Annotated in this window: 203 protein-coding genes and 2 pseudogenes (2 of these 205 cut by a window edge); 61 read left to right on the forward strand and 144 right to left on the reverse strand. The window is 66.7% G+C overall.

What is annotated here, in order from left to right; genetic code table 11:
• Positions 1-2,836, forward strand: the 3' portion of a protein-coding gene (locus KXV01_RS07225) for a VIT domain-containing protein (protein ID WP_263467638.1). It extends 77 nt beyond the left edge of the window; the window shows 2,836 of its 2,913 coding nt (coding positions 78-2,913); its start codon lies beyond the left edge, outside the window; its stop codon occupies positions 2,834-2,836.
• 102 nt (positions 2,837-2,938) lie between these two features.
• Here the strand turns inward: KXV01_RS07225 and KXV01_RS07230 are convergent, their stop codons facing one another.
• A complete protein-coding gene (locus KXV01_RS07230) occupies positions 2,939-4,138 on the reverse strand; it encodes an acyltransferase family protein (RefSeq protein WP_099487485.1) in 1,200 nt (399 codons plus the stop codon).
• A gap of 175 nt (positions 4,139-4,313) precedes the next feature.
• On the opposite strand from KXV01_RS07230, the gene KXV01_RS07235 reads away from it, so the two are divergent.
• The 8 genes from KXV01_RS07235 to KXV01_RS07270 all read left to right on the forward strand — a co-directional run bounded on the left by KXV01_RS07235 (position 4,314) and on the right by KXV01_RS07270 (position 16,207).
• Positions 4,314-5,174, forward strand: coding sequence for a LytTR family DNA-binding domain-containing protein (locus KXV01_RS07235; protein ID WP_049441139.1), 861 nt, complete (start codon positions 4,314-4,316; stop codon positions 5,172-5,174).
• 69 nt (positions 5,175-5,243) lie between these two features.
• Positions 5,244-6,369, forward strand: a protein-coding gene (gene prfB, locus KXV01_RS07240) for a peptide chain release factor 2 (RefSeq protein WP_099479803.1) whose coding sequence is annotated in 2 segments (ribosomal slippage) — positions 5,244-5,318 and positions 5,320-6,369 — 1,125 coding nt in all. Because the reading frame shifts where the segments join, the coding sequence is not laid out codon by codon here.
• A 152-nt stretch (positions 6,370-6,521) separates the two neighbouring features.
• Entirely contained in the window at positions 6,522-7,304 is a 783-nt protein-coding gene (locus KXV01_RS07245; RefSeq protein WP_008267447.1) for a helix-turn-helix transcriptional regulator, read from the forward strand.
• A gap of 621 nt (positions 7,305-7,925) precedes the next feature.
• On the forward strand, positions 7,926-9,311 hold the full coding sequence (locus tag KXV01_RS07250; RefSeq protein WP_049413959.1) for an NAD-dependent succinate-semialdehyde dehydrogenase: 1,386 nt from the start codon (positions 7,926-7,928) through the stop codon (positions 9,309-9,311).
• A gap of 62 nt (positions 9,312-9,373) precedes the next feature.
• The gene (locus KXV01_RS07255; RefSeq protein WP_263467639.1) at positions 9,374-11,014 is read left to right on the forward strand and encodes an acetolactate synthase large subunit; all 1,641 of its coding nucleotides are present in this window, start codon (positions 9,374-9,376) and stop codon (positions 11,012-11,014) included.
• 160 nt (positions 11,015-11,174) lie between these two features.
• Positions 11,175-12,686: a lysine--tRNA ligase gene (gene lysS, locus KXV01_RS07260; protein WP_263467640.1), complete on the forward strand. Its 1,512-nt coding sequence runs from the start codon at positions 11,175-11,177 to the stop codon at positions 12,684-12,686.
• Positions 12,687-12,890: 204 nt separating this feature from the next.
• The gene (locus KXV01_RS07265) at positions 12,891-14,036 is read left to right on the forward strand and encodes a two-component system response regulator (RefSeq protein ID WP_049435901.1); all 1,146 of its coding nucleotides are present in this window, start codon (positions 12,891-12,893) and stop codon (positions 14,034-14,036) included.
• Positions 14,033-16,207, forward strand: a complete 2,175-nt coding sequence (locus tag KXV01_RS07270) for a response regulator (RefSeq protein ID WP_049439292.1) — start codon at positions 14,033-14,035, stop codon at positions 16,205-16,207. The genes KXV01_RS07265 and KXV01_RS07270 overlap by 4 nt, the downstream gene beginning before the upstream one ends.
• 70 nt (positions 16,208-16,277) lie before the next feature.
• Here KXV01_RS07270 and KXV01_RS07275 read toward each other — a convergent pair whose 3' ends face one another.
• From KXV01_RS07275 to betI, 5 genes are all read right to left on the reverse strand, one after another.
• Complete coding sequence (locus KXV01_RS07275; RefSeq protein ID WP_263467641.1) at positions 16,278-17,150, reverse strand: crotonase/enoyl-CoA hydratase family protein; 873 nt, start codon at positions 17,148-17,150, stop codon at positions 16,278-16,280.
• Between the two features lie 161 nt (positions 17,151-17,311).
• The gene (locus tag KXV01_RS07280) at positions 17,312-18,988 is read right to left on the reverse strand and encodes a long-chain fatty acid--CoA ligase (protein ID WP_053499432.1); all 1,677 of its coding nucleotides are present in this window, start codon (positions 18,986-18,988) and stop codon (positions 17,312-17,314) included.
• Between the two features lie 222 nt (positions 18,989-19,210).
• Entirely contained in the window at positions 19,211-20,893 is a 1,683-nt protein-coding gene (gene betA / locus KXV01_RS07285) for a choline dehydrogenase (RefSeq protein WP_021202070.1), read from the reverse strand.
• Between the two features lie 101 nt (positions 20,894-20,994).
• A complete protein-coding gene (betB, locus tag KXV01_RS07290; RefSeq protein ID WP_099495847.1) occupies positions 20,995-22,467 on the reverse strand; it encodes a betaine-aldehyde dehydrogenase in 1,473 nt (490 codons plus the stop codon).
• Positions 22,468-22,505: 38 nt separating this feature from the next.
• Positions 22,506-23,096 (reverse strand): transcriptional regulator BetI, encoded by a 591-nt coding sequence (gene betI / locus KXV01_RS07295; protein WP_049413944.1) that lies wholly within the window; start codon positions 23,094-23,096, stop codon positions 22,506-22,508.
• Between the two features lie 170 nt (positions 23,097-23,266).
• On the opposite strand from betI, the gene KXV01_RS07300 reads away from it, so the two are divergent.
• On the forward strand, positions 23,267-24,817 hold the full coding sequence (locus KXV01_RS07300) for a BCCT family transporter (protein WP_099495846.1): 1,551 nt from the start codon (positions 23,267-23,269) through the stop codon (positions 24,815-24,817).
• A gap of 129 nt (positions 24,818-24,946) precedes the next feature.
• Here KXV01_RS07300 and acnA read toward each other — a convergent pair whose 3' ends face one another.
• Positions 24,947-27,700: an aconitate hydratase AcnA gene (acnA, locus tag KXV01_RS07305; RefSeq protein ID WP_099495845.1), complete on the reverse strand. Its 2,754-nt coding sequence runs from the start codon at positions 27,698-27,700 to the stop codon at positions 24,947-24,949.
• Between the two features lie 302 nt (positions 27,701-28,002).
• On the opposite strand from acnA, the gene KXV01_RS07310 reads away from it, so the two are divergent.
• From KXV01_RS07310 to KXV01_RS07325, 4 genes are all read left to right on the forward strand, one after another.
• Positions 28,003-28,227 (forward strand): AbrB/MazE/SpoVT family DNA-binding domain-containing protein, encoded by a 225-nt coding sequence (locus KXV01_RS07310; RefSeq protein WP_005409505.1) that lies wholly within the window; start codon positions 28,003-28,005, stop codon positions 28,225-28,227.
• A 6-nt stretch (positions 28,228-28,233) separates the two neighbouring features.
• On the forward strand, positions 28,234-28,632 hold the full coding sequence (locus KXV01_RS07315; protein ID WP_005416402.1) for a type II toxin-antitoxin system VapC family toxin: 399 nt from the start codon (positions 28,234-28,236) through the stop codon (positions 28,630-28,632).
• 44 nt (positions 28,633-28,676) lie between these two features.
• The gene (gene acnB, locus KXV01_RS07320) at positions 28,677-31,268 is read left to right on the forward strand and encodes a bifunctional aconitate hydratase 2/2-methylisocitrate dehydratase (protein ID WP_099495844.1); all 2,592 of its coding nucleotides are present in this window, start codon (positions 28,677-28,679) and stop codon (positions 31,266-31,268) included.
• Positions 31,269-31,400: 132 nt separating this feature from the next.
• On the forward strand, positions 31,401-33,179 hold the full coding sequence (locus KXV01_RS07325; RefSeq protein ID WP_111096381.1) for a WG repeat-containing protein: 1,779 nt from the start codon (positions 31,401-31,403) through the stop codon (positions 33,177-33,179).
• Positions 33,180-33,275: 96 nt separating this feature from the next.
• Here the strand turns inward: KXV01_RS07325 and KXV01_RS07330 are convergent, their stop codons facing one another.
• The 64 genes and pseudogenes from KXV01_RS07330 to KXV01_RS07645 form a co-directional block, all read right to left on the reverse strand.
• Positions 33,276-33,647: a hypothetical protein gene (locus tag KXV01_RS07330; protein ID WP_134731698.1), complete on the reverse strand. Its 372-nt coding sequence runs from the start codon at positions 33,645-33,647 to the stop codon at positions 33,276-33,278.
• Positions 33,648-33,918: 271 nt separating this feature from the next.
• Positions 33,919-34,992 (reverse strand): chemotaxis response regulator protein-glutamate methylesterase, encoded by a 1,074-nt coding sequence (locus tag KXV01_RS07335; protein ID WP_099495842.1) that lies wholly within the window; start codon positions 34,990-34,992, stop codon positions 33,919-33,921.
• Positions 34,989-35,585 carry a chemoreceptor glutamine deamidase CheD gene (cheD, locus tag KXV01_RS07340; RefSeq protein WP_014037083.1) on the reverse strand — a complete coding sequence of 199 codons (597 nt, stop codon included), beginning with the start codon at positions 35,583-35,585 and terminating at the stop codon, positions 34,989-34,991. Before cheD ends, KXV01_RS07335 begins: the two co-directional genes overlap by 4 nt.
• On the reverse strand, positions 35,582-36,451 hold the full coding sequence (locus KXV01_RS07345; RefSeq protein ID WP_049416359.1) for a CheR family methyltransferase: 870 nt from the start codon (positions 36,449-36,451) through the stop codon (positions 35,582-35,584). Before KXV01_RS07345 ends, cheD begins: the two co-directional genes overlap by 4 nt.
• Positions 36,452-36,488: 37 nt before the next feature.
• Positions 36,489-38,771, reverse strand: coding sequence for a methyl-accepting chemotaxis protein (locus KXV01_RS07350; RefSeq protein WP_111096380.1), 2,283 nt, complete (start codon positions 38,769-38,771; stop codon positions 36,489-36,491).
• Between the two features lie 525 nt (positions 38,772-39,296).
• Positions 39,297-41,672 carry a methyl-accepting chemotaxis protein gene (locus KXV01_RS07355; RefSeq protein ID WP_164283872.1) on the reverse strand — a complete coding sequence of 792 codons (2,376 nt, stop codon included), beginning with the start codon at positions 41,670-41,672 and terminating at the stop codon, positions 39,297-39,299.
• A 101-nt stretch (positions 41,673-41,773) separates the two neighbouring features.
• The gene (locus KXV01_RS07360) at positions 41,774-42,079 is read right to left on the reverse strand and encodes a hypothetical protein (protein WP_223224824.1); all 306 of its coding nucleotides are present in this window, start codon (positions 42,077-42,079) and stop codon (positions 41,774-41,776) included.
• A 213-nt stretch (positions 42,080-42,292) separates the two neighbouring features.
• Entirely contained in the window at positions 42,293-42,784 is a 492-nt protein-coding gene (locus KXV01_RS07365; RefSeq protein WP_014647021.1) for a chemotaxis protein CheW, read from the reverse strand.
• Positions 42,785-42,967: 183 nt separating this feature from the next.
• Positions 42,968-43,741, reverse strand: coding sequence for a flagellar brake protein (locus KXV01_RS07370; RefSeq protein WP_049438540.1), 774 nt, complete (start codon positions 43,739-43,741; stop codon positions 42,968-42,970).
• A 160-nt stretch (positions 43,742-43,901) separates the two neighbouring features.
• Positions 43,902-46,151: a methyl-accepting chemotaxis protein gene (locus KXV01_RS07375; protein ID WP_164283870.1), complete on the reverse strand. Its 2,250-nt coding sequence runs from the start codon at positions 46,149-46,151 to the stop codon at positions 43,902-43,904.
• A 383-nt stretch (positions 46,152-46,534) separates the two neighbouring features.
• Complete coding sequence (locus KXV01_RS07380) at positions 46,535-48,514, reverse strand: chemotaxis protein CheA (RefSeq protein WP_111096377.1); 1,980 nt, start codon at positions 48,512-48,514, stop codon at positions 46,535-46,537.
• 45 nt (positions 48,515-48,559) lie between these two features.
• The gene (locus KXV01_RS07385; RefSeq protein WP_005409521.1) at positions 48,560-48,925 is read right to left on the reverse strand and encodes a response regulator; all 366 of its coding nucleotides are present in this window, start codon (positions 48,923-48,925) and stop codon (positions 48,560-48,562) included.
• Positions 48,922-49,230, reverse strand: coding sequence for an STAS domain-containing protein (locus tag KXV01_RS07390; RefSeq protein ID WP_061478730.1), 309 nt, complete (start codon positions 49,228-49,230; stop codon positions 48,922-48,924). The genes KXV01_RS07385 and KXV01_RS07390 overlap by 4 nt, the downstream gene beginning before the upstream one ends.
• 284 nt (positions 49,231-49,514) lie before the next feature.
• Complete coding sequence (locus tag KXV01_RS07395) at positions 49,515-50,780, reverse strand: chemotaxis protein CheW (protein ID WP_263467642.1); 1,266 nt, start codon at positions 50,778-50,780, stop codon at positions 49,515-49,517.
• Positions 50,777-51,559: a ParA family protein gene (locus KXV01_RS07400; RefSeq protein ID WP_263467643.1), complete on the reverse strand. Its 783-nt coding sequence runs from the start codon at positions 51,557-51,559 to the stop codon at positions 50,777-50,779. The genes KXV01_RS07395 and KXV01_RS07400 overlap by 4 nt, the downstream gene beginning before the upstream one ends.
• 175 nt (positions 51,560-51,734) lie before the next feature.
• Positions 51,735-52,580: pseudogene (gene motD, locus KXV01_RS07405) on the reverse strand (flagellar motor protein MotD); the annotation flags it as partial.
• Between the two features lies 1 nt (position 52,581).
• The gene (locus KXV01_RS07410; protein WP_005409527.1) at positions 52,582-53,322 is read right to left on the reverse strand and encodes a flagellar motor protein; all 741 of its coding nucleotides are present in this window, start codon (positions 53,320-53,322) and stop codon (positions 52,582-52,584) included.
• 90 nt (positions 53,323-53,412) lie between these two features.
• Positions 53,413-55,266, reverse strand: coding sequence for a chemotaxis protein CheA (locus KXV01_RS07415; RefSeq protein WP_263467644.1), 1,854 nt, complete (start codon positions 55,264-55,266; stop codon positions 53,413-53,415).
• Between the two features lie 2 nt (positions 55,267-55,268).
• Entirely contained in the window at positions 55,269-55,874 is a 606-nt protein-coding gene (locus tag KXV01_RS07420) for a protein phosphatase CheZ (protein WP_049413363.1), read from the reverse strand.
• Positions 55,874-56,266 carry a chemotaxis response regulator CheY gene (gene cheY / locus KXV01_RS07425; protein WP_005413247.1) on the reverse strand — a complete coding sequence of 131 codons (393 nt, stop codon included), beginning with the start codon at positions 56,264-56,266 and terminating at the stop codon, positions 55,874-55,876. Before cheY ends, KXV01_RS07420 begins: the two co-directional genes overlap by 1 nt.
• 57 nt (positions 56,267-56,323) lie before the next feature.
• Entirely contained in the window at positions 56,324-57,067 is a 744-nt protein-coding gene (locus tag KXV01_RS07430; RefSeq protein WP_049413365.1) for an RNA polymerase sigma factor FliA, read from the reverse strand.
• On the reverse strand, positions 57,064-57,951 hold the full coding sequence (locus KXV01_RS07435; protein WP_005416424.1) for a P-loop NTPase: 888 nt from the start codon (positions 57,949-57,951) through the stop codon (positions 57,064-57,066). The genes KXV01_RS07430 and KXV01_RS07435 overlap by 4 nt, the downstream gene beginning before the upstream one ends.
• A complete protein-coding gene (gene flhF, locus KXV01_RS07440) occupies positions 57,938-59,560 on the reverse strand; it encodes a flagellar biosynthesis protein FlhF (protein WP_263467645.1) in 1,623 nt (540 codons plus the stop codon). Before flhF ends, KXV01_RS07435 begins: the two co-directional genes overlap by 14 nt.
• Before the next feature lie 145 nt (positions 59,561-59,705).
• Entirely contained in the window at positions 59,706-61,766 is a 2,061-nt protein-coding gene (gene flhA, locus KXV01_RS07445; RefSeq protein ID WP_180878814.1) for a flagellar biosynthesis protein FlhA, read from the reverse strand.
• Positions 61,767-61,810: 44 nt separating this feature from the next.
• A complete protein-coding gene (flhB, locus tag KXV01_RS07450) occupies positions 61,811-62,941 on the reverse strand; it encodes a flagellar biosynthesis protein FlhB (RefSeq protein ID WP_100478052.1) in 1,131 nt (376 codons plus the stop codon).
• A 148-nt stretch (positions 62,942-63,089) separates the two neighbouring features.
• Positions 63,090-65,225, reverse strand: a complete 2,136-nt coding sequence (locus tag KXV01_RS07455; RefSeq protein ID WP_263467646.1) for a bifunctional diguanylate cyclase/phosphodiesterase — start codon at positions 65,223-65,225, stop codon at positions 63,090-63,092.
• A gap of 280 nt (positions 65,226-65,505) precedes the next feature.
• A complete protein-coding gene (gene fliR, locus KXV01_RS07460; RefSeq protein ID WP_049412889.1) occupies positions 65,506-66,297 on the reverse strand; it encodes a flagellar biosynthetic protein FliR in 792 nt (263 codons plus the stop codon).
• Positions 66,298-66,310: 13 nt separating this feature from the next.
• Positions 66,311-66,580 (reverse strand): flagellar biosynthetic protein FliQ, encoded by a 270-nt coding sequence (locus tag KXV01_RS07465; RefSeq protein ID WP_005413254.1) that lies wholly within the window; start codon positions 66,578-66,580, stop codon positions 66,311-66,313.
• 66 nt (positions 66,581-66,646) lie between these two features.
• Entirely contained in the window at positions 66,647-67,426 is a 780-nt protein-coding gene (gene fliP / locus KXV01_RS07470; protein ID WP_014647039.1) for a flagellar type III secretion system pore protein FliP, read from the reverse strand.
• Position 67,427: 1 nt separating this feature from the next.
• Entirely contained in the window at positions 67,428-67,847 is a 420-nt protein-coding gene (fliO, locus tag KXV01_RS07475; RefSeq protein WP_014037105.1) for a flagellar biosynthetic protein FliO, read from the reverse strand.
• The gene (gene fliN / locus KXV01_RS07480; protein ID WP_005409543.1) at positions 67,844-68,179 is read right to left on the reverse strand and encodes a flagellar motor switch protein FliN; all 336 of its coding nucleotides are present in this window, start codon (positions 68,177-68,179) and stop codon (positions 67,844-67,846) included. Before fliN ends, fliO begins: the two co-directional genes overlap by 4 nt.
• Positions 68,176-69,180, reverse strand: coding sequence for a flagellar motor switch protein FliM (fliM, locus tag KXV01_RS07485; protein WP_049412894.1), 1,005 nt, complete (start codon positions 69,178-69,180; stop codon positions 68,176-68,178). Before fliM ends, fliN begins: the two co-directional genes overlap by 4 nt.
• A gap of 10 nt (positions 69,181-69,190) precedes the next feature.
• Positions 69,191-69,706, reverse strand: coding sequence for a flagellar basal body-associated FliL family protein (locus KXV01_RS07490; protein ID WP_005416435.1), 516 nt, complete (start codon positions 69,704-69,706; stop codon positions 69,191-69,193).
• 128 nt (positions 69,707-69,834) lie between these two features.
• Positions 69,835-71,004 (reverse strand): flagellar hook-length control protein FliK, encoded by a 1,170-nt coding sequence (locus tag KXV01_RS07495; RefSeq protein WP_111096373.1) that lies wholly within the window; start codon positions 71,002-71,004, stop codon positions 69,835-69,837.
• On the reverse strand, positions 71,004-71,471 hold the full coding sequence (fliJ, locus tag KXV01_RS07500; protein ID WP_005416437.1) for a flagellar export protein FliJ: 468 nt from the start codon (positions 71,469-71,471) through the stop codon (positions 71,004-71,006). The genes KXV01_RS07495 and fliJ overlap by 1 nt, the downstream gene beginning before the upstream one ends.
• A 3-nt stretch (positions 71,472-71,474) precedes the next feature.
• Positions 71,475-72,860: a FliI/YscN family ATPase gene (locus tag KXV01_RS07505; RefSeq protein ID WP_049412897.1), complete on the reverse strand. Its 1,386-nt coding sequence runs from the start codon at positions 72,858-72,860 to the stop codon at positions 71,475-71,477.
• Positions 72,857-73,498, reverse strand: coding sequence for a FliH/SctL family protein (locus KXV01_RS07510; RefSeq protein WP_049438661.1), 642 nt, complete (start codon positions 73,496-73,498; stop codon positions 72,857-72,859). The genes KXV01_RS07505 and KXV01_RS07510 overlap by 4 nt, the downstream gene beginning before the upstream one ends.
• The gene (gene fliG / locus KXV01_RS07515) at positions 73,495-74,481 is read right to left on the reverse strand and encodes a flagellar motor switch protein FliG (RefSeq protein ID WP_024958226.1); all 987 of its coding nucleotides are present in this window, start codon (positions 74,479-74,481) and stop codon (positions 73,495-73,497) included. The genes KXV01_RS07510 and fliG overlap by 4 nt, the downstream gene beginning before the upstream one ends.
• Before the next feature lie 7 nt (positions 74,482-74,488).
• Positions 74,489-76,135, reverse strand: coding sequence for a flagellar basal-body MS-ring/collar protein FliF (fliF, locus tag KXV01_RS07520; protein ID WP_049412900.1), 1,647 nt, complete (start codon positions 76,133-76,135; stop codon positions 74,489-74,491).
• Positions 76,136-76,148: 13 nt separating this feature from the next.
• On the reverse strand, positions 76,149-76,514 hold the full coding sequence (gene fliE / locus KXV01_RS07525; protein WP_014037113.1) for a flagellar hook-basal body complex protein FliE: 366 nt from the start codon (positions 76,512-76,514) through the stop codon (positions 76,149-76,151).
• A 448-nt stretch (positions 76,515-76,962) separates the two neighbouring features.
• A complete protein-coding gene (locus KXV01_RS07530) occupies positions 76,963-77,409 on the reverse strand; it encodes a hypothetical protein (protein ID WP_111096971.1) in 447 nt (148 codons plus the stop codon).
• Positions 77,410-77,564: 155 nt separating this feature from the next.
• Positions 77,565-79,070, reverse strand: coding sequence for a sigma-54 dependent transcriptional regulator (locus KXV01_RS07535; protein WP_111096970.1), 1,506 nt, complete (start codon positions 79,068-79,070; stop codon positions 77,565-77,567).
• Positions 79,067-79,444 carry a response regulator transcription factor gene (locus tag KXV01_RS07540; RefSeq protein WP_005409556.1) on the reverse strand — a complete coding sequence of 126 codons (378 nt, stop codon included), beginning with the start codon at positions 79,442-79,444 and terminating at the stop codon, positions 79,067-79,069. Before KXV01_RS07540 ends, KXV01_RS07535 begins: the two co-directional genes overlap by 4 nt.
• Positions 79,445-79,458: 14 nt before the next feature.
• A complete protein-coding gene (gene rpoN, locus KXV01_RS07545; protein WP_263467647.1) occupies positions 79,459-80,868 on the reverse strand; it encodes an RNA polymerase factor sigma-54 in 1,410 nt (469 codons plus the stop codon).
• A 319-nt stretch (positions 80,869-81,187) separates the two neighbouring features.
• Positions 81,188-81,820, reverse strand: a complete 633-nt coding sequence (locus KXV01_RS07550) for a response regulator transcription factor (RefSeq protein WP_111096969.1) — start codon at positions 81,818-81,820, stop codon at positions 81,188-81,190.
• Between the two features lie 92 nt (positions 81,821-81,912).
• On the reverse strand, positions 81,913-82,491 hold the full coding sequence (locus KXV01_RS07555) for a PilZ domain-containing protein (RefSeq protein ID WP_049412084.1): 579 nt from the start codon (positions 82,489-82,491) through the stop codon (positions 81,913-81,915).
• Entirely contained in the window at positions 82,488-82,781 is a 294-nt protein-coding gene (locus KXV01_RS07560) for a hypothetical protein (protein WP_005416446.1), read from the reverse strand. Before KXV01_RS07560 ends, KXV01_RS07555 begins: the two co-directional genes overlap by 4 nt.
• Positions 82,778-83,194 (reverse strand): flagellar export chaperone FliS, encoded by a 417-nt coding sequence (gene fliS, locus KXV01_RS07565; protein WP_005416447.1) that lies wholly within the window; start codon positions 83,192-83,194, stop codon positions 82,778-82,780. The genes KXV01_RS07560 and fliS overlap by 4 nt, the downstream gene beginning before the upstream one ends.
• Positions 83,195-83,322: 128 nt before the next feature.
• A complete protein-coding gene (fliD, locus tag KXV01_RS07570) occupies positions 83,323-84,738 on the reverse strand; it encodes a flagellar filament capping protein FliD (RefSeq protein ID WP_049412079.1) in 1,416 nt (471 codons plus the stop codon).
• A 441-nt stretch (positions 84,739-85,179) separates the two neighbouring features.
• Complete coding sequence (locus KXV01_RS07575) at positions 85,180-86,358, reverse strand: flagellin (protein WP_049442739.1); 1,179 nt, start codon at positions 86,356-86,358, stop codon at positions 85,180-85,182.
• A gap of 86 nt (positions 86,359-86,444) precedes the next feature.
• Positions 86,445-87,635: a flagellin gene (locus KXV01_RS07580; protein ID WP_099485385.1), complete on the reverse strand. Its 1,191-nt coding sequence runs from the start codon at positions 87,633-87,635 to the stop codon at positions 86,445-86,447.
• A 72-nt stretch (positions 87,636-87,707) separates the two neighbouring features.
• A complete protein-coding gene (locus tag KXV01_RS07585; RefSeq protein WP_005416451.1) occupies positions 87,708-88,925 on the reverse strand; it encodes a flagellin in 1,218 nt (405 codons plus the stop codon).
• A gap of 419 nt (positions 88,926-89,344) precedes the next feature.
• On the reverse strand, positions 89,345-90,547 hold the full coding sequence (gene flgL / locus KXV01_RS07590) for a flagellar hook-associated protein FlgL (RefSeq protein WP_049412414.1): 1,203 nt from the start codon (positions 90,545-90,547) through the stop codon (positions 89,345-89,347).
• Positions 90,544-92,424: a flagellar hook-associated protein FlgK gene (gene flgK / locus KXV01_RS07595; RefSeq protein WP_111096968.1), complete on the reverse strand. Its 1,881-nt coding sequence runs from the start codon at positions 92,422-92,424 to the stop codon at positions 90,544-90,546. Before flgK ends, flgL begins: the two co-directional genes overlap by 4 nt.
• An 8-nt stretch (positions 92,425-92,432) precedes the next feature.
• Positions 92,433-93,632 carry a flagellar assembly peptidoglycan hydrolase FlgJ gene (gene flgJ, locus KXV01_RS07600; RefSeq protein ID WP_111096967.1) on the reverse strand — a complete coding sequence of 400 codons (1,200 nt, stop codon included), beginning with the start codon at positions 93,630-93,632 and terminating at the stop codon, positions 92,433-92,435.
• A gap of 1 nt (position 93,633) precedes the next feature.
• A complete protein-coding gene (locus KXV01_RS07605) occupies positions 93,634-94,764 on the reverse strand; it encodes a flagellar basal body P-ring protein FlgI (RefSeq protein ID WP_111096975.1) in 1,131 nt (376 codons plus the stop codon).
• An 8-nt stretch (positions 94,765-94,772) separates the two neighbouring features.
• On the reverse strand, positions 94,773-95,465 hold the full coding sequence (gene flgH, locus KXV01_RS07610; protein ID WP_005416456.1) for a flagellar basal body L-ring protein FlgH: 693 nt from the start codon (positions 95,463-95,465) through the stop codon (positions 94,773-94,775).
• Positions 95,466-95,487: 22 nt separating this feature from the next.
• Positions 95,488-96,273, reverse strand: coding sequence for a flagellar basal-body rod protein FlgG (gene flgG / locus KXV01_RS07615; RefSeq protein ID WP_005416457.1), 786 nt, complete (start codon positions 96,271-96,273; stop codon positions 95,488-95,490).
• Between the two features lie 103 nt (positions 96,274-96,376).
• Positions 96,377-97,126: a flagellar basal body rod protein FlgF gene (locus tag KXV01_RS07620; protein WP_049412405.1), complete on the reverse strand. Its 750-nt coding sequence runs from the start codon at positions 97,124-97,126 to the stop codon at positions 96,377-96,379.
• A 32-nt stretch (positions 97,127-97,158) separates the two neighbouring features.
• On the reverse strand, positions 97,159-98,382 hold the full coding sequence (gene flgE / locus KXV01_RS07625; RefSeq protein WP_005416459.1) for a flagellar hook protein FlgE: 1,224 nt from the start codon (positions 98,380-98,382) through the stop codon (positions 97,159-97,161).
• A gap of 32 nt (positions 98,383-98,414) precedes the next feature.
• On the reverse strand, positions 98,415-99,098 hold the full coding sequence (locus KXV01_RS07630; RefSeq protein ID WP_005416460.1) for a flagellar hook capping FlgD N-terminal domain-containing protein: 684 nt from the start codon (positions 99,096-99,098) through the stop codon (positions 98,415-98,417).
• A gap of 23 nt (positions 99,099-99,121) precedes the next feature.
• On the reverse strand, positions 99,122-99,529 hold the full coding sequence (gene flgC / locus KXV01_RS07635) for a flagellar basal body rod protein FlgC (protein WP_005416461.1): 408 nt from the start codon (positions 99,527-99,529) through the stop codon (positions 99,122-99,124).
• Positions 99,530-99,532: 3 nt separating this feature from the next.
• Positions 99,533-99,928 carry a flagellar basal body rod protein FlgB gene (gene flgB, locus KXV01_RS07640; RefSeq protein WP_111096966.1) on the reverse strand — a complete coding sequence of 132 codons (396 nt, stop codon included), beginning with the start codon at positions 99,926-99,928 and terminating at the stop codon, positions 99,533-99,535.
• 138 nt (positions 99,929-100,066) lie between these two features.
• Positions 100,067-101,011, reverse strand: coding sequence for a chemotaxis protein (locus tag KXV01_RS07645; protein WP_019659622.1), 945 nt, complete (start codon positions 101,009-101,011; stop codon positions 100,067-100,069).
• A 262-nt stretch (positions 101,012-101,273) separates the two neighbouring features.
• Between KXV01_RS07645 and flgA the strand changes: the two genes are divergently transcribed.
• The 4 genes from flgA to KXV01_RS07665 all read left to right on the forward strand — a co-directional run bounded on the left by flgA (position 101,274) and on the right by KXV01_RS07665 (position 103,958).
• Complete coding sequence (gene flgA / locus KXV01_RS07650) at positions 101,274-101,930, forward strand: flagellar basal body P-ring formation chaperone FlgA (protein WP_049439673.1); 657 nt, start codon at positions 101,274-101,276, stop codon at positions 101,928-101,930.
• 75 nt (positions 101,931-102,005) lie between these two features.
• Positions 102,006-102,311: a flagellar biosynthesis anti-sigma factor FlgM gene (gene flgM, locus KXV01_RS07655; RefSeq protein WP_005409579.1), complete on the forward strand. Its 306-nt coding sequence runs from the start codon at positions 102,006-102,008 to the stop codon at positions 102,309-102,311.
• A complete protein-coding gene (locus KXV01_RS07660) occupies positions 102,308-102,646 on the forward strand; it encodes a FlgN family protein (protein ID WP_014037132.1) in 339 nt (112 codons plus the stop codon). Before flgM ends, KXV01_RS07660 begins: the two co-directional genes overlap by 4 nt.
• A gap of 91 nt (positions 102,647-102,737) precedes the next feature.
• Complete coding sequence (locus tag KXV01_RS07665) at positions 102,738-103,958, forward strand: ATP-binding protein (RefSeq protein ID WP_049412396.1); 1,221 nt, start codon at positions 102,738-102,740, stop codon at positions 103,956-103,958.
• Between the two features lie 67 nt (positions 103,959-104,025).
• Here KXV01_RS07665 and KXV01_RS07670 read toward each other — a convergent pair whose 3' ends face one another.
• Both KXV01_RS07670 and KXV01_RS07675 read right to left on the reverse strand, forming a co-directional pair.
• Positions 104,026-105,798, reverse strand: coding sequence for an EAL domain-containing protein (locus KXV01_RS07670; protein ID WP_005416466.1), 1,773 nt, complete (start codon positions 105,796-105,798; stop codon positions 104,026-104,028).
• Between the two features lie 3 nt (positions 105,799-105,801).
• Entirely contained in the window at positions 105,802-107,904 is a 2,103-nt protein-coding gene (locus tag KXV01_RS07675; protein ID WP_180878822.1) for a PAS domain S-box protein, read from the reverse strand.
• 130 nt (positions 107,905-108,034) lie between these two features.
• Here KXV01_RS07675 and KXV01_RS07680 point away from each other — a divergent pair, with 130 nt between their 5' ends.
• Positions 108,035-110,794 carry an EAL domain-containing protein gene (locus KXV01_RS07680; protein ID WP_049412388.1) on the forward strand — a complete coding sequence of 920 codons (2,760 nt, stop codon included), beginning with the start codon at positions 108,035-108,037 and terminating at the stop codon, positions 110,792-110,794.
• A gap of 144 nt (positions 110,795-110,938) precedes the next feature.
• Here KXV01_RS07680 and KXV01_RS07685 read toward each other — a convergent pair whose 3' ends face one another.
• From KXV01_RS07685 to KXV01_RS07715, 7 genes are all read right to left on the reverse strand, one after another.
• On the reverse strand, positions 110,939-111,445 hold the full coding sequence (locus tag KXV01_RS07685; RefSeq protein ID WP_263467648.1) for a hypothetical protein: 507 nt from the start codon (positions 111,443-111,445) through the stop codon (positions 110,939-110,941).
• Positions 111,446-111,512: 67 nt separating this feature from the next.
• Positions 111,513-111,728, reverse strand: a complete 216-nt coding sequence (locus tag KXV01_RS07690) for a hypothetical protein (RefSeq protein WP_049412380.1) — start codon at positions 111,726-111,728, stop codon at positions 111,513-111,515.
• 98 nt (positions 111,729-111,826) lie between these two features.
• Positions 111,827-113,017, reverse strand: a complete 1,191-nt coding sequence (locus KXV01_RS07695; RefSeq protein WP_014647075.1) for a methyl-accepting chemotaxis protein — start codon at positions 113,015-113,017, stop codon at positions 111,827-111,829.
• 219 nt (positions 113,018-113,236) lie between these two features.
• Positions 113,237-113,851 carry a high frequency lysogenization protein HflD gene (gene hflD / locus KXV01_RS07700; RefSeq protein ID WP_099495663.1) on the reverse strand — a complete coding sequence of 205 codons (615 nt, stop codon included), beginning with the start codon at positions 113,849-113,851 and terminating at the stop codon, positions 113,237-113,239.
• On the reverse strand, positions 113,848-114,990 hold the full coding sequence (mnmA, locus tag KXV01_RS07705) for a tRNA 2-thiouridine(34) synthase MnmA (RefSeq protein ID WP_263467649.1): 1,143 nt from the start codon (positions 114,988-114,990) through the stop codon (positions 113,848-113,850). The genes hflD and mnmA overlap by 4 nt, the downstream gene beginning before the upstream one ends.
• On the reverse strand, positions 114,987-115,448 hold the full coding sequence (locus KXV01_RS07710) for an NUDIX hydrolase (protein WP_100478071.1): 462 nt from the start codon (positions 115,446-115,448) through the stop codon (positions 114,987-114,989). Before KXV01_RS07710 ends, mnmA begins: the two co-directional genes overlap by 4 nt.
• 1 nt (position 115,449) lies before the next feature.
• Entirely contained in the window at positions 115,450-115,923 is a 474-nt protein-coding gene (locus KXV01_RS07715; RefSeq protein WP_005416476.1) for a hypothetical protein, read from the reverse strand.
• 112 nt (positions 115,924-116,035) lie between these two features.
• Between KXV01_RS07715 and clpS the strand changes: the two genes are divergently transcribed.
• Positions 116,036-116,362 (forward strand): ATP-dependent Clp protease adapter ClpS, encoded by a 327-nt coding sequence (gene clpS / locus KXV01_RS07720; protein ID WP_005416477.1) that lies wholly within the window; start codon positions 116,036-116,038, stop codon positions 116,360-116,362.
• 100 nt (positions 116,363-116,462) lie between these two features.
• Here clpS and KXV01_RS07725 read toward each other — a convergent pair whose 3' ends face one another.
• On the reverse strand, positions 116,463-117,275 hold the full coding sequence (locus KXV01_RS07725) for an APH(6) family putative aminoglycoside O-phosphotransferase (RefSeq protein WP_111096959.1): 813 nt from the start codon (positions 117,273-117,275) through the stop codon (positions 116,463-116,465).
• Between the two features lie 138 nt (positions 117,276-117,413).
• Here KXV01_RS07725 and clpA point away from each other — a divergent pair, with 138 nt between their 5' ends.
• The 3 genes from clpA (at position 117,414) to KXV01_RS07740 (ending at position 120,450) form a co-directional block, all read left to right on the forward strand.
• A complete protein-coding gene (gene clpA, locus KXV01_RS07730; RefSeq protein WP_049439660.1) occupies positions 117,414-119,699 on the forward strand; it encodes an ATP-dependent Clp protease ATP-binding subunit ClpA in 2,286 nt (761 codons plus the stop codon).
• Between the two features lie 176 nt (positions 119,700-119,875).
• A complete protein-coding gene (locus tag KXV01_RS07735; RefSeq protein WP_164283663.1) occupies positions 119,876-120,154 on the forward strand; it encodes a type II toxin-antitoxin system RelE/ParE family toxin in 279 nt (92 codons plus the stop codon).
• An 8-nt stretch (positions 120,155-120,162) separates the two neighbouring features.
• Positions 120,163-120,450 (forward strand): HigA family addiction module antitoxin, encoded by a 288-nt coding sequence (locus KXV01_RS07740; protein ID WP_049412360.1) that lies wholly within the window; start codon positions 120,163-120,165, stop codon positions 120,448-120,450.
• A 48-nt stretch (positions 120,451-120,498) separates the two neighbouring features.
• Here KXV01_RS07740 and KXV01_RS07745 read toward each other — a convergent pair whose 3' ends face one another.
• The 4 genes from KXV01_RS07745 to KXV01_RS07760 form a co-directional block, all read right to left on the reverse strand.
• Positions 120,499-120,999, reverse strand: a complete 501-nt coding sequence (locus KXV01_RS07745) for a hypothetical protein (protein WP_263467650.1) — start codon at positions 120,997-120,999, stop codon at positions 120,499-120,501.
• An 89-nt stretch (positions 121,000-121,088) separates the two neighbouring features.
• Positions 121,089-121,307 (reverse strand): translation initiation factor IF-1, encoded by a 219-nt coding sequence (infA, locus tag KXV01_RS07750; RefSeq protein WP_005409596.1) that lies wholly within the window; start codon positions 121,305-121,307, stop codon positions 121,089-121,091.
• 86 nt (positions 121,308-121,393) lie between these two features.
• A complete protein-coding gene (gene aat, locus KXV01_RS07755; protein ID WP_049412355.1) occupies positions 121,394-122,134 on the reverse strand; it encodes a leucyl/phenylalanyl-tRNA--protein transferase in 741 nt (246 codons plus the stop codon).
• A 65-nt stretch (positions 122,135-122,199) separates the two neighbouring features.
• On the reverse strand, positions 122,200-123,324 hold the full coding sequence (locus tag KXV01_RS07760; protein WP_263467651.1) for a GNAT family N-acetyltransferase: 1,125 nt from the start codon (positions 123,322-123,324) through the stop codon (positions 122,200-122,202).
• A 193-nt stretch (positions 123,325-123,517) separates the two neighbouring features.
• Between KXV01_RS07760 and KXV01_RS07765 the strand changes: the two genes are divergently transcribed.
• A complete protein-coding gene (locus KXV01_RS07765) occupies positions 123,518-124,996 on the forward strand; it encodes an N-acetylmuramoyl-L-alanine amidase (RefSeq protein WP_263467652.1) in 1,479 nt (492 codons plus the stop codon).
• Positions 124,997-125,089: 93 nt separating this feature from the next.
• Here the strand turns inward: KXV01_RS07765 and trxB are convergent, their stop codons facing one another.
• Entirely contained in the window at positions 125,090-126,061 is a 972-nt protein-coding gene (gene trxB / locus KXV01_RS07770) for a thioredoxin-disulfide reductase (protein ID WP_005416486.1), read from the reverse strand.
• A 233-nt stretch (positions 126,062-126,294) separates the two neighbouring features.
• On the opposite strand from trxB, the gene KXV01_RS07775 reads away from it, so the two are divergent.
• From KXV01_RS07775 to KXV01_RS07795, 5 genes are all read left to right on the forward strand, one after another.
• The gene (locus KXV01_RS07775; RefSeq protein ID WP_049412804.1) at positions 126,295-128,655 is read left to right on the forward strand and encodes a DNA translocase FtsK; all 2,361 of its coding nucleotides are present in this window, start codon (positions 126,295-126,297) and stop codon (positions 128,653-128,655) included.
• 39 nt (positions 128,656-128,694) lie between these two features.
• Positions 128,695-130,638: a DUF3857 domain-containing protein gene (locus KXV01_RS07780; RefSeq protein WP_262223296.1), complete on the forward strand. Its 1,944-nt coding sequence runs from the start codon at positions 128,695-128,697 to the stop codon at positions 130,636-130,638.
• A 111-nt stretch (positions 130,639-130,749) separates the two neighbouring features.
• Positions 130,750-131,388 (forward strand): outer membrane lipoprotein chaperone LolA, encoded by a 639-nt coding sequence (gene lolA, locus KXV01_RS07785; protein ID WP_111096955.1) that lies wholly within the window; start codon positions 130,750-130,752, stop codon positions 131,386-131,388.
• A 239-nt stretch (positions 131,389-131,627) separates the two neighbouring features.
• Positions 131,628-132,905, forward strand: a complete 1,278-nt coding sequence (locus KXV01_RS07790) for a replication-associated recombination protein A (RefSeq protein WP_227852611.1) — start codon at positions 131,628-131,630, stop codon at positions 132,903-132,905.
• Positions 132,906-133,020: 115 nt separating this feature from the next.
• Complete coding sequence (locus KXV01_RS07795; RefSeq protein WP_049412813.1) at positions 133,021-133,392, forward strand: DUF805 domain-containing protein; 372 nt, start codon at positions 133,021-133,023, stop codon at positions 133,390-133,392.
• 73 nt (positions 133,393-133,465) lie between these two features.
• Here KXV01_RS07795 and KXV01_RS07800 read toward each other — a convergent pair whose 3' ends face one another.
• Entirely contained in the window at positions 133,466-133,840 is a 375-nt protein-coding gene (locus KXV01_RS07800; RefSeq protein WP_049412844.1) for a hypothetical protein, read from the reverse strand.
• 321 nt (positions 133,841-134,161) lie between these two features.
• Here KXV01_RS07800 and KXV01_RS07805 point away from each other — a divergent pair, with 321 nt between their 5' ends.
• The 9 genes from KXV01_RS07805 (at position 134,162) to KXV01_RS07845 (ending at position 144,195) form a co-directional block, all read left to right on the forward strand.
• The gene (locus KXV01_RS07805) at positions 134,162-135,190 is read left to right on the forward strand and encodes an alpha/beta hydrolase-fold protein (RefSeq protein WP_049412816.1); all 1,029 of its coding nucleotides are present in this window, start codon (positions 134,162-134,164) and stop codon (positions 135,188-135,190) included.
• Between the two features lie 122 nt (positions 135,191-135,312).
• The gene (locus KXV01_RS07810) at positions 135,313-136,689 is read left to right on the forward strand and encodes an ATP-binding protein (protein WP_099495651.1); all 1,377 of its coding nucleotides are present in this window, start codon (positions 135,313-135,315) and stop codon (positions 136,687-136,689) included.
• A gap of 51 nt (positions 136,690-136,740) precedes the next feature.
• The gene (locus tag KXV01_RS07815) at positions 136,741-137,787 is read left to right on the forward strand and encodes an ABC transporter substrate-binding protein (protein ID WP_263467653.1); all 1,047 of its coding nucleotides are present in this window, start codon (positions 136,741-136,743) and stop codon (positions 137,785-137,787) included.
• Positions 137,784-138,827: an iron ABC transporter permease gene (locus KXV01_RS07820; protein WP_049412822.1), complete on the forward strand. Its 1,044-nt coding sequence runs from the start codon at positions 137,784-137,786 to the stop codon at positions 138,825-138,827. The genes KXV01_RS07815 and KXV01_RS07820 overlap by 4 nt, the downstream gene beginning before the upstream one ends.
• A complete protein-coding gene (locus tag KXV01_RS07825; RefSeq protein WP_164283646.1) occupies positions 138,824-139,585 on the forward strand; it encodes a heme ABC transporter ATP-binding protein in 762 nt (253 codons plus the stop codon). Before KXV01_RS07820 ends, KXV01_RS07825 begins: the two co-directional genes overlap by 4 nt.
• A gap of 64 nt (positions 139,586-139,649) precedes the next feature.
• Positions 139,650-140,399 (forward strand): hypothetical protein, encoded by a 750-nt coding sequence (locus tag KXV01_RS07830; protein WP_049412825.1) that lies wholly within the window; start codon positions 139,650-139,652, stop codon positions 140,397-140,399.
• Positions 140,400-140,816: 417 nt separating this feature from the next.
• Positions 140,817-142,853, forward strand: a complete 2,037-nt coding sequence (gene fusA, locus KXV01_RS07835; RefSeq protein WP_099495648.1) for an elongation factor G — start codon at positions 140,817-140,819, stop codon at positions 142,851-142,853.
• Between the two features lie 203 nt (positions 142,854-143,056).
• Positions 143,057-143,329, forward strand: coding sequence for a hypothetical protein (locus tag KXV01_RS07840; RefSeq protein ID WP_005409616.1), 273 nt, complete (start codon positions 143,057-143,059; stop codon positions 143,327-143,329).
• 110 nt (positions 143,330-143,439) lie between these two features.
• The gene (locus tag KXV01_RS07845; RefSeq protein WP_099495647.1) at positions 143,440-144,195 is read left to right on the forward strand and encodes a SapC family protein; all 756 of its coding nucleotides are present in this window, start codon (positions 143,440-143,442) and stop codon (positions 144,193-144,195) included.
• Here KXV01_RS07845 and KXV01_RS07850 read toward each other — a convergent pair.
• From KXV01_RS07850 to KXV01_RS07900, 11 genes are all read right to left on the reverse strand, one after another.
• Positions 144,152-146,356: an ATP-binding protein gene (locus KXV01_RS07850; protein ID WP_240458983.1), complete on the reverse strand. Its 2,205-nt coding sequence runs from the start codon at positions 146,354-146,356 to the stop codon at positions 144,152-144,154. The two genes, KXV01_RS07845 and KXV01_RS07850, sit on opposite strands and share 44 nt — an antisense overlap.
• Before the next feature lie 161 nt (positions 146,357-146,517).
• Entirely contained in the window at positions 146,518-147,168 is a 651-nt protein-coding gene (locus KXV01_RS07855) for a response regulator transcription factor (protein ID WP_240458981.1), read from the reverse strand.
• Between the two features lie 289 nt (positions 147,169-147,457).
• A complete protein-coding gene (locus KXV01_RS07860) occupies positions 147,458-147,991 on the reverse strand; it encodes a lipocalin family protein (protein WP_049439632.1) in 534 nt (177 codons plus the stop codon).
• Positions 147,992-147,999: 8 nt separating this feature from the next.
• Positions 148,000-149,073: a class I SAM-dependent methyltransferase gene (locus KXV01_RS07865; protein ID WP_111096948.1), complete on the reverse strand. Its 1,074-nt coding sequence runs from the start codon at positions 149,071-149,073 to the stop codon at positions 148,000-148,002.
• A complete protein-coding gene (locus KXV01_RS07870) occupies positions 149,070-149,855 on the reverse strand; it encodes a DUF1295 domain-containing protein (RefSeq protein ID WP_049439628.1) in 786 nt (261 codons plus the stop codon). The genes KXV01_RS07865 and KXV01_RS07870 overlap by 4 nt, the downstream gene beginning before the upstream one ends.
• Entirely contained in the window at positions 149,852-150,397 is a 546-nt protein-coding gene (locus KXV01_RS07875; protein ID WP_049435456.1) for a DUF2878 domain-containing protein, read from the reverse strand. The genes KXV01_RS07870 and KXV01_RS07875 overlap by 4 nt, the downstream gene beginning before the upstream one ends.
• A gap of 1 nt (position 150,398) precedes the next feature.
• Positions 150,399-151,658, reverse strand: coding sequence for a cyclopropane-fatty-acyl-phospholipid synthase family protein (locus KXV01_RS07880; protein WP_049439626.1), 1,260 nt, complete (start codon positions 151,656-151,658; stop codon positions 150,399-150,401).
• Positions 151,655-152,422, reverse strand: coding sequence for a DUF1365 domain-containing protein (locus tag KXV01_RS07885; RefSeq protein WP_111096947.1), 768 nt, complete (start codon positions 152,420-152,422; stop codon positions 151,655-151,657). The genes KXV01_RS07880 and KXV01_RS07885 overlap by 4 nt, the downstream gene beginning before the upstream one ends.
• A complete protein-coding gene (locus tag KXV01_RS07890; RefSeq protein ID WP_111096946.1) occupies positions 152,419-153,696 on the reverse strand; it encodes an FAD-dependent oxidoreductase in 1,278 nt (425 codons plus the stop codon). Before KXV01_RS07890 ends, KXV01_RS07885 begins: the two co-directional genes overlap by 4 nt.
• 1 nt (position 153,697) lies before the next feature.
• The gene (locus KXV01_RS07895) at positions 153,698-154,648 is read right to left on the reverse strand and encodes an acyl-CoA desaturase (protein WP_049414754.1); all 951 of its coding nucleotides are present in this window, start codon (positions 154,646-154,648) and stop codon (positions 153,698-153,700) included.
• A gap of 81 nt (positions 154,649-154,729) precedes the next feature.
• Complete coding sequence (locus KXV01_RS07900; protein ID WP_049414803.1) at positions 154,730-155,497, reverse strand: hypothetical protein; 768 nt, start codon at positions 155,495-155,497, stop codon at positions 154,730-154,732.
• A gap of 131 nt (positions 155,498-155,628) precedes the next feature.
• Here KXV01_RS07900 and KXV01_RS07905 point away from each other — a divergent pair, with 131 nt between their 5' ends.
• The 3 genes from KXV01_RS07905 to KXV01_RS07915 are packed head-to-tail and all read left to right on the forward strand — an operon-like array spanning position 155,629 to position 157,629.
• Positions 155,629-156,252 carry a sigma-70 family RNA polymerase sigma factor gene (locus tag KXV01_RS07905; protein WP_111096945.1) on the forward strand — a complete coding sequence of 208 codons (624 nt, stop codon included), beginning with the start codon at positions 155,629-155,631 and terminating at the stop codon, positions 156,250-156,252.
• Entirely contained in the window at positions 156,249-156,923 is a 675-nt protein-coding gene (locus KXV01_RS07910; RefSeq protein WP_049414758.1) for a ChrR family anti-sigma-E factor, read from the forward strand. The genes KXV01_RS07905 and KXV01_RS07910 overlap by 4 nt, the downstream gene beginning before the upstream one ends.
• Before the next feature lie 13 nt (positions 156,924-156,936).
• Entirely contained in the window at positions 156,937-157,629 is a 693-nt protein-coding gene (locus tag KXV01_RS07915; protein ID WP_263467654.1) for an oxidoreductase, read from the forward strand.
• Positions 157,630-157,631: 2 nt separating this feature from the next.
• Here the strand turns inward: KXV01_RS07915 and KXV01_RS07920 are convergent, their stop codons facing one another.
• From KXV01_RS07920 to KXV01_RS07935, 4 genes are all read right to left on the reverse strand, one after another.
• On the reverse strand, positions 157,632-160,031 hold the full coding sequence (locus KXV01_RS07920) for a hybrid sensor histidine kinase/response regulator (protein ID WP_263467655.1): 2,400 nt from the start codon (positions 160,029-160,031) through the stop codon (positions 157,632-157,634).
• Complete coding sequence (locus tag KXV01_RS07925) at positions 160,024-160,494, reverse strand: response regulator (RefSeq protein ID WP_005409633.1); 471 nt, start codon at positions 160,492-160,494, stop codon at positions 160,024-160,026. Before KXV01_RS07925 ends, KXV01_RS07920 begins: the two co-directional genes overlap by 8 nt.
• A complete protein-coding gene (locus KXV01_RS07930; protein ID WP_049414763.1) occupies positions 160,491-162,728 on the reverse strand; it encodes an ATP-binding protein in 2,238 nt (745 codons plus the stop codon). Before KXV01_RS07930 ends, KXV01_RS07925 begins: the two co-directional genes overlap by 4 nt.
• A gap of 118 nt (positions 162,729-162,846) precedes the next feature.
• Complete coding sequence (locus KXV01_RS07935; RefSeq protein WP_263467656.1) at positions 162,847-163,434, reverse strand: biliverdin-producing heme oxygenase; 588 nt, start codon at positions 163,432-163,434, stop codon at positions 162,847-162,849.
• A gap of 127 nt (positions 163,435-163,561) precedes the next feature.
• On the opposite strand from KXV01_RS07935, the gene KXV01_RS07940 reads away from it, so the two are divergent.
• On the forward strand, positions 163,562-163,855 hold the full coding sequence (locus KXV01_RS07940) for a hypothetical protein (protein ID WP_049439610.1): 294 nt from the start codon (positions 163,562-163,564) through the stop codon (positions 163,853-163,855).
• A 16-nt stretch (positions 163,856-163,871) separates the two neighbouring features.
• Here the strand turns inward: KXV01_RS07940 and KXV01_RS07945 are convergent, their stop codons facing one another.
• Positions 163,872-164,357, reverse strand: a complete 486-nt coding sequence (locus tag KXV01_RS07945) for a TspO/MBR family protein (protein ID WP_049414768.1) — start codon at positions 164,355-164,357, stop codon at positions 163,872-163,874.
• 73 nt (positions 164,358-164,430) lie between these two features.
• A complete protein-coding gene (locus tag KXV01_RS07950) occupies positions 164,431-166,626 on the reverse strand; it encodes a hypothetical protein (protein WP_049439607.1) in 2,196 nt (731 codons plus the stop codon).
• Between the two features lie 181 nt (positions 166,627-166,807).
• Here KXV01_RS07950 and KXV01_RS07955 point away from each other — a divergent pair, with 181 nt between their 5' ends.
• A complete protein-coding gene (locus tag KXV01_RS07955) occupies positions 166,808-167,239 on the forward strand; it encodes a GNAT family N-acetyltransferase (protein ID WP_258390916.1) in 432 nt (143 codons plus the stop codon).
• Positions 167,240-167,500: 261 nt separating this feature from the next.
• Here KXV01_RS07955 and KXV01_RS07960 read toward each other — a convergent pair.
• The 6 genes and pseudogenes from KXV01_RS07960 to KXV01_RS07985 form a co-directional block, all read right to left on the reverse strand.
• Positions 167,501-168,379 (reverse strand): annotated as a pseudogene (locus KXV01_RS07960) (sensor histidine kinase); the annotation flags it as partial.
• 309 nt (positions 168,380-168,688) lie between these two features.
• Positions 168,689-169,297 (reverse strand): hypothetical protein, encoded by a 609-nt coding sequence (locus tag KXV01_RS07965; RefSeq protein ID WP_049439598.1) that lies wholly within the window; start codon positions 169,295-169,297, stop codon positions 168,689-168,691.
• Between the two features lie 160 nt (positions 169,298-169,457).
• Positions 169,458-170,021 carry a hypothetical protein gene (locus KXV01_RS07970; protein ID WP_049439596.1) on the reverse strand — a complete coding sequence of 188 codons (564 nt, stop codon included), beginning with the start codon at positions 170,019-170,021 and terminating at the stop codon, positions 169,458-169,460.
• A gap of 169 nt (positions 170,022-170,190) precedes the next feature.
• Positions 170,191-170,571 carry a hypothetical protein gene (locus KXV01_RS07975; RefSeq protein WP_049439594.1) on the reverse strand — a complete coding sequence of 127 codons (381 nt, stop codon included), beginning with the start codon at positions 170,569-170,571 and terminating at the stop codon, positions 170,191-170,193.
• 148 nt (positions 170,572-170,719) lie between these two features.
• Entirely contained in the window at positions 170,720-172,942 is a 2,223-nt protein-coding gene (locus KXV01_RS07980) for a S8 family peptidase (RefSeq protein WP_049439592.1), read from the reverse strand.
• Positions 172,939-174,099, reverse strand: a complete 1,161-nt coding sequence (locus KXV01_RS07985; RefSeq protein WP_049439590.1) for an AAA family ATPase — start codon at positions 174,097-174,099, stop codon at positions 172,939-172,941. The genes KXV01_RS07980 and KXV01_RS07985 overlap by 4 nt, the downstream gene beginning before the upstream one ends.
• 875 nt (positions 174,100-174,974) lie before the next feature.
• On the opposite strand from KXV01_RS07985, the gene KXV01_RS07990 reads away from it, so the two are divergent.
• Together KXV01_RS07990 and KXV01_RS07995 are read left to right on the forward strand one after the other, a co-directional pair.
• A complete protein-coding gene (locus KXV01_RS07990) occupies positions 174,975-175,331 on the forward strand; it encodes a hypothetical protein (protein ID WP_049439588.1) in 357 nt (118 codons plus the stop codon).
• Entirely contained in the window at positions 175,332-175,802 is a 471-nt protein-coding gene (locus tag KXV01_RS07995) for a hypothetical protein (RefSeq protein WP_263467657.1), read from the forward strand.
• Between the two features lie 105 nt (positions 175,803-175,907).
• On the opposite strand, the gene KXV01_RS08000 is transcribed toward KXV01_RS07995, so the two are convergent.
• From KXV01_RS08000 to KXV01_RS08035, 8 genes are all read right to left on the reverse strand, one after another.
• The gene (locus tag KXV01_RS08000; RefSeq protein ID WP_263467658.1) at positions 175,908-176,534 is read right to left on the reverse strand and encodes a nucleotidyltransferase family protein; all 627 of its coding nucleotides are present in this window, start codon (positions 176,532-176,534) and stop codon (positions 175,908-175,910) included.
• Entirely contained in the window at positions 176,510-177,571 is a 1,062-nt protein-coding gene (locus KXV01_RS08005; protein ID WP_263467659.1) for an XdhC/CoxI family protein, read from the reverse strand. The genes KXV01_RS08000 and KXV01_RS08005 overlap by 25 nt, the downstream gene beginning before the upstream one ends.
• Before the next feature lie 9 nt (positions 177,572-177,580).
• Positions 177,581-179,785, reverse strand: coding sequence for an aldehyde oxidoreductase molybdenum-binding subunit PaoC (paoC, locus tag KXV01_RS08010; protein WP_263467660.1), 2,205 nt, complete (start codon positions 179,783-179,785; stop codon positions 177,581-177,583).
• Positions 179,785-180,735, reverse strand: a complete 951-nt coding sequence (locus KXV01_RS08015) for a xanthine dehydrogenase family protein subunit M (protein WP_263467661.1) — start codon at positions 180,733-180,735, stop codon at positions 179,785-179,787. Before KXV01_RS08015 ends, paoC begins: the two co-directional genes overlap by 1 nt.
• Positions 180,732-181,379: an aldehyde dehydrogenase iron-sulfur subunit PaoA gene (gene paoA, locus KXV01_RS08020; protein ID WP_263467749.1), complete on the reverse strand. Its 648-nt coding sequence runs from the start codon at positions 181,377-181,379 to the stop codon at positions 180,732-180,734. The genes KXV01_RS08015 and paoA overlap by 4 nt, the downstream gene beginning before the upstream one ends.
• A 253-nt stretch (positions 181,380-181,632) precedes the next feature.
• The gene (locus KXV01_RS08025) at positions 181,633-182,217 is read right to left on the reverse strand and encodes a hypothetical protein (protein ID WP_263467662.1); all 585 of its coding nucleotides are present in this window, start codon (positions 182,215-182,217) and stop codon (positions 181,633-181,635) included.
• An 80-nt stretch (positions 182,218-182,297) separates the two neighbouring features.
• Positions 182,298-182,774: a nuclear transport factor 2 family protein gene (locus tag KXV01_RS08030; protein ID WP_263467663.1), complete on the reverse strand. Its 477-nt coding sequence runs from the start codon at positions 182,772-182,774 to the stop codon at positions 182,298-182,300.
• 62 nt (positions 182,775-182,836) lie between these two features.
• Entirely contained in the window at positions 182,837-183,406 is a 570-nt protein-coding gene (locus KXV01_RS08035) for a TetR family transcriptional regulator (RefSeq protein ID WP_111097097.1), read from the reverse strand.
• Positions 183,407-183,574: 168 nt separating this feature from the next.
• Here KXV01_RS08035 and KXV01_RS08040 point away from each other — a divergent pair, with 168 nt between their 5' ends.
• On the forward strand, positions 183,575-184,528 hold the full coding sequence (locus KXV01_RS08040) for an alpha/beta hydrolase (protein WP_099485454.1): 954 nt from the start codon (positions 183,575-183,577) through the stop codon (positions 184,526-184,528).
• A 107-nt stretch (positions 184,529-184,635) separates the two neighbouring features.
• Here KXV01_RS08040 and KXV01_RS08045 read toward each other — a convergent pair whose 3' ends face one another.
• Entirely contained in the window at positions 184,636-187,284 is a 2,649-nt protein-coding gene (locus KXV01_RS08045) for an excinuclease ABC subunit UvrA (protein WP_111097099.1), read from the reverse strand.
• 177 nt (positions 187,285-187,461) lie between these two features.
• Between KXV01_RS08045 and KXV01_RS08050 the strand changes: the two genes are divergently transcribed.
• The 3 genes from KXV01_RS08050 to KXV01_RS08060 all read left to right on the forward strand — a co-directional run bounded on the left by KXV01_RS08050 (position 187,462) and on the right by KXV01_RS08060 (position 188,537).
• Positions 187,462-187,740, forward strand: a complete 279-nt coding sequence (locus KXV01_RS08050; RefSeq protein ID WP_049416443.1) for a hypothetical protein — start codon at positions 187,462-187,464, stop codon at positions 187,738-187,740.
• 123 nt (positions 187,741-187,863) lie between these two features.
• Entirely contained in the window at positions 187,864-188,118 is a 255-nt protein-coding gene (locus KXV01_RS08055) for a hypothetical protein (RefSeq protein ID WP_049416445.1), read from the forward strand.
• Positions 188,115-188,537, forward strand: a complete 423-nt coding sequence (locus tag KXV01_RS08060) for a low affinity iron permease family protein (protein ID WP_019336571.1) — start codon at positions 188,115-188,117, stop codon at positions 188,535-188,537. Before KXV01_RS08055 ends, KXV01_RS08060 begins: the two co-directional genes overlap by 4 nt.
• A 27-nt stretch (positions 188,538-188,564) precedes the next feature.
• On the opposite strand, the gene KXV01_RS08065 is transcribed toward KXV01_RS08060, so the two are convergent.
• Complete coding sequence (locus KXV01_RS08065; RefSeq protein WP_111207502.1) at positions 188,565-190,058, reverse strand: FAD-dependent oxidoreductase; 1,494 nt, start codon at positions 190,056-190,058, stop codon at positions 188,565-188,567.
• Between the two features lie 222 nt (positions 190,059-190,280).
• Here KXV01_RS08065 and KXV01_RS08070 point away from each other — a divergent pair, with 222 nt between their 5' ends.
• Entirely contained in the window at positions 190,281-190,511 is a 231-nt protein-coding gene (locus KXV01_RS08070) for a hypothetical protein (protein ID WP_049441027.1), read from the forward strand.
• A gap of 9 nt (positions 190,512-190,520) precedes the next feature.
• Here the strand turns inward: KXV01_RS08070 and KXV01_RS08075 are convergent, their stop codons facing one another.
• The 3 genes from KXV01_RS08075 to KXV01_RS08085 form a co-directional block, all read right to left on the reverse strand.
• A complete protein-coding gene (locus tag KXV01_RS08075; protein ID WP_049416458.1) occupies positions 190,521-190,970 on the reverse strand; it encodes a BLUF domain-containing protein in 450 nt (149 codons plus the stop codon).
• 138 nt (positions 190,971-191,108) lie between these two features.
• Positions 191,109-193,658, reverse strand: coding sequence for a DNA ligase D (gene ligD / locus KXV01_RS08080; protein WP_263467664.1), 2,550 nt, complete (start codon positions 193,656-193,658; stop codon positions 191,109-191,111).
• 13 nt (positions 193,659-193,671) lie between these two features.
• Positions 193,672-193,848 carry a DUF3606 domain-containing protein gene (locus KXV01_RS08085; protein WP_065426543.1) on the reverse strand — a complete coding sequence of 59 codons (177 nt, stop codon included), beginning with the start codon at positions 193,846-193,848 and terminating at the stop codon, positions 193,672-193,674.
• 248 nt (positions 193,849-194,096) lie between these two features.
• Between KXV01_RS08085 and KXV01_RS08090 the strand changes: the two genes are divergently transcribed.
• Positions 194,097-194,594 carry a ferritin-like domain-containing protein gene (locus tag KXV01_RS08090; RefSeq protein WP_049441022.1) on the forward strand — a complete coding sequence of 166 codons (498 nt, stop codon included), beginning with the start codon at positions 194,097-194,099 and terminating at the stop codon, positions 194,592-194,594.
• Positions 194,595-194,633: 39 nt separating this feature from the next.
• Here the strand turns inward: KXV01_RS08090 and KXV01_RS08095 are convergent, their stop codons facing one another.
• The 3 genes from KXV01_RS08095 to KXV01_RS08105 are packed head-to-tail and all read right to left on the reverse strand — an operon-like array spanning position 194,634 to position 196,592.
• A complete protein-coding gene (locus KXV01_RS08095; protein WP_049441020.1) occupies positions 194,634-195,368 on the reverse strand; it encodes a DNA-formamidopyrimidine glycosylase family protein in 735 nt (244 codons plus the stop codon).
• Entirely contained in the window at positions 195,361-196,128 is a 768-nt protein-coding gene (locus KXV01_RS08100) for a DUF72 domain-containing protein (protein WP_263467665.1), read from the reverse strand. The genes KXV01_RS08095 and KXV01_RS08100 overlap by 8 nt, the downstream gene beginning before the upstream one ends.
• Positions 196,125-196,592: a BLUF domain-containing protein gene (locus KXV01_RS08105; RefSeq protein WP_049416469.1), complete on the reverse strand. Its 468-nt coding sequence runs from the start codon at positions 196,590-196,592 to the stop codon at positions 196,125-196,127. Before KXV01_RS08105 ends, KXV01_RS08100 begins: the two co-directional genes overlap by 4 nt.
• 303 nt (positions 196,593-196,895) lie before the next feature.
• Between KXV01_RS08105 and KXV01_RS08110 the strand changes: the two genes are divergently transcribed.
• Positions 196,896-197,216 carry a KGG domain-containing protein gene (locus KXV01_RS08110; protein ID WP_049416473.1) on the forward strand — a complete coding sequence of 107 codons (321 nt, stop codon included), beginning with the start codon at positions 196,896-196,898 and terminating at the stop codon, positions 197,214-197,216.
• A gap of 121 nt (positions 197,217-197,337) precedes the next feature.
• Here the strand turns inward: KXV01_RS08110 and KXV01_RS08115 are convergent, their stop codons facing one another.
• From KXV01_RS08115 to KXV01_RS08125, 3 genes are all read right to left on the reverse strand, one after another.
• Complete coding sequence (locus KXV01_RS08115) at positions 197,338-198,246, reverse strand: manganese catalase family protein (protein ID WP_263467666.1); 909 nt, start codon at positions 198,244-198,246, stop codon at positions 197,338-197,340.
• Between the two features lie 39 nt (positions 198,247-198,285).
• Entirely contained in the window at positions 198,286-198,807 is a 522-nt protein-coding gene (locus KXV01_RS08120; RefSeq protein WP_049416479.1) for a ferritin-like domain-containing protein, read from the reverse strand.
• Positions 198,808-198,965: 158 nt separating this feature from the next.
• Positions 198,966-199,205 carry a hypothetical protein gene (locus KXV01_RS08125; RefSeq protein ID WP_241898812.1) on the reverse strand — a complete coding sequence of 80 codons (240 nt, stop codon included), beginning with the start codon at positions 199,203-199,205 and terminating at the stop codon, positions 198,966-198,968.
• 307 nt (positions 199,206-199,512) lie between these two features.
• Here KXV01_RS08125 and KXV01_RS08130 point away from each other — a divergent pair, with 307 nt between their 5' ends.
• Positions 199,513-199,905, forward strand: coding sequence for a response regulator (locus KXV01_RS08130; protein WP_111097390.1), 393 nt, complete (start codon positions 199,513-199,515; stop codon positions 199,903-199,905).
• Positions 199,906-199,920: 15 nt separating this feature from the next.
• On the opposite strand, the gene KXV01_RS08135 is transcribed toward KXV01_RS08130, so the two are convergent.
• The 4 genes from KXV01_RS08135 to KXV01_RS08150 all read right to left on the reverse strand — a co-directional run bounded on the left by KXV01_RS08135 (position 199,921) and on the right by KXV01_RS08150 (position 202,834).
• Positions 199,921-200,319, reverse strand: coding sequence for a BLUF domain-containing protein (locus KXV01_RS08135; protein WP_164283890.1), 399 nt, complete (start codon positions 200,317-200,319; stop codon positions 199,921-199,923).
• Positions 200,320-200,457: 138 nt separating this feature from the next.
• Positions 200,458-200,886 carry a BLUF domain-containing protein gene (locus KXV01_RS08140; RefSeq protein WP_049441009.1) on the reverse strand — a complete coding sequence of 143 codons (429 nt, stop codon included), beginning with the start codon at positions 200,884-200,886 and terminating at the stop codon, positions 200,458-200,460.
• Positions 200,887-201,162: 276 nt separating this feature from the next.
• Complete coding sequence (locus KXV01_RS08145) at positions 201,163-201,660, reverse strand: hypothetical protein (protein WP_049441006.1); 498 nt, start codon at positions 201,658-201,660, stop codon at positions 201,163-201,165.
• A 10-nt stretch (positions 201,661-201,670) separates the two neighbouring features.
• A complete protein-coding gene (locus KXV01_RS08150; RefSeq protein ID WP_111207500.1) occupies positions 201,671-202,834 on the reverse strand; it encodes a zinc-dependent alcohol dehydrogenase in 1,164 nt (387 codons plus the stop codon).
• 148 nt (positions 202,835-202,982) lie between these two features.
• Here KXV01_RS08150 and KXV01_RS08155 point away from each other — a divergent pair, with 148 nt between their 5' ends.
• The 3 genes from KXV01_RS08155 (at position 202,983) to KXV01_RS08165 (ending at position 204,464) form a co-directional block, all read left to right on the forward strand.
• The gene (locus tag KXV01_RS08155; RefSeq protein ID WP_005409707.1) at positions 202,983-203,171 is read left to right on the forward strand and encodes a hypothetical protein; all 189 of its coding nucleotides are present in this window, start codon (positions 202,983-202,985) and stop codon (positions 203,169-203,171) included.
• A gap of 99 nt (positions 203,172-203,270) precedes the next feature.
• Positions 203,271-203,909 (forward strand): DUF6766 family protein, encoded by a 639-nt coding sequence (locus KXV01_RS08160; protein WP_049441003.1) that lies wholly within the window; start codon positions 203,271-203,273, stop codon positions 203,907-203,909.
• 3 nt (positions 203,910-203,912) lie between these two features.
• The gene (locus KXV01_RS08165; RefSeq protein WP_049441000.1) at positions 203,913-204,464 is read left to right on the forward strand and encodes an isochorismatase family cysteine hydrolase; all 552 of its coding nucleotides are present in this window, start codon (positions 203,913-203,915) and stop codon (positions 204,462-204,464) included.
• Between the two features lie 24 nt (positions 204,465-204,488).
• Here the strand turns inward: KXV01_RS08165 and KXV01_RS20010 are convergent, their stop codons facing one another.
• The 3 genes from KXV01_RS20010 to KXV01_RS08180 all read right to left on the reverse strand — a co-directional run bounded on the left by KXV01_RS20010 (position 204,489) and on the right by KXV01_RS08180 (position 207,083).
• Entirely contained in the window at positions 204,489-204,722 is a 234-nt protein-coding gene (locus KXV01_RS20010; RefSeq protein WP_080354781.1) for a hypothetical protein, read from the reverse strand.
• 630 nt (positions 204,723-205,352) lie between these two features.
• Positions 205,353-205,973 carry a hypothetical protein gene (locus KXV01_RS08175; RefSeq protein WP_263467667.1) on the reverse strand — a complete coding sequence of 207 codons (621 nt, stop codon included), beginning with the start codon at positions 205,971-205,973 and terminating at the stop codon, positions 205,353-205,355.
• A 126-nt stretch (positions 205,974-206,099) separates the two neighbouring features.
• On the reverse strand, positions 206,100-207,083 hold the full coding sequence (locus KXV01_RS08180; protein ID WP_049411211.1) for a LacI family DNA-binding transcriptional regulator: 984 nt from the start codon (positions 207,081-207,083) through the stop codon (positions 206,100-206,102).
• Between the two features lie 159 nt (positions 207,084-207,242).
• Between KXV01_RS08180 and ptsP the strand changes: the two genes are divergently transcribed.
• The 4 genes from ptsP to KXV01_RS08200 all read left to right on the forward strand — a co-directional run bounded on the left by ptsP (position 207,243) and on the right by KXV01_RS08200 (position 213,770).
• On the forward strand, positions 207,243-209,753 hold the full coding sequence (gene ptsP, locus KXV01_RS08185) for a phosphoenolpyruvate--protein phosphotransferase (protein ID WP_164284123.1): 2,511 nt from the start codon (positions 207,243-207,245) through the stop codon (positions 209,751-209,753).
• Positions 209,750-210,706 carry a 1-phosphofructokinase family hexose kinase gene (locus tag KXV01_RS08190; RefSeq protein WP_111096253.1) on the forward strand — a complete coding sequence of 319 codons (957 nt, stop codon included), beginning with the start codon at positions 209,750-209,752 and terminating at the stop codon, positions 210,704-210,706. The genes ptsP and KXV01_RS08190 overlap by 4 nt, the downstream gene beginning before the upstream one ends.
• Positions 210,707-210,794: 88 nt before the next feature.
• The gene (locus KXV01_RS08195; RefSeq protein WP_111096254.1) at positions 210,795-212,501 is read left to right on the forward strand and encodes a fructose-specific PTS transporter subunit EIIC; all 1,707 of its coding nucleotides are present in this window, start codon (positions 210,795-210,797) and stop codon (positions 212,499-212,501) included.
• 15 nt (positions 212,502-212,516) lie between these two features.
• Complete coding sequence (locus KXV01_RS08200) at positions 212,517-213,770, forward strand: carbohydrate porin (RefSeq protein ID WP_111096255.1); 1,254 nt, start codon at positions 212,517-212,519, stop codon at positions 213,768-213,770.
• A 127-nt stretch (positions 213,771-213,897) separates the two neighbouring features.
• On the opposite strand, the gene KXV01_RS08205 is transcribed toward KXV01_RS08200, so the two are convergent.
• Genes KXV01_RS08205 through KXV01_RS08235 form a run of 7 tightly spaced genes read right to left on the reverse strand, consistent with a single transcriptional unit; the run spans position 213,898 to position 225,928 of the window.
• A complete protein-coding gene (locus tag KXV01_RS08205) occupies positions 213,898-214,743 on the reverse strand; it encodes an aldose epimerase (RefSeq protein WP_111096256.1) in 846 nt (281 codons plus the stop codon).
• Positions 214,733-215,770, reverse strand: coding sequence for a glycoside hydrolase family 43 protein (locus tag KXV01_RS08210; protein ID WP_049411193.1), 1,038 nt, complete (start codon positions 215,768-215,770; stop codon positions 214,733-214,735). The genes KXV01_RS08205 and KXV01_RS08210 overlap by 11 nt, the downstream gene beginning before the upstream one ends.
• A 16-nt stretch (positions 215,771-215,786) precedes the next feature.
• On the reverse strand, positions 215,787-217,271 hold the full coding sequence (locus KXV01_RS08215; protein ID WP_111191321.1) for an MFS transporter: 1,485 nt from the start codon (positions 217,269-217,271) through the stop codon (positions 215,787-215,789).
• Between the two features lie 59 nt (positions 217,272-217,330).
• Positions 217,331-220,024 (reverse strand): glycoside hydrolase family 3 protein, encoded by a 2,694-nt coding sequence (locus tag KXV01_RS08220; RefSeq protein WP_263467668.1) that lies wholly within the window; start codon positions 220,022-220,024, stop codon positions 217,331-217,333.
• Positions 220,021-221,715 (reverse strand): glycoside hydrolase family 43 protein, encoded by a 1,695-nt coding sequence (locus KXV01_RS08225; RefSeq protein ID WP_111096259.1) that lies wholly within the window; start codon positions 221,713-221,715, stop codon positions 220,021-220,023. The genes KXV01_RS08220 and KXV01_RS08225 overlap by 4 nt, the downstream gene beginning before the upstream one ends.
• A 53-nt stretch (positions 221,716-221,768) precedes the next feature.
• Positions 221,769-223,721, reverse strand: a complete 1,953-nt coding sequence (locus tag KXV01_RS08230; RefSeq protein ID WP_111096313.1) for a sialate O-acetylesterase — start codon at positions 223,719-223,721, stop codon at positions 221,769-221,771.
• A gap of 32 nt (positions 223,722-223,753) precedes the next feature.
• Positions 223,754-225,928 carry an alpha-glucuronidase family glycosyl hydrolase gene (locus tag KXV01_RS08235; RefSeq protein WP_239666585.1) on the reverse strand — a complete coding sequence of 725 codons (2,175 nt, stop codon included), beginning with the start codon at positions 225,926-225,928 and terminating at the stop codon, positions 223,754-223,756.
• Between the two features lie 92 nt (positions 225,929-226,020).
• Between KXV01_RS08235 and KXV01_RS08240 the strand changes: the two genes are divergently transcribed.
• Entirely contained in the window at positions 226,021-227,079 is a 1,059-nt protein-coding gene (locus KXV01_RS08240; protein WP_049411181.1) for a LacI family DNA-binding transcriptional regulator, read from the forward strand.
• 8 nt (positions 227,080-227,087) lie between these two features.
• Here KXV01_RS08240 and KXV01_RS08245 read toward each other — a convergent pair whose 3' ends face one another.
• Positions 227,088-229,553: the 3' portion of an exo 1,3/1,4-beta-D-glucan glucohydrolase gene (locus KXV01_RS08245; protein ID WP_111096260.1), read on the reverse strand. 93 nt of this gene lie beyond the right edge of the window; the window shows 2,466 of its 2,559 coding nt (coding positions 94-2,559); the start codon falls outside the window, past its right edge; the stop codon is at positions 227,088-227,090.

Consider the following 229,553-nt stretch of genomic DNA (forward strand, 5'->3'; position numbering starts at 1 on the left):
CTCCCGGCCGCAGGCCGCCACGCCGCTGCTGATCGCGCCGGCGGCTGAGCAGCCGGTCCAATTACGACACGCCCGCATCGAAGGCGAGGTCCAGGCCGGCATCGCCCAGACCCGGATCACCCTGGAATTCCACAACCCGAACCGGCGCGTGCTGGAGGGTGAGCTGCAGTTCCCGCTGGCTGATGGCCAGCAGATCACCGGCTTCGCGCTGGATATCAACGGCGAGATGCGTGACGCGGTGCCTGTGCCCAAGGACCGCGGCCGCCAGGTGTTCGAGGAGATTGCCCGCCGTGGCGTTGATCCGGGCCTGCTGGAACAGACCGCCGGCAACCAGTTCCGTCTGCGCATCTATCCGCTGCCGGCCGGCGGCAGCCGCCGCGTGCAGCTGGTGATTCGCGAGCCGTTGGCCTTCGCCGGCCAAGGCTGGCAGTGGACGCTGCCGCTGCAGTTTGCCGCCGCTGCAGCCTCGGTTGAACTGAAACTGCAGGCCCCCGGCGCGACTACTGCAGGTGCGGCGCCGTTCCGCATCAGCGCGGGCCAGCTGCTGTGGCAGGGCAAGGGTGCGCAGTTGCCGAAGCAGCTGCAGTGGAGCCTGCCGGCAGCCCGCAAGGCGCAGGTGCAGGTGGCGCCCTGGCAGGACGGCCATTACCTGCTGGCGCAGCTGCCGGTGGCGGCCAGCAGCACGCCGCGCACGTTGCCCAGGGAGATCGGCCTGCTGTGGGACGGCTCCGGTTCGGCGGGCCAGCGCGATCGCACGCGCGAGTTCGCACTGCTGGACCGTTACTTCGCAGCGCTGGGTGACGGCACCGTGGCGTTGACCGTGCTGCGCGACCGCGCCGAGCCGGTACGCCGGTTCCGCATCCGCGCCGGCAACTGGAGTGAACTGCGCGCAGCCCTGCAGGCCGTGCGCCCGGACGGTGCCAGCGCGCTGGCACAGTGGCAGCCGCAGCCGGGCGTGAAGGAATACCTGCTGGTCAGCGATGGCCTGCTGACCTATGGGCCGGAACAGCTGCCGGCGATGGCGCCGGATCAGCGCCTGTTTGCGGTCAGCAGTGCCGGTGCGCGCACTGATGTCGTGCGGCTGCGTGGTTGGAGTGAGGCGCATGGCGGCCGCTTCGTTGCGCTGGGCAAGGATGTCGATTCGGCGGCGCGCGCGCTGCTGTCGTCGCCGCTGGATGTGCAGGTCGATGCGGGGCGCGGCGTGCAGGACGTGGTGATCGATCGTCGCAGTGAAGCCCAGGGCTGGCTGTGGCTGCATGCACGACTGGCGGCCGACGGTGTGCCGATGCGGGTGCGCGTGGGTGGCGGCGAATGGCAGGCGCTGCCCGCCACGCAGAAGAGCGACGACGGAGAGCTGCTGTCCGGCCTGTGGGCGCAGGCGCGCCTGCAGCAGCTGGCCGCCGACCGCCGTGGCAACCGCGAGGCGATGCAGCGCCTGTCCCAGCAGTTTGGCCTGGTGGGGCCGGATACCTCGCTGATCGTGCTGGAGACGCTGGAGGACTACCTGCGCTATGCGATCCGTCCGTCCGGCAGGCTGCGCGCCGAGTACGACGCCAGGTTTGCAGTGCAGGTAAGGGATCGCGCCGCTGCTGATCGCCAGCGCCTGGATGAAGTGGCCGCCCGCTGGAAGGAGCGCCAGCAGTGGTGGAGCCGTAGCTGGCCGAAGGATGCGCCGCCGCAGGCCAAGGAAATGGTGCTGGAGGTTGCATCCGCAGACTCTGCAGCCGAATCCGCCCCCGTGGCGATGCTGGCAGCCCCTGCGCCCGCGGCACCGCCCGCGCCTGCACCGATGGCCGCAGCGGCAGAACAGCGCATGCAGGCCAGCAGCGCACGCGCGCGTCGTCCGGCGCCCGCGTCGGAGAACGCACTGGATGCGATTGTGGTCACCGGCGGCACGGTCGATGCCGAGCTGGCCGCCAACGACGGCCAGCTCGGCATCCAGCTGGCGGCCTGGCAGCCGGACTCGGCCATCGCCCGGCGCCTGCGCCAGGGGCCGCCGTCGCAGCTCTATGGCCGCTATCTGGCCGAGCGCGATGCCCATGCCGACAGCAGCGCGTTCTTCCTCGATGTTGCCGACCTGCTGCTGGAGCAGGGCCAGCGCGAGCTGGCACTGCGCGTGTTGTCGAATCTGGCAGAGATGGATCTGGACAACCGCCACCTGCTGCGCGTGCTCGGTTACCGGCTGATGCAGGCCGACGCGCCCGCACTGGCGGTGCCGGTATTCGAGCAGGTGCTGGCGATGGGCCAGGAAGAACCGCAGAGCTTCCGCGACCTGGGCCTGGCGCTGGCAGCGGCAGGCAAGCCACAGCAGGCGCTGGCGCCGCTGTACCAGGTGGTGGTGCGGCCGTGGGACAGCCGCTTCGATGGCATCGCCCTGATTGCACTGGATGAGCTGACCAACCTGGTGGCCGGCAGCACGCCCCGGCTGGATACCACCGGCATCGACCCGCGCCTGCTGCAGCCGATGCCGCTGGACCTGCGCGTGGTGCTGTCGTGGGACGCCGACAACAGCGACATGGACCTGTGGGTGACCGACCCGAACGGCGAGCGCGCGTACTACGGCAACCGGCTGACCTACCAGGGCGGGCAAGTGTCGCAGGACTTCACCGGCGGCTACGGCCCCGAGCAGTTCTCGCTGCGCAATGCCAAGCCCGGCAAGTACAAGGTGGAGGCAAACTATTTCGGCAACCGCCAGCAGCTGGTGACCGGCGCTACGACCCTGATGCTGCGCCTGACCACCCATTGGGGCACGGCCAAGCAGAAGGACCAGATGGTGACGATGCGGCTGAAGGACCGCGCGGAAACCGTGCTTGTGGGCGAGTTCGAGGTGCGTTGATCGATCCCAGACGTATGTGGAGTCGGGCCTGCTCGACCGCTTTGGTATGGAGCCGAGCCCATGCTCGGCTCATGGCAGAGGCAGCCGAGCGCGGGCTCGGCTCTACAACCGAGCAGCGTGTGCAACCGGCGACGCTGGCGGATTCGCACGCAGGCCGAACAGCGGCCGCAGCCAGCGCACGCGGCGGATCAGCAGCTCATGGATCAGCAGGCAGCTGCCGACGGTGCCACCCAGCAGCAGCGCCGGTTCCAGCCATGGGCCCAACTGAAGTGGCTTGAGCCAGAACAGCAGGGCGATGATCAGGCTCTGGTGCAGCATGTACCACGGATAGATCGCCTCGGTGCAGTACGGCAGCCAGTGGAACGGGCGGTCGAGGAAGACTTTGCCCCAGCCGAGGATGCTCAGCAGCGCGGTCCAGACGTACAGCGACTGGCTGGCCCGGCCCTGCAGGTCCCAGAACGGTTCGGGCCATTGCCGCAGCGGGGAATCGGCGGGCAGCACCTGGCCGAGGATGCGCAACCCCAGATACCAGCCAACGGCAGCCAGTGCCAGCCATAGCGTGGTGCGGCGCAGGGCGACCACGCGCTCCCAGAACACCGGCTCACGACCCAGCAGGTAGCCCGCCAGGAATACCGTTGCGTACTTCGCGTGCTGGTACCAGTCGCTGAGCAGGGCGTTGGTGGACGGGTAGATCGGCTCCAGCCAGATCACCCAGGCCAGCAGCAGGGCGGACGGAAGGCCGATCAGCAGCACAGGCGATGCTGCGCAGAGCGCCATCGCGCGGCGAACCACCGCCGTTCCCAGCAATGGCATCAACAGGGCCAAGGCCAGCGTGTAGTTCCAAAGATAGGCCAAGTACCACAGATGGTTCCAGGTGATGCCGTACTGCCAGCCGGCGAAGCTGCCTTCCGGCCACGGCCGCACCTGCCAGTAGCGCAGCAGGAAGTGGCCGAAGCCGGGCGCCACGTGGCCGTTGGCCACGCCTTCGCAATAGGGCTGGATCGGCACGATCACGAACATGCCGAACAGCAGCGGCAGCAGCAGCCGCCAGGTGCGCAGGGCGGCGAAGCGCAGCAACCTGCCTTCCGGCCGCATCAGGGCGATGGCGATACCCGAGATCAGGAACAGCAGCGACATCCGCCAGCGGTTGACGAACAGCATCGGCCACTGCAGCCATTCGGCGGTATGCACGCTCTTGAGGTGAAAGCCCCAGTCGTCCACGTAGGCCATGGCGGTGTGGTAGAGGATCAGCAGGGCGAAGGCGAACACGCGCAGGGCGTCGATGTCGTGGCGTCGGGTCATGGAAGTGGTGTGCCGGAAGGTCGAGCCAAGGTGACGCCGCCCGGCCCGTGCAGCCACTGCCGAGGGGCCGCCGGAACCCGCGCAGTGACCAATGGCGGGGGTGGCGGGACCAATGGAGCCGCTACCCTTGGTCCCTTGAGGCAGGCTGGAGCACCGCAACGACATGGATGCAGCAATGACCCAGGGCCGACCACCGCGCTGGCGCACGTCAACCCGCCTGCTGGTCTGGGCGGCGGTCCTGTCGGCTTCAGCAGTGACCAATGCGCTGGTGGAAGTGATGGACGCCAGTCGCCGCGGCGCCGATCTCGGGCTGTGGGAGCCAATGGTCTGGGAGTTCAGCAGCCTCGGCCTGGTCCTGTTGACCCTGCCGCTGCTGTGGTGGGGCTGCGAGCGCTGGCCGCTGCACGCCGACACCTGGACGCGGCGGCTGCCGCTGTATCTGTTGGCCAGTGTCGGCTGGTCGTTGCTGCATGTGGCGGGGATGATCCTGCTGCGGCATGTGGCCTACGCGTCGCTGGGCTACCGCTACCAGGACGACGCCGGTTTGTTGGAGCGTTTTGCCTACGAGTATCTGAAGGATGTGCGCACGTTCGCGATGTTCGTGGCGCTTGAGCACTTTGCCAGCTGGTTCGGCAGGCGTAGGCAGGGCGAGGCGAGCCTGCTGGCCGAGCCCGACGTCGGGCCGCCGGTGGAGCCGGTCGAGCGCCCCCAGCACTTCCTGGTGCGCAAGCTGGGCAAGGAATTCCTGGTGGCCACCGCCGACGTGGAGTACGCCCAGGCGGCGGGGAATTACGTGAACCTGCGGGTGCGCGGCCACGATTATCCGCTGCGGATCACCATGGCGGCGCTGGAGCAGCGGCTGGACCCGGGCGAGTTCCTGCGCCCGCACCGCAGCTGGCTGATCCACCGCGGCCAGTTGCGCTCGATCGAGCCGCTGGACGGTGGCGAGGCCCTGCTGCACATGGCCGACGGGGCGAAAGTGCCCTGCAGCCGGCGCCAGTTGCCGCTGCTGCGGCAGGCGCTGGGGGCAGGGTGAGGCCTCATTCCGGGCATCCCCGGCCTGCGGTATCATTACCAGTCATCTTTTGAATGCATAACCGCCGACATGATCGAACTGAATCCTGTCCGCCAGCGCATCACCGATCTGACTGATCGCGTGCTGTCGCTTCGGGGGTATCTTTGACTACGACGCCAAGAAAGAGCGTCTTGAAGAAGTAACGCGGGAGCTGGAAAGCCCCGATGTCTGGAACAACGCCGAGTACGCCCAGAACCTGGGCCGCGAGCGTTCCAGCCTGGAAAAGACCGTGGGCGGCATCGCCTCGGTGCTCGATGGCCTGAACGACGCCACCGAACTGCTGGAGCTGGCCGAGTCCGAGCAGGACGAGGAGACCGCACTGGCCGTGGTTGCCGATCTGGACAAGCACCAGGCGCACGTGGAGAAGCTGGAGTTCCAGCGCATGTTCTCCGGCGAGATGGACAATGCGGCCGCGTTCGTCGACATCCAGGCCGGTGCCGGTGGCACCGAAGCCCAGGACTGGGCCGAGATCCTGCTGCGCATGTACCTGCGCTGGTGCGAGTCGCGCGGCTGGAAGACCGAGCTGATGGAAGTCTCCGGTGGCGACGTCGCCGGCATCAAGTCCGCCACGCTGCGCGTGGAAGGCGACTATGCCTACGGCTGGCTGAAGACCGAGACCGGCGTGCACCGCCTGGTCCGCAAGTCGCCGTTCGACTCGGACAACCGCCGCCATACCAGCTTCACCTCGGTGTTCGTGTCGCCGGAGATCGATGACAACATCGACATCACCATCAACCCGGCCGACCTGCGTACCGACGTGTACCGTTCGTCCGGTGCCGGTGGCCAGCACGTCAACAAGACCGAGTCGGCGGTGCGTATCACCCACATCCCGACCAACATCGTCGTGGCCTGCCAGACCGGCCGCAGCCAGCACCAGAACCGCGACAACGCGATGAAGATGCTGGCGGCCAAGCTGTACGAGCTGGAGATCCAGAAGCGCAACGCCGAGAAGGATGCGGTGGAAGCCACCAAGTCCGACATCGGTTGGGGCAGCCAGATCCGCAATTACGTGCTGGACCAGAGCCGTATCAAGGACCTGCGTACCGGCATCGAGCGTTCGGATACGCAGAAGGTGCTGGACGGCGACCTGGACGAGTTCGTCGAGGCCAGCCTGAAGGCCGGCCTGGCCGTGGGCTCCAAGCGCGTCGATGCCTGATCGACGCGCCTGCGTGGAGATCATCACCCTCGCGCGCAACGCCGAGGGTGGCTGAACTGGTTTTTTGTAGAGCCGAGCCACGCTCGGCTGCTTTTCGCGAGCTGGCGGACGCGTCGAGCATGGCTCGACGCTACAAAGGGTAGGACGGGCCGATGATGCGCAGCGAAAGTGAACGCAAGGAACTCGGCGGCTTCCTCAAGGCCTGCCGCGCCCGTGTCGACCCCGCCACGCTCGGCCTGCCGGCCGGGCGCCGGCGTACCCCGGGCCTGAAACGCGAGGAAGTCGCGCTGGCGATCGGGGTCAGCGTCAGCTGGTACACCTGGATCGAGCAGGGCCGTGAAGTGCGCGCCTCGCCCGAGGTGCTGGAGCGCCTGGCGCAGGTGCTGCGCATGAGCGACGACGAGCGCGCCTATGCGTTTGCGCTGTCCGGCTACGGCGTGCCGCTGGAGTCACCGGACGAGAGCGTGACCGATGGCCTGCGCCAGTTGGTGGAGGCGATGCAGCCGATCCCGGCCTACGTGCGCAACACCCGCTTTGACATCCTGGCCTGGAACCCGGCCATTGCCGAGCTGTTCGTGGACTACAGCCAACTGGCGCCGCATGAGCGCAACACGCTGCGGCTGATGTTCCTGTACCCGCCATACCGCACATTGATCCTCAACTGGGAAGAAATGACCCGCGGCCTGCTGGCCGGCTTCCGCGCGGCGATGGCGCAGGCGCCGGACAAGGCGCCGTTCCTGGCGCTGGTGGAGGACATCGCGGCGCACAGCGAGGAGTTCCGCCAGTGGTGGCCGGAGCACGATGTGCGCCGGTTCGATGAAGGGGCGAAGAAGCTGAACCACCCCACGCGCGGGTTGCTGGACCTGCAGTACGTGGCGCTGGTGCCGGAGAGCCGGCATGACCTGTCACTGGTGACCTACCTGCCGCGGAAGTAGGGGGTGTTCGGCAGGGCTGCGCCCTGCACCCGCAGAGGCCGAAGCAACGGCAACAGCAAAGGCGGGCATTCGGTGGGATGGCGGGGCGGTGTGGGTTGGCAGGACACGCCGTAAACCCGCCCATGGGGGCTCGATGGCGCCATCCATGGCGCCAACGGTCCTGCCAACCCACACCGCCCCGCCTCAGACAAATTTCGCGCGGCCGTTGGTAGGTGTCGACCTTGGTCGACACATCTGTCAGCTATCGAAAGAAATTCCGGGGTCAGATCCCAAGAGTATTCCCGACAGATCGCAGAACTCTGTCGAAGGCGGGGTGGGTCCGGTTGCGGGGGCGTGAGCCGCATGGATGCGGCGACCGAGCTTACATGGATGTACTTGCAGCGTCCCCCTCAACCGGACCCACCCCGCCAACCCACGGAATGCCAGCTTCTGCCGTTGCCGTTGCCTTGGCTTGGCTTGAAGCCTCTGCGGGTGCAGGGCGCAGCCCTGCCAAGAGCCCCATTCAGGCAGGTAAGTGCAAGTCACAGGATAAGCAGACGCCTTGTTGCCTCCGCCAATCGGGTCCACATTCCTGTGCAGAAGACGGGCCGCTGCCCGTTGCCGAGACAACAGGAGCCCTGCATGTCCGCTGCCCCCACCACCGCCATTTCCCGCGATCCGGCCACCGGCCAGCAGATCGCCAGCCATCCCTTCGCCACCGATGCCGAGCTGGAAACGATCCTCGACCGCGGCCAGGTCGGCTTTGCGGCCTGGAGCGTCAAGAGCCTCGAACAGCGCGCAGACGTACTGCGAGCGATGGCCGCCGTACTGCGGCGTGACCGCGAGAAGCTGGCCGCGCTGGCCACTGCCGAAATGGGCAAGGTCCAGGCTGAAGCGCTGGCCGAAATCGAGAAATGTGCCGTGCTGTGCGACTGGTACGCGGACCACGGCGCGCAGTTCCTGCGCGACGAACCGACCCAGGTGCCCGACGACAAGGCTTACGTGTCCTACCTGCCGCTGGGCGTGGTGCTGGGCATCATGCCGTGGAACTTCCCGTACTGGCAGGTGATGCGCGCGGCGGTGCCGATCCTGATGGGCGGCAACGGCTTCCTGTTGAAGCCGGCCGAGAACATCGTCGGTACCGCGCAGCTGCTCGACGCCGCCTGGCGCGATGCCGGGCTGCCGGAAGGCACCTTCATCGCCGCCAACATCAGCCGCGAGGGCACCAGCCGCGCGATCGCCGATGACCGCATCGCCGCAGTGACCCTGACCGGCAGCGTGGCCGCAGGCCGCAGCATCGCCGCCCAGGCCGGGCAGGCGCTGAAGAAGGTGGTGCTGGAGCTGGGTGGCTCGGATCCGTTCATCGTGCTGGCCGACGCCGATCTGGACGCCGCCGTTGATGCGGCGGTGGCCTCGCGCTTCCAGAACACCGGGCAGGTCTGCATCGCCGGAAAGCGCATCATCGTCGAAGACGCGGTCTACGATCGTTTCGTGGCGCAGTTCTGCCAGAAGGTGCAGGCACTGACCATCGGCGATGGCCGCGACCCGGCCAACCGCATCGGGCCGATGGCACGCCAGGACCTGCTGGAACAGTTGGACGCGCAGGTGCGCGCCTCGGTCGACGCAGGCGCGCAGCTGCTTGTCGGTGGCCATCAGCTCGATCGCCCGGGCGCGTTCTATGCGCCCACCGTGCTGGCGGACGTGGAGCCGGGCATGCAGGCCTTTGATACGGAAACGTTCGGGCCGGTGGCCTCGATCAGCCGCGCCCGCGATGCCGACCATGCGGTGGAACTGGCCAACCAGAGCGAATTCGGCCTCAGCGGCAACCTCTGGACCGGCGACCGCGCCCGAGCGATGCAGCTGGCACGCCGGCTGCAGACCGGCGGCGTGTTCGTCAACGGCTTCTCCGCTTCAGACCCGCGCGTGCCGATCGGCGGCGTGAAGAAGAGCGGCTTCGGCCGCGAGCTCTCGCACTTCGGCATCCGTGAATTCGTCAACGCGCAGACAGTGTGGTTCGACAAGCATTGACGCGCGGCTCTCATTCCTCCTGCAACGATCCACCATCAGTCCAGCACAAAGGACGGCATCCGATGTCCAAGGGTTCAGATCTGCTCGTCGCCGCACTTGAGAACGAAGGCGTAGAGCGCATTTTCGGTATTCCCGGCGAAGAAAACCTCGACGTGGTCGAGTCGCTCCGCCATTCCAGCATCGAGCTGGTCATCACCCGCCACGAACAGGCAGCGGTGTTCATGGCGGCCACCTATGGCCGCCTGACCGGCAAGGCGGGCGTGTGCCTGGCCACGCTCGGTCCGGGCGCGCTCAACTTCACCACCGGCGCCGCCTATGCGCTGCTCGGTGCGTGGCCGGTGATCATGATCACTGGCCAGAAGGGCATCGTCGCCAGCAAGCAGGCGCGCTTCCAGATCGTCGACATCGTCGGCACGATGAAGCCGCTGACCAAGCAGGCGCGGCAGATCGTCTCGGCACGCACCATCCCGACCATCGTCCGCGAGGCGTTCCGTGTCGCCCAGGAAGAGCGCCCGGGCCCAGTGCTGCTGGAACTTCCCGAAGACATCGCCGCCGATGAGGTCGAAGGCGTGGCGCTGGTTCCGCCGCACGCGGTGGATCGTCCCATCGCCAGCCCGGAAGCGCTGGATCGGGCGGCAGAGACCATCCGCAACGCCCGGCGTCCGCTGCTGATGATCGCTTCGGCGGCGTCGCGGCCGCAGTCCAGCGAGGCGCTGTCGGCGTTCGTGCTGCGCGCCGGCATTCCGTTCTTCACCACGCAGATGGGCAAGGGCGCGGTCGCCGGGGGCTCGGGCCTGTACATGGGTACCGCAGCGCTCACCGAGCGTGATTACGTGCACATGGCGATCGACCAGGCCGACGTGATCGTGACCATCGGCCACGAGGTCACCGAGAAGCCGCCGTTCGTGATGCGCCCGGGTGGGCCGACCGTGATCCATATCGGCTACTCGCAGGCGGCGGTGGAACAGGTGTACTTCCCGCAGGTCGAGGTGATCGGCGACATCGGCCGTTCGCTGACCCAACTGGCCGACCGCATCGAAGGCGCGGTGCCGAATGCCGCTGCGCTGCTGCCGCTGCGCGCGACCATCCTCGAGCACCTGGCCGACCGTGCCGAAGAGGCCCGGTTCACCCCGCAGCGGCTGGTGCACGACGTGCGCCAGGTGATGCCGCCGGACGGCATCGTGGCGCTGGACAACGGCATGTACAAGATCTGGTTTGCGCGCAACTACCGCACCCAGGTGGCCAACACGCTGTTGCTGGACAACGCGCTGGCGACCATGGGCGCGGGCCTGCCGTCGGCGATCATGGCCTCGATCCTGTACCCGCAACGACGAGTGCTGGCGGTGTGTGGCGACGGTGGATTCATGATGAACAGCCAGGAGCTGGAGACAGCGCGCCGGCTGGGCCTGAACCTGGTGGTGCTGATCCTCAACGACGGCGCCTACGGCATGATCCGCTGGAAGCAGGCGGTGGATGGCTTCACCGACTACGGCATGACCTTCAGCAACCCGGATTTCGTGAAGTACGCGGAGGCCTACGGCTGCAAGGGCCACGAGGTGACCGCCATCGAGCAGTTCATCCCGACCCTGCAGGCGGCCTTCAACGAGGGCGGGGTGCACCTGGCGTCGGTACCGGTCGATTACTCGGAGAACCAGCGGGTGCTGGTGGACGAGCTGCGGCAGGCGTTCCCCGGCAACGGGTAGACATCCAGAGTCCAGGTGAGGGCCCGGGCGGGGTCAGATCCCTTTGCGCAGCAGAGGGATCTGACCCCTCTCCCGGCTGGGGCTGGGCGGTTTTGGTATGCTGGGCAACCGGCTGTGCCGGGCGCTGCATCCCCCCTCACTACACGATTCCCGCAGATCCATGAGCGAAGCTACCGATACCCCCCCCGTCGACGAGAACAAGTTGATCGCCGAGCGCCGTGAGAAACTCAAAGCGCTGCGTGGGCAGGGCATCGCGTACCCGAACGATTTCCGTCGTGAGGACTTCGCCGGCCGCCTGCAGGAAGAATTCGCCGATGCCGAAACTTGGACCGCCGAGGCGCTGGAAGGCAACGGCCGCCAGGTGAAGATGGCCGGCCGCCTGATGGCCAAGCGCATCATGGGCAAGGCCAGCTTCGCGCAGATCCAGGACGAGTCCGGCCGCATCCAGCTGTTCCTGCAGGGCGCGGTGCTGGGCGATGCCTATACCGCCTTCAAGGGCTGGGACGTGGGCGACATCATTGCCGTCGAAGGCGGCCTGACCCGTACCAAGACCGGCGAGCTGTCGGTCAAGGCCGAATCGATCCGCCTGCTGACCAAGTCGCTGCGCCCGCTGCCGGACAAGTGGCATGGCCTGGCCGACGTCGAGCAGCGTTACCGCCAGCGTTACGTCGACCTGATCGTCACCCCGGAGTCGCGCGCGGTCTTCATCAAGCGCTCGAAGATCATCCGCGCCATGCGTGCGTGGCTGGACAACCGCGACTTCCTGGAAGTCGAGACGCCGATGATGCATTACATCCCCGGCGGCGCGGCGGCCAAGCCGTTCACCACCCACCACAACGCGCTGGACCTGGACCTGTACCTGCGCGTGGCGCCGGAGCTGTACCTCAAGCGACTGACCGTGGGCGGCCTGGAGCGCGTGTACGAGATCAACCGCAACTTCCGCAACGAAGGCGTCAGCACCCGCCACAATCCGGAATTCACCATGATGGAGCTGTACGAGGCCTATGCCACGTACAACGAGATCATGGACCTGACCGAAGGCGTGATCCGTGACGTGGCCAAGACGGTCAACGGCAGCACCGAGGTCGAGTGGGACGGTGCGAAGATCGACCTGGGCCCGGCGTTCCGCCGCTGGCGCATGGACGAAGCCGTGCGCCACCACAACCCGGAAATCTCGGTTGCCGACTGCACCGACCGTGACGCGCTGCTGCGCCATTGCGAGCGCTTGAACATCCGCGTCAAGCCGTCCTACGGCTGGGGCAAGCTGCTGCTTGAGATCTTCGAGGCCACCGTCGAGCACACCCTGATCCAGCCGACCTTCATCACCGACCATCCGGTGGAAGTCTCGCCGCTGGCCCGTGCCAACGACAATGATCCGGGCTACACCGACCGCTTCGAGCTGTTCGTCAACGGCAAGGAGCTGGCCAATGGCTTCTCCGAGTTGAACGACCCGGAAGACCAGGCCCAGCGCTTCCAGGCCCAGGTGGCCGCGAAGGAAGGTGGCGACGACGAGGCCATGCACTACGACGCCGACTACATCCGTGCGCTGGAGTACGGCATGGCCCCGACCGGCGGCCTGGGCATCGGCGTCGATCGTCTGGTGATGCTGCTGACCGGCAGCAGCTCGATCCGCGATGTGCTGCTGTTCCCGTACATGCGTCCGGAGCACTAAGTCACCTTTTTGACTCCCGATTGTGCGCGCCGTCCCGAAACGAGACGGCGCGATTGACGCGTCCCGCACTCGGCGTATCGTAATTGCACTACCTTGACGCCTGTTATGGCTTGATCGGCGTCAGGGGAAGGCACGGTGTGGGGAGTCCGCTTCACATTGTGATGACGATCATGAATCGGGATGCACGACACGGGAGTCAGGCCGATGCAGGGTGCGAGCGTTCGCAGCGGCAGAGTATCCTCGCCTGCTGATGATCCAGCGTGGTCGAAAAACCAGGCAGAGTACGCGTTGAATATCGTCATCGTTGATGACCAGACTTCCGCCCGGACGATGCTGCGTCACGTCATCGAAGACATCGCGCCGGAACTGAGCGTGTATGACTTCGGCGATCCGCTGACCGCATTGGCCTGGTGCGAAGCCCATCCGGTCGATCTGCTGCTGCTCGATTACCGCATGCCGGAGATGGACGGGCTGGAATTCGCTCGTCGTTTCCGTCGGCTGCCCAAGCACCGCGACATTCCGGTGATCCTGATCACCGTGGTCGGTGACGAGCCGATCCGGCAGGCGGCACTGGAAGCAGGGGTCATCGACTTCCTGGTCAAGCCGATCCGCCCGCGCGAACTGCGTGCGCGCTGCTACAACCTGCTGCAGCTGCGCCAGCAGACCGAGAACGTGAAGCAACGGGCGCTGTCGCTGGAGCAGCGCCTGCTGGCCAGCATGCATGAGGTCGAAGAGCGGGAGCGCGAAACGCTGTCGCGGCTGGCGCGCGCGATCGAGTTCCGTGATGCCGGCACCAGCGCCTACCTGGAGCGCATGGCACGTGTGGCCGGCCTGATTGCCGAACAGCTCGGGCTGCCCGAGGAGGAGGTGCGCCTGATCGAAATGGCTGCGCCGCTGCATGACATGGGCAAGATTGCCATTCCCGATGCGGTGCTGCTCAAGCAGGGCAAGCTCAACGAGGAGGAGCTGGCGATCATGCGCCGGCACCCGCGGATTGGCCATGAACTGCTGAGCGGCAGCCAGAATCGTTTCATCCAGGTTGGCGCGTTGATCGCACTGCGTCATCATGAGCGCTACGACGGCAGCGGCTATCCCGATGGGCTGGTCGGCGATGCGATTCCGCTGGAAGCGCGCATCGTGGCTGTCGCCGATGTCTTCGACGCCCTGATTTCGCCCCGTCCGTACAAGGAAGCATGGACCATGGAAGCCACCCTGGCTTATCTCTACGCCCAGCGTGGCCGGCTGTTCGATCCCCGATGCGTGGACGCGCTGCTGCGCGGCCGCGAACAGCTGGACCAGATCTGCGCCGAGCATTCGATGGCGTCCGCGCGCCCGGGGCTGGGCGCGTGAAACGGCTGTTGTCGCGGCTGCGGCTGCGCCTGTCCCAGCGCCAGGACAGCGAACACGGCCAGCAGATCGTCCGTATTGTCCTGATCAGCCTGATCCTGGCCTATGTGCTGTTGCCGGCGCCGCGCCACGACCTGCCGCACACGCAGTACGTGGGCGTGCTGGCGATCGTATTGACCGGCCTGAGCCTGTCGCTGCTGCTGTTCGGCTGGCTGCTGTGGCGGCCGGCGCGTTCCGATCCCCGCCGCGTGCTGGGCATGCTCGCCGACTATGGCCTGATCGCTGCCGGCATGGTGCAGATGGGCGAGCCCCTGGCCTGGGTCTACATCGTGGTGATGTGGGTGACGGTCGGCAACGGCATGCGCTTCGGCAACCACTACCTGTACGTGGCGGTGGCGATGGCGATGGTGAGCTTCGGTTGCACGGTGCTGCTGACGCCTTACTGGCAACAGAATTTCCGTCTGGCCATCGGCCTCTGGCTCGGCCTGGCGGCGGTGCCGCTGTACTTCTCGACACTGCTGCGGCAGCTGACCGAAGCGATGGCCGAGGCGCGCCGTGCCAGCGAGGCCAAGAGCCGTTTCCTGGCCAACATGAGCCACGAGTTCCGCACGCCGTTGAACGGCCTCAACGGCATGACCGAAGTGCTGGCGACCACGCGCCTGGACGATGAGCAGCGCGAGTGCCTCAACACCATCCAGGCGTCGTCGCGCAGCCTGCTGGCGCTGGTGGAGGAAGTGCTGGACATCTCGGCCATCGAGGCCGGCAAGCTGCGCGTGGTGGCCGAAGACTTCGCCGTGGCCGACGTGATCCAGGCGATCGGGCTGATCCTGTTGCCGCAGGCCAAGGCCAAGCGCCTGGATTACCGGGTGAAGGTCGCCGATGGCGTGCCGCCACGCGTGCGCGGAGACGTCGGGCACCTGCGGCAGATCCTGCTGAACCTGGCCGGCAACGCGGTCAAGTTCACCGATCACGGCCGGGTCGAAATCCGTGTCAGCGTGGTGCAGGCCGATACCAGTGGCGCGGTGCGGCTGCGCTTCGACATCCTCGACACCGGCATCGGCGTGGCCCCGGCCATGCGTGCGCGGCTGTTCGATGCCTTCGAGCAGGCTGACGTCAGCATGGCGCGTCGCCACGAGGGCACCGGGCTGGGCACAACCATCGCCAAGGGCCTGGTCGAAGCAATGGACGGCGATATCGGCTATCTGGAAAACCCGCCTCGCGGCAGCCACTTCTGGGTCGAGCTGCCGTTCGCGCCGCCGCAGCCGCAGGTGCCGGGTGCGGTGCCGAGCCTGACCGGCGACGACGACGTGGGGCCGGGCGGCAACGTGATCGCATTTGCCGACCCGTTCCTGCGCCATCGCGCCCGCGTGCGCAGCATGCAGATCCTGGTGGCCGACGACCACGAGGCCAACCGCATGGTCCTGCAGCGCCTGCTGCAGAAGGCCGGGCATCGCGTGCTGTGCGTGGATGGCGGTGAGGCGGTGCTGGATGCGCTGGCCGACAGTGAGTTCGACGCGGTCATTGTCGACCTGCACATGCCGGGCATGAGCGGGCTGGACATGCTGAAGGAGTTGCGGGTGATGCAGGCCGGCGGCGGACCGCGCACGCCGGTGCTGGTGCTCAGCGCCGATGTCACGCCCGAGGCGATCCAGCGCTGTACCCAGGCTGGGGCGCATGCGTTCCTGGCCAAGCCCGTGGTGGCGGTGCGCCTGCTCGACACGCTGGCCGAGATCGCCAGCAACGCCCAGCTGAAGACCATGGCCGCACCGGTGGTGCGACCGATGGCGCTGCAGGATGGGGTGCTCGACAGCAGCGTGCTGGACGAGCTGGCCTCGCTGGGCATGGGCGAGGGATTCGAACGTGAGTTCATCCGCCAATGCCTGGAGGACGTGGCGGGCTGCATGGGCAAGGCCGAGCAGGCCGGTGAGGCCACGCGGTGGGATGTGTTCCGCGAACAATCCCACGCGATCAAGGGCGTGGCCAGCAACCTCGGCCTGATGCGCGCGTCCAACCGTGCCGGCGAGCTGATGCGGATGGCCGACTGGCAGCTGAAGACCGAATGGCGCACGCGCCTGGGCATCCTGCAGGAGGCGATCAAGGAAGGCCGGCGTGCACTGGAGGCACGGGCCGAACGCCGGCTGCGCGGCGCTGCCGACGATGGCGAGGCGCGCTGAACCACGGCATGGTCCATAAAAAAAGCCCGGTGGCCAACCGGGCTTGAACCCATCCTGGGGGAGGGATGAATCAGGCTGCGTCGAGGCTGGCGCGACGGGTCTGGGCCTTGATCAGGCGATCCATGGTGCGCAGCGAGCGGTCGCCGAGTGCGAGGGCGGAATCGACCCATACCTTGGTGATCTCCAGCAGTTCGTCGTAGCTGACCGGCTGGGCGATGGCGCGTGCGGCGTTCATCGCCAGATAGGACTGCGGCGTGCGCTGCTGCTGGCGGATCAATTCTTCTACCGCCGCCCGGCCTTCGCCCTTCTTCACCAGTATGTCGACCACGCCCATCGCATGCATTTCCTCGGCGCTGTAGACCCGGCCGTCGAGGATGATCTTCTCGGCCAGATGCGGCGACACCCGGCGGCACAGGAAGGAATAGGCGCCCATGCCCGGGAACAGGCCGAACAGCACCTCCGGCAGGCCCAGTCCGCTGCCTTCCTCGGCGACGATGGTGTGGCAGGCCAGGGCCATTTCCAAGCCACCGCCGAGGGCGTCGCCCTGGATCAGCGCGATCGAACGGACATCACCGCCGAACCCGGTATGCAGGTGGTGCACGCCCTCCACGCAGCGCTGGGCGTAGTTCAGCAGGAGGTCGCGGTTGCCTTCGCGGATCAGGCGGGTGAACAGGTCCAGGTCGCCACCCAGGTTGTAGGCGACGGCATCGGAGGCGAGCACGAAATGCCGCAATGTTCCGTTGTGTCGTTCGGCAGGGCTGCGGGTGATGGCCGCCATGTAGCTCCACATTTCGTCGAGCATGTCCTTGCGGCAGCAGGGGCGGATCCCGGTGGTGGCATCGGCGTGCATGAACAGCCAGTGGGCAGCGCCGTCGGCGCTGTCTTCGGTACGGATGGTGGCGAACGGTGAGCCGCTTGAAGGCAGCTTTTCGATGGTACTCATGGAAGGGTCCTCGGCATGCGGCCCGCAGTGTCAGGTGGGTGGCCGGCGGGCCGAACGGTCCACACACGCGGCGATGCTACACCGCCCCAGGGGCGTCGCATGCGAAAGGGCCCGGGACGTTTCCGCCCCGGGCCCGGTGCCGTTCAAATTGCCGAAAACCCTTACTGGGCGGGCGTATCGCGGAGTTCGCGACGGAGGATCTTGCCGACATTGGTCTTCGGCAGCTCCTTTCGGAATTCAACGATTTTGGGATGCTTGTAGCCGGTCAGGTTGGCCCGGGCATGCTCCTTGACCATTTCGGCGGTCAGGTTCGGGTCCTTCTTCACGATGACCACCTTCACCACCTCGCCGGACTTGTCGTCCGGGACACCGACCGCGGCCACTTCCAGCACGCCCGGCATCATCGCGATCACGTCCTCGACTTCATTCGGGTACACGTTGAAGCCGGACACCAGGATCATGTCCTTCTTGCGGTCGACGATGTAGAAGAAGCCGTGTTCGTCCATCTTCGCCATGTCGCCGGTATGCAGCCAGCCGTCGGCATCGATCGCCTTGGCGGTTTCCTCCGGGCGCTGCCAGTAGCCCTTCATCACCTGCGGGCCCTTGATGCAGAGCTCGCCGACCTCGCCCAGCGGCAGGATGGCGCTGTTGTCGTCCTTGATGCAGGCATCGGTGGACGGGATCGGCAAGCCGATCGAGCCGTTGTATTCGGTCAGGGTGAGCGGGTTTATGCAGGCCGCCGGTGAGGTCTCGGTCAGGCCATAGGCCTCGACCAGGGTCACCCCGGTGACCTTCTTCCAGCGCTCGGCCACGGCACGCTGCACCGCCATGCCACCGCCCAGGGTGACCTTCAGCGAGGAAAAGTCGACCGTGTCGAAGCCGGGGGTGTTGAGCAGGCCATTGAACAGCGTGTTGACGCCGGTGATGGCGGTGAAACGCACCGACTTGAGCTCCTTGACGAAGCCCTTCATGTCCCGCGGGTTGGTGATCAGGTGGTTGCAGCCACCGAACTTCATGAAGACCAGCCCGTTCGCGGTCAGTGCGAAGATGTGGTACAGCGGCAGGGCGGTGATGATCCACTCCTTGCCCATCTCGATGCCCGACGCACTGATCCAGGCCGAGGCCTGCTGCATGTTGGCGATCAGGTTGCGGTTGGTCAGCATCGCGCCCTTGGCCACGCCGGTGGTGCCGCCGGTGTACTGCAGGAACGCAATGTCGTCGTGGTCGATCTCGACCTTGGGCAGGCTGTGGCGGCTGCCGATCTTGAGCGCCTGGCGGAAGCGCACCGCGCCCTTGAGATGGTAGTTGGGCACCATCTTCTTGATGTACTTCAGCACGAAGTTGACGATCACGCCCTTGGCGCCAAGCAGGTCGCCCAGGCCGGTGGTGACCACGTGCTTGACCGGCGTATCGGCGATGACCTGCTCGACGGTGTCACCGAAGTTGTCGACCACCACCAGCGCGGTCACGCCGGCATCGACCAGCTGGTGCTTGAGCTCGCGCGCGGTGTACAGCGGGTTGACGTTGACCACGGTCAGGCCGGCGCGCAGCACGCCGAAGGTGGCCACCGGGTACTGCAGGCAGTTGGGCATCATCAGGGCGACGCGGTCGCCCTTCTTGAGCTTGAGCTCTCCCAGCAGGTAGGCCGCGAACTGATTGACCAGCGCGTCGGTCTCGCCATAGGTGAGGACCTTGCCGAAGCTGGAGTAGGCAGGACGGTCGCGGAACTTCGCGACGGAAGCGTCGAAGACCGAAGCTACCGAATGGAACTCGTTGACGTCGATTTCGGCGGGAACGCCTTTCGGATAGCTCTGCAGCCAGGGACGATCCAGACTCATATTCCCCCTCCAGGAATCGTGATGTATTAGGTTCCGACCCTGAGCGTATCGACAACGGCCGGTCATTGCAGCATACCCCGCCGTAGGGAAAACGCGAAGAGGCCCCGAAGGGCCTCTTTGCTGGGTCGTGCCGGCCGCTGGCCGGCATCTGCGCTCGATAGGCGATCCGGCGGATGCCGGCCAGCGGCCGGCACTACCGTGGCCCCAAGCGGGCCGCCTGCGTCAACCCTGCTTTCGCACCGGTGCGCCGTTGGCCTTGTAGTACGGCGCGGTGCTGCGGGCCAGCGGGGTGCGGCCACGGATCACATCGGCAAGCTTCTCAGCCATCATGATGGTCGGCGCGTTGAGGTTGCCGGTCACCACCTGCGGCATGATCGAGGCATCGACGATGCGCAGGCCTTCCAGCCCGTGAACGCGACCCTGGCCATCGACCACCGCCATCGGGTCGTCGGCATGGCCCATCTTGTTCGAGCAGGACGGGTGGTAGGCGGTCTCGGCATGCTCGCGCACGAATGCATCGATCTGCGCGTCGGTCTGCAGTGCACTGCCCGGCGAGATCTCGCGGCCGCTGTACGGGGCCAGCGCCGGCTGCGCGAAGATTTCGCGGGTGATGCGGATCGCCGCGCGGAATTCGCGCCAGTCCTGCTCGTGCGACATGTAGTTGAACAGGATGCTCGGATGTTCGCGCGGATCCTTCGAGCGCACGTGGATGCGGCCACGGCTGGGCGAGCGCATCGAGCCGACGTGCATCTGGAAGCTGTGCGCCTTGATCGGGTTGGAGCCGTTGTAATTGATCGCCACCGGCAGGAAGTGGTACTGCAGGTTCGGCCAGTCGAATTCGGCGTCGCTGCGGATGAAGCCACCGGCCTCGAACTGGTTGCTGGCGCCGATGCCGGTGCCCAGGAACAGCCACTCGGCACCGATCGCCGGCTGGTTGTACAGCTTCAGCGCCGGAGCCAGCGAGACCGGCTTCTTGCACTCGTACTGCAGGTACATCTCAAGGTGGTCCTGCAGGTTGGCGCCGACGCCCGGCAGGTGGTGCACCAGGTCGATGTCCAGACTGCGCAGCAGGTCGGCCGGGCCGACGCCCGAGCGCTGCAGGATCTGCGGCGAGGCGATGGCGCCGCCGCACAGCAGCACCTCGCGGCGGGCGGTGGCACGCTGCGGCTGGTCGTTGTGCAGCCACTGCACGCCTACCGCACGCTTGCCCGAGAACAGGATGCGGTCGGTCAGCGCGTGGGTGACGATGGTCAGGTTCGGGCGCGGCTTGGCCAGGTCCAGGTAACCACGGGCGGTGCTGGAGCGACGGCCCTTCGGGGTCACCGTGCGGTCCATCGGGCCGAAGCCTTCCTGCTGGTAGCCGTTGAGATCGTCGGTGCGCGGGTAGCCGGCCTGCACGCCGGCCTCGACCATCGCAGCGAACAGTTCGTTGTTGCCGGCCTTGGGCGTGGTCACGCGCAGCGGGCCGTCACCGCCGTGGTAGTCGTTGGGGCCGATGTCGCGGGTTTCGGCCTTGCGGAAGTAGGGCAGGCAGTCGAGGTAGGTCCAGTCTTCCAGGCCGGGCATGCTGGCCCAGTTGTCGTAGTCCATCGCATTGCCACGGATGTAGCACATGCCGTTGATCAGCGACGAGCCACCCAGGCCCTTGCCGCGGCCGCAGTCCATGCGGCGGTTGTTCATGAAGGGCTCCGGATCGGTCTTGTACGCCCAGTTGTAGCGCTTGCCCTGCAGCGGGAAGGCCAGTGCGGCCGGCATCTGGGTACGGAAGTCGAACCGGTAGTCCGGGCCACCGGCTTCCAGCAGCAGCACGCTGACATCGGCATCTTCAGTGAGGCGGGTGGCCAGCACGTTGCCGGCCGAGCCTGCGCCGATGATGATGTAGTCGTACTCGTTATGGGTGCTCATGGGTGTCTCCTGCAGGCCGCGGCGCACTGCGGGCAGGCGTCGCGGCGGAATGTCGGATCGGCGCGGTGGCCGGACGAGGGTGCTGGCTGGCGGCGCGCCGGTCAGAACACGCTGGCGTAGTCGCCCAGCTCGACCTGCACCGACTTGATGCGGGTGTAGTGGCCGAGGGTGGAGATGCCGTTCTCACGGCCGACGCCGGATTCCTTGTAGCCACCGACCGGCATTTCGGCCGGCGATTCACCCCAGGTGTTGATCCAGCAGATGCCGGCTTCCAGGCGATGGATGATGCGGTGGGCGCGGCTGATGTCCTTGCTGACCACGCCGGCGGCGAGGCCGAAGGTGGTGTCGTTGGCACGACGCACCACTTCGTCTTCGTCGTCGTAGGCGAGGATGCTCATCACCGGCCCGAAGATCTCCTCCTTGACGATGGTCATGTCATCGCGGCAGTCGGAGAACACGGTCGGCAGCACGTAGGCACCGTTGGCCAGCGCGCCTTCGGTGGCACGGCCGCCGCCGGTCAGCAGGCGGGCGCCTTCGGCCTTGCCGCTCTCGATGTAGCGCAGCACGTTTTCCATGTGCGGGAAGCTGGTCAGCGGGCCGAAGTTGGTCTCGGCGGCCATCGGGTCGCCGATGCGGATGCGCTTGACGCGCTCGACCACGGCCGCCTCGAATGCGGCCAGCATGCTGCGCGGCACGAACACGCGGGTGCCGTTGGTGCAGACCTGGCCGGAGCTGAAGAAATTGGCCATCACCGCGATGTCGGCGGCGCGGTCCAGATCGGCGTCATCGCAGATCACCAGCGGCGACTTGCCGCCCAGTTCCATGGTCACTTCCTTCAGCGACGAGGACGCGGCGCTGGCCATGACCTTCTTGCCGGTGGCGACGCCGCCGGTGAAGGAGATCTTCTCGATCACCGGGTGCTCGGTCAGCCACTGGCCGATCTCGCGGCCCGGGCCCTGCACGACGTTGAACACGCCGGCCGGCACGCCGGCTTCGGTATAGATCTCGGCCAGCTTGATCGCGGTCAGCGGGGTGACTTCGGAGGGCTTGAACACCATCGCGTTGCCGGCGGCCAGGGCCGGGGCCGACTTCCACATGGCGATCTGGATCGGGTAGTTCCAGGCGCCGATGCCGGCCACCACGCCCAGCGGTTCGCGGCGGGTGTAGAAGAAGCTCGATTCGCGCAGCGGCAGCTGGATGCCTTCGATGGCGGTGGCCAGTCCCGCGTAGTACTCGACCACGTCGGCGCCGGTGACGATGTCCACGGTGGTGGTCTCGGCCAGTGCCTTGCCGGTGTCCAGGGTTTCCAGGTGGGCCAGTTCGTCGTTGCGCTCGCGCAGGATCTCGACGGCGCGGCGCAGGATGCGCGAGCGCTCCATCGCGGTCATCGCGGCCCAGACCTTCTGGCCCTCGGCCGCGCTCTGCACGGCGCGCTCGACGTCGGCCTGGCTGGCAACCTGCACTTCGGCAATCACCTCACCGGTGGCCGGGTTGACGGTCTTGAAGGTCTTGCCGCTGGTGGCATCGACGCGCTGGCCGTGGATGTAGAGCTGTTGGACGGGCAGGGTGGTCATGGGGCGTACTCCTTGGAAGGGGGCGGGTGCTGAAGCGCTTATAGCGCGGCAGCCTGCAACTGGAAGTCGATGTAGCCGTAAGCGATGCGCCGGGACTTCTCGGCGTTGAACTGGCCGCCGACCAGGCTGCCGCGCAGCCACAGGCCGTCGATCATCGCGGCCAGGCCACGGGCGGCCAGGCGGGCCTGCGGATGGGGCAGCAGGCGGTTGAACTGGTGGCACAGGTTGGAGAACAGGCGCTGGTCGTTGGCGCGCTGCAACCGGGCCAGTTCCGGCTGATGCATGCTGGCGGCCCAGAAGGTGAGCCAGACGCGCATCGCGGTACCGTTGATCTGGCTGTCGTCGAAGTTGCCATCGACGATGGCACGCAGCTGCTCGCGCGGGTCATCGCTGGCCTCGGCGCGGTAGCGGGCGACGGCGTCCTTCAGTTCGCGCAGGATCTGCCGCATTGCCGCATTGAGCAGGCCGTCCTTGTCGCCGAAGTAGTGGGCGACGATGCCGCTGGACAGCCCTGCCTTCTTCGCGATGGTGGCGACGGTCGCATCGGCCATGCCGATCTCGTCGATGGTCTGGAAAGTGGCCCGGATCAGCTGTTCGCGCCGTACCGGTTCCACGCCTTTCTTCGGCATTGTCTCTCCACGGTTTGCGACCCGAAGGATCGGGCTGCCCGCCATTATGCTTTTTATTGATTGAACGTTCAATCAATAAACCCTAGGATGCGCTCGCGCCCCACGCCATGGGCCCGGTTTACCGGTCCGGCCCCGCCCATGTGCTCCCTCGGACTTGATGAGACGACCCCATGTCTTCCCTGGCTCATCCCAAGCGTTCGCCCCTGCGCTTGAACCGTTTTGTCTTTCTCAGCTCCTCGGTGTCGATCGGCATCCTCGGGCTGCTCACCGTTCTCTATCCCGAAGCCAGCGAGCACTGGCTGCAATGGGCGCAGGCCGAGGTGTCGGCCGCGTTCGGCTGGTGGTACATGCTGCTGATCGTGCTGTGCCTGGGCTTCGTGCTGTGGCTGGCGTTCTCGCCGTATGGCCGCATCCGCCTGGGCCACAACGAGGAATCACCGGCCTTCGGCTACGTCGCCTGGGTCTCGATGCTGTTCTCGGCCGGCATCGGCATCGCGCTGCTGTACTACGGCGCCTACGAGCCGCTGGACCACTTCCTGCATCCGCCCGGGCAACCCGGCGGCACCGTGGCCGCCGGCCGCGAGGCGATGGTGCTGACCTTCCTGCACTGGGGCCTGCACGGCTGGGCGCTGTACGCGCTGGTCGGTGTGGCACTGGGCTACTTCGCCTACCGCCGGGACCTGCCGCTGGCGCTGCGCTCGGCGCTGTACCCGATCTTCGGTGAGCGCATCCATGGCCGCATCGGCGACATGGTCGATGGCTTCGGCATCCTGGCCACGCTGATCTCGATGGTGACCAACCTCGGCATCGGCGCGCTGGTGGTGCAGTCCGGCCTGGTCTACCTGTTCCACATCCCGGATACGCCGCAGGTGCTGGTGGCCATCGTGCTGGTGATGATGGTGGTGGCCACCGTCGGCGTGGTGGCCGGCGTGGAAAAGGGCATTGCCTGGCTGTCCAACCTCAACGTGCGCCTGCTGTGCGGCTTGCTGCTGTTCGTGCTGGTCACCGGCCCGACCCTGCACCTGTTCGACGGCCTGATCCAGAACACCGGCGACTATCTCGGCGCGTTCGTGCGCAAGAGCTTCGACATGTACCTCAACGATCCCAAGGGCCGTGAATGGATGGGGTCGTGGACGCTGTTCTACTGGGCGTGGTGGATCGCCTGGGCGCCGTTCGTCGGCCTTTTCGTGGCGCGCATCTCGCGCGGCCGCACCATCCGCGAAGTGATCATGGGCGTGCTGCTGATCCCGCTCGGCTTCACCCTGGCCTGGCTGTCGATCTTCGGCAACACCGCCATCGACCTGGTGCTCAACCATGGCCAGGCGATCCTGGGTGAGGTGGCCCAGCACGATGCAGCGATGACGCTGTTCAAGCTGCTGGAATACCTGCCCGGCGCGCCATACGTGGCCGGTGCCGCGGTGGTGATCGGCTTCGTGCTGTTCCTGACCCCGGTCGACTCGGGCACGCTGATGATCGCCAACCTGTGCACCCGTCGTGTTGACGATGGCGTCGAAGATGGCCATGACGCGCCGATCTGGCTGCGCGTGTTCTGGGCCGCCGGCATCACCGTGGCCAGCGTCGGCCTGCTGCTGGCCGGCAACTTCAGCGCGATGCAGACGGCGGTCGTGCTGTGCGGCCTGCCGTTCTCGTTCACCCTGGCGTTCTACATGTGGGGCCTGTTGAAGGCGCTGCGCACCGACCCGGATGCGCCACGCCGCTGAGTGCTTCTGTAGAGCCGAGCCCATGCTCGGCTGCTGTTGGCGCAGAAGCAGCCGAGCGCAGGCTCGGCTCTACAAGGGGGCATCGCAAACGCAAAGGGCCGGACCCGCAAGGATCCGGCCCTTTTTTCGTTACTTGCTGGCCAACTGGCGCAGCACGTACTGCAGCAGGCCGCCATGACGGAAGTACTCGACTTCCTTCGGGGTCAGCAGCATCACCGACACCTCGAAGGTCTTCCTGGTGCCGTCGGCCCTGGTAGCGGTGACCGTGGCGCGCTTGCTTGCACCGTCCTGCAGGCCGGTGACGTCGATCACTTCCGAGCCGTCCAGGCCCAGCGTCTGTGCGTTCTCGCCGTTGCGGAACTGCAGCGGCAGCACGCCCATGCCGACCAGGTTGGAGCGGTGGATGCGTTCGAAGCTTTCGGCGATGACCGCCTTCACCCCCAGCAGCAGGGTGCCCTTGGCCGCCCAGTCGCGCGACGAACCGGTGCCGTATTCCTTGCCGGCCAGCACCACCAGCGGCACCTTGTCGGCCTTGTACTTCATGGCCGCATCGTAGATCGCCAGCTTCTCCGGCTGGCCACCACCGGCGGGGTAGTACAGGGTGTTGCCGCCTTCCTCGCCACCGAACATCAGGTTCTTGATGCGGATGTTGGCGAAGGTGCCGCGGACCATGACGTCGTCGTTGCCGCGGCGGCTGCCGTAGCTGTTGAAGTCGGCCGGCTGCACGCCGCGTTCCTGCAGGAAGCGGCCCGCCGGCGAGTCCTTCTTGATGTTGCCGGCCGGGGAGATGTGGTCGGTGGTGATCGAGTCGCCGAACAGGCCCATCACGCGTGCGCCGTGCACGTCGTCGATGCTGCCGGTCTGCATGGTCATGCCATCGAAGTAGGGCGGGTTCTTGATGTAGGTGGAGGCGTCGCTCCACTCGTACAGGTTGCCGTCCGGCGAGGCGATGGTGTTCCAGCGGGTATCGCCCTTGAACACATCGGCGTAGTTCTGCTTGAACATCTCCGGGCCGATGGTGGCGGCGATGACATCGCCGATTTCCTTGTTGCTCGGCCAGATGTCACGCAGGAACACCGGCTGGCCGTCGCTGCCGGTGCCGAGCGGCTGGGTGGTCAGGTCGATGTCGGTGGTGCCGGCGATGGCGTAGGCCACCACCAGCGGCGGGCTGGCCAGGTAGTTCATCTTTACTTCGGGGTGCACGCGGCCCTCGAAGTTGCGGTTGCCCGACAGCACCGAGGTCACCACCAGGTCGCCGGTTGCGATGCCGGCGCTGACTTCGGTTGGCAGCGGGCCGGAGTTGCCGATGCAGGTGGTGCAGCCGTAGCCGACCACGTAGAAGCCGATCTTCTCCAGCTCCTTCAGCACGCCGGCCTTTTCAAGGTAGTCGGTGACCACGCGCGAGCCTGGGCCGAGCGAGGTCTTGACCCACGGCTGGCGGTTCAGGCCCTTGGCGGCCGCGTTGCGGGCCAGCAGGCCGGCACCGATCATCACCGCCGGGTTGGAGGTGTTGGTGCACGAGGTGATGGCGGCGATGACCACTGCGCCATCCTTCAGCCGCACCTTGCGGCCTTCGATCTCGATGTCGGCGAAGCCCTTGGCCAGCTGCTCGTTGCCGACTGCGGCGCCGCCGCCTTCGTTGACGAAGGTGGCAACGTCCTCGTTGCGCTTGTCACGGTTGGCGGTCATGCCGACCAGCGCTTCGCGGTAGTTCTTCTGCACGTCTTCCAGCAGCACGCGGTCCTGCGGACGCTTAGGGCCGGCCAGCGACGGCTTCACCGTGCCCATGTCCAGTTCCAGCGTGGTGCTGTACTGGGCGTGCGGGCTGCTCGGCTCGTGCCACAGGCCCTGCGCCTTGGCATAGGCCTCGACCAGATCGATCTGCTCTTCGCTGCGGCCCGACAGGCGCAGGTAGTTCAGCGATTCGGCGTCGATCGGGAAGATGCCGCAGGTGGCGCCGTATTCCGGGGCCATGTTGCCGATGGTGGCGCGGTCGGCCAGTGGCAGGTGCTGCAGGCCGTCACCGTAGAACTCGACGAACTTGCCCACCACGCCCAGCTTGCGCAGCATCTGGGTGACGGTCAGCACCAGGTCGGTGGCGGTGGCGCCCTCGGGCAGCTTGCCGGTCAGCTTGAAGCCGACCACCTGCGGGATCAGCATCGACGACGGCTGGCCGAGCATGGCGGCCTCCGCTTCGATGCCGCCCACGCCCCAGCCCAGCACGCCGATGCCATTGATCATGGTGGTGTGGCTGTCGGTACCAAACACCGTATCCGGATAGGCCACCGCCTTGCCGTCCTTGTCCGCGGTCATCACCACGCGGGCGAGGTTTTCCAGGTTCACCTGGTGGACGATGCCGGTGTTGGGCGGCACCACCTTGAAGTTGTCGAAGGCCTTCTGGCCCCAGCGCAGGAAGCCATAGCGCTCCTGGTTGCGCTGGAATTCGATCTTGCCGTTGAGGTCCAGCGCGTCGGGCTTGCCGAACACATCGACCTGCACCGAGTGGTCGATGACCAGTTCGGAGGGAATCTGCGGATTGATCTGCTCCGGCTTGCCGCCAAGCTTGACGACGGCGTCGCGCATCGCGGCCAGGTCGACCACGCAGGGCACGCCGGTGAAGTCCTGCAGCACCACGCGCGCGGGCATGAACGCGATTTCGGTGTCCGGCTCGGCCGCCGGGTTCCAGCGGGCCACGGCCTCGATGTGGTCCTTGCCGACGGTGATGCCGCCGTCCTCGTGCCGGAGCAGGTTCTCCAGCAGGATCTTCATCGAGTAGGGCAGGTGGGAGATATCGAAGCGCTGGCCCAGCGTGGGCAGGCTGAAGTAGTCGTAGGTCTTGCCGCCGACGTTCAGCTGGCTGCGGGTGGAGAACGAATCGCTCATGCGGGATGACTCCTTCTTGCGGATGGCTTGCAGTGGCCCGCGCATGGGCGGGCCTGCTTGCGGTCGCCGCGGGCCTGACGGCCCCGGTCGTCCCAGTATGAACTCCAGACTGAATGGATTCATCCGGGCCGGGCTCCGGCCTGCGGCATCGGTTCCAGACTACAGGGGAAGGTGTATGGCGTATGTCACGTTTGTGGCCGATCCTTTGCGAGGCAAGGGCTGGCGGGGCGCCGGTCCTGTTCAGGGTGGAAGTATGCCCGGGGAAGTATGTATAATTTGTGCATACTCTGGAGGGCCTACCGATGGAAGCCACTGTTGCAGAACGCGGACAGATCACCCTGCCCAAGGCGGTGCGTGATGCCCTCGGCCTGACCAAGGGCACGCTGCTGAAGGTCGAGCTGGACGGCAGCCGCATCATCCTGCGCAAGAGTGTTGACGATGCCATTTCGCGGGCGCGCGGCAAGTTCGCGCTGGACGGCTTCGAGTCATCCGACGCGGCGGTGCGCGCGGTGCGTGACGAGGAGTAAGCCGTGATGATCGCCGTCGATTCACCGGTGCTGGTCGAGCTGCTCAGCAATGGTCCGCAGGCCGATGCCGTGGAAGCCATCCTCCGGCAGAGCCTGGTCGGTGGCCGCGTGGTGGTCTGTGGCGCAACCCTCGCCGAAGTGTGCGCATCGCTGCGCGGCGGTGCCGAAGTGCTCGAAGCACTGGAAGAGATGGGCGTGCACTTCAACCCGATGGAGGCCAAGTCGGCGCTGCGCGCCGGCGAGATGCACCGTCGTCATCGCCAGCGTGGCGGCAGCCGCCGCAGCCTGGACGAATTCATGGTCGGCGCCCACGCACTGCTGCAGTGCGATGGCCTGATCACCTGGAACGATACGTTTTACCGCGACTACTTCAAGGGCCTGAAGCTGATCGTGCCGCACGCCTGAGCCCACTTTTGATTTTTCAACCTACGCATTACCCGGGAGTTGTCATGTTGGAAGCCTACCGCCACCACGTCGCCGAGCGCGCTGCGCTTGGCATCCCGCCGCTGCCGCTGAGCGCGCAGCAGACGGCCGATGTCATCGAACTGCTGAAGAACCCGCCGCAGGGCGAGGCCGAGTTCCTGCTCGACCTGCTGACCCACCGCGTGCCGGCCGGCGTCGATGACGCGGCCAAGGTCAAGGCGTCGTACCTGGCGGCGATCGCCCTGGGCAGCGAGCAGAACCCGCTGATCAGCCGCGAGCGCGGCACCGAACTGCTGGGCACCATGCTCGGCGGTTACAACGTTGCGCCGCTGGTGCAGCTGCTGGACGACGCCAGCGTCGGCACCATTGCCGCCAATGGCCTCAAGAAGACCCTGCTGGTGTTCGATGCGTTCCATGACGTGCAGGAAAAGGCCAAGGCCGGCAACGCCAACGCCCAGGCCGTGCTGCAGAGCTGGGCCGATGCCGAGTGGTTCACCAGCAACCCGGAAGTGCCGCAGAGCCTGACCGTCACCGTGTTCAAGGTGCCGGGCGAAACCAACACCGATGACCTGTCGCCGGCACCGGACGCGACCACCCGCCCGGACATTCCGATGCACGCTCTGGCGATGCTGAAGAACAAGCGCGACGATGCGCCGTTCACCCCGGAAGAAGACGGCAAGCGCGGCCCGATCCAGCAGATCCTGTCGCTGAAGGAAAAGGGTCACCTGGTGGCCTACGTCGGCGACGTGGTCGGCACCGGTTCCTCGCGCAAGTCGGCCACCAACAGCGTGCTGTGGTGGACCGGCGATGACATTCCGTACATCCCGAACAAGCGCGCCGGTGGCGTGTGCCTGGGCGGCAAGATCGCGCCGATCTTCTACAACACCATGGAAGATGCCGGTGCGCTGCCGATCGAGCTGGACGTGTCGAAGATGGAGCACGGCGACGTCATCGAGCTGCGCCCGTACGAAGGCAAGGCGCTGAAGAACGGCGAAGTGATCGCCGAGTTCCAGGTCAAGTCCGACGTGCTGTTCGATGAAGTGCGTGCCGGCGGCCGCATTCCGCTGATCATCGGCCGTGGCCTGACCGGCAAGGCGCGCGAAGCGCTGGGCCTGGCCCCGACCGACCTGTTCCGCCTGCCGGTGCAGCCGGCCGATACCGGCAAGGGCTTCTCGCTGGCGCAGAAGATGGTCGGCCGCGCCTGTGGCCTGCCGGAAGGCCAGGGCATGCGCCCGGGCACCTACTGCGAACCGAAGATGACCTCGGTCGGCTCGCAGGACACCACCGGCCCGATGACCCGCGACGAGCTGAAGGACCTGGCGTGCCTGGGCTTCTCGGCCGACCTGGTGATGCAGTCGTTCTGCCATACCGCCGCGTACCCGAAGCCGGTGGACGTGAAGACCCACCACACCCTGCCGGAGTTCATCTCCACCCGTGGCGGCGTTTCGCTGCGCCCGGGCGACGGCGTGATCCACAGCTGGCTCAACCGCATGCTGCTGCCGGACACCGTCGGCACCGGTGGTGACTCGCACACCCGTTTCCCGGTGGGTATTTCGTTCCCGGCCGGTTCGGGCCTGGTCGCCTTCGCTGCGGCCACCGGCGTGATGCCGCTGGACATGCCGGAGTCGGTGCTGGTGCGCTTCAAGGGCAAGATGCAGCCGGGCGTGACCCTGCGTGACCTGGTCAACGCGATCCCGCTGTACGCGATCAAGTCGGGCCTGCTGACCGTGGCCAAGGCGGGCAAGAAGAACATCTTCTCCGGCCGCATCCTGGAAATCGAAGGCCTGCCGGAGCTGAAGGTCGAACAGGCGTTCGAACTGTCCGACGCCTCGGCCGAGCGTTCGGCGGCCGGTTGCTCGGTGCGCCTGAACAAGGAACCGATCATCGAGTACCTGACCAGCAACATCACCCTGCTGAAGTGGATGATTGCCGAGGGTTACCAGGATCCGCGTTCGCTGCAGCGTCGCATCGAGAAGATGGAAGCGTGGCTGGCCAACCCGCAGCTGCTGGAGCCGGATGCGGACGCCGAGTACGCCGCCGTCATCGAGATCGACCTGGCCGACATCCACGAGCCGATCGTGGCCTGCCCGAACGACCCGGACGACGTGAAGACCCTGTCCGAAGTGGCCGGTGCCAAGATCGACGAAGTGTTCATCGGTTCGTGCATGACCAACATCGGTCACTTCCGCGCCGCTGCCAAGCTGCTGGAAGGCAAGCGTGACCTGCCGACCCGCCTGTGGGTGGCCCCGCCGACCAAGATGGACGCCTCGGAGCTGACCAAGGAAGGCGTGTACGGCACCTTCGGCGCTACCGGCGCGCGCATGGAAATGCCGGGCTGCTCGCTGTGCATGGGCAACCAGGCGCAGATCCGCGAGGGTTCCACCGCGATGTCGACCTCGACCCGCAACTTCCCGAACCGCCTGGGCCGCAACACCAACGTGTACCTGGGTTCGGCGGAACTGGCGGCGATCTGCTCGCGCCTGGGCCGCATCCCGACCAAGGAGGAGTACATGGCGGACATCGGCGTGATCAACGCCAATGGTGCGGAGATCTACCGCTACATGAACTTTGACCAGATCGAGGAATACCAGGACGTGGCCAGCACGGTCGCTGCCTGATGCGGTAGTGCCGGCCGCTGGCTGGCATCCCGTTGAAACGAAGAACCCCCGGTGAAAGCCGGGGGTTTTTTTGTGGACAGGGCACTTTCGGACAAATTGTATGTCTCTGGCGACGCATGGCGCCTACCGTGGATGCCCACCATTCGGGTCTTGCCTGAGATGCGCCATTCATTTCTGCTGACGACTCCCAGCCCTGCCCATCGCCGCAGCGTCATCACCCAGGCCTTCGGGACTCTGCTGGCCTCCGTACTTCTGACCATGGCGCCATCGGTCGGCGCAACGCCGGCGTCTGCGATGCCGCTGTCTATCAAGCCGCCGCCCCGTCTCGACAGGACTACACGCCACAGCCTCTGTCATGAGGGTCGCTGCGTGGTGCTGGATGGCACGGGCCGGCAACTGGTCGAGCATCGGGGAATGCAATACCTCCGCCCCTTCAAAAATGGGGTGGCGGTCTTCGAAAGGGGGGAGAACAGGGGCGTCATGAATTCAGAAGGGCGTATCGTCCTTGAAGCGCATTACGACTCGGTTGAGGTACATGGCAACGGGATGATCGAAGCCAAGGTATTGCTGCGGAGCCCGCCCAAGGCGTACACGCGAATCGACTTCTTCAATGCACGAGGCCGATTGGTGCGTCGGTTTGAGGAGAAAGGCGAGATCGATCTCCTGCGCTCGGCGTCCTGGGCAGGAAACCCGGCTGTAGAACTCTGCAACAGTGAAAAGCGGCGCTGCACGACCCACTTCCTTGACGCAAAGGGCAGGTCCGGTCCCGTTTTCAGTGTCTTTGGTAGCTTTGGTCCCGTGGGTCATGAGGGGGAAGTGGCCATCGCTTCGCGCGATGGTGTCCACTTTGGCCTGGTTGATCGATCACTGGCAGGCATAGGGCGCCAGGACTACGATCAGATGACCTTCAACAGTTCGGGTTTCGCGCTCGCCACCCAGGGCGGGAACGACACGGTGCTGGATCCCCACGGGGTGCAAGTGGCGCCCATGGGTCGATATCGGTTCAAGTTTGGTCGGGGTGGGTACCTGCTTTCTGCGGTAGCCGAAGACGGCCAGTGCCTGCATTTCACGCGCGCGGGTTTGATGTTTCCGACGCCTGCAGGCCACTGTATGAAGACAGATGAGTTCGCTGAACGAGTGGGGTATGTAATCTTCAGTTCGGAAGATGATGAATACGTTGTAGGCCTGGATGGGTCGCTGCGCTCCCTGCAACGCGCTGCAGGCCTGCATCCGTTGAACCGCAGGATCGTCGAGTATCAAAAGCCCGGCGAAGCGGGGGTGCGTTTCATGATGCTGGAAGATGGCAGCATCTCGTCTTCCCTGTACTACCGACTTGCGCCTTTTCAAACCGCGGAAGGACTGGATGACCAACTGCTGTTGGCCCAAGCCGATGGAGGATGGGGTGTAATAGATGCTACGGGTGCTTGGCTGATTCCTCCTCGCTACCGTCGAATAAGACCATTGGGTCCGAATCTGGTCGCGGCATTCGAACGGCCGGGATATGACCCCGGGTATCACATACTCGATCTGCGTGGCAATGCGGTGGCTGATTTCACGCTGCATGATCCCTTACCGGATTTTTTGGCGGATGGAACAAGAGTCTATGCGCTCTCACTACGTGGCCGTTGGGGTCTTCTGGATGAGTCGGGGCGGTGGAGGCTGGCGCCCCGCTACGGCTACGTGAATGTTTCGAAAGGCCTGGTTTCAGTGCGTGAGCGAAACAGTGCCGGTGATATTACGGTTAATTTTCTTGACCCGGACACAGAAACGACGCTGTTCGAACAGGGATTTCTATCGATTCATTCTCGACCGGATGGTCTGTTTGAGACGTTGAAGACAGATCAGACCTTGGAGCTGATCAAGCTCGACGGGACCGTTCTGGGGCGTCTGCATCCTCGTCCCAGCCAATAGTCGGACCATTGACTGCCTGGTATGGCTGGAGCCTGGTGCGATCCAAATGGAAAATCTGGGCGTGTTGGAAACAACGCAACGCTCAGGCTTCCGGCGCTACTGCACGGTCCAGTCTGCGCTGCCTTCCAGCCGACGGCCGCCGATCAGCACGTTGCCGCTCTTACCGGAGACATCCATCTCGAACCAAGGCAGTCCATCACGGTCAAGTGGACGCACGTAGGCCTGGCGCTTTGCACGGTTGAATTCGATGTAGTAGCGGCGATGCACGTTGGGGTACGGCGGGATAGACGGGCCTTTCCAGCTGACGCTTACCGCGCCGGGATCTTCGCGACCCACCAGCATCAGCATGAAGAACACATCACCCTGCTTGGCCTCGAAGTAGAACAGATCGCCACTGGCGCTGGCGGGTGCCAGTGGCAATGAAAGCAGTACGGCCGCCAGGGCGGCCTTCCATATGCCTTTGATCATGTGCAGCATTCCTTGTGCAATACCGCTATCAAAGCACACACGCGGGTAGCGCGTTGAAACGAAGAACCCCGATGAAAGCCGGCACCTTGAAACGAAGAACCCCGATGAAAGCCGGCACCTTTTCTTGTTGCCTGATGGCCTGTAGCGCCGAGTCCATGCTTGGCTGCTGTTCGTGCGATGCGCGATGAGTCGAGCGCGGCTCGACTCTACAAAGTCATCCACGCATGGCGTGGATCTACTGCCCGCGGAGTCCTTGAGCCGGGGCGCGCTATCAGCCGCGAGCGAGCGCCAGCAGCCGCTCGGCAATCCGTTCCAGTGGCACCTGTTCCTCAGCGGCGCCGAGTTTGAACGCTGCACCGGGCATGCCCCAGACCACGCTGGTGGCCTCGTCCTGCACCAGTGTCGGCGCGCCGGCCTGGCGCATTTCCAGCAGGCCGCGTGCGCCGTCGTCACCCATGCCGGTGAGGATGGCCCCGATGGCATTGCCACCCGCGCTCTGCGCGACCGAGCGGAACAGCACGTCCACCGCCGGCTTGTGCCGGTTCACCGCTGGGCCGTCGTCGACGCGGCAGCGCCAGCGTGCACCGTCACGGATGATGCGCAGGTGCTTGCCGCCGGGTGGCAGGTAGGCATGGCCGGGCAGCACCGCTTCGCCGTCGCTGGCCTCGCGCACAGCCATGGCCGAGTGGCGGTCCAGGCGTTCGGCGAAGGCGCTGCTGAAGCTGGCCGGCAGGTGCTGGGTCATCACCACGGCGGGCGCGTCGGCAGGCATGCCTTCCAGCACCACGCGCAGCGCTTCGGTGCCACCGGCTGACGAGCCGATCGCGATCAGGCGGTCGGTGGTACGGAACTGCGGCGAGGCAGCACGCGTTGCCGGCGCTGCGTCCAGCGTGAGCTTCGGGGCGGCCGCGCGCACCAGCGGTCGCACCCGCGAGCGCGCCGCCATCTTCACCTTGGCGATGATTTCGTCGGCGTAGCCCTGCAGGCCGCGTGCGACGTCCAGCTTGGGCTTGGAGACGAAGTCCACCGCGCCCAGTGCCAGCGCCTGCAGCGTGGTGTCGGCGCCGCGTTCGGTCAGCGAAGAAATCATCACCACCGGCAGCGGATGCAGGCGCATCAGGTTTTCCAGGAACGCCAGCCCGTCCATGCGCGGCATTTCCACGTCCAGGGTGATCACGTCCGGGAGTAGGCGCTTGATCTTCTCGCGCGCCAACAGCGGGTCAGCCGCGGTGCCGACCACGTCGATGGCCGGGTCGCTGGACAGGATTTCCGTGAGCATCTGCCGCACGACGGCAGAGTCGTCGACGATCAGGACCCGGCAGGGGGCGTTGCCGGTCAGGGTCATTCGAACAACTCCACGCCGCCGGTGACCGGGGCCTTGGACAGACGTGCACGCACCGCCGATTCGGTGGCAGCCACTTCGGCTTCGTGGGCATGCGGCAGGCGCTGCACCACCACGCGGCCGGTATCGGCGAAGAACCAGATCTTGCGCGGATGGATGCCGCACAGGTCCTCGGCAATGATCGGAATATGCTCGGCCTGCAGGTACTGGCGCACGAACTCGGCGTTGCGGGTACCGACCGGATTGCTGGTGAAGCCCTTGAGCACGTTGGCGCCGCCGAACACCTTGGCCTCGATGCGCTTGCGGTGTGCGCCGCGCTTGAGCATGTCGTTGATCAGCAGTTCCATCGCGTAGCTTCCGTAACGCGCAGGTGCGCCGTCGCCGGCGTTGCCTTCCGGCAGCAGGAAGTGGTTCATGCCGCCGATCTTCAGTACCGGGTCGCGCAGGCAGGCGGCCACGCACGAACCCAGGGTGGTGGTCAGCGCGGTGGTGTCATCGACCACCAGGTACTGGGTCGGCAGCAGCTTGGCGGCAATGGTCTGGAAGCGCGCATCCTGGTAGCGCATCACATCGTCGGTACGCAGCGAAGCATTCATGCGCCGGCCTTCGCCGCACGGCGGTAAAGGGTGCGGCCGCAGGGCTGGATCAGGTCGGCGGCGTGCAGGTAGTTCTCCGAGTGTCCGGTGTAAAGCAGGCCGTCATCGGCCAGGTGCTGTACCAGCCGGCCGAGGATCGCGCGCTGGGTTGGCTTGTCGAAGTAGATCATCACGTTGCGGCAGAACAACGCATCGAACGGGCCACCGACGTCGTAGCGCGGGGCGAGCAGGTTCAATGGGCGGAATTCGATCAGCTCGCGCAGCGCAGGCAGCACGCGGCACTGGCCCTCGTTGGGGCCGCTGCCACGCTGGAAGTAGCGGCGGCGCAGGTCCGGATCGAGGCTGGCGACGCGATCGATGTTGTAGACGCCGCGGCCGGCGGTGGCCAGCACCTGGGTATCGACGTCGGTGGCAATGATGCGCACCGGCGGCTTCAGGGTGCCAAAGGCCTCGCACGCGGTGATCGCCATCGAGTAGGGCTCTTCACCCGTGGACGCCGCGCACGACCACAGCAGCAACGGCGTGCGGCTGGAGCGCTGCTGCAGTTCTTCGCGCAGCTTGTCGAAGTGGTGCGGTTCGCGGAAGAACGAGGTCAGGTTGGTGGTCAGCGCGTTGGTGAACGCCTGCCACTCGTCACCATCTTCCTGTTCCAGATGGTCCAGATACTGCTGGAAGCTGCGCATGCCCAGCGTGCGCAGGCGGCGCGACAGGCGGCCATAGACCATGTCGCGCTTTGCCGGGGCGAGGGCGATGCCCACGCGCTGGTAGATCAGGTCGCAGACGCGGCGGAAATCGCGGTCGGCGAACTCGAATTCGCGCGGGCCGGTGACGATGGGGGTAGGACTTTGCACGGGGGACGTGTCCATCGGCGGGGGCGGCGGCCGAAGCCGCCGCGGGTGGGTCTCAGAATTCCTGCCAGTCGCTGTCGCTGGCGGCGAAGGTGCTGGCGTTGCTGCTGCGACGTGGCGGTATCGGTGCAGGTGCTGCCGCACGGCCTGGCTGCGGAGGTGCCACGGTGGTGACTCTCGCCGGCTCGACCCGCGCGGCAACGGCCTGCATCGCGGCCGAGACCTGGTTGTCGAGCCGGAAGATCGCCACGGCATCTGCAAGCTGTGCGGCCTGGTCTTCCATCGCACGTGCGGCGGCGGTGGCTTCCTCCACCAGTGCGGCGTTCTGCTGGGTGGTCTCGTCCATCTGCACCACGGTCTGGTTGACCTGCTCGATGCCCGCGCTCTGTTCCTGCGAAGCAGCGGAAATCTCGGCCATGATGTCGGTGACGCGCTGCACCGAGGCGACGATCTCGCCCATGGTGCTGCCGGCCTGGTGGACCAGGCTGGAGCCCTCGGCGACCTTGCCGACGGAGTCGTCGATCAGGCCCTTGATCTCCTTGGCGGCGGCGGCCGAGCGCTGGGCGAGGGTGCGCACTTCGCTGGCAACCACGGCGAAGCCGCGGCCCTGTTCACCGGCACGCGCGGCTTCCACGGCGGCATTCAGTGCCAGGATATTGGTCTGGAACGCGATGCCGTCGATGACGCTGATGATCTCGGCGATCTTCTTCGACGAGGCTTCGATGGCGGACATGGTGGTGACCACCTGGCCGACGACCTCGCCGCCCTGCGAGGCGACACCATGCGCGCCGATGGCGAGCTGGTTGGCCTGGCGGGCGTGTTCGGCGTTCTGGCGCACGGTGGAGGTCAGTTCCTCCATCGAGGCCGCGGTTTCTTCCAGGTTGGCGGCCTGCTGCTCGGTCCGGCGCGACAGGTCGCTGTTGCCCGAGGCGATCTCGCCGGCGGCCAGGGTAATGCTGGAAGCGCTGGCCTGGATCTGGCCGACGATCTGAGTCAGCTGCGCGACCGTGGCGTTGGCATCGTCGCGCATGCGGGCGAACACACCCTGATGGTCGCCGTGCATGCGCGCGGTCAGGTCGCCCTCGGCGATGGCCGACAGCAGCTGCGACAGCTTGCCGAGGTTGTCATCGCTGACCGCCATCATCGCGTTGAGGTTTTCCAGCATCAGGCGGAAATCGTGGTCGAAGCGCTGCGCATCGCCTCGGCGGCTGAAGTCGCCGGCAGCAGCGGCGCTGGCCAACTGCTTGATCTCGGCGTTGATGCGGCCGAGGTTGGCCTTGACGGTGTCGACGGTGGTGGTCATCGCCGCCTTCTCGCCCGGGTAGCGGGCGATGTCGCGGCTCAGGTCACCGACCGCGTACTGCTGCACCACGTCCAGCACATCGTGCAGGGTCTGCACGTGGCTACCAACCAGGGCGTTGGTTTCCTGCACCATCAGCCCGTATTCGCCCGGGAAGGCGCTGGCGTCGATGCGGTAGCTGAGTTCGCCACCGTCGTGGCGGCGGGCCATTTCGCGCTGGCCGGTGATGACCGCATGCAACTGCTGCTGCATGCCGGCCATGGCGTCCAGCAGGCGACCGGTTTCATCGTGCGGCTGCGGTCCGATGTGGCTGTCGAGCTTGCCGGCGGCGATGCCTTCGGCGACGGCCGTGGCCTGCTTCAGCGGTACCGCGATACGGTTGCCGATGACCCAGCTCAGGGCCAGCACGATCAGCACCAGCACGCCACCGGAGACGGTCATGATGGCAGTGAACACCAGCGCCTGCTTCTGCACGTCGTCCATGTAGACGCCACTGCTGACCACCCAGTTCCACGGCGCGAACAGGCCGGCGTACGCGACCTTCTCGACCTCGCCCTTGCTGCCCGGCTTGGCCCAGCGGTAGTTGACGAAGCCGCCGCCGGCGCGAGCCGCTTCGACCTGGTCGTAGTAGATCCGTACGCCGTCGTCGGTGTGGAAGTCCTTCATGTCCTTGCCGACCAGGTCCTTGCGGAACGGGTGCATCAGCAGGCGGTAGCCGGTGTCGTAAATGTTGAAGTAGTAGGTATCGTTCCCGGCGCGCATGACCTCAAGCGCCTGCAGCGCGGCGCGCTTGGCGGCCTCTTCGCTGAGCTCGCCGGTACCGGCCAGGCGGTGGTAGTGCTGGAGGATGCCGTAGCTCAGTTCGACCTGGGTCTTCAGCGCAGCCTTGCGGGTCTCGGTCAGGTCAAGGTACTGCATGCGGGCGGCGATCACCGACAGCGCGATCACGCCGAGCGCGATGAGCAGCGTCAGCAGGTTGAGCTTGCGCCGGACGGAAAGATTGCGGAAGTAGTGTTGCCAGCGATGCAGGAGATTCATCGAGCAGGACCCGGTTGAAGCAGGCGGGCGGCGCCGAGCCGGCCAGCGGCGGGATGCGCCGTGACAACCCCGTTATCGGCCGCGGGGGCGGGGGATTGAGGTGCGGTGTCGGAACGTATTCAGGTTTTTCCTGCAGCGGCGGCTGCGGCGCTGCCTGCGGCAGGCTTTTGAAGCAGCGGCAACAGCAACAGCAACAGCAACAGCGGTTGGTCGGCGCTGGATTGTCAGTAAGTAGCTGGGCCGGGGTGGGCAGGCAGGACACGCCGTAAACCCGTCCTTGGGGGCTTGATGGCGCCTTGCTCGTGTGCGCAGGACAGCGCACACGAGCAAGCCGCGGCCAAGCCCCCAGGGACGGGTTCACGGCGTCCCCTGCGCGACCCACCCTCCCGGCCTGCCCTCAGCAGCCCAGCACTTCGACCGACCACCCCGAGGGGCTTCGCCGTTGGCTGGATAATCAGATACCCCCTAAACAAAAACGCCCCAGCACAGGGCCAGGGCGTGTTCGTGGATCAGGTCAGGCAGGCATCAGAATTCCTGCCAGTCCCCGTCGGCCAGTTCGGTTGCCATCGGGCGACCACCTGCCGTGCGGCGGGCCGGCGGGGCAGCCGGGGCCGGGGCAGCCGGTGCAGCGGCGCGCGGCGCCGAAGCGGTGACGCGCGGGGCGGCCACGACTTCGGCTTCGTCCACCACGAAGATCGACACAGCCTCGCTGAGGTGGCCGGCCTGTTCTTCCATCGCGCGGGCGGCGGCGGTGGCTTCCTCCACCAGCGCGGCATTCTGCTGGGTGGTTTCGTCCATCTGCACCACGGTCTGGTTGACCTGCTCGATGCCCGCGCTCTGTTCCTGCGAGGCGGCGGAAATCTCGGCCATGATGTCGGTCACGCGCTGCACCGAGGCGACGATCTCGCCCATGGTCGCGCCGGCCTTGTGCACCAGCGCCGAGCCATCGTTGACCTTGCCGACGGAGTCGTCGATCAGGCCCTTGATCTCCTTGGCGGCGGCGGCCGAGCGCTGGGCCAGGGTGCGCACTTCGCTGGCAACCACGGCGAAGCCGCGGCCCTGTTCACCGGCACGCGCGGCTTCCACGGCGGCATTCAGTGCCAGGATATTGGTCTGGAACGCGATGCCGTCGATGACGCTGATGATCTCGGCGATCTTCTTGGACGAGGCTTCGATGGCGGACATGGTGGTGACCACCTGGCCGACCACCTCGCCACCTTGCGAGGCGACGCCATGCGCGCCGATGGCGAGCTGGTTGGCCTGGCGGGCGTGTTCGGCGTTCTGGCGCACGGTGGAGGTCAGTTCCTCCATCGAGGCCGCAGTCTCTTCCAGGTTGGCGGCCTGCTGCTCGGTCCGGCGCGACAGGTCGCTGTTGCCGGAGGCGATCTCGCCGGCGGCCGAACTGATCGCGCGGCTGGACTGCTTGATGCGGGTGACGATCTCGCTCAGCTGCGCGGCGGTGGCGTTGGCATCGTCACGCATGCGGGCGAACACGCCCTGGTAGTCGCCGTGCATGCGCACGGTCAGGTCACCCTGCGACAGTGCCGCAAGCAGGCCGGAGATCTGTTCGATGCTGCCGGCGTTGGCGTCCAGCAGGCCGTTGATCTGCTGCGCCAGCTGCAGGAAGAAGCCTTCCTTGTCGCTGGCGTCGATGCGGCCGGACAGGTCGCCGGCGGCGGCCTGGGCGATCACGCGGGCCACTTCCGCTTCAACCTGCGCTTCCTGGGTACGGTCACGCCACTCCACCACGTAGCCGACGGTGTCGCCGCCTTCATTGCGGATGGTCGACACCACCTGGGCGAACTGGGCATCGCCGTACTGCATCGGGCGACGGGCGACACCGTGTGCCTTCAGGTTGTTCAGCAGGGTCTGGTCCATCTCACCACGGTGCTCAAGCACGGTGACCGGCTTGCCGATCAGCGGGGCCTGGGCGTCGAAGTCCGGCAGGTCACGGCGCAGTTCGTCCTGGTACTGGCTCAGGGTCTGCTGCAGTGCGCGGTTGCTGTAGACGATGGTGTTGCTGGTATCGGTCAGGTACACGCCGGTCGAGCTGTAATCCAGCGCGGTACGGATGCGCAGGTTCTCGCGGGCGATGGCCTGGTCGGTCTCGATGCGCTCGCGCAGGTCGCGCTGCATGCGCTGCATGGCTTGCATCAGTTCGCCCACTTCATCCTGGCGGCTGACGTCGATGTGGCCATCGAGCTTGCCGCCGGCCACGTCGTTGGCGACCGACACGGCGCCACGCACGCTGCCGACCAGGGCACGGGCAAACAACCACACCAGCACCAGGCCGAGCGCGGCGCCGCCCAGCAGGGCGATCACGGTCAGCACGGCCGAGGCGGAGTAGGTGGATGCGGCCTCGTCGCGCGAGGCGCGGGCGAGGCGGTTGTCTTCGGCGATCAGCGCCTCCAGCGCGGAGGCAGCCTTGCGGTGCTTGGTGCGGGTTTCGCCGACGAAGGTATCGATGGCGTCGTCCGGCAGGTCCAGTTCCAGCATCTCCGTGACGCTGTCATAGGATGCCAGGGCGTCCTTCCATTCCTTGGCGAAGGCGTCGAACAGCTTCTTCTGCTGCGGGTTGTCGACCAGCTTCGGATACTCCTTGATCGACTTGTCCATGCTGGCGCGCAGGTCGACACCCTGCCTGCGCGCATCGGACTTGACGTCATCGCTGGCGCGGATCAGCTGCTGGTAAGCGGCATTGCGGTACTCGCCCAGCATGCCGCGCATCTCGCCGGCCATGCGGATGCTCTCCATGCGCGAACCGGCCAGCTCGGTGGTGACGTTGTTCAGCGAATGCAGGCCGCGATAGGCGACGATGCCCTGCAGCAGCATCACCAGCAGGAGGACGCCGAAGGTCAGCAGCAGTTTCGGCATCAGTTTCAGGTTGTTGATCCACGGCATGGGCGTTGCGAGCTCCTAAGGCAGACGCGCCCGGGCATCGGGCCCGGTTGCAGCAGAAACCACGCCAGGACCAGGCCCGGCGTGGTCCGACGAACGGCGGATTACTTGATGTTGGCCAGCTTCAGCCCGGCCGGCGAGCTGACTTCGATTTCTGCGCGCGAGGCGTCGCGCTGGATCTTGCCGATCACGCAGACGGTCTTGCCTTCCAGGGTTTCCAGCGGGAAGGAGAACTTGCCGCGGTTCTCGCCGGCGATACGCGCCGAGAAGGTGTGGCGCGGGAAGGCGCCGCCCATGTACAGGAAGGTCGGCTGGCCTTCGGAGCCTTCTGCGTAACGGGCCTTTTCGACCTTGCCACAGACCATGCCGTCCTTGCCGACCGAACGCGGCGCCATTTCAGGCGGGATCATGTCGGCCGACTGGGCGAAAGCGGAGGCGGCGGTGGTGGCCAGGACAGCGGCCGAGACGAACGCAAACAGGGACTTCATCGAGGGTATCTCCGGGGATGGTAACGATCGGGCCGGTCCTGCGCGCTCCTGCGCGACCGGCTTCTGTCCCCCTATCGGCACCGCCGAAGGGAACTGAAGGGTGTTGTGACTGGAACGTGAAGCAGTTCCGTTTGCTCAGGCAGCGACGTCTTCGGCAAGGTTGGCCTGGCCCATGTCGGCGCTGTCGAGCAGGGTCTCGATGTCCAGCAGGATCAGCATGCGATCGTCGTGGGTACCGATGCCGGAGATGAAGCGGGTATCGACGGCGGCGCCGAATTCCGGGGTCGGGCGGATCTGCTCGGCCGACAGCGGGATCACGTCGGAGACGCTGTCGACGACGATGCCGACCACGCGGTCTTCCACGTTCAGCACGATCATCACGGTGAAGGCATCGTAGCGGGCGTTGTCCAGGCGCAGCTTCAGGCGCAGGTCGATCACCGGGACGATGGTGCCGCGCAGGTTGATCACGCCCTTGATGTAGTCCGGGGCGTCCGGCACGCGGGTGACGGCGTCGTAGCCGCGGATTTCCTGCACCTTGAGGATGTCCACGCCGTAGTGCTCGTCACCAAGGGTGAAGCTGAGGAATTCGCCACCGGCGCTGGCGGCGGAGCTGGTCTTGTCGTTCATCGAGGGGTCCTGGTTCTGCCGGAAGTCCCGGTGTCAGGCTCGATATCGGCCCCGCCGGGGGGGACTTTAGGTGCCGGGCAGTGCCGTGGATGGGGTCAGATCCATTTTCAGGGAAAAGGGATCTGACCCCGGCACGCGTTCCAGGGTTGCCGGCCGGCGGCCGGCACTACCGGTCGGACGGCCTCAGAGCTCGCCGTTGCGGCGGGCCTTGCGCTGGCGGTCGATGCGGAAGATGTAGCGCTGGATGGCGCTGTCGGCGCCGCGTGGCAGGCATTCAAAGCGCATTCCCACGCGCTTGACCTCGATGCCGTTGGGCTGACGCTGCGGCAGCAGGTTGCAGACCACCAGTTCGATATCCAGGTCGGGGCCGTCCGGCAGCGACAGCTGCGCCGGATAGCGCTTCTGCAGACCAAACACCGCGCAGTCATTGGGCACCACCACGGCCAGGCCGCCACCGCTGATGTCCACCACCCGCATCGACAGCGCTTCGGCCCGCGCTTCGCCGGGTGGCAGCAGCAGCTGCGGTGAATCAGTGACCGGCGTCTCCAGCCGATACAGCTCGCGGCGCTGCAGGTGCACCAGTTCTTCCGGAAGCGGGGCGCGGAAGGCCACGTGGCCGTCGTTGTCCACGCGCTGCAGTTCGTGCAGGCGGAAGCGCACCAGCACCCGTTCGAGCTGGGCGAAGCACAGCAGGTGATCGGCCTGCTCGGCGGCGCGGTTGGAAGCTTCCTGCGGGCTGCCATCGAGCAGCAGGGTGTCCTCGTCCTCGTCGAGGTCGAGCAGCGCAGTGGGGAACGAACGGTCGCGGCCGTCGATGTGCGCGTTGATCAATGATCGCTGGTCGATCAGCGAGCGCAGCAGCTGCCGCAGCTGGCGCGGGTTGCGGACCAGGAAGCGCTCGTCAGCGGCGTCGGCCGCGTGGACATCATGCACTGCAGTGTCGTTGCCGTCGGACATGGAATCTACGGTCAGGGGCGGGCGCCAGCACGCGTTGGTGCGAGGCTCGATGGAGGTATCGGCCTCTGCACCGGATTATGAAGTGAGTTTTGCATCACTTTCGGCGCGTGAGGACCCAGATCCCTTTCCCGAGGGAAAGGGATCTGACCCCGTGGTTCTGTCAGAACTCCTGCCAGTCGCCGTCCGCAGCCAGTGCCGGCTGGGCTGCCCCGGTGCGCAGCGCACGTGCCGGGACCGTTTTTGCCGCCGGTGCGGCGGCTGCGACCTGGCGCGGTACCGGTGCTGCCAGCGGGCGTGCCGGAATGGCCGTCGTGCCGTGCGATGCCAGCCGGAAGCGGGCCACTGCTTCACCCAGCTGCACGGCCTGGTCCTCCATCGCACGTGCGGCGGCGGTGGCTTCCTCCACCAGTGCGGCGTTCTGCTGGGTGGTTTCGTCCATCTGCACCACGGTCTGGTTGACCTGCTCGATGCCCGCGCTCTGTTCCTGCGAAGCAGCGGAAATCTCGGCCATGATGTCGGTGACGCGCTGCACCGAGGCGACGATCTCGCCCATGGTGCTGCCGGCCTGGTGAACCAGGCTGGAGCCCTCGGCGACCTTGCCGACCGAGTCGTCGATCAGGCCCTTGATCTCCTTGGCGGCGGCGGCCGAGCGCTGGGCGAGAGTGCGCACTTCGCTGGCGACCACGGCGAAGCCGCGGCCCTGTTCACCGGCACGCGCGGCTTCCACGGCGGCATTCAGCGCCAGAATGTTGGTCTGGAACGCAATGCCGTCGATGACGCTGATGATCTCGGCGATCTTCTTCGACGAGGCTTCGATGGCCGACATGGTGGTGACCACCTGGCCGACGACCTCGCCGCCCTGCGAGGCGACACCATGCGCGCCGATGGCGAGCTGGTTGGCCTGGCGGGCGTGCTCGGCGTTCTGGCGCACGGTGGAGGTCAGTTCCTCCATCGAGGCTGCGGTTTCTTCCAGGTTGGCGGCCTGCTGCTCGGTCCGGCGCGACAGGTCGCTGTTGCCCGAGGCGATCTCGCCGGCGGCCAGGGTGATGCTGGAAGCGCTGGCCTGGATCTGGCCGACGATCTGGGTCAGCTGCGCGACCGTGGTGTTGGCATCATCCCGCATGCGGGCGAACACGCCATTGAACTGGCCTTCCATGCGTGCGGTCAGGTCGCCGGTGGCGATCGACTGCAGCAGCTGCGAGAGCTGGCCGAGGTTGCCGTCAGCCACCTGCATCATGGTGTTGAGGTGCTCGATCATCACCTTGAAGTCGTGCTGGAACCGCTGTGCGTCGCCGCGCTGGCTGAAGTCACCGGCGGCGGCCGCCGCAGCCAGGTGCTGGATCTGCGAATTGATCGCCAGCAGGCTGGCCTTGGCCGCGTCCATGGATTCGTGCAGGATCGCGCGGCTGCCGGGCAGGCGGCGTGCATCCGGGCTCAGATTGCCGATGGCGTACTGGTTGAGTACTTCAATGGCATCGATGATCGCATCGAGATGTTCGAAGATCACCGTGTTGATGCCGTTGGCCAGCTGGCCGTAGACGCCCGGGAAATCTTCCGGGATGCGATGGCTGATGTCCGGGCCAGCGTGCATCTGTGCCATCAGCTGTGTCTGCTCGCTGAAGCGTCGCAGCATCGCCGTCATCTCGGCGGTGGCAGCGAGCATCCTGCCGGCTTCATCCTTGCTGGTGGCCTGGGTGCTGACGCTGAGATCACCGCGTGCAACGGCCTGGATGGCATGCACGGCCTTGCCGAGTGGGCCGGTCACTGCGCGCGAGATGACGATGGCCAGCGCGGCAGCGACCAGCGACAGCAGCACGATGCAGCCGATGATGGCAATCATGCTGGTGCGGTGGGTGGCGTTGGCGTCGGCGATCTTGCCGTCCATCTGGCCGGCGATGTGGGTGCCCAGTGCCTTCATCGCAGCGAACAGGTCGCGACGCGCCGGGCGCGACTGCTCGTCGGAGATCTGCTGGGCCTGTGCGCCATCACCGGCGGCCACGGCGTCGCGCATCGCCTTGTTTGCGGCGAAGTAGCGGTCCAGCTGTGCGCTGGCCGCGCGATACAGTTCACGCTCCTTGTCCAGCGCCGGCAGCGCCGCGTACGCCGCCAGCTCGTCATGCACGGCCTTGGCGGTATCGCCCATGCGCTTGTTGTAGTCGGCGACCTTCTCCGGCTGGTCGAGCATGCTCAGCTGGGCCAGTTCGTAGGTGCGGAACTCGCCCAGCTGCGAACGTGCCTCGCCCAGGTGCTGGACCGAGGGGATATCGTTGCCGGCCATGTCGCGCAGCTGCGCGTTGGCCTCGGACAGCCGGATCAGGGCAAAGGCACCCAGTACGACGGTCATCAGGGTGGTGAGGGTGAACCCCACGGCCAGCTTGCGGGCGATGGGCAGATCTTGGAACCACTTCATGCAGGGTGCTCCAGGTGGGCAGAGTGCCGGCGTCTGTGCGCCGGTTTGGGGGTGGTTGCAGAGCGAACGGGGGTGCCCGGTGGGGTTCGGTGACGACCGTCAAGCGAAATAACGGCGCCGTCCGCGCGGACTTTATGGACGCAGATCACATTCGGTTGCGTAGGGATGACAGCGCAAAAGCGTTGCCGCGACGCGGTTTCGCTTGGATGAAGTGGTTGCGCCCGCAACCATCGTGCCGACGGAGTTCACGATCTGGTTTCGGGGTGCCGTCCCGCGGCCAGATGCCGTTCCCGCGGAAAGGGATCTGACCCCACTGGCAGGCGCACGCAAACAAAAACCGCCGCCCCGAAGGGCGGCGGTCCATGACCCGCATGCGGCGTGGATCAGGCGGCCTGCGGCATCCGCAGCGAGCGCACCAGTCCGCCGATGTCAACGATCAACGCGACGCGGCCGTCGCCAAGGATGGTGGCACCGGACACCCCGCCGATGCGGCGGTAGTTGTTCTCGATGTTCTTCACCACCACCTGCTGCTGGCCGACCAGTTCGTCCACTTCCAGCGCGATTTTCTGGCCATCGCCTTCCACCACCACCACCAGCGATTCGCTGCCGGGTGCGCGGTTGCCGTAGCCGTAGTACTCGCTCAGCGACAGGATCGGCAGGTACTCGCCACGCACGCGCAGTACGCGGCCTTCGCCGGCCATGCTGCGGATATCCTCGGGCTGCGGCTGCAATGCCTCAAGCACGTAGGCCAGCGGCAGGATCAGGGTTTCGCCGGCCACGGCCACAGTCATGCCATCGAGGATGGCCAGGGTCAGCGGCAGGCGGATCAGCGTGCGGGTGCCGGTACCGAGGCTGCTTTCGATCTGCACCTCGCCCCCCAGCGCCTGGATGTTGCGGCGGACCACGTCCATGCCGACGCCACGCCCGGACAGGTCGGTGACCGCATCGGCCGTGGAGAAGCCAGGCTGGAAGATCAGGTCCCAGACCTGCGAATCGGTCGGGTTGTCCGGCACCGCCAGGCCGCGCTCGGTGGCCTTGGCCAGAATCTTGGCGCGGTCCAGGCCGCGACCGTCGTCGCTGACTTCGATGACGATATGGCCGCCCTGATGCGAGGCTGCCAGCGTGATCGTGCCGGTCTCGTCCTTGCCCGCACCGCGGCGCACGTCGGGCATTTCCAGGCCGTGGTCGATCGAGTTGCGCACCAGGTGCACCAGCGGATCGGCGATCTTCTCGATCAGGCCCTTGTCCAGTTCGGTGCCTTCGCCGACGGTGCGCAGGCGCACCTGCTTGCCGAGGCGGCTGGACAGGTCACGAACCAGGCGCGGGAAGCGGCGGAACACCGCATCGACGGGCAGCATGCGCACGCCGATCACCGCTTCCTGCAGGTCGCGGGTGTTGCGTTCAAGCTGGTCCAGCCCGGCGAACAGGCTCTCGGCGTGGACCGGGTCCAGTGCGTGCGAGACCTGCTTGAGCATGGCCTGGGTGATGACCAGTTCGCCGACCAGGTTGATCAGCGCATCGACCTTGTCGACGCTGACGCGGATCGAGGTTTCCGCTTCCTGGCTGGCACCACCGCTGGCGGCAGGCGCGGCAGGTGCCGCTGCGACCGGAGCGGGGGCCGCTGCGGCCGGCGCCTGGGTGGCCAGGCTCGGCGGCGCGGCGGGACGGATGTCCAGCTCACAATCGTCCAGCACCCAGGCGAAGGTGTCTTCGATCTTGCTGCGCGGCACCTTGCCGACCAGGCCCAGGTCCCACGCCAGGTGGGCTTCGAGCGGATCAAGCTGGGCGAAGCCCGGCAGGCGTTCCATGCGCGCAGCGACCTGCAGCGAACCGAGGTGTTCCAGTTCGCGGATGATGCGCAGCGGGTCGTTGCCGCTCATGAACAGCGACGGCGCCGGGGTGAAGCCGATCTGCCAGGCTTCCGGCGTATCGTCCACCTTGGCTGCGGCGGCCGCCGGGACGCTCGCTGCGGCCTGGCCGGAAAGAACCGCTTCCAGGCCCGCCTTCACCGCAGCGACTGCGGCGGGATCTGCGGCTTGGCCGTGTTCGGCTTCGCGCAGCAGGGCGCGCAGCACATCCACCGAGGACAGCATGGCGTCGACGGCGTGGCCTTCCAGGGCCCGCTTGCCGGCGCGCAGCTCATCGAGCAGCGTCTCCAGCACGTGGGTCAGGCCGGCGATCGCGTCGAAGCCGAAGGTGCCGGCGCCGCCCTTGATCGAGTGGGCGGCGCGGAACACCGAATTGATGATCTCCGCGTCCTGCTGCCCCGATTCCAGGGCCAGCAGGCCAGCCTCCATCGCATCGAGGCCTTCGCGGCTCTCCTCGAAGAAGGTGGCGTGGAAGCGTTGCAGGTCCATGCTCATGGCAGTGGTGATCCGGAAGCGAAGAGGGGGAGCGGCGCCGGGCGATCAGCCCAGCACTTTCTGCACGGTGGCGACCAGCTGTTCGGGATTGAACGGCTTGACCAGCCAGCCGGTGGCACCGGCGGCCTTGCCTTCGGACTTCTTGTCGGCGGCCGATTCGGTGGTCAGCATCAGCAGCGGGGTGAACTTGTAGTCCGGCAGCTGGCGCAGTTCGCGGATCAGCGCGATGCCGTCCATGTTCGGCATGTTGACATCGGTCACCACCGCATTGAAGCGCTGGCCCTTGGCACGACCGAGCGCGACCGCGCCGTCTTCAGCTTCTTCGACGGCAAAACCGGCCGAGGTGAGGGCGAAGGACACCATCTGGCGCATCGACGCCGAATCGTCCACCACCAAGATACGTGCGCTCATGCAGCGTTCTCCACAGATTTCAGGTTGTCATGGGTTACGTCCAGGCCCAGGGCCTGGGTGACGCCCAGCAGGCGCGCGGCGTCACTGAAGGTTGCAGTGCAACCGTGGAAGCCGGTGCCCAGGCCTGCCTCGCGGCGGGCCTGCACGAACGCACACAGCACCTGCACGGCGGCCGTGTGGATGCGGGCGACCTGGCTGGCATCCAGGGTCAGCTCGCCGGCCTGCTCCACGAGGGGGGCGAGGCGGTTCTTGAGCTCGGTAGTGCTCTCGATGCCGAGATCCCCACCCAGTTCGACAGTGCTCATCGTTGCTCCGGACAAACGGTTCCGTGATCCATAACGGCACCCCGGTGGGGTTCTTTAGAAGAATCGACGCGGTACGTCGAGGCGGTCGCTGTCTAAAAGGGGACGGAGGGGATTAAGTCGCAAGCGACCTGGCTCTACTGCAGTTCCCTCGGCAACGGCGACCGCGCAGTGGGGACGTAGGGTGTTGATCCAACGGATCAGTTCCTTGCGTCCCCGACAGCACCGCTTCGGCGCAAAGCGCCGAGCCACTTGCGACTTAATCCCCTCCGTCCCCTTTTGGGGGTTCAGCTCAACAGCCGGGTGGCGTCCAGCAGGATCATCGGGCGCTGGCTGACCCGGGCCACGCCACGGAACAGGTCGTTTGAGATCTGGCAGATGCGCGCGGTGTCGGGGGGTTCGATCTGCGAATCGGTGAGGTTGGCGACATCTTCCACCGCCGACACGCGCAGGCCGATGGTCTCGCCGTCCTCCTCCAGGACCACGATGCGGGTCTGTGAGTCGTCTTCGGCGGCTGCGGCGCCCAGGTGCAGGCCGAGATCCATCACCGGTACCACCTGGCCGCGCAGGTTCATGATGCCGAGCATGGCCGCTGCAGTGCCACGCAGCGGCAGCAGGGGCACCGGCAGCACCACTTCCTGCACCTTCAGCAGTTCCAGCGCATAGGCCTGGGTGCCGCAACGCAGGCGCAGCCAGCGCGAGGTGCGCTCGCCGGCGCGGCGGTTCTGCGGATGCGGGCTGCGGGCCGGTTGGTGGGCCTGCGCCTGCAGCTCCTGCCAGGTGCCGGGGCGGTTGCCTGCGGGTACATCGACCGCGACGCGCGGCGGCGGTGTGGCGGCGCGTGCGGCCGGGGCCGTTGCAGGATGTGCCGCCGGGGGTGCCACCGGCGCTGCGACCACGGCGGGCGGCGGCGCAGGCACGTCTTCGCCACCAGCGGCCGCCTCGAAGGCGGCCTGCAGGCCGGGGCTGTCGGTGTGGGCGAGACGATGGCTGTCCGCAGGGTCGGTCTCGTAGATCACTTCGTCCGGCAGATCGTCCCAGGTGGGTTCCGGGCCGGTTTTGGCATCGGCCGCAGCGGGTGTCGGCGCGGTTTCGTGGATGACCTCGTCGGGCAGGTCATCCCAGGTCGGCTCGCGTTCGGTGGACCCGGCGCTGGCCGGCGCCGCGGCGGCCTCGAAGGCGGCCTCCAGTGCAGCCTCATCCTCGGCCGGGGCCGCGACGACGGCATCCGTTTCGTAGACCACTTCAGCGGGCAGGTCGTCCCACGTGGGTTCGCGTTCGGCATCGATCACGCTGACGGGCGCGGACGCGGCATCGAAAGCGGCTTCGAGTGCAGCATTGTCCACGGCAGGGGCGGCGGCAACGGTCTCGGTTTCGGTTTCGTAGATCACCTCGGCCGGCAGGTCATCCCAGGTGGGTTCGCGTTCGGCGGCGGCTTCGGTGGCCTTGGTCGGGGCGGCGCTGTCCGGCGTTGGCAGCACGACGGCCGCCGGAGCGATCGCTTCGCCCAGCAGTTCGTCCAGGTAATCGTCGAGGATGCCGGTGCTGTTCATGCGGCCTGCTCCAGGGCGCGGGCATCCTCGCCGAGGATCCAGTTCAGGGCGCGGCGATAGGCGGCCAGGCCGCGGCCCGGGTAGTCCTCACCAACGCTTGGCAGGGTCAGGCCGGCGGCGTTGCTGATGCGGGTGTCGATCGGAATGGCGTCTTCCCACACGCGGCTGCCATGACGGTCCTGCATGGTGCGCAGCGATTCGTTGCCGGCGCGTGTGCGGCGGTCGAACAGGGTCGGCAGGATCGAGATCGGCAGCGGGCGGCGGCGCGAGCGCTCGACCATCTCGCCGGTGCGGACCATGCCATCCAGGCCGTGCAGGGCCAGTGGCTCGGCCTGGGTCGGAATGATGAGACGGTTGGCTGCGGCCAGCGCATTGATCATCAGCAGGCCGAGGGTCGGTGCACAGTCCAGCAGGATGTAGTCGTGCTGGCCCTGATGGCGCGCCAGCGCGTTCTGCAGGGCCAGGCCGAGGCCGGGCTGGTTGGCGCTGCGGCGTTCCAGCGTGGCCAGCGCCGACTGTGCGCAGACGTAGTCCAGGCCATGGATGTTGCTGGCATGGCACAGGCTGGACAGGTCCGCCGGCGGTGTGCCGAACAGCTCCAGCACGCCGGCCGGCGGCGGGTCCACCGGCACGCCGAAGGCGCGGCTGAGCGAGGCATGCGGATCGAGGTCGATCAGCAGCACGCGATGGCCGAGCGCGGCCAGGCCGCGGCCGAGGGCGAGGGTGGTGGTGGTCTTGCCGACTCCGCCCTTCTGGTTGGCGACTGCCCAGATGCGCATCGGATTACTCCTTCATTGCCGGGGGAACGGCGGCGCCGACGCGGCTGCCAGCCGGCACCGGCGGCAACTTCGCCGGTGCGATGGGGGAGGTGGGGGCGCTGGCCGGAGTTGCGGCGGCCTGTTCGGTGACGGTGCTGTCGGTGGCGCCGGTGGCTGCGTTCAGGCGCTGGCCGAGCGGATCCACCGAGTGCGACGTGTCGGCCAGGATGATGACCATCACCCGGCGGTTGCGGTTGCGGCCCTGCGCGCTGTCGTTCTCTTCGCGCGGGCGGAACTGGCCATAGCCGACCATCGCCAGCCGCGACGGCTGCACGCCCTGGTCGGCGAACAGGTGCACCACGCTGGCGGCGCGCCCGGCCGACAGTTCCCAGTTCGACGGGAAAGTGGCGGTGGCGATCGGCACGTTGTCGGTGTGGCCTTCCACGCGCACGCTGTTGGGCACGTCGCGCAGCACCTCGGCCAGGCTGGCCAGGGTCTGCCGCGCATGCACGTCCAGCGCGGCCGAGCCGGTGGGGAACAGGATGTCGCTGTTGATCTCGACTTCGATCCACAGTTCGGTGCGGCGCACGCTGATCATGCCGCGGTCGATCAGCGGCGCCAATGCAGCGGTGAGGCGGTCGGCGATGCTGTTGAGCTGGCGTTCGGCGCGCGCGATCTGCTCCTGGTTGTGCACCGACACCGGCATGCGCATCTGCGAGGCCATCGACGGCAGCAGCGTCGGGTCGTGCGAAGGTGCCGGCGCGGACGGGCCGATCTTGGTGCCGGACTTGATCACCGACGGGCTGTCCCAGCCGCCGCCCTGCACCTGCTTGTTACCCACCTGCACCGGGTTGATGGTGCGCGGTGCGCCACCGAAGGCATCGGTGAGCGCGTCGGCCATGATCCGGTACTTGCCCTCGTTCACCGAGGAGATTGCATACATGACCACGAAAAAGGCGAGCAGCAGCGTCATCAGGTCGGCATAGGGGATCGCCCATGCTTCGTGGTTGGCGTGCTCTTCGTGGTGCTTGCGGCGGGCCATGTCAGTGCAGGAAGCCGGAGAGGTTGGTTTCGATGTTGCGCGGGTTCTCGCCCTGGGCGATCGAAATCAGGCCTTCGATGACCATCTCGCGGTCGCGCGTGTTGTGCGAGATCACACTCTTGAGCTTGGCGGCGATCGGCAGGAACAGCAGGTTGGCCGAGGCGATGCCGTAGATCGTCGCGGTGAACGCGGCGGCGATGCCGTGGCCGAGCTTGCTCGGGTCGGCCAGGTTCTTCATCACCGCGATCAGGCCCAGCACGGCACCGATGATGCCGAGCGTCGGTGCATAGATGCCCATCGCCTCGAACACCTTGGCGCCGGCCTGGTCCTGGTGCTCCTGGCTGCCCAGTTCGATTTCCAGCATGTGCCGCATCGATTCGGGCTCGACGCCGTCCACCAGCAGCTGCAGGCCCTTGCGCAGGAACGGGTCCTGTTGTGCTTCCACCTGCGATTCCAGGCCCAGCAGGCCCTGGCGGCGGGCGATGTTGCTCCACTCGACGATCTGCTGGATCAGCTCGCGGCGGTCGCTGTGCGGCGGGCGCACGACCCAGCGCACGATCTTGAACGCATGCTTGAACACCGCCGGCGAGGTGTGCAGCAGGATCGCGGCAACGGTGCCGACGATGACGATCACGAACGCCGCAGGCGACCACAACGACGCCAGGCCGGCGCCCTTGAGGATGCTGCCACCGACCAGCGAGGCCAGGGCGAGAAAGAGTCCAATGAGGCTGAGTCTATCCATGGATCCGGTATCGGCTTGTATGAATGGGACTTGAGACACCGGTACGGGCTACTGGTGCGACTTCACGGTTTTGCGGGTTCAGCAAGCGGGTCAGTCGTGCGGGCTGCGCAGGCCGTCCACATCCAGGATCAGCGCCATGCGACCATCGCCGATCAGGGTTGCACCGGCGTAACCGCGCAGGCCGCGCAGGGCCTTCGGCAATGGCTTGATGACCACTTCTTCACGCCCGCGGACCTGGTCCACGACCAGGCCGAAGCGCGCTTCACCGGCCTGCAGCACGACGATGGTCAGCAGGGTCGACGTGGCGGGCGTCACATCCAGCCATTGGCGGAGATCGACCAGCGGCAGGGTGTGCGAACGGCGGTCGAGCACGGCGCGGCCATCGAACCAGCCCAGCGAGGTGCGCGGCGCGTGCAGCACCTCCATCACGCGCGCCAGCGGCAGCGCATAGACGTCCTCGCCGGCCTGCACCAGCAGGGTGGGCAGGATCGCCAGGGTCAGCGGCACGCGGATCAGGAAGCGGCTGCCGCGGCCCAGCTCGGACTGGATCTGGATCTGGCCACTCAGTTCGCGGATGCGTGACTGCACCACGTCCATGCCAACGCCGCGGCCGGAGATATCCGTGACCTGCTGCTTGGTCGAGAAGCCGGGCAGGAACACCAGGTGCAGGCACTCCTCGCTGCTCAGGCGGGCGGCAGCTTCCGGATCGATCAGGCCCTTCTCACGCGCCTTCGCGCGCAGCTTCTCCGGATCGATGCCGGCGCCATCGTCCTGCACTTCGATGCTGACGTAGTCTCCTTCCTGCTGTGCCGACAGGCGTACGTGGCCCATCCGCGGCTTGCCCTGTGCTTCGCGCAGGTCGGGCATTTCCACGCCATGGTCGATGGCGTTGCGGACCAGGTGCACCAGCGGGTCGGCCAGCGCTTCGACCAGGTTGCGGTCGAGCTCGGTCTCGGCGCCGATCAGCTCCAGGTCCACTTCCTTCTTCAGTGAACGGGCGACGTCGCGGGCGACCTTGGGGAAGCGCGAGAACACCTTGCCCACCGGCTGCATGCGGGTACGCATCACCGCCGACTGCAGGCGCGCGGTGGCGATGTCCAGGGTGGACACGGCGCGGTCCAGCTCCTCGTCGCGCAGGCGCGCACGCAGGGTCTTGAGCCGGTTGCGCGACAGCACCAGTTCGCCGATCAGGTTGACGATCGCGTCCAGGCGCTTGGTGTCCACGCGCACGGTGTGTTCGGCTTCGGCCAACGGCTTGGCGGCCGGCTTGGCCGCCGGTGCCGGTGCGGTCGGCGCGGCCGGTGGGCGTGGTGCCGTGATCGGTGCGGGCGCTACCGCAGCGATGGGCCTGGCGCCGGGTGCGGCGCCACCGTGCAGCTGGTCGAGCAGGGCCTCGAATTCGTCTTCGCTGATCAGCCCGTCATCAACCTTCTTTGCCGGCGCCACCGCGGTCGGCGCGTTACCCCCGTGCAGCTGGTCGAGCAGGGCCTCGAATTCGTCGTCGGTGATCAGGTCGCCGCTACCGGCCGCCGCTACCGTGGCCGGGGCGGCCGGCGCGGCGGCGCCTCCGTGCATGTCGAACTGGGCGATCAGGTCCGGCGGCGCATAGCCCGGCTCGGTGCCGGAGGAAACTGCATCCAGCATCGATTGCAGGTAGTCCAGCGATTGCTGGGCGGCATCGAAGTGATGGGCCTGCAGCACGGCCTGGCCCGCGCGCGCGATGCCCAGCGCTTCTTCGGCGGCGTGGCACAGCTCGACCATGGCGGTGACGCCGAGGAAGCCGGCGCCGCCCTTGAGCGTGTGGTAGCCCCGGAACACCGCGTTGAGCTGTTCGGTGTCCTGCGGTGCCTGCTCCAGCGACACCAGCTGTTCGCCCAGGCGATCCAGGATTTCCTGCGCCTCGATGATGAAATCGGCAGTGATGTCGTCGGATACCGCGCTCATGCTTACAGCCCCAGGTCCGACAGCAGGTCGTCGGCGTCGTTCTGCGAGACCGCGTGGCGGTCCAGTCCCTTCAGTGCCGGCCCGGCCAGATCCGGATCGGTGCGATGCTGTTCCGGCGGCAGGCCGAGCGCGCCGAAGCCCTCATGCACGCGGCGGACGATGCCGACGACGCGACGGATGATCTGCCCGGTCAGGTCCTGGTAGCTCTGGGTCAGGGCGATCTCGGTGAGGTTGTGGCGGATGCGCTCGAGCTGCGCATCCTGGCCCGGCTGCAGGCCTTCGGCGCGCAGCTGTTCGGTCAGGCTGCGGCATTCCTCGGCCAGGTCCAGGGTGCGGTGCGTCGCCTGTTCGGTCATCGCCACCACGTGGTCCAGGCGTGCGCAGGCATCGTCCAGTTCGCCGGCCTCGCTGGGCACGGTCGGCAGTTCACCCAGGGCCTGCCCGAGCTCGCGGGCCAGCCGCGAGAGGCCGCTCATCATCGGCTGCGTGCGCAGCGCGACCAGTCCGTCGATGCGTTGCCGCCAGGCGGTTTCGTCACCGGACTCCAGTGCGTCCAGTGCTTCCTGCAGGCGCAGGGCGAGGGCGTTCTTGTCGACCGTGGTATCCATCAGGCGCTGGCCGCCAGGCGTTCGAAGATCTTGCCGAGCTTCTCTTCCAGCGTCTGCGCGGTGAACGGCTTGATGATGTAGCCGTTCACGCCGTTCTGGGCCGCTTCGATGATCTGCTCGCGCTTGGCTTCGGCGGTGACCATCAGCACCGGCAAGGTCTTCAGCTTGGCGTCGGCACGGATCGCCTTGAGCAGCTCGATGCCGGTCATTACCGGCATGTTCCAGTCGGTGACCACGAAATCGAACGGCTGGCTCTGCAGCAGCGACAGCGCGGCATGCCCGTCCTCGGCTTCGGCGGTGTTGGTGAAGCCCAGATCGCCCAGCAGGTTCTTGACGATGCGACGCATGGTCGAGAAGTCGTCGACGATCAGGATGCGCATGTTCTTGTTCAAAGCAGAGTTCCTTTGTTGTTCATTCCGGGCGGCCGGGGGCAGCTGCCTCGGGGATGTTCATTCTTCGAGGCCGGCGTCGACGGCCTCGAATACCTTCAGCCGGCCGCGCAGGCGCAGCACGGCCTGGCCATGGATCTGGCAGACCCGCGACTCGCTCACGCCGAGCACCGCGCCGATCTCCTTCAGGTTCAGTTCCTGCTCGTAATAGAGCGAGAGCACCAGCTGTTCGCGCTCGGGCAGGTGGCCGATGGCCTTGCCCAGCTCGCGACCGAACTCGCCACGCTCCAGCACCTGTTGCGGGGTCGGGCCGCCCTGGGCGACGGTGTCCAGCTCGCCCTGGTCTTCGATGCGCGACTCCAGGCTCAGCACCTGGCCACGCGCGGCGTCTTCCATCAGGCGCAGGTATTCGGGCAGTGGCATCTCCATCGCGGCGGCCACTTCGGTGGCGCTGGCGGCGCGGCCGCTGCTCTGTTCCAGGCGGCGGATGGTGGCGGCAGCATCGCGTGCGCGACGGTGCACCGAGCGCGGCACCCAGTCGCCACGGCGGATCTCGTCGATCATCGAGCCACGGATACGGATCGAGGCGTAGGTCTCGAACGAGGCGCCCTGGTCGGCGTCGTAGCTGCGCGAAGCTTCGATCAGGCCCATCATGCCAGCCTGGATCAGGTCGTCGACTTCGACGCTGGCCGGCAGGCGCGCGGCCAGATGGTGGGCGATGCGCCGCACCAGGTCCGAGTGCTGGGCGATGACCTCGTTGGCCGCCGAGCGCTGGACTTCCCTGTATTGGGCCGCGCCTTTCATGCTGCCACCCCGCGCTGCTTGAGGATGCGTTCGAGGAAGAACTCGACGCCGCCGCGTGGTTCGGTCGGCGCCTGCCAGCGGGCCGTGCGGCGCGCGATCTCGGTGATCGCCAGTGCGGACGGGCTGGACGGGTAGGCCTTTACCACCGGCTGCTGGCGCTGCACCGACAGGCGCAGCCAGTCATCCTGCGGCACGCAGCCCAGGTAGTTCAGCGAGACATCGGCGAGGAACTTCTCGCAGACGCGGGTCAGCTTCTCGTACAGCACGCGGCCCTCGTTGGGGTCGCGCACCATGTTGGCCACCACCTGGATGCGGTCCACGCCCCGTTCGCGCGACAGCACCTTGATCAGCGCGTAGGCGTCGGTGATCGACGCCGGCTCGTCACAGACCACCACCACGGTGTCCTGCGCGGCCTGGCAGAAGGTCAGCACGCCGTCGGTGATGCCCGCGGCGGTGTCCACCACCATGATGTCCAGCTCGCGTTCCAGCTCGGAGAACACGTTGACCAGGCCGACGTGCTCGGCCGGGGCCAGCTCGGCCATGTGCCGGCGGCCGGACGCGGCCGGGACCACCAGCACGCCGTTCGGGCCTTCGACGATGACGTCGTCCAGCGAGCAGCGGCCGGCAACCAGGTCGGCCAGCGTGAAGGTGGGGTTCAAGCCCAGGATCACGTCGATGTTGGCCAGGCCGAGGTCGGCGTCCAGCAGCAGCGTGCGCTTGCCCATGCCGGCCAGCGCCACGGCCAGGTTGGCCGACACGTTGGTCTTGCCCACGCCGCCCTTGCCGCCGGTCACGGCGATGGTGCGCACAGGGCCGAGCGGCTCGCTGCGGGTGGCCGACAGCGGGAAGGTCTTGGTCAGCTTGGCGTACTCACGCGACGGCATGGTTCAACTCCGGGTTGCAGGGCATATCGGCCGCTCGGCGCAAATCTTCAAGGCGAAGTACGAGATTGGCCGCACTGGCCCGGTGCAGGTCGTCCGGAACGTCCTGGCCATCGGTCACCCAGGTGATCGGCAGGGCGTGGTCGACGGCCACCGACAGCGCGTTGCCGAAGCGGCCGGTTTCGTCCAGCTTGCTCAGCACCAGGCCCTGCAGGTTGGCGGCACCGAAGCGGCGGACCACCTCGTCCATGTCGCCGAAGCTGGTGTTGGCCGGCAGCACCAGCAGGGTGCGGACCTGGCGCGCGGCGCGCAGCCACTGCAGCTGGGCGGCCAGCGCGCGGTCGCGCGGGCCCAGGCCGGCGGTGTCGATCAGCACCAGCTTGTAGTCCTTCAGACGTTCCAGCAGCTGGTCCAGGTCGGTGCCGCTGTTGGCCTCGTGCACGGCGATGCCGAGCTGCCGGCCGTAGCCATACAGCTGCTCGCGGGCGCCGATGCGGGTGGTGTCGGTGGTGACCAGGGCGACGTCACGCGGCGCGTGCTTCTCGGCGAATCGCGAGGCCAGCTTGGCGATGGTGGTGGTCTTGCCGGCGCCGGTCGGGCCCACCAGTGCGATCACGCCGCCTTCCTCCAGCGGGTCGACCGGGGCGATCGGCAGCTTGCGCGAGATCAGCCCCAGCATCAGACCGCGGCCTCGGTGCGCCTCGGTCTCCAGCGGAATCTGCATGGCGACGTCGCGGGCCAGGCCAGCATCGAATCCGTACTCGTCCATCAGGTCCAGCGCGGTGGCGCGCACCGGGCAGCCGCGCAGGCGCTCGTCGGTGAAGCGGTTCATTTCGCGCTCGATGACCTGGCGCATGCCGGCCACTTCCTGGCGCAGCTGGCGGATCTCGGCGTCGTCCTGGGCGACCACGGTCAGCACCGGGGCTGGGGCGAGCATGGGCGTCGGCGCGGCTTCGACAGTGGCATCGGCCAACGTCGGTTCGCTGGCGGCGACCTCCGGCTGCGTTTCGGACAGGGCTGCGGTCGGCAGCGGCGGCGGCTGCACCGCCGGCGCCACGCTTTCGTGATGTGCCTGGTGCGGCGGATCGATCTGGAAACGGGCGCGGTTGGCCGGCGCGGCGACGGCCGGTGCCGGTGCAACGATGGCCTCGGCGAACGGGGCGAAGATCGGGTCCGGCAGTGCCGGTTCATTGACGGCGGCGCGTGCCAGCGTGGCGGCGAAGCCGGTGCTGCCGCGGGTCGGCACGATCTCGTCGGCGCTGTCCAGGGTGCGGCCGGTGGCGCCGACGGCGGCGCGGGCGAGGGCGGCCACCGCCGAGGTGGTGGCGGCAACCGGTTCCGGCGCAGGGGTGCTGCTGCGGCGGCGGGTGACGGCAGCGATCACCGCGTCGGCGGCGGTGCGCGGCTTGGGTGCCGGCGGCGGTGCAACGTCACGGCGCGAGGCTTCCAGTGCGCGCTGCACGGCGCTCTCGTCGTAGTTGGCGGCGGCGACGATCTCGATGCCTTCCTCGATCCGGCGGTTGGACAGGATCACGGCGTCAGGACCATGCTCCTTGCGCACCAGGTTCATGGCCGAGCGCATGTCGGCGGCGACGAATCGTTTGATTTTCATGCTGTGGTCACGAGGCGAAGACGGCGGGGTGGCGGTCGGGGAACTCGGGTGGTCGGTGGTCTGCACGGTGCGGGTTCCCCTTGGTGTCTGTCTGTTGCGTTGGTTCGAAAGTGGTGTCTGTTTTCTGGCGCATCGGCGGGCGGCGTCAGCTGATCGTTCCGACCAGCTTCAGGCGCTTGTCCTCCGGCACCTCGCTGTAGGCCAGGACCGACAGCGACGGAACGCTGTGGCGGACCAGGCGGGCCAGCGCGGCGCGCACCGGGCCAGGTACCAGCACGACCGCGGGCTCGTTGCGGGCTTCCTGCTTGCTGACACATTCGGCCAGGCTCTGGTGCAGTCGCTCAGCGAGTCCGGGTTCCAGCGCGGCGCCGTTGCCCTGCGTGGACTCCTGCAAGACACGTTCCAATTGCGGGTTGAGGGTGAACACCGGCAGCTCCGCCGACATTCCGGCGATCTCCTGCACGATGAAGCGGCCCAGTGCGGTGCGCACCGCGGCGGTCAGCACGGCCGGGTCCTGGCTGCTGGGGGCATGTTCGACCAGTGCCTCGGCGATCTTGCGCAGCTGGCGGATCGGAATGCGCTCGACCAGCAGGTTCTGCAGCACGCGCACCACCGCCGACAGCGGCAGCGCCTTCGGCGTCAGATCTTCGACGAGCTTGGGCGCGCTCTTGGCCAGGTTGGCCAGCAGGTGCTGCACTTCCTCATGGCCGAGCAGCTCGGGAGCGTGTTCGCGGATCAGGTGCGACAGATGGGTGGCGACCACGGTGGCCGGGTCGACCACCGTGTAGCCCAGCGTTTCGGCCTGGGCGCGCTGGTGCGGCTGGATCCAGGTGGCATCCAGGCCGAACGCGGGATCCTTGCCGGCAATGCCTTCCAGCGCGCCGAGCGCACTGCCCGGGTCCAGCGCCAGTTCGCGATCCGGATGGATCTCGGCGGTGGCCACCGGCACGCCGTGCACCAGCACGCGGTAGCCGTTGGCCGGCAGTTCCAGGTTGTCGCGGATGTGCACCGAGGGAATCAGGAAGCCGACATCCTGGGTCAGCTTGCGGCGCACGCCCTTGATGCGCGCCATCAGTTCGCCGCCCTGGTTGCTGTCCACCAGCGGAATCAGCCGGTAGCCGACCTCCAGGCCCAGCGGATCGACCGGGCGCAGTTCGTCCCAGCTCAGCTCGGCAGTGGGGGCCGCGGCGGCCGGGCGCCCGAGCGCAGTGAGCGCGGCGGCATCGGTGCCACCGCCTGCCGCATCGGCAGCCGGCGCCTTGCCCTTGCGGTACAGCTTCCAGGCGATGAAGCCGAGGATCGCGGCCAGCGTCAGGAAAGCGACGTTGGGCATGCCCGGCACCAGGCCGACCACGCCGATGATGCCGGCGGTGATCGCCAGCGCGCGGTACTGGCCGAACACCTGGCCGGTCATGGCCTGGGCCATGTCCTGCGAACGCGAGGCGCGGGTGACCAGCATCGCCACGGCGCTGGAGACCAGCAGTGCAGGCAGCTGCGCCACCAGGCCGTCACCGATCGACAGCAGGGTGTAGGTAGCTGCGGCGTCGCCGAACGGCATGCCATGCTGCAGCACGCCCACGGCCAGGCCGCCGAGCATGTTGATGAACAGGATCAGGATGCCGGCAATGGCATCACCACGGATGAACTTGCTGGCACCGTCCATCGCACCGTAGAAGTCGGCTTCCTCGCGGACTTCCTCGCGGCGCAGCTTGGCTTCCTCGCGCGTCAGCAAACCGGCATTGAGGTCGGCGTCGATCGCCATCTGCTTGCCGGGCATCGCGTCCAGGATGAAGCGCGCGGTCACTTCCGAGACGCGGCCGGCGCCCTTGGTGATGACCACGAAGTTGATGATGGTCAGGATCGCGAACACCACGATGCCGACCGCGTAGTTGCCGCCGATCACGAATTCACCGAAGGCGGCGATGACCTTGCCCGCGGCATCGTGGCCGTTCTGGCCGTTCAGCAGGATCACGCGGGTGGAGGCCACGTTCAGCGCCAGCCGCAGCATGGTGGTGATCAGCAGCACGATCGGGAAGATGGTGAAGTCCAGCGGGCGCTTCACGTAGACCACCGCCAGCAGCACCATCAGCGAGATGGCGATGTTGAAGGTGAACAGCGCATCGAGCACCGGCGCGGCCAGCGGCACCACGACCATGGCCAGCAGGGCCAGCACGATCAGCGGCGCGCCAAGGCCCTGGCGGATCATTTCCAGGGCGCGGCGGGTGTTGAAGCCGGTGGCGGGCTGGGCGCTCACGGGCGGCCTCCCTTGCCGAATTCATCCACCTGGATGTGCGGGGCGTCCGGCATCGGGCCAGTGCGCCAGGCGCGCAGCTGGTAGACGTAGGACAGGACCTGGGCGACGGCCGAATACAGTCTCACGGGGATTTCCTTTCCGAGTTGGCCTTCCCGATACAAGGCGCGTGCCAAAGGCGGGGCGGAGACGATCGCGACCTTGTTGCCATCGGCCACTTCACGGATGCGCAGGGCGGTCTCGTCCACGCCCAGCGCGACCACGGTAGGGGCGTTCATGGCGCCGCCCTCGTACTTCAGGGCCACCGCGTAGTGGGTGGGGTTGACCACCACCACGTCGGCGGTGGGTACCGCTTCCATCATCCGGCGGTTGGCCATCTGCTGCTGCAGCTGGCGGATGCGGCCCTTCACCTCGGGGCTGCCTTCGCTTTCCTTCATTTCCCGGCGCAGCTCTTCACGGGTCATCTTCAGCTTGCGCATCCAGTTCCAGCGCTGGTACGGCGCGTCGATGGCGGCCAGCACCAGCATCGCGCCGGCGGTGGCCAGCAGCAGCCGCAGGGTGAAGCCGAGGCCGTCGGTGATGGCCGTCTCCAGCGGGTGGTGGATCAGGCCGCGCAGGGTGTCAAAGCCGGTCCAGACCACCAGCCCGGCGGCGACGCCGACGAAGGCCACGCGCAGCAGCGATTTGGTGAACTCGGCAATGGCCTCCGGGCCGTACAGGCGCTTGAGCCCGCTCATCGGGTTCATGCGGTTGATGTCGGGCAGCAACGCCTTCTGCGACCAGCGCAGGCCGCCCATCACCAGCGGGGCGACGAAGCTGGCCAGCAGGCAGACCAGCACCAGCGGTGCGATCACCAGCATGAACTGCAGCAGCAGGTCGCCGAAGTGGCCGAACAGTTCCTTCGGGTTCTGCCGCAGGGTCTGCTCGGGGCTGAGCGCCTGCTTCATCCAGGCGCTGGCGCCGCGTCCGATCGAGCCGCTCATGGCCATCACCGCCAGCACGCCGGCGCCGAACACGGCGGCGGTGCCGAGTTCGCGCGAGCGCGGCAGGTTGCCCTGCTCGCGGGCATCGCGCAGGCGTTTTTCGGTGGGTTGTTCGGTCTTTTCGCCGGCGGATTCGTTCTCGGACATCACGTGCACTGCGGCAGGGGTTGCCGGAGGGCGTGCAAGAACTGTTCCACGCACGGCGTGGATCTGCCGATGGCCGGTTTGGTAGAGCCGAGCCTGCGCTCGGCTACGGTAGGGCAGGCGCGAAGCGCAGCCGAGCGCAGGCTCGGCTCTACAGGGGAGCGTTGCCGCTGGGCGGCGGGCTCTGTGCCAGTTCCACCCGCGGCCGGGGCAGGTCATGCAGCTGCATGAAGCGCGCCGCGTCGACCGGGCGGCCGAGCAGGTACCCCTGCAGGAAGTCGCAGCCCAGGCGCTCCAGGTAGGCGCGCTGCGCGGCGGTTTCCACGCCCTCGGCGACGATGTCCATGTCCAGTGCATGGCCCAGCGCCACGATCGCCGAGACGATCACCACGTCCTCCGCACTGTGTTCCAGGTCACGCACGAACGCGTGGTCGATCTTGATCTCCGTGGCCGGCAGCCGCTTCAGGTACAGCAGGCTGGAATAGCCGGTTCCGAAATCATCGATGGAGATGCCCACGCCCAGCGCCGACAGGGCCTGCAGCAGGCGAAGGCTGGTATCGGTATCGCGCATGACCGTGCTTTCGGTGATCTCCAGCACCAGGTGGCGCGGGGCAATGTCGTAGCGTTCGATCACTTCTCGCACATCCTGCAGCAGGTGCGGCGAACTGAACTGCACCGGCGACAGGTTCACCGACATCGACCAGCCTTCATGCCCGGCGTCGCGCCAGCGCCGCAGCTGCTGGCAGGCCTGGTCCAGTGCCCAGCGACCGATCTCGTTGATCGCGCCGCTGCGTTCGGCCAGGCGGATGAAGCGGTCCGGTGGAATCAGCCCGTGCTCCGGGTGCTTCCAGCGGATCAGCGCTTCGGCACCGGCCACCTTCTGGGTGGCCACGCGGATCTTCGGCTGATAGTGCAGGAACAGCTGCTCGCTGCCGATCGCACGGCGCAGGTCGGCCAGCAGCCGGAACTGCTGCTCGGCACTGTCGTTCATCCAGTCGGCGAACAGCACGAAGGCGTTGCGTCCGGATTCCTTGGCCTGGTACATCGCCGCGTCGGCGAAGGCCATCAGCTGGCGCTCGCTGGCAGCGTGGTCGGGGCAGATGGCCACGCCGATGCTGGCAGTCACCTGCAGTTCGTTGTCCGGCAGCAGCGGGCCGCTGCCCACCGCCTGCAGGATGCGCCGGGCGAGGGTGGGCAGGTCCTCGTCGTGCTCGATGCGCACCACCAGCACGAATTCGTCGCCGCCCAGACGGGCCAGCATATCGTTGGGCCGGAGCAGCTGGCGGGTACGCTCGGCCACCGCCACCAGCAGTGCGTCGCCGGCCTGATGGCCGTAGGCATCGTTGACCTGCTTGAAGCCGTCCAGGTCCATGAACATCACCGCGAAGCGGCTGCCGCCCTGTTCGGCTTCGGCCAGCGCCTGCACGATGCGCCGCTGCAGCAGCAGGCGGTTGGGCAGGCGGGTCAGCGGATCGTGCAGCGCGGCCTGGGTCAGTTCCTGCTGGGCATCGGTCAACGAGGTGCTCAGCATCGAGTTGCGCAGCCGCAGCAGCTGCGCCTCCACCCGCTGGTCCAGCCACGAGACCACCAGCACTACCGCCAGGATCGCAACCGTCAGCACCACCACCAGCATCGCCAGCCACCCGCTCTGCAGGCCATCACCCACCGCCGCGCCGCAGATGCTGCCTTCCGGGAAACGCGCGGCCGCCATGCCGGTGTAGTGCATGCCGACGATGGCCAGGCCAAGCAGGCCGGCGGCCGCCAACCGGTCACCGACGCGGGTGCGCTGCGCGCGCAGGCGGAAGGCCACGTACAGCGCGGTCCACGACGCGGCCACCGCCACCATCAGGGAGAGCAGCAGCCAGCCCGGGTCGTAGTCGATCCCGGGCTGCATGCGCATCGCCGCCATGCCGACGTAGTGCATGCCGGCAATGCCGGTGCCCATCAGCAGGGCACCGCCGGCCAATCGCGGATGGGGCAGGGTGCGCAGCGAGACCAGCCACAGTGCGAACACCGACGAGGCGATCGCCAGGGCCAGCGAGAGCAGGGTGATGGGAAGGTCGTAGCCCAGTGCAATGGGCAGATCGAAGGCCAGCATGCCGATGAAGTGCATCGACCAGATGCCCAGACCCATGGCGAATCCGCCCCCCAGGCGCCACCACCAGGCGGCTGCCCTGCCCGGGGCGGTGACCGTGCGCCCGGCCATGGCCAGCGCCGTGTACGACGCCATCACGGCAACCACCAGCGAGATCGCCACCAGCCACGGGTTGTACGTGCCTACCAGCATTCGTCAGTCTCCCGGACCTGCCTGTCGACGGAAACCACGGTGGGGCATGCATGAGGCAGGCCGACGCGAACGGGCGTCCGCCAGGTGCGGCATCCCCCCGGTTGCCGCGCATTCACTCTAACGCGCAGACCGGGGGGGACTTCAAGCGGCAATCCGTGAAATTGCGCCCCTGTAGAGCCGAGATCCTATGTTCGGCTGCCACTCCTGCCGAAGGCAGCCGAGCATGGGCTCGGCTCTACAGAAACAAATGCATGGCAAGCAGTAGAACGTGACGACCGGGTCAGCGTGTGACCGCGTCTGCGGCCTGGAAGGCGGCGTCGAACAGGCGCTGTACCGGCGGCCCCATTTCCCCGGCCAGCAGGGCCAGCAGGAACAGGCCCAGCAGCAGCGAGACCGGCAGGCCCAGCTGGATCGGGTTCAGCGCAGGAGCGGCACGCGCCAGTACACCGAAGGCCAGATTCACCGCCAACATCGCCACGGTCAGCGGAATGGCCAGGCTCAGCGCGCCGCGCAGCACAGTCAGCAGGAAGGTCGGGGCGATGCTGAAGAAGGCATGTGGATCTGGCAGCGGGGCGCCGATCGGCAGCGCGCGATAGCTGTCCACCAGCAGCGAGATCAACGCCAGGTGGCCGTTGGCGGTGAAGAAGAGCAGCCCGAACAGCAGGTAGAACCACTGTCCGATCACACCGGAGGTGCCACCGCGCAGCGGATCGCTCATCTGCGCGAAGGCCAGGCCGGTGCCCTGCGCGATCAGTTCGCCGGCCATCGCACCGGCTTCGAATACCAGCCGCAGCATGAAACCGATGGACACGCCGATGGCCAGTTCGCGCGCGATGGTCAGCACCGTAGCCGCGTCGAAGCCGGTCCAGTCCGGTACCGGGGGCAGCAGCGGCGCCAGTGCAATGGCCAGGGTGCCGGCCAGTACCACGCGCACCCGCGACGGCACCGCGCGGGTCCCGACCATGGGCATGGCCATGGCTACCGCGCCGATGCGCAGCATGGTCCACAGCACGGTACCGATCATGCCGAAGGCCTGCAGGCCGTCGGCCGCCATCTGTGTCGCGGCATCCATCGAAGCGCGTGTCCTAGCCGATCAGGTGCGGAATGCGCTGGAACAGCAGCGTGGTGAATTCAACCAGGTGGCCGATCAGCAGGCTGCCCAGCGCGAACAGCACTGCGGTCAGCGCCGCCGCCTTGGCGACGAAGGCGATGGTCGGTTCATTGAGCTGGGTTGCAGCCTGCACGACACCGACCACCACGCCCACCACCAGTACGGTGAGCAGCAGCGGGCCGGCCACCCACAGCACGGTGATCAGGCCGCCACGCAGTTCGGTCAAGGCAAGTTCGGGAGACATTCGGGTTCCACCTTCTTATATAGAGTCGAGCCATGCTCGACTGTCTTTCAATCGCGCCGGATCGCGTCAGGCGGGATTGAAGCTGGCCGCCAGCGTGCCCACGGTCAGCACCCAGCCATCCACCAGCACGAACAGCAGGATCTTGAACGGTGCCGACACCAGCATCGGCGACAGCATCATCATGCCCATGGACATCAGCACGCTGGCGACGACCAGATCGATGATCACGAACGGAATGAAGATCAGGAAGCCGATCTCGAAAGCGGTCTTCAGTTCGCTGGTGACGAACGAGGCGACCAGCACCGGGAACGGGATCGCATCCGGGCTGGCGTAGGTGCCGTGCCCGGCGATGCCGGCGAAGGTCATCAGGTCGGTCTCGCGGATCTGCGCCAGCATGAACCCGCGCAGCGGCTGCGTGGTCAATGTCCAGGCGGTCTGGAAGTCAATGTCGCCGTTGAGATAGGGCGCCATGCCCGTGCTCCACGCCTTGTCCCAGGTCGGCATCATCACCATCGCGGTGAGGAACAGGGCCAGGCCCAGCAGTACCTGGTTGGACGGCGTCTGGCCGGTACCCAGTGCCTGGCGCAGCAGGCCCAGCACGATGATGATGCGGGTGAACGAGGTCAGCACCAGCAGCATCGACGGGATCAGGGTGATCGCGGTCATCAGCAGCAGGGTCTGCAGCGGCAGGCTGACCGGCTGGCCGCCGATCTTGCCGACGTTGACGTCCGGCAGCGGGGTGGCCGGGGCGCCGGGCGCGGCGAACGCCAGCACCGGCAACAGGCACAGGGCAAGCAACAGCAGCCACGGCATCAGGGTGGCAACACGGGTACGGGTGACACGCATGTCAGGGGTCCTTGCGCAGCCGCTGCTGCAGCAGCTGGGCGAAATTCGGCAGGTTCTTGAAGTCCGGCACGCGCACCGGCGCCGGTGGCGGCAACGGTTCGGGCAGGGTATGCAGGGTGTTGATGCCGCCGGCAGTGACGCCCAGCAGCAATTGCTGGCCGTTGACCTCCACCACCACCACGCGCTCCTTGGCGCCGACGCTGAGGCTGGCCACCAGCTTCATGCCTTCGGCCGGGCGGAAGCCGCTGCCGGGCATGCGCTTGAGCAGCCAGCCCAGGCCGATCACCAGCGCCAGCACCGCCAGCAGCGCCAGCACCGCACCGAACAGGCTGGGTGCGGCGGCCGCGTGCTGGCCGACCTGCGGGCCGATCGGCGCTGCGGTCTTGCCGACCGCCAGCAGGGTGGAGGCCAGCAGGCTCAACGCAGTCTCCGGATCCGCTCGCTCGGACTGACCACGTCGGTCAGGCGCACACCGAAGCGGTCATTGATCACCACCACTTCGCCATGGGCGATCAGGGTGCCGTTGACGAACACGTCCAGCGATTCGCCGGCACCGCGCTCCAGTTCCACCACTGAACCCTGGTTGAGCTGCAGCAGGTTGCGGATCGGCAGGCGGGCACGACCGACTTCCAGCGACAGGGTCACCGGCACATCGAGGATCACGTCCAGGTTCAGGTCCGGACCGTTGGCCTCGTCGGCCTGCAGGCTGCTGAACTGGGCCGGGGTCGGTTCGAGGGCGTCGATATCGTTCATTGCGGGTCTTCCTGGATGACGGGTACGCGCGGGCGGGTGCCCGGCGGATGGGTAGCGGTGATCTTCACGGCGTTCATGCCGTTGGCGATGCCGAACTCGCCGGTGAACACCGGAATGTTCTCCACGCACAGCGGCACCTGCGGGCTCAGCTCGATCGGCAGGATGTCGCCGACCTTCAGCCGGGTCAGGTCGCGCAGGGTCATGCGCTTGCTGGCCAGTACGCTGGACAGGGTGACTTCGGCGATGTTGAGCTGCTCGCGCAGGGTCTTGCCCCAGCTCTCGTCGCGGTCGTTGCGGTCGCTCTGGATGCCGGCGTCGAGCAGTTCGCGGATCGGTTCCAGCATCGAATAGGGCAGGGTGACGTGGATGTCGCCGCCGCCGCCGTCGAGCTCGACGTGCAGGCGGCACACCACCACGTACTCGCGCGGGGTCACGATGTTGGCGAAATGCGGGTTGATCTCCGAGTTGATGTACTCGAAGTCGACATCCATCACCGGTGCCCACGCTTCGCGCAGATCGGCGAAGGTCTGCTTCAACAGCAGGTGAATCACCCGCATTTCAGTAGCCGTGAACTCGCGGCCCTCGATGCGGGTGGGGTAGCGCCCGTCGCCGCCGAAGAAGTTGTCGACGATGGCGAACACCAGGGTCGGCTCGAACACGATCAGGCCGGTACCGCGCAGCGGCTTGAAGCGGATCAGGTTCAGGTTGGTCGGTACATACAGCGAGTGCATGTAGTCGTTGAACTTGATCAGCTCGATGCCGCGCACCGACAGTTCGGCCGAGCGGCGGATCAGGTTGAACAGGCCGATCCGCCACAGGCGCGCGAAGCGCTCGTGGACCATTTCCAGGGTCGGCATGCGACCTCGGATGATGCGGTCCTGGCTGGCGAAGTCGTACGAGCGCGCTTCGCCTGACGGGGGTTCCGCATCGGTCTCGACCGCGCCACTGTCCACGCCGTGGAGCAGGGCATCGATCTCGTCCTGGGACAGCAGATCATTCATCGGTGGGCCCTTACTGGGTCACGAAACTGGTGAACAGCAGATCGTCGGCGCCGTTGCTGCCGGTCTCGGCCTTGAGCACCTTCTGCACTTCGGCCAACGAGGCGGCCTGCAGCTTCTGCTTGCCGGCGACATCGGCGATCTGGTCCGGGCTGACCTGCGAGAACAGCATCAGCAGGCGCGCACGGATGGCCGGGGCGTGGGTCTTGATCGCTTCCAGCGCGGCCGGGTCGCGGGTCATCAGCTGAACCTCCAGCTGCAGGTAACGCGGGCCGTCGACCGGGCCATTGAGGTTGACCACGAAGGCCGGATCCAGCGCGAAGTACTGCGCCGGGGCTGGGGTCGCGCTCTTCTTCGGCGCCTGTGCGGTCTTCTCTTCGTGCTTGGACTGGGTGAAGAACCACACACCGCCACCGGCAGCAGCGGCGGCCAGTACGGCCACCAGCGCGGTGATCAGGATCGGACTACGCGGCTTGGCGGCCTTGTCCTTCTCGGCGGTCTTCTTGGTTTTGTCAGCGGCTGCGGCCACGGGGTGAAGCTCCTGAGGGTTGCTTCACCGGGATATGCAAGCGGTGTGCCGAAGGCCGGGCAGCGGGATGCGACGGAATTCCGTCGGATACCTGTGCCGGTAGGTGCCGACCTTGGTCGGCACGGCTGTCAGGCGTAGGCGTCCAGCAGTCCGCGCTGGCGGATCAACTGCGCCGACGACACACTGGCCTCGCCCGGCGTCGGTTCTCCGTCGCCGATGATGCCGCTGCCACCGGGCTGGCCCGGCGCATTGCCGTCACCGCCCGGTGCCTGGTGGCCGACATCGGCGTGGGCCAGCTGGAAGCCCTGTTCGCCCAGCAGCTCGCGCAGGCGCGGCAGGCTGCTTTCCAGCGCTTGCCGAACGTCCACGTGCGGGCTGCTGAAACTGGCATGCACCTTGTCGCCGTTCAACTGCAGACGTACGTCGACCGGGCCCATGTCGTCCGGGCTCAGGCGGATGTGGGCGTGGCCGATCTTCTGGTCGGCCAGCCAGCCCAGCCGTGCGCCGATGGCCTGGTCGAAGCCATCGTCACCCAGCACGGGTTTCGGCGTCGGTTCGCCATTGAAGATCGCGTTGCCGGTGGCGAGTGCGGCCTTGAGGTCCTGTACGGCGGCCGCTGCCGGTGCGTGCAGCAGCGGCGCACCGGCGCGGTCGCCAACGACGGCCACGTCACTGCCTTCGCCGCGCTCGCTGCGCTTGCCGGGCAGGATCATCTCCGGCAGTGGCAGCGCGGTGGCATCCTCCGGGCTGGTCGCAGCCGGTTTGCCGTCGGCCGCCACTGGGGCTGCGGTTGCCGCTGCCGGCGCGGCTGGGGGCAGTGTCGGGTTCGTGGCGGGGCCAGCAGCAGGCAGCGCGCTGTCGTCACTGGCCAGCGCCGGTGCAGCGGTGGTCGGCAGCGCAGCGGCCGGATCGGCAGGCATCGGCATCGCCAGCACCAGGCCGGCCAGGCCCGGCGGTGGCCACGGGGCGTCCTCGGTCGTGGCGGGCTTGTCCTTTTCGGTGCCGGGTCCAGCCGGGGTCACGGCAACGGGCGGCAGCGACGGCGTTTCAGCGGTTGCCGCTTCGGCGTCCGCGTTGCGTTCATCCGGTGCCTGGCCATTGCTGTCGGCGGTCGATGGTTGGCTCGGCGTGGATGGCATCGGTGTCGTGGCGCTGCCGGCTGGCGTGGGTGCAGACGGGGCGCCGCTCTGCAGCAGCTGGCTGAAGTCCTTTCCGCCTTCGCTGCGCGAGGCGCGTGCGGCACTGTTGCTGGTGGCGGGCGTGGCCGTGTTGGCGCTGCTGGCCAGCGGGGCGGGCATCACGAGCGGCCTCCCTGCTCGGCGCCGTCCTGGTCTTCGGCCTGCACCAGGCGTGCACGCCGTGCGCCAATGTCGTCCATCTCGCGCTGGTCGCGGCGGTCGGTCACCACCTTTTCCTGCGCCCGGTAGCTGGCGGCCAGCTGCTCCAGCACCGCCTTGTCACGGCTGGCCAGGATCAGGCGTGCGCGCTCGGCCTCCACTTTTTCGCGGTTGCCATTCACCGTGGCCTGCTGCTGCTCGACCGCGCTGTCCAGTCGATCGAGGAAGGCGCGGCGGTTGAGCAACTGTGCCGGGCTGGTCGCCGCCATCTGGGCATTGGCGTATTCCTCGGCATAGCGGCGCAGTTCGTCCAGTCGCGAGAGATGGGTGTCGAGCACGCGCTGGCGTTCGGCCAGGTCGCGGGCGACCGCGTCCTCGTGTTCCTGGGCCCGCTTGAGCAGGGGATCGATGCGCTTGGACTGGTTCATGGCTTAACTCTCTTGTTCCACCAGGCGCTGCAGCGCCGCCTGGCTGTGCGGGAGATCTGCGGCCTTGGCAACGTCCTGGCCGAGGAACTCCATGATTTCCGGCCAGCGTTCCAGGGCTTCGTCGGTGGCCGCGTCGTTGCCGCGCTGGTAAGCACCGATCGCGATCAGGTCCCGGTTGGCCGAGTAGGCCGAGACCAGTCGCTTCAACTTGCGGATGCGCAGGCGCCACGGTTCGTCCGCGATTTCCGTGACCACGCGGCTGACCGACGATTCGACGTCGATGGCCGGGTACAGCCCGCTGTCGGCCACGCGGCGCGAGAGCAGGATGTGGCCATCGAGGATCGCGCGCGCGGCGTCGGCGATCGGATCCTGCGGATCATCGCCTTCGGTCAGCACGGTGTAGAACGCGGTGATCGAGCCACGGCCCTTGGCGCCATTGCCGGCGCGTTCGACCAGTGCCGGCAGCTTGGCGAACACCGACGGCGGGTAGCCGCGGGTGGTCGGCGGTTCGCCGACCGACAGGCCGATCTCGCGCTGCGCCTGGGCGAAGCGGGTCAGCGAGTCCATCAGCAGCAGCACGTTCAGGCCCTGGTCGCGGAACCACTCGGCAATGGCGGTGGCGCGGTAGGCACCATGCAGTCGCGCCAGCGGCGGCCGGTCGGCGGGGCTGGCGACCACCACGGCGCGGCGCAGGCCTTCCTCGCCCAGCGTGGTCTCGACGAAATCGCGCACTTCGCGGCCGCGCTCACCGATCAGGCCGACCACGATCACGTCGGCGGCGGTGTAGCGGGTCATCATGCCCAGCAGCGTCGACTTGCCGACGCCGGAGCCGGCGAACAGGCCGACGCGCTGGCCGCGGCCGATCGGCAGCAGCGCGTTGATCGCGCGCACGCCCACGTCCAGCGGCTGGGTGATCGGTTCACGCGCCAGCGGATTGATCGACACGCCGGCCATGCCGACATGGCCTTCGGCGCGGATCGGGCCCTTGCCGTCCAGCGGCACGCCGTCGCTGTCGATGACGCGGCCGAGCAGGCCTTCGCCCACTTCCACGCCGCCCCGGCGCGCCGATGGCACCACCCGGGCGTTGGGCAGCAGGCCATGCAGTTCGGCGCTGGGCATCAGGTAGGTGCGTTCGCCGGCGAAGCCGACCACTTCGGCGTCGACCCAGCCACCATCGACCACTTCCACCTTGCAACTGGCACCCAGCGGCGCTTCGCAGCCGACCGCTTCCAGGGTCAGCCCGACCGCACGGCGCAGCACGCCCTCGCGGATCAGGCCACGACCATGCGCGGTGTCCACGCGCAGGCCATCCAGGCGCCGGGCCAGGCGCAGGTTGCGGGCCACGGCCCAGTCGGCCGGCGGCGGAGTGGTTTGCGGTCCAACGCTCATGCCGTCGCTCCGGTCTGGCGGATCACCGCATCCAGCGCACCGCGCAGGCGGGCTTCCAGGGTGCCGTCGATGCGCACGGCTTCGGCGTGCACGCGCAGGTCGCCACGGCTGAGGCTGGTATCCGGTACCAGGCGCTGCGCCGGTGACAGGTTCAGCAGCGGGGCAAGCGCGGCGATGTCATCCGGATGCAGCCGCACTTCCACCTCGCGGGTGCTGCCGCCCACGGCGTCGATCGCTTCGCCGACCAGCTGCGCCAGCAGTGCCGGCTCGGCTTCGTAGGCACGGCCGACCAGCGCGCCGGCGATGCGTACCGCCAGCTCGCCGAGGGCGCCGACCACTTCGTTCTCCAGCCGCACCAGCGGCCGGCTGAAGTTGTCCAGGATCCCTTCGATCTGCGCGGCGAGGCGACGTACTTCGGCCTGGCCCTGGCCGTAGCCGTCGGCATGGCCCTGTTCGAACCCTTCCTTCTCGGCGCTGTCCTGGATCGCCTGGATCTCTTCAAGGGTCGGCAGCTGCAGCGGCGGCTCCGGTTCGTGTTCCGGATCCGGCTCGGTGAGTTCGAACGCATCCTCCTGATCCGGCACCGGTTCGGGCTGGGCCAGCAGGTCCGGGGCAAGCCAGCGCACGACGTTGCTCACAGCATGGCCTCCGCGCTGCCACCGATGGTGACGGTGCCTTCATCGGCCATGCGCTTGACGATGGCCAGGATCTCACGTTGCGCGCCTTCCACGTCGGACAGGCGCACCGGACCGCGGGCCTCCATGTCTTCGAGCAGGATTTCGGCCGCGCGCTGCGACATGTTGCGGGTGATCTTGTCGCGCACCTTGATGTCGGCGCCGCGCAGGGCCAGGCCCAGGCGCTCGCCGCTCACCTCGCGCAGCACCAGCTGCATCTCGCGATCGTCCAGGTCGACCAGGTCGTCGAACACGAACATCAGGTCCTGGATGCGGTTGCTCAACGGCGCATCGATGCGCGCGATCTCGCCCAGGATCGCCTGGTCCTGGCCGCTGTCCATGAAGTTCAGGATGTTGGCCGCGCACTGCACGCCGCCGATGTTCGACGACTTCAGGTTCTGGTTGCCGGCGAACTGGCGCTCCATGATCTCGTTGAGTTCATTGAGCGCGTTCGGAGGAATACCGTCGAGGGTGGCGATGCGCAGCAGCACATCCACACGGGTGCGGTCCGGCAGCAGCTTCAGCGCGTCGGCGGCCTGGTCGGTTTCCAGGTGCGCCATCACGATGGCGATGATCTGCGGGTGCTCGTTGCGCACCAGGTCGGCCACCGCACGCGGGTCCATCCACTTCAGCGCGTCCAGGCCGGTGGTGTTGCGGCCGAGCAGGATGCGGTCGATCAGGTTGCCGGCCTTCTCGCTGCCCAGCGCCTGCACCAGCATGTTGCGGATGTAGTCGTCCGAGCCCACGCCCAGCGAGGTCTTCGAGCCCAGCTCCTGGCCGAACTGGTCCATCACCCGTTCCACCTGCTCGCGGGTGATGTCGGTCATGGTGGCCATGGCGATGCCGATCTTCTGCACCTCCTTGGGTTCCATGTGGCGCAGCACTTCGGCCGCATCCAGCTCACCCAGCGAAAGCAGCAGCACGGCCGCGCGCTGTACACCGGTCAGTTGTGCCTCAGTCATTGGCCACCCAGCCCTTGACCACCTGGGCCACGCGCTTGGAGTCGGTCTTCACGGCTTCACGCGCCATCCGCAGTCGTTCCTCATATGAATCCACCGGCAGTGCGAGCGCATCCGGTCCGCCCAGGCTTGCCCGGTCGGTGCCCAGCGCCGGCAGCGCAATGCCATCGTCATCGACCAACTGGACGTCCGCGGTATGCGGCTCCAGCGCCTGCTCGTCCGCCTTCCTGCTCTGGCCGGTGATCGCGCGCAGCGCCGGGCGCAGCACGCCGAACAGCAGCGCGAGCACCACCACCGCGCCAAGCAGCATGCGGCCGGCGTCGTGCACCCACGGCAGCTCCCACCAGGCCGGGCCTTGTTCAGGCGTGGTCTCTCGCACGAACGGGGCATTCATCACCGACACGGTGTCGCCACGCTCGGCGTTGAAGCCGACGGCCTGCTTGACCAGGGCCTCGACGCGGGTCAGTTCGGCGGCCGACAGCGGCTGCGGACTCATCTTGCCGTTGGCGCCGGCGCGCGGCACGTTGTCCACCAGCACCGCCACCGACACGCGCTTGATGCGGCCGGCCGGCTGGCGGGTGTGCTGCAGGGTGCGGTCGAGCTCGTAGTTGCGGGTGGCGTTCTTGCTGCTTTCGGTCGGGGTCTGCGCGGTGGCCGGCGCGGCCTGCTGGCCCGGCGGACTGTTGCTGGTCGCGCCCGGCACGCCCTGCGGACCCGGCGTGCTGGTGGTGTTCTCGCTCATCTGCTCGCTGCGCAGCTTCTGCGGTTCACCGTTGTAGAGCTCACGGGCTTCCTCGGTCACCGAGAAATCCATGTCCACGCTCACTTCCGGATTGACGCGGCCGGGGCCGGTCATCGGTTCCAGCAGCTCGCGGATGCGCTGGTTGAACGAAGTTTCCTGGCGGCGCACCTGCTCGAACTGCGCGGCATTGACCGCCGCTTCGCTGTTCGGGTCGGTGATGCTGAGCATGCGCCCGCTCTGGTCGACCACGGTCACCCGTTCCGGCGCGAGGTCCGGAATGCTGGCCGCGACCATGTGCACGATGGCATCGACCTGGCTGCGTTCCAGCTGCTGGCCGCCCCGCAGTTCCAGGGTGACCGAGGCGCTGGCCACGTCACGCTGGCGGGTGAAGGCGCTGGGCTTGGGAATGGCCAGGTGCACGCGCGAATCGCGCACCGGGCGCAGCGTGTTGATGGTGCGCGACAGTTCGGTTTCCAGCGCGTGCTGGTAGCGCGCGCTTTCGACGAACTGGCTGACGCCGAAGCCCGGGTCGCGTTCCATCAGCTCGAAGCCGAGCTTGCCACTGTCGGTCAGGCCGGAGCCGGCCAGCTTCAGGCGGGCGTCGTGCAGGTTCTTTTCCGGCACGGTGATGCCGCCGGTGGCCGGGTCGAGCGCGAACGGAATCTGCGCGGCGCGGAGCAGGTCGGTCGCTTCAGCGGTCGCCTTCTGGTCCAGGCCCGTGTACAGCGGGACCATGCCGGGCTTCTGCGACCAGAAGAACACGGACAGGCCTGCCGCCACCGCCACCGCGATCATCGCCATCAGGCCCAGCCGACGGGTGATCTGCAGACTCTGCAGGCGGTCGAACCATTGCCCGGCCTTTTCGGCGTTCAGGCTGTCCTTGGAGAGCGTCAGTGCCATGCGTCTCTATTCCTTACAGCGGCATGTTCATCACGTCCTGGTAAGCCTGGACGAGACGGTTGCGGACTTCCACGGTGGCGCGGAAGGCGATCTGGGACTGCTGCGAGGCGACCATCACCTTGGCCAGGTCGGCGCTGGGGTCGCCCATTTCGAAGGCCTTGGCGAGGGCGCCGGACTTCTGCTGCGCATCGTTGACGCCGGCAATCGCACCACGCAGGGTTTCGGTGAAGCTGGCCGGCTGCACCTGCGGCGCGTCCAGCACCGTGCCCGGCAGGGCGTTGCTGCGCGGCGTTTCGCCCAGCGGGTTGAGCGCCGGCTGTCCCATCTGGGTCTGATAGGAGCGGATCTGCGAAAGGATCGAAGTGACGGAGTGGGACATCTGCAACGGTTCCAGAAACAGGGATGGGGTTGTCTGCTGGAGCAGGTGCAAGTGCCGTGCCGAAACCGGTTTTCGATTCAGTGACGTGAGGGTGGGGGTGTGGTGGCAGGGCTGCGCCCTGCACCCGCCGACGCGACGTCAACATCAACGTCAAAATCGGGCTATCCGTGGGGTGGCGGGGTGGGTCCGGTTACGGGGGACGCCGTAAACCCGTCCTTGGGGGCTTGGCCGCGGCATCCATGCCGCGGACTGATCTGGCCCCCCGCAACCGGACCCACCCCGCCCTCGACAGTTGGCCGCGAGCTGTTGGAACCTGCTGCTGATGGTGGGTGCCGACCGTTGGTCGGCACGCTGCTCTTGGTGGGTGTCGACCTTGGTCGACACGCTTTGGTCGGTACGGGATCTGACCCCATTGGAGGCGCCATTTAACCGGCGTCGGTTTTCTGGCCTACGGCTGCAGGGTCCAGCGGCCGGAATTCTGACGCTGGAGCGGGGCAATGGGGCCGTCGTGCTGGGTGTAGATGAAACGGCCCTGGCGGTCGCTCAGGCAGGTCAGCAGGAGGGTGTAGTGGGCGGAACCGGCCGGGTAGGCCTCGGTCATCTGGATTTCCGCGATATGCGGAGCCAGGCGCTGGTAGCGGTAGCTGCCGCCGATGCGGAGCGCGGTGCCGAGGATATCCAGCACGTATTGGCTGCCGGCGAAGCTGACCTGGACCATGCGCCCGGCGTTGGGGTTGTCGGATGCGTACAGCGGGTCGCTGAGGTTGATGAACTGGCGCTGGTCGAGCGTGGCGGGCAGGGTGCAGTTGGCCGCGGTGGCCAGGGACGGGCAGAGCAGGGTGGCGAGCAGGCAAGGCGATGCATGGTGGAACCTCCTTGGGGATGTCCTCGCCATGCTCCGCACTGCGACCGTGTTGTCTCTAGGAAAACCTGCAAAAGCAATGGGCTCTGATCCCGTTCCGCCGGAAAGCGATCTGACCCCGGGGGCCAAAAACACCAACGCCCGGGGAAGCCCGGGCGTTCGTGCCCCCTTCATGCTGATGACGAGCTTCAGCCGGCCAGTTCGGCCTGCTCGCGCTCGATGCCGTACTTGCGCAGCTTTTCCACCAGGGTGGTGCGGCGCAGGCCGAGCAGCTGGGCGGCGTGCGCGACCACGCCCTGGGTGCGTTCCAGCGCTTCGTTGATCAGGCCCAGTTCGATGTTGGCCATGTGGTTGCGCAGGTCCAGGCCATCGTCGGGCAGTGCCGCCGGTGCCGCCGGGCGATTGACGGCGATGCCGTGCTCCAGCGCCGGCTGGTTGCCGCTGCCGGGCGTGTGGAACGAGAAGCTGCGCAAGTCCAGGCGTTCTTCGCTGGCAACCGGAGCTGCCGGTGCCGGTGCGGCCACCGCTGCCAACGCGGCGTCGCCACGATAGCGGGCCGGCAGGTCCTGCACGCGCACCGAACCACCCGGATGCAGCACCGCCAGGCGCTCGACCAGGTTGGTCAGCTCGCGCACATTGCCCGGCCACTCGTAGCCGGCCAGCGCCTGCAGCGCTTCCGGGGTGAAGCGCACTTCGCCACGGCCGGTGCGGGCCAGCTGTGCGGCGATGGTTTCCACCAGTGCCGGCAGGTCCTCGCGCCGCTCGCGCAGCGCGGGCACTTCGATCGGGAACACGTTGAGGCGGTAGAACAGGTCCTCGCGGAACTTGCCTTCGGCGATGCGCGTTTCCAGATCACGGTGGGTCGCGGCCACGACGCGCACGTTGCAGCGGATGGTCTGGTTGCCACCGACGCGCTCGAAGCTGCGTTCCTGCAGCACGCGCAGCAGCTTCACCTGCATGGGCAGGCTCATGTCGCCGATCTCGTCGAGCAGCAGGGTGCCGCCCTCGGCCATTTCGAAACGGCCCTTGCGCGCGGTCAGTGCGCCAGTAAAGGCACCCTTCTCGTGGCCGAACAGTTCGCTTTCCAGCAGGTCGGCCGGAATGGCGCCGCAGTTGATCGCCACGAACGGACCATCACGGCGCGGCGAGCGCTGGTGGATCGCACGCGACACGACTTCCTTGCCGGTACCGGATTCGCCCAGCACCAGTACGGTGGTATCGAATGCGGCAACCTGCTCGATCATGGTACGCAGTGCAGTCACCGCCGGGCCGTTGCCGGTCGGGCCTTGATCCTGCGCGGCGCCGGCCTGATGCTCGGCGTCCAGGCGCTTGAGGCTGGCGCGGCGCAGCAGGGCTTCCATCTGTGCGTGGCGCAGCGGCGTTTCCAGCGGCCAGATGTTGGCTTCGTGCAGCCCGTGCAGCTGGGCAAACGCTGCAGCATCACCATCGGCCAGCAGCACCGGCGGCGGCAGGCTGCTGCCGCCCAGCCAGTTGTACAGCGCGGTGCTGGCGGGGCTGTCGTCCAGGCTGCCGACGATCACCGCCATCCAGTCGTGCTGGCGCTGCCGGCCCAGATCGAAGTCGGCCGCGTCGGAGACCCAGCGCGGGTTGAAGTCCATGAATTCCAGCAGGGCAACGGTGCGCTCTGCGCGCACGGCGTCGTTGTCCAGCACCAGGATGCGCGATTCACTCACGACTGTTCCTCCCTGAGGCCTTCCAGGATCGGCATGACTTCCTGGATGTAGGACAGCTTGCTGACGAAGTTGTCGGCGCCGGCGCGCAGCGCGTGTTCGCGGTGCTCGGCGTCGTCGAAGTGGCTGGCGATCACGATGTACGGCGCATCGTCCTGCGACTTGATCAGGCGGGTGGCCTGCAGGCCGCCCATTTCCGGCATGGCCAGGTCCATCAGCACCACCTGCGGGCGCAGCGTTTCCGAGCGCTCGATCGCTTCCAGGCCGTTGCCGGCGCTGCCGACGATCTGCAGCCAGTCGATCTTGCGGAAGTGGCGCATCGCCGCGTTGATGAAGCCCTCGTGGTCATCGACCAGCAGGACCGTGAGCTTGTTCATGTCCAACATCCTTTTCAGCCCACCTGGGCCAGCTGCGGTTGCCTGGCGCTGAGCCGGCGCCGTTCGCGGGCCGGGGCGATATCCAGTTGTTCTCGGTATTTTGCGACGGTTCGGCGGGCAATGTTCACCCCCTGGCGTGACAGCAGGCCGGCAATGGCCTCGTCGGCCAGCGGACGGCCGGCCGGCTCGGCGTCGATCAGGCGGCGGACCATGGCTTTCACCGCCTGGCCGGAGACGCTGGCGCCTTCCAGGCGCACGGCGAAGAAGTGCTTCAGTTCGAAGGTGCCGCGCGGGGTCTGCAGGAACTTGCCGGTGGTGATGCGCGAGACGGTGGACTCGTGCATGCCGATTTCCTCGGCCACTTCCTTCAGGGTCAGCGGCGCCATCGCCTCTTCGCCTCGCACCAGGAAGGCGGCCTGGCGCTCGACGATCACCCGCGCGGTGCGCAGCAGGGTGTCGTAGCGCATCGACAGGCCGCGGCTGAACCAGCGCGCCTCCTGCAGCATCTCGCGCAGTGCCGGCGCGGCTTCGCTGGTTTCGGCCAGCGCCTGTTCGTACTGGCTGTTGATCGAGACGCGGCGGCTGGTGGCCGGGTTCAGTGCCACCTTCCATTGCCCATCGGCGTGCCAGGCGACGACGTCCGGCACCACCACCGCGTTGCGTTCAGGCAGCAGGCTGTCGCCGGGGCGCGGCTGCAGCGAGAGGATCAGGCGCACCGCCTCGCGCACGTCGTCGATCTCGGCGTCATGCTGGCGGGCGAGGGCGGGGTAGTCGTGCGCGGCCAGTGCCTCGAGCGCGCCATCGAGGATGCGGGCGGCCAGGTGGCGAGCGGGGACCACGCCGTGCAGGCTGCGCAGTTGTGCCTGCAGGCCTTCGCGCAGGTCCTGCGCAGCCATGCCAGCGGGTTCACCGTGCAGCAGCTGCTGGCGGATGGCCTCGACGCCCTCGGCGGCGATGTCGAACTGGGCGCTGGCCAGCAGCTGCAGCTGTGCCAGCGGCGCCTGCAGGTAGCCGGCCTCATCGCAGTGGTCGAGCCAGAACGCGGCCACCGCCAGTTCGCGGTCGTCCATGTCCAGCGCCAGGCGCTGCAGCACGCGCAGCTGCGGGTCGGTCGATTCACCGGCGGCAATGCGCGCCATGCGGTCGTCGTCGCCGTCCTGCCAGCTGGCGCCGGCCACGTCCCACATCGAAGACTCCGGCAACTCGTCGAACGCAGCGGTTTCCAGCGTGGTGGCGGCGGCCTCGGTGGCATCGGCGGCAGGCGCTTCGGCCTCTTCGATCTCCAGCAGCGGGTTGGAGTCCAGCAGGCGCTGGATTTCCTGCTCCAGGTGCAGGCCATCGAGCTGCAGCAGCCGGATCGACTGCAGCAGCTGCGGGGTGAGGTGAAGTTGTTGGCCCAGCTGGGTCGAGAGTGCAGCCTTCATCGTGGTTCCCCGGCGCCGCTCCCCGGCGCCTTGTGGAACGCATCTTGCTTTTGATCCGGCGTGGGCGGAATCGGGGGGTTCCTGAGGGGGTTCGTGGTTGTCCCGACAGGATGTAGGGGTTATCCCTACATTGCCTCGGGATATTGACGAAACGGGCCGCCAAGTCATTGATTCGTCGTGCAGAAGCGGCGGGGTTCGCAGCGGCCCGTGTACGGATTCCTGTCAGGCAATGCCGGGGTGACGGGAATTCGTCGTCAGTGCAGTGCCTCGCGGGCAGATGCCTTTCCGCTGCAACGGGATCCGACTCCGCTACTGGCGCTTATTCCAGCTCGTGCTGGTGGCGCGCGGCCAGCAGCAACAGGTCATTGGCGCGGCGGCAGCCCAATGACTCCATCATGCGTGCGCGGTGGGTTTCCACCGTCTTCACGCTGATGCCGAGGTCGGCGGCGATTTCCTTGTTGCTTTCGCCCTTGCCGATGCGGCGCAGGATCTCGCGCTGGCGCGGCGACAGCGCGGCGATGCCGGTAGGCTTCTCGCGGCCCAGCATGGGTGCCAGCATCTTGGCCGAGATCTGCGGACTCAGGAACACCTGGCCGGCATGCGCGGCGCGCAGCGCCAGTTCCAGCTCCTGCGGTGCTGCATCCTTCACCACGAACCCGACCGCGCCACGATCCAGGGCATCGCGCACATGGGCGGCATCGTCGTGCATGGTCATCATCACCACCCGGGTACCGGGGGCGCGCAGGCGGATGTCGCTGAGCGCTTCCAGGCCGGTGCGGCCCGGCAACGAGAGATCCATCAGCACCACATCCGGCGCGTGCAGCAGGGCCAGCTGCAGCGCCTGTTCAGCGTTGCTGGCCTCGGCGACGAGCTGCACGTCGGCAAACCCCTGCAGCAGCCGCGCCAGGCCGGCGCGGACCAGGGTGTGATCGTCGACGATGAGAACTCGCACAGGCACGCAGCAGGTCCGTGTAGGGGAGTCCACCTTAACTTAGCTGAACGGGCGCGCCAAGGCTTGCCCGCCACGCGTGATGGTGGCAGCTTTCAGCGCGCCCGGCGTGCCTCGGCCACCTGGCGTCGGTGCAGGCGGAACAGGTGGCGCTCCATGGCCATTTCCAGGCCATCGCCAAGGCGCTGGAAGCGCAGCCACAGATAGTGGCCGCCGCCGCCATCGGCCGCTTCGGCAACCACTTCCACCGGCAGGTCGATGTGGTCGGGCAGCCAGTCGCTGGGCTGCAGGCGCACCACGCCGGCCTGGCCGGGGCTGGCGCCACTGCGCGGGCCCAGCTGCAGGCGGATGCCACGGCGCGACCAGCGCACCGGCCGCAGGGGCAATTCCAGGCCCTGCTGGCGCACCAAGCGGCCGAGCAGCACCATCGCCAGGTCCAGCTTGGCTTCAAGGCGTTGCAGCTGCAGGGTGGCCTCGTTGCGTTCGTCGTGCTCGTCAACACGGCTGTCTTCGACCAGTGCCAGGCTGCGCAGCAGGCCTTCGGCACCGCTGGTGCGTCCGGCCGCGCTTCCCGCCTGGAACTCGGCCGGCAGGGCCAGCTCGCAGCTGAGCGTTTCGTCGAACAGCTCGCTTTCGGCGGGATGGTGCAGCGACGTGGTCGGCAGCTGGGTCATGCCAGCGATTCTGCCTGCAGGTAGGCATGGGCGGCGCGAAGAGAGCGCTGGCCGTCATTCATCAGTGCGGCCGCTGCATCGCGGCGCTGGCGCAGCAGGCCCAGAAGGCTCTGCTGGCGCTCGAACAGGGCGCTCAGCGGCGCGTGGTCCGCAGCGGTCAGCGGCTGGCTGAGCAGGGCATGCAGGGTGCTGTCGTGCCCGTCGAGCAGGCTGTCGGCCTGGTCCAGGGCATCATCGCCCAGTGCCTTCTCGAAGGCATCCAGCTGCGCGTGCAGTTCCGGCAGGCTCATGGCGCCACCGCGGCCGGGCGCCGCTGTTCGTGCGGGATCGCGTTCCAGGCGCTGTCGATCTCGCCCAGCAGCTGCAGCGATTCATCCAGCGCGGCGCGGTCGTTGTGCAGGTTGGCTTCGGTCAGGCGCTGCAGCACGTAATCGTACAGGGCCGACAGGTTGCCGGCGATCTCGCCACCGGCCTCATGGTCCAGCGAGCCGTTGAGGTGGCCGACGATCGCGCAGACTTCGCCGATCGCCTTGCCCTTGCCGGCCTGGTCGCCGCGCTCGAGGCTGGCCAGGGCGCGACGCACGCGCTCCAGCGCGCCGGCCAGCAGCATCGCCACCAGCTTGTGCGGATCGGCATCGGCGACCGCACTGGTCACTCCCACCTGGCGGTACTGCTCGGCATATTGACGGCTGGAACCGTACATTCGTGATTCTCCTTGCGCGGGGTGCCGTCGGGTGATCGTGGGGATCGGTGCCGGCGGCGCGGCGATGATTGCTGTTGCGTCCGTTATCGGTGCATTGCGCGGCAAACTTGAGTGCCACGCACGCATCGTCAGCGGTTCAACTGTGCCAGCTGCTGCTGCAGCGCCGTGTTGCTCTGCTGCAACTTGCCCATCAGGCTGTCCAGCGCGATGAACTGCTTCTTGTAGCGCTCTTCCACGCTCTTCATCCGCGTGTCGAGATCCTTGCGGCGCTTGTCGATGTTGTCCAGCGTGGTGTTCAGGCCCTTGGTGCGCGCGACGAACGCGCCTTCCTTGCCGACCGTGGTGCTCACATAACCGTCGACCAGCGTGTACAGCTTGCCGGCGCCGCCGGTATCACCGGTGATCGCCTGGCGCATCTTCTCCGGCTGGCTGGCCAGGGCGGCGGCGAACTTGGTGGTGTCCAGGATCAGCGTGCCGTCGGCGTTGGGATAGCCGCGGGTATCCAGGCCGATCGCCTTGGCATCGAGCTTGTCACCGGCCAGGTCCTTGAGCACGCTCGACATCACCGAGCGCAGCTGGCTGGTGGCGCCGCGCATCTGCGCATCGCCGGTCAGCGTGGAGGCTTCCTTGGTCTTGGCGTCGTACTTGGTTTCGGTGTTGATCGCCGCCAGTGCAGCGTTGTAGGCGGTGACGAACTCCTGCATCACCTTGGTGGCTGCCGCAGTATCCGTGCTGATGGTCACCGTGCTGGTGCCCGGCATCTTCAGGTTCAGGGTCAGGCCCGGAACCGCATCGGCCACGGTATTGCTGGCGCTGACGACCTTCACACCATCGATGGTCAGCTCGGCGTCGGCGGCGGCGGTGTTCTGCTTGAGGCTGTTGACCAGCCCCCCCAGCTTGGCGTCGCTGCCTGCGTACTCGAGCTTGATCGCGTTGGCGGCACCGGTCTTCTCCTGGGCGATCGACAGGTACTGGTCGTCGCCGGAGCTGATCAGGGTGGCCTGCACGCCTTCCTTGCGGCCGGCCGCATCGATCTTGTTGCGGATGGTGGTCAGCGTGTCGCCGTCCTCCACCTCCACGTTCATGGTCTTGGCCTTGTCGCCCACGCCAACGGTCAGCGTCAAGGTTCCGGCAGCAAACGTGTCGGTCTTCGGTACCGAGGTATCGGCGATCAGTTTGTGCGCGGTGGCCAGCGAGGTGACATTGACCACGTGCGTGCCGTTGGAGGCCGCCGCCTTGGTGGTGCCAACGTCATACAGCGCGACCGACGCCGTCAGGATCTCGTCGGTGCCCTTGTCGCCGCCCTTGCTGGCGGTCACCGTGCGCGTGTCGAACGCCGTGGTGGCCTTCAGTGCGGTCAGCGCCGTCTTCAGCTTGTCGAAGGCCGAGGTGATGGTGCCGATCGACGACAGCTGCATCTTGGCCTTGGACTGCTGCAGGTTCAGCGCATTGTCGGCGGGCTTGCGGTCAGCTGCGACCAGCTGGTTGACGATGCTGGAAATATCCAGTCCCGAGCCAATGCCACCGTATCCAAAGTCTGCCACGTCGTTTCTCCTGGTATCCGGGCCCGGCCGTCGTGCGCTGGCCCGTCGTCAACGAAAATAGCGGCCTGCGCCGCTGGGTCTTGAGGACTTCGTTGATGCATGTGCCGTGCCAAGCGCCTGGCGCAGGTTCTGGCACGCGGGTTGCAGGAGGGCTGGGGCAGGGTGCGGGTGGGTTCACCGCGGGCTGCCGGGAGTCTGCAAAAAGCCCTCCCCCAATGCAGGGGAGGGATCAGGCTACTGACAATCGGGGGGAGACGAAGCCGCCCGGTACGTACAGTCAAAGGTACAGCGCTGAAAGAGAGGTCCGCAGGAGCGGGCGATGCCAAGCCGGATCGGGACTCATCCCGGGCCGGGCATGGCCCGCGCCTTCGTGCATGGTGGCTTCCCGGTTGCCGCTACCGTCGGTTCGACCCGACGGTAGCGGCGCCTTCTTGCCGTGGATCAGCGCAGCAGGCTGAGCACGCCCTGCGGCACCTGGTTGGCCTGGGCCAGCATGGCCGTACCGGCCTGCTGCAGGATCTGGGTGCGGGTCAGTTCGGCGGTTTCCTTGGCGAAGTCGGTGTCCTTGATGCGGCTGCGCGATGCCGACAGGTTTTCCGACGAGGTCTGCAGGTTGGCCACGACCGAGGTGAAGCGGTTCTGGATCGCACCGAGGTCGGCGCGGGTGCTGTTGATCGCACCCAGGGCCTTGTCGACCACTTCCAGGGCCTGCTGGGCACCGAGCACGGTGCTCACGTCCAGCTTCTGCACGTTGGCCGAGGTGTCGGTGCCAGCAGTGTAGGCGCCGGCAGCCGCTGCGGTGCCCCAGGTCTTGGCGGTGGCATCGTAGTCGCTGCGCATCAGGGCGATATCGGCAGTGGCAACGGCCTTGCCTTCCTTCACCGAGCTCAGCTTCAGGGAGCCGTCGGCATTGGCTTCGGCGTAGATGCCGGCCTCGCCGATCTTGGCGTTGATGGCGGTGGCGACGGCCTTGGATGCATCCGCCGTGGTGGCGCCGGCCTTCACTTCAACCGTGCCGATGTCCACGCCCATCACGGTGCCGGAGAAGCGGGCACCGTCGGTGCTGGCGGCCAGGGCAGCGGTCGCACCGGTGGCGAAGGTCGAGGTGCCCAGCGAGCCGGCCTTGGCATCGATGGTCTTGTCGATGGCGATGGCCTGGCCGGCATTGGCGCCGACCTGGAACAGCTGGCTGGAGAAGGTGCCGTCCAGCAGCTTGGTGCCGTTGAAGTCCGACTGCTTGGCAACGCGGTCGATTTCCGAGACCAGCTGGGTCACTTCGGCCTGCAGGGCCTTGCGGTCGCTGGCCGAGTTGGTGGCGTTGGAGGCCTGCACCGACAGCTCGCGGACGCGCTGCAGGTTGTTGCCGATTTCGGTCAGCGAACCTTCGGCGACCTGGGCCAGCGAGATGCCGTCGTTGGCGTTGCGGATGGCGACGTCGGTACCGCGGATCTGCGTGCCGAAGCGCTCGGAGATCGCCAGGCCGGCGGCGTCGTCCTTGGCGCTGTTGATGCGCGAACCGGAGGACAGGCGCTGGATGGTGGTGGCCAGCGAGCTGCCGCTGGTGCTCAGGTTGCGCTGAGCATTCAGGGACATGGTGTTGGTGTTGATGACTTGTGCCATGGTGCTTTTCCTTTGGCGAAGGTGGAACGTGTTTCAGGATCCGGGCGCGGCGTCATGCAGCGCCCGGAGGTCGATCAGCGAGTGGATCAGCGCAGCAGGCTGAGCACGCCCTGCGGCACCTGGTTGGCCTGGGCCAGCATGGCCGTACCAGCCTGCTGCAGGATCTGGGTGCGGGTCAGTTCGGCGGTTTCCTTGGCAAAGTCGGTGTCCTTGATGCGGCTACGCGATGCCGACAGGTTTTCCGACGAGGTCTGCAGGTTGGCCACGACCGAGGTGAAGCGGTTCTGCACGGCACCGAGGTCGGCGCGGGTGCTGTTGATCGCACCCAGGGCCTTGTCGACGATTTCCATCGCCTGCTGGGCGCCCTTCACGGTGCTGACGTCCAGGTTGCTGGCGTACTTGGCGGCCGGCGCCGCAGCGTCGGTGGTCGCGGTGAAGGTCGGCGCAGTGGCGCCGGTCCAGGTGCCCGGGGTCGCGGTGATGGCCTTGAACGAGCCATCGGCGTTGGTGCTGTCCTTGACCGAGGTCAGGGTCACGCCGGTGGTGCCGTTCACTTCCGCATAGACGCCGGTCTCGCCGATCTTGGCGTTGATCGCGGTGACCAGTGCTTCGCGCGAGGCCTTGCCGGTGGCAGCGGCGTCCGCGCCCTGCTTGACCGAGACGTCAGCGATGGCGACGCCATTGATGGACAGGCCGGTGGTGCTGAAATCAGCGTTGGTGCCCGGGTCGGCCAGGGCCAGCGAGTTGGTGTCGAACTTGGCGCCGCCCAGGGCATTGGCCTTGGCATCGATGGTCTTGTCGATGGCGATGGCCTGGCCGGCGTTGGCACCGACCTGGAACAGCTGGCTGGAGAACGAACCGTCCAGCAGCTTGGTGCCGTTGAAGTCCGACTGCTTGGCGACGCGGTCGATTTCCGAGACCAGCTGGGTCACTTCGGCCTGCAGGGCCTTGCGGTCGCTGGCCGAGTTGGTGGCGTTGGAGGCCTGCACCGACAGCTCGCGGACGCGCTGCAGGTTGTTGCCGATTTCGGTCAGCGAACCTTCGGCGACCTGGGCCAGCGAGATGCCGTCGTTGGCGTTGCGGATGGCGACGTCGGTACCGCGGATCTGCGTGCCGAAGCGCTCGGAGATCGCCAGGCCGGCGGCGTCGTCCTTGGCGCTGTTGATGCGCGAACCGGAGGACAGGCGCTGGATGGTGGTGGCCAGCGAGCTGCCGCTGGTGCTCAGGTTACGCTGAGCATTCAACGACATCGTATTGGTGTTGATGACTTGTGCCATGAGGAGAGGTCCTTGAGCGGTTGCACGTGAGTTGGGTCAGACGCCCCCGACGTGCCCCGGGGGCGGCTCATGTCAGCGCTGCAACAGGCTGAGCACGTTCTGCGGTACCTGGTTAGCCTGGGCCAGCATGGCCGTACCGGCCTGCTGCAGGATCTGGGTGCGGGTCAGTTCGGCGGTTTCCTTGGCGAAGTCGGTATCGCGGATGCGGCTGCGCGATGCGGACAGGTTCTCCGAGGAGGTCTGCAGGTTGGCGACCACCGAGGTGAAGCGGTTCTGGATCGCGCCGAGGTCGGCGCGGACGCTGTTGACCGATTCCAGGGCCTTGTCGACGATCGACATCGCCTTCTGTGCGCCTTCGGCGGTGGTGACGTTGAGGTCCTTGACGAAGCTGGCCGCCGCACCGGTCAGGGTGCCGCCGTTGGTGCTGGTCTCGGTCAGGCCCAGGCCGGCAATGGTCGCGGCGGTGACGCCGGCCGGCGGGGTTGCCGCGCTGACGCCCAGGGCGAAGGTCTGGCCATCCTTGACCGAAGCCAGGCTGATGACGCCGGCATTGACCGAGGCCACCACGCCGGTTTCACCCAGCTTGTTGTTGATCGCCGCAGCGGTGGCCGAGGTGATCGACTCGCCGGCCTTCACGGTGAAGTCGCTGATGGTGACCGTGGTGGCGGTGCCGCCCGGCGGGGTGACCGAGACCTGCAGGCCGGAGTAGGTGGTGTCGGCCGTGGCCTTGTCCACCGCCAGCGCAGTGCCGGTGTAGCCGTTGGCAAAGGTGGCCGCCCCCAGCGAATCGGCCTTGGCGTTGACCACGCTGTTGATGGCGATGGCCTGGCCGGCGTTGGCACCGACCTGGAACAGCTGGCTGGTGAAGCTGCCGTCCAGCAGCTTGGTGCCGTTGAAGTCGGCCTGCTTGGCCACACGATCGATTTCCGAGACCAGCTGGGTCACTTCGGCCTGCAGGGCCTTGCGGTCGCTGGCCGAGTTGGTGGCGTTGGAGGCCTGCACGCCCAGTTCACGGATGCGCTGCAGGTTGTTGCCGACTTCGTTCAGCGAACCCTCGGCGACCTGGGCCAGCGAGATGCCGTCGTTGGCGTTGCGGATGGCCACGTCCAGACCACGGATCTGGGTGGTGAAGCGCTCGCTGATGGCCAGGCCGGCCGCGTCGTCCTTCGCGCTGTTGATGCGCAGGCCGGACGAGAGGCGCTGGATGGTGGTGGCGAGCGAGCTGCCGCTGGTGCTCAGGTTGCGCTGAGCGTTGAGCGACATCGTATTGGTGTTGATTACCTGTGCCATGGGGTCGTCTCCTCTTATATGGAACCCGTTGGTGAATGAAACGAAGCGCCGCCTGTTTTTTTGTGTGGCTGTGTGCTTCGCCGTTGCCAAATGAATAACGGCGCTTTGTCAACAACCTTTAGCCGTGAATTCCGCTGAAGCCAGAATTCGTTGCCTGAAGCTGTTTTCCCGGGGTTTTCAGCCCTGTTGCCAGGGTGGAAGCGACCCCGGGAGGGGCGGTCGGGCAGGGCCTGACCAGCGCTGATGAAGGTATCGGCGGGGCGGGGTCGGGCTTGATGGAAAATCACGGAAAATTGGCTGGAACCTGCGCCAGGCAGCACCAGGCCATGTCCGTCGAGGGCAACAACACGGGAGCGCGCAAAAGAAAAAGGCCGCGATGCAGGGCATCGCGGCCTTTCAGGGGTGACGCAGGAGAGGCGTCAGCGCAGCTTGTTGAACAGCGACATCGACTGCATCTGCGAGAAGATTGTCTGCGCCGCCTGCAGTGCGGTGCTCTGCAGCTGGTACTGGCTCAGTGCATCGGCGTAATCCAGGTCGCGCATCTGCGACAGCGTGGTCTTCAGGGTCACGCCATTGGCCTCGCGCATCTCCGCCGCGTTGTCCAGCGCCTTCAACTGCGCACCACCGGCAGCGCGCGAATCGATCATCCGCTCCGAGGCGCGCGCCACGTCGCGCAGTGCGCTCTGCAGCTGATTCTGCTGCGCAGTCATCTGCGCGGTGGTACCGGTGTCGGCACCCAGCGCGGCGACCAGGTTGTCCATGGTGGAGAAGATGTCGCGGCTGCTGGCGGCCTGTACGCTGAAGCTGTCGCCCGCTGCCGGTGCGCCGGTGATGCGCAGGCGCACACCGTTCACTTCCAGGTCGTCGCCAGCCTTGTAGGTGCCGGTGCCGGTCACGTTGCCCGCACCATCCACCACCTCGTACTGGGTGCCGGTGGTGAAGCGCACGCTGAAGCCCTGGCCGTTCCAGCTGTCGCTGCCGTCGCGGGTGATGTTGGTCAGCACGCCGTTGCCGGTGTTGCCGGCCGCGGCGCTGCCGTCAACGAAGCCATCGCCGGTGGGGATGCGCATGAAGATCTCGCTGCCGGGCAGGGCGTCGCGCACATAGGTATCGGGGCCGACTTCAACCTGGCGCTGGGTCTGGTCGCCGCGATAGACCACCTTGCCGTTGATCTTGGCAAACGGCGGGTCACCGTCGTTGGTGCCACCGAACACGTAGCGGCCGGTACCATCGTCGGCGTTGGCCAGCGACAGCAGGCCATCGCGGATCTGGTTGACCTCGGTGATCAGCGTCTTCTTGTCCGCCGCGCTCAGCGCCGGATTGCTGGCCTGGATGGTCAGATCGTTGACGCGCGCCATCAGGTCGTTGACCTGCGCCAGGGTGTTTTCCTGCACACCCAGGCGGTTCTGCACATTGCCGGCGTTGAGCTTCATGCGGTCCAGTGCGGCCAGGCTGCGATCAAGGCCGACTGCAGTGCCGGCGGCAACCGGATCGTCCTTGGCGCTGACGATCTTGCTGCCGGTGGCAATCTGCTGCTCCAGGTGGCTGAGCTTGGCCTGCTTGGCCATCATCAGCGACACCGACTGGTTGAACATCATGCTGGTGGAGATGCGGCTGCTCATCGGCGGACGGCTCCCAGGATGGTCTGGAACATGCTGTCGGCGGTGGAGATCAGCTGCGAGGCGGCCTGGTAGGCCTGCTGCAGGCGCAGCATGTCGGCGGCCTCTTCGTCCAGGTTCACCCCGGAGACCTCGTCGCGGGCTTCCTGTGCCTTGTCATTGATCACCAGCTGCGCATCGAGCGAGTACTCGGCTGAGCGGGCGGCTGCGCCGACCTGGGTGGTCAGGCCACCCAGTGCACCGTTCAGTGTCACCGTTCCGGCGTTGAAGGCCTTCGTGCTTTCCACCTTGGCCAGCCTGGAGGCGTTGCTGTTGTCCGACGAACCGGCCGGGGTCGGGGTGATATTGAAGGTATCGCCCACCTTGGGCGCGCCATCGAGCACGAAACTCCAGCCGTTGGCACTGATGGTCTGGCCAGGCGTATAGGTCTGCGGCGGGCCACCGTCGATGGTGTAGGTGGTCGCCGACGTGAACACGATCGCCGACGGGTTGCGCAGGTTCGCGTTGGCCGAATCGGTGACGGTGACGCCGCTCAGCTTGCCGGTACCGGTGTTGGCGGTGGCGGCTGCGCCCTTGACTGCGGCGGCCGCGGCAATGCGCGACGGATCGGTGATGGCCATCTCCAGGCTGCCGGCCACGCCGGCGGTGGGCTGCAGCAGGAAGCGGTCATTGGCCGCCGGGGTGCCGCCGACGACCAGGTTCACGCCGTTGATCACCAGCGGATCGGCGGCGGTGCCGGTGCCGGTCAGGGGAATGCTGGCGCCGGTGTCGGCGCGGCTGGCCTTCCAGGTGGTGCCATCGAACTGCAGCACCACGTTCTGTGCGTCCAGTTTGCCCAGGTCGCCATAGGTGGCGCTGAGGCTGGCGGTTCCGGTATTGCTGTTGTTGCCGGTCACGCGCGGGCTGCCGATGTTGAAGAAGTCCCCGCCCATCTGGCCATACAGATCCACACCCTGGTGGTGGACCTGGTTGAAGCTCTCGGCCAGGCCCACCGCCAGCTTGCCCAGTTCGGCCTGCGCAGGGGTCAGCACGGTGTCGCGGAATTCCAGCAGGCCACCGATCTGGCCACCGACCGCTTTCGGGTCGAGGCGGATGGTGTTGCCCTGGGTCTCCAGTGCCAGCTGCAGGCGCTCGGGCTGGTACGGATCGGCCACGGTGGTGACCTTGGTCGCCGTGGTGCCCACCACCAGCGCGTTGCCGCCGGCAGTGTAGACATTCATGATGCCGCCGTCCTGGATCACCGCGGTGCCACCGGTGTAGCCGATCAGCTGGGTGATCAGCTGGTCGCGGCGGTCGAGCAGGTCCGGTGCCGCCGAGGCAATGTTGGTGCCGATGGCACCGTTGATCTGCGCGATCTCCTGCGCAAGGCGGTTGACCTCGGTCGCACCGGCCAGCAGGCCGTTGTTGACCTCGCTGTTGAGATTGTTCAGGTGCGTGTTGAGCTGCACGAAGCGGGTGGCCAGCGCCTTGCCACCGTCGAGCATGTTCTGGCGGTCGGCGGTGCCGGCCGCGTTGGACGACAGGCCACTGACCGAGTCGAAGAAGTTCGACCAGACGCCGGCCACGTTGGTGGCGGCATCGGAGAACAGGGCGTTGACCCGGTCGGCCATGCCCGAAAGCTGCTTCAGGCGCGCCAGCTCACCGCTGCTGTCGAGCAGGCGCGAAATCGCCAGCTGGTCGGCCGTGCGACGGATGTCGGTGATGCGGGTGCCGTTGCCGACCGTGCCATAGCCATAGTTCTGTGGATCGGCGGTGGCGAAGTTCACCTTCTGCCGGCTGTAGCCGGGTGTATTGAGGTTGGCCACGTTGTGGCTGGTGGTCGCCAACGCACGCTGGAAGGCGAGCAGGGCACCGGTACCGGTGGAAAGTACGCTGGACATGGTGTTCCTCAACGACGAGTGATACCCAGCGCCGCGGTCGCGGTGCTGGCGAAGGTCTGGCCAAGGCGCGAGCCGGCGTCGGTCACGGCGGCTACGGCGCGCTCGATGGTCGGGCCGCCGGCGATCGCAGCGATCTTGGCGGCGTAGCGCGGATCGGTGGCGTAACCGGCGCGCTGGAGGCCACGGGCGAAGCCCTGCACGTCGGTGCCGGCCTGCAGGGCCTGCTGGTAGCGCGGGCTGGTCTTCAGCAGGCGCACGTAGTCGGCAAAGCTCTCGGCCGGTGAACTGTAGGCGCGGAAGCTGGCGGTTTCGTTGCGGCGCACGCCATCGACATATTCATGGGTGCCGGCCGTGGCGCGCTGGCCGTTCCAGCCAGTGGCCTTGATGCCGAACAGGTTGTGCGAGGTGCTGCCGTCGGCGTGCTTGATGTGGCGCTTGCCCCAGCCGGTCTCCAGCGCGGCCTGGGCGACCAGGGCGCGGGCATCCACGCCCAGTTCCCTGGCCGCGCTCTGTGCGTGCTGCCAGATACTGGCGACGAACCCCTCCGGGGTGTGCTCGCCGAGCTGGGCGACGGCGGTGCGCGTGGCCAGGGCATCGGCCGGGCTCACGGCCGTGCCGCGATTGCTGGCCGTCGCCGTCCACTGGTCGCTGTTGGCGGCCCAGTCCTCGCCCTGCAGGCTGCCGATGTACGGATCCTCGGTGCCCAGCGAGCGGTGCAGGCCGCTGCTCTCACGGCCGGCGATCAGGTCCAGTGCCTGCTCCATCGGTGCCAGCGCCGCCTGCGCACCGTGCTGTGCGCCTGCGGCCATCTGCTGCAGCATACGCACGGCCTGGCTGCCATCTTCCAGGGGCAGCGACGGTGCCGGCCTGGCCGGCGCGTTGAGCTGGTATGCGCGGCTGGCCTTGGCCGGATCCACGCGGGTATCCAGTGCCGGGCCTTCGGCGGCCTGGCCGGACAGCTGGCGGGTGATCATGCCGGACAGGCCCAGGCCCTTGCCGCGGGTCATCGCCTCGGCAATCTTCTGGTCGTACATGTCGCGGAACATCTTGTTCTCGCCGGGAAACAGCGAGTCGCCGAAGCTGGCATCGCGCATGCTCTTGACCAGCATCTGTGCGAACTGGCCTTCCAGCTGGCGTGCGACCTTGTCGATCTTCGCCGGATCGTTCTGCTGCGCCGGGTGCAGGTCGAATGCGGGATTGATGCGCATGTCAGATCACCTCGAGCTCGGCACTCAGTGCGCCGGCCTGCTTCAGGGCTTCCAGGATCGCGATCAGGTCGCCCGGTGCCGCACCCACGGCGTTCACCGCATGCACGATCTCGTCCAGGGTGGTGCCGCCGCTGAACTTGAACATGCGGCTGCCGTCGTTGGTGGCGGTGATGGTGGATTGAGGGCTGGCCACGGTACGGCCGCCCGACAGCGCATTGGGCTGGCTGACGTTGGTGTTCTCCTGGATCGTCACCGTCAGCGAACCATGCGAAATCGCCGCAGGGCCGACCCGCACCTGCTGGCCGATGACCACGGTGCCGGTGCGCGAATTGACCACCACCTTGGCCGGGGCGCTGCCCGGGGTCAGTTCCAGGTTCTCGATGCGCGCCAGCAGGCCGATGCGTGCGCCCGGATCGGTCGGTGCGGTGACGGAGACGGTCACGCCATCGATCGCGCGTGCCGCACCTTCGCCGAACGCGTTGTTGAGCGCGGCGACCATGCGCGAGACCGTGGTGAAATCATTGTTGTGCAGGTTCAGGGTGATGTCGCCGCCGTTGGCCAGCGGATCGGGCAGGGCACGCTCCACGGTGGCGCCGTTGGGAATACGGCCGACGCTGGGCACGTTCACCGAGACACGGGAGCCGTCCTTGCCCTGCGCGCCAAAGCCACCCACGATCAGATTGCCCTGGGCGATGGCATAGATCTGGCCATCGGCGCCGCGCAGCGGGGCCATCAGCAGCGAGCCGCCGCGCAGCGACACCGCGTTGCCGATCGAAGACACCGTGATGTCGATCGGCTGGCCTGGCTTGGCGAACGGCGGCAGTTCGGCGTGGATCGCCACGGCGGCCACGTTCTTCAGCTGCGGGTTGACGTTCGGCGGCACGTTCACGCCCAGCTCGCCAAGCAGGTTCTTCAGGCTCTGCACGGTAAAGGGCGCCTGGCTGGTACGGTCGCCGCTGCCATCCAGGCCGACCACCAGGCCATAGCCCACCAGCGCATTGCCGCGCACGCCGCCGACCTGGGCGAGGTCCTTGATGCGCTCGGCGCTGGCCGGGGCGGCCACGATCAGCAGCATCAGCGACGCGATGAACGCCACGCGTCGCTGCCAGGAAGTAGAGAAGGAGAAGTTCATGGCCATACTCAGAACGGCGTCAGGCCGGAATTGAAGAAGCGGCTCAGCCAGCCCATTGCGTTGGACTGCGCGACCGGGCCGCGGCCGCCGTAGACGATGCGGGCCTCAGCCACGCGGCTGGAAGGAATGGTGTTGTCCTGGCTGATGTCGCCCGGGCGCACGATGCCCTGCACCTGCACCAGTTCATCGCCCTGGTTCAGCCGCAGGTTCTTCTGCCCCTGTACCACCAGGTTGCCGTTGGGCAGGCGCTGGATCACCGTGACCGTGACGCTGCCCTGCAGGCGGTTGCTCTGCGCGCTGTTGCCCTTGCCGGTGAAGTCACGCGCGCCCTTGGCCGTCGCACTGAGGATGTCCTTGCCGCCCAGGGTGACCGGCGCACCGAGGATGGACGGCGTGCCCAGGCTCAGGTTGGATTCCTTGTTGGTGGCCGTGTTGGCGCTGGTCTGCGCGGTGGTGTTTTCCAGCAGGGTGATCGTCAGCAGGTCGCCGACATCGCGCGCGCGGCGGTCCGAATACAGCTGCAGGGTCGGGCCAGCGGCGTAGATCGCACCGGCGGTGGGCGCGGCCTGCGGCGGCATGATCGGCTGGATCGGTGCCATCGCCGGATAGGGGCGCACGTCGCCCGCGATCACACAGCCACCGAGCAGGGCGACCACGGTGCAGGCGAGGGCAGTACGGGCGAGGTTGGAAATGGGCGACATGGCGGTTTCCCGGTTGGGCCGGTCAGATCTTGTTGTTGAGATAGCCGAGCATCGAGTCGGTGGTGGAGATCGCCTTGGCATTCATTTCGTAGGCGCGCTGGGTTTCGATCATCGACACCAGCTCTTCCACCACATTGACGTTGCTGCCTTCCAGCGCACCCTGCACCACGGTGCCGAGACCGTTCAGGCCGGGATTGCCGTTCTGGGCCGGGCCCGAGGCCGTGGTTTCCAGGAACAGGTTCTCGCCGCGCGCCTGCAGGCCGGCCGGATTGACGAAGTCGGTCAGGGTCAGCGCACCGACTTCCACCGACGCGGCGTTGTCGGCCATCTTTACGCTGATGGTGCCGTCGCTGCCGATGGTGACCGACTGCGCGCCCTCGGGAATCTGGATGCCCGGCTGCACCGGGTAGCCGCTGTTGGTGACCAGTTCGCTGTCCTGGTTGATCTTGAACGAGCCATCACGGGTGTAGGCCGAGCTGCCATCGGGCATCTGCACTTCGAAGAAGCCGCGGCCGTTGACCATCACGTCCAATGCGCGGCCGGTCTGCTGCTGGCCACCCTGCTCGAAGTTCTTGGCGGTGGCGACCACGCGCACGCCGGTACCCAGCTGCAGGCCGGTCGGCAGCTGCGTCTGCGCCGACGAAGAGCCGCCCGGCTGCCGCACCTGCTGGTACAGCAGGTCCTCGAAGCTGGCGCGGTCCTGCTTGAAGCCGGTGGTGTTGGTGTTGGCGAGGTTGTTGGAAACCACCGACATGCGCATCTGCTGCGCATCCAGTCCGGTTTTCGCGATCCACAATGCCTGGTTCATCTTCGGAGTCCTGTCTGGGTGAAGCCGGCCGCGCAATGCGGCCCTTGGTAGCGGGTGTGCAAGCGGTGTGCCAGCGCCGCGCCCGGGCGGCGCCGGAAATCCGTCAGCTGCCCAGGCGGAGCAGGCTGTTGGCGCTGCGCGCGTTGTCGTCGCCGTGCTTGATCACCTGCACCTGCATTTCGTACTGGCGCTGCAGCTGGATCATCTGCACCAGCGCACCGGCAGCATCGACGTTGCTGCCCTCCAGTTGCCCGCTGTGCACGGCAGTGCCCTGTGCCGGTGCGAACGGCTGGCGCGGGTCGGTGTTGCGGAACAGGCCATCCAGCCCGCGCTCGAGGCGCTCGTCCGGCGCCTGCACCACCTTGATCCGGCCGATCTGCGCCATCGTCTGCGGGCCTTCGCCCTGCGGGATGATCGAGATCGTGCCGTCGGCGCCGATCTCCATCGCCTGGTAGGGCGGAATGGCGATCGGGTTGTTGTTGTCATCCAGCACCGTGCGCCCGCCAGAGGTCACCAGCTGGCCGTTCGGCGTCACCGACAGGGCTGCGCCACGCGTATACGCTTCGCTGCCGTCGCTCGCCTGCACCGCCAGCCAGGTGCCGCTCTGCAGTGCAAGGTCCAGCGGTTTGCCGGTGATGTGCTGCGCGCCGGGCCGGCGGTTGAAGCCGGCGTCGACGTGCAGCGCATCCACCCGCGAGGCAAAGCCCGGACCCTTGATCGGGAAGGCTTCGGTGTTGGCCAGCGCTTCCTTGAAGCCAGGAGTGTCCGAGTTGGCGAGGTTGTGGCTGAGCGTTCCCTGCGCCTGCAGGGAGGCGCGGGCACCGGTCATCGCCACGTAAAGGGCTTTATCCATGCGGGGAGTTCCGTGACAGGGTCAGCAGCTCATCAACGGATGTTGATGACGGTCTGGGTGATCTGGTCCTGCGTGGTGATCATCTGCGCGTTGGCCTGGAAGTTGCGCTGCGCGGTGATCATGTTGACCAGCTGCTCGGTGAGGTCGACGGTGGACGCTTCCAGCGAACCGGCCTGGATCTTGCCGAGGTTGGAGGTGTCCGGCATGCCGGTGCGCGGCGTGCCCGACTCGAAGGTCTCCACCCACAGGTTGTTGCCCTTCGATTCCAGTCCCTGGGTGTTGTTGAATGTGGTCAGCGCGACCTGGCCCAGCGGCTTGTCGTCGCCGTTGGAGTAGCGCGCATACACCACGCCCGACTCGGACACAGTGATTTCGTTGAGCTTGCCGGCCGCGTAGCCGTCCTGCTGGGTGTTGCGCAGGGCGAACTTCTCGCCGTACTGGGTCGAACCGCTGATGTCCAGCGTCATGTTCAGCTGGCCAGCGCCCGTGGTCGGGGTGAAGGTGCCGAGGCCAACCTTGCCGTTGGCCGGGGCGGTCAGCTTGCCGCTGTTGTCGAAGGTGACCGCGGTCGGGGTGCCAGCGGGCTGGCCATCGACATAGTTGTGCACGGTCCATTCGTTGGGGTTGGCGCCCTTCACGAAGTACGAGACCTGGATATGGCTCACGCCCAGCGAGTCGTACACGGTGATGCCGCCGCTGGAGTGGTTGTAGCTGTTGGAGTCGGTCGGGTCGAACGTGGCTACGGTGGGCTGCTTGGCGTTGGCCGGCAGGGTGAAGCCCACCTTCACTTCGCTGGTCTGCTTCGGCGGGCTGTCGGTGGTCAACAGCTGCAGGTCGACCAGGCGGCCGGCATCGAAGTTGGTGCCATCGGCATTCGGCGCGAACACCTGCAGGCGCGCGCCCTGCGGATTGACCACGTAGCCGGCCGAATCGGTCTGGAAGTTGCCGGCACGCGAGTACACGCGCGAACCGTTCATGTTCATGGTGAAGAAGCCCTCACCGGAAATGGCCATGTCCAGGCTGCGCCCGGTCTGCTCGTTGTGGCCCTGGATGAACTGCTGGGCGACGTTGGAGACGCGCACGCCCGAGCCGGTCTGGTTCTTCGACAGGCCATAGCTGGTGGAGGCGAACAGATCGGCGAACTCGGCGCGCGACTGCTTGAAGCCGGTGGTGTTGACGTTGGCGACGTTGTTGGCGGTGACGCTCAGGTCGGTGTTGGCGGCATTGATGCCGGACAGCGAGACATTGAAGCCCATGGGATGCTCCTGGTTGATGCGGGATGTGCGGCTCAGCTGACGCGGAGCACGTAGTCGATCGGGGCCGTGCCCAGGCCCTTCAGGTTCAGGTACAGGCCGTCGGACCCGACGGTCACGCTTTCCACCGGCGCCTGCACATAGGTGGACAGCTTGGTGCTTTTGCCGGCGGTATCGACATGGTTGGCAACGATGGAATACTTGCCAGGTTCCATGCGCTTGCCGTTGGCGTCCTTGCCGTCCCACTGGAAGGCGGTTTCGCCTGCCGCCTTGGCTTCCACGCTCAGCGAGGTGACCTTGGCGCCGGTGGCATCGGTGATATCCACGGTGATGATGCCGGCCGACGGCGCGGCCACCGTGCCCTCGACGCTGCCTTCCTTCTCCAGCACCAGCTTTTCCGACGGCACCAGCACCTGGTGGCCGACCAGCGCCGCGCCACGCAGCACCTGGTCGCTGGCCATCGACTCCTGGAAGCCCTTCACCGTCTTGTTCAGATCGGTGATGCCCTGCACGGTGGACATCTGCGCCATCTGCGCGACCATCTGCGTGTTGTCCATCGGCTTCAGCGGATCCTGGTGCTGCAGCTGCTCGGTCATCAGGCGCAGGAAGTCGGCCTGATCGAGCGTGTTCTTCTTTTTCGTGGCGTTGCTGTTGGGGGCGTTCAGGCCCAGCGCGGAATAGACGTCCTGGCTGGTCTGGTTGTTGACGGCGGTGGTCATGGCGGTATCCGGTGCTGCGGGCCTCAGCGGCCCATGGTCAAGGTGGCCAGGGCCAGTTCCTTGGCGGTGGTCAACATCTCCACGCCGGCCTGGTAATTGCGCGAGGTCGAGATCAGGTTGACCATCTGCGCCACCGGATCGACGTCGGGCTGGTAGATGTAGCCATCGGCGTCTGCCAGCGGGTGGCCCGGCTCGTAGCGCTTGATCGGCGCCGCCTCGCTCTGGGTGATCTCCTTCACCTTCACCGAGGTGATGTTGGGATCGTTCTTGCTGGTCACGGCCTGGAAGATCGGCTCCAGCGGCTTGTACACGGCGTCGGCAGACCCGGCCACGGTGTCGGCGTTGGAGAGATTGGAGGCGATGGTGCTCATGCGCACCGACTGCGCCTGCAGCGCGGAGCCGGCGATATCGAAGATCGGCAGGTTGCTCATGGCTTATTGCCCCGTGATCGCGGTCAGCATGGAACGCACCTTGCTCTCGACGAAGCTGAGCGAGGCGCGGTACTCGAGCGCGGCACGGCCATAGGCGGCACGCTCGGCATCGGGATCGACGGTGTTGCCGTCCAGGTTGGGCTGCACGCCCTCGCGCGCGATCTGGAACGGGTTCAGGCCACTACTGATTTCGTAGTGCTGCTCATGGGTGGTGGCCATCAGGCCGTTGGCATCCTGCCCCTGGGCATGGCGCAGGGCGGCATCGAAGTCCAGGTCCTGGGCCTTGTAGCCGGGGGTGTCGGCATTGCCGAGGTTGCTGGCGATCAGCTTCATCCGCTGTTCGCGCAACGGCATGGCCTGGGCGTGGACGCCCAGGTAGTCGGTAATCAGGTTGCGCACGGTGCACTCCCACGGGAACGTTGCCCGGGAAGCTGCAAGGGGTGTGCCAAATTCGAGAGGGTAGTGCCGGCCGCTGGCCGGCTCCCCGATGGATCTGCGGTTGCCGGCCAGCGGCCGGCACTACCGGATCAGTGGCCGTCAGGCCGCCATCGCCACCTTGCGCAGGCGGTCCAGCACGAAATCGGCCAGCTCGTGCGGCGAGTACTTGGCGACGAACGCGTTGGCGCCGACGCGCTCGACCATGGCGTTGTTGAAGACGCCCGACAGCGAGGTGTGCAGCAGCACGTAGAGGCCGGCCAGGCCCGGGTGGCGCCGGATTTCCGTCGTCAGCGTGTACCCATCCATGGCCGGCATCTCGATGTCGGAGATGACCATGGCATAGCGTTCGGCCGGGTTTTCGCCCGAGGCGTGGATCTGCAACAGGTGGTCGAGAGCCTGCTTGCCGTCGGAAAGCAGGGTGGCACCCACGCCCAGCTGATCCAGCACGCTGCGGATCTGCTGGCGGGCCACGCGCGAGTCGTCCACCACCAGCACCTGCAGCTGGGGGCCATCGGCGGGCATTGCCATCGCCGGATCGAGTACGGCGTCACCGCGGACCTGGGCGATATCGGCCAGCACGCTTTCAACGTCGATCACCTGGATCAGCTCACCCTGGAAGCGGGTTACCGCGGTCAGGTAGCTCGACTCGGCGCCAAGCTCCGGCGGCGGGTGGATGTCTTCCACCGCGATGTTGACGATGCGTTCGACGCCGCTGACCAGGAACCCCTGGATCGAGCGGTTGAATTCGGTGACGACCAGGTAACCCGGCGAGGTATCGGCATCGGGCTCACGTTCGGGGTGGCCGATCGCCAGGCCCAGGTCCAGCACCGGCACCGAGCGGCCGCGCACGTCGGCCACGCCGGCGAACTGGCTGGGCAGGCCGGGTACCTGGAACAGCTCCGGGCGCCGCAGGACTTCCTGCACCTTGAAGACATTGACGCCAAAAAGCTGACGTCCGCCGAGACGGAACAGCAGCAGCGCCAGGCGGTTGTGGCCGGCCAGACGGGTCCGCTGGTCGATCCGGTTGAGCAGGTCATGGGACATGGCTGCTGTATCGGCGTGTTGGGCGCCAAACTTGAGGGCGCTCTGTCAGCTGTGCGCTCCACACTGCGTTTGTAGAGTCGACTGTCAGTCGACTGCTCTTCGATCCGATCACGGGAAACCCCGCGCTTCGCGCAAAAGTCGACTGACAGTCGACTCTACCCATCCGGTCGCATCCCCATCCCGGATCCGATCAACGGCCCCGGCGCTCTGGCACACCCCTTGCACGCACCTGGGCCAGGTCTTGCCGATTGAAGGAGGCGCCATGCGCCGGGTCACATCTCTATTCGCCATCGCGCTGGCCCTGGCCTCGCCGTGGGCGGCTGCCGCCGACTGGCAGCCGGTGGCGAGCATCCGCGCGGCGGCCTTGTCGACGCTGCCGGCGGGCAGCGAGGGCGAAGCCCAGGTGGCCGATGCGCTGCGCCTGCCGAAGTGCGGAGAGGCGTTGCAGGTGCAGCCCACCGCCAACACCACGGTGGAAGTCAGCTGTCCGGATGCGGGCGGCTGGCGCCTGTTCGTGCCGGTGAAGGTGCGCCGCAACCAGACCGTACTGGTGCTCAACCGTGGAATCGGCACTGGAGAAACCCTCACCGCCGCCGATATCACCACTGCCCAGCGTGATGCCGCCCGGATCGCCGGCGCGGTGCTGGCCGATCCCAATGCGGCGATCGGCCGCATCGCCCGTCGTCCGTTGCAGGCCGGGGCCCTGCTGTCGAGCAACGATCTGGTGGTGCAGCGTCTCATCAAGCGAGGGGACAATGTGGCCCTGGTGTCGCGTCGCGGCTCGGTCGAGGTCCGCATTGCCGGCCGTGCGATGGGTGATGCCGGTGAGAACGAACGGGTCTCGGTCGAGAACCTGTCCTCGCGGCGGATCGTGCAAGGCACGGTCGATGCCGCAGGTGACGTAATCGTGGCGCGTTGAATTACCGCAAAATATCCCTAAAGATCACGGCCCTGTGGCCGTTATCCCTTGTGAACGGCAACTCCAGGACACCCCATGAGCCAGAAAATCGACGGCAACCTGCAGGTCCCCCAGGCACTGCGCAGCGTGACGACCCCGGCCAACAAGCCCGGTGTCAGCACCGATGCGGCGGCGCGCCCGGTCGAGGCGGCCGACAGCCTGCGCCTGACCGGCGAGGCCACCAACCTGCAGGCGATCGAGCGCGAGCTGACCACCGCCCCGGCGATCGACGCCCAGCGCGTGGCCGCCGTGCGCGAGTCGCTGCAGAACGGCACCTACAAGATCAATCCGGACGCGATTGCATCGCGCATGCTCGATCTGGACCAGCAGCTGCACGGATGACTGCGGCGATGAGCGAGCCGCTGCAGCGTCTCGCCCAGGCCCTGGACGTTGAACGCCAGGCCTTGGTCGAGCACGACGTGCACGCGCTGATCCGGGCTACCGGCGCCAAGCTGGAAGCGTTGCGTGCGCTCGAAGGCGCGCCGCCGGTGGGCGAGGGCGAACAGCTGCAGGAACTGGCCGAGCGCAACCGGGCCAATGGCGTGCTGCTGTCGCGCCGCCGCCGCGAGGTGAACTGGGCGCTGCGCCAGCTCGGCCGCACCGAAGACGCCTCGGCCTACGATGCCAAGGGCCAGTCGCACACGGTCAGCATCGGCCGGCCCCTCGCCGTCGCCTGAGGCGACGGCGGTCGCATAACCCCTCCCGGCGGGCTGAAGCCCGCTGCATGACCGCGTATATTGGGCACCTGTTCGAACGTCCCGAGTCGCCGTGTCCGCTGCCAACGCCCTGGTTACCGCCCCCCTTCCGCCACAGCCGGTGCTGCAGGCCCTGCTTGAGCGCCTGCGCGAAGGCCTGCTGCTGTTCACCGATGACGGGCAGGTGGCCCTGGCCAATCCGGCCGCACAGAACCTGCTGGCCAGTGGCGAGGACGGCGGGTTGCCGCCGCCGCAGCGCCTGCGCGAACTGCTGCCGCCCGATGCGCTGGAACAGGCTCGCCAGCATGGTCACTGGAATGGCAGCCTGCCGCTGGGCGAGGGCGTGGTCATCGCCCATCTGTACCACCATGGTCCGGTCGGCCAAGGGCATTTCCTCGCCCTGTTCCGCCACATCGAAGGGCAGGAAGACTACGAACGCGAGCTGCAGCAGCGCCATGCCGAATTGCGCCAGGCCTACCTGCGCCTCAATGGCACCCAGGAAAAGCTGCTCCAGTCGGAGAAGATGGCGTCGATCGGCCAGCTGGCCGCCGGCGTCGCGCACGAGATCAACAACCCGATCGGTTACGTGCACTCCAACCTGGGCAGCCTGCAGGAATACCTGCGCAGCCTGTTCACCGTGATCGAAGCCTACGAGCGCGCCCTGCGCGCGCCGGACCCGAAAGCGCTGATCCCGGAAATCGATGATATCCGTGACCGCCTGGATATCGATTTCATCAGCCGCGACCTGCCGCAGCTGATGGCGGAATCGCGCGAAGGCATCGAGCGGGTCACCCGCATCGTGCGCGACCTGAAGGATTTCTCGTATTCCGGCCGCGACGAGTCGTGGAAGCTGGTCGACCTGCACGCGGGCCTGGAATCGACCATCAACATCATCTGGAACGAACTCAAGTACAAGGTCACCCTGGTGCGCGAGTTCGGCCAGTTGCCCCTGGTGGAGTGCCTGCCATCGGAGTTGAACCAGGTCTACATGAACCTGCTGCTCAACGCCGGCCATGCCATCGCCGAGCGCGGCACGATCACGGTGCGTACCGGCGTTGATGGCGATCACGTCTGGGTTGAGTTCGAAGACACCGGCGGTGGCATCTCGCCGGAACTGCGCCAGCGCATCTTCGATCCGTTCTTCACCACCAAGCCGGTGGGCAGTGGCACCGGCCTGGGCCTGTCGATCTCCTACAGCATCATCAACAAGCACCACGGCCGGATCGACCTGGACAGCACACCCGGCGTGGGCTCGCGCTTCCGCGTGGTGCTGCCGGTCAAGCAGCCGCGCTGACCGCTTCCGGATTGGAACCGGACACCCAGAGCAGCCGGCCAGCGGCCGGCTCTACCCGGCGGAATTGTCATCGCAACGGCCGATCCTCGCCGCCATCTCCGCTCTCCACCGGCGCCGGGCCGGCATTGCTGCGGCGCTGTTCCTCGTACGTGCGGAACGCCTGGTGGATGTGCTTGCGCAGCTCGTCGTCGTTCCACGGCTTGGTCAGGAAGCGGTAGATCGCGCCGCGGTTGATCGCATCGGTCACCGTGTTCAGATCGGTATAGCCCGACAGCACCAGGCGGATCGTATCCGGGTACAGCATCTTCACCCGGCCCAGGAACTCGGTGCCGCTCATGTCGCTCATGCGCTGGTCAGACAGGATCACCTGCACGTCATTGATCGCCAGCAGGTCGAACGCATCACGCACGTTGCCGGCAGCAAGGATGCGGTAGCCGTCGCGGCGGAACAGGCGCACCAGCGAGCGCAGCACGTTCTCCTCGTCATCCAGCAGCAGCAGCGTCCGGTCCGGGCGCGTCTCGGCGAAGGCTTCCGGACGCAGGTAGCGGCGGCGCAGGGTCATGCCGGCGGCATCGGCCGACATCGGTTCGCCGAACAGGTAGCCCTGGAACACGTCGCAGTCGTTGCGGCGCAGGAAGCCCAGCTGGGCCTGCGATTCCACGCCGTTGGCGATCACGGTCATGCCCAGCTGGTGGCCCATGGCGATGATCGCGCGGGCGATGGCCGCTTCACGATTGCCGGCCGGCGCGCTCTTGATGAAACTGCGATCGATCTTCAGCTTGTCCACCGGGTAGCGCACCAGCGCGCTGAGGCTGGAGTCGCCGGTACCGAAGTTGTCCAGGCTCAGGCTGATGCCTTCGTTGCGCAGGTTGGCCAGCGTTTCGTGGACGAAATTGACGTTGTTGGTCAGCGCACTCTCGTTGATTTCCAGCGTCAGCATGTGCGCCGGTACGCCCGCCGCCTGCAGCAGTGACATCACTTCGGCGAAGAAGTTCGGCCGCAGCAGCTGCAGGGTGGACACGTTCACTGCGATGGTGAAGTCATCGAAGCCCTGGTCACGCCAAAGCCGCGCCTGCTTCAAGGCGCCTTCCAGTACCCAGGTGCCGATCTGCACGATGATGCCCAGGCGTTCGGCGGTGCGCATGAAGCGCTCCGGCACCAGCATGCCCAGGGTCGGCGACTGCCAGCGCAGCAGCGCTTCCATGCCCACCACGTGGCCGTCGCGCGCGCTTACCAGCGGCTGGTAGCGCAGCTTCAGCTCGCCATTGGGAATGGCATCGACGATCTGGCGCGCGATGATGCTCTCGCTGTGCGCACTCGGCGGGGTGTCCACCGCATGGATGCGCACGGCATTGCCGCCTTCGCGGGCGGCCTGGTACAGCGCATCCTCGGCATGGTCGAGCAGGCGCGAGGTGCTGCTGGCATGTTCCGGGCACAGGCTCACGCCCAGCTTGCCGGTCATGAACAACGTGTACGGCAGCACCGACAGCGGCAGCTCCATCTGCTGGCGGATCTCCTCGGCGAAATCCTCCGGCAACGGCAGATCGGCGGTGCGCGGCACCGCGATCAGGAACTCGTCGCTGCCATGCCGCCACAGCTTGCCGCGCCCGCGCAGGTAAGACTGCAGGCGCTGTGCCACCAGCACCAGCGCCTGGTCGCCCACTTCGGCACTCATGTTTTCGTTGACCGATGCGAAATGGTCGATGTCCACGTGCATCAGCATCAGCGCGATGCCGCCGGAGGCTGCCTCGGCAACCATTGCCTGCAGTTCGGGGTTGCCGGCGCCAAGGCGGTCGGGAGCGTCATCAATGCTGACCGGGGGCAGGTTGGGATTCCACATGGCTCAGTATTCCGGTGAATCGACGGCAGCCCTGCTGGCCGCCTGGTAGGGGAGGTGGACATCGACCAGGGTGCCTTCGCCATGCGCGGATTCAATCCGCACGTGGCCACCGACGCTCTGTGCGCGCTCGCGCATCACGATCAGGCCCAGGCCGCGCGGGCCGTCCGGATCGAAGCCCTCGCCGTCATCGCGGATCTGCAGGTGCAGGCCGCGCTGGCCGACGTCGCGCAGCTGCAGCAGGACCTGGCTGGCGCGCGCATGGCGCAGCGCATTGGTCAGGCTTTCCTGCGCGATGCGGAAGCAGGCCTGCTCGATACTGTTGTCGGGGCGATGGGGCAACGACTCGATCTCGGCCAGCAGCTCCACCGGCGAGGAGCGGAACAGAACCCGCGCCTGCCAGCTGAGGGCTGCCTCCAGGCCCAGTGCATCCAGCTGCGGGGGGCGCAGCAGGGTAGAGATGTCGCGCAGTTTGGCCACGGTGGTGTCGGCCAGGCTGACGATCTGCGCCAGATCCTGCCCACGCCGCTGCGGATCGTCCTCTTCCAGCGCGGCGTGCGCCGACAGCTTGATCGCGGTGATGGCCTGGCCGATGTCATCGTGCAGGTCGCGCGAAATCGCACGACGCTCGTCCTCCTGCAGCGAGAACAGCCGCCCGGCCATCGCCTGCAGTTCGCGGTTGCTGGTTTCCAGCGCGCTGCGGATGCGTTCGGAATCACTGAGGTCGCGCACGATCAGCAGCTTGCAGTCGCGGCCACCGTAGCGCACGTCGCCCACCGCCAGGCCGGCATGGAAGCTGCGGCCGTCGCCGCGCTGCATGGCCACCACGCTGCTGTGGCCCGGTCCCAGGTGTGGCTGGCCGGCACGCAGCTGGCTGCGCACCCGCGGCAGGTCTGCGGCAGCGACCAGCGCCGACAAGGGCTCGCCCAGCAGGGTATGGCTGCCGTAGCCGAACAGGCCGGCGGCCCAGGCGTTGGCGTACAGCACATGTTCGTCGGAGAGGATCACCACGCCGTCGGGCAGTACCCGCACCAGCTCGCGGAACTGCTCCTCGCGCTCGCGCAGCAGGCGCCGCGACTGCTCGCGTTCGGTCACGTCCTGCAGCGTGCCCAGCACGCGGTTGCGGCCAGCTTCATCAAGACCACTGGCGGCGCGCAGGTGCACCATCAGCGCGCGCCCGTCCATCGACAGCAGCGGCAGCAGCACGTCCACCTGCACCGGCTCGCCGGAACACAGCTCGGCCAGGAGCTGCTCGGTCTGGGTGGCGGTGGCCGGGTCGGCCGGCACCAGCAGCTCGTCGAAGCGGTGCCAGCGGCGGGCTTCGGGCGGGCGGCGGCCGAGCAGGCGATAGACCTGGTTGGAATAGCGGCCCAGCCCGGTGGACGGGTCCAGCTCCCAGGCACCGATGCGGGCCAGTTCGTGGGCCTCTTCCACCCGTGCCAGCGCCTGGTCACGACGCAGCTGGGCCAGGTCCTCGGCAGTGCGATCGATGGCGATCAGCAGGCGCGCGTTGTGACCGTCGTAGCTGATCGCGTTGGAGCGCAGTTCCATCTGCCGCAGCGCGCCATCGCGCAGCTGCAGCTGTGCGCGCAGGATGCACAGCTCTTCGGGCGCCTCGCGGATCGCCTCCAGCTTGGTCTGCAGCGCCTGGCCCTGGCCGGGTGGCCACAAGGCGTCGATGGTCTGTTCCAGCAGCTCATCGCGCTCCCAGCCGAAAGCGGTGCAGGCGGCCGGGTTGGCATCGAGGATCGCCAATGTGTCCAGGTCATAGACGAGGATCGGGCCGGGGTTGCCCTCGAACATCTGCCGCAGGCGCAGCTCAGAGGCCTGCTGGCGGGCGTGGGTATGCAGCACGTGCTCGGCCAATGGGCGCAGCAGCAGGTACAGCAGGCCCGCGCTGGCCAGGGCGAAGAACGAGCCCTTCAGGCCCTGCCACAGGGCCGCCTGCTGCGGATCGGGCACCAGCGCCTGTACCACGCTGTCGGTGGAGATCATCCAGGCCAGCGCCATCACCAGGTAGCTCAACACCACCCGCCGCCGGTCACGGCTCAGCGCCTGCGCCATCCGTGGGTCGGGAACTGGGGCGTTGCCGGTCGGTTCTGCGGGCATGGACGGGGCGGGTGAAAGGGGCGCCGGTCATCTTACCCCGCAGCGTGCCGTCACCACTCAATTATCCGCCGCAGGCGCCGTTAACCACTGCGTGCCCCGCTGACGGGCGTGTCATCCGGAGCAAGATCGCGTGGACCAAGGGATCATCGCCAGCCTGCTGCAGCACCCGCTTGCGTCGGCGCTGGTCATCGTCGACCGTACCGGGCGCCCGCTGGCGGCCAATCCGGCCGCGCGCGAGCATGGCCTGCCGGCCACCGTGGCGGCCTATGCGCCGATGCTGGAAGATCTGCGCCTGATGGCCGCCGATGGCGGCATCGTGCCCTGCACGCTGCCGGGCGGCCCGCGCGGCCACTACGACGGTCACCTGCGCGCCGTGCATGACGGTGCCGGCAACCTGCTGGCGTTCACCCTGAGCATTCCCGAGCCGGTGCCGGTCGACGGGGGCGGGCGCTGGGAACTGGCACTGGACAGCGCCGGCCATAGCCTGTGGGACTGGGACATCCCCAGTGACCGGGTGGCGCGCACGCCGGCGCTGGTCGACGAGACGGCCACTGAAATGCTGTCGCGCGTCCACAGCGAGGACATCGACCAGGTGCGCGCCGCGCTCGACGAGCACCTGCGCGGGCGCAGCGAGCAGTACAGTGCACAGTTCCGCTTCCGCCAGGCCGATGGCCAGTGGCGTTGGGTGCTGGATCGCGGCCGCGTGGTCGCGCGCACCGCCGATGGCCAGCCGCTGCGCATGGTCGGCACGCATACCGATATCGAACAGCAGAAGCAGCTCGAATCGCTGCTGCAGGAGCAGCAGCTGCACCTGAGCGAAGCCCAACGCATCGCCAGCATGGGCAGCTGGTCGTTCGACCCCAACAGCGGGCACTTCTGGTGGTCGCCGGAACTGCGCTCGCTGCTGGCACTGGAGCACGGCGCCGTGCCCGGCCAGCGGCGCTGGCTGAAGCAGCTGCACCCGCGCTCGCGTGGCGCGCTGCGTGCGGCATGGCGGCGGCTGTGGCGCGATGGTCGTGCCGCCAATCTCGAGCTGGAGCTGACCCGCGGCCATGAGCCATCACAGCACCTGCGGCTGTGGATGCAGCCGCTGCTGGACTTGGACGGGCAGCCCAAGCGCCTGCTCGGCCAGGTGCAGAACATCACCGAACAGCATCAGACCGACGCATTGATTCGTTGGCGCACCGAACTGCTGAACCGGGTTTCCGCGCTGGGCCGCATCGGTGGCTGCGAGATCGAGGTGCAGACACGGAGCATGCAATGGACCGAGGAGTGCTATCGCATCCACGGCCTGCGCAAGGAACCGATCACCCTCGACCAGGCGATGGCGCTGTACACCGAAGACTCGCGCGATGCGTTCGAGGCGGCGCTGGCCCGCATCGCCAACGGCGGCCTGCCCGAGCAGCTGGACCTGTGCTTCTACCGCCAGTCCGGCCTGCGTGTCTGGGTGCAGGTGCTGATCGAGCTGGATCGTCGTGACGGACTGCCGCCGCGCTTCGTGGTGCTGTTCCGTGACATCACCCGCGAGCGCGAGGCCAACGAGCGCATTGAACTGCTGGCCCACTACGATCTGCTGACCGGCCTGCCCAATCGCGTGCTGCTCGGCGAGCAGACCGCCGAGGCCATCGAGGAAGCACGCGATCGCGGTACCTCGCTGGCGATGCTGTTCATCGACCTGGACGGCTTCAAGACCATCAACGACAGCTTCGGCCACGCCACCGGCGATGCGCTGCTGAAGGCTGCCGCCACCCGCCTGCACCAGAACCTGCGCAACAACGATCTGTTCGGCCGCTTCAGTGGCGACGAGTTCATTGTGGTGCTGCGCGACCTGGCCGAGCCGGAAGACGCCGGCCACGTGGCGCGCAAGCTGATCGCCTCGCTGGCTGAGCCGCTGCGCCGTGGCGAGACCACGCTGAAGGTCGGCGCCAGCGTCGGCATCGCGATGCTGGGCGATGCGCAGACCGACTTCGATTCACTGCTGCGCGCTGCCGACGCCGCCATGTACGCGGCCAAGGAAGCCGGACGCAACACCTACCAGTACTACAGCCAGGATGCGCTGGCCCGGATCCAGCGCAGGCTGGAGCTTGAGCACGCGCTGCACGGTGCGATCGAGCGCGAGGAGTTCAGCCTGGCCTATCAGCCGCTGCTGCATGCCCACCAGGGCGAGCCGCCGGCCATCGAAGCACTGCTGCGCTGGCATCGACCCGGCATCGGCTATTGCAGCCCGGCCGAGTTCATTCCCATCGCCGAGAAATGCGGCGAGATCGTGCGCATCGGCGACTGGGTACTGAACGAAGCCTGCCGCCAGGCAACCGCCTGGGACCGGGCTGGACTGCATTTCGACCGCATCGCGGTCAACGTGTCGGCGGTGCAGCTGCGTGATCGCGGCTTCGCCGAGCGCGTGATCGACATCTGCCATGCCCACGGCTGGCCGCCGCAGCGGCTGGAGCTGGAGCTGACCGAATCGGCGCTGATCCGTGACACCGACATCCTGCGCCACTGCTTCGACGTGCTCGAACGGCACGGCGTGCCGCTGGCGGTGGACGACTTCGGTACCGGCTTCTCCAACCTCAACTACCTCAACCGCTTCCCGGTGGGGCGCCTGAAGATCGACCGCAGTTTCGTGCAGGGCATGCTGCACGACTCCGGCACGGCCGAAGTGACCCAGGCCATCGTGCACCTGGGCCATGCGCTGGGCATGAAGGTCGTGGCGGAGGGCGTGGAAACGCACCAGGAAGAAGACATGCTGCGCCGCCAGGGCTGCGACGAGATCCAGGGTTACCTGTACTCGCGCCCGCTCAGCCCGCGCGACCTGGCGCAGTGGCTGCGCCAGCAGCGCCCGTTGCCGATGCGCACCGACGCCAGCAGCGAAGCGGTGCTGGTGCGCTGACAGTCTGCGCTGGCAGGCACGTGCTCTGGTAGGTGCCGACCTTGGTCGGCACGAATGCTTGCGCTCGGCGTAACCCCGCCCTGATGGGTGCCGACCTTGATCGGCACCAATGCCTGCATGCGACCCTCCACGCGTGGCGTGGATCTACCTGGGAAACTCCGCCTTCAACTGCGTGCGCAGCGCCTCGACGATGGCCGCATAGCGGCGCTTCTGGACCAGATAGCTGGCCAGGAACAGCGGCAGTATCAGCAGCATCGGCGCCACCATCGGGCGCATCGCCACCAGTGGCAACAGCAGCACCGACAGGATCGCCACGAACCAGCTGCACAGGCCGATCACCCGCACCTCGTGCCGCCGTGCGTTGAGCACGATGCGTCCACGCATCACCGGGAAGTAGCGCAGGCCGAAGCTCGGCGCGAAGCTCTCGCGGAACGCCATGCTGCCATCGGGCAGCGCATGGAAGGCCAGTCGCAGCCACTTGTCCTGCGGCAGGTCACGCTCCAGGCTACCCAGCGAGAGCCGGGCCTGCATGGCCGGTGACGCCGCCATGCGTTCGTTGAACAGGGTGATGCCCCAACTGAAATAGCCAGCCACCCAGGCCATCAGGAGGACGGTCTCCAACAGCAGAAGTGCGATCAGGGCGATGGCCATCGGTCTTCCATGAAAGGGACCGGGGCATCATGCCATGCGGGATGCCTCACCCACGCAGGGCGTGGATCTACTTCAGGGCTTCGCCATCCAACCCCAGGTCCCACGCCAGTCCCAGCAGCGCCTCGTCCGTCGGCGACGGGGCAGGGCGCGCATCGGCCAGCTGCTGCAGCTCGCGGATTTCCTCGCGGGCGACCTCTTCCAGCTGTTGCAGCTGCTCACGCACGCTCGCGTTGCGCGGGCGCTCGGTGTGGAGGAGGGAGGGCAGGGCGCGGATCAGGGTCATGGTGCGCGTACAGGATGCATCCAGCGGTGGGTCACAGGCAAAGGCCCCGGACGAGCCGGGGCCTTGCGGGCTGCCGGCGAGGGCAGCGGACATCAGGATCAGAACAGCTCGACGGTGCCGGCGCCCATGCTCTGCTGGGCGACGGGCTTGTGCGGCGGGCGTTCCCATTCGCTGCGCAGCTCGCGCAGGCGATTGCCGGTGCGCTGCAGGGCGCTGGCGATCTCTTCGTCGAACACGCCGCCATTGCGGTGCAGCAGCTCCTGCAGGGCCACCGCTTCGCGGTTGATGGCGGTCAGGCGGTCCAGATGGGTGTGCACGCCGCCCAAGGCCTGGGTGGCGATGTCTTCGAACTGCAGGGCGCGCACGGCTTCGGCCACGCTGCCATCGATCGCACGGGCGCACTCGGACACTTCGCGCATGCCGTCGCCCAGCGAGGCATTGATCTGCGCGACGTTGTCGAGCATTGCCGCCGCTTCCTGGCGCGCTTCGCGGGAGCGGTCCATGTCACGCGAGGCCATGTGCGAGACCGTCTCGCGCACCTTGGCAATGGCGTCCTTGGAGCTGTGCGCCAGCTTGCGGATCTGCTCGTTGAAGGTGGTCGAGCGCTCGGACAGGTTGCGGACCTCGTCGGCGACCACGGCGAAGCCACGACCGGCTTCACCGGCACGCGCCGCTTCGATGGCGGCATTCAGCGCCAGCAGGTTGGTCTGGTCGGCGATCGACTTGACGTCTTCCAGCAGCGCGAAGATGCCATCCAGGTGCTGCGCCATCTGGTCGATGTGCTGCACGGTGGTGCTGCTCTGGCCGCTCACCTGTTCCAGCGCTTCCACCAGCTGTTCCATGCGGTGGCTGGCGTGCTGGGCGAAACGGGCAACGTCGAGGCCGGCATTGCCTTCATCGCCGGCGCGGTCGACGATGCGCGACAGCGCCTGGCTCTGCTGGCGCGACTTGCGGTTCATCGCATCGAAGCTGCCACCGAGGCTGGAGACCGCCTGGCGGATCAGGTCGCGGGCGCGTTCCACTTCACCACGCGAACCGTCGATTTCGTTGCCGACGAAGTTGCGCAGTTCGGTCAGCAGCTGGTCCTGCTCACGCAGGACACGGGCATGTTCCGGGGAACGATGCGCCTGGGCGCGGGTGGTCCACCACGCGAAGCCGAGCCAGCTCAGCGTCATCGTGGTCAGGATCGCCCAGCGCAGGGCGGCCGGCCATTCGAAACCGATGGCGAAGGGGAGCAGCAGGGTCAGAGCCAGGGGGGCGGCCAGACGGATGAAAATGCGTGAGTACATGGACGTTCTCGGGAGGTGCACGGAGGATGTATCGGCCGTACCCCCTTTCTCTTTAACGTCGATGTGCCTCGAAGTGCATTCTGAATGCGCCGGTTTTCCGGCGCCCTGGCGGCCTCGGGGTCAGAGCCCTTTCCGTGCCGGAAAGGGATCCGACCCCTTGGGCAGGCAGCAACGGGGTCGGATCCCTTTTCCATGGAAAAGGGCTCTGACCCCACACCCTCAGGCCAGCAGGCGGTCCACGGCCTCGATCATGGCCTTTCGCCCGAACAGGAAGTCCCAGTAGCTGCCGCCCAGCTGCCGCCATAGCACCGCCGCGCGCACCGCGGCCAGCAGCAGGGCTCGGATCTCCGCCACCACGCCGGCCTGGCCCAGGTAGTGCGGGTTGCCCTGCACCATCACCCGCGGCTTGAGGTGGCTGATGGTGTCCGCATACAGGCTGCCCAGGCTGGCCAGCACATCCGGGTGGCCGCTGTCGCCCAGTTCGGTGGCCTGGCGCCGGGCACGCTCGATGCCCGAAGCAACCTTGTTCACGGTGGCGCCATCCTGAACGAAGCGGCGCTCCAGCTGCAGCACCGACAGCGCCAGCTTCGGCAGGATCGGATCCTGGCCCTGGTTGCGGAAGTAGTTGTGCAACAGGCGCAGCCCGGCCTTCAGTGCATGGCGGTCACCGAACACCGCCTGCGGCGAGGACGCATCGACGCGGAACACGCTGTCCACGGCGGTGCGCACGGCGGCGGCGTCGGAATGGCCGGTATCGGCGATGCGGCGTACCTGCTGCAGGGCCTGGGCAATGCCGGCCAAGGCCAGGACGCGGTCGTCGACAGTGAAACTCATGCAGCGATTACCTCAAAAGGGGAGGGGGTGGTGCGCAGGCGCTGTTCCAGCGGCGCATCGGTGGCGGCGATCACCGCGCCACCCAGGCACACATCACCGTCATACAGCACCAGCGATTGACCGGGGGTAACGGCACGCTGCGGGCGCGCGAAGGTGACCAGCACGCTGCCATCGTCCAGCACGTCGACCGTACACGGCTCATCGGGCTGGCGGTAGCGGGTCTGGGCGCTGCATTCGAAGCGTCGCGCGGGTGGCGAGCCCGCGATCCAATGCGCCGCCTCCGATCGCAGGCGCTCGGACAGCATCCATGGGCTGTCGCGGTCCTGGTCGACGTACAGCACGTTGCTGGCCACATCCTTGCCGACCACGTACCACGGGGCGGCCGGGCGGCCGCGTACGCCGCCGATGTTCAGGCCCTCGCGCTGGCCCAGGGTGAAATAGAACACGCCCGGATGTTCGGCGATCACGCTGCCGTCGGTCGGGTCGAGGATCTGGCCGGGCCTGGCCGGCAGGTAGCGGCCGAGGAACTCGCGGAAGTCGCGCTCGCCGATGAAGCAGATGCCGGTGGAGTCCTTCTTGGCGTGGGTCGGCAGTCCGACGTCGCGCGCAATCCGTCGCAGGTCGGTCTTCTCGAGGTCGCCGATCGGGAACAGGGTGGCCCCCAGTTGCTCCTGGCCCAGCTGGTGCAGGAAGTAGCTCTGGTCCTTGGAGCGGTCGGCGCCGCGCAGCAGCAGCCACTGGTGGCTACGCTGGGTCACCCGCGCGTAGTGGCCGGTGGCGATGCGCTCGGCGCCCAGCTCGCGGGCGGCATCCAGGAAATGCTTGAACTTCACCTCGCGGTTGCACAGCACGTCCGGGTTCGGCGTGCGGCCAGCGGCGTATTCGGCCAGGAAGTGCTCGAACACGCCCTGCCAGTACTCGCTGGAAAAGTCCCGGAAGTGGAACGGGATACCGAGCAGGCCGCATACGGCGACCGCATCGCGGCGGTCATCCTCGGCGCGGCAGTCACCGCTGCCGTCGTCGGCCCAATTCTGCATGAACAGGCCGGCCACGGCCTCGCCCTGCTGGACCAGGCGCCACGCGGCGACCGAAGAGTCGACACCACCAGAGACGCCCACCATCACGCGCGGCGTGCTCATGTGACCTCCCGGACCAGCGAAAGCGGATGGCGCTGGCCACCCAGGTAATCCGCCACCACCTGCCAGACCAGCGGGCTGCGCTGGCGCTCGCCGGCGGCCTGCAGCTCGGCAGGGGTCAGCCACAACGCGCGGTCGATGCCGGCATCCAGCGGTTGGGCCGGGTCGTGCGAGAGCGGGCGCGCTGCGTAGCAGAAGCGCAGGAAGGCGGTGCCGTCGCCGGCAGTCCACTGGTAGCAGCCGATGAAATGGGTCAGCTGCACGGTCCAGCCGGTTTCCTCCCGGGTCTCGCGCAGGGCTGCCTCGGCCAGGCTTTCGCCTGGCTCGAGGTGGCCGGCCGGCTGGTTCAGCACCTGGCGGCCTTCAATGGTCTCTTCGACCAGCAGCACGCGGCCGCCGTCGACCACCACCGTGGCGACGGTGGCGTGCGGTGCCCAGCGCGGGTCCGGCGTGGCGTTCAACTCAGAACTCGTCCTTCTTGGTCAGCTCCAGCTCCATCGCGTCGGCGGTGCGGATGGCCGCATCGATGGCGTCGCTGAGCTGGTCCGGGGTGGCATCGGCGTCGATCTTGACCACGAACATGGCGGTGGTGTCCTGCTTTACCCAGCCCCCCATCTTGGCGTCCTGCGAATCCTCCAGCAGCCGGTTGGCCACGGCCACCGGGAACTGCTTGGTCTTGGCGTTGTAGGCCGGCGACCAGATCTCGCGGATGTTGTGGCTGCCGAAATCCTCCACCGCCGAGCGCACGTAGACCATCTGGGTGCGGTCACCCTCGACGTCGAAGACCATGCGGTAGTCGCCATCCTCGTCGACCTCGTAGGTATAGCCCAGCTTGTCCAGGTGGCGGGCCACGGACTTGTCGGCGCTGGTTGCGGCAGTGGCAGAGCCGGCAGCGGCCAGCGCGATCAGCAGGGCGGGAAGAAGGGTCCTTTTCATGAAGATCCTGTGAAACAGTGTTGGGAGAGGGTGCAATTGTGACGGCGGGCGTGCGTGCCGTCCAATCTGCGGCGGGCCGACGCAGGCCTGCCCTAGCCCTTATAATGGATGGATGCCCCATGAGTCCTCCCCCGATTCCCAGCACGAGCACGGCGTTGCCGTGGAGCCCGCGCGCCCGGAAGTGGCGCCGCCGCCGTTCTACCAGGTGATGCTGCTCAACGACGACTACACCCCGATGGATTTCGTGGTGGATGTGCTGCAGCAGTTCTTCAGCATGGACCTGGACAAGGCCACCCAGGTGATGCTGCACGTTCATACCCGCGGCCGCGGCGTCTGCGGTGTCTTCACCCGCGAAGTGGCCGAGACCAAGGTTGCCCAGGTCAACGAGTACTCGCGGATGAACCAGCACCCGCTGCTGTGCACGATGGAAAAGGCCTGACCGGCCTTTTGTAGAGCCGAGCCCATGCTCGGCTGCTGTTCGCGCGGGTATCCAGATCGCTGGCAGAGCAGCCGAGCGCAGGCTCGGCTCTACAGCCGGATCACGCTTCCGCCAGCGCCTGCAACGCCATCCTCGCGACCGATTCGTCCACATCCGCTGGGTCGCCATCATCGCGGAACCACACCGCCGACAGCCCTGCGCTGGCAGCGACCCAACGCAGCAGGCGGGTGCGCTCGAGGCCGGCCAGCGCGGTCACCTGTTCTACGCGCGCGGCAAACCGCTCCGGCCGCGTGGCCACGTGGATGCCGGGGCCGCACAGGTCCGGATTGCTGAACAACGTCGTGTAGTCGAACGCGCGGTCACCCAGCAGCCGCTTCGGATCGATCGCCAGCCAGCCGCGCGCACCAAAATCCAGCACGTTGTCATGGTGCAGGTCGCCGTGCAGCGGCCGGATCTCCTGTTCTTCCTGCAACACCCCTTCTGCCAGTGATCTGCACTGTTCCAGCAGTGGCGGCAGCGCGGCCCTTGGCTGCAGCAGGTCGGCGAACCATCTACGCAGGCAGACCAGGTCTGCTGGCGGCGCGCTCCGTGGCCGGTGCAGCCGCTGCAGGACCTGGCACAGGATCGTGGTGCAGGCGTCATCGGCGCCATCGATCGAGCGTTGCCGCAGCGACTGACCGCTGGCGCGCTCGATCAGGATCGCCGGCCCCTCGTGGGCCAGCAGCCGGGCAGCGCCATCGCCGTCCCACCAGCGCAGCAGGCGATGGCTGTTCTGCTCCTCGGTTTCGTCGGCGATCTTCAGCATCGCCGGCGCGCCGGTGGCGGTCAGCACCGGCCAGAGCCGGGCGTGGGGTGTTTCGATGGCCGGGCCATCACGCCGCAATCGCCAGCGGCTCAGGTAGGGTTCGCTCATGCTGGGCGGGCTGTCCTGGAGTGAATGAAGATCAAGCGATCTGCACTGCTAACGCCATCTGAACGCAGCAATCCGCTAGGGTGATGGAAATCGCGTAGTCAGGCCGCATATTGTCCCCATCTGCCGCCGGAGTAATCCATGTTCAGCAAAGACCTCGAACACACCATCGGCCAGTGCTACAAGCGCGCCCGTGAGGCCCGGCATGAGTTCATGACGGTCGAACACCTGCTGTTGGCACTGCTCGACAACCCGTCCGCCCAGGCCGTACTGAAGGCCTGTGGTGCCGACGCCGAACGCCTGCGCCAGGAGCTGGAGCAGGCCATCGAGGCCTCGGTGTCCCGCCTGGCCGAAGACGACGGCCGTGACACCCAGCCGACCCTGGGCTTCCAGCGGGTGCTGCAGCGGGCCGTGTACCACGTGCAGTCCTCGGGCAAGAAGGAGGTCACCGGCGCCAACGTGCTGGTCGCCATCTTCGGCGAAAAGGACTCCCACGCCGTCTACTACCTCAACCAGCAGGATGTCACCCGGCTGGATGTGGTCAATTACCTGTCCCACGGCATCGCCAAGCTGGGCGAGGAAGGCGAGCAGCCGTCCTCTTCCTCCGAGGGTGAGGGCCGCATGGAAGGCGGGGAGGGCGAGCCGAAGGGCGATGCCCTGACCGAGTTCGCCAGCAACCTCAACGAACAGGCCCGCTCCGGCCGCATCGATCCGCTGGTCGGTCGTGGCGATGAGATCGAGCGCACCATCCAGGTCCTGTGCCGCCGCCGCAAGAACAACCCGCTGTACGTGGGCGAGGCTGGCGTGGGCAAGACCGCCATCGCCGAGGGCCTGGCCCGCCGCATCGTCGAGGGCTCGGTACCCGACGTGCTGGCCGACGCGGTGATCTACTCGCTCGACCTGGGCGCGCTGGTGGCCGGCACCAAGTACCGCGGCGACTTCGAGAAGCGGCTGAAGGGTGTGTTGACCGCGCTGAAGAAGGTGCCCAACGCAGTGCTGTTCATCGACGAGATCCACACCATCATCGGCGCCGGCTCGGCGTCGGGTGGCACCATGGATGCGTCCAACCTGATCAAGCCGGCGCTGGCCTCCGGCGAGCTGCGCTGCATCGGCTCGACCACCTTCCAGGAATACCGCGGCATCTTCGAGAAGGACCGGGCGCTGGCCCGCCGCTTCCAGAAGATCGATATCGTCGAGCCCACAGTGGGCGAGACCTACGAGATCCTGCAGGGCCTGAAGTCCAAGTACGAGCTGCACCACAGCGTGACCTATTCGGATGAAGCGCTGCAGGCGGCGGTGGACCTGTCGGTGAAGCACATCGGCGACCGCCTGCTGCCGGACAAGGCCATCGACGTGATCGACGAGGCCGGTGCCCGCCAGCGCCTGCTGCCGGAAGGGCAGCGCAAGGAGCTGATCGACGTCGAGGAAGTGGAGGCGATCGTGGCCAAGATGGCGCGCATCCCGACCAAGCAGGTCAGTGCCACCGACAAGGATGTGCTGCAGCACCTGGAGCGCAACCTGAAGATGGTGATCTTCGGGCAGGATCCGGCCATCGAGACGCTGTCCTCGGCAATCAAGCTGGCCCGCTCGGGCCTGGGCAACCCGGAGAAGCCGATAGGCAACTTCCTGTTCGCCGGCCCGACCGGTGTCGGCAAGACCGAGGTGACCAAGCAGTTGGCGCTGCAGCTGGGCATCGAGCTGGTCCGCTTCGACATGTCCGAGTACATGGAGCCGCATTCGATCAGCCGCCTGATCGGTGCGCCTCCGGGCTATGTGGGCTTCGACCAGGGCGGCCTGCTGACCGAGAAGATCGTCAAGACGCCGCACTGCGTGCTGCTGCTGGACGAGATCGAGAAGGCGCACCCGGACATCTTCAACATCCTGTTGCAGGTGATGGACCGCGGCGTGCTGACCGATACCAACGGTCGCGAGGCCAACTTCAAGAACGTGGTGCTGGTGATGACCACCAATGCCGGCGCGGCGCAAGCCTCGCGGCGTTCGATCGGTTTCACCAAGCAGGACCATGCCACCGACGCGATGGAGACCATCCGTCGCAGCTTCACCCCGGAATTCCGCAACCGCCTCGATGCGGTGGTGCAGTTCCAGGCGCTGGGCTTCGAGCACATCCTGCGCGTGGTCGACAAGTTCCTGATCGAGCTGGAGATGCTGCTGCAGGACAAGCATGTCAGCCTGTCGGCCACGCCGACCGCGCGCGACTGGCTGGCCCACCACGGCTTCGACCCGCTGATGGGTGCGCGCCCGATGGCCCGCGTGATCCAGGACAGGATCAAGCGTCCGCTGGCCGACGAGCTGCTGTTCGGCAAGCTGGTCAACGGCGGCAAGGTGAGCATCGATGTGCGTGACGACGAACTGGTGGTCGAGACCCAGGCCGAACCGGAGCGCTTGCTGCCGGTCACGGTGGAATGAGCTGACCTCCGTCCGGTTTCGGCGGACCTGACATGACAAGGGCGGCTTCGGCCCGCCCTTGTTGTGCTGGGCCTGTCGCTTGCGGCCTTGCTGGAGGGGTGCGAACGCATCAATGCTGTTTCGTGAGCGCGACGGGATTACTTCATTTGTATCGCGCAACGATACGGGATACAGTGATGATCATCGGCTTTCGCCACAAAGGCCTCGAGCGGCTCTACCGCTCCGGTAGCAGCAGCGGGATCCGACACAGTCACACCAGCAGGGTATTGATGATCCTGTCGATCCTGAATGTGGCATCGGGTCCCGAGGATCTCGCCATGCCTGGATTGCGCCCACACAAGCTGCGGGGCGACCTGCGGGGGCATTGGTCTGTGTGGGTCAATGGCAACTGGCGGATCACCTTTCGTTTCACCGGTGGCGATGTGGAGCTGCTGGACTACCTGGACTATCACTGAGGTTGCGCATGATTCATCACCACCCACATCCAGGGCAGACGATCAAGGCGATGGTCTTCGATCCGATGGATCTCTCGGTGACCGAAGCGGCCGAGCGCTTGGCTATGTCGCGGGTGGCATTGTCGCGGGTGTTGAACGGCAAGGCGGGCATCAGTCCTGATCTGGCCATCCGCCTGGAAATGGCCGGGGTCAGTACGGCGGCTTTCTGGATGGGGCTGCAATCCAATTACGACCTTTGGCTCGCGCGGCAGCACGAGCAGCCGCGGGTGCTGCCACTGGTTGCGCCTGTGCGGTGACACCCCTCCTGACAAGGGCGGCTTCGGCCGCCCTTGTCGTACGCGACGTCAGCGGCTGCGCTGGCGGGCCTTCTTCTTGAAGGTTGCCTCGTCGACTGGCTCGATCTGCGACACGATGCAGCGACTGGAATCGGTGAGCAGCTGGCTGCGGCCGGCAGCGCACAGCAGGCCCTGCTGGCCGTCCGTGGCGAAGCTCAGTTTCCGCGAGTAGCCTGCCGCCGAGCAGTCGTCCTGGAAATGCACGACGTAATGGTCCTGGCCATTGCGCAGCAGGATGTTGCGCGAGGCGCCGGCGCGCACCAGTTGCTGGTCGCCGCCCAGTTGGACGCAGTCAGCGGCGTTCGCCGCAGTGGGGGTATCGGCGGCGCGTGCAGGCAGCGCGCTGGCGGACGCGACGAGGGCGATGAGCAGGGCGGTCAGCGAGGGCATGTTCATGGCGGGGGCAGGGGATGGCGATCCGGACTGGATCGGGTCCCACGATGCCGCCACGGACGCAGATGCGAATCTGCCGCAAGCAGGGCTGACCGACGTCACGGTGAGTTCGGTCACGATGACCTCCGGCAGGGCCGGATGGCAGGCATGACAAAAGGCCAGCAACCAGGGCTGGCCTTGTCGACGTTGCGCAGCGCGCCGACCGCTTACTTCATGCGGTAGGTGATACGACCCTTGGTCAGGTCGTACGGGGTCATTTCAACCTTGACCCGGTCACCGGTGAGGATACGGATGTAGTTCTTGCGCATGCGGCCGGAGATGTGGGCGATGATTTCGTGCCCATTTTCCAGGCGAACGCGGAAAGTGGTGTTCGGCAGCGTCTCGCTGACGGTGCCCTCGAACTCGATGGAATCGTCTTTCGACATGTAGTCCTGTGCGGTTCAGAAAACGGCCACGCTGGGCCTAAGGCGCGGTATTTTACGCGTGACCGGCCCAGCTTGCAAAGTTTGCGTTAACCGCCGGCCAAACGCTGGGCTGGCAAGCGTCCGACGGCCTGTGTCCACGGGCCTTCACGGCTGTCACGGCGCACGGCCTGGCGCACGTGCTGCAGGAATTCCGCGCGCGGCAGGTGTCCGGCGCCCATCCGCAGCAGGTGCGGATTTTCCACCTGGGCGTCGATCAGCTCCCAGCCCCAGCCGTGAAGTGTGGACGCCAGTGCCGCCAGCGCGATCTTGGAACCACCGCTGGCGCCACTGAACATGCTCTCGCCGAAAAATACGGTACCGATCGCCACACCGTAGATGCCCCCGACCAGCGTCTGCCGGTCCCAGACCTCGAACGAGTGGGCAAAGCCGAGGTCGTGCAGCTGGCTGTAGGCCTCGATCATGGCCGGGCTGATCCAGGTGCCGTCCTGGCCGGGCCGAGGTGCCGCCGCGCAGGCGCGCATCACCCGGCTGAAGGCGGTGTCGGCGGTGACCTCCCACGTGCTGCCGCGCAACTGGCGGCGGAAGCGGCTGGACAGGTGCACGCCATCGGTGCGGAACACCATGCGCGGGTCAGGCGACCACCACAGGATCGGCTCGCCTTCGCTGAACCACGGAAAGATGCCGCCCGCATACGCGTTGAGCAGGCGCGCCGGGTGCAGGTCGCCACCCACCGCGAGCAGGCCGTCGGGCTGGCGCAGGGCGGTCTCGGCCGGGGGAAAGGGCGCGTCCGGCGCATCGGCCAGGCGCCAGGGCAGCTGGCGGGTCATGCCGGCATTGTATTCGTCGCGGCCCCGCGTGAATGCCGCGGTAGATGCCAACCTTGGTTGGCAGGTCACCCGTCCGCGCGAAATGGGCTGTGCCCCAGCAGCTCCTGCCGGTACCGGCGCACATCGCGCCGCTCCTGCCGGCACCACTCCTGCAACGCCTCGGCGAAGTCCGCGTCGGCCACCCAGTGCCGGCTGCGCACCAGGGTCGGCAGGAAGCCGCGCGCCAGCTTGTGCTCGCCCTGCGCGCCCGGCTCGAAACGGCTCAGGCCTTCGCGCAGGCAGTACTCGATGCCTTGGTAGTAACAGGCCTCGAAATGCAGGCCGGGCAGGGTAGCGCCACCCCAGTAGCGGCCGTACAGCGTGTCGCCACCGCGCAGGCACAGCGCGCCGGCAATCGGCTCGCCGTCCTGTTCGGCCAGGAACAGCACCAGTCCGCGCCCCAATGAAATGGCCAGATGGCGCAGGAAGGCCTCGGTCAGTGCCGGGGCGTTGCCGTACTCGAGGAAGGTCTGCAGATAGAAGCGGTACATCGCCTGCAGGTCGGCACGGCTGGCTTCATCGCCGTGCACCACGCGGAAGCTGATGCTCTGGCGGGCGACCTTGGCCCGTTCCTGGCGGATGTTCTTGCGGTGCTTGTGGTTCATCGCGCCGAGGAACTGGTCGAATGTCGCCCAGTCACCCGGGTTCTGCCACTGGAACTGCACGTCCTCGCGCAGCAGCCAGTCATCGCCGAACAGCGCTTCGTCCGCTGCGGTGTGGAAGTTGATATGGGCCGATGACACCTCCAGTGCCGGCAGTGCATCGCGCAACGCCGACAGCGGCGTAGTGCGCTCTGAATCGTGACGGGCCAGCAGGCGCGGCCCGGTGACCGGCGAGTACGGCACCGCGCCCAGCCACTTCGGGTAGTAGTCGCGGCCATGGCGGGCATAGGCATTGGCCCAGGCGTGATCGAACACGAATTCGCCGTGGGAGTTGGTCTTCAGGTAGCCCGGAATTGCGCCGATCAGGCGCTCGCCCTCCCACAGCGTGAAGTGCCGGGGTTGCCAGCCCCAGTCCTCGCGCAGGCAGCCATGCTCTTCCAGGCCTGAAAGGAAGGCGTGGCTGATAAACGGATTCTGGCCGTCGTGCAGGGCGTCCCAGTCGGTGGCGGGAATGGACTGCAGGGAGTCGAGGAAGCGGGTGGAGGGCATGGTTGGCAAGGATAGGCCAGGTGGATCGCGAACGGTGTTGGCGGGGCTGGGTTGGTTTGTTTCGGTTGGAGGTGAGGAAAATCTGAATTCTCCATCCGTGTGCGCTGTGTTGCGGAATCGCCGTCGCGCGGCTGGGCAGGGTGGCGGGACGCCGCATGAGCGGCGCGTGTCCCACCACATGGAGGAATCAACAATGAAGGGATTGAAGCTTGCAACTGCCGCGGTCGCGTGCGGCCTGATCTTTGCGCCGCCCGTGTTGGCTTCTGGAGATCAGCCGGCGAAAGTGCTTGAGGATCCAGATGCCTACGCGGAGGCGGTTGCGCTGCTGGAGCGTGAAGCTGCGAACCAGCTGACGCGTCATTTGCAGGAGAGGGGTGAGCTGCGACAAATCAGCGTCAGCATCCGTCTTGATGTGAAGGCAAGATCGATGGTGATCAGCTTTGGGCCTGGATACCTTCCCGGCCCGGATCGCGGTTATGACGAGCTCTTCCTGATTCCGATGGCGTCTACGTTGAGGTACTACGCCGAGAAGTCGGGACTGGATGTGAATGATATTGACTTCCTGTTTGACGGAAAAACCCTTGAGGAATACTACCCCGAGGATCTGGCCGTTCCGCCGAAGACGAACGAGAAGTCGACGCATACATCAGCTTTGGTGTCAGCAAGCCATGGCTACATCAGCTTGCATCCCAGCAGAGAATGGAAGTTTCAGCGCCCAGCGCCTCTCGGCATTCAGGAAGACACGCTGAGTCCACTGTTTGGTGACGAACTGCAAGGATTGATCGAACAACGTAGCGGTTTGACTGTGCACCGGGCACGCAGCCGCTCCACGGAACTCCATCCGGAGTCCGGGAAGCCATGGGAGCACATGTCATCCCGCTACCACCTCAAGGCGCTTTTCCCCGAACGCACCGACATGTGGAATGAGTTTCCGAACAGCCCAGAGTCTGCTCGCGAAAAGGAAGAGGACATACGGGCTCGCCCCAACTACGCAAACCATCTGGGTGTGGATGTGATGCTGAGCCTGCACACCAATGGCAGCGATTCAGCCAGTCTGCGTGGAACCGAGGTCTACTATCATCAGGACAAACCGCAGGACAAGGCGCTGGCGGATAGCATTCTCTGTGGGATGCGTGAAATCATCCGAGCGCAACCGGGCTATCGGGATTTCCCGATTCGCGAGAGTTCGACCTCGGCCAGGCACGGCGAGAACCGCATTGGGAAGATGCCCTCGGTGATCATCGAAACCGCCTACCACTCCAATCCTGACGATGTGGCCGCCTTGCAGGACCCCGTCTTCCGCTCGGCATCGATGAAAGGGGTGGAGAAGGGCTATCGCCTGTGGGCACAGGGCAAGGCTTGTGAGCCTTTGACGCTCGACCCCCTTCCCGATGTCGAGGTTCCGCTGCAGGCGATGCGCGAGCTGACAGTGGGTTTCGCGGGCAATCCCCAGTACCCCCTGGAACTTGAAGTGGTCGTGGCAGATTGCGACCGGCCCGGATACTGCACGCCGTGGAAGGGCCGCTTTGAAGATCCGGATGCGCCGGTGAAGTTCGAAGTGAGCTGCTCCTCCACGGAGCCCGGCTCAGTCCGCTGGAATGTCCTGTTGCGCGATGCGGACGATGTCGTCGCGGCACCGGTGGCGTTCACCCAGTCCTGCGTCCGGGCCTGAGTGGTGCCTGGAGCGGGTAGTAGGGTTGCGAAAACGGGCGCTTATGCGCCCGTTTTTCTTAGTCGAGCATAGCTCGACTCTACAAACCACCGGTCAGCTGGCCTTGCCCTGCGCGTCCAGGTAGCGCTCGGCGTCCAGTGCGGCCATGCAGCCGAAGCCGGCCGAGGTGATCGCCTGGCGGTAGTGCTGGTCGGCCACGTCGCCGGCGGCGAACACGCCTTCCACCGAGGTCTGGGTGGCGTTGCCGCCCAGGCCCGAACGGATTTCCAGGTAGCCGTTGTTCATCGCCAGCTGGCCATCGAACAGGGTGGTGTTCGGATGATGGCCGATGGCCACGAAGAAGCCGTGGGCGTCGATGTCGCGGGTGCTGCCGTCCAGCGTGGACTTCACGCGCACGCCGGTCACGCCGGCGTCGTTGCCCAGCACTTCCTCCACCTGGTGGTGCCAGACGGTCTCGATCTTGCCTTCGGCGACCTTCCTGAACAGCTTGTCCTGCATGATCTTCTCCGCCTTCAGGGTGTCGCGGCGGTGGACCAGGTAGACCTTGCGGGCGATGTTGGACAGGTACAGCGCCTCTTCCACGGCGGTGTTGCCGCCACCGACCACGACCACGTCCTGGTCGCGGTAGAAGAAGCCGTCACAGGTGGCGCAGGCGGAGACGCCGCGGCCCTTGAAGGTCTCTTCGGTCGGGATGCCCAGGTACTTGGCGGTGGCGCCAGTGGCGATGATCAGCGCGTCGCAGGTGTACTCGTGGCTGTCGCCGATCAGCTTGAATGGGCGCTGCGACAGGTCGGCGGTGTGGATATGGTCGAAGATGACCTCGGTCTCGAAGCGCTCGGCGTGGGCCTGCATGCGCGCCATCAGGTCCGGGCCCATCAGGCCGTGGGCGTCACCCGGCCAGTTGTCGACCTCGGTGGTGGTCATCAGCTGGCCACCCTGCTGCAGGCCGGTGATGACGACCGGCTTCAGGTTGGCACGGGCGGCGTAGACGGCGGCGGTCCAGCCGGCCGGTCCGGAACCGAGGATGACGAGGCGCTGGTGGCGGGAGGGCAGGCTGGTGCTCATGTAAACTCGCGAAAAGGTAGATGGGACAAGGCGCTCGCGATGTTTGCGCAGCATCCTCGGCAGGTCATAGAGTGGCGGCTGGGGCAGGGCGATTCAAGCCGATGAACAGAACGCCGTCATCCAGCGGTGGTTCCGGGCCTCGGATTGCCCTGTCGCGCGTCGCATAACTGAAAACTGACGCCGTCTCATTTATTATCAATCACTAACAGCGCATTCCAAAGGTATGGTCTAAGGTGGCGAAGCAGGTCCCCGAACGCTCCAAGTCCGACGACAGCAAGGCGTCACGTCGCACGGCCGCGGCGGCGACGACCGACAATCCACGCCGCCAGCGCCTCTGGCGCGATCTGGGCCTGATCGCCATCGCGCCGGCCCTGCTCTATCTGGCGGCCAGTCTGTTCACCTATTCGGCAACCGATCCGGGCTGGTCGCACACCGGCAGCGTGGTCGCGCCGGTGCACAACCTGGGCGGCCGCGCCGGCGCCTGGATCGCCGACGTGCTGCTGCAGCTGTTTGGCTACATCGCCTTCCTGCTGCCGGTGGTGCTCGGCGCGCTGGCCTGGATCGCCATGTTCGGCCTCAAGCGCGAGAGCAAGGGCGAGAACGACCTGGATCCGGCACTGCGCCTGGTCGGTCTGGTCGGTTTCCTGATCGCCGGCACCGGCTTCCTGCACGTGCGCCTGTTCAGTGGCGACGTCGCCAGTGCCGGCGGCATCCTCGGCAAGCTGGTCGGCAACTCGCTCACGGTGGGCTTCGGCGCGCTGGGGGCGAACCTGTTCGTGCTGGTGCTGCTGCTTGCATCGATCACCCTGGCCACCGGGCTGTCCTGGTTCACGGTGATGGAGAAGATCGGCCGTGGCGTGATGTCGCTGGCGCCGTTGCTGGAGCGCAAGAAGGAAGAAGTCACCGAGTGGAAGCAGACCCGGGTGATGCGCGAGGAACGCCAGGAAGTGCGCAAGGCCGACGCCGAGGTGCGCGCCAAGCGCGAGCCGGTGAAGATCGAGCCGCGTCCGGAGCCGGTGATCGAGAAGAGTGATCGGGCCAAGCGCGATACCCAGATTCCGATGTTCCGTGGCGTCAATGGCGATGGTTCCGACCTGCCGCCGCTGGCGCTGCTGGATGATCCCAAGCCGCAGCCGAAGGGCTACGACGAAGAGACGCTGGAGACCCTGTCGCGGCAGATCGAGTTCAAGCTGAAGGACTTCCGCATCGATGCGCAGGTGGTCGGCGCCAACCCTGGCCCGGTCATCACCCGCTTCGAGATCGAGCCGGCACCGGGCATCAAGGTCAGCCAGATCAGTTCGCTGGACAAGGACATCGCGCGTGGCCTGTCGGTGAAGTCGGTGCGCGTGGTCGATGTCATTCCGGGCAAGTCCGTGATCGGCCTGGAGATCCCCAACGTCACCCGCGAGATGATCTTCCTGTCCGAGCTGCTGCGCTCGAAGGAATATGACAAGTCGGCCAGCGTGCTGACCCTGGCGCTGGGCAAGGACATCGCCGGCCGCCCGACGGTGGCCGACCTGGCGCGCATGCCGCACCTGCTGGTGGCCGGTACCACCGGTTCGGGCAAGTCGGTGGCGGTCAACGCGATGGTGCTGAGCCTGCTGTTCAAGGCCTCGCCGAAAGACCTGCGGATGCTGATGATCGACCCGAAGATGCTCGAGCTGAGCGTCTATCAGGGCATTCCGCACCTGCTGGCGCCGGTGGTCACCGACATGAAGGAGGCCGCCAACGGCCTGCGCTGGTGCGTGGCCGAGATGGAGCGCCGCTACAAGCTGATGAGCGCGGTGGGCGTGCGCAACCTGGCTGGCTTCAACAAGAAGGTGAAGGAAGCCCAGGACGCAGGCCAGCCGCTGATGGACCCGCTGTTCAAGCCGAACCCGGAGCTGGGCGAGGCGCCGCGTCCGCTGGAAACGCTGCCGTTCATCGTCATCTTCATCGACGAATTCGCCGACATGATGATGATCGTCGGCAAGAAGGTGGAAGAGCTGATCGCGCGCCTGGCGCAGAAGGCGCGTGCGGCCGGCATCCACCTGATCCTGGCCACGCAGCGCCCGTCGGTGGACGTGATCACCGGCCTGATCAAGGCCAACATCCCGACCCGTATCGCCTTCCAGGTCAGCTCCAAGATCGACTCGCGCACCATCCTCGACCAGTCCGGCGCGGAAACCCTTCTCGGCCACGGCGACATGCTGTACCTGCCGCCGGGCACCGCGCTGCCCGAGCGTGTGCACGGTGCGTTCGTGTCCGACGATGAAGTGCATCGCGTGGTCGAGCACCTCAAGGCGATGGGCCCGGCCGACTATGTCGACGGCGTGCTGGACGAAGTGCAGACGATGGGCGACGGCGTGGTCGTCGGCGCCACCGGCCTGCCCGAGAACAGCGCTGCTGGCGACGAGTCCGACCCGTTGTATGACGAAGCGCTGCGGGTGGTCACCGAGACCCGTCGTGCATCGATTTCCGGCGTGCAGCGCCGGCTGAAGATCGGCTACAACCGTGCAGCGCGACTGATCGAGGCCATGGAAGCGGCCGGCGTGGTCAGTCCGCCCGAGCACAACGGCGACCGCACGGTGCTCGCACCGCCACCGCCGAAGTAAGACCCGACGTATCCCCCACGACGTCCAAGGAACCGACGCATGCTTCACCCCGTACCAAGCGCGCTGGCGCTGGCGCTGGCAGCCCTGATGGCTGCCGGCCCGGCACTGGCAGAAACCGCCACCTCCGCGCCCGCCACGGCGCCGCCATCCACCAGCGGCGATACCGAAGCCAGCAATAATTTCAGCATTGTCCGTTACCGCGCCGACTACCAGGTGCGGCCGGATGCGGGCAATGTGCAGACCGAAACCTATGAAGTGCTGCTCAAGACCAAGGCCTCCGTCGAGCAGTTCAGCCAGGTGCGGCTGAGCTACAGCGAGAAGATGGAAACGCTGGAAGTGCTCGGTGCCTACACCATCACTGCCGACGGCCAGCGCCGCGACGTGCCGGCCGACCGTATCTACACGCAAGAGAGCTACTCCAGTGCTTCGGCGGCGATGTATGCCGACCGCAAGGTGCGGGTGATCGTGTTCCCGAACCTGGCCCCGGGCACGCGCCTGTACTACCAGGTGCGCCGCACCCAGGCTACGCCGTACTTCCCGGGCTATTTCGGCCTGTGGGAGACCTTCAACGTCTTCACCGAGTACGAGGACGCCGAGGTCACCCTGAGTGCGCCGGCCAACCTGCCGATGTTCGTCGACAGCCGCGGCGTGCAGGGCAGTGACCGGCCGACAGTGAAGAATGGCCAGGCGCAATGGCGCTGGCGCTACCAGCGCCGCGAGGCGATGCCGGCGCAGAACTGGTCGGCGGCAGGCTGGGAGTTCGGCCCGAACATCATGGCCAGCACGTATCGTGACTGGTCGCAGATGGGGCGCGCCTACCAGCTCAAGGCGGGCCCGGCGGCCAAGGTGACCCCGGCGCTGCAGGCGCTCGCTGATGAGATCACCGCCGGCATCAGCGACCGCCGCGAGCAGGCTGATGCGCTGTATCGCTGGGTCGCGCAGAACATCCGCTATGTGGCGGTGTACCTGGGCAACGGCGGCCTGGAGCCGAACAGCGCGCAGAGCATCCTCGACAATCACTACGGTGACTGCAAGGACCATGTGACGATCCTCGAGGCGCTGCTGGCGGCCAAGGGCATCGCCAGCTCGCCGGTGCTGATCGGTGCCGGCGGTGGCCCCACGTTGCCAAAGATTCCGGTGCTGGGCCGCTTCAACCACGCCATCACCTATATCCCCGAGTTTGATCTTTACCTGGATTCGACCACCGCGTGGGCACGCTTCGGGCAGCTGCCGGAAGGTGACCTGGGTGCGCCGGTGATGCGTACCCGGGACGCTACGCTGGCGCGTACCCCGGCCAATACGCCGGAGCGCAATGCGACCTCGATGGAGGTGCGTTTCACGTTTGATGCCAACGGCAACCTGCGCGGCGAGACCATTCCCAAGTTGGGTGAGAACGCCGAGATCGGCATGCGCGCGCAGTTCTCCCAGCTCAACGCGCAGAACCGTGCGCGCGCTGAAGAGCAGATCATGGCCGCGTCCGGTTTCGATGGGCGAGGGCAGCTGCAGATCCAGGGCGTGCCGGTCGACCTGACCCGGCCGTTCGGCTACCGCATGGCGTTCCAGGCCGAGGACTACGCCGATTTCAGCGTGGCCGGCGGCATGGCCGTGCCGGACCCGCCGGGTGGCGAGTCGGTGCGGGGGTTGTATGCCACCGCCTCGGCGCCGGCCAACGAAACGCCGTTCTACTGCAATGCCAGCCTGCGCGAGGAAACTTATCGCCTGCAGTTCCCGGCCAATGCGCCGATCATCGCCATTCCGGCCAGCCAGCGCTTTACCAATGCCGCTGGCGAATACCGGGTGGACTGGAGCCGCGAGGGCCAGGACGTGATCGTGCACCACCGCTTGCGGCAGAACGCGGTGCGTGGGCCGGAGGCGCTGTGCCAGCCGCAGGACTACCCCGCGTTCCGCGCGCTGTACCGCGAAGTGCGTCGCGGCTTCCGCGGCCAGGTGCTGTACGGCAAGCTGCCGGCATCTGGCGGCTGAATCGCCGATGGACGTTCAGGGCGGCATAATGTCGCCCTGATCGCCCATTCATCTTTCCCCGGGCACACTGGCAATCACCTTTCCTGGCGCCCGCGCCCACAGGATTTCCGCATGAACTTCCACTTCCGCCGTTTCCTTGCCACTACTACCCTGGCTGTCGCCTGTGCCGCTGCCGGCAGTGCCTGGGCTGGCGCCCGCGATGACCTGAAGACCTTCACCAGCGGCCTGAAGGGCCTGGATGGCCAGTTCAGCCAGCAGGTGTTCGACAGTCGCGGCAAGGTGAAGGAATCGACCAGTGGCCGCGTGGCGCTGTCGGCGCCGCGCCTGTTCCGCTGGGAATACGTGCGCCCGCATGAGCAGTTGATCGTGGCTGACGGCAAGAAGGTCTGGATGTACGAGCCGGACCTGGAGCAGGCCACCGTGCGCGAGCAGGGCAAGGAAGAACAGAACAGCCCGCTGACCGCGCTGATCAACCCGGCGCTGCTGGAACAGCAGTACGACGTCAGCGAAGAGGCCGCGCAGCGCGACGGCCTGCAGTGGCTGTCGCTGTCGCCGAAGCGCGAGACCGAAGCCAGCTTCCAGTACGCCGCGCTGGGCTTCAATGCCCAGGGCCTGGCCAAGATGGAGATCACCGACGCTGTCGGCCAGCGGACCGTGATCAGCTTCAGCGGCTGGAAGCGCAACCCGGGCTTCGCCGCCGGCACCTTCAGCTTCACCCCGCCGAAGGGCACCGACGTCATCGGTAATTGATCGGGGATGCCGGGCATGGCCCGGCTACCTGCTCTGGTGGGTGTCAATCGGCACCGCCCAGGTGGGTGTCAACCCTGGTTGACGCGCTTTTGATCTGCCGGCCAGCGGCCGGCACTACCGGAATCGTCGTCACCCTGTCGCGGTACAATGAGCGGGTGGCAAGACATCGTTCAACTTCCTTCCCCGGCCCCGATCTGCTGAGTGTTGATCGGGAACATCTGCGCCCGCTGGCCGAGCGCATGCGCCCGCGCACCCTCGACGAAATGGTCGGGCAGAAGCGCCTGCTGGCGCCGGACAGTGCGCTGCGCCGCGCGGTCGAATCCGGTCGCGTGCATTCGATGATCCTGTGGGGGCCGCCAGGCTGCGGCAAGACCACGCTGGCGCTGCTGCTGGCCGAGTACTCCGATGCCGAGTTCCGTGCCATCTCTGCCGTGCTGTCCGGGCTGCCGGAGGTGCGCCAGGTGCTGGCCGAAGCCGCGCAACGCTTCGCGGAGGGCCGGCGCACCGTGCTGTTCGTGGACGAAGTGCATCGTTTCAACAAGGCGCAGCAGGATGCGTTCCTGCCGCACATCGAGCGCGGCACGATCCTGTTCGTCGGTGCCACCACCGAGAATCCGTCGTTCGAGCTGAACTCGGCGCTGCTGTCGCGTTGCCGCGTGCATGTGCTGGAAGCGGTATCACCAACCGATATCGTCGAAGCGCTGGAACGTGCGCTGGGGGATCGCGAGCGCGGCCTGGGCGAGGAGGGTATCGAGGTCGCTCCCGAGCTGCTGCTGGAAATCGCCACCGCTGCCGATGGTGACGTGCGCCGTGCGCTGACCCTGTTGGAAATCGCCGCAGAACTGGCGGGCGGGGAGGGTGGTCGCATCACGCCGCAGACCCTGACCCAGGTGCTGGCCGACCGTACCCGTCGCTTCGACAAGGGCGGCGAGCAGTTCTACGACCAGATCTCGGCGCTGCACAAGTCGGTACGCAGCTCCAACCCCGATGCTGCGCTGTACTGGCTGACCCGCATGCTGGACGGCGGTTGCGATCCGTCCTATCTCGCGCGCCGGCTGACCCGCATGGCCATCGAGGACATCGGCCTGGCCGATCCGCGCGCACAAAGCATGGCGCTGGAAGCCTGGGACATCTACGAGCGGCTGGGCAGCCCGGAAGGCGAGCTGGCGTTCGCGCAGCTGGTGCTTTACCTGGCCAGCACCGCCAAGTCGAACGCCGGCTATGCGGCCTTCAACCAGGCCAAGGCCGACGTGCGCCAGAGCGGTACCGAAGAGGTGCCGCTGCACCTGCGCAATGCGCCGACCAAGCTGATGAAGGAGCTGGGCTATGGCGCCGAGTACCAGTACGACCACGACGCCGAGGGTGGCATCGCGCTGGACCAGACGGGTTTCCCCGATGCGATGGGCGAGCGGGTGTACTACAACCCGGTGCCGCGCGGGCTGGAAATCAAGTTGAAGGAAAAGCTGGATCGGCTGCGCGCCGAGCGTGAGGCGGCAAGGGCCGCGAAGGGGCGCTGAGCCGGCTTATGTAGCGTCGAGCGATACTCGACTCCGCTCTTGCACGGGCTTGCAGGTACCTCCTGGAACAGCAGCCGAGCATGGCTCGGCTTTACAGGGGTAATGGATTGATGCCGTGCAGGAAATGATTCTGCCGTTGAGGCGTTATGCCCCGTTCGAGGGTCGTGCCAGCCGTCGCGAGTACTGGATGTTCCAGCTGTTGCTGTTGATCGTCTCGGCCGTCCTGATGGTGCCGCTCATCGCCGGGTTGGTGATGCAGTCCGACGTGCCGTGCATCGCTTCGATCATCCTGTTCGTCGTGTTCTGGCTGGCCACGTTCGTGCCGGTCATCGCCGTCACCGTGCGCCGCCTGCACGACTGCAACCATTCGGGCTGGATGTACCTGCTGGCCTTCGTTCCGTTCGGTGGCCTGGTGGTCTTCGTGTTCGCGCTGTTGCCGGGTACACCGCAGGAGAACGTCTACGGCCCGGTGCCTGCGGGGCCGTGAGATTGCGTGAGTCGAGCATGGCTCGACTTCTACAGGGCGGGACAACGAAGCCGGCGTTTCGCCGGCTTCTTTCTTACTTGATGCTGCAGTCGCCGAAGGACAGGTAATCCGTTCCCGAGCTGAACTGCAGCGTGCAGCTGGCGGTGAAGGTTGCGCCTTCTTCCAGTGCGCCCAGCTTGGCCGCCTGCTGTTCGTCGCCGCTGGTCAGCCGGGCCAGGACATTGCCCTGATCGTCGCCTGCCTCGATCAGCGGCTCGCCCGCCAGGTTGCTGGAGACGCCCAGGGCCACGGCGGTGAATGTCACCGTCTGGTTGAGTTCTTCCATGCCCAGTGACGAATTGCCGGCCTCTTCAAAGGCCTGGTAGAGCGTTGGCAGGTCCTGTGCGGCATGGGCGGCCAGGGGTGCAATCAGGCCGAGGGAAAGGGCGATCAGGGCGGTGCGCTTCAAGGTGTTCTCGCAGTCACGGGATTCATTCCCGTGGATGGTGGTCAGTAGATCCATGCCATGCATGGATGGGTTTGGTAAAGGACAGGGCGCGGCCGGCGGCTCGATTGCCCATCCATCCGCAGCCCTGCGAGGGAAGGGCGCTCCTGCGCCCCGCTGACCGGCAAAATAGTGGATTAGGTGTTTCCGGCGCAACCGGGAAAATGAACGCATCGCGCGCGTGATACACAGCGTGACGTTTGATCGATGTGATAATCATTCGCGTTTAAGGTAGACTGCGGTCCCCTGAGAACCGGCGGCCATCGGCCGCTCCTGCCGCCACTGATGAAGCATTTCGTCCTGCCTTCGCGCCGTGGTCCATTGGCCCGCGGCCTGGCTGCCTTGATGATGGGTCTGCTCCTGGCCACTCCGTACGCCAATGCGCAGCAGCGCAATCCGCTGCAGAAGATCGGCCACACCGTGCTGGACGAGCCGGCGGCCAGCTATCGCTTTGAACGTTTCGTGGTGGACAGCCCGGACCAGCAGCGCCGTTGGCGGGTGAACCTGGCGATTCCAGCCAGGGCCGGCAAGACCCCATCCCCGGTGCTGTACGCGCTGGATGGCAACGCCGTGGCCATGGTGCTGGACCAGCCGCTGCTGGCCGAGCTGGCCGCGCGCAAGGCGCCGCCGGTACTGGTGCTGATCGGCTACGACAACGACCTGCGCATCGATTCCAAGGCGCGTACCCGCGACTACACCGCGTGGATCGACCGTGCCGACGACGAGAGCGGCACGACCCAGGCAGTCGGCGGCGGCGCTGCGGCTTTCCTTGACGTGATCGAGCGCCGCATCAAGCCGGAAGTCGAGCGTCGCGCACGCATCGATACGCGGCAGCAGGCGCTGTGGGGCCATTCGCTGGGCGGGTTGTTCGTGCTCAATGCGCTGTACACGCGACCTGCCGCGTTCCAGTCCTATCTGGCCGCCAGCCCGTCGCTGTGGTGGAGCCAGGGCGCGGCGCTGGGTGATCCGGAGCAGCAGTTCGTGCAGAACGTGCACGGCCAGCCGGCAAAGCTCTGGCTGATGCTGGGCGGCGCCGAGCGCGTCGGTGATCGCGGCAAGCGCGATATGAGCAACCCGCGCGTGGTTGCGCATCTGCGCCGGATCGGTGGCGCCACCCCGGATGCGGCGATGCAGTTGTCCGAGCGGCTGGGCAAGGTGCCGGGCCTGAGCGTGCAGTACCGCGAGTTCGATGGCCTCGGCCACGGCCCGATGCTGCCGGCATCGTTCCACGCTGCGCTGCATGAACTGTATGGCGTGTCCGACCGCAGCGCCGGCGATGGTGCGCCCAGTGGCGGGGACAACGCCGGCGAATGAATGCCTTCGCACGCGATGCCGTGCGACCCCACTACCCAGGCGAGGCTGCCGGCGTGCAGCGGCCCAGGCAACCGATGACTCCCGCGCCACGTGGCGCGGCCTACGTGTGCAAGGAGCCTGCCATGTCGTTCCGTCCGTCTTTCCGCCTTACCTCTCTCGCCGCCGGCCTGCTGCTGGCGGTGACCGCCACCGCCCAGCCGGTGTTCGATCAGCCGGCCAACGCCACCTTCAAGGGTGAGGTTGTCTCGCGCGGTGAGAACGTGGTTCCCGGCAGCACTGCCGACGTGGTTGGTCGTGGCTTCGTGCCGGGCCAGAAGGTCAGCCTGCTGCGTGGCGACAGCGTGCTCAACACGCAGCCGCTGGTGGTCGATGCCGACGGCAACTTCAAGACCCAGCTGAGCATTCCGGCCGATGCGGTGCCGGGCACCCACCCGGTGGTGGTGCGCGCCAGCCAGCCGGCTGCAGCCACGGTGCTGAAGCTGCGCGTGTCGCCGCAGCTGCCGCTGTCCGGCCAGGCGCAGTTCGCCACCCAGTCCAACAAGCTGGTGCCGGGCCTGTACCAGTCCGCCTACAGTGCCGCCAGCAATGCAGTATTCGTGACCTCGGCGGTGGGTCGCCCGCCGGTGACCCAGTCGCAGCTGCTGAAGCTGGACCCGACGTCGCTGAAGGTGACCAGGGCGATCACCCCGGCGCAGGTGCCGGGCAGCACCAACGGCGCGGTGTACGCGGTCTACGGCGTCGGCGTGGATGACACCAACGGTAATGTCTGGGTCACCAATACCCGGCAGAACTCGATCGCGGTCTACCGCCAGAAGGACCTCTCGCTGGTCCACCAGTTCCCCGTCGACACCGTGCCACATGCGCGCGACGTGGTGGTCGACGGCGCCCGCGGCAAGGTGTTCGCGTCGGCCACTGGCGAGGACCACCTGTCGGTGTTTGACGCCCGGACCTTCAAGGAACTGCCGCCGGTGACGCTGGAGTCCGGCGTGGATGACGGCAAGTTCACGCCGATGAGCCTGGTGCTGGACGAGAAGGGCGGCAAGCTGTTCACCGTCAGCATCGGCACGCCGGAAGCGGCGGTGATCGATGTGGCCAGCGGCAAGGTCGAGAAGGTCATCGACCTGGGCAACGCGATCAGCGCCTCGGGCGTGGCCTTCGACGCGGCGCGCAACCGCCTGTACGTGGCCTCGCAGGGCACCGACAACCTGCTGATCGTCGATGTGGCCGCCGGCAAGGTGCTGCACGACGTGCCGGTCGGCGCCGGTGCGCTGAACGTCGCCTTCGATGATGCCTCCGGCCTGGCCTACGTCAGCAACCGTGGCGCTGGCACGGTCACCGTGGTGAATGGTGACGGCAAGGTGGTCGCCAATCTTGATGGCGGCACGCTGCCGAACCACGTCCGCGCCGATGGCAAGGGCAACGTGTTCGCGGTGAACAAGTCGCGCGGCGCCGAGGATCCGAAGGGTGACCGCATCACCCGCATCACCCCGAAGCAGTAAGTCACACGGTGGGGCGGCGTGCGCGTCGCCCTGCCAGCAAGGAGAACGAGCATGAACATCGCGTCCCGTCTGCGCCTGTGTGCGCTTCCGTTGGCTGTTTCGCTGGCGCTGTCTGCCTGCAGTGGCTCGTCAACGCCGCCTGATGCCGGCAAGACTACCGAGCCGCCCGCCGCAACAGCCGCTGCCGAAACCGCGTTGCCGGCAGGCTGGCAGCGCGTGGCCGGTGCCGAGATGCCAGCCGTGCACGGCCAGAAGGCGGTGCTGCCGGCCAAGGTGCATTCCGACGATGGCGCTGACATTGAAGTGGCCGACACCAGCCGGATCATTGCCGGTGGTGACGATGTGATCGCGGTGATCGAGGCGCTGGGCATGGGCAAGCAGGTCTTTGCCGCGCCGACCAACACCACCACCCAGGCCGGCCGGGCCGCGCCGCACCAGTTCCTGTTCAACCGCACCACCGGCGTGGAGGGCGTACTGAGCCTGCAGGGCTCGCTGTTCCTCGGCAACAGCCTGCGTCGCCACACCGAGCTGGCAAAGAAGCTGCGCGAAGTCGGTGAGCCGGCGGTGGTCATCGATGACCTGCAGCCGGCGCCGGACAAGGTGCGCAAGGTCGCCGCCGCACTAGGGCTGGCCGAAGCAGGGCAGGTACTTGCCACGCAGGTGCAGCGCCAGCTCGACGAGGCTGCAGCGATTGGCAAGGGCCTGGGCCATGCACCACGAGTGATCCACGTCTCGGCCACCGGCGCCGGTGGCTCTCCGACCGTCGCCGGTGCCGACAGTGCGTCGGCGCAGCTGATCGCACTGGCGGGCGGCATCAACATCGGCACCGATGCGGGGGTGAAGAACTACTCGCAGCTGAGCAATGAAGGCGTGATCGCCGCGGCACCGGAAGTGATCCTGGTGACTGAGCACGACCTGCAGCTGTTCGGCGGTGCCGAAGGCCTGTGGAAGGCGTACCCGACGCTGAAGCAGACCCCGGCCGGGCAGGCCAATCGGGTCTGGGTGATGCCGGATGTGCAGCTGAAGTACACCAGCGTGGGCTCCGGTGCGGGTGCACTGGCCCTTGCCGAGGCTTTCGCGGCGATGCCGAAGGCATGAGTCCAGCGGATCGGCGCCGCCGTCGTGGGCGGATGATGTTGATGGTGGCGTTGCTGGCCCTGCTGGGGGCCGTGCTGGCGTCGTTCGCCGTAGGTCCGTTGCGGTTGCCGCCGCTGGAGGTGATGCAGGCGCTGGCGGTGAAGCTGGGCCTGCTTGATCCGCAGGCGGTCAGCAACCGCGATCTGGCGGTGGTCTGGCAGCTGCGCATTCCGCGTGCCCTGTTGGGCGCGATGGTCGGTGCGTCGCTGGCGATGGCCGGTGCCAGTCTGCAGGGCCTGTTCGGCAATCCGCTGGCCGACCCCGGCATCGTCGGTGTCAGCCAGGGTGCTGCGCTGGGTGCAGTGGCTGCCATTGTTCTCGGCGCTGCAGGTGCCGCCGGTTGGCTGGTGCCGGTTGCCGCCTTCGTCGGTGGTGCCCTGGCCATCGGCCTGACCTATGCGCTGGCGCGGCCGGGCAAGGGCAGTGGCAATGCGACGCTGCTGCTGGTCGGCATCGCGATGGCCGCGTTCTGCTCGGCGCTGATTGGTTTCCTCACTTACATTGCCAGCGAAAGCGAGCTGCAGTCGCTGGTGTTCTGGCAGATGGGCTCGCTGGCCCGTGCCAACTGGGCCGACGTGGCCGCCGTGGCACCGCTGTTTGCCATCGGTGTGCTGGCACTGCAACGGTTGGCAACGCCGCTGGACATGCTGGCGCTGGGCGAGCGCCAGGCCCAGCATCTGGGACTGGATGTGACCCGCACGCGCCGTCGACTGGTGGCGTTCAGCGCGCTGCTGGTCGGGGCGGCGGTGGCGTTTGCGGGCTCGATCAGCTTCGTCGGCCTGGTGGTGCCGCACGTGGCGCGCCTGCTGGTGGGCCCCGGCCATCGCTGGTTGCTGCCGTTGTCCGGCCTGCTGGGTGCACTGCTGATCGTGGTGGCGGATACCGCCGCACGCACGCTGGATCCGCCGGCGGAGATTCCGCTGGGCCTGTTCTCGGCCGCGCTGGGTGCGCCGTTCTTCCTCTGGCTGGTGCTGCAGCAGCGCCGCAAGGCGGTGCCATGAGTGTGCTGTTGAAGCTGCACGATGTGGTGGTGCGCCGCCAGCAACGCGAGATCCTGTACGGCATTTCGCTGGCGTTCGAACCGGGTACGGTGACCGCACTGGTGGGCCCGAACGGTGCGGGCAAGTCCACGCTGTTGGCGGTCGCGGCCGGCGACCTGCGCGCCGATGCGGGCGAGGTGAGCCTGTTGGGCAGGCCGCTGGCCAGCTACAAGGCGGGGCCGCTGGCGCGCGAGCGCGCGGTGATGCCGCAGGAGCACGGCGTGCGTTTTGCCTTCAGCGTCGAAGAGGTGGTGGCGATGGGGCGATTGCCGCATCCGCCGGACCCGGTCACGGACGATGCCCGGGTGGAGGCGGCCATCGATGCCGCTGAACTGCAGGCGTTGCGCCTGCGCGAGGTGCAGCAGCTGTCTGGTGGTGAGGCCGCCCGGACCACGTTCGCGCGCGTGCTGGCGCAGGACACGCCGCTTCTGTTGCTTGATGAACCGACCGCGGCGCTGGATCTGCGCCATCAGGAGCGCACGCTGCGCAGTGTGCGTGCGTGTGCCGAAGCCGGTGCGTGCGTGATCGTGGTCCTGCACGACCTCAATCTGGCCGCGGGCTATGCCGACCGCATCGTGCTGCTGGAGCAGGGCAGGGTGGCGGCCGATGGCACGCCGCTGCAGGTGCTCACCGAAGACAACCTGCGGCGGGTCTACCAGCAGGATGTGGTGGTGCTGGAGCATCCGCGGCGCGGGGTTCCGCTGGTGGTGGTGACCTGAGCGAAGGTCCGCCAGGTTGCTCCGGGTATCATGGCGGCTTCGTTTTCTTCAATGGACTGATGCCATGTTCCGCACCGTTACCCGCAGCGTGCTGCTTGCCGCGATGATTGCTTCGGTGTGCGCTGCCAATGCAGCCTCGACCTCCCAGGTTTCGCTGACCAACGCGGCCGAGAATGCCTCGCTGATCGAAACCCGGCATTCCAGTGGCGAGGGGGCCGCTGTGGCCTCGATGAAAACGCAGTACTTCGCCAACGAGGAAATGTCCGTGAGTTGGGATGACCAGCAGGTGCTGGTGCTTTGCAAGGAGGCCGCATACCTGCAGATTCCTGCCGCCAAGCTCAAGGCCGGAGCGCTGGCCACCGAGCAGCGGCAGATGATCGTCTATCAGGCACTGATGTCCGGCTTGGGGGCTGTCGCGGGTGTTGTCGGGCCGGCAGGCGAGGTGGTGACCGTGGCGGATGACGGCAGCGAGACCCGCAGGGTTGGCGAGAACAGCTGGGCATACGGTATCGAGCGCTACGACGTGATCAGTCAGCGGCTGCCGGATGGTGCACTTCGGGTCCGAACCCGCAAGACGGAAACCGTGAACACCACGCCGCCGGCGGGTCCGGACGACACATTCAGCACCGAGGAGGATCAGGCGGCGCGCCTGGCTGAGTTGGCGCCGGTGGGGAGCTGGATCGAGGTTGTGATTCATGGCGGCCCCCGACAGGCACAGGTGGATCCGGCGATGTCGTTGCAGGGGTGGATGTCGATGGGGGATGACCAGGCCGCAACGGTGGCCGAGGCGCGCAGGCTGCACGGCTGCAAGTAGAGGCTGAGAGGGGTCAGATCGCTTTGCCCAGGGGCAAAGGGATCTGACCCCGATCATTGTCGGCTTCATCGTTCCATTTATGTTTGCAATATTCACTTGCGCGCCAGATTGGCAGGTCTAGAATGCGCCCCATGAACCGGATGCCGCTCCTGAAGTTTTTCACCCTGACCCGCGCAAGCGCGGAACGGGCGTGTCTGCCTGGAGCCCCACGGAGCCGCTGAAGCGGCTATCGCTGGATGATCCACAGAGCGCCCTTCGGGGCGCTCTTTTCGTTTCTGCAGTTCCATTTCCCCTGACCCGACGTACCGCAAGGAGAACGTGCCATGCACCAGATCGCCGAGACCGAACGCTAGCCGCGCACCCTGTCGCCAACCGGGGTGCGCGGCCCCCGAAGTTGGCTTTGCAGGAACCTTTCTCATGAACACCCAAGTCCTTTCCCGCCGTCGCAACCTTGGCATCATTGCCCACATCGACGCCGGCAAGACCACGCTGACCGAACGACTGCTGTGGAAAAGCGGCGAAATCCATCGCGTCGGCGAAGTGCACGATGGCAATGCGACGACCGACTTCTCGGCGATCGAGCGCGAACGTGGCATCACCATTGGCGCGGCTGCCGTGCAGGCGCAGTGGGCGCCGCGCGACCTGCCGCCGCATCGGCTGACCCTGATCGACACCCCCGGCCACATCGACTTCGCGATCGAAGTCGAGCGTTCACTGCGCGTGCTTGACGGTGCTGTGGCCGTGTTCTCGGCCGTGGATGGCGTGCAGCCGCAGTCCGAAACCGTGTGGCGCCAGGCGCGTCGCCACCGCGTGCCGTTGATCGCTTTCGTCAACAAGATGGACCGCGTCGGCGCTTCATTCGAGCGCGTGCTGGAGCAGCTGCAGGACAAGCTGCGCGCGCGGCCGTGGGCGCTGGGCGTGCCGTTGGGCAGCGAAAGCGGCTTCCACGGCTGGGTCGATCTGGTCGATGAGCGCGTGCTGCAGTGGCAGGAGGGCGCCGCAACCACGGTGATCCCTTGGGACGAAGCGGCACGGGCCCAGTGGCAAGCCCAGCGCGATGCGCTGGTCGAGGCCGTGGCCGATCACGATGAGCAACTGGCCGATGCCTGGCTGGAAGGTCGCGTGATCGATGCCGGGCAGCTGCGCGCGGCGATCCGCCGGGCGACGCTGGCGGGTGCGGGCGTGCCCGTGCTGGCCGGTGCTGCGTTCAAGGACAAGGGCATCGAAACGCTGCTCGACGCGGTGGTCGATTACCTGCCGTCGCCGCTGGATCGCCCGGCTGTCAGTGCCGAAAGCGATGAGGGCGAGGTGGTGCTGCCGCCGGATCCGGACGGTCCGCTGGCCGGTCTGCTGTTCAAGATCACCCACCAGCAGCACGGCGCGCTGAGCTTCGTGCGGCTGTATTCGGGCACCTTGAAGGTGGGTGATGCGGTGGCCAGTTCGCAGCATCCGCAGGGTCGGCGTGTCAGTCGTCTGGTGCGGGTGCAGGCCGACCAGACCCATGACATCGAGCAGGCCGTGGCCGGTGACATCGTCGCGGTACTGGGCTGGAAGGATGCGGTCAGTGGTGAAACGCTGAGCGGTCGTGAGCAGCCGCTGCGCCTGGAGAACATCCAGGCACAGGCACCGGTGCTGGCGTGGCGGTTGGAACCGGCGCGTGCGGCCGACCTGATCCGGATGGCACAGGGTTTGGCCAGCCTGGCCCAGGAGGATCCGTCGTTCCGCGTCGAGACCGATCGCGACACGGCGGAGACCCTGGTCTGGGGCATGGGCGAGCTGCACCTGGAGGTGATGGTCGAGCGCCTGCGCAGCGAATGGAAGGTCGACGTGGCCGTAGGTGCGCCGCGCGTGGCCTACCAGGAGACGCCGATGCGCGCGATGACGGGCGTCGTCGGGCGGCTGGTCAAGCAGACCGGAGGCCAGGGCCAGTTCGCGCACGTGGTGCTGGATGTGGCGCCGCGCGACGACGACCTTGTCGTGTTCAACGACCGCATCGTCGGTGGCGTGGTGCCGCGCAGCTTCATCGCGGCGGTGGAAAAGGGCGTGCGTGCTGCACTGTCGGAAGGTCCGCAGGGTCATCCGGTGGTCGGCATCGAGGTCAGTCTTGTCGATGGCCAGACCCATGCCAAGGACTCTTCGGAGATGGCGTTCCATCGCGCAGGCGCCGAGGCGATCAAGGCGGCGCTGGCCGAGGGTGGCACGCAGCTGCTGGAGCCGGTGATGGCGGTGACGGTGCATTCGCCTTCGGCGTCGGTGGGTGATGTGGTCGGCGACCTCAACCGGCGCCATGGCCGCATCGCCCGCATCGAGGACCAGGACGGTCGTGCCGAGGTCAGTGGCTTCGCGCCACTGGCGCAGCTGGTGGGTTACACCACCTCGCTGCGTTCGCTCAGCCAGGGGCGGGCCAGCAGTGAGGCGCACCTGCACGGCTATGAGCCAGTACGCGCGGCATAGGCAATGTGAGGGGAGCCCGTTCGCGGGCTCCCTTTTTTCGCATTGCCGTGAGTCCCGTATCCACGCCATGCGTGGATGACACCGCGTTCGTGCGCGAACGTTTGCATTGCGCCGCAACAAATCTGTAGAAAAAGCTGGATTAAAGTGATGCCTCACGATAAATTGCGCACCCCCCGTTGCTCGCCGCCGCCCGCACCCCTCTCATGCGTGATGACAAAGACCCCGGAACCCTGGAGCTGACCCTGCCGCGCAAGCGCGGTCGTCCGCCCAAGTTCGGGTACGCGATGAGCGATGCGCAGCGGGCGGCGCGCTATCGTGCGCGCAGGGCGGGGCAGGCCAACCATGCCGACGTGCGTTCCTGCAGCGACATGGTGCTGCTGGACAAGATCCGTGCGGCGGTCAGTGCCCGCGATACCGAGCTGGCCGGTTTCCTGGTCCACGTACTCTGGCAGCGCTACCCCCTGCAGCTGAAATAGTTCGCCGGTGGGGTGGCCGTTGTCATCGAGCTTGTTGATAATGCGGGATTCAGGTTGTTCCCGCTGGCGTGCCCGGGATGGCAGGCGCGCATGATCGAACGGTTCCCAACATGACCACCACCAGCGACACCACCACCGAAGCGGCGCCGAGCGGCGCCCCCCTGTTCTATACCCGCCCGGTGCCGCTGCAGGCCGATGTGCATGCCGATCTGCGCATCCTGCCGGGCAGGCTGGAGTTCGCCGCCGGCAACAATGCCATTCCGCTGGTGCTGGGCGAGTTCTCGCTGGCCCTGCACCACTTCCCGATCCTGTTTGCCGGCCCGAGCGCGGTTCCGATGGCTGCCGTGGGCGTGTCCGACCAGAACCTGTTCATCAAGGATGGCCTGTGGGAAGACGAGGCCTACATTCCCGCCTACCTGCGCCGCCACCCCTTCATCTTCATCGACACCGGCGCGGAGAATGATTTCCTGCTGGGCATCGACGAAGAGAGCCCGCGCGTGGTCAAGGGGGGCGAGGAAGGCCAGCCGCTGTTCGTTGACGGCAAGGCCACCGAGATGGTGCAGCAGGCCCTGGAATTCTGCGGCCAGTACACCCGCGAACACGAACAGACCCAGGCCTTCTCCAAGGCCCTGGTCGACAACGGCCTGCTGGTCGAGCGCAATGCCACCGTGCGCACCCCGGATGGCCGGGAGTTCAACCTCAACGGCTTCCTGGTCGTGGACGTCGAGAAGTTCGTCGCGCTGCCGGAAGCAACCGTGGTCGAGTGGCACCGCAGTGGCTGGCTGGCACTGATCCACCAGCACCTGATGTCGCTGGGTCGCTTCAATGACCTGACCCGTCGCCAGGTCGAGCGTCTGGCCGCGTGATCAAGGGGTTGGGCAGGGTTCCCGCAGCGCGGGCGCCCTGTCCGGCCTGCAGTACACCCAGCAGGCGACGTGCGTCGGCCCAGTCCGGCGTGGCGTCCTGCGCCAGATCGACCAGCTCGGCCGCGATGGCGGCGTGCTCGCGTTGACCCAGCATCTGTAGCGCGCCCTGCAATCGGTGCGCGTGATGACCGAGCGCCGATGCGTCTGCGTGATCGACGATCCGCTCGATCCTGCTGAGTTCATCGCAGATGTCGGCGCTGTAGGCCGCGTCCATTTCAGTCGCCTGCTCAAGCGCGTCCGGGCTCTGCGGCGCCGGAATGCCCAGCGCGGCGAGCAGTTCGGCGGCGCGCAGCGGCTTGGCCAGCACCGCGTCGAAACCCGAGCGGCGGCAACGCGCGTGGTGACGTCGCCCGGTGCGGGCAGACAAGGCGATCAGGCGGGCCGGATGCCCGCCACGGGCGCGCAGTTCGCGTGCCAGTGCGTAGCCATCGATGCCACGCAGCCCAATGTCGATCAGCACGGCAGGGCGGGGGTGGCGTATCTGTTCGGCCAGCGCGCTGGCCGCGTCTTCCAGGGCACATACCTCGGCGCCCCAGCGCCGCAACTGTTCGGCAATGACGTGGCGACTGAGTGCGTGGTCCTCCACCAGCAGCAGTTGCAGCCCGGCCAGCGGCGTGCCCTCCACGGGCATGTCCCGGACACTCTCGGCAGAGTCAGCTGCGCACACCGGCAGGCGCAGGATGAAGCGGCTGCCGCGACCGAGGACGCTGTGCACGGTCAGATCGCCCCCCATCGCACGTGCCAGCTCGCGTGCGATGGAAAGCCCGAGGCCACTACCGCCACGCTGATGCCCACCGCTGCCTTGACGGAAAGGCTGGAACAGTTCGGCTACCTGTGCTGGCGCGATCCCGATCCCGCTGTCGATCACCTCCAGCAGCAGCTCTTGCGGCCGCGCTGCTGGAAGCAGCCGCAGGCGCAGCTCGATGCCGCCGATATCACTGAACTTCACCGCATTGGCCAGCAGATTGCTGGCAATCTGGCGCAGCGCATCAATGTCCACCAGAATGATCGGAGAAGGTTCGGTCGGGGCGTCAAGATGCAGCTGCAGGCCTTTCTGTTGCGCCTGTGGCCGAATGGCCTCCAGTGCCTGCCGGCAAAGCCGGGTCGCATCACAGGCTTGTGCATGCGGCCTGAAAGCGCCGCTGGCGAGGCGCGAAAAGTCCAGTGCACGATTCAACAGGCCGCGCAGGGATTGGCTGGCGCTGCTGGCAGCGGCGAGCAGATCGCGCTCGCCTTTCGGCAGTGTCGATTGTCCAAGCAGCTCGATCGAGGCCAGTACGGCCTGTGCCGAATTGCGCATCTCGTGACTGATCATCCCGATGGCCTGCGCGCTGCGACGGTCGCCCCGTACCCGCAGGTGACGGGTCAGGGGCCACAGCAGCAGGGCGACCAGCAGAGGGGCCAGTAGCAGCCAGCCGCGCGGGGGCGAGGCCTGCATCCAGTCCAGTGCGTTTCCCGCCGCCGCCGGCAGGGTCTGGCCTGCCCACAGGTGGAGCAGGCTTGCATGCTCCTCCAGCGTGATCTCCCGCAACGCCTGTCCGATGCGTTCAAGCAGCTGCTGGTCTTCCCGGCGGACGAGCAGGTAGAGGTCGGTGGAGAAGTCGCTGTCGAATGGCTGCAGGCGCAGGCTGCCGTTGAAATGGCGTCGAACCAGCGGGCGCAGCGTGGATTCCAGGCCAATCGCCACGTCGGCCACGCCGGATTGGACTGCCGCCAATGCGGCGTACCGATCAGGCAGCTGCTGCAGCCTGATCTGAGGATGATGCGCGCGCAGCCAGCCGGCGTAGGGCCCGCCTTCAACGACGGCCACGACCCGGCCGTCGAGCTCGCGTATCTCCCGTGGCAGCCATTCGCCGGCGCGCCCTGCCAGCAGGGTGGCGCCACCCCGGAATCGGCTGGACGCTGCAAGGTCGGGGCAGGGCAGCTTCTGGTGTCTCGCGCCGCCAAACACCATGACCAGGTCGGCCTCGTGATGGCACACAGCGAGGATTGATGCGACGGTCGTCGGGTAGGGCTGTTCCAGGAAGCTGAGTTGGGCGTGACGCGCCACCAGGTTGGCGTAGCCATGGGCGAGCGTCGGCGGTGATGACGGATCGGCCATCGCCGCGGGCACGGGGCGTAGGGACGGGGCGGTGGAGACCCGTACGCTGCTGCCCGGCGGCCAGCGTGGTGACCGGATATCTTCCGCCGACGCGGCGGGAAGGAGAAGCAGTACCAGCAACCCCAGGAGCAGCAGGCACGGGCGCAATGGCGCGTGGCGCCTCACGGCGACTCCAGCCGTTCACGCAGCGCATAGATCTCCACATCGCTGCGCAATCCCAGCTTGCGCAGCACCGCGCCCTTCTGTGTGCTGACGGTCTTGATGCTGCGGTGCCGGCGCAGCGCGATCTCCGATACGGTCAGGCCTTCCAGCAGCAGCTCCAGCACCTCCCGCTCGTTGCGGCTGAGCTCGCCACGATCACCGGCCAGCCTGACGTCCGGCGGAACCCGGATCAGGCCCTGGAAGACGCGCACGATGGCGTCGGACAATGCCGCAAGGGGTTCGGCCTTATTGACGAATCCACTGAGTCCGGCATCGATCAGGCTGTTGAGATTCGTGGTGGGAGAGAGTGTCGCGAAGGCCAGCATTGGCGTGCGAGGGAATTCGCGGCAGAGCAGCGTAACCAGCTCAATACCGCCCAGGTCGCCACGGGCGAGCGTGAGATCGATGATGGCCACATCCACGGGCATGCGGTGCAGGCTGTCGATCAGCGCACCGCTGCAACCATGGCTGGCGACGATGTCGAACCGGAGATCGCCTGACAGGTGCAGGGCGGTGCCGCGACGGACGACTTCATGATCGTCCAGGAGCGCCAGGCGAAGCCGGCGCGGTGCAGGAAATCCATTCATGCGCGGGAGGTGATCAGCGCCCATGGGCGTGGCCGCCATTCTGGCGCCGCTGTCGCGTCGAACATCGAATTTGTTGCGTTTTTACGACTATTCCTAAAGATCGATGGATGATCTCCATCGATAAGAGCTGATCCATGGGCTGGACGTATTGTCGGGTTGAAAGCCGCCGGGACGCAGTGTCCTGGCGCGCTCTCGCTGGGTACAGGTGGCCTGGGTTGCAGGGCTGCCGGCACCCTTCGAGAGGGGAGTAATGTAACGCGTCACGCCGAAGTGCCCGGTCACCCGCGAGCCGAGCAGCGGGCGGTTGCGCGATCTATCGCACCGACTGCGGTACGCGCCTCAGCTTTGCGGTGTCGTAGCCCATGGCCGCGATGCGCTGCACGGCGCCCTGGTAGTCGCTGTCGGATACGTGCGGGGTACGCGCCATGTACCAGACATAGTCGCGCTTGCTGCGTGCGACGATGGTCTGGCCATAGTCGTCGTCCAGCCAGGCAATCACATACTCGGCCTGGATCGGCCAGATGAACTGCATGCCCCAGATCGCGCCATTGCCGTTCTTCTCGACCCGTCCAACCGGGTGCATCGACTTCTGCGGGGCGTCGAAACTGCCCTTGCGATAGGTGAAGGTCGTCTGGATGCGCCCGTCCGGCCGCAGTGCATAGCTCTCCACCGCGTCGAAGGCCTCGCGCTCCGGCCACGAGGGGATGTGGGCGATCACATACCAGTCGCCCATGAAGCGCGGCACGTCCACCGAGGGCGGGCGGGGCAGGGGGCGGGTATCGCTGGAGCTGCAGCCGGAACCGAACAGGCTCAAGGCCAGCAGGGGAAGCAGGGAGCGCATGCGCATGTCACACCTCAACGGGGACGGAACAGGTAGTGGGCAACCAGCCATTGCTGGCCGTCGTCGTAGCCGAACAGCTCGGCACAGGCCATCCAGAACATCCGCCAGCGCTGCCACCAGATCTTCGCCGCCGCCTGACCGTAGGTTGCGACCAATACCGGCATCACCGCCTCGCGGGCCGCATCCTGGTTGGCCAGCCAATGGTCGGCGGTGCGCTGGTAGTGGGTGCCGTCCAGCAGCCAGCGCTGATCGAGTCGCAGGTCGCGCTGGAAATGCAGCAGGGTGTCAGCTGCCGGCATCAGCCCGCCGGTGAAGAAGTGGCGCCCCATCCAGTTGTCGCCGCCCTCGGTCTCGAACGGGTACATCAACGTGCGATGGGCGAAGATGTGCACGAACAGCGCACCGTCGGGCTTCAGCCACTGGCCGATGCGCGCCAGCAGGCGCTCGTAGTTGCGCACATGCTCGAGCATTTCCACCGAGACACAGCGATCGAAGCGTGCCGTGGGCAGCTCAAGCTGGTTGACGTCGCGGGTCAGCACCTCGACGTTGTGCAGGCCCCTGGCCTGGCATTGCGCCATGATGTGCTGGCGCTGGCTGTGCGAGTTGGACACCGCAGTGATGTTGGCCTGCCGATAGCGTTCGGCCATCCACAGCGTCAGCGAACCCCAGCCACAGCCCAGTTCAAGAATCTGCTGGCCGTCGGCAAGTCCGGCGCGCTGGCCATACAGTTCCAGCATCGCCTCCTCGGCCTGGTCCAGCGTTTCGCGCCCGGTGGGGTAGTAGCAGCTGCTGTACTTCAGCCGCTTGCCCAGGCAGGCCTGGAAGAATGCCGCGGGAACTTCGTAGTGCTGGCGGTTGGCTGCGTCGGTATGCAATGCGAGCGGACTGTCGGTCAGTTCTGCGATGCGACGGCTGAAGCGTGCGGACTGTGCCTCGATACCTCCCGCCGATTCCTCGTGCAGGCGTTGCGCGCACAGGCGCCGGATGCCGGCACGCAGCGCCGCATCGGGAACCAGCCCGCGCTCAGCCCAGGCGATCAGCCCGGTTTCCGCATCTTCGGCCATACTCAGTGACGGGATCGCGCTCATGCGGAATGCTCCTTGGAAGAACGGGGTAACCAGGGAAAGAACATCGGCGTGCTGCGCTGGTAGGCACGGTAGTCGTCGCCGCGGCTGCGCAACGCCTGCTTCTCGGTGAAGGGGATGCCGCTGAGATAGCGCAGGAACAGATACATCAGCAGCGGCCCGGCCCACGCCAGCCACCACAGGGGGGAACCGACGGCAAGCAGCACATAAGTGAACCAGTGCAGCCACTCGAAGAAGTAGTTGGGGTGGCGTGAATAACGCCAGAGTCCCTCGCGGCAAGTGCGGCCCTTGTTCGCCGGGTCGGCGCGGAAACGTGCGAGTTGGCGGTCGGCCAGGCTCTCGCCGCCGACGCTCAGCAGCCAGGCCAGTGCTGCGGCGACTGTCCACGGTGTCAGGCCAGCGTGGGAATTGGCTGCCACCGCAGCGAAGGGCAGGGCGAACAGCACGACCAGCAGCGCCTGCGCCATGAAGAAGCCGAAGATCTTGCCCTGGTGGCTCTGCCAGTGTTCGCGCAGATAACGGTAGCGCCCGTCTTCGGGTTCGCTACGGACCCGGCGCCACAGGTGCAGCGCCAACCGGCTGCCCCACAGGCCGCCGAGCAGGCCCAGCGCAACCCGGGGCAACATCGCGCCATCGCCAAGCAGCGCCAGCAGCAGGGCCGAGGCACCCACGCCCTTGGCCCAGAGCACGTCGACAACGCCGATGTTCTGGTGGCGGCGCTGCCAGGCCCAGCCCCAGCTCATCACCAGCACGGCATACAGCAGTACCCACAGCAGATTGATCATGATGATGCTCCGGCCAGGGAGGGCGGGGCGGTGCGAGAGCCGCGACGCGCGGTGACGCACAGCAGCGAAAGCGCGATGCTCCAGCCCGCGCCCAGCACCAGCAGGCCCTGCCACGTGGGTGCGGCGAAACCGACCGCATCGAAACCGCGCGCTGCGGAGAGATAGGCCAGCGGTGCCAACAGCAGGCCGAACAGGGCCGGCAAGGCAGGGTGGCGCAGCAGGAAACGCATCGAGGTGGTCAGCGTCATCGCGAACGCGGCCCACAGCGCCATGATCCAGGGTGGCGGCACCCAGCCCAGCGGGGCGGCGGCGTAGCGCACGGTGCCGCTGGCGGCGGCACTGGCATCGACCAGCCATGCGCAGGCCAGTGCCAACACCATCAACCGAAGGTCCAGCCGTGGTTGCGGCGACGTCAGCAGCTGGCTGCCGATGTAGAGGGAGGCAGCCAGCAACGCCGGCCACTGCCAGCCGCGCCCGGCACCGGCCACGGCGCACAGCCAGACGAGCTGGTTGCCAAGCAGATTGGACCAGAACCTGCGCATCTCAGCTGCCTTGGCCCGATGAGGCGCGCGGGCGATGCCCCGGGCGCGCCATCAGCAGATGGGAGACCCCGATCGAGCGCTCCAGGAAGCCGCCCTCGCAGTAGGCCAGGTAGAACTCCCACAGGCGGCAGAAGCGCGTATCGAAGCCCTGTGCCTGCACGTCGGGCAACCGGGCGAGGAAGCGCTGACGCCAGGCGCGCAGGGTCAGCGCGTAGGAGTGGCCGAAGTCCTGCTGGGCGATCAGCTGCAGGTCGCTGGACCGCGTCTTGGCGGCCATGATCGCGTTGATCGACGGAATGAAGCTGCCGGGGAACACATAGCGCTTGATGTAGTCGACGCTGCGCCGGGCCTGCTCGTAGCGATGGTCCTCGATGGTGATGGCCTGCAGCAGGGCAACGCCATCAGGCTTGAGCAGGCGCTGCAGCGTGGCCATGTAGGTGTCCAGGTATTCCGCGCCGATGGCTTCGATCATCTCGATCGACACCAGCTTGTCGAACCGGCCCTGCAGGTCGCGGTAGTCCTGCATCAGCAGCGTGACCTGGTCCTGCAGGCCGGCTGCCTGCACGCGCTGGGCAGCCAGCGCGTGCTGCTCGGCGGAGATGGTGGTGGTGGTGACGTGGCAGCCGTAGTGCTGCGCGGCGTGCAGCGCAAAACCACCCCAGCCGGTGCCGATCTCCACCACGCGATCGCCCGGCCTGAGCTGGAGCTGCTGGCAGATGCGGTCCAGCTTGCGCCGGGAGGCGGATTCCAGCGACTCGTCTTCTGTGTCGAACAGGGCTGAGGAATACATCAGGTCCGGCGACAGGAACAGGGCAAAGAAATCGTTGCCAAGGTCGTAGTGCGCGGCAATGTTGCGGCGACTGCCCTCGCGGCTGTTGCGGCGCAGGCGGTTCCAGCCCCTCAACAGCCAGCCGCCCACGCGGGCCGGGCCACGTTCCATGCCGTCGAGCAGGTCGCGATTGCGCACCAGCAGCCGGATCAGTGCCACCAGATCATCGCAGTGCCATTCGCCCTGTATGTAGCTTTCACCTGCGCCCACGCTGCCCTGCGCTGCAACCTTGCGGTAGAACGCCGGGTCATCGATGGTGACGGTCACATGCAGTTCGCCATGGGCTTCGCCCAGCCAGACCTCGCCGAGTGCATCACGCACGCACAGGCGGCCGTCGCGCATGGGGGCAAGCTGTTGCAGCAGGCGGCGGCGCAGGAAGGCATCCAAGGCGCCGGGACGCGGCAGGGCGACCAGGGGAGTCATCGAGTTCATCGCGGTTTCTCGGCAAGGGCAGGGTGGTCATGCACGGGGTTGCGTTTCAGCCACAGCCGCAGCGCGTGCCAGTGGATGGCGGCCATCACCTGCATGGTCATCAAGGGATAGCAGGCCAGGACCCGGGCCAGCCCGCGGCCATCCAGGGCGTGTCGCCGCATGGCCTGGGTGGCATCAAACTGGCGAACGCCTTGGCGCCAGACCTGCATGTGCACACGCAGATCATCATCTGGGCGGTTGAACCGCCAGTCGTAGTGGCAATCCATCGGCATGAACGGCGAGACATGGAAGCGCTTGTCGAACCGCCAGCGCAGCGAGGTGCCTTCGTGCGTGGCCGTGGCGACTGGCAGCACATAGGCGTGCCGTTCCTTCCAAGGCGTATTGGTGATCTCGGCGACGATGCAGTCCAGGGTGCTGCCATCGGACTGGTAGCAGTAGTAGAAGCTGACCGGGTTGAATACGTGCCCGGCGAAGCGAAGATGGGTGAGCAGGCGTACCGGGCCGGAAGGCCGATAGCCCAGGGTAGCCGCGGCATGGTCGCGCACCGCATCGGCCAGCGGTTGTGCGGGATTGCCGAAGTAGTCGCTGCGGCGGAACTCGGCCAGGTTGCGGCGATTGACCGACCACAGCCGGCGCCCGGCGAACACGGTCTCCAGCTCGTCCAGGTCGAGCAGCAGTTGCGCGATCGGATAGCGGAATGCGTGGGGCTGCGGATGATGCCGTCGGTGCATCACCTGCCCGAAGTAGAGTGCGCTGGCACTCACGCTGCCACCTCGCCGGGTGCAACGCTGTCACGGTGCGCGGTGCACTCGCGCATCGCGTCCACCACGCGGCGGGCGCTGCGGATGCCGTCTTCGTGGAAGCCCCAGCCCCAGTATGCGCCCGCGAACCAGGTGTGGCGGCGGCCCTGCAGCTCCGCCCAGCGCTGCTGGGCGCGGATGGCGGCATGATCGTGCACCGGGTGGGCATAGTGCAGCCTGCGCAGCACCTTGGCCGGATCGATCACCTCGCTGCGGTTGAGGGTCACGACCAGCGGGGTGTCACCGGGCAGGCCCTGCAGGAGGTTCATGCAATAGCTGACCGTACAGGGCGCGCCTGGATCCCTGGGCACGTGTGCATTCCATGCAGCCCATGCCTTGCGGTTGCGCGGCAGCAACGATGCATCCGTATGCAGTACTGCTTCGTTGGGCTGGTAGCGGATGGCGCCGAGCACTTCGCGTTCGACCGGATCGGCGTCACGCAGCAGGGCTAGTGCCTGGTCGCTGTGGCACGCCAGGATGACCTCGTCGAAACCCTCCACGCCGGCCGCGCTGTGCACGCGCGCGCCCCACGGCATGCGTTCGACCGAGTGAACCGGGCATTCCAGCCGCTCACGCACCCGCCAGCGGGCGCGAAGGGCATCGATATAGCGTGCCGAGCCACCGCTGACTACCCGCCAGGGTGCGCGCCCGGTCATCTGCAGCATCTGGTGGTTGGCCATGAACTGGGCCAGGTAGCGGGCCGGGAACTGCATGACCGTGGCGGTCGGCGACGACCATAGTGCCGAAGCCATCGGCAGCAGGTGCTCTTCGATGAAAGCGGTGCCGTAGCGCTGGCGGCGCAGGTACTGGCCCAGTGTCGGGCCTTCGTCTTCCGCCAGCAGCAGCGGCGCATCCCGGTAGAACCGGCGCAGGTCGGCCAGCATTCCCCAGAAGCGAGGCGAAACCAGGTTGCGACGTTGGCAGAACAGGCCATCCAGCGAAGTGGCGTTGTACTCGACGCCACTGCGCTCGCTGTGCACGGAGAAGCTCATGGTGGTCGGCTGCGAGGCCACACCCAGTTCTTCGAACAGTGCCGTCAGCAGCGGGTAGTGCAGGGGATTGAAGACGATGAAACCGGTATCCACCGCCATGCGCATGCCGCCCACCTGCACGTCATGGGTGTGGGTATGTCCGCCCAGGTAATCGTTGGCCTCGAACAGCGTCACTTCGTGTTCGCCGTCCAGCCACCAGGCGCTGGCCAGGCCGGCAATGCCGGAGCCGATGATCGCGATGCGCATGTCAGTACCTCGCTTTGGCCAGGACCCACTCGGGGATGGGCTTTAGCCCTCTCACCAGGCCCATGGCCGCCATTGCGCGCAGGCCGTACCAGGTCAGGTCGATCTCCCACCAGCGGAACCCCTGGCGGACGGTGCCAGGGAAGAAATGGTGGTTGTTGTGCCAACCCTCGCCGAAGGTGAGCAGCGCCAGCCAGAGGTTGTTGCGGCTGTCGTCACGGGTCTCGAAGCGCCGCCGGCCAAAACGATGGGCCAGCGAGTTGATGGTGACGGTGGCGTGGAACAGCACCACGGTGGAAATGAAGAAGCCCCACACCAGCAACTGCGGGCCAGAGGTGTGCAGTCCGGGCGCCCAGCGCTCCAGGCCGGCGCCGAGAGCGTACAGTACGGCAGCCAGCAGCACCGGCACCGCCGTATCAAAGCGGTCCAGCCAGCGCAGCTCCGGGAAGCGCGCCAGGTCAGGCACGCGCGATAGATCCGTGGCGAATGCCTCGCGGGTGAGGAACCAGCCCATGTGGCTGCGCCAGAAGCCGCCCTCGCGCGGCGAGTGCGGGTCCAGCGGTTGGTCGGCATGCCGATGGTGATGGCGATGGTGGGCGGCCCACCACAGCGGTCCACGTTGCACGCTGGACGCGCCGATCACCGCGAACACGAACTGCACCGTTCGCGATGCCTGGAACGTCCGGTGCGAGAAGTAGCGGTGGTAAAAGGCGGTGATCGCAAACATGCGCGCTGCGTAGAGGGCTGCGGCGACGATCACTGCCGTCCACGAGACACCTACCCAGATCACCGCGATGCAGGCCAGATGCATCAACACGAACGGTACGGCCCGCAGCCAGTCGATGCGTCCGGGCTCGCCAGCGGCGTGTTCTGCAGCGCTGCCGGTGTCGACCCAGCGCGTCAGGGTGCGCAGCAGGCGCCAGCGTCGGCGGGGGAGGGGCGCTACAGAGGCCATGGCGGATCTCGGCGGGTGTCGTGTCTTCCTCTACGCAGCAGTGCGCGCAATGGATGCGGCCGGCTGTGGAAAATTTCGGCCTCACTTGGGCATCACGCTGCAGCGCCCGACCAGCGGTTGCGTCCAGGCCTGTTGCCATTCGCTGGCCGACCGCTCGGCAACCGGCGAGCTGAAGCGCACCGTGACCTGTGGGTAGCTGCCGCGGGTATCGCGCAGGTTACTGGTTCCGCGGAATTCCAGCAGGCGGCGGTCGGCGCTGGCATAGACCAGCGACAGGCGCGGTGCGATGCCGCCGTACCAGGTGTCCAGACTGACCTCGATGGCCTGGGCGTCGATGCCCTGCCAGCGAACAGCGCCGGTGCGCCGCACCTGCACCGGGAAGAAGCGCTGCCGCCCCGGAACCAGGAAGGGCAGGCTGATGCGTTCACCCCGCAGCAGCGCTGGCCAATGCTGGCGCACCGCAGCGTCGAAGCCCGTGTCGATCACCGCATCCGGTGCCAGCTCAAGCCGACGCTGACGCAGCTCACTGGCGGCATCTTCTCTCCAGGCGATCGACACCGACTCGCCACTGGCGTCGACTTCAGCGGTTTGCCCGCTCCGGCTGTCCTGCAGCGAATAGCCCCGGGCCTGTGGGCGGGCACTGGCCGGCAGATGCTTGCGGGCGAAGGGGCGGCCATCCGGGCACTGGTAGAGCACCCAGCGCTCGGCACCCTCCGATGGGCCGCGCCGCCAGTGCACTTCACGATAGAGCAGGTCGCCCTGCGCCGAGGTGGCCACGCCCTCGTTGCGCAGCCAGGGCGCCGCCAGCGCGGCATGGGGCAGGCACAGCAGCAGCCAGGCAGTGCGCATGGTGTTCATCCGGTAGGGAGGCTCAGGTCATACGGCGGGCGCGGCTGCTTGGATGCGCAGCGCCTGCTGCATCCAATGTCCGCCCCTGCGCGTAGAGAGGACAGACCTTCACCTGCCCGCCGCTCACGCAGATGTACCCTGACGCCGCCAGCACCCTCCTCAACTTCGATACCGCACGCACCGTGTCCAGTTCCCAGCAGCCGAGCAGCGAGCCGACGAACTGGGCCGATGACATGGACAGTGTGGCGCGGCTGCGCGACCGCGACTGTTTCATGCGGATCTATGACCACTTCATGCCGCGGCTGTGCGTGTATCTGCGTGGCCTGGGCGCACCCGACGCCGTGGCCGAGGAAATGGCGCAGGAGTGCCTGCTGCGCCTGTGGTTGCGGGCGGCCGAGTATGATGCGGCCCAAGGCGCGCTGAGTACCTGGCTGTACCGGATCGCGCGCAACCTGCATATCGACCGCATCCGTCGCGAGCGCAGCTGGATGCAGGTGCAGGCAGCGGTGGAAGACGCCGCGGCCGTGGACATGATCGAGCGCAGCAGCGCCGAGCAGTTCGCCGACCAGGCGCGCCTTCGCCAGCGCATCAACGAGCTGCCCGCCGTGCAGGCGAGGCTGGTGCGGATGTCCTATTTCGAGGCGAAGAGCCACAGCGAGATTGCCCAGGCGCTGGGCATGCCACTGGGAACGGTAAAGTCACACCTGCGACGTGCGTTCCTGCAACTGCAGGCCAAGGTGGGAGGTGCGCTGTGAATCCGCACCACCACCTGCACGAATCCACGCTGATGAGCTATGCCGCCGGCGCGATGCCGGCGCCGTTGAGCATCGTGGCCGGTGCCCACCTTGAGCAGTGCCCCCACTGCCGCCAACGCCTGCGTGATGCCGAGGCGATCGGCTCGGTGCTGCTGGAGCAGACCCAACCGCCCGCGGCCGACGCGCGTCGCGAGCAGTTGCGCGAGGCCATGCTGATGCAGCTGGTCTCGGACGCGCCGAGCGCTATCGCCGGAACCAGGCGCCCTGTGCCGAGGGAGCAGCCCGAGGCCGATCCGGATCATCTGCCTGCCTCGTTGCATCCTTACTTCGGCGATTCGCTCAGTGCCCTGCGCTGGCGCTGGATGGCGCCCGGCGTGCACTGCATCAGGGCTGAGCACATGCCCTCGCTGATCATGCTGAAGATCGCCCCGGGCAAGTGCCTGCCGATGCACAGCCATGGCCGCAGCGAACTGACCCAGATCCTGCGGGGCTCGTACAACGACGCGCTTGGGCTGTTCGCGCCGGGCGACGTGGCGGACCTGGACGAGGAGGTGGAGCATCAACCGGTAACTGCCCCCGGTGTTCCCTGCATCTGCGTGTCAGCGCTGGACGCGCCGTTGGTGTTCAGCGGTTGGCTGGCGCGGAAGATCCAGCGTTTCGTGAAACTCTAGCGTGGGTGCGACCATGGCCGGGAAAGGTGCGTTGAGGATTCTGTTGACCGGTGCCTCAGGCCTGGTCGGGCAGGGCGTGGCGTTGGCCTGCCAGCGCTCGCCGCAGGTCGGCCATCTGGCCGCGCTGGTGCGGCGCCCGGGCAGCCTCAGCGGAGCGGGCAGGGAGCTGGTTGTTGCGGACTTCCTGCATGTCCAGGCGCGTTCGGATGAACTGGCCGGGTTCGACGCATGCTTTTACTGTGCCGGTGCGCCACCGGTCGGCACGGCAGAGGCCGAATATCGACGCGTGACCCGGGACATCACGCTGGCGGTGGCCCGCGCCTGGGCAACTGCGAATCCCGAAGGGTGTTTCCTGTATGTATCCGGTGCCGGCGCGGATGCACAGAGCAGGTTGATGCCGTTGAGGATCAAGGGCGAGACCGAGGTGGCATTGCAGGCCCTGCCGATGCGCTCGGTGATGCTGCGCCCGGGGGGCGTCCGACCGGTGTCGGGAACCGGCACGCGTCACGGCTTGCTCAAGCCCCTGTACTGGGGTGGCGCGCCGTTGATGAAGCTGGCCGGTGCCGTTGCGCCGTCGTTGATGACCAGCAATCTGGCCCTGGGTCAGGCGATGATCGCACTGGCTGGAGAGGAGCATCCGCCGGGCACGGTGGAGTGTGCGGACATCAACCGGATCGCTGCTGGTGCGCGCGATCCGGCGTCCTGATCTCAGTGTGGCCCCGTCTCCAGCGCGGTGCGCACCGCAGTCGCCAGGTCATTGCGGGTAAACGGCTTCGGCAGCAGCGCAACGGCCCGTCCCTGGCTGCCCACCTGGTCGTGGTCGCGAGGATAGCCCGACGTGAACAGGACGGCGACTTCCGGCCAGCGTTCACGGACTTCACGCACCAGCTCCCAGCCCGACATGCCGGGCATCACCACGTCAGAGAACAGCAGGTCCACCTTGGTATCAGGGCGTTCCAGCAGCCGCAGTGCGGAGGGACCGTCGTGGGCTTCCAATACCCGGTAGCCCAGCAGCCGCAGTGCATCCACCGTGTGGGCGCGGACATCGTCGTTGTCCTCGGTCACCAGGATGGTTTCCTCGCGCGGCGAGTAGCCGGCCAGGCCGGTCTGCGGGGTGCGCGCTTCGGAGGGCAGGGCCAGCGGTGAGCGCGGGAACATCATGGTGATACTGGTGCCGCCGCCCTCCACTGAATCGATCAGCACGTGGCCCCCGGACTGCTTGACGAAGCCATGCACCATCGACAGGCCCAGGCCGGTGCCACGGCCAACCTGCTTGGTAGTGAAGAAGGGTTCGAAGACCCGGGCAAGCGTGGCCGCATCCATGCCGTGGCCGTTGTCACGCACCCGCAGCATCACGTACTCGCCCGGCGTCGCATCCGGGAACAGTGCGGCGTAGTCGTGGTCGAGGTGGCTGTTGTCGACCTCGATCACCAGCCGGCCGCCGTGCGGCATCGCATCGCGGGCATTCACCGCCAGGTTCAGTACGGAGGCCTCCAGCTGGCTGACGTCGATCTCGACGCACCAGATGTCCTTGGCGCTGCGGATCTCCAGCTGCACCAGCTCACCCAGTGCACGCTGCAGCATGTCGTGCATGTCCAGCAGGCGCTCATGGAGGTTGGCGGCCTGGCTGTGCAGCGGCTGGCGGCGGGCAAACGCCAGCAGGCGCTGGGTCAGGCTGGCAGCACGGCCGACACCCTTCAGTGCATTGTCCAGCGCACGGCTCACCATCGCTCCGGGTTCGCCCGCGCGCTCGCTGAGCAGCATGGCGTGCTCGACGTTGCCGGAGATGACCGTCAGGATGTTGTTGAAATCATGTGCGATGCCGCCGGTGAGCTGGCCGACCGCCTCGATTTTCTGTGACTGGCGCAGGGCATGCTCAGCCTGCACGCGCGCGGTGGTTTCCACGGCCTCGGAGACCACCGCGGTGACCACGCCTTCCGTATCGAGCAGTGGACGGAACGAGAAATCAAAGCTGCGCCGCCCGGTCGGGAGTTCCAGCTCCAGTGCATGCAGTGAACTGCGGCCCTGTACGGCTGCGGCCACGGCCCGATCGATCAGCGCGCCGATGCCCTCGGTGGTGCCGAACCAGACCGATTCGGCGAAGCGTTGGCCAACGACGTCCTTCTTGTCTGCCAGGACCGCGGCCAGTGACGCATCATTGGCATCGACCACGCGTCCGGACAGATCCAGCAGCACCTGGTGCTGGAAACTGGATTCGAAGATCGCCTGCAGCCGCCGCTTGCTGGCGCGCAACTCGGCCGTGCGTGCCTGTACCTGCTGCTCGAGCAGCTGGTTGTCTTCGCGCAGGGCCAGCTCGGCCTGTTTCAGCAGCGAGACGTCACTGCCCAGGCAGATATACCCGGCCACGCTGCCATCGGCGGCATGCTCGGGCACGCAGTCCATCTGCACGAATCGTGATTCGCCGCTGCGATGGATCAGTTCGACCTGGAAGCGGGTGCGTTCGCCCTGCAGTACCCGTTCCAGGCTGGGCAGGGCGTGCTCGAAGGCGGAAATGCCGCTGACATCCCGTGCCGGTCGACCCAGCAGTTCTGCAAGGCTGAATCCATGCCAGTCGAGGAACGCCTTGTTGGCAAACCGGTAGCGATGGTCCTTGTCCAACTGGGCGATCAGCGCCGGGACGGCATCGGTGACCCTCTGCAGCTGGGCCTGGCTTTCGTTCAGCGCGGCCTGCGCATTGGCCAGCTGGGTACGCTCGTGCGCCTCCTGGCGGGCGCGTCGGATCGCATCGGGCAAGCGTTGCAGGCGTTGCTTCACCACGTAGTCGCGGGCACCGCGCGTGAGTGCCTGTACCGCCAATTCCTCGGTCAGGGTGCCGGAAACAAAGATGAAAGGCGTCTGCGGAACGCGCTCGCGCGCCAGGGCCAGTGCTGCGTCACCATCGAAGCCTGGCAGGACATGATCGGCGAGGATCACGTCGAACGGGCGGTTGTCGATGGCTTCGATGAACGCGTTGCGGGTCCACAGGCGCTCGGCCTCGAATTCCAGGCCGGCACGCTGCAGCTGTGCGGTGATCAGCTCCGCATCAAGCGCGCTGTCCTCCAGCATGAGGATGCGCAGGCGCTCGCTGCGGCGCGATCCATCACGCATTGTTGTGCTGCCCCGAGCCATTGGGCCGATGCGGTGGTGGCTGGTTGGTTATGCCCCAGAACATGCCCAGCCCCTGGATGGCGTCGAAGAATTCCTTGAAGTCGACCGGCTTGACCACGAAGGCATTCACGCCCAGTTCGTAACTGCGCACGAGATCCTGTTCTTCGCGCGAGGAGGTCAACATCACCACCGGCGTGCTGCTCAGCTGCGGGTCGCCACGCACCTGTTCCAGCACCTCCAGGCCGTTGACCTTGGGCAGCTTCAGGTCCAGCAGCACCACCACCGGGCCGCCGTGCATGGCGCCGGCGAACTTGCCTTCGCAGCGCAGGTAATCCAGCGCTTCGGCGCCGTCGCGTACATGGATGACATCGTTCAACAGCTGGCAGCGCGCAAGCGCGGCCATCGTCAGCTCTGCATCCTTGGGGCTGTCCTCTACCAGGAGGATCGGCCGCAGGTCCCTCATGGGTGTTCTCCTGTGAAGCGGGGTAGGGTGAAATGGATCGTGGCGCCCTTGCCGGGCTCGCCCTCGGCCCAGGTACGGCCGCCATGGCGGCCGATGATGCGGCGCACGTTGGCCAGGCCGATGCCGGTGCCTTCGAATTCTTCGACGTGGTGCAGGCGCTGGAACACACCGAACAGCTTGTCGACGTAACGCATGTCGAAGCCGCAGCCGTTGTCGCGCACAAAGAAGTGATCTTCGTCGCCGCTGCGGTCATGCCCAATCTCGATCATCGCGTGCTCGCGCTCACGGGTGAACTTGATCGCATTGGCCAGCAGGTTCTGCCAGACCAGTCGAAGCATCGTTGGGTCGGCTTCCACCTCCGGTAGCGGCGCGAGCGTCCACTGCACGTCGCGGCCAGCGTAATCCAGCGCCAGGCTGCGGCGCACGTCCTCGGCCAGCGCAGCCATGTCCAGCCGCACCCGCCCCAGCGTGGAGCGTCCCATCTGCGAGAAGCTGAGCAGGTCGTCCACCAGTGTGCCGGCGGACTTTGCCGAATCGACGATCGTATCCAGGAAGCGGCGCTCGGTCTCGTTGAGGCGTTCACCCGCCGAACTTCCAAGCAGCTCCGAATAGCCCACGATGTGGCGGAAGGGGGCGCGCAGGTCGTGGCTGACCGAATAGGAAAAGGCCTCCAGTTCCTTGTTGCTGCGCAGGAGCTGTTCGTTCAGTTCCGCCATCTCCTCGGCCTTGCGCAGCACGATATCGACGATGGCCGTGCGCATCTCGTGCGCCGCATCGCAATCAGCGTCATTCCACGGCAGGCTGCGCTGCCGCACGGTCTCTTTCCAGGCATCGAAGGAGCTCCGCGGGGACAGTGCCACGCCGGGCGCTGCGGTCTTGCGGGGGTCTCCCCCCCAGCGCACGGTTCGCACCACCTCCGGCCGGAACCACATCAGGTAGCTGTCATGCAGCTGCGAGATGGACACTGCCAGCAGCCCGCTGGCTACATCGGCCAGGTGCGCGGCAGGCGACCAGTCGGCGGCAAGGTGGTCGGTGCAGTAGGTTTCCTGCCCGGCCTGCCGGGTAGCCAGCCAATCGGCCAGGGCCAGCACGTCGCTGGCCGGTGGGCACTCACCCACGCGCATGCAGTCGCCCTTGTGCACGACGGCCGCACCGGCCGCGCCGGTCAGCGACAGCAGGCTGGCCTCGTCGTGGCGCAGTGCGGCCATGAAGTCCTCATCACCGGCCATGCGTGCCAAGAGCTTGACCAGCACCGAACGCCGGGCCACGCGCTCTTCGATCGCACGCGCGCGCTCCTTCAGAGCGATCTGCAGCGACAGGATCTGGCCCATGAACTCGCAGGCGGTACGCACGTGATAGGGCAGGCGGCGGGGCTGCACGGTGTGGCAGGACATCAGGCCCCACAACCGCCCCTCATGTACCAGTGACACCGACATCGACGCCCCGGTCCCCATGTTGCGCATGTACTGAAGATGCACGGGGGACACGCTGCGCAGCACAGCCAGGCTCAGGTCGGTCGGTGGCGCCTCGCGGTGGTCTTCGGCCCGCATCAGCGGGGCAGGGGTGTAGTTGTTGTCCGCGATCAGGCGCACCCGGTTCCGGCGGTAGAGTTCGCGGGCCTGTGCGGGAATGTCCGACTCGGGGAAGCGCAGGTCAAGGTAGGATGGCAACAGGCCATTGCCATCTTCGGCCACCACGATGCCATTCCAGCCGGCATCGAATTGATAGACCAGGGTGCGGTCAAAGCCGGTGAGCCGCCGCATGTGCGCGGCCGCAAGCCTGCACAGGTCTTCCACCGTCGCTGCCGATTCAATGCCGGTCATCAGCTCGCGGATGGCTGGATACAGTTCTTCCAGCGAGCCGGGCTGCCCGGGAACCGGTGCCTCCAGCTCAACCAGAAGGTCCGTGGCGGAGCGGTGCACCAGCAGCTGATGGCGGCCGTGCCCATCCAGGTGCACGGCGCCGACGTGCGCGCTGCTGCCCACCGTCGCCTGTTGCAACACGCCCTGGAACGGCGCCAGCACGCCGCCCAGCACCTCACTGACGTGCTGCATCAACGGTTCGCCGAACTGCCTCAGCAGCCCTGGATGGCTGATGGCGCGCTCGCGTACCTGCAGCGACTGCGGTTCAACGACCAGAAGCACACCGTAGGGTTGGATCGCGCCAGGGGTGTGGATCGGTTCGCGCGCGCAACTGGACAGGGCAGCGCCGGGCGCGGATTCGGCAGAAGGCATCAAGGGCGGGACTCATGATTCGTGGATGGCTGGAAAGGCCCGGCACTGCATCCGGTGTGCATGAATGGTGAAGCAAAAGCGTGCCGCCGCATACCACCATGTGAATGTGAAGAACCTTTCATTCAAACCTGAATTCTTCATCTACGCAGCGACGGATGAACTGGAAGGCGTCTGTCGCGCCGATGCATGCCTGTGCGCGCTCCTCGGCACTTAGAACGAGGACATCCAGCTCCTCCCGCTCGCGTCTCCAGTATTCGGCCACACCGAACTCGGAAGGGCGCAGGTGGCGCGCTCCGTACCCGGCATGAAGCTGCAACGCAGCGGCCATCTTCAACAGCACGGCCGCCCCCAGCGTCGAGCCCTCCGCCACGTAGCGCCAGCCCAGAACGGTCGCTTTCGAGAATGCTTGCGGCTGCGGTTGCCAGGCATGGGGTACCGGCATGGTCGCGCCCAGGTCGCGAAGATCCTCCTCGATCAGCGGCAAGCGGGTCGCGCCCGGATCCTGCATCCGGTACAGCGGCGCAACGGCGCTATGGAAGTGCCATTGCACGCGCAGGAAGCAGAGGTAACGCTGGCGCGACGCGAAGATGTGTTGCTGCAACAGGTGCTGGTCGAGGCGATCGTGGGCCGTCCGGGTGTGCGCTTTCAGGGCAGCGCTGAGGGCAATGGGCTGATCGGGCTGAGCTGGCAATGTGGATGTAGGCATCGGCGCGCACCCTAGCAGATTCCGATGCGGAGGCCGGTGCAGGTTTCGCGGCCAGCACATCTGCGCTGCACGCCGGCTAGACAGCGACTGCCCTACGGTGACTGCACCTCCAACCGATGCCACGCCCGTGAACCTGCAGACCGCATCCTCGCCCCAGTACCGCATGCTCGCTGACAGCTGCCAGTTTGAACTGCTGGATGTGGATGCACTGCAGGATCCTGCCAGTGGCCGGTTGCTGCACCTGTACTCGCTGGTGGCGCGCTGCCTTTCCTGCGAGACGATCTTCAAGGCAGAAGAAGGGCAGGGCCTGGTCAGCCATACTGCGGCGCGGGTGGTGCGATGCCCCACCGGTTGCGGGCAGCAGGCGTTCAAGCCGGCCCTGCTGCGAACCTGGCGCCCGCAGGCCGTGGCCCAGGCCTGAGCGGCAGGGAGCCTTGTCACAGCAGCCCGGGATTGGCCCGCCAGACGGCGAAGTTGAGCGCCGAGGCGAATGAAATCCAGGCAAGGTAAGGAAGCAGCAGGACCGCCGCAACCCGGCGGATGCGCGCGAACCTGACGATCGTCGCGCACACCAACACGATCAATACAAGAATGTCGGCGAAGGCAAGCGCGCCCAGCTTCCAGCCGAAGAACAGCCAGCTCCACAGCGCGTTGACGGCCAGCTGCACCAGATAGAGCAGCAGCGCGGGCCGAGCGTCGCGCCAACCGCGTTCGCGCCAGACCAGCCACGCGGCAACCGCCATCATCGCGTAGAGCAGCGTCCACACCGGACCAAAGACGCTGGCCGGTGGCGCCCATGCCGGAAGCGTGAGGGTGGCGTAGAAGCTTGCCGCGGACGTGGACGCCCACGCCCCCAGGGTGGCCGCAACGAAGGTGATTGCCACCCATCCCAGAAGCCCGGAAACCTGTGAACTCCGCTTCATACCGTGCAGCTCCTTGATACCTGTGCTGCCTGTCTACGCACAGGGGCAGCGAATGGATGCAGGCTACCGGCCTTCAGTCTGAAGAGCCGACGGCACCGGCTCCCTGGCTCGCTGGCAACAGGGAAGGTCGCTGGTCAAACCACTCCCTTGCCTTCGCCAGGTGCCATTGGCGCTGGTCACCGTCCAGCTCGATGCCCGCACCCAGCAGCCCCCAGCGCAGGTAGAGATCACCGCGCTTGCGCTGGTCGAGCAGATCCAGCCGCGCGCGTACCGAAAGGCGATCGTTCTCGGCCTGCAGTCCATCGATGACCAGGTGGCCAGGGCGCCAGCGCAGCGTCGCCTGTGCCTGCACCTGGCCGGAATCCAGCAGCGACAGGGTCCAGCGCGGGTAGTCGGTACGCTCTGCGAACAGTGCAAGCAACGGTCGCGCATCGCTGAGATCGAGGTCCGTGATGGCATCCACCTGGAACGGCGACTGCGCATCGATGCGCCCACGCTTGAAGGCCACGCGGCCTTTCCATGCCGTCGAGCCCTGCGTGCCCGCCACCTGCACGTTGCGCAGCTCGACCGTGGTGCCGGACAGATCGAAATGACGCTGGTTGAAGTCTCCCCGGCGCAGTGTTGCGTTCACGTCGATATCGCCGCCCATGTCCAGCCCTGCCACCTTTGCACTGGCGTTGCGCCCCAACAGCCGGGCAGTGCCATGCCCGACGCGCCCGTCGGTATCGAGGGTCGCATCACCACTTACGGTGCCGGTGCCACGGAGCAGTCGCACCTGGGGCGAGCCCAGGTAGCGGTTGTAGGCGGTCAGATCAGGGATGGTGGCCTGGCTGAAACGCAGCTGCGCGCGGACGCCTTTGCGTAGTTCCTGCAGGCGGCCGTCGCCGGTCAGGTCGAGGGCCAGATCCCGGCCGTCGAACAGGCGCACGTCCTTGGCATCGGTTGGTCGCGCAGTGAAGCGGGGCAAGCGGACGGCCAGCCGCGCCTGGCTGGGCGTGCCGGCCTTCAGTTCGCCGTGCGCACTGGCCGTGCCCGCCAGGCGCACACCCGCCACCTCGGCCACGGCTTCGGCCGCAGGAATGTCCACGGTGCTGCCTTCGATCAGTTCGCCGTTGCGCACGCGCAGATCCGCTTTCAGCGTGCCGCCGCCGTCCAGCTGCAGCCACGGCTTGCGAACGAACAGGGCAGGGATCCAGTTGAGCGAAGTGAACGTCCATTCGCCGCGTACTGTGCCAGAGCTGCGTTCCAGCAGCTGTGCGGGCTGTTGGAAGGGAATGTCCCGGCCACTGATATGCAGATCGGCATCCACCTCGCTGCCTGTACCGGACTTTGGCGGCAAGCGGGCCTGCAGGCGCAGGTCCTTGGCCGAATTGAGTTGCAGCGCAAGCATGCCGCGATCGGGGGCGCCATCGCCCAGATAGAGCGGCAACTGCCACAGCGCGTGGTCGCCGGGCTGCAGTTGGCCATCGATCAGGTGGAGTGCCGCCTGCAGCCGTCCAGGCACTGGTGCGCTGGAAATCTTCGGCGTTGTGGCATTGGTGTCCATGCGCAGGCCCTGGCTGCGGGCATCGACCTCGAGCTGGGCATGCAGCAGCTTCAACCTGGCCAGACCGGGCGCCTGGTCGCGATAGTGGCGCGGATAGCTGAAGCGCGCGGTGAGATCCATGTCGCCCAACAGCTGCACGCCGTCAAAACTGGTGTCGGCATCGCTGAACGCCACCTCGGATTCGAAGAGCTCCGACGGTCCGCCGCGCAGCTGCTTGAGGAAGCCTACCGTGCCGTGGCCCTTGCCAATGATCAGCAGCTTGCCAAAGCGTGCGCTGCGGATGCTGTCGCTGTGGATGGCGTCGAAACGGAGCGTCCAGCCGCGATCGCTGCGCGGCGGTGGCGGGATGGCTTCGTCGACGCGGCTGATCTCGGCCGAAACCCCCGTCGCCTGCAAGCGCGGAACCCGCACCTCGCGCTGGAACAGGGGCAGCACCGCCAACCGGGCGCTGGCGCGCTCAGCATGCAGCACGTAGACCGTGTGATTCACGTGGCCGCGCATGTGCACGTTCCAGGCGATGACATGGCCGGGCAGCAGCGTGATGGCCGGGCCGGTGGTCATCACGAACTTGTGCGGCTTGCGGTTGGTGACCTGATCGAACAGTGGGGTATTGAGGAAGATGTTGCCGGCCAGCAGGTACAGCAGGTAGATGCCCAGCAGGACGCAGGCAGGGAAGCGCCACCGTCGAAGCCGGTGCGGGATGTGCACGGAAACAGGAGGCATCTACTGCTCTGAGGGCCGGAATTCCCACAACTATTGCGGAGCCGATGGCGGGGGCGCGTGAAGCAGCTACGGGGCAGGTGCCGGATTCTGGTAGTGTCCAGCCTGGTCACGACCACAGATCTGCAGGAGACGCATGGAGATCCGGCCCGCCCGTGCAGGCGATTTCGACGCGATGTGGGGCATGTTCAAGCAAGCCATTGCGACGCAGGATGCGCTGCCCTTTGCTGGCTCTTTCGCTGTCGAGACGTTTCGCGCGCATTGGTTCCAGGCCCAGGCACCTCATGTAGCTGTGCTGGAGGGCCGGGTGGTGGGCATGTACAAGATGGGCCCGAATTTCCCTGACCTCGGGGCGCATGTGGCCAGCGCCACGTATGTGGTGGATGCGCCGGCACAAGGGCAAGGTGTGGGCCGGGCTCTGGTGGAACACAGCCTGGAGCGGGCGAGGGCGGAAGGGTTCCTGGCCATGCAGTTCAATTACGTGGTCAGCACCAACGGCCCGGCGGTGGCGCTGTACCGGAAGCTGGGGTTTGCGGTGGTTGGAAGGCTGCCAGAGGCCTTCCGGCATGGCCAGCGCGGGTTGGTCGATGTCTTCGTGATGCACAGGTTCCTGTAGTGCCGTCGCCGGGTCGGTCGCCTCAATCAGCACTCTTCGGGAGCGTAATGACGAATGAGGTGCGGCCATCCCGCCATCGTCCATGGACAGTGCCGCGGTGCGCGTGGCAGATTTCCCGCACCAGGAACAGGCCGAGGCCAAGGCTCGCGTGTTCCCCCTGTGACGCGTTGTGCGAGCCTCGGCGCAAGGGATCGAACGACTGTTGAACGCTTCGTCCGGCAGTTCGGCCCCGGTGTTGCTCACCGTGATCATGATCTGGTCAACGAGGCCCTCAAGGCTGATCCGCACATCGGTGCCGTGTTCGCCGTATTTTGCAGCGTTGGTCGTGAGGTTGTGAACTGCCTCGCGCAATGAAGAAGCATCGAAGCAACCGCGGGCATCGCCTTCAACCTCATACGTGATGGGGACGTGGGGCAGGGCAGCGCGAAGCAATTCGACTTCCTCGCCAAGCGATTGCGCAAGATCGCAGTCCACCGGATGAATGGCCATCCCATCGCCCAGCTTGCTGCGACTGTAAGCCAGCAGGTCGTCCAGCAGCTTGTTCATGCGCATGCTGCCGTTGATGATCCGCTCGGCCTGCTTGGCCAAAGCTGGGTCCTGCAGCCCACTGGCCAGAGTGTCCGCCGAGAACATGACCGCTGCCAAAGGACCTCGGAGATCATGCCCGAGCGCTGCCAGGAAGATCTGCCGCCAGGATTCGACCTCGGCAGAGAACTGAGCAAGGGATTCGGCCACCGCCTGTTCGATGGCCTCATTGAAACGAAGGATGTCATCGATCGATGAAGTGGCCAGCTGCTGGTCGGATGCCCATCGCCGAAGTACCGAAGCCCGAAGCGCTCGATACTCAGCCACCATCTGGTTGAGGCCAAAGCCAGCGATGGCACGGGTTCGGCCATGATAGGACGCGGCGGACTCGGGGCCGGGTTTCAACGGTGCAAGCCCGTGGGACTTTGCGAGCTGCTGGGAGTCTGTCTGCGGCGATCTGAGATCGTCTACGACCGCCTGAAGAATCTGGGGGAGATGATTCCGAAGTTGCTTTGCGCTGAACTCGACGGTATCGGGCGCCTGCGTTTCGGCGAATGCCACCGCGTCTTCGAGGATTTCCCGCGCATTCCGTTCGATAAAATCAGCCAGGCGCATCGCCAAACCCGTCCTTAAGTGGTGCGCCGAGCCTACACCGGCGGGCCTGCATGCGGGGTGAGAAGGTTGGCGCCGTGGAGCCTGGTTCTGCGGGCGCTGGGAGGGTTACTTGAAGGTGAGCAGCATGCGGCCAGGACTGGATTGGTTGGGGTTCGGCTGGGCAGACCCCATGATAACATAATATACATTATGCGAAATCGCGTATCCGTCGAGTCTGGGCCTTTGTCGGCTCCGTAATTGCCGCGGACAACTGGCCGTGTTCAAGAAAACCCGCCTCTTCTGCCGCGGAAACTCACCCATGGAGATTGGTCATCTGGAATTAGCGGCGGACGTTGTCGCAGTGGGCATGGTCAGATCGGACACCTTGAGGCCCCTTTTCTTGATTGAGGACTCTAGTGCTTCGCGGATTTGGTCCTCAAGCTTGGTCAGTCGCATCTCGCCCCCAGGTGCGTGCTCCACGAATTTCTCACGTGTCTCATGTTTCGCAAGCATGCTAGCAATTACTGACGCAAACATCGGTTTGCGTGCCAGGTGCAGCTCTTCTGCGTCTTCGATAAATCCGGCCTGCCACAGCCGATAGACCTGTTCGCTCGAAATACCTTGGGGCGGGCTTTGCACTGCAGCTTGCAGAATCTGATTGTAGAGGTTCGCCAAATAGCTCCATTGCGAGGCAAATCGTGAATAGAGCGCAACGTATACACCAGCGAAGATCGCACCGATCCACGGGATGGTGTCTGAGACAAGTGCGCGAAGTGTGTTGAGATCAAATTGCCAAGTCGCACCGGGTTCAACTCTCGATTTCAGTGATATAGCCAACACGTAGAGCCACAAGGTGACGAGCCAGCTGCGAATTAGGACTGCCGTCCCGCCATTGGGCATCCATTTCAGAACAAATTCAAATGATATTAATCGAATCATCGGTTGCTCCTTGATGTGGCGTTCGAAGATACTAAGATTCAAAAACCGTCAATGTCGCCGCAGCACTAAGTCCAATTGCTATGCTGCCGCCCCGCCTCTCCGAGGTAACCAGAAAATGAGCATGCGAGGAATTCTGAAAGGTCCGTTACAACAAGTGTGCTCAATCCATCGCCTCGATGCCAGCACTCCAGAGTCGACCTCGAATTCTTGCCTCAACGCTTTCCATGTCAGCCAGCCCTTCCCCGCGCACCCACGATATGTCTTTATCCAGTCGCTCAGAGCGGCGAAGCATCGGAACTTCCTGATTGGCCTCGTGCTCTATCAGCGCGCCGTTCAGTCGAGCGAGTATATTAAAGAGATCGTCCCTCATAGCTTCATCAAGGAAAATGGCGTGTCGGCTGATCTTGTTCAATGCTGATTGGCGGGCGCACTGAGCATGATTCAACTGGCTCCAGAACGCGTAGTTTCGGAGCTGCGTGGTTTTGTCAGTCGATTTGCGAATGTTGTTCTTCTGCCACTCGTCTAGAATACACTTGTCCAGAAACGCTTGTAGTTGCGATTCCTCCATTCGATTCAAGTCGGGATGGAGCTGTAGCGGCGAGACGGACGAGGCGGTCGTCCAGAACGCCTCATGAACCTCATCCCAGACCATCGGGAGGACTTCGAACTCACGTTGGTGCAACTTGCTGGCGCGATCAAACGACTTGGTCAACTCGTTGCGCAAGCGTTCTATTTCTTTGTTCTGTATGTGGCCAGATCCTCAAACCGGCTCTTGAACCTGTCATCCAGCCAACTCTCGCCCAACTTTTTGAACAGCTGAAAAGCTATGAAGCCCGCGCCGCCGCCTGCAGCCGCCACGCTTACTATCCATTCGATGATAGTGGCAGGCATCATCAATGATTCAGTTGACGCTTTCGGGTGAGTGTTGCCATCGCACGCCAGCCCATCACGCTGCTGCCTATCAGTGCGCCGAGGCCGTAGGCCGCGCCAAGGTTGGGTTCGGTGTTGCCGACGAGCCAGATCACGATGGTCAGCCCGCCCAGGGCCGGATAGACCAAGGTCGTCACCAGTACCCGCAGGGACCTGGTCCGTTCGAGGTGAGCGAACCCATGCGTGCGCCAGCGTCGGTAGCCGTCGTAGAGCAAGGCCTTGCTGAGGGCAGCAAGGCCGCCAAGCAGTACACCAGCCAGCAACTGACAGTTCGTGCTGGACAGGTGCGCGTGCAGGTTAGCCATCAGTGGAAATAGCATGGTGAACATGATCAGCATGATCATGTCCCCGGCGCGTCCTGCGCCGGGATGGGCAGGCTTCATTTTTTTCAGTCCTCCATGTTCGCGATGTGGGTGGGGCACGCCGTGGCGATGTGGTTGCACCGGGAAACTCGATCGCCCGGCCCCAGGGTCGGTATGCCTTTTGCGCAGTTCAGACACGGACTGGCAGCGTTACCTTTGGCTGCAGTGGGACCAGCATTTTTGCGTACGCACGAAGAACATCGTTGTACAGATCGGCGTGCTTAGGGGCTTCGACGGTGATGATCAGTGCGTAACGAATCTTCTTGGCGCTCGTAGTCGGCGCACCGGCTTCCCGCGCGTTGTAGTGAATGTCGAAGACCGGGTTTTCAAGGCTCCTGCCACGCATTTTCTTGGTGCCGTGCAGTACGGTCTCCCATTTTCCTTGATCTGAGCGGCGCTCTTCTTCCGTGGCGTACTTCTTCATGTCGAAGAAGCCCTTGGTGTCCGCGTTGACTTTTCCGTCCTTGATCTTCTTGTCGCTGGGGCGAAACACCACTTCCAGGCCTGCGCGCGTGTAGGCGACAGCGTCCTGCGGATCGGTGGGTGAGGCGTAGCAGAATGTCGCCTTCAGGCGAATGTTCCCGGTAATTCCGCCAGCGGGAAGAGGTAGCGATGCACGCAGGTACTTGCCGGGTTTCAGCTCCCCTTGATATACCACGCGTGCGACGCCGGAGGGACAGGTAATGACCTCCATCAGGTCTTCAGGCACTTTACCCCAACCTACTTCCGCCTTGTCGTGCGTGGACTCACGCGCGGCGTGCACAAGCAGCGCCTTGATCGCCAAAGGTGAGAGTTCCGCGCCGAGAATGGATCGCACCCCCACGGCATTGCGCAACAGAAATGGCGAGGCAAAGCTGGTGCCCAACTGCGGAGCAAGCGTCGGTTTTGCCCCCTGTGCCAGCACGTGGAAGTACTTCGAGTTGCCGGCATCGCCGCCGAACGCCAGCAGATCTGGCTTGACGACGCCCGGGCTACGGCCAGGTCCGATGGCACTGTAAGCCGCCCTCCCCCACGTATCGTCTGTGTTGTTGGCGGCCCCCACCGCCAGCGCATTGACCGCGTCGGCGGGCACCTGGACGCGCGCATTCCCCACCGCACGATCCATCTCGCCGTTGTTCCCCGCGGCGACCGTCATCAGGGTGTCGCCATCACTGAGCAGGTCATCGATCACCGAGGTCCAGGCGTGCACGTCCGTGTCGTCGATAGGGAGGTCCGGGCCGAGGCTCAGATTGATGAATTGATACTGCCGTGACAGAAGTACTTCTTCGACAAATCCCAAGGTGCGATAGAGCTCGAGAGGATCTTCCCGCTCCGTCTCACGGTCGAGGACGCGCAGGTGGTCGACGTATGAGTACGGGCGAGCTGCCGCCTCATTGGGCGTGATCGGGCCGAACAGAAAGGCAGAGGTGACGCCAAGGCCGTGCTCCACCCCTTCCGCGTCGTCCTCGGCGTGTTCATCCAGAACGCGATAGCTCCCCAGCCAGGGCGCGATGCAGTGCGGGTCAGGCAAGCCGCCATCGAGAATGGCGACTTTGGGCTCCGCCGACAGCGGGGGCTCGGTCGGCAAGCTGCATGGAATGGTCACTCCGGCCGAGCGCTGCATCGGGCGTACACCCCGTAGCTTTGGCATGGGGCGCACGATGCGAACAAAGGCAAACTCGGCCAGTCGCTGGATGCTATTAGGCGCGCCCTCAACCGGGAGGAACCACAGGTTTCCGGCTCGAAAGGCGAGCTCGGTATATGCCTTGACGTCGATCTCGGCCGCGTACGCGGCAAAAGCCCGTTGTACGAAGTGGTCATTGTCGTCGGGGAGCAGATGGACACCGACCTCAAAGACGCGCTGCGTACCGGTCCCGATAGCGACAATGCGATCGCGGGCATCAAATGAGGCGATCCGCTCTATGTGCGAGAGGTCCTTTGCTTCACTGGACCCCTCCTCCACGTGCATAGCCAGTTCGTTGAACTGACGAAATGCCTGGCGTCGACCGACAACAAACAATTCGGTCGTGGTCGATTCTCGCGGCTGACCCTTTTTCGACCAGGCTTGTGGCGTGAGCTTCACCGCTCGGCTACCCACCGACTCAAGGCCTGCCGCGCGCAACAGCGCTGCAGGATAGAAAGAGCGCGCAATGTAACTGGGATTGAGGGCCAAACGGGCCACGCCCAGATCGCCTGGGCACGCCGCGCTGGGCAGATCATCCAGGGCGCGTGCCACCGATGACATCTGCGGCAGCAGCCTCTGCCGGGCCTGCTGCAAGGTGTACACCTCGGCCTTATCCATGCCGCGCTTGGGGCCCTTGATCTCGTGGGTCAGCAACTCACCACGCCCTATCAGGAAATTGGTCTGGCTCATGCCTCACGCTTCCTCTTGATTCTTGGAGTGACGATCCGGTTGTCTGCGGTGTACTTGCGGATGGTGTCCCGGCTCACGCCGGTGATATCGGAAATGCTGTGCTGGGACAGGCGGGTCTGTTGGGCCAACAACACGGCCACGTCAATCCGTCCTTGGCGATCCAGTGACAGAATGCGTGTCCGGATGAAATCTTCGATGAGATCGGCATCGGATGCGGTTCCCAAGACCACGGCCTTTCTGAGTCGATGGATCTCGCGCTCGATATCGCTGAACGACTGGCCGTGGAATAGGAAGGACAGGACATCGATCCAGCGGCCAAACAGTGCGTAGTCCGGACCAAGAAATCGCGCGGTCGCGTCCTTGACGGCGGAGATATCGGGCATCTTGAACTCAATCACCAGGTCAAAGCGTCTCCACAGAGCCGGATCAATCAGCTCGGGATGATTGGTGGCGGCCACTAGTACGCCGGTGGCAGGCCACTCGTCGACTTCCTGCAAGATCACGGTCACCAGACGCTTGAGTTCGCCCACATCGGCGTCGTCGCTGCGTCGCTTGGCAATTGCATCAATTTCATCGAGCAGCAGCACACAGGGGCTTCGCTTGGCAAAGTCCAATGCGGCGCGAAGATTGCTGCCGCTCTTTCCCAGCAGGCTGCTCATGACGGCGGTCAAGTCGAGTACATAGAGCGGCACTTCCAGCTGAGACGCCAGCCATCGCGCGGTCAGGGTCTTTCCCACGCCGGGTGGGCCAACAAAAATGGCGGAGCGCGTTGGCGTCAGCCCTTGGGCGGCCAGGCGGGCAGACTGCTTGCGTTCCTGGATCAGCTGTCCCAGCGATTCATCCAGCGCGGCTGACAGCAGAGGGGCCTCCCGATGGGGGGGGTCTTTGAATACCTTCAGCAGCGACAGGCGTGACTCATCGTCCACCGGTAGTGGCTGTTGCGGTAGGGCTGGCGCGGCGGCCTTGCGCAGCGGTGTGCCCGCGCTCCTGGGTTTGGTGCGGAGGAAAAGATCCACCTGCTCTGCCAGATCAGGTTCGCTGCCGCGATACTTGCGCACGAGCCGCGCGGCAAACATGCGGACATCCTCCGTTTGCTCGGCCAAGGCGAGCCTCACCACCTGGGCTAGATCAGCCTTAATTCCGCTCAATTCGCCCATTAGAACACCAAATCATTGATTTATAACGTTAGAAGATCGCCGCTAGGCGGACTAGATGCATTGTCGCATAGATTTGTTCGCCTGTGGCGGGCAACGACTGACCTGTCCTGGCACGCCCAGATGGTGGTCGGCAGGGGCGGCTGGACGCGGGGATTGGAGCGTCAGCTACGCCGCGGTGGATAGCCCTGCTGATGCGTCCATGAGGCACCAAGGGGCATTGTGCTAATGATCCGCCCTGCCGCTTGGTGACATGCAGCGCTTTGCTTCGCAGACCCCGCCTATTAACGTGACGCGTCACGCGCAATCGGCAGCGCATTGCTGGCGGCCCATCTCTCGACCCTGAAGTGCCTGGACTCGCAGGGACGAGCACGCGCGCGTGGTTGGAGCGGACCAGGGCTGCACTGAAGGGCTACTGACGCTGGGGAATGCTGGACAGGCCTGTCGCATTTGCCTTGCTCACAGCCTCGCCGGGCGGATGCCGACACTCGTCCGGCGTGCACCATCGACATAGTCGATAGCATTGCAGCGCAACGCTCCAGCCTCATTGCGCCGTATGCAACGATTCTGAAAATGTTGAAAGTGGTGTCGGCATCGGCCTTACTGCATTGGCATCGCGCACAACCGGGCGTATTTCTTTGCGTGCCACCGAAAACAGGTGGCCGGGATTCGAAACCCCGGTAGTTCGCTGAAGTAAACGCTTGCCAGCCGGCATCACCCTGTGTGGTGCCGGCTGGCAATCCGTCGGCCGGCTATGGCGGGCGGTGCGTGGAGGCCTTGTGCCTGCCGGTTCAGCGAACACCGGGTTTCGAGCCACGCATCGTCCGCCACCTTTATCTATCGGTGGCGGCTTCTGCCTGCACGCAAGGAGCCCAGCCATGACCCAGCCCCACTCCCCTGCCCCGCACCCGATCCACGACGCGCCCGCCAACGGCCCTGCACTGGACCCGAACACGCTCATCGCCCTGCTGCACAGCATCGGCTCGGGCGCCGCCTCCGATGGCCAGCCCTGGCCGGAACGCCATCAGATGCCCGGCCGACGCATCGCCCTGGCGGATACCGATTGCTCCTTGGCCGGCCTTCGCGTGGTGCTGGAGATCCTGCTGGCCGCGCAGCGCGCCCGCGAGAACGGTGAACTTGAGCAGTACGTTGGCCCGCGCGTCATGGAGGGCCTGATCATGGCCGGAATCGGCCTTGCCGCACACGCCAGTACCCGACTGCATCCGGAGGGCTGAGTGGCGTGCTGCCGCTGGGCGGCCAACGCGCTCTGTCTTGTGGTGGTGGTTGCGGCACAGACGCAGTGGCTGGCACCGCCCAAGCCCTCGCCTATCGGATTCCACAGCATCCCCGGCGATCGCTTTCTGCAGTTGCGCCGCCAAGCCATGCAGTTCGTGGAGGATCGGCCACGACAGGGCTTCCAGTTCGTTGAGCAGCATCGAGATGCCGAGTTCCAGGTTCATTGCCGAGGCATACCCGTGCTGTGGCTGGAGAGGCGCCCGCACCATCTGCTGCTGTGGGCCTCACTGGACGCGGAGCAGCGGGCGCCCGCCGTTGTGCGGTTGCGGGCGCTCCTCCAATGGCAGTTGGAGCCGTTGGATTACCTGGAGCAGGTACTGGCTGACGTGCCGGAGCCTGTTCTGTTGGATCGGGTGCTGCAGATTCTTGCTGGTGATGTGCCTGATGGGGCGCGATGTGGCGTGCCGTAGTCGAGCGTGGCTCGACTCTACAGGGCTGCGGGCCTGCGAGGGTTCGAGCTCCAGCCCTGCCGCTCGTCACCTGCGCGACAGGCATTGGCCCAATGACCATGCGGGTCACCTCCCGGCATCGATCCAGCCCGCATCGCGCGCACGCGCAAGATCCTCTGGTGTATCGATATCCAGGCCGAGTTCCGGTGCCTGTAGGACATGCACCGTATCGACAGGAAGTTGCCGCAGGCGCGCTCCGAAGCCGCGGTCACCGGCTGCACGGACGGGCGTGAACCAGGCGCGCGGCACTACTGCGGGAACGCCAAGCGCATTTCCGTGGCGGGTGCCCGCGCACGTTGACGCTGCGGCGCGGGCACCCGAAAGCAGCGCCTGCAGATGGGAGCGCTCGATCGCGGGCTGGTCGCATGCCACGACCATCACCGCGGTCACCGTGGGCAGCAGGTGCGCGCCGGCAACCTGCAGGCTGCTCGCCAGGCCGCGTTCCCAGTGGTGGTTGGTTACCGGGGTAGCATCCAGCCCGGCAATGCTGGATGTCACGGCCTGTGCGTTCGCGCCGACCACGACCAGTACCTGCGCTGGCGCGAGCTCCCGCGCCAACCGCACCACGCGATGTACCAGGGTTTCGCCCTGCCGGGTCAGAAGCTGCTTGGGCTGGCCAAGTCGGGTGCTCCCGCCGGCAGCCAGCACGACGACCGCATGCGCGCCAGTCACCTGCCGTGCGCGCTTCGCCATTGCTGCAGTTGCGCGGCGATGCTGAGCGAAATCGCCTCTGGCCCTCGGCCGCCGATGTCCAGGCCGACCGGTGATCGAAGTCTCGGGGAAAGGCGGTGGCGCTGATCCGGTGTCAGCAGCTTGAACAGGTCCTCGCGCCTTCGCCGCGGACCCAGCAGTCCAATGAACGCGACTTTGGTATCAGCCAGGGCCACCAGCGCCTCCCGGTCCAGTTCGAAATCGTGATGCATCACCAGTGCCGCGTCGCACCGGTCGCCATGAAGGGCCTCGGCCGGGCTGGTCTGAAGATGCGCATCTGCGCACTGCCCGGCTGAGGCCCAGCGCGCTCGCCGTTCGGCCACGCTGACCCGCCACCCCAGGCCCCGCAGCAACGGAACCAGGAAGGGCGTTTCCGGACCGCCGCCCAACACCAGGGCCCGCGGAAGCCGGGGCAACGGCAAATGCCATTCGCCCTCGCCAAAGGGCTGCGTACCCTCCAGCGGATGCAGCTGCCACGCCTGCTCGTGATGGCCTGCACGGAAAATGACCTGGCCCGACGTGCGAAGGTCGCGCTGGAGTGACACACCCTCGCGCAACCAAGCCTCGATGACGTCGTCGATGCCGACCATGGCACGCAATGGCAGGAGCGCAATCCGCAGCCGGCCGCGGCACCCGAGCGCAGACCCACTCAACAGGTCGTCGTCACTGCGGGTGTCGATCTCGATCCAGTCGACCCGCCCTGCCGCGCTCACCTGCTCCGCGCGTCGCGCGAGCTCGGGCTCCAGGCACCCGCCGCTCAGCCAGCCGACCTGGCTGCCGTTGCAGAACAGCACCATGTCGCCGGCACCGGCGTAAGTGGACCCATCGGTTTCCAGCACCAGCGCGAGCACGGCGTGCTCCCCCGCGCGCACGCGCGTCAAGGCCGTCTCGAGTACGCCGCGCGGGCTGCCTTCGGCGAGGAAGCCCGGCGCTGCCGACAGGTGCTCGGCAAGATCGCCGGGCTCCCCTCCGCCTGCGGCGGAGGCCTCCAGAGTGGGCGAGGCTGCGGGTCGGTCCATGCGCAAGGGTCAGCCCACGTCGGGCAAGCCGGGCAGCAGCTTGTCCAGGGTAATGGGATAGTTGCGCACGCGCACGCCGGTTGCGTTGTAGACCGCATTGGCGATCGCGGCGCCGACCCCGCAGATGCCCAGTTCACCCACGCCCTTGGCCTTCATTGGCGAGATCACCGGATCCAGCGTGTCGAGGAAGACCACTTCCTGGTACGGAATGTCGGCGTGCACGGGAACCTCGTAGCCGGCCAGGTCATGGTTGATGAACAAGCCAAGCCGTTTGTCGACCACCAGCTCCTCCATCAGGGTCGCGCCCGCACCCATCACCATCCCGCCGATGACCTGGCTGCGTGCGGAGAGCGGATTGAGAATCCGGCCGCCATCGCATACGGCAAGCATGCGGCGGATGCGCGTCTCTCCCGTGTAGGCATGCACGGCAACCTCGCAGAAATGCCCTGCATAGGTGCCGACGTCGTAGCCTTGCTTGAAGTCGCCGAAGGCAATGCCGTCCTCCGCCGACAGTGTCCCCGCCTCCGCCAGCTTGATCGTCCGCCCACCCGCCTGGATGCGGCCATTGGCGAAGTCTGCGGTGTCGCCGTCGAAGCCCAGTTTCTCGCCCACCTTGCGGCGCAGGCTGACGCACGCCGCGTACACGCCTGCGGTGGAGCTTGCCGCGCCCCACTGACCGCCGGAACCAGCGGAGGCGGGATGACGGGAGTCGCCGAGGGTCACCTGGACCCGTTCCAGCGGCACGCCCATGGTCTCGGCTGCCGTCTGCGCGATGATTGTGTAGGAGCCGGTGCCGATGTCGGTCATGTCGGTCTCGACAATCACCCCGCCCTGGCCGTCAAGCCGGACCCGCGCCGCCGACTTCATCGTCGGTGCGCCGCGATAGCCCGCGGACACGCCCATGCCGACCAGCCAATGCCCTTCCCTGACCTGCGCCGGCCTGGCGTTGCGCTTGTTCCAGCTGAAGCGCTCCGCGCCTTCGCGCAGGCAGCGCACCAGGTTGCGGTCGGAGAACTTCTTGGACGGATCGCCGGGCACGACCTCGGGCTCGTTGAGGATGCGGAACGCGATCGGGTCGAGACCCAGCTTCTCGGCCATTTCGTCCATCGCCACTTCCAGCGCCATGTGGCCCGGTGCTTCGCCCGGTGCGCGCATCGCATTGCCTTCGGGCATGTCGAGCGTGGCGATGTAGTTGGCCACCAGGCGGTTGGCGCCTGCATAGAGCTTGGGCGTCTGCAGGGTGCCGTTCTCGCCATCCTCGCCGTTGATGTTGCCCGACCAGTTCTCATGGGCGATGGCGGAGATCCGGCCATCCTTTCCGCAGCCGATCCGCACGCGCTGGAGGGTGGCGTGCCGGTGCGTGGTGTTGTTGGGCATCAACGGGCGTTGCAGCGCGATCTTCACCGGCCGCCCGACCTGCTTGGCGGCCAACGCGGCCAGCACCGCGTCGGCACGGATGAACAGCTTGCCGCCGAAGCCGCCGCCGACATAGGGCGAGTCCACGCGTACCTTGGCAGGATCGATGCCGAGGATCGCCGCCATGCCCTGCCTGGCCCAGTCGATCATCTGGTTCGCCGTCCACAGCGTGAGCGTGTCACCCTCCCAGGCGGCGATGGTGGCGTGCGGCTCCATCATCGAATGACTTTCGTCGGAGGTGTGATAGGTCTCGTCGAGCTTGACCGCGGCGCCCGCGTAGGCGGTGTCGAAATCGCCCAACGCCTGCCGGTCGGGCTTGCCGTCACGGCCCTTTGCCAGCGGTGCGGACGGTGCCAGGGCCGGGAAATCGAAGCGGCCCTTGCTGCGCTCGTAGCGGGTGCGGATCAGCGCCGCGGCGGCGCGGGCCTGCTCGAAGGTCTCTGCCACCACGCAGGCGATGGCCTGGTGGTAGTGGGCCACTTCGGGTCCGCCGAACAGCGGCGCATTGTTCCAGTTCGATTTGCCGACCGGCTTGGTTTCCGGTGCGGTGATGACCGCCAGTACGCCGGGCGCGGCACGTGCGCGGGAGGCATCCATCGAAATGATGCGCCCCTTGCCGATGCCCGCACCGACGATGTAGCCGTAGGCCTGGTTCGGCGCCACGTCGTGGCGCTCGTAGGCATAGGGAGCGGTGCCGGTGGTCTTGCGTGGACCGTCGATGCGCGGCGTCGACTTGCCGACGACCTTGGCCTTGTCGAACAGGTTGTCGCCGGCGGGGGCGTTGAATTCAAGGGGCATCAGCGCTCTCCTTCCACCAGCACCGCTGCGAGGGTGCGCTCGGCGAGCGCGATCTTGAACGCGTTCTCCGGCGTCGGACGGGCGCCGGCGAACACCTGCCGGGTCGCGGCCTTTACGCCGTGGCGCAGCAGGGGTTCGGCTGCCTCGACGCGCCACGGCTTCGGCGCAACTCCACCGAAGGCGAACCGCGCCGAGCCGTCTCGCTGCACGACCGCGGCGACCGACACCAGTGCGAACGCATAGGACGCGCGGTCACGTACCTTGTGGTACATGTGCCGACCGCCCAGGGGTGCCGGCAGCGTGACGTGGGTGATCAGCTCACCGCGCTGCAGCACGTTGTCCTGCTGCGGCCTGTCGCCGGGGGAACGATGGAAATCGGCAATCGGGATGCTGCGCGTACTGCCGTCACCGCTGACGGTCTGGATCGAGGCGTCCAGCACCCGCAGGGCCACCGCCATGTCGCCCGGATAGGTGGCGATGCAGCTGTCCGATGTGCCGATCACGCCCATCTGCCGGGAGAACCCCTCGAGTGCGCCGCAGCCTGATCCGGGCAGGCGCTTGTTGCAGGGCAGATGGGGATCGTAGAAATACGGGCAGCGCGTGCGCTGCAGCAGGTTGCCGCCGGTGGTGGCCTTGTTGCGCAGCTGCCCGGAGGCGCCTGCCACGATCGCGCGGGTCAGCACCGCGTAGTCGCGGCGCACGCGCTCATGCGAGGCCAGCGCGGTATTGGTGACCAGCGTGCCGATGCGCAGGCCGCCCTCGTCGGTGGGTTCGATCCTGTCCAGGCCGATGTCCTGCACATCGACCAGGTGCGCTGGCGTCTCGACCTCAAGCTTCATCAGGTCGAGCAGGTTGGTCCCTCCGGCCAGGAACTTCGCGCCCTCGGTACCGGCGACGGCCTTGGCGGCCTCGGCCGGGGATTTGGCGCGTTCGTAACTGAAGGCCCTCATGATCGCCTCCCTGCAGAGGTCACGCCAGCGACCTCTTCCATTGCCTCGGCAATGTTGGAATAGGCACCGCAGCGGCAGAGGTTGCCGCTCATGCGTTCGCGCATCTCCATGTTGGTGGCCCGGGGCCGTGCGCTGACGTCCGCCTGTACATGGCTGGGGACACCCCGCTTGATCTCGTCCAGTACCGCCACCGCCGAGCAGATCTGCCCCGGCGTGCAGTACCCGCACTGGTAGCCGTCATGCTTGATGAAGGCGGCCTGCATCGGATGCAGGTCATCGGGGGTTCCGAGCCCTTCGATGGTGGTGATGGCATCGCCCTGGTGCTGCACCGCCAGGCTGAGGCAGGCATTGATGCGCTCACCGTTGACCAGCACGGTACAGGCACCGCATTGACCGTGATCGCAGCCCTTCTTGGTTCCGGTCAGCTTCAGATGTTCGCGCAGGGCATCGAGCAGCGTGGTCCGGGTGTCGAGTTCAAGCTCCCGCCGCTTGCCGTTGACGGTGAAGGCCACCGTGCTGATGACCGGCGGCCTGGGCGGCGGGGGCGTCGCCAGTTCGGCGGCGAGCGATGACGCCCCCGGTGCGGCGGACATTGCCACGGTCGAGACGCCGCCGGCGATCACCTGGCGACGCGTCAACTTCATTCCTTCATCACAACTTGGCACAGTGACCTCCTGGCGTTCGGGAAAATCCCGTGGCTGGATGGACGCGCTCACACTACCGAAGGGCCACTATGCCCATCTGCGGGGTACAGATCTGTGAAGTCGGCGAAATGTACGGCCCGACCAAGGCAGTCAGCCTGCGTGCCTAGAAGAACGTGTTGTAGTAGGTCCGAAGAAATCGACTGCATCGAGCTCTTTCAAGGACACCCGGACTCATTCCCAGCCTGCAGGCCAACTACGGCGGGCTTGACTGAGTTGCCACGCTCGCTTCACTCGCAGGTAGATGGCTTCTCTCTTCCTCTCGCTTGCTGGCACATCGCAGAGACGCCATGCGAGCCGCCTGCTCAAGTTCGGAATGCGCGGCCTTCACTCCCTTCAGCGCGGCACTCTTGAGCCATGCGTATGCCTCACTGGATGACTCACAGCCCTGTTTGTCCCTCAACATGAAGAACACGTTGTACTGTGCAATCGGGTGCCCCAGCGCTGCGGCATAGGCAAGCCACATATGGGAGTTGCCGGCCACGCCTTTGCCCTCAAAGTGGCGCGAAAGTCGAAACGCCGCATCAGCATCGCCTGCATCTGCGCGCCCGACCAGCGTGCGTAGCTGCTTGTCATCAAGCTCCGCGCCACCATCCGTTGCGATCGACCCGTCAAGCTCAACTTTCGGCCTGTCCGGTTGAGGCGGCACCTGCGCATTAACCAACCCTGCGCCCGCCAGGCACAAGAGAAGACCGGCTCTCTTAAATAGGATCATCAATCCCAGTTCCTGAGAATCGGTCTTCGCCGACGGATCGAATTCGCCCCCTGCCTGCATGTCCATTGCATCCCCTGCCCCGGCCGGCGCAGATGCCGGCCGCCCCATCGTACCTGAGCACGCTTCGGATGGCGCCTCAGCGGGAATCACATACCCAGCGCCGACAACCCCGGGTGATCATCCGGGCGACGCCCCAGCGGCCAATGGAACTTGCGGTCGCTCTCCTTGATCGGCATGTCGTTGATGCACGAGAAGCGATGCTGCATCAGGCCGTCCTCTCCGAATTCCCAGTTTTCGTTGCCATAGGAACGGAACCAGTTGCCGGAGTCGTCGTGCCATTCGTAGGCATACCTGACAGCAATGCGGTTTTCGGTAAAGGCCCAGAGCTCCTTGATCAGGCGGTACTCGAGCTCCTTGTTCCATTTGCGTGCCAGGAACTGCCGGGCCTCTTCCCGGCCGTTGGTGAACTCGGCGCGGTTACGCCACTGGGTGTCGAGCGAATAGGCAAGCGACACCTTGTCGGCATCGCGGGAATTCCAGCCATCCTCGGCAAGGCGCACCTTCTGCGTGGCCGATTCAAGGGTGAACGGAGGAAGCGGCGGACGGGGCTGTTCAGCGGACACGGGGAGACCTCCAATCGAAATGGATATACGGGTTGCTTCAAAGGATCTGGCGTACTCAGGCGCTAACGCTTGGCCTGTTCCAACAACAGCTTCGCGACATCCTTCGCGGTGTCTGCGGCACCGTAATCACCCATCACGCGCGACAGGGTGATGGCGCCTTCCATCAGGACCAGCAGCTGACGGGCCAGTATCGCCGGCTGCTCCACATCCAGTTGTCCGGTAAGTTCCAATGTGTAATCGAGCAGCTTCTGCTTGTGATCACGCGCGATCTGCCGGATCGGATCGGCCGGGTCGCCGACCTCGCCTGCGGTGTTGATGAACGCACACCCGCGATAGCCCTCGGACTGGAACCAGTTATTGAGCACGGTGAACATGCCGAGGATGCGTGCTTCCGGGGTGTCGGCCTTGTCGCACTCCTGCCGGAACCAGGCCAGCCAGCGCGCATCGCGCGCCCTCAGCGCAGCAGCGGCCACGTCGTCCTTGTTCTCGAAGTGGCGGTAAATGCTCTTCCGCGCCACTCCCGAGGTCTTCACCAGCAGGTCCATGCCCGTGGCGTGGATCCCGTTCTGGTAGATCAGCGCCTCGGCCGTGGCCAGGATCTTCTGTTGCGTGTCGGTGGTGACCTTGCTCATGACTGCAAGGTGGAACGAGCGTTCTACCTTGTCAACAGGCGATCGCGAGCGATTCGTACGCGCACATCCGTGCAAGACGATCTATCAAGAAATTCGGACAGTTCATCACCCGGACGCCTGATTGCAGGCGCAAAGTACGTCTCACCACCCACCCATGAGAGTTCCCGCATGAACACCTTCGCCCGCTCCCTGGCTATTGCCACCCTCGCCCTCTCGGTCCAGGCCGGCCTGTCCGCGCAGGCCGCCGAACCGGCCAAGCCGGCTCCGGTCACCGCCATCGCGCGCACCGCCAGCTACATCACCACCGCCGATGGCGTGCAGCTGTACTACAAGGACTGGGGCCCGAAAGACGGCCCGGTGGTGACCTTCAGTCACGGCTGGCCGTTGAACTCGGACAGCTGGGAGTCGCAGATGATCTTCCTGGCCAACCACGGCTACCGCGTCATCGCGCATGACCGTCGCGGCCACGGCCGTTCCAGCCAGCCGTGGGACGGCAACGACATGGATCACTACGCCGATGACCTGGCCACGGTGATCAATACGCTGGACCTGCACGATGTGACCTTGGTGGGCTTCTCCACCGGTGGCGGCGAAGTGGCGCGCTACATCGGCCGGCACGGCACTGGACGGGTGAAGAAGGCCGTGCTGATCAGCTCGGTGCCGCCGTTCATGCTGAAGACCGCCGACAACCCGAACGGCCTGCCGATCGAAGTGTTCGATGGCATCCGCAAGGCACAGATGGAGAACCGCGCGCAGCTGTATCGCGACATTCCGTCGGGCCCGTTCTATGGCTTCAACCGCCCGGGCGCGAAGGTGTCGCAGGGGCTGATCGATGCGTGGTGGGCGCAGGGCATGCAGGGCGGCCACAAGAACACCTACGATTCGATCGGCGCGTTCTCGGCCACCGATTTCCGCGCCGACCTGAAGAAGTTCGATGTTCCTACCCTGGTGATCCACGGTGACGACGATCAGATCGTGCCGATCGATATCTCAGGCCGCCAGTCGGCAAAGCTCATCAAGGGCGCAAAGCTGATTGTCTACCCGGGTGCGCCGCACGGCCTGACCGATACCCACAAGGACAGGGTCAACCAGGACCTGCTGACGTTCCTGCAGGAAAAGTGAACCGCCGGGGGCTCCGGCGATGCGCCGGAGCCCGCTTTCTGTTGAAAGGCGCGGCCTGGACGCCGCAAGTCGAGCACAGGAAATCGATAGCCGAGCATGACTCGGCTCTACACAAGCGCCAACTCCCTGGCCAGGAACGGTGCCGTCCTGCTGCCCTTGGCGCGGGCCACCTGATGCGGCGCCCCGGCCGCCACGATGGTGCCGCCCGCGCTGCCTGCACCAGGCCCTACATCAATCACCCAGTCCGCCTGTGCGACAGACCGCATGTCGTGCTCGATCATTACCACTGTGTTGCCTGCGTCCACCAGCCGCTGAAGCTGCACCAGCAACCTGTCCGCGTCTGCTGCATGCAGGCCGGTGGTGGGTTCATCCAGCACGTACAGCGAGCGCCCGCGCTGGCTGCGCTGCAGCTCTGTGGCCAGTTTGATGCGTTGCGCCTCGCCACCTGAAAGTTCCGTGGCTGGCTGGCCCAGCCGCAGGTAGCCCAGGCCGATCTCCTGCAGCAGCTGCAGCGGGCGGGCGATGGCCGCTTCTTCGGCGAAGAACGCATGGGCCTGGTCCACCGTCATCTGCAGGACCTCGGCGATGTTGCGGCCGTTCCACAGCACCTTCAGCGTGGCTTGGTTGTAGCGGGCGCCATGGCAGGTCGGGCATGGCGCATAGACGCTGGGCATGAACAGCAGTTCGACGCTGACGAAGCCCTCGCCTTCGCAGGTCTCGCATCGCCCCTTGGCCACGTTGAATGAAAAGCGGCCCGCGTCGAAACGGCGGCGGCGCGCGTCGGGTGTCGCGGCAAACAGCTTGCGCACATGGTCGAACAGGCCCGTGTAGGTAGCCAGGTTGGAGCGTGGCGTGCGGCCGATGGGCCTCTGGTCTACCTGTACCACGCGCTGGATGGCGTCCACGTCGCCGGCCAGCTGGCCGCGCGTGGCTTCGATCACGGTGGGTCCATCCATGGGCGCGCTGTCGGCGCTGTCATCTACCGTCTCGTGCCCCAGGTGCAGCAGCATCAGCTCGGGCAGCGCCTGCGCCATCAGGCTGGATTTGCCCGATCCGGAAATGCCGGTCACTGCGGTCAGCAACCCCAACGGCACCTGCGCATCCACGCCGTGCAGGTTGTGGCGGTAGATGCCTTTCAGCTCCAGCCAGCTGTTGGCACTGCGCTGCCGGCTGGCCGGCGCAGGCACCCGGTCGAACAGGTACTGCGCCGTGCGCGAATCCTGAACGTCGCGCAGGCCGTCAGGCTCGCCACTGTAGAGAACGCGCCCGCCATGTTCCCCTGCCTGCGGGCCCACATCCACCAGCCACTGCGCGCGGCGCATCAGCTCCAGATCATGTTCAACAACGAACACCGAGTTGCCGCCGTCGCGCAGCCGTTCCAGTGCGTCGTACAGCGCCTGGCTGTCGGCCGGATGCAGGCCGGCCGAGGGTTCGTCGAGCACGTACAGCACGCCGAACAGCAACGCGCTGAGCTGCGTGGCCAGGCGCAGGCGCTGCAGCTCGCCGGCCGACAGCGTGGGCGTGGCGCGATCCAGCGAGAGATAGCCCAGGCCGAGCCCGCGAAGTTGTCGTACCCGCGCCATGACCCCGGCCGCCAGCCGTTGTGCCGCCAGGCGTTTTTCCTCTGACAGGGCCGAGGTCAGGCGCACGTCGGGGGCGCCCTCGTGGGTCGCGCGGCCACTTGCTGCCCGCTTGGCGCGATCACGGGGCGTTGCACGCCTGCTGGTACGCGCGCCGTGGCTGTGTGCACTGAAGTTGCCCTGCGCGATGGGCTCGAGCAACGCTGCCAGCTGATCCAGCGGCAGCCGCATGAACTCGCCGATGTCCACGCCGGCGAAGGTGACCGAAAGCGCTTCCGGCTTCAGGCGCTTTCCGTGGCAGGCGGGGCACAGCCGGCCCTCCATGTAGCGGGAAACACGCTTGCGCATCAGCGCGCTCTGGGTGTTGGCGAAGGTGTGCAGCACGTAGCGGCGTGCCCCGGTGTACGTGCCCATGTAGCTGGGCTCCAGCTTGCGCTTGAGCGCGGCGCGGGTCTCGGCGGGCGTGAAGCCGGCATAGACCGGCACGGTCGGGGTTTCCTCGGTGAACAGGATCCAGTCCCGGTCCTTCTTCGGCAGCTTCTTCCATGGCACATCGATGTCATAGCCCAGCGTGACCAGGATGTCGCGCAGGTTCTGGCCATGCCAGGCCGGTGGCCAGGAGGCGATGGCGCGCTCGCGGATGCTCAGCGATGGGTCCGGCACCATCAGCGCTTCGGTCACTTCATAGACGTGCCCCAGACCGTGGCAGGTGCTGCAGGCACCCTGCGGAGTGTTGGGCGAGAAGTCTTCGGCGTACAGCATGGGCTGGTGGGCCGGGTACGCGCCTGCACGCGAATACATCATGCGCACCAGGCTGGACAGCGTGGTCACGCTGCCCACCGATGAACGTGCATTGCTGGCACCGCGCTGCTGCTGCAGGGCGACCGCCGGCGGCAGGCCGTCGATGGCGTCCACGTCCGGCACGCCCGCCTGGTCGATCAGGCGGCGCGCATACGGTGCGACGGATTCGAAGTAGCGCCGCTGCGCCTCGGCGAAGACCGTGCCGAAGGCCAACGAGGACTTGCCGGACCCCGATACGCCGGAGAACACCACCAGCGCATTGCGTGGAATGGAGACATCGACATTCTTCAGGTTGTGCTCGCGCGCACCGCGGACCTCGATGCAGCCGCTGGCTGCGGCAGCACATGACGACTCGCCAAAGGGGGTGTTGGACATCTCAGCATTCCTGCATTCGGTGGGCGGATCGCGCATGGTGCGCCCGAGCGGCCATTGTCGCCGGTGCGGAGTGAATGGCGCGAGGGCGCCGGAGGCGGGATGCTGTCTTCACCTCCCCTTCGTACGGCGTTGCCCAGCCACGCGCTAGCGTGGAGAGCCCACACACCGGAGGCTGCCATGCACCCCGACGTACTCGGCTGGGCCGCCACGGCGGTACTGATGGCAACCTTGATCCGGCAGATGGTTAAGCAGTGGCAGTCGTCCAACCCGGAAGCCGTGTCCAGGTGGCTGTTCGCAGGCCAGATGACTGCATCTGCGCTGTTCACGGTCTACAGCGCGATGCTCGGCAGCGTGGTCTTCGTGGTGACCAATGCAATGCTGCTGTTGACGGCGGTCGTGGGCCAGGTGCTGGCGTGGCGTCGCCGTGGCCGCCCCCGGGGGCCCCCACCCTGCTGATTGTTAACGCGCGTTGCCTGAAGGATTGACGCCACGTTGCCCCGCCCTTGATGGGGCCGCTCACAGCGCATTCCTATGCTGGGCCCGCCACCTGCGAGGTGGTGATCAACCTGGAGATGTACCATGCAACGCGACCAGAAAGACCTTCCCCATCCGGACACGGAGGCGCAGCGCCCCGAGCCTGTCAGTCCGCTGCAGGCAAAGCTGCACAACCACCGCAATCATGACGAAGCGCTGCAGGAAACCTTCCCCGCCAGCGACCCGATCTCTCCCTTCGTCGCTGCACCCACGCCGGACGAGCAGGCCAAGCGCCTTGGGGAGCGGGTCAGGCTGCCAGACCGCCGAACGGATGAGGAGGCCGGCGGAGGTGACCAGTGATCCGGCGCGGTTTCGCCCGTGTCGCGGCCGCGACGGCGCGATTGTCCGGCAGCCTGGGGGCATTCGTCGCAGCGCTGGGGGTGATCATCACCTGGGCTGCCAGCGGGCCGGCCTTCCACTTCAATGACACGTGGCAGCTGGTGGTGAATACGGGAACGACCATCGTGACCTTCCTGATGGTGTTCCTGATCCAGCATACGCAGAACGCCGATACCGCAGCGCTGCACATCAAACTGGATGAACTGATCCGTGTCAGCAAGGACGCAAACCAGGAGCTGTTGAACCTCGAGTCGATGGAGCCGGCCCACCTTGAAGAGATACGCCAGCGTTACGAGGCACTGGCGAAGACCGCTGCAGACATCAAGTCCAAGAAGGAGCGCTGCATGCCCTGCGATGCGGACGCGGCCGCCGAAGCCTGAGGTCGCTGTTCCGGCGGCTGCCTGCGCCTATAACTGTTCTGGTGTGAGGCCCTGCCTGGCAGGGCCTTCCAGCAGCGCTCCGGTGGCGGAAAAGCGGCTGCCGTGGCAAGGGCAATCCCATGTGCGCTCATGGCCATTCCATTGAACAACGCACTTCAGGTGCGGGCAGAGCGCCGACATCGTGTGCAGGCGTCCTCCCTCGTCGCGGTAGACCGCAGTCCGCTTTCCATCGACGTCCAGCAATGCGCCGCAGCCACGGGCCAGCTCGGTGGGTGAGTGCGACGGCGCAGCAGCAAGGCGATCTCCCACCATGTGCCGCGCAACCGTGCCATTGGTACGGGCCCAGCCGGCCGCCGAGCGCACCGGTGTGAAGCGCATGGGGCTGAGCAGCTGCTCGATCTCGCTGGTCGTGCCGATGATTCCCTCGGTGATCGCACGCGCGGCCACGCCCGCCCAGGTCAAGCCGTCTGGCCCATAGCCGGTGGCCAGCCACACATTGTCGTGCGCGCTGCTGCCGATGTAGGGCAGCTGGTCGGCTGCACGGAACTGCTGCGCGGACCAGCACAGCGGTTCGCCCTGCACGGTGAAATTGCGATGCGCGTCGGCCACCAGATGCTGGGCTGGATCCATGGGCGGCGTTTCGCCGGTGCGGTGGGTCTCGCCGACCAGCACCAGCCAGTCACGGCCGTCAGTGCCGCGCACCCCGCGCAGCGAGCGGTGCCGATCGGCGATCCAATGAATGCCTGCCGCGGGCGGCGTGGCAACCGGTACCGCCACGCCGTATTCGCGGTAGACCTCCATCTCGGCCTGCACCAGGTTGAAACCGGCTGGCGAATGGGTGGCCAGCACGAAGTGCCTGGCGTGGATGCGGGCTCCGTCGGCCGTCGCAACCCCGGCGGATGCCTCGATGCTGTTGATCCGGGTCCAGTCGTGGATGCGCACCCGGCCCGCCAGATGTCGCGCCAGCTCAATGCAGAACGCCGCCGGATCCAATTGCGCCTGCTCGGCAACGCGGAAGGCGTGGCCCAATGCGAACGGCAGCCCGGACTGGTGGTGTTCGCATTGCAGGCCGACGCGCTGATAGGCCTGCAGCTCACGCTCGAATCGCGCAGTGACCTCACGGGTGCGCTCCTGCATGCCGTACTGCATGGCCACGCGTTCGAAGCCACAGCGCAGATCGTAGCGGTGAACCAGTGTTTCGATGGACCGCAGCGCCTGCTGCCGCCACTGCACGATGCGACGGGCCGTGTCACCGCCCCAACGCGCGATCAGGTCTGCCAGCCGGGAAACCGGCGCGTAAAGATTGCCCGTGGACATCACCGTATTGCGCCCGCCGATGGGCCCCGCATCGACCACCAGCACATCCAGGCCGCTATCGGCCAGGCGGGCCGCTGTCAGCAGGCCGGTCATGCCAGCACCAACCACCAGCACGTCCGCCTGCGTGGTTCCGGCAAGTGGGCGGAAGCTGTTCGATTCGGCATCACGGGACCAGAGGCTGGCGCGCGGTAACGGGTCGGCCATGAATACACCCTTGCAGAGTCAGCTGGAAGCCTTCCCTGATACGCCGTTGGGGGTGAAACAGCAGTGGTGCGTCAGTGCAGAAAATGCTCACACGCGTAGCAGCAGCGATGCCGATCAAGGGCGGGTGAACATCGCGTAGGCGATACGCCTGCGCCCGCTGTGCGGGCGACGACGCCTCCCTTGCAGTGCGGTCGCTAGCGTGCCTGGAAGGAGGAACCCGCTGTGAGCACGCCCCTGGAGATCGACCTGATGATCGCGCAGCTGGAGGAAATGCTGCCGGAATGGGCGGCGTTCTACCCCGAGCCGCAGTTCATCCAAATGCTCGCCGAGGCGCTGGACTTCATTGCTGCCAGTGCCGACTCCGATGCCCGGATGTATTGCGTGATGCGCACCGGGCACCTCAACGTGTGCAGCGGAGAGATCCCGTGGGCGGCGCGCCATGGAGGTGGTTAAGCCAGTACGTCAGGCCGCGATGGCATAGGGTTCGACCAGCCTGGCCAGGATATCCATCGCCGTCTCAGCGTCGGCCTGGCCGTCGCTGTGCTGCACAAACCCCAGCCAGTCTGCGCAGGCCAGGCGTCTCAACGCCGCCGGCTGCGTCGGGAGCCAGCGCATCGGCCAGAACGGGAGACGCCGGTTGCCTACCCTGCCGCGCTGCAACTCGATCAGTCCCGTGTGGCTGGTAGCACCGAGCACCCGTGAGTACGCCACGCTCAAGCCGTCCTCGGGCCCCTCCAGGTACTGCAGGAAGCGGGCGCCGTCGAACAGTAGGACACCGGTGACGCCGGCATTCCGGTTGAAGCGGGCGGCGTCGTCCACCAGTTCGTCCAGCTTCACGCTGCCCAGACCCAGCGGGTCACCCGCAACGGCTGGGGCCGCTTCACTCACGTATGCGACTGCCCTGATCGGCATTGGCTGCTCCTGTAGCGAATCCCCCCAGATCCCGTGTCGAGAGCATAGGCCAACCGCGCCGCCGGTATGTTCCGACGCTGTGTATTTTGTGGATCAGTTGGGTTCGGACAGACAGACGGTACGCAGAGCGCGCCCGGGCTACCCGTCTGCCTGCGCCCATCGCGCAAGATTCTGTTTCACTTTGTCGATGCCGGCCCACGGGTCCCTGCGGCGCCGTTTGAGCTTTGCTGGCACATCCCTGATCGTGAACGCGTCGGCGCGCTTGAGTTTGGACAGATCCCCCCATGCAATCGGCAGCGCCACCGGTGCCCCCGGCCTGGCCCGCAACGAGTAGGATGCGACCGCCGTTGCTCCGCGCCCGTTTCGCAGATAGTCAACGAAGATCCGCTTGTTGCGCAGGCTTTTGGTGGCTGTTGCCAGGAACCGCTGCGGCTCGGATTGCGCCAGGGCTTCGGCGAAACCCTTCGCAAAGCGCTTGGTCAGATCCCAATCGCATCCCGGATTGAGCGGCACGACCACGTGCAGGCCCTTGCCGCCGGATACACGCAGGAATGACTCCAGCTCCAGCTGCGCCAGCAGTTTGCGGATGTCGGTGGCCGCTTTCTTGACCTCGGCAAAGGGCACGTCCGGTCCTGGATCCAGATCGAACACCACCCGGTCGGCCAGCTCGGGCGCTTCGGCGTGGCTGCCCCACGGATGGAATTCCAATGCGTTGAACTGCACCAGTTCGAGCAGGCTGGCCGGGTCGCGCACGACCAGGTAATGGGCATTGATGCCGCTTTCTTCCTTCAGCCTTGCCGCGTCGACCAGTTCCAGTCCGGCCGTATGGTGTTTCTGGAAGAAGCAGGGTTTTGCGGTGCCACTGGGGCATCGGATGATCGACAGCGGGCGATCAATCACCTCGGGCAGGAGATGATCCATCACTGCCGTGTAGTAATCCCATACGTCCTGCTTGGTGTAACCGTCGCCGGGAAACAGGATCTTGCCCGGAGACGACAGCGACGGCGGCACGCGATCCGCCACCGGTGCCTTCCTGGTCCTGCGCGCAGGTCGCGAGGGTGCCGGTGCGCGCGCCGCCGCCGGGGACGTTCCAGCGCGATCGGAATCGGCAAGGTCGGCGATATCCTTGTCGGCCCGCACCGCCTTCAGCGACGCCTGGCGCAACAGCTTCTGCCCGCCGATCCCGCGATAGAAGACCTCGACCACGAAACGCGGTTCGAACCAGGTCGCAGCGCGCAGGTCGGTGTCCTGTGTGGGCACGTAGGCGGTCGGCTTGCGGCCGCCACCGCCCTTGATGCGCTTGCTGATGTCGCCGATCAGTTCGTCCGAGAACCCAGAGCCGACGCGGCCGGCGTAGAGCCAGCCATGCTTCGCATCCGGCCGGGCCAGCAGCAGCGAGCCGAAGCCCGTGCGGCTGCCTTTGGGTGCGGTATATCCGACCACCGCGAACTCGTCGCTGGCCAGTTGCTTGGTCTTGCGCCAATCCTCGCTGCGGCCGCTGTGGTAGCTGCGGTCGGCGCGCTTGGAGATGATGCCCTCGAAATGCTGCTCGCCGGCCACGCGATAGGCTTCATCGCCATCGCCTTGCACATGCGAACTGAACGCCAATGGGCTGCCCTGCCCTTCCAGCACGGACTGCAACAGGGCCTTGCGCTCCAGCAAGGGCGCATCAGCGACATCCACACCATCAAGATGCAGCAGATCGAACAGTGCATACGTCAGCACGCCTTGGCGCTCGCCGGAGAGCGTGGCCTGCAGCAGGTTGAAGTCCTCCTTGGTGCCGGCGCCGGCGATGAGCTCGCCGTCCAGTGCGGCTGAAGTCAGGCCCAGCGCCGCCACCGCGTCACGTATCTCGGGGATCTTGCCGGTCCACTCCAGTGCATTCCTGGACCAGAGCTGCACATTGCCCTCGGCGACCGTGGCAAGGATGCGGTACCCGTCCCATTTGATCTCATGGACCCACTGCTCGCCCTGGGGCGGCGCGTCTCCCAGCTTGGCCAACTGCGGTTCGAATGGACCGGACGGCGCTGCGCCCTTTCTTGCCCTGCTGAGCGCCAGGGCCTTCTTCGCCCAGTTCTTTGGCCGGGTGCGCCTGGCAGGTACTGTGGCGAGCCTCTTCTTTGCAGTCTTGCCGGCACCCGACCGCTTCAGATCCTCCGGAGGGGGTTCAGCGACATCCGCCAGCAGATCGTCCGCCTCGATATCGCCGGCAAATTCGTCGTCGTCCTTGAACAGCAGCCACTGGGGCTGGCGCGCCGGCTTCCCGGAGCGGACCAGATGCCATCCGCCCTTCAGTTTGGCGCCGAACAGCTCGAAGCGCAGATGACCCTTGGCAAGCTGTGCTTCCGGGTCGCCCTGCGTGGCCCATACACCGTGGTCGAACTGGGCAACATGGCCACCGCCGTACTGGCCCTTGGGGATCTCGCCTTCGAAGGTCGCGTAGTCGACAGGATGATCCTCCACCTCCACCGCCATGCGCTTGACCTTCGGGTCGTAACTGGGCCCTTTGGGCACGGCCCAGCTCTTCAGCGCGTCCCCGACCTGCAGGCGGAAGTCGTAGTGCCTGCGGCTGGCATGGTGCAACTGCACCACGAAGATGGCGCGTTGGCCTTTTGGTAGCGCCTTGCCCGGCTCGGGCTCCTGGGTCTGGTCAAAACGACGCTTGCGGCGGTACTCGACCAGGGACATGGGCAACTCCGCGCTATTTTCCCAGATGCTTGCGGACCGCAACGGCGGTGGGGCCGACCGCCGCGACAGCGGCACGAAGTTCTGCGGCGGACACGCCCAGCGTCGCGGTCCAGTACTGCAGCTCGTAATCTTCATTGACGTTGATACGATCCCGGTCCGGGCTGCCGGTGTTCTTCTTGTCATCGCTCATGGGAGTCTCCACGGGTGATCGGGCGTGAAGTGACCGTACCGGCCGGTGCATGGGTACGAAGCGATGCCATTGTGAAGCCATGGCGAAGACCTGGATGCATCGGCGGCAACAGATGCCGACAGATTCCGCATCGTGAAGACAGCGCGCAGAGTTCGGGTGGACGTTCCCATGCCGCCTTCACCTGGCCCCTGCCCGATCGCAACCGGGCAGGACCTACGCTGCGCACTCCACTCACTGCGGAGCCCAGTATGGCTATCAAGACGGCGGAAGACCTGTTCATCCACGAACTCTCGGACATCTACAGCGCCGAGAAGCAGCTGACCAAGGCCCTCCCACGCCTGGCCCGTGCGGCCGAGAACCCGGACCTGGCCATGGCGTTTGAGACGCACCTGGAAGAAACCCAGGGCCAGATCGAGCGCATCGACCAGGTGGTGGAGATCCTGGGCATTCGCCTGAAGCGCATCAAATGTGCGGCGATGGAGGGCCTGGTGGAAGAAGGCAAGGAAGTGATCGACAGCATCGACAAGGGACCGGTGCGGGATGCGGCCCTGATCGGCGGCGCGCAGAAGGTCGAGCACTACGAGATTGCGTCCTACGGCACCATCGCCGCGCTGGCCAAGCAGCTGGGCTACAAGGACGCCCTGCCGCTGCTGCTGGAGACGCTGGAGGAAGAGAAGGCCACCGACGAGAAGCTGACCCTGCTGGCCAAGGGCGGCGGCAACGCCAAGGCTGCACAGGCCGCCTGATCGGCGCGCCGCGGAACCCGGCTGCCACGGACGGCAGCCTCAGGTCCCGTACAGTACCTGATCATTGGGACAGAAGAACGTGCGTCGCCGCGTCGTCCCCAGATAGAGCTTGCTGATCGGGCCACCACACAGGGGACAGACCTTTTTCGTGTGCACCTGCCAATGCTTCTTCAGCTCGAAGCGGCGCTTCCACTCCAGGAAATCGAAGCTGTAGGCGCGAGCCTGCTCGATCAAGGCGGTAAGCCTGCGTGGCGGCAGGTCGCCCAGCCGGGAGGCGGGATGCACGCCTATCCGGAACAGCACCTCGTTCTTGATGATGTTGCCCACGCCGGCGAAGACGGTCTGGTCCAGGAGCGCATCACAGACCATGACGTCCGGCAGGGCCTTCAGCTTGCGCCGGGCCAGCTTCGGATCCCAGGCATCGTTCATCACGTCCGCGCGCCAATCGTAGACATCGTCCAACGGCTCATCGATCAGCCGCACGGAGCACGCATAGAAGTTCAGCTCGCCATTGTCGAACATCAGGGATACACGCGGCGGGGTTGGCTTCCTTTCATCGATGCGCCAGCTGCCGAACATCATCAGATGGATGCGTAGCGTGTGGCGGCTGAACTCCAGCAGGAAGTGCTTGCCCCAACTGCGGACCGCCTTGACCCTGCGGCCCTGCAGCGGTGACAGGTCGATGCGGCTGTTACCGGACACGGTGCGGACCACGTGCCCCTTGAAATGGCTTGCGGCTTCGCGCAACAGCACGATGGAAGGGCCTTCAGGCATGTGCGTTCTCCGACAGCAGCGCCTGCAGGCGCAGGGCGTTGCGGGTGGCATGGCCCAGTGCGGTATTGTCCAGTACGAACCAGGCGGGTCGTTGCGCGTCGGATTCGCGCCGCAGCCGTTCCGCGAGCCCGGCCAGGGCCTGTTCACTGTACGTACTGCGATAGATCTGCGGTTGGCCGTGCCAGCGCCAGTAGCTCCACGTGCGGTCACCGCCGGGGATCGCTGCCGCCGGCACACGTGCCGGATCCGCGGCGACCCGTGCAACGCCATGCGCGCTCAACAGCGCATCGACCTCCGGCGTGAACCAACTCGGGTTGCGCGGCTCGCACGCCAGGTCGGCTCGCGTGCGTGCGCGCAGGCCCCGCAGGAAGGTTTCGGTCGTGATCGTGTCGTACACCAGGCTGGGCGGCAACTGCAGCAGCAACGGACCGAGCTTTCCGCCCAGCGCCAGCACGCCTTCAAGGAACTGTTCGAGCGGTTGCATTGCATCGCGCAGCCGACGCTCATGGCTGATCTCGCGCGGGAGTTTCACCGCGAACCGGAAGCCCTCCGGAACGCTCGCGGCCCATCGCGCGTAAGTCCTGGGCTGGTGCGGTCGATAGAAGGACGAGTTGATCTCCACCATCGACAGGCGTGTGGCATAGCGCTGCAGCAGGCTTTCGCCCGCGCCGAACGCTTCCTGATCCGCCCGCGGCAGCGACCATCCCGCACAACCGACGCGTGGTGGGACGGGCGCAACCGGGGCGGCTGTGTCCTTCATCGTGCCAGCTGCCCGTCCAGTTCCGTGATGCTGGCCGCAGCTGCCTCCGTGTGCGACTGCGAGACCGATAGCAGTCGATCCAGGGCACTGGTGCCCGACTGCAGCGCCGACGCGCTGCGCACGAAGCCGGTCCAGTCGGAGATGGCGATCTTTCCGAGCGCCAGCTCGTCCACCCGCACGCTGCGCATCCGCCAGTGCGGAAACTGTCGACGCCCCACCCTGCCCCGGTTCAGCTCGACGATTCCACTGTGGCTGCTGGCGGCCAGAACGCGCGTGTAAGCGGCCTTGATTCCTGCCTCCGGGCCTTCCAGGTACTGCAGGAAGCGCGAGCCATCGAACAGCAGTGTGCCGGTGACATCGACGGATTCGTTGAACTGCACCGCCTCCGCCACAAGCTGCTGCAGCCGTTGTTCCGTCAGGTTGCGGGAGGCTTCACTTACGTAGGCAATTGCTCGAAAAGGCATGGCACCACCGGTTGTTGCAGACCGCTCTACCTTAGCCACACGGATCGTACGCGCGGTGAGATCGGTGTGGAGGCTGCGTCGAACTGTGGCGTAGCCCTTCCGCATCGCGTTGACGCGCGGTTGGGTTGTGGAAGACGTGCCTGCCGATGCGCACACGCGTTCACCATGGTTCGTGGAGGCAGGATGAGGAATCGCGGGCTTCCGGATGACGCCACGTTGGCAGGCATGCCACCGCCGTCTAGCGTCGGATCTGGAAGATGGTCGCTGCCGCCAATCGGGCGGCTGAACCCAAGGAGACTTTCCATGGCCAACCAGAACCAGAACCAGGGCAACAGCAACCGCGGTTTCGCTTCGATGGACGAGGACAAGCAGCGCGAGATCGCCGCCAAGGGTGGACGTGCCGCGCACGAGTCAGGCAACGCCCATGAATTCAGCTCGGAAGAAGCACGCGAAGCCGGCCGCAAGGGCGGCGAAGCAGTGAGCCAGGACCGCCAGCACATGGCCGACATCGGCCGCGAAGGCGGCCAGAACAGCCGCGGTGGTGGCAACCAGGGCGGCAACCAGGGAGGCGGGCAGCAACAGCAGCAGCGCGGTGGCAACAACCGCGGTGGCCAGCAGCGCTGATCGGCGTTGAAACCCGATGTACCCCTTCGTGGGCGGACGTGATGTCCGCCCACTTTCCTGCGCCCTGGGTTTGCTCACGGGCGTTTCAACTGGGGTGCCGCAGGCGGGCGCCCCAGGTTTTTCATGGCTCGCGTTGTGGCAGGTCCAGTGCGCCTGCACCCGGGCCAGCCCCCAGCTCTGCCCCGGTGGTCGGCCGCGCTTCCGGGTCGGAGAGCGTGCGCAGGGTCATGGCCTGCACCGCGGCCTGTTCGCGTGGATCCAGGTCCACCGTGCCGCTGCCGTCGCCACCGTCCACCGCAGCCTGTGCCTCGCGGTCGCTGACCCGCTCCCAGAGCTCGCCGCTGTTCCAGCTGCCCTGCAGGTCGTCGGCGCCGTCGCCCTGCGACATGTCCATGTACAGATCGGTGAACGCGGGATCCCCCGGCAGCTTGCCCGGTGGGAAGTTGGGCTGGATGCTGTGCAGCGCCTTCTCGAACGACTTCATGTGCGCGATCTCGCGGGTCATCAGGAAGCGCAGCGCATCCTTGATGCCCGGGTCGTCGGTGACGTTGATCAGGCGCTCATACACCAGCTTGGCGCGCGCTTCGGCCGCAATGTTCGAGCGCAGGTCGGCGCTGGGGTCACCAATCGAGTCGATGTAGGCGGCTGTCCACGGCACCCCGCTGGAATTGACCAGCGCCGGGCCGCCGCCGTACAGGATCTGTTCGGTGTGGCTGGTGCTGTTCTGGCCCAGCAGCCGCATGTCCTCGGCCTCGGCAAGCCCTTCGGACTGGATCGCCTTGGGCCCGCGGTTGAGCATGGCGATGATGGTGCCGATGATCTCCAGGTGGCTGATCTCCTCGGTGGCGATGTCCATCAACAGGTCCTTGCGCCCGGGATCGCATTCGCCAAGTCCCTGGGTGAAGTAGCGCATCGCAGCGGCCAACTCGCCCTGCGGGCCGCCGAACTGCTCAAGCATGAGGCTGGCGAGCTGCGGATTGGATTCGCGAACACGCACGGTGTACATGAGTTTCTTGTGATGAAAGAACATGAGGATTTCTCCAGTGGCTGGCGTGGGCTGGCTTCGCGGTCAACGCTTGGCCTGGGCGCCAGGCGTTTCGTCACGGTTGAGGAACGCGCCGACCAGGCCGTCCTGGTGGTCCTCCAGCCAGCGCGCCATGGCAACCTCTTCCTGCAGGATCTGGCCACACACCGCCGCAATGTCGGGCGCGCCAGCGCGCTCGGCAGCGATCACCAGCGCCCGGTACGTGGCGATCTCGGTGTTCTCGAAGCCGAACGAAAGGCCCACGCTCTTGACCACCTCATCTTCCATCAGGGTGTTGCCAGCGGCGTGGATGGCGGCGGTCATGCTGGCGAACAATCCCTTTGCGGTGGGCACACTTCCTCCCAGCGCCTCGATGCACTGCCGCAGGGAAGCGGCCTGCCCCTGTGTCTCCTGGACGTGCTGGCCGATCCGGGCAGCAAGCTGGGGGTAGTTCTCGATCCGCGAAGCCATGGCCTTCATCATGGTCTCCGCTTCCTGCTCCATGGCGTAGGCATCCTGCAGCCATTTCAGCAGGCGTTCGCGTCGGGTGTCGTTGTGGTCTGCCATCTCGATCTCCGGTCTGGGGCGACATGCCTCCGGAGAACATGGTGGAGCGCTGGCAATCACCGCCTTGTCGGGCGGTGTGAACCGCTGGAGGTGGCCGCTGCACGCCGCCCTGATGCAGCGATAACATGCACGGACCGCGGGCTGGCTCCGTTACGCGATCAGGGCACCGGGCTGGACAGTGCCGCGCCGCCGGCTCGACCTTGCAGGCTGCCACCCGACGCGCGCGGAGCGTCCGTTGCCACCAGCGCCTGTACCACACGATGTTGCATGCGATGAGCGCCGCCCTCCACGCCCACGACATACACGAAGCGCCCATCGAACTTGGCGTGCGCGCCCTCCAGGAGATCGTCGGCCTGCAGCGCCCGCTTGAGCGACTTCATCCACGTGCGTTCAGGCATGCGGTCCAGTTCCACTACGATGGCAGTGCCACCGCAGTCCAGCGGCATGCACTCCAGACGCAGGACGCGTGGAGAAGCAGAATCGGTTCCGGATAGCGGCATGAGAGAAGCTCCGATGCGGGGGACGGCGGCAGTATCCATGGCACGTGCCAAGGCGCCGTCAACGAGCTCCATCCGGCCCTGCAAGCCGCCTCGACGGTGCTGGATGCGCGCTTCACGGGCTTCGCGCCGGGCTGACAACCCGCACGCACCATATTGATGCTGCACAGCACAGACTGGCGCTCCCGAAGCAATACAGGCTGCACACATGCAATCCGGAATGAGCCAGCGCAGATGCAACCTGCTGCTGGTGGAAGACCAGCTCGACCTGGCAGCACTGATGGAACATGCACTTGAGGACGCCGGCGACCAGGTGACGCACGCGTACAGCGTGTTCGACGCGCTGGGACTGCTGGACACCCAGCGATTCGACGGCGCCGTGCTGGATGTCGAGCTTCGCGACGGCGTGGTGTTCCCAGTCGCGGATCGCCTGGCGGAACTCGGCATCCCCTACCTGTTCGTCTCCGCGGTCTATGACCAGCTGGTGCCGCAGCGCCACCGCCGCGCCGCCTTCGTGGCCAAACCATTCCACGTCGGTCAGTTGCAGGACACTGTGCGGCGCGTGGTGGGCGACGCCTGCGCACCCTCTTCCGCACACTGACCCCAGCCACAGCGGTCAACCCAGGTGCGGGGCCACCACCAGGCGCAGCTGGCGCAGCGCACCACCACGGGACAGCCCATCCCAGTTGCCATGCGCCACATCCCGGATATCAGAGCCCTGTACCCACAGCAGCCGCATTGACCAGTAGGGAAAGAACCGGCCGGAAACCCTGCCGCGGCCCAGTTCGATCAGCTCGCAATGGCTGCGGGCACTGAGAATGCGGCTGTACACCACGTTGATGCTGTCTTCCGGTCCCTCGATGTACTGGAGGAAGCGGAGCCCGTCATAAAGAAGTACACCCGTCACGCCGGCTTCGAAGTTGAAGCGGGTGGCGGCCCTGGCGAGGTCGTCCACATGGTCCATGGAAAGCCCCGGTATCGCCTCACTTGCGTAGGCGATCGCGCGGAGGGGCACATTCGTTCCTTCTGGCGCAGGAGGTTTCCTGCATGGCAATGATCGCTGCCCCGTTGTAGGCGGGGATGAGGGCCTTCAGGCGCTGAGGCACCGCCCCGTCCCCTCGGCTGCACACTGCGCTAACACCGGTCCCGGACTTCAAGCGGCGTTCGCGTAGGGCTCAACGATTGCGAGCAGCTTCTCCATCGCTTCGGCTTCGTTCTGGCTCGTTACCGCCCGCTGGATGAAACGGCTCCAGTCAGCAAGGGCGATCCTCTGCAGCTCGCCCACGCTGACCGACAGGCAGCGCATCGGCCAGAACGGCAATCGCCGCTGCCCGACGCGGCCACGCCCGAGCTCGGTCAGTTCGGTGTGGCTGCGGGCGCCGCTCACGCGGGAGAAGGCAACATCCAGCCCGTCGGCGGGGCCTTCCATGTATTGCAGGAAGCGCTGTCCGTCAAACAACAGGACGCCGGTCACGCCCGCCGATCGGTTGAAGCGGGCCGCATCTTCCATAAGCGCAGCCAGGCATTCCGGGGTGAACCCGGGGACAGCCTGGCTGACATAGACAATCGCGCTGTTCGGCATCGGCCGCTCCTACTCTCCCAGCCGATGAATCTAAGGTCGGCAGCGTTCACGCGCCGTAAACGCGCACAGTGAACAGGTCACACAGTGCTCGATGAACCTTGATTTCATGGGCTCGGGCTGGATCCGGGAGTGCTGACGCCCCCGCGCCTGCTGCGATGCGACGGAATGCCCGGCCTGCAATGAAAATGGGTCATGGACGTAGGCGCCCTGCGGTCACATCACTGTCTTGGCGATGTGGCGGCCACATGAATACCCGGCGCAGTGTTCCTCACGCGGTCACCGCTGGCGATGTTCCCTGGCAAGCACGCACTGGCGCAGCTCCCACAGCCATGGCAACACCACCAGGCCAAGCGCCGGCAGCAATACGAACCACCAGAGCGCCGGTGCTGCCGGGGCCACACTGACTGCCCATCGAGGTTCGGCCTGCCACGCCACCCAGCCCAGCAGGACCCAAGGAGCGGCGTCGAGCACACTGTGCACGTGCTGCTCGGCCGGGCTGATGCGTCGCCGCCCGTCCGCGCTGACGGTGTCGAAGTAGCCGGCGATTGCGTGGGCGATGACCAGGACCGCCAGCAGCGTGATGAGCGACCAGGTGCTTTCCAGCACGAGCCATGCCAGCACGCCGCTGCCGATGAGCAGCAGCTGCAGCCCATGCAGCAGGCTCTCGCGCATCGCGGACGTGTGCGGCAGGTCGGTACGCCGGTGGAAGTGGAAGTCCAGCGCACCGGCGGACAGCCAGACTGCGTAGACACAGGCCATGACAATCCCGCTCATGACGGCCTGCTCAGGGCGTCAATACGATCTTGCGGCAGTCGTCGTCCTTGGCATCGAACATCGCATAACCTTGCGCTGCGTCGGCCAGGCGCATCCGGTGCGAGATGATGTCCCCAGGATCCAGCTTTCCTTCCATGATGGCGTCGAGCAGTTCCGGCATCAGTCCCTGCACGTGGGTCTGCCCCATCTTGAATGTCAGGCCCTTGTCGAACGCATCTCCCAGCAGGAACCCGTGGATGAAACCGGCATAGACACCGGGAATGCTGATCACGCCGCCGCGGCGGGCGGCTGCGATGCACTGACGGATGGCCACGCCGCTGCTGCCTTCCAGTTTCACGGCGGTCAGCGCTGACTCCAGCGCACTGCCCTCGGCCTCGAAACCGACGGCCTCGATGCAGGCATCCACGCCGCGCCCACTGGTCTGGGTCAGGATGTAGTCGGCCGGGTCTTCGATCTCCTTGAAGTCGATCGTTGTCACACCGTAGGCACGACGCGCGTAGTCCAGGCGGTAGCGAAGATGGTCGACCATGAAGATGGTCTCCGCTCCCAGCAGCCGGCAGCAGGCCGCGCTCATCAGCCCAACCGGGCCGGCACCGAAGATCGCCACTGTCGAGCCCGGCTTGACCCCTGCGTTCAGCGCGGCCTGATAGCCGGTGGGCAGGATGTCCGACAGGAACAGAACCTGTTCGTCAGCCACGCCTTCCGGAATGCGCAGCGGCCCCACATTCGCCTTGGGCACGCGCACGAATTCGGCCTGTCCGCCTGCCACGCCGCCATACAGATGGCTGTATCCGAACAACGCCGCCGGAGGCAGAAGGCCCTTCTGGTTCAGCGCAGCGCCCTTGCCCGGGTTGGTGGTCTCGCAGGCGGCATACTCGGCCAGCCGGCAGTGGAAGCACTCGCCACAAGCGATCACGAAAGGAATCACCACGCGATCGCCCGGCCTCACCTGGGTTACGCCGCTGCCGACCTCTTCCACCACGCCCATGAATTCGTGGCCCAGCACATCGCCGTCGTGCAGATCGGGAATCTTGCCCCTGTACAGGTGCAGGTCCGACCCACAGATGGCGGTGGCGGTCACCCTCAGGATCAGGTCGTCCTCAGCTGCCAGCACCGGGTCCGGCACGGTCTCGACGCGCACATCCTTGCGGCCGTGATAGGTCAATGCCTGCATCGTGCTTCTCCAGAAGATCGGAACGCCAGCATCGCAGGGCCTCCCTCCTGCTTCGGTGACATCCGGGTGTGCGCAGCGTTCATTCCGCGGCGCCATTGCGTTAACCCGGCCCGGGCCACGCTGCGAATACCCGCCACAGGAGCCCACCATGAACGACAAGCTGCCTTTCAATCCAACAACAGACGTGGATGATCAGTCGAAGGCGCACACGCCGGACAAGCGGCGCAATGATCGAGCGAAGTGGAAGGAGCACGACATGCCTGACGACGGCGATGGCCCCAAGGCCGTCCCCGAGGACTACGAACGACCTGATCCCGATCCCACGGGCAAGCGTTGAGTCCGCCTCACATTCTGGATGCGCCGGATTCACAAGCCATGGGCCGCTGCCGGCGCAAGCTGCGCGCATGGTTCCTGGTCAGCCTGAACGAGGTGTTGCATGTGGAGACGCAACGGTCTCTCGCTGGTACTGCTTGCACTCACTGTCGTGTTCATTGTCGGGCAGGCGGTCGCGGGACATCACGTGCACAATCAGGAGTTGATACAGCACGGGCGCGCCCCGATCGACCTTTGGCACTACCTGGCGACCGGCCACTTTGTCAGTGCAACGTTCGAGAACTGGGAAAGCGAATTCCTGCAGATGGGGATGTACGTCCTCCTGACGGTGAGCCTGCGTCAACGCGGCTCGGCCGAATCCCGGCCCTTGGATCCCGCACAGGAACAGAATCGCGTCGAGCCGGGACCTGCGCCGTGGCCGGTTCGCCGCGGTGGCGCATGGAAGGCGGTATACAGCCACTCGCTTGCGATCGCCTTCGGCCTGTTGTTCCTGCTCAGCTTTACGCTGCATGCAATGGGCAGCTGGCGCGCCGAGCAGGCCGAGCAGCAGTTGCAGGGGCTGCCGGCGCCGGGTTTCCTGGAGCATCTGGGCAGCAGCACGTTCTGGTTCGAATCGATGCAGAACTGGCAGAGCGAATTCCTTGCCGTGCTGTCGCTGGTCGTGCTTACGATCTTCCTGCGGCAGAAGGACTCACCGCAATCCAAGCCGGTCGAGGCCCCGCACGCGCAGACAGGAGATTGAACGATGGCGGATGACCCATCACCGGCCTTGCTGATCATCGACATGTTCAGTCGCTTCGACTTCCCGGGGGCGCAGGCGCTGGTACCGGCCGCGGAGCGGGCGGCCAGACAGATCCGGCGCTTGAGAGACCACTTCGATGACCACGGATGGCCGGTCATCTATGCCAATGACAATTTCTCGGACTGGAAGCGTGACTTCCGCCAACAGGTCGAACAGTGCCGCCGGGACGGGGGGCCAGCCGGGCGGATAGCCGAGCTGCTCTCCCCCTTGCCCGATCACTACTTCGTGCTCAAGCCCAAGCACTCGGCGTTCCTCGCCACCCCGCTGCCGGTTCTGCTGGCCAAGCTGGGCGTGCGGCGTCTTTGGCTCACCGGGATGACGGCCGATTCCTGTGTTCTGGCAACCGCGTTGGATGCCAACGCCAGGGAATTCGACGTAGTGTTGGCACGGGAGGCCGTGGCGGGGATGCCGGCGCAGAAACAGCGCGCAATGGCGCTGCTCGCCGATTCCGGCGCCGCCCGCGTCGCACGGCTTGCCTCTCTTGTGCCGGCATGACCGCCGGATGGCGTTGCATCCGGTTCACGCCCGGTCTGCGATACCCTTTACACCGGCATGACCGGCGCAATGTGCGCAGCAGAAGATACGGCCGTTTCCCTCGACACCGTGTCCGATGATGGCGCAGTCGCAGTGCGCGCAACGCGGTGCGAATGCGTGGATAGCGCACTCAAACGAATCGAACGTACCGCTGCGTCCGCCCTGCTGGAGGGTGAAGCTCTTGTCATAATCGTTGCCGCAGACATCACAGGTGGCCATGCTGCACCCCGTGCCGTGGAAGGAACGCGCAGTGTGGCGTGCGCGGATGTCGGCAGCCGTGAATGCACCGTGTCGCAGGCGTGCAGAACGCCCGCGCGGGGTGGGCTGCATGGTGCGGAATGCCGGGCTGGACTGGTGTTTCATCCTGCTTTGCCGGGCTCGGCACGGCCACCAGGCGAGGCGGCGCGATTACAGGGGAACGACGTACGCAGCGCTTCGACAACCAGGGCAGACGCATCCTGCCGCAGTCGCCCGCGGGGCAGCTGCCGGAGATGGGAAGACACCTGAGACCAGTTCATGCGGAAGGATCCGGCCCTGCCCACACCACTGCCCGCGGCTGGCATCGGCAACGCCCAGTATGTAGCTGCTGGCCCGGGCGCTGGACAGCCCCCGGCAGTGTTCGCCATCGCAGAACCCATCAGCGCCTTTGCCCTGCAGCAGCGTGATGAGCTCCGCCCCACTGACAAGCCAGGTGCGTTCCGGTTGCGTTGTGCCTGCCACGGCGGGTCCCACCAGGGCGCCGAGGCCCAGTGTCAGGAGCCAACGCATGCGGCGGTGCGCGCGGCGGGCGTGATGTCCTTTCATATCAGGGTCCTGGCTGTCGTTTTTCCGGATTCCACGCGGCGCCGGTCAGAGTTGATCAAGCTGGTTGCGTGGTTGAAACGCCGGGTCGTCCTCAGCGTCCAGCATGGCATCCACCAAGGTGTCGAAGGGCGCGGCAGCGGTATCCAGGTCCGTGGAAGAAAGGAATCCGGTTTGCCCCTGGCCGGCCAGGGCAATCGCGGCAACGGTCTCGCGCTCACCTTCCTCTGCCCAGAGATAGTCGTGGACCAGTGCCACCCCGTGGTCGCCCGCCTTCAGGAAATCGGCCGCGCCCCGTGCCACAGTCAGAAACGCGATGAGATCGTAGAGGCTTTCCGAATACGTCAGCGATCCCGCAACAAAGTGCGTACCAGTGCGGTCATAGGCGGCAACCTGGATGTTCTCGGCCTGCGCGGATGCAAGGAAGGCCTTCAATGCGGCGCGATTGTCGGGGTAGCGGGCCAGCAGGGCCTGGCAGTCTACGAGCAGTTCATCCAACGCCTCGTCGCTTGAAGACGCCAGGCATTCACCGTTGCCCAAGCGCCACGGCCCGGCGATGCATCGCCAGTCGGACCATCGGGATGGCGAAGGCAGGGGCGCCGCCAGCCATCTGGAGAGATCTTCGTGGCGCAACTGCAGGCGCAACAGCGCTGAATAAGGCTCTGACAAGGCGATGATCCATCGGGTCTGCGTGTCCAGATGGCTTTTAGCAGACAACGCGCGACCCGCCAACACCCCAGTGCCAGCCTCATGGACTGCGCCTGCGACTGCTACTGCCGCAGGCGCGGCGCCGGACTATCGCGCAGCCGTTGACCCTCTCACCACGCACCTTCCCGTCATCACCAGTCTGCGTACCGGCAGCTCCGGCATGCGCAGGCGCTCCAGCAACAGCGACATCGCAGCTCGCCCCATATCTTCAACCGGCTGCTCGACCACGGTAACCCCGGGTTCGACCAGTTCGGTCCATCGCTCATTGTCGAACCCTGCCAGCGCCAGCTCTCCTGGAATCGCAAGCCCAGCGCTGCGGGCCGCTTTCAATGCGCCCATGAGCAGCAGGCTGTTGCTGGTGACCAGCGCTTCGGGACGCGAAGGGCTGGTCAACCACTGCTCGACCGTTGCGATGGCGGCCTCGGCCGTGGGCTCGACCTCGCGGAAGTCGGGCTCCCAGCCGTGCCTGCGCATCGCAGCGCGATAGCCATCGCGGCGCTCGGACGCCGTGGTACTGGTGCTGCCGAACAGGCCACCGATGCGGCGATAACCGCGCTCGGCCAGGTGCTCGACCAGGCCTGACATCGCCGCTGCGTTGTCGAGGACCACGCTGTCGATCGTGCCACCCGGTGCGGCACGGTCGACCAGCACCGTCGGATAATCCAGCCTCAACCGGTTCAACCGCCCCACCGTGGTCCGGGTGGGCGCAAAGATCAACCCACTGATGCGCTCCTCATGCATCAACTGCAGGTACAGTGCTTCGCGCTCGGGGTCCTCATCGGTGTTGCAGAGGGTGACGCGAAGGCCTTCCCGGTACGCGACTTCCTCCACGGCGCGGATCAGCGCGGTGAAGAACGGGTTGCGGATATCCGCCACGATCAGGCCGATGATGCCGGTGTGCCGGGCGCGCAGGCGTCTGGCCTGCAGGTTGGGGTGGTACCCGGTCTGGCGGATCGCCGCCTCCACCCGGCCGCGCACGGCCTCGCTGACCGGGCCTCCGCCGAGCACGCGCGACACCGTGGACTTGGATACCCCCGCCACGCGTGCGACGTCGTTGATGCTGATGCTCACTGGTAACGTTCCCGCAATTGAGCGCTGTTCATGGCCGGATGGCCGTTCAGGCCCATGTTAACGCCAAAGGACTATTGGCATTTTGTGCAGTGCACATTGAAATGACGAGTGGGAACGTTCCCAATACGCCCCAGCCCCCCCCTTTGCCGGAGCCCCCCTTTGTCGCCCCAGACCTCCCCCTCCCCCGTCAGCCGGGAACTGATCCGCCTGGACGCGCGGGCGCAGGACAAGACCGATGCCATCGCCCAGGTCGCGCAGATGCTGGCCGCGGCCGGCTGCGTGGCGCCGGGGTACGAGGCCAGCATGGGACGGCGCGAAGCGCTGGCCAATACCTTCCTCGGCCATGGCGTGGCAATCCCGCACGGCCTTGGCGAGGACCGCCATCTGGTGCGCCGCGATGGCATTGCCGTGCTGCAGTTGCCGGAAGGCGTGGAATGGAATCCGGGGCAGGTCACCCGGCTGGTGGTCGGCATCGCTGCCCAGTCGGATACCCACATCACCCTGCTGCGCCGCTTGACCCGGCTGATCCAGGATGACGCCACGCTGCAGCGCCTGTTTGCGACCACCGATGCGAGCGAGATCGTCAACGCGCTGGCCGGCGATGCTGCGATCACGGCCACCGCCGTGCCGGCGACGGATCTGGCCGAGCGCTTCGAATGGACCGTCGCGTACCCCAACGGACTGCACGCACGTCCTGCCACGCGTTGGGCAGAGACGGCGCGCGGCTTCGCGGCCCGTGCGCAGGTCCGAGCAGGCGATCAGGCGGCCGATGCCAAGAGCCTGGTTGCACTGTTGCAGCTGGGGCTGCGCCACGGCGATGTGGTGAGCGTGTCTGCCGAGGGCGCCGACGCCTCGGCCCTGCTGGCCGCGCTGCGCAGGGTCATCGAGGGCCTGGTGGCGCAGGAGCAGGCCGATGCGGAGCGCGCGGCACAGCGAAAAGCAGCCCCTGTCGCGGGCTGGAATCCGCCCGAAGCCCAGGCTGCCGTCGTCGGCATCGGCGCGAGCCCAGGACTGGCGATCGGCCCGGTGCATGTGCTGGCCAGCACGCAGGCCGAGGTCGCCGATCACCCCACCCCGCTCGGCGAAGGCGGCGCACGCCTGCAGGATGCACTCGGCCGTACCCGCCAGCAGTTGGCTGCGCTGCAGGACGACACCCAGCGCCGCCTGGGCGCTTCGGATGCGGCGATCTTCAAGGCGCAGGCCGCGCTGCTCGACGACACCGATCTGATTACCCGCACCTGCCAGCTGATGGTCGAGGGCCATGGTGTGGCGTGGTCATGGAACCAGGCCATCGAGCAGATCGCCTCCGGCCTGGCTGCGCTGGGCAATCCGGTGCTGGCCGGGCGCGCGGCCGACCTGCGTGATGTCGGCCGGCGCGTGCTGGCGCAGCTTGACCCTTCTGCCGCGGGCGGTGGCCTGGCGGATCTGCCGGCGCAGCCGTGCATCCTGATCGCCGCCGATCTGTCACCTTCGGATACCGCCAATCTCGACACCGGTCGCGTGCTCGGCCTGGCGACCGCGCAGGGCGGGCCGACCTCGCACACCGCCATCCTCTCGCGCACGCTGGGCCTGCCGGCGCTGGTGGCCGGCGGCGCCGAGCTGTTGGCGATCCAGCCAGGCCGCGAAGCGATCATGGACGGCAGCAGCGGACGGCTCTACCTGTCTCCCTCCGATGCCGCTCTCGCCTCGGCGCGCGCATGGATGGCCGAACAGCAGCAGATCCGCGAGCGCGAAGCCGCGCAGCGCGCGCAACCGGCCCAGACCCCCGATGGCCACCGCATCGACATCGGCGCCAACGTCAACCTTCCCGACCAGGTACCGCTGGCACTGGAACAAGGGGCCGAAGGCGTCGGCCTGATGCGCACCGAGTTCCTGTTCCTCGAACGTGGCAGTACGCCCAGCGAGGATGAGCAGTACACCACCTATCTGGCCATGGCCAAGGCACTCGACGGCCGCCCGCTGATCGTGCGCGCGCTCGACATCGGCGGCGACAAGCAGGTGGCGCACCTGGAGCTGCCACGCGAGGAGAATCCATTCCTCGGCGTGCGCGGCGCGCGCCTGCTGCTGCGCCGCCCCGACCTGCTGGACCCGCAATTGCGTGCGCTGTATCGCGCGGCGAAGGACGGTGCACGGCTGTCCATCATGTTCCCGATGATCACCTCGGTTTCCGAGCTGGTCGCACTGCGCACCCTCTGCGAGCGCTTGCGCGCCGAGCTGGAGGCGCCGGAGGTGCCGATCGGCATCATGATCGAGGTGCCTGCTGCGGCCGCGCAGAGCGATGTGCTGGCGCGCCACGCCGACTTCTTCTCGATCGGTACCAACGATCTGACCCAGTACGTGCTGGCGATCGACCGCCAGAACCCGGAGCTCGCCGCCGAGGCCGACAGCCTGCATCCGGCGGTGCTGCGCGCGGTCCGCGCCACGGTCGAAGGCGCACGGCTGCATGGGCGCTGGGTCGGCGTCTGTGGCGGCCTGGCCGGCGATCCCTTCGGCGCCATGCTGCTGGCCGGCCTGGGCGTGGACGAACTGTCGATGACCCCGAATGACATCCCGGCGGTGAAGGCACGCCTGCGTGGCAACGCGATGACCGGACTGCAGGCGCTGGCCAGGACCGCACTGGGCTGCGAAACCGCCGAGCAGGTGCGCGCTCTCGATGGAGCGCGCGCATGACTGCCCGCGCCGTCACCGTGACCCTGAACCCGGCGATCGACCAGACCGTGCGCCTGGCCCACCTGCAGCCAGGCCGCGTGCATCGCGCCGGCAGCTCCCGCGACGACGCAGGCGGCAAGGGCATCAACGTGGCAGCCTGCCTGGCCGACTGGGGCGTGCCGACCATCGCGCTGGGCGTGCTGGGCGACGGCAACGACGGCGTGTTCCGCACGCTGTTCCGTGAGCGGGGCATCATTGACGGCTGCCTGCGCGTTCCGGGCCGTACCCGCACCAACATCAAGCTGGTCGAAGAGGCCAACGGCGAGACGACCGACATCAACCTGCCCGGCCTTGCCGTGGACACTGCCGATCTGGACGCGGTGTCGCGCCAGCTCGGCGCCCTGCTCTCGCCCGGCCTGCCGGTCGTGCTGTCCGGCAGCCTGCCCTACGGACTACCGGCCGATGCGTGGGCGCGGTTGCAGGCGCAGGCCGGAACGGCCGGTGCGCGCGTGCTGCTGGATACCAGCGGCGATGCGCTTGCAGCTGCGCTGGACGGTGCGAAGGACGCGCCGCCCTACGCGATCAAGCCCAACCGCCACGAACTGGAGGCCTGGACCGGCACGTCGCTGCCGGATCGCAGCGCGCTGCGCGCCGCAGGCCAGGCCCTGGTCGAACGCGGCATCGCACTCGTCGCCATCTCCATGGGGACCGACGGCGCGCTGTTCATTGATCACGCCGGCGCCCTGGTCGCGCGACCGCCGCGTCTGGCCTTGGGCAGCACGGTCGGTGCAGGCGATGCCATGGTCGCCGGCATCGCCGCCGCCTTGTTGGAGCCCTCCCTCGACCTCGCCGGTTGTGCACGACTGGCCACGGCGTTCTCGATGAGCCGGCTGGACAGCGGAGACGCGCGGCGGCTCGATCCGGCGCAGGTGCGCACCGGGGCCGGCGATGTACTGATCGAGCGGTTGGATTGAAACACCTGCCGGAGGAGCGGCGGCTGGCTTCGGGCCACCGGCGATGCCTCTCTGGCAAGGACGAGCCCGAAGCATTCCAGGAGTTCCCATGCACGCTTCCACCGTAGTCATCGCCGCTGGCGAACGCAGCATCGAGGCGGTACTTGCCGCCGAGGCCCTGCGTCGCGCGGCCCGCCAGCGCGGGCTCGAGCTGATGATTGAAATCCGCAGCGACCAGGGCGTTACCGGCGCACTGCCCGCCGCCAACGCCGCCGCGATCGCCCACCTGCTGCTGGTGGGCGATGGCGAGGCAGACATCGCACGCTTCGGCAATGCCCGCATCGTGCATGCCAGCCTGGGCGAGGTGCTGGACGATCCGGCGGCCGCGCTCGCACCGCTCGCTGCCGCGCCGGCCAGTGACCACGACACTGATGCGGGCAAGCGCATCGTCGCCGTCACCTCCTGCCCCACCGGCATCGCCCACACCTTCATGGCGGCGGAAGGCCTGCAACAGGCTGCCAAGGTGCTGGGCCATGCGATCCGGGTGGAAACCCAGGGCTCGGTCGGCGCGCAGGACGCGTTGAGCGATGAAGAAATCGCCGCCGCCGACCTGGTGCTGATCGCCGCCGACCGCGAAGTCGATCTGTCACGCTTCGCCGGCAAGCGCCTGTTCAAGAGTGGCACCAAGCCGGCGATCAACGATGGCCAGAACCTGATCCGCAAGGCGCTGGCCGAGGCCGGCGTGCACGCGGGGACAGCGGCTTCGGGCCGTACCGCAGAAAAGAACAAGAGCACCGGCCCTTACAAGCACCTGATGACCGGCGTGTCGTTCATGCTGCCGTTCGTGACAGCCGGCGGCCTGTTGATCGCACTGGCGTTCGCGCTCGGCGGCATCTATGCCTTCGACGACGCACACAAGGGAACGCTGGCCTGGTCGCTGTTCCAGATCGGCGCCAAGTCCGGTTTCATGCTGATGGTGCCGGCGCTGGCCGGCTACATCGCCTACTCCATCGCCGACCGCCCAGGCATCGCGCCCGGCATGATCGGCGGGCTGGTTGCGGTCAACATGGACGCAGGTTTCATCGGCGGCATCCTCGCGGGCTTCATCGCCGGCTATGGCGTGCACTGGATCAACCGTGCGCTGCGCCTGCCGCGCAGCCTGGAAGGCCTCAAGCCGGTGCTGATCCTGCCGGTACTGGGCACGCTGCTGGTCGGCCTGTTGATGATGTATGTGATCGGTACGCCGGTGGCCGGACTGCTGGCCTGGCTGACCGACTGGCTGCGCGGCATGCAGGGCAGCAGCGCGATCCTGCTCGGTTTGCTGCTGGGCGGCATGATGGCCGTTGACATGGGTGGACCGGTCAACAAGGCGTCCTACGCCTTCTCCACCGCGTTGATCTCCAGCCAGGTGTACACGCCGATGGCGGCGACCATGATCGGCGGCATGACGCCGCCACTGGGTATTGCGCTGGCAACGTGGCTGTTCAGCAACCGCTTCACCGCCGAGGAGCGCGGCACGGCCGGTGCCGCTGGCGTGCTCGGCCTGAGTTTCGTGACCGAGGGCGCGATCCCCTACGCGGCGCGCGATCCATTGCGCACCATTCCGGCGTTGATCCTCGGCTCGGCCGTGGCCGGTGCGATCTCGATGGCCGCGGGCGTCGAGTTGAAGGTGCCGCACGGCGGCGTGTTCGTGCTGCCGATCCCGAACGCGGTCACCCATCTTGGCGTCTACCTGCTGGCGCTGTTGGCGGGCGTGGCGGTCACCGCAGTTGCTCTGCGCATCCTCAAGAAGCCGGTCACGGCCCCCACCCTGTAAATGGAACCCCCGCCAATGTCCTGCTCTTCCTGCCGCCTGGTGCCGGTAGCGATCCTGCTGGCCCTGCCGTCACTGGCCGCAGCCGCCGGCGCCAGCGACACCCTCATTCCCAGGCTCTCCTACACCGGCGAGGCGGCCGCCACGCTCGACGGTGGCAAGCGCAGCGGCACCGCCTACGCCGGCCAGCTGATGTTCGGCGCCGATGTTGACCTCGACGCTGCGTTCGGCTGGCGGGGGGCAACGATCAAGGCCTATGGCATCAATCGCCACGGCACCAACCTCGCCAACAGCAGCACCGGCAACAGCACTTCGGTGCAGGAAATCTACGGCGGCCAGGGGACCCGCCTGGCCAACCTGACCCTCGAACAGAAGCTGTTCAACGACCGATTGGTGCTGGAGGCAGGGCGCAGCGTCGCCAACATCCACCACCTCGGTTCGGAGCTGTGCCAGTACTTCCAGGGCAACTCGGCCTGTGGCAACCCGACCTACGTGTTCCGCACCAGCAGTTTCACCTGGTGGCCGGTGTCGAGCTGGATGGCCGATGCCACGGCCTGGGTGACGCCCGATGTCTATGTCCGCGTCGGCGCCTACCAGGTCGATCCCAGCCAGGCCGAGGATGGCCAGCATGGCCTGAAGTGGAATACGAACCAGGCCACCGGCTGGATCGTGCCCTACACGATCGGCTGGCGCAGCCCTGCTTCGGCACGACTGAAAGCCCGCTACGAACTCGGTGGCTGGCAGGACAACTCGACCTATCGCGATCCGCTGCGCGATGCCAACGGCATTCCCGCGCTGCTCAGCGGCCAGGAGTACGCGGCACGCCACGGTCGCTCCGGTGCGTTCGCCCGCTTCGAGCAGCAGCTTACCGGCGATGGCAATCGTCGCGGCCTGACCCTTTTCGGCGCCGCGCTCAAGGGCACCTCCGGGCGGCTGATCGAGGATCACTTCCTGCAGGCCGGGCTTGTGCAGAAAGGCACGTTCGCCAGCCGGCCGCAGGACAGCATCGCCTTCGTCGTGACCCAGCAGAAGTACAGCAGCATCGCACTGGAAAACCTGCGCCTTGCCCGTGCCGCAGCGGGTGGCAGCGGCACCCCGCACGGAAGCCAGGTGATGATGGAGCTGAGCTATGGCATCCAGGTCACCCCGCAGCTTCGGGTCGCGCCGAACCTGCATTACATCGTGCATCCCGACCAGTTCAATGAGCCCGCACGCCAGCGGGACCTGCCGAATGCGCTGATCGCGGGCATGCGGATTGACTGGAGCCTGTAAGGGAATGGTCAGTGGCAGCGAAGCGCCGCCAGCGTGACGCACCGACGCGCACTCCCTCCGCCCGCAGATCATCGCGGAGTGCCGGCCCGCTGCGGCGTCGCCCTCCGGTGCATGCCCCCGGCGGGCTTCAAGGACTGTTCGCTGCCCACGCCAGTTCGAACGTCAACGCCAGCCGCTGCCCCGGCTCCAGCCGATGCGGTGCCAGCGTGAAGCCGTCCGGCGGGCCGCTCTGCGGCTCGACACAGGTGGCGTGCGGCGCAGCGTCGTAGACCACCCAGTGGTCGTGGTCCGACCTCAGCCGCAGGCGCTGGCCTTCGCGTACCAGGGTGATGTCACTTTCGGCGATGAAGCAGTCGTCCCATGGGCCGTGGGCAGGAGATACACAGGGCAGCGTGGCAATGCCTTCCCTGTCCCGCGGATACATCGAGCGAGGACTGAACAGCAGTCGTTCCGGCTTCCGGAACCAGGGGTGCCAGCCCAGCACCGCCGGCATCGCCTGCCCGCCCGCCTGGACCGAGAGGCGCAGCTGCAGGCTGTGAGGGTGCAGGCTCACTTCCTGGAGGGCGACGCCACCGAAGGGCCAGTACCTGTCCCGTGGCAGCGCCAGCGACAGCGTGGCCGTGGCTGTCTCCATGCGCTCGACCTGCCAGGGCCGCATGAAGCCCACGCCATGGATGGCATGCCCGCCGAAATTGAGCGGCAGCGCATGCGGCGCGCCGTCGAAGCAGAACTGTCCCTGGCGGATACGCCCGGCCCACGGCACCATCGGGTAGCAGCCCCACGCGATCGCCGCCGTGCCCGCCTGCTGCGCATCCACCAGCCAATCCACGCCCCGGTAACGCAGGTGCGCCACGCGCCCGCCCGCCCCTGCGGCGAGCGCAACCTCCAGTTCGCCGCATCTGAGCCAGTGCAGCTCACCGGCCGGCAGCGGGGCCAGCGCATCATCCATCGGCAGCATGCGCTCAGGCCCCATAAGGATTGATCGTGCGGATGCTTCCGTCCGGCTCCATGTGCAGCGGCGTGCACTTGGCCGAGCGCAGGTGGGTGATGCCGCCGGACATCAGTGCATCGTGATAGAACAGGTACCACTGTCCGTCGAACTGGCAGATGGAGTGGTGGGTGGTCCAACCGACCACGGGGGTGAGGATCACGCCGGCATAGGTGAACGGTCCATACGGGCTGTCGCCAATGGCGTAGCACAGCTGGTGGGTGTTGCCAGTGGAGTACGACAGGTAGTAGCGACCCTGGTACCTGTGCAGCCACGGACCTTCGAAGAAGCGGCGCGCATGGTCGTCGGCACGCAGCGGCTGGCCATGCTCATCCAGGATCTGCACTTCGCGGGTGGGCTCGGCCAGCTCGGTCATGCCGGCATCCAGGCGGCCCACGCGCGGGCCCAGGGCCGGTGCGCTGCCCTCGGGTTCCTCGTGTGCCACGTCGTACTGGTTGTCACGATACTTCTGCAGCTGCCCGCCCCAGATGCCGCCGAAGTACAGGTAGTGGCTGCCATCGTCGTCTTCGAACACGGCCGGGTCGATCGAGTACGCGCCCTTGATCGGCTCCGGCTGGGGCACGAACGGGCCCTCCGGTCGCGCACCGATCGCCACGCCGATGCGGAACCGGCCCCCGGCATCCTTGGCCGGGAAGTAGAGGTAGTAGCGGCCATCACGGCAGGCGGCATCGGGGGCCCACATCTGTTTCCGCGCCCAGGGCACGTCGCGCACGTGCAACGCCATGCCGCAATCGACGGCGGTGCCGTCGGGCGTATCCATCCTCAGCACGTGGTAATCCTGCATGCCGAAGTGGCCGCCTTCATCGTCGAATGGCTGGCCGCCGTCGATGTCGTGCGACGGATAGATGTACAGGCGACCCTCGAATACATGCGCCGAAGGGTCGGCCGTGTAGATGTGGGTCACCAGCGGTTGCGAAATGGCGTGCGCGGTGAGCTGCGCAAGGCGGGCTTCGCTGGCCTGGCCGTCTTCACCGGCAGAGAGGTCGATCATGGTTGTCGTCTTGGAGTTACGCGGAGGCGTCGGCGGAACGGCGACGCAGGAGGAGATCCTGTTCGATGCGTGTTTCCGTGCGCTTGTCGATCCGGTAGAAGAACAGCAGCGCGACGGCGAGCAGGAAGGGAAGGGAGCAATAGACGCTTACGGTCAGGCGGATGCCCTGCACCACGGCCTCAGGCTGCTGCACCAGGCCTGCCTGGTAGCCGTAGTGGGCAAGGATCGCGGCGACCAGCGCGCCGCCGACACTGAGGCCGATCTTCAGCCCGCACAGCATCGCCGAGAAGATGATCGCCGTTGCCCTTCGATGGTTCTTCCACTCCGAGTAGTCCGCGACGTCGGCGATCATCGCCCACAGCAACGGGATGGTGATGCCATAGCAGAAGCCATGCAGCATGAACGCTGCGAACGCTACCGCCACCGCCGTGGGAGGGAACAGGTAGAAGGCCAGCAGGAACAGGGTCGAGACAAACAGGGCGCCACCGAAGACGTCGCGCTTGCCGAAGCGATCCGCCAGCCGCCGTGATGCGCCAATACCCAGGATCATGCAGAGGATGCCGCACGCGTTGAACAGGCTGAACGCCGAGGTGGCCGCATCCTTCGGCCAGGTGAACGCCGCGAAACCGGCGCTGGCCAGGGCGCCATTCAATGCACGGATCAGGCCGTTGAAGCCAGAGTTTTCCAGGAAGCCGGCCAGCGCCGCTTCGCTCATGTAGTACTGGAAGTAATAGATGTAGGTGCCGCCCTTCAAGGCCAGGTTGATGAACACCAGCACGGTCAGCGCCAGCATCACCTGCCACGGGCGGTTGTGCAGCAGGTCCGACAGGTCCTGCACTATGCCGCCGGTCTGCTCGCGCGTCGGCACGATGCGTTCGCGGGTGGTGGCGAAGGTGATCAGGAAGAACACCGTTCCGATCAGTGCGAAGGCGGTCATGACCTGTTCGAAGCCGCGCACCCGGTCGCCGTCGCCCAGGATCAGCACCAGCGGCATCAGCAGCACCTGGATGATGAACTGCGCGATCATCACGGCCACGAAGCGGTAGGCCGAAAGGCTGTTGCGCTGGGCCATGCTGCCGGTCAGCACGCCGCTCAGCGCCGAGTACGGCAGGTTGTTCGCGGCGTAAACGCAGACCAGCAGGGCGTAGGTGCCCAGTGCATAGATCACCTTTCCGCGCTCGCCCAGGTCCGGGGTGCTGAACGCCAGCAGCGACAGTACGCCAAAGGGAATGGCCGTCCACAGGATCCACGGGCGGAAGCGGCCCCAGCGGGTGGACGTTCGGTCAGCCGCGATGCCGATCAGCGGCGTGAACACGAACGCACCCAGCAGGCCGACCACAAAGATGATCGTGGCCGCGGTCGCAGCTGGCAGGCGGTAGACGTCGGTGTAGAAGAATGCCAGGTAGGTGATCAGGGTCTGGAAGATCAGGTTGGCAGCGAGATCGCCCAGGCTGTAGCCGAGCTTCTCGCGTACCGATAGCGCGTGTTCAGTGCTTGCCATGCAGCGGACGTCCTGGAAAAGGAATCTGGTCGAAGGGGAATCGATGTCGCCCGGGGCGATCAGTCATGCGCGGGCACTACGGTGAACCTGCTCCGCGCACGTATATCGGCACTGGACGCCCCCACCCTGACCTCGTAGGCACCGGGCTGCACCGCGTACACCGCACGCGCTTCGTCATAGTGGCGCAGGGCCTGCGCCGCCTCCAGGGTGAACGTCACCGTGCGGCGTTCGCCCGGGGCCAGCTGGACCCGCTGGAAGCCCCGCAGTTCCTGCACGGCATCGCCGCTGCCGACGTGTTCGCGCCGCACGTACAGCTGCACCACTTCGTCACCGCTGCGCGTGCCCGCGTTGGTCACGTCCACCGACGCGGCCACGCGGCCATCGGCGCCGATGGTGTCCGCATCGAGGCGGAGCGTTCCATAATCGAAGCGCGTGTACGACAGCCCGTGACCAAACGGGTACAGCGGCGTGCCACGGAAGTAGCGGTAGGTACGGCCCTCCATGGCGTAGTCGTCGAATGCCGGCATCGCTTCGCCGGCCTTGTAGAAGGTGACCGGCAAGCGACCCGCCGGATTGATGTCGCCGAACAGCGCCTGGCCGACGGCGGTACCGCCGCGCTGCCCGGGATACCAGCTCATCAGGATCGCCGGCAGATGCGCCTGCGCCCAGTCCACGGCGATGGCCGAGCCGCCGGTGAGTACCATCACCACCGGCTTGCCGGTAGCGTGCAGGGCCTCCAGCAGGGTGCGCTGCGGCGCGGGCAACCGCAGGTCGGTGCGGTCGCCACCGGCAAAGCCCGGATAGTTGACCGTCATCTCCTCGCCTTCGACATCACCGGTAAGGCCACCGACGAACACCACCACGTCGGCCTCGCGTGCAGCATCGAGCGCTTCATCGAACGGCGCCTTGGCGCCGGGCATGCGCCAGCCCAGGCGCACGCCGGCATCGCGCTGGTCGTCGTAGTACTCCAGCGTCAGCGCATAGGCACGCCCCGCCTGCAGGTCGAGTTCGACACCCTCGGCATGCAGGCGATCTGTGTTCACCCAGTGATCGATCACACGCTTGCCGTCCAGGTACAGGCGGTAGCCATCATCGCCGGCCACCTCCAGCCGGTAGCGACCGGACACGGGGGGCAGCAGTTGGCCGCTCCAGCGGATGCTGAAGCGGTCGTTGGGAATCCCCTGCCCCGGTGCTGCTTCGCCGCGTGCCAGCAGGTTGTCGGTCGGCGAGCCGCGGTCCCAGCGGAAGCCGATCTGCGCGTCGGTGCGCACCAGGGCCGGCGCACCGGAAAGGTCGGGCGTGCGGAAGTACTCGCCACGCAGGCCACGCTCGGGCGAGTCCGCCGAGGGCCGCAGGAAGGTCGGCTCGATCAGCGGCGTGGCACCGGGATCGTCGCGCCCTTCCACCAGGTCGACGCCGCGGGCATAACGCACTTCAACGCCCTTGGCCGCCTCGCGTATGCCCTGCAGGATGGTGACCGGCGCCGCCGGTGTGCCGAAGTAGTTGCCGAGCAGTGCCATGGTGTCGTCGGCGGTGGGTCCGACCACGGCAATGCGCTTGGTGTCGCGCGACAGCGGCAGGATGCCGTCGTTCTTCAGCAGCACCAGCGACGCCTGCGCGGCCTTGAGGGCCAGCGCATCATGGGCCGGGGCCTGGTTCACGGAGGCCGGAATGCGCGCCCAGCGCACCCGCTCCGGCGGATCGAACATGCCCAGGCGCATCCGTGCGGTGAACAGGCGGGTCACCGCATCATCGATCTCCGCTTCGCTGATCAGGCCCTGACGCACGGCCTCGGGCAGCGTGGCGTACTCCTGGCCGCATTCCAGCTCGGTGCCGTTCCTGACCGCCAGCGCCGCGGCGGCTTCGCGCGTGGCGACGATATGGTGGTGCTTCCAGATATCGACGATGGCCCAGCAGTCCGAGACCACGTAGCCCTTGAAGCCCCAGTCGCGTCGCAGCACATCGCGCAGCAGGAAACGGCTCGCACTGGCGGACTCGCCGTACACGCGGTTGTAGGCGCCCATGACCGCATCCACTTCGCCCTCCTTCACCAGCGCTTCGAACGCCGGCAGGTAGGTGTCATACAGGTCGCGCCGGCTGGGCCGTGCATCGAAGTGATGGCGGTCGGCCTCCGGTCCGCTGTGCACGGCCAGATGCTTGGCGGTGGCGTCCAGCTTCCGGTAGACGGGGTCGTCGCCCTGCAGGCCGCGCACGAAGGCAACGCCCATGCGGGCGGTGAGGTAGGGATCCTCGCCGTAGGTTTCCTGCCCGCGGCCCCAGCGCGGGTCGCGGAAGATGTTGACGTTCGGCGACCAGAAGGTCAGGCCCTGGTAACGGCCATGCGCGCCTTCGCGGAGGAACTGGTGGTGCTTCGCGCGGGCCTCGTCGCTGATGGTCGTGGCCACCTGCCCCATCAACGGAACATCGAAGGTCGCGGCCAGGCCGATTGCCTGCGGAAACACCGTGGCCTGCCCTGCCCGTGCGACGCCATGCAACCCCTCATTCCACCAGTCGTAGGCGGGCACACCCAGCCGTTCGATTGCCGGCGCGGCATTCTGCATCTGCGCGGCCTTTTCTTCCAGGGTCATCTGCGCGACGAGTGCGGCGGCCCGTTGCTCGAAGCTTGCCGAGAGATCCAGCCAGGGCCGTGGCGCGGCCGCGGATGCGGCGGCCGCCACGCAGGTCAGGACGAACAGGATGGCCCGGCCACGCCACGTACGGCGGCGGGCCCTGGATGAAATCGACAGTCTCATTTGCTTCTCCCGGTGCGCTCGTCGCGCGCGAAGGGACCCAGCAGTGCGCCCACGAAGCCGCCTGCCCGGTCCGTACTCAGAACGGTGCCGTCCACGTCGCCCGCGAGCAGTTGCCAGCCCTGCCCGTCGCCGGTGTCGAACGAGAACGCGTAGTCGCCCTCGTTGCCGGCAATCTTCAGGCGCACTGCTGCAGACGTCGGCACAGCATGGCTGGCCAGCGTCCGCGTACTGCCACCACCGTCACGCGCTTCGAGGAAGAGCGAGAGGCGCCCCCCGCCAAGGTCACGAACGCCGAGGAAGTACCAGTACGCCTCGCTCTGGAACGCCGCCAGACCGGCGGCGACACCGGGGGCGGGCGGGGTCATCGCGGTGCTCGCCTCGAAGCGCAGATGCTGCTGGCGCCGGCCGAGAAATGCCGGATTGCGCAACGTGTCCAGATTCTCGGCAAGCGGGTGCACGGCCAGCATGCCGGGGCGCTTGTGCAGGTCTGCCCAGGCATGCCTGGGCACGCGCACGCGCAGCCACTGGCGATCGAGCGTCGGGCCATCAAAATTGTCGCGCGCTACGAAATTACCGGTCGACGGGGCCTGCGATGCCTCGCCCTGCATCCATGACGGCGCCTTGGCCACGTAGGGAATGGCCTGGTCGGTCGGCAGGATCTGCGGCCAGCCATCCTGCCAGCGCACCGGCAACAGGTAGGTCTCGCGCCCGGTGTTGTAGTGGCGCTTCTGATAGTTGCGGCTGGCCAGGAATACCGCCCACCACGAGCCGTCCGGGCCTTCGACCAGGTCGGCGTGGCCGGCATTGGTGATCGGAAGCGGACGGTCGTCCGGCAGTTCGCGCTGGGTCAGGATCGGATTGCCCGCATAGGGAACGTAGGGCCCCCACACCGCGCGGCTGCGCAGCACCACCTGCGAGTGCTGCGGCCCGGTACCTCCTTCAGCGTCGGACAGGTAATACCAGCCCTCCCGCTTGTAGATGTGCGGTCCCTCGATCCAGATCGGATTCTTCGCCGGCTCCACGCCTCCATCAACCAGCACCCGGCGGGGCCCGACCGGCTTGAATGCCGCCAGGTCGATCTGCTGCATCCAGATGGCGCGGTGCCCGTCGTAGCGCGGCGGACCGGGCGGTGCGTCGTTGTTGATCAGGTACACCTTGCCGTCGTCGTCAAAAAACAGTGATGGATCGATGCCATCGATGCCGGGCAGCCAGTGCGGATCGGACCACGGCCCGGCCGGGTCGCGCGCGGTGGCGATGAAGTTGCCACCGCTGTCGGTGGCGGTGGTGACGACGTAGAAGGTGCCGTCATGGTATTCGATGGTGGGCGCGAAGATGCCGCGCGAGACGCTCAGCCCGTCGAAATCCAGCTGCGTGGGGCGGTCAATCACATTGCCGATCTGCTTCCAGTGCACCAGGTCGGCACTTTCAAACACCGGAATGCCCGGGAAGTAGGTGAAGCTGGAATTGACCAGATAGAACCGGCCGTTCGCGCGCACGATGCTGGGATCGGCATGGAAGCCGGCCAGGACGGGATTGCGGTAGTGGCCGGCCGGCAGCGGCACTTCAAACGCCTGGTCATCGCCGCGGTACTCGAACCAGTCGAAGTACACCGGCGGAGCGTCCGGCGGCGCGCTGGCCCGGGTGGCTGCGGCCGACAGCAGGACCACCGCCCCCAGCAGGCGGCGCGCCATCGACCTCAGGCCGGCCCTGTCGCGGGCCAGAGGGGACTTCGTGGACAGCGTCATCATCGTCGGGCCTCGGCTTCGGCAATGGGAAGTTCGAACGGGCCGGCCGGTGCCCCGCTGCGATCGCGCAGCGTGCACACCGGGCCATCGGCCCAGCAGTAGCGGACGTGCGTTGCGTGCGTCGACCGGGGGCCGCGCAGCAGGATCCGGCGCCCATCCAGTTCGGCGTCGCCGTAGTCGCAGTGGCGGGTATCACCCCTGGTCTCGCACAGTTCAAAGCCAATCGGTCGCAGCGCACCGGTTGCGGTGAGCGCGCCTTCGACATCCTCGAACGCGATGGCCACGCCCGCGGGCGTCCGCACGGCCGTGACCGCCCGCGGACCTGACGGTGCCAGATCCTGCTCGCCGTACACCACGTGGCGGGCCACGCGCGCCAGGCGGCGCCCGAGTTCCTGCTTGTTCGGCGGGTGGATGTCGTAGGCATCGCCGATGTCGATGGCAATGGCGAGCCCGCTCCGCGCATCCTCGGCGGCGACGCGCCGCTGCGCCTCGCGCACCTGCGCCCAACCGCTGTCGGCCGGCGCAACCGGCGGCTGGCCATAGCTGGCCAGCTGCACGAGCAGCAGTGGCGTGCGTGCACCGAACTGACGCCGCCAATCGTCGCGCAGCGCACGCAACCGCGCCGCGTATGCCGCGCCATCACCGGTGTTCGATTCGCCCTGGTACCACAGCATGCCGCGCAGCCCGAAACCGCCGAGCGGCGCGATCATTCCGTTGTACAGCGTCGACAGCCCGGTGGCGGCCTGCCAGGGGCCAAATGGCGGCGCCTGCTGGCCCGGCGCCACCCGGTACTTCCACGGACGCTGCAGTGCCACCCGCTCACCGTCGTCGAACTGCAGGCCGTATGCCGTGGCGGGGCCGGCCAGGCCGCCTTCGCCGTAGGTGTCCAGCACGTTGACCGCAATGACGTTGGATCCTGCCTTCAGCAGGCCACGTGGCAACGGGTAGCGCCTCTCGCCGGCGCCGTACTGGCTGCCGACGGCGACTCCGTTCACCCAGGTCACGTCCACCTCGTCGGCCGATGCCAGCTCCAGGATCGCGCCGCGTGCAGCCTGTTCAGCGCTCAGCATCACCTGCGTGCGATACCAGACCATGCCGTTGTAGTCGGCAAGCGCGGGCTCGTTCCACCGTTCCCATGCGCCCAGTGTGGACGGTGCGCGCGACCATCCTCGGTCATCGGCATCCGCGCGCCATGGGGCGTCGCCGGGCAGCGTGCCCTCGCGTGTGGCCCACCAATGCTGCCAGTAGCGGCCCCAGGCTGCGCGTGCCTCCAGCGGATCACGCGCAGAGCGCGCGAGGATATCGAGGGCCTCATCCAGGCCGCCCTGCCCGCGCAGTGCACCAACGCTGGTCCAGGCCTCGATCCGCGAGCCACCCCACGCCGCCTCGATCAGCCCCATCGGCACGTCGACCGTGCGCTGCAGTTCGCGCGCGAAGTAGAAGCAGGTGGCGGAGAAATCGCGCACCGCATCAGGCGTTGCCGATGTCCAGGCAGTGCTGTCGTTGAAGCTCTCCTGTGCCTGCGCGGCGGCGTGCTGCGGCACGGTGAACAGCCGGATCCGTGGCATCGTGGCTGCGGCAATCTCGCTGGCTGCGTTGAGCGAGCGCCACACCGGCAGTTCCATGTTCGACTGTCCCGAGCACAGCCACACGTCGCCGACCAGCACGTCGCGCACCCTCTCCCGACGTGTCCCGGCAATTACCTCCAGCGTATGCGGACCGCCCGCGGCCATCGGGGACAGCGTCGCCTGCCAGCCGCCTGCGGCGTCCGCCCGGGTGCTTACCGCCTGCCCGGCAAACGTCACGGAAACCGGCTGCCCAGGGCCTGCGTGCCCCCAGACCGCAATGGGCCGGTCACGCTGCAGGACGGCGTGATCCCTGAACAGCGGATGCAGCAGCCCCGTCGTTTCCCGCGCCGCGGCCGGCATCGCCACCACTGCCGCAACCATCATCAACAGCGCATACCCGACCGCTCCGAACCTGCTCATCGCCCATCCCCCGGTGCGAACGGAAACTGCAACGCCTGGTAGTACGACAATGGCTGCGGCGGTGGCCGTTCGCCGGCGGGCAGCGGCCGTCCGCTGAGTGACTGGAAGTACGCCACGCTGGCGTCACGCCACCATTGCGCTTCGTCGTGCTGGATCTGCAGGAACGCAGCAACGTGCCGATGCCGCTGCGGATCGATCCGGTCGCGCAGGGCTGCCCAGGTGTCCTGCATCGACCGCACCTGGCGCACACCGCGCGAATAGCGCCCGACCAGCTCATCCCAGAGCGTCCTGCCCGAGCGCATGCGGCGGTCCCACGGCACATGATGGAACCACAGCAGCAGCGACTCGGGCACGCGTGCGGAATCGCCGTAGATCTCGGCGACCTGCGGGGCGTACTGGCCCACTGCGTTGCTTCCGCTGGCGCTGCGATCAAAACCGATGCCCTGGCTGTCTGCGCGGTGGTAGTACACCGACGTCCAGTCCGCACGTGGGCCTCCGTCCACCCAGGGGCCGGGGCCGTAGTGATGGCCGCGTGCCATCAGGTGGTGCAGGCCCAGCGGCGTCATGTAATCCACTGCCGCCTCGCGCGAGTCCATCATCATCCGCACGATCGGGCCGGTCACCTGCGGGTCGGGCGAGAACGTCAACGCTGCCCAGTCTTCGGCAATCGCGCGCGCGGATTGCTGCGGGTTCCAGGCCAGCCGGCCGAAGGCGTACCAGTTGGCCTGGTCGAAGTGCGAGCCACTCCAGGTGCGGTCCACGCCGATGTTGGCGACGCCGGCAATACCGGTCAGTGCGTGGCCCTCCAGCGAGCCATCGATCACGCGGGCAACCGTGGAGCCCTCGCCGCGGGCATGGGTGTCGGCCTGCAGCACTTCCTCGTAGAGCGTTCCCAGGTAGACCAGGTGCGTCGCAAAACCCAGGTATTCCTTGGTGATCTGCAGTTCCATCATCAGCGGCGTGCGTGGCATCGCGCCGAACAGCGGATGGAACGGCTCGCGCGGCTGGAAGTCGATGGGGCCGTTCTTCACCTGCACGATCACGTTGGGGCGGAAGGCACCGTCCAGCCGGACAAACTCGCTGTACGCCTGCTTGGCGCGATCTTCGGGAACCTCGTGCGAATACACGAAGGCCCGCCACATCACCACGCCGTTGTAGGGTGCCAGCGCGTCGGCCAGCAGGTTGGCGCCGTCGGCATGGGAACGACCGTAATCCTGCGGGCCGGGTTGCCCCTCCGAGTTCGCCTTGACCAGGAAGCCGCCGAAATCCGGAATGCGCGCATGGATCTCATCGACCTTGTCGCGCCACCAGCGCCGCACGCCGGGATCCAACGGGTCAGCCGTCGCCAGGCCGCCGAGCTCGATGGGCGCACTGAAGCGTGCGCTCAGGTAGACCCGGATGCCATAGGGGCGGAACAGGTCGGCCAGCGCGGCGGCTTTGGCCAGATAGGCCGGCGACAGGCTCAGCGCACTGGCGTTGACGTTGTTGAGGACGGTGCCGTTGATGCCGAGCGAAGCGTTGGCACGGGCGTAGTCGGTGTAGCGCGGGTCACGCCATTGCGGCAACGTCTGCCAGTCCCACAGCGAGCTGCCCGCATAGCCACGCTCGACGTAGCGGTCCAGGTTGTCCCAATGGTCGAGCACACGCAGTGCGACCCGCGGCGACTCCCGCACGTCCAGCCCCCGCAGCGGCATGCCACGCTGCAACAGGCGCAGCAGGTGGAACGTGCCATACAGCACGCCGACATCCCGGCGTGCCGCCACCAGCAGCACATCGCGCCCCTCGGTCCGGACCTGCCGGATCAGGAAGCCCTCGTCGCCCAGCGTGGCAACCTCGTTGCCGAACGCGGCGACCAGCGCCGAAGACTGCGGCGTACCCAGCACCAGGGCATGGTCAGTACTGATTGCCGTTCGCATTGGCGGGGCCGTTCCCAGCAATCCAGGAAGGCTGCGCGCAAGCTCGTCGCGGGTGGCGCGCTGCATCGGCGTGCCATCCGGGGCCACCACTTCGGCCAGCTGCCGCCGGTAGTCGGCAGCGACCGTTGTGGCAACCGGCTGGTAGCGCATCCACAGCCTGTAGCCATCCTCCGCCCGTGCACCGCCAGCACAGGCCAGCAGTGCGAGCACGGCGCACAGGCGCGTGCCGACAGCACGCAACAACGGCGTTAACATGCGCCTTTGTAGACTACGTCCGGGCCCGGGGCAGCGCATCATCGTCCTTCGCACCCGCGCGGCAGCGCCACCAAGAACAAAGGGATCGTGCATTGGACAAGCCGAAGAAGTCGGTTCGCCGCAGAACCGCAGGCGTGACGATCGACGAGGTTGCGGCCCTTGCCGGCGTTTCGCCGATGACCGTGTCGCGGGTGATCAACCAGGGCAAGGTGCGCGACGTCACCCGCGAGCGCGTGCTGCGCGCCGTGCGTGAGCTGGGCTATACGCCCAATCTTGCTGCCAGTTCGCTGGCCGCCGCACAGCACACGCGCATTGCGCTGATCTACACCAACCCCAGCGGCGCCTATCTGCGCGAACTGCTGGTGGGCCTGCTGCGCGTCGCCTCCAGTTCCGCCATCCAGCTGGTCATCGACTACTGGGACAACCTGGATGCCGACTCCGAACGCAGGGCGGCGCGCGCGCTCGCCGGACGCGTCGACGGGGTGATCCTGCCGCCGCCCCTTTGCGAATCGCAGGCCGCCGTAAGCGAACTGGTCAAGGCTGGCATTCCAGTGGTGGCCATCGCATCGGGTCGCCTGAGCGAGGCCCTGTCCTGCGTCCGCATCGACGATTTCAGTGCGGGCAGGGAAATGACCGATCACCTGCTCCGGCAGGGACACACCCGCATCGGTTTCATCCGTGGGCGCGATGACCTGAGCGCAAGTGCGCTCCGTTACGACGGCTTCGTCACCGCCCTGCGCGAGGCCGGGCTTGCGGTGGAGCCTGGCCTGGTCCAACACGGTGACTACACCTACCGGTCCGGCCTGGCTGCCGCCGAAAAGCTGTTGTCCCAACGCCGCCCACCGACCGCGATTTTCGCCAGCAACGACGACATGGGCGCCGCGGCCATCTCCGTCGCGCATCGGCGCGGGCTGGAAGTGCCACGCGACCTGTCGGTGGTGGGTTTCGATGACACCTCGGCCGCCACCACCGTGTGGCCGGAACTGACCACGATCCACCAGCCCATCGCCTCGATGGCCAACGCGGCCGTCGACATCCTGCTGCGCACCATCCGCCGTCCGGCGGGGGACGCAACGGTGCTGCGCGATCATGTGATGCCGCATCGGCTGATCGCACGCGGTTCGGTCGCCGCGCCGCCCCGGGGGCGGTAGCGCAGGCCTCATGCTCCGCATCCGAGGGTGACCTCGGCTTCGTTCAGCGCACCCAGGGCGACGCGTGACACGGAGATCGTCATCGCGTCGGCCGTCACCACCGACCACGGTCGGTCGATCGCGTCCAGCGTTGCACCCGCCTTGGCCAGGCACTTCAGCGGCACGCCGACACGCTTCCACTGGCCCTGTGGTAGCGCCGCCAGCGCCGGCCCGATGGCGATGCGCGCCGAGCAGCCCACGCCGCAACCGACCGACAGCCACGCCTCACCCTTCGGGGCTGCGTCCACCCGCAGCGTGGTCAGCAGCATCAGATCGCCGTTCGATTCACGCCGCAGGTCCAGCGCCGTGTGCGACTGCAGTGCCGCGGCGGCTTCGCCATTGCCCGACCAGGCCAGGCGTCGCCCATCCTCCTGCGCCAGATGATCCACGCCGGTGATCTTCAGCCGGTCACCGGGCAATGCGTCCGGCACGCGGGTCACGGTCAGGCCCTGGCCTGCGGCCTGCTCAAGGCGCAGCGCCATGCCGGGGCCTGCATCACCGCGCGCAAAGAACACGCCCGTCGCGCCCTCGTTGCCGGTCACGCCCGATGCCTCCGGCAGCGCGGCCAGGTCGCCGTTGTCGGCGTAGGTCAGGCCGAAGCCGAACGCAAACAACGGATCGTAGTCCTTCTGGCCGACGTTGTTGGCGTACTGGGTGGCGGTGCGCGGCCAGCTGTAACTGAGCTTGCCCTTGAAATCGTGCTGCACGCGGCCATCGCTTCCGCGCAGCAGTACATCGGCAATGCCGGCGCCTTCCGAGCCCGGCAGCCATGCAGCCACGAAGGCATCGGCGGCATTGATTTCCCGGTTCACCCAGAGCGGCCGTCCGCTCAGGAAAACCGCAACAACCGGTATGCCTTCGGCCTTGAGCCGCTTGAGCAGCGCCAGGTCCGTTTCATTGCCGGGCTTGTAGGCCAGCGTCGGCCGGTCTCCCTGGAACTCGGCATAGGGGTCCTCGCCAAACACCACCACCGCCACGTCGGGCTTCACTGCATAGCGTCCGTCGACGGCAAGCACGGCTTCACCACCGGCCGCCCTGGCCTGGCGCGCGATGCCCTCGTAGATCGTGTCCGCATTGGGGAAGTCCTTGCGGGTGGTGCCGGTGCCCTGCCAGTTGAGCGTCCAGCCGCCGGCCTGCTTGCCGACATCGTCGGCGCCGTCGCCGGCCACGAGGATCCGCTGCTTCGGCGACAGCGGCAGGAGGCCGTTCTGGTTCTTCAGCAGGACCAGCGATTCGCGCACGGCCTGCCGGGCGACCGCGCGATGCGCCGGCGCGCCGATCAGTGCGAACTGCCCGCCGACGGCCCGCGTGGATGGCCTGCCGGCCTCGAACAGCCCAAGGCGGAACTTGACCCGCAGGATCCGGCGCACCGCATCGTCCAGGCGTTGCGGCGTGATCCGCCCATCCTTCACCGCAGCCAGCGTCGTCTCGTAGAAACCCTTCCAGCTGTCCGAGGCCATCGCCATGTCCAGGCCCGCGATGATGGTGGCCGGGCAATCTGTGGTGGTGCAGCCCTTGACCTGTCCATGACCATTCCAGTCACCTACCACGAAGCCACCGAAGTTCATGCGGCCCTTGAGCACATCGGTGAGGTAATGCCGGTGCCCATGCATCTTTTCGCCGTTGACGCTGTTGAACGACGCCATCGCGGTCTGCGCGCCGGCGGCGATTGCCGGCGGATATCCGGCGGCGTGGATGCGCACCAGGTCTGACTCGCTGATGCGGGTGTCGCCCTGGTCCTTGCCGTCGGTGGTGCCCCCATCGCCCAGGAAGTGCTTCACCGAGGCGATCACATGGCGGCCATCGAGGAACTCCGGTGTTCCCACCCTGCCCTGCAACCCCTCCACCATGGCGGCGGCATAGCTGGCCACCACGTCCGGCGATTCGGAGTAGCCTTCGTAGGTGCGTCCCCAGCGATCATCCTGGGGTACGGCAACGGTCGGCGCGAACGTCCATTCCATGCCGGTAACGCGGGTCTCCAGCGCGGTGATGCCACCGATCTGCCGCAGCAGCTCCGGATTGCGCGTGGCGCCCAGCCCGATATTGTGCGGGAACAACGTGGCGCCAATGATGTTGCTCTGCCCGTGCACGGCATCGATGCCGAACAGCAGCGGAATGGCCTTGCCGCCTTTCGAGGTGTCCATGGAGGCGTCGTAGAAGGCGTCGGCCAGCGCCAGCCATTCGGCCGGCGAGGCGTCATAGCGGCCGCCGGGATCGGAGTTGCCTCCGGCCAGGATCGAGCCGAGCCGGTAGCGGCGCACATCATCGGGGGTGACGCTGGCGATGTCGCCCTGCACCAGCTGGCCGACCTTCTCCTCCACCGTCATGCCCGCCATCAGGTCGGTGATGCGCTTCTCCAGTGCCGGATCCGCAGCCAGCGGCCAGGTGACCTCCGGCCAGGGATCCTTGTCGGTGGTTGCGGCGGCGGCAGCCCG

The organism is Stenotrophomonas sp. Ps181 (assembly GCF_025697425.1).
GTDB lineage: Bacteria > Pseudomonadota > Gammaproteobacteria > Xanthomonadales > Xanthomonadaceae > Stenotrophomonas > Stenotrophomonas sepilia.

Bases quoted from the DNA above. Each gene is read 5' to 3' on its own strand.
- KXV01_RS08200 (WP_111096255.1), top strand. From the start codon at position 212,517: ATGTCCTGCTCTTCCTGCCGCCTGGTGCCGGTAGCGATCCTGCTGGCC.
- fliR (WP_049412889.1), bottom strand. From the start codon at position 66,297: ATGGATGCCGCGACACAGATGGCGGCCGACGGCCTGCAGGCCTTCGGC.
- KXV01_RS07410 (WP_005409527.1), bottom strand. From the start codon at position 53,322: ATGGATAGACTCAGCCTCATTGGACTCTTTCTCGCCCTGGCCTCGCTG.
- KXV01_RS07875 (WP_049435456.1), bottom strand. From the start codon at position 150,397: ATGCGCAGGTTCTGGTCCAATCTGCTTGGCAACCAGCTCGTCTGGCTG.
- KXV01_RS07505 (WP_049412897.1), bottom strand. From the start codon at position 72,860: ATGAGCGTTGGACCGCAAACCACTCCGCCGCCGGCCGACTGGGCCGTG.
- KXV01_RS07265 (WP_049435901.1), top strand. From the start codon at position 12,891: ATGCAGGGTGCGAGCGTTCGCAGCGGCAGAGTATCCTCGCCTGCTGAT.
- KXV01_RS08015 (WP_263467661.1), bottom strand. From the start codon at position 180,735: ATGAGGGCCTTCAGTTACGAACGCGCCAAATCCCCGGCCGAGGCCGCC.
- KXV01_RS07955 (WP_258390916.1), top strand. From the start codon at position 166,808: ATGTTCAAGCAAGCCATTGCGACGCAGGATGCGCTGCCCTTTGCTGGC.
- KXV01_RS07870 (WP_049439628.1), bottom strand. From the start codon at position 149,855: ATGATCAATCTGCTGTGGGTACTGCTGTATGCCGTGCTGGTGATGAGC.
- flgL (WP_049412414.1), bottom strand. From the start codon at position 90,547: ATGAGCAGCCGCATCTCCACCAGCATGATGTTCAACCAGTCGGTGTCG.
- KXV01_RS07555 (WP_049412084.1), bottom strand. From the start codon at position 82,491: ATGACCCAGCTGCCGACCACGTCGCTGCACCATCCCGCCGAAAGCGAG.
- KXV01_RS08230 (WP_111096313.1), bottom strand. From the start codon at position 223,721: ATGATGGTTGCGGCAGTGGTGGCGATGCCGGCCGCGGCGCGGGAAACG.
- KXV01_RS07315 (WP_005416402.1), top strand. From the start codon at position 28,234: ATGATCGCCGTCGATTCACCGGTGCTGGTCGAGCTGCTCAGCAATGGT.
- flgH (WP_005416456.1), bottom strand. From the start codon at position 95,465: ATGTCGCCCATTTCCAACCTCGCCCGTACTGCCCTCGCCTGCACCGTG.
- fliS (WP_005416447.1), bottom strand. From the start codon at position 83,194: ATGTACGGTTCCAGCCGTCAATATGCCGAGCAGTACCGCCAGGTGGGA.
- KXV01_RS08065 (WP_111207502.1), bottom strand. From the start codon at position 190,058: ATGGCCGACCCGTTACCGCGCGCCAGCCTCTGGTCCCGTGATGCCGAA.
- KXV01_RS08055 (WP_049416445.1), top strand. From the start codon at position 187,864: ATGCAACGCGACCAGAAAGACCTTCCCCATCCGGACACGGAGGCGCAG.
- flhA (WP_180878814.1), bottom strand. From the start codon at position 61,766: ATGATCCGCCAGGGCCTTGGCGCGCCGCTGATCGTGCTGGCCCTGCTG.
- KXV01_RS08075 (WP_049416458.1), bottom strand. From the start codon at position 190,970: ATGCCGATCAGGGCAGTCGCATACGTGAGTGAAGCGGCCCCAGCCGTT.
- KXV01_RS07230 (WP_099487485.1), bottom strand. From the start codon at position 4,138: ATGACCCGACGCCACGACATCGACGCCCTGCGCGTGTTCGCCTTCGCC.
- acnB (WP_099495844.1), top strand. From the start codon at position 28,677: ATGTTGGAAGCCTACCGCCACCACGTCGCCGAGCGCGCTGCGCTTGGC.
- KXV01_RS08155 (WP_005409707.1), top strand. From the start codon at position 202,983: ATGAACGACAAGCTGCCTTTCAATCCAACAACAGACGTGGATGATCAG.
- KXV01_RS07395 (WP_263467642.1), bottom strand. From the start codon at position 50,780: ATGAACAGCACCGGCATCCTCGACGATTACCTGGACGAACTGCTGGGC.
- KXV01_RS07945 (WP_049414768.1), bottom strand. From the start codon at position 164,357: ATGAAGCGGAGTTCACAGGTTTCCGGGCTTCTGGGATGGGTGGCAATC.
- KXV01_RS07300 (WP_099495846.1), top strand. From the start codon at position 23,267: ATGTCTTCCCTGGCTCATCCCAAGCGTTCGCCCCTGCGCTTGAACCGT.
- KXV01_RS08150 (WP_111207500.1), bottom strand. From the start codon at position 202,834: ATGCAGGCATTGACCTATCACGGCCGCAAGGATGTGCGCGTCGAGACC.
- KXV01_RS08235 (WP_239666585.1), bottom strand. From the start codon at position 225,928: ATGTTAACGCCGTTGTTGCGTGCTGTCGGCACGCGCCTGTGCGCCGTG.
- fliE (WP_014037113.1), bottom strand. From the start codon at position 76,514: ATGTCCCACTCCGTCACTTCGATCCTTTCGCAGATCCGCTCCTATCAG.
- paoA (WP_263467749.1), bottom strand. From the start codon at position 181,379: ATGAAGTTGACGCGTCGCCAGGTGATCGCCGGCGGCGTCTCGACCGTG.
- KXV01_RS08140 (WP_049441009.1), bottom strand. From the start codon at position 200,886: ATGCCGAACAGCGCGATTGTCTATGTCAGCCAGGCTGTCCCCGGGTTC.
- KXV01_RS08040 (WP_099485454.1), top strand. From the start codon at position 183,575: ATGAACACCTTCGCCCGCTCCCTGGCTATTGCCACCCTCGCCCTCTCG.
- flhB (WP_100478052.1), bottom strand. From the start codon at position 62,941: ATGTCCGAGAACGAATCCGCCGGCGAAAAGACCGAACAACCCACCGAA.
- KXV01_RS08110 (WP_049416473.1), top strand. From the start codon at position 196,896: ATGGCCAACCAGAACCAGAACCAGGGCAACAGCAACCGCGGTTTCGCT.
- KXV01_RS07355 (WP_164283872.1), bottom strand. From the start codon at position 41,672: ATGCCGTGGATCAACAACCTGAAACTGATGCCGAAACTGCTGCTGACC.
- KXV01_RS07420 (WP_049413363.1), bottom strand. From the start codon at position 55,874: ATGGATACCACGGTCGACAAGAACGCCCTCGCCCTGCGCCTGCAGGAA.
- lysS (WP_263467640.1), top strand. From the start codon at position 11,175: ATGAGCGAAGCTACCGATACCCCCCCCGTCGACGAGAACAAGTTGATC.
- KXV01_RS08120 (WP_049416479.1), bottom strand. From the start codon at position 198,807: ATGGCAGACCACAACGACACCCGACGCGAACGCCTGCTGAAATGGCTG.
- KXV01_RS07255 (WP_263467639.1), top strand. From the start codon at position 9,374: ATGTCCAAGGGTTCAGATCTGCTCGTCGCCGCACTTGAGAACGAAGGC.
- KXV01_RS08005 (WP_263467659.1), bottom strand. From the start codon at position 177,571: ATGGACCGACCCGCAGCCTCGCCCACTCTGGAGGCCTCCGCCGCAGGC.
- KXV01_RS07250 (WP_049413959.1), top strand. From the start codon at position 7,926: ATGTCCGCTGCCCCCACCACCGCCATTTCCCGCGATCCGGCCACCGGC.
- KXV01_RS07780 (WP_262223296.1), top strand. From the start codon at position 128,695: ATGCTTCACCCCGTACCAAGCGCGCTGGCGCTGGCGCTGGCAGCCCTG.
- KXV01_RS07400 (WP_263467643.1), bottom strand. From the start codon at position 51,559: ATGCGCATCTGGGCAGTCGCCAACCAGAAGGGCGGAGTCGGCAAGACC.
- KXV01_RS07965 (WP_049439598.1), bottom strand. From the start codon at position 169,297: ATGATTCGATTAATATCATTTGAATTTGTTCTGAAATGGATGCCCAAT.
- KXV01_RS07975 (WP_049439594.1), bottom strand. From the start codon at position 170,571: ATGATCATGCTGATCATGTTCACCATGCTATTTCCACTGATGGCTAAC.
- aat (WP_049412355.1), bottom strand. From the start codon at position 122,134: ATGACCCGCCAGCTGCCCTGGCGCCTGGCCGATGCGCCGGACGCGCCC.
- KXV01_RS07585 (WP_005416451.1), bottom strand. From the start codon at position 88,925: ATGGCACAGGTAATCAACACCAATACGATGTCGCTCAACGCTCAGCGC.
- betB (WP_099495847.1), bottom strand. From the start codon at position 22,467: ATGACCACCCTGCCCGTCCAACAGCTCTACATCCACGGCCAGCGCGTC.
- KXV01_RS07915 (WP_263467654.1), top strand. From the start codon at position 156,937: ATGGCCGGGAAAGGTGCGTTGAGGATTCTGTTGACCGGTGCCTCAGGC.
- KXV01_RS07350 (WP_111096380.1), bottom strand. From the start codon at position 38,771: ATGAATCTCCTGCATCGCTGGCAACACTACTTCCGCAATCTTTCCGTC.
- KXV01_RS07670 (WP_005416466.1), bottom strand. From the start codon at position 105,798: ATGTGGAATCCCAACCTGCCCCCGGTCAGCATTGATGACGCTCCCGAC.
- KXV01_RS07605 (WP_111096975.1), bottom strand. From the start codon at position 94,764: ATGAACTTCTCCTTCTCTACTTCCTGGCAGCGACGCGTGGCGTTCATC.
- betA (WP_021202070.1), bottom strand. From the start codon at position 20,893: ATGAGCACCCATAACGAGTACGACTACATCATCATCGGCGCAGGCTCG.
- KXV01_RS07790 (WP_227852611.1), top strand. From the start codon at position 131,628: ATGCGCCCGCGCACCCTCGACGAAATGGTCGGGCAGAAGCGCCTGCTG.
- KXV01_RS07325 (WP_111096381.1), top strand. From the start codon at position 31,401: ATGCCCACCATTCGGGTCTTGCCTGAGATGCGCCATTCATTTCTGCTG.
- KXV01_RS07980 (WP_049439592.1), bottom strand. From the start codon at position 172,942: ATGAGCCAGACCAATTTCCTGATAGGGCGTGGTGAGTTGCTGACCCAC.
- KXV01_RS07845 (WP_099495647.1), top strand. From the start codon at position 143,440: ATGACCACCACCAGCGACACCACCACCGAAGCGGCGCCGAGCGGCGCC.
- KXV01_RS08095 (WP_049441020.1), bottom strand. From the start codon at position 195,368: ATGCCTGAAGGCCCTTCCATCGTGCTGTTGCGCGAAGCCGCAAGCCAT.
- KXV01_RS07435 (WP_005416424.1), bottom strand. From the start codon at position 57,951: ATGCCGTCGCGTGAGTACGCCAAGCTGACCAAGACCTTCCCGCTGTCG.
- KXV01_RS07560 (WP_005416446.1), bottom strand. From the start codon at position 82,781: ATGAGCCTGCCGGAACTGCACGCGCAGCTGGATGCCTTCGAGAAGGCA.
- KXV01_RS08195 (WP_111096254.1), top strand. From the start codon at position 210,795: ATGCACGCTTCCACCGTAGTCATCGCCGCTGGCGAACGCAGCATCGAG.
- flgJ (WP_111096967.1), bottom strand. From the start codon at position 93,632: ATGCGCATCAATCCCGCATTCGACCTGCACCCGGCGCAGCAGAACGAT.
- KXV01_RS07985 (WP_049439590.1), bottom strand. From the start codon at position 174,099: ATGGGCGAATTGAGCGGAATTAAGGCTGATCTAGCCCAGGTGGTGAGG.
- KXV01_RS07890 (WP_111096946.1), bottom strand. From the start codon at position 153,696: ATGCGCATCGCGATCATCGGCTCCGGCATTGCCGGCCTGGCCAGCGCC.
- KXV01_RS07740 (WP_049412360.1), top strand. From the start codon at position 120,163: ATGATTCATCACCACCCACATCCAGGGCAGACGATCAAGGCGATGGTC.
- clpS (WP_005416477.1), top strand. From the start codon at position 116,036: ATGCCCCATGAGTCCTCCCCCGATTCCCAGCACGAGCACGGCGTTGCC.
- fliM (WP_049412894.1), bottom strand. From the start codon at position 69,180: ATGAATGATCTGCTGTCCCAGGACGAGATCGATGCCCTGCTCCACGGC.
- KXV01_RS08190 (WP_111096253.1), top strand. From the start codon at position 209,750: ATGACTGCCCGCGCCGTCACCGTGACCCTGAACCCGGCGATCGACCAG.
- KXV01_RS08130 (WP_111097390.1), top strand. From the start codon at position 199,513: ATGCAATCCGGAATGAGCCAGCGCAGATGCAACCTGCTGCTGGTGGAA.
- KXV01_RS07765 (WP_263467652.1), top strand. From the start codon at position 123,518: ATGAAGGGATTGAAGCTTGCAACTGCCGCGGTCGCGTGCGGCCTGATC.
- KXV01_RS07895 (WP_049414754.1), bottom strand. From the start codon at position 154,648: ATGGCCTCTGTAGCGCCCCTCCCCCGCCGACGCTGGCGCCTGCTGCGC.
- KXV01_RS07310 (WP_005409505.1), top strand. From the start codon at position 28,003: ATGGAAGCCACTGTTGCAGAACGCGGACAGATCACCCTGCCCAAGGCG.
- KXV01_RS08205 (WP_111096256.1), bottom strand. From the start codon at position 214,743: ATGGGGCCTGAGCGCATGCTGCCGATGGATGATGCGCTGGCCCCGCTG.
- KXV01_RS07950 (WP_049439607.1), bottom strand. From the start codon at position 166,626: ATGCCTCCTGTTTCCGTGCACATCCCGCACCGGCTTCGACGGTGGCGC.
- KXV01_RS07830 (WP_049412825.1), top strand. From the start codon at position 139,650: ATGTTCCGCACCGTTACCCGCAGCGTGCTGCTTGCCGCGATGATTGCT.
- fliN (WP_005409543.1), bottom strand. From the start codon at position 68,179: ATGAACGATATCGACGCCCTCGAACCGACCCCGGCCCAGTTCAGCAGC.
- KXV01_RS07390 (WP_061478730.1), bottom strand. From the start codon at position 49,230: ATGAGCACTGTCGAACTGGGTGGGGATCTCGGCATCGAGAGCACTACC.
- KXV01_RS07815 (WP_263467653.1), top strand. From the start codon at position 136,741: ATGAACATCGCGTCCCGTCTGCGCCTGTGTGCGCTTCCGTTGGCTGTT.
- KXV01_RS07880 (WP_049439626.1), bottom strand. From the start codon at position 151,658: ATGAACTCGATGACTCCCCTGGTCGCCCTGCCGCGTCCCGGCGCCTTG.
- KXV01_RS07805 (WP_049412816.1), top strand. From the start codon at position 134,162: ATGAAGCATTTCGTCCTGCCTTCGCGCCGTGGTCCATTGGCCCGCGGC.
- KXV01_RS07690 (WP_049412380.1), bottom strand. From the start codon at position 111,728: ATGACCCTGATCCGCGCCCTGCCCTCCCTCCTCCACACCGAGCGCCCG.
- KXV01_RS07990 (WP_049439588.1), top strand. From the start codon at position 174,975: ATGACCCAGCCCCACTCCCCTGCCCCGCACCCGATCCACGACGCGCCC.
- KXV01_RS07620 (WP_049412405.1), bottom strand. From the start codon at position 97,126: ATGGATAAAGCCCTTTACGTGGCGATGACCGGTGCCCGCGCCTCCCTG.
- KXV01_RS07865 (WP_111096948.1), bottom strand. From the start codon at position 149,073: ATGAGCGCGATCCCGTCACTGAGTATGGCCGAAGATGCGGAAACCGGG.
- KXV01_RS08160 (WP_049441003.1), top strand. From the start codon at position 203,271: ATGTGGAGACGCAACGGTCTCTCGCTGGTACTGCTTGCACTCACTGTC.
- KXV01_RS07905 (WP_111096945.1), top strand. From the start codon at position 155,629: ATGTACCCTGACGCCGCCAGCACCCTCCTCAACTTCGATACCGCACGC.
- flgM (WP_005409579.1), top strand. From the start codon at position 102,006: ATGAGCCAGAAAATCGACGGCAACCTGCAGGTCCCCCAGGCACTGCGC.
- KXV01_RS08085 (WP_065426543.1), bottom strand. From the start codon at position 193,848: ATGAGCGATGACAAGAAGAACACCGGCAGCCCGGACCGGGATCGTATC.
- KXV01_RS08145 (WP_049441006.1), bottom strand. From the start codon at position 201,660: ATGAGCGGGATTGTCATGGCCTGTGTCTACGCAGTCTGGCTGTCCGCC.
- KXV01_RS08165 (WP_049441000.1), top strand. From the start codon at position 203,913: ATGGCGGATGACCCATCACCGGCCTTGCTGATCATCGACATGTTCAGT.
- KXV01_RS07415 (WP_263467644.1), bottom strand. From the start codon at position 55,266: ATGAGCGCGGTATCCGACGACATCACTGCCGATTTCATCATCGAGGCG.
- KXV01_RS07715 (WP_005416476.1), bottom strand. From the start codon at position 115,923: ATGAAAAGGACCCTTCTTCCCGCCCTGCTGATCGCGCTGGCCGCTGCC.
- KXV01_RS07695 (WP_014647075.1), bottom strand. From the start codon at position 113,017: ATGTACTCACGCATTTTCATCCGTCTGGCCGCCCCCCTGGCTCTGACC.
- KXV01_RS07630 (WP_005416460.1), bottom strand. From the start codon at position 99,098: ATGACCACCGCCGTCAACAACCAGACCAGCCAGGACGTCTATTCCGCG.
- KXV01_RS07280 (WP_053499432.1), bottom strand. From the start codon at position 18,988: ATGAGTCTGGATCGTCCCTGGCTGCAGAGCTATCCGAAAGGCGTTCCC.
- infA (WP_005409596.1), bottom strand. From the start codon at position 121,307: ATGTCGAAAGACGATTCCATCGAGTTCGAGGGCACCGTCAGCGAGACG.
- mnmA (WP_263467649.1), bottom strand. From the start codon at position 114,990: ATGAGCACGCCGCGCGTGATGGTGGGCGTCTCTGGTGGTGTCGACTCT.
- KXV01_RS07575 (WP_049442739.1), bottom strand. From the start codon at position 86,358: ATGGCACAAGTCATCAACACCAACACCATGTCCCTGAATGCTCAGCGC.
- flgE (WP_005416459.1), bottom strand. From the start codon at position 98,382: ATGGGCTTCAATGTCTCGCTGTCCGGCATCAATGCCGCCAACACCGAC.
- fliJ (WP_005416437.1), bottom strand. From the start codon at position 71,471: ATGAACCAGTCCAAGCGCATCGATCCCCTGCTCAAGCGGGCCCAGGAA.
- KXV01_RS07385 (WP_005409521.1), bottom strand. From the start codon at position 48,925: ATGAGCGCACGTATCTTGGTGGTGGACGATTCGGCGTCGATGCGCCAG.
- KXV01_RS07825 (WP_164283646.1), top strand. From the start codon at position 138,824: ATGAGTGTGCTGTTGAAGCTGCACGATGTGGTGGTGCGCCGCCAGCAA.
- KXV01_RS07860 (WP_049439632.1), bottom strand. From the start codon at position 147,991: ATGCGCATGCGCTCCCTGCTTCCCCTGCTGGCCTTGAGCCTGTTCGGT.
- paoC (WP_263467660.1), bottom strand. From the start codon at position 179,785: ATGCCCCTTGAATTCAACGCCCCCGCCGGCGACAACCTGTTCGACAAG.
- hflD (WP_099495663.1), bottom strand. From the start codon at position 113,851: ATGAGTTTCACTGTCGACGACCGCGTCCTGGCCTTGGCCGGCATTGCC.
- betI (WP_049413944.1), bottom strand. From the start codon at position 23,096: ATGCCGAAGAAAGGCGTGGAACCGGTACGGCGCGAACAGCTGATCCGG.
- KXV01_RS07725 (WP_111096959.1), bottom strand. From the start codon at position 117,275: ATGAGCGAACCCTACCTGAGCCGCTGGCGATTGCGGCGTGATGGCCCG.
- KXV01_RS07925 (WP_005409633.1), bottom strand. From the start codon at position 160,494: ATGAGGGACCTGCGGCCGATCCTCCTGGTAGAGGACAGCCCCAAGGAT.
- KXV01_RS07245 (WP_008267447.1), top strand. From the start codon at position 6,522: ATGATGCGCAGCGAAAGTGAACGCAAGGAACTCGGCGGCTTCCTCAAG.
- KXV01_RS08125 (WP_241898812.1), bottom strand. From the start codon at position 199,205: ATGCCTGAACGCACGTGGATGAAGTCGCTCAAGCGGGCGCTGCAGGCC.
- KXV01_RS08025 (WP_263467662.1), bottom strand. From the start codon at position 182,217: ATGGACATGCAGGCAGGGGGCGAATTCGATCCGTCGGCGAAGACCGAT.
- KXV01_RS07645 (WP_019659622.1), bottom strand. From the start codon at position 101,011: ATGTCCCATGACCTGCTCAACCGGATCGACCAGCGGACCCGTCTGGCC.
- cheD (WP_014037083.1), bottom strand. From the start codon at position 35,585: ATGAATGCTTCGCTGCGTACCGACGATGTGATGCGCTACCAGGATGCG.
- KXV01_RS07810 (WP_099495651.1), top strand. From the start codon at position 135,313: ATGTCGTTCCGTCCGTCTTTCCGCCTTACCTCTCTCGCCGCCGGCCTG.
- acnA (WP_099495845.1), bottom strand. From the start codon at position 27,700: ATGAGCGATTCGTTCTCCACCCGCAGCCAGCTGAACGTCGGCGGCAAG.
- KXV01_RS07735 (WP_164283663.1), top strand. From the start codon at position 119,876: ATGATCATCGGCTTTCGCCACAAAGGCCTCGAGCGGCTCTACCGCTCC.
- KXV01_RS07530 (WP_111096971.1), bottom strand. From the start codon at position 77,409: ATGGCGAGGACATCCCCAAGGAGGTTCCACCATGCATCGCCTTGCCTG.
- rpoN (WP_263467647.1), bottom strand. From the start codon at position 80,868: ATGAAGGCTGCACTCTCGACCCAGCTGGGCCAACAACTTCACCTCACC.
- KXV01_RS07345 (WP_049416359.1), bottom strand. From the start codon at position 36,451: ATGGACACGTCCCCCGTGCAAAGTCCTACCCCCATCGTCACCGGCCCG.
- fliP (WP_014647039.1), bottom strand. From the start codon at position 67,426: ATGCGTGTCACCCGTACCCGTGTTGCCACCCTGATGCCGTGGCTGCTG.
- KXV01_RS07370 (WP_049438540.1), bottom strand. From the start codon at position 43,741: ATGTCCGACGGCAACGACACTGCAGTGCATGATGTCCACGCGGCCGAC.
- KXV01_RS07540 (WP_005409556.1), bottom strand. From the start codon at position 79,444: ATGAACAAGCTCACGGTCCTGCTGGTCGATGACCACGAGGGCTTCATC.
- trxB (WP_005416486.1), bottom strand. From the start codon at position 126,061: ATGAGCACCAGCCTGCCCTCCCGCCACCAGCGCCTCGTCATCCTCGGT.
- flhF (WP_263467645.1), bottom strand. From the start codon at position 59,560: ATGAAAATCAAACGATTCGTCGCCGCCGACATGCGCTCGGCCATGAAC.
- flgA (WP_049439673.1), top strand. From the start codon at position 101,274: ATGCGCCGGGTCACATCTCTATTCGCCATCGCGCTGGCCCTGGCCTCG.
- KXV01_RS07235 (WP_049441139.1), top strand. From the start codon at position 4,314: ATGACCCAGGGCCGACCACCGCGCTGGCGCACGTCAACCCGCCTGCTG.
- KXV01_RS07335 (WP_099495842.1), bottom strand. From the start codon at position 34,992: ATGACCCTGACCGGCAACGCCCCCTGCCGGGTCCTGATCGTCGACGAC.
- KXV01_RS08050 (WP_049416443.1), top strand. From the start codon at position 187,462: ATGCACCCCGACGTACTCGGCTGGGCCGCCACGGCGGTACTGATGGCA.
- KXV01_RS08215 (WP_111191321.1), bottom strand. From the start codon at position 217,271: ATGGCAAGCACTGAACACGCGCTATCGGTACGCGAGAAGCTCGGCTAC.
- KXV01_RS07360 (WP_223224824.1), bottom strand. From the start codon at position 42,079: ATGATCCCGCCTGAAATGGCGCCGCGTTCGGTCGGCAAGGACGGCATG.
- KXV01_RS08045 (WP_111097099.1), bottom strand. From the start codon at position 187,284: ATGTCCAACACCCCCTTTGGCGAGTCGTCATGTGCTGCCGCAGCCAGC.
- KXV01_RS07660 (WP_014037132.1), top strand. From the start codon at position 102,308: ATGACTGCGGCGATGAGCGAGCCGCTGCAGCGTCTCGCCCAGGCCCTG.
- KXV01_RS07840 (WP_005409616.1), top strand. From the start codon at position 143,057: ATGCGTGATGACAAAGACCCCGGAACCCTGGAGCTGACCCTGCCGCGC.
- KXV01_RS07855 (WP_240458981.1), bottom strand. From the start codon at position 147,168: ATGGGCGCTGATCACCTCCCGCGCATGAATGGATTTCCTGCACCGCGC.
- flgG (WP_005416457.1), bottom strand. From the start codon at position 96,273: ATGAACCAGGCATTGTGGATCGCGAAAACCGGACTGGATGCGCAGCAG.
- KXV01_RS07365 (WP_014647021.1), bottom strand. From the start codon at position 42,784: ATGAACGACAAGACCAGCTCCGCCGCCAGCGCCGGTGGCGAATTCCTC.
- KXV01_RS07850 (WP_240458983.1), bottom strand. From the start codon at position 146,356: ATGGCCGATCCGTCATCACCGCCGACGCTCGCCCATGGCTACGCCAAC.
- KXV01_RS08210 (WP_049411193.1), bottom strand. From the start codon at position 215,770: ATGATCGACCTCTCTGCCGGTGAAGACGGCCAGGCCAGCGAAGCCCGC.
- KXV01_RS07380 (WP_111096377.1), bottom strand. From the start codon at position 48,514: ATGAGCATGGACCTGCAACGCTTCCACGCCACCTTCTTCGAGGAGAGC.
- flgK (WP_111096968.1), bottom strand. From the start codon at position 92,424: ATGTCCAGCGTACTTTCCACCGGTACCGGTGCCCTGCTCGCCTTCCAG.
- KXV01_RS07330 (WP_134731698.1), bottom strand. From the start codon at position 33,647: ATGATCAAAGGCATATGGAAGGCCGCCCTGGCGGCCGTACTGCTTTCA.
- KXV01_RS08035 (WP_111097097.1), bottom strand. From the start codon at position 183,406: ATGAGCAAGGTCACCACCGACACGCAACAGAAGATCCTGGCCACGGCC.
- KXV01_RS07685 (WP_263467648.1), bottom strand. From the start codon at position 111,445: ATGGCCATCGCCCTGATCGCACTTCTGCTGTTGGAGACCGTCCTCCTG.
- KXV01_RS07375 (WP_164283870.1), bottom strand. From the start codon at position 46,151: ATGAAGTGGTTCCAAGATCTGCCCATCGCCCGCAAGCTGGCCGTGGGG.
- KXV01_RS07455 (WP_263467646.1), bottom strand. From the start codon at position 65,225: ATGCTGGTAGGCACGTACAACCCGTGGCTGGTGGCGATCTCGCTGGTG.
- KXV01_RS20010 (WP_080354781.1), bottom strand. From the start codon at position 204,722: ATGGCCACCTGTGATGTCTGCGGCAACGATTATGACAAGAGCTTCACC.
- KXV01_RS07275 (WP_263467641.1), bottom strand. From the start codon at position 17,150: ATGAGTACCATCGAAAAGCTGCCTTCAAGCGGCTCACCGTTCGCCACC.
- fliF (WP_049412900.1), bottom strand. From the start codon at position 76,135: ATGGCACTGACGCTCTCCAAGGACAGCCTGAACGCCGAAAAGGCCGGG.
- KXV01_RS08105 (WP_049416469.1), bottom strand. From the start codon at position 196,592: ATGCCTTTTCGAGCAATTGCCTACGTAAGTGAAGCCTCCCGCAACCTG.
- KXV01_RS08090 (WP_049441022.1), top strand. From the start codon at position 194,097: ATGGCTATCAAGACGGCGGAAGACCTGTTCATCCACGAACTCTCGGAC.
- KXV01_RS07430 (WP_049413365.1), bottom strand. From the start codon at position 57,067: ATGAAAGGCGCGGCCCAATACAGGGAAGTCCAGCGCTCGGCGGCCAAC.
- KXV01_RS07465 (WP_005413254.1), bottom strand. From the start codon at position 66,580: ATGTCTCCCGAACTTGCCTTGACCGAACTGCGTGGCGGCCTGATCACC.
- KXV01_RS08100 (WP_263467665.1), bottom strand. From the start codon at position 196,128: ATGAAGGACACAGCCGCCCCGGTTGCGCCCGTCCCACCACGCGTCGGT.
- KXV01_RS08115 (WP_263467666.1), bottom strand. From the start codon at position 198,246: ATGTTCTTTCATCACAAGAAACTCATGTACACCGTGCGTGTTCGCGAA.
- KXV01_RS08000 (WP_263467658.1), bottom strand. From the start codon at position 176,534: ATGGCGAAGCGCGCACGGCAGGTGACTGGCGCGCATGCGGTCGTCGTG.
- KXV01_RS07495 (WP_111096373.1), bottom strand. From the start codon at position 71,004: ATGCCCGCCCCGCTGGCCAGCAGCGCCAACACGGCCACGCCCGCCACC.
- KXV01_RS07820 (WP_049412822.1), top strand. From the start codon at position 137,784: ATGAGTCCAGCGGATCGGCGCCGCCGTCGTGGGCGGATGATGTTGATG.
- KXV01_RS07920 (WP_263467655.1), bottom strand. From the start codon at position 160,031: ATGCGTGATGGATCGCGCCGCAGCGAGCGCCTGCGCATCCTCATGCTG.
- lolA (WP_111096955.1), top strand. From the start codon at position 130,750: ATGAACTTCCACTTCCGCCGTTTCCTTGCCACTACTACCCTGGCTGTC.
- fusA (WP_099495648.1), top strand. From the start codon at position 140,817: ATGAACACCCAAGTCCTTTCCCGCCGTCGCAACCTTGGCATCATTGCC.
- KXV01_RS08225 (WP_111096259.1), bottom strand. From the start codon at position 221,715: ATGGCGCGCCGCCTGCTGGGGGCGGTGGTCCTGCTGTCGGCCGCAGCC.
- KXV01_RS07580 (WP_099485385.1), bottom strand. From the start codon at position 87,635: ATGGCACAAGTCATCAACACCAATACGATGTCGTTGAATGCTCAGCGT.
- KXV01_RS07935 (WP_263467656.1), bottom strand. From the start codon at position 163,434: ATGCCTACATCCACATTGCCAGCTCAGCCCGATCAGCCCATTGCCCTC.
- ligD (WP_263467664.1), bottom strand. From the start codon at position 193,658: ATGTCCCTGGTCGAGTACCGCCGCAAGCGTCGTTTTGACCAGACCCAG.
- clpA (WP_049439660.1), top strand. From the start codon at position 117,414: ATGTTCAGCAAAGACCTCGAACACACCATCGGCCAGTGCTACAAGCGC.
- KXV01_RS07675 (WP_180878822.1), bottom strand. From the start codon at position 107,904: ATGCCCGCAGAACCGACCGGCAACGCCCCAGTTCCCGACCCACGGATG.
- KXV01_RS07930 (WP_049414763.1), bottom strand. From the start codon at position 162,728: ATGCCTTCTGCCGAATCCGCGCCCGGCGCTGCCCTGTCCAGTTGCGCG.
- flgC (WP_005416461.1), bottom strand. From the start codon at position 99,529: ATGAGCAACCTGCCGATCTTCGATATCGCCGGCTCCGCGCTGCAGGCG.
- KXV01_RS07760 (WP_263467651.1), bottom strand. From the start codon at position 123,324: ATGCCCTCCACCCGCTTCCTCGACTCCCTGCAGTCCATTCCCGCCACC.
- KXV01_RS07900 (WP_049414803.1), bottom strand. From the start codon at position 155,497: ATGCGCACTGCCTGGCTGCTGCTGTGCCTGCCCCATGCCGCGCTGGCG.
- KXV01_RS08220 (WP_263467668.1), bottom strand. From the start codon at position 220,024: ATGAGACTGTCGATTTCATCCAGGGCCCGCCGCCGTACGTGGCGTGGC.